The sequence below is a fragment of the Parasutterella sp. St.1A3 genome, assembly GCF_059728705.1.
The window spans coordinates 1,151,664-1,378,575 of record NZ_BAAGFK010000001.1 but is presented as its reverse complement, the minus strand read 5'-3'; the positions used below and the strand labels follow the sequence as shown (position 1 = coordinate 1,378,575).

Genomic DNA, 226,912 nt, shown 5'->3' with positions numbered 1-226,912 from the left:
CTTCTTATTTTCGTCCATAACAACGATTTTGCCTGTGGTAGAGCCGAGATCGCAGCCGACAAAAATCATTATTAATTCTCCTTGTTCACGTTGTGTTATGCCTTCGAAAGCTTCTTATATCCGTTGGCGCTCAGGAAATTCGAAATATCACTCTTAAGTTTGTCAAACGGAGTGTAGCGCTCGTCAAAGAGCGAAGTTGTAACGGTGAGTACCGGGACCTTCATGTCGCGGCAGACTTTCTTCATAAACTGACCGACTCCTGACTGATCCTTGTGTCCCATATGACCAGAGAAGATCACGACGTCAATGTTGTAGTCGCGGATAGAAGAAGTCAGGTCTTCAACAAAGACGTCGACCCAGCCGCGGCCCTGACGAATCATCGGAACCTCTGCGACGGCTCTGCGGGCTAAGCCAAAGAGCATTGTATCAAGGTTCGTGGTATCAATCTTGGTGTAAGGCGTATTCTGTTGGAACGAGCTGACAATCACTGCGCCCCATTCTTCAGCCAGCCACTGACCAAGCTTATCGCCCCAAAGCGGATTTAAATCCGGCCAGAAGATGCGAACCTGTTCATTCATGACAGGGCCGACTCCTTGTTCCACATTAGCTTTTGCAGCGTCTCTGACCGCAGCCATTACGGCGGTGGATCTCGGATCTCCGCTCGGCAGATGCTGTGTCAGCGCCCAGAAGGCGTCACCGACAGCAAAGGAGGGAAGTGGAGTCGGAGATGCTTTCATCAGGTCATTGACTTCGCGCCAGATTTCATCCTGTTTCATGACTTCTTCAACGACTTCACGCAGCTTCTGTTCTTCGAACTTTGCACCGGTGTGCTTTTCGATAAATGGAATCATTTCCTTGAGCTGTTGGGCTACGTACCGGAAATCCTCGTCGGTATGTCCGTAGCTCGGGTCAATGCAGTAAACCGGAACATCTTTTAAGTAGTCGGTTTGGGCAAACGCCTGATGCAGCATGAGCTGACCGTCACACGGCTCAGTCATAGCGATAAAACAGTTGGGCTTCGGATGCAGACGGTTCTGCATGGAATACACGGCATAGCGAACGAGCGAACAGATCTTGTCATCCAGATTGAACTTGTCGCATTCTTTCGCATCGGCGTAATCCGTGAGTCCTAAGTGAAACATCAGATCAAACACGGGGTTGTAGTAGGCAATGCCCATGGCTGAAAGAATTTCCTGGCAGTTGCCGTACCACGTGCACATGAGAGGCTTGTGGTTGACGGAATGGTCAAGCACCTTCTTGTTGTGATCAAGCATTAGGGCAACAACAGCTTCCTGCGCCGGATTGCGCTTTTCCTGGGGCAGTGTTTCAAAGAACTGAAGGAGTCCCGTCAGACGGTCAATGTACTCCTGTGTTCTTTCGTTACCGGTTACATATTCGGTCATGTTCTTCTCCTTTAAATGTTCTTCTTGTCACAGACGCTTTCAACGAAAGCCTGAACACGCGTGCGGATCTGGCCTTCGCCTTCCGGGTTGTAGTCCACTTCAAGTTCAAGCAGCGGGAAATTCTTCTTCTGCAGGTGATTGCGCATGAGGAATTGCTCAAAGGCCCAAATGTCGCACATAAAGAGACGTGAAGAAATGATGCCGTCAATGCGATAGTTTTCGATCAGCTGATCAAGACGGGCAAGACGCTCCTCATGTGTGCCGAACTGACGAGTGGCCGCAGGTTTCTGCTGGTAGTAGTACTCAATGATCGCTTCAAGCGGATCGCCTTCTTCGCTCACGAGGACATCGCAGGCGCGTGTGCCGAAACTGTCGTTGTCGGCGACAACCACCGCTCCCTGCTGCTCAAGAAGGTCAAAGAACTTAGGATTGTCCGCGTGGCCGCCGGTGTAGAGCAGACGGACTTTGGGTTCAATCTGAGGACCCTGAGCTTTCAAATCTGAGATTAAAGTTCGGAGAAGATCGCTGTATTTATCTCTGGGCATCGAAACGCCGGCCATCATGACCATGGCAAGCTCAGTACCGTCCAGATAAACTTTTTCTTCTTTCTGCAGATCATAGATTTCTTTCTGCAGACGGCGCATTTCATTATGAAGTTTGATGGCTTCGGAAAGCTTTTCTTTGGTTATTTCTACGCCGAAATGCTTCTCTGTCGCTTCGATCAGTTTTTTAATTTCCTGACGATAAAAGTCCTTCGAAAGGTCACTTCTCTTTTTGGGAATATACATGAAGTGATAGGTTTTGTTGTCGGGCAGTGTCTGCCAGTTGTCAAAAATGCGTCTGGCATGGTCGCAGAGATTGTAGAAAACCGCACCGTCTAAAAAGTCCCACTTATCGTCCAGAATTTCATTGAATGTGTTGCGGACATAGTTACAGGTGAGCTGGCGGAAATAGGCTTCAGCCATTTCTGTACCTTCGGACTTAGTGCCTCGAATGTAAACAGGAACTACGCCTGCGGCAGTGATAATTTCTTCAGGAGTTTCCTGGAAAAGAAAACCGCAGGTTTTACCGCCTTTGCGGATAAAGTTTTGAAGTTCGGCATTATAGGGGTTGCTTCCGACTTCAATCAGCGCTTTTAATGCTTGAGATTGGATTGTCATTCGTATATATCTCCTCGTCGTCTATTTGAGGGTTCTGTGAAGACTGCAAAGAAGGTGCTTCATCATCCATATTACGGAGGAGGTTCATACGAAAGTGTTAAGCAGACAACACTTTTCAGCGAAACAGCTTAATACTGTTTAACAGTTAACACTCTTGCAGACGACCTATAAATAAAATGAATCCAATACTCATCCCCCTAGGAGAAAATCAATGAAAAAGACACTTCTTGCAGCAGCCGCTCTTATGGCGATTTCTTCTGTTTCTCAAGCAGCACAAGTCGAAGTTTTCGGCGCGGTTGATGAATTTGTTGCCGTTAATTCAACCGGCGGCAAATGGAAATCCGCTCTGATGTCCGGCGGCGCCGGTGCTTCTCATGTTGGCATCAAAGGTGTTGAGGACCTGGGCAATGGGGTTCAGGTATTCTTCAATCTTGATCAGGCCTTCCTTACAGATGACGGCAGCAAGACTTTCGGCAACGACGGCAGAGCCTTCAGCCGCGAGGCAAATCTCGGCATCCGCGGCAAATACGGTTCATTATCCTTCGGCCGTCAGTACACACCGCACTTCTTAGTCTTTGCAATGTATGACCCGACCGAACTCAGTCTCGGCTCTTCCGATTCTCCATATTTCTTCCCGGGCAGAACATCTGTAACCGGTCAGGACGGAAACCTTGTTCGCTCGGACAACTCCTTTATGTATGTTCTGCCGACAAGCTTCGGTATGACAAACTTCTTCTATGTCTCCCTCGGCGAACATAAGAACGCTGCCGGAAGCCAGAACTCCAACAGCAAAGGCAATATCTATAACTATGCCGCCAAGTTTGACTACGGTAAATTCTCCGCGATGGGAAGTTACTTGTTCCGCAAGTTCAGCCCTGATGGACAGGATGCTTCTTGGAACAATCAATATGTGAACTTAGCCGTAAGTTATGACTTTGGCGTCACAAAGCCGGTCGTTCAGTTCACTAAGAAATTCACTAACGACGAAACGAACTCTGCTAATTTCTGGATGGCTCAGATCGGTACCTCCACACCGCTCTTTGGCGGCAAATGGATGATTTCCGGCTCCTACATGAAGGATCAGACACGTTCGGACGCCGACGCTTGGTCTCTCGGAACGAAGTACGCTTATCCGCTCTCCAAACGCACTCGCATTTACGGCGGTGTTGAAGCGGTCTTCAATGATACAAACGCCGGTTACGCGATTGAAGCCGGCCCCGACAGCTCTCTGCACTTTAACCTCGGCGGCAACGAATACGGTACAGACTACATTGGCGAAAATGCAGTTCAATTCTTTGTCGGTATGAGCCATCAGTTCTAATACAATCAACTGATTGAATCAAAAGGCCCGGGAGTTTCTCTAATTCTCGGGCTTATTTGCGGTTATAAATTGCCGCAATAGACATATTTCAGACGCTTCTTCGCAATGTCCCGAAGTGTAAAGATTGTCCGAGCACTCGTGATCGGAAGATTGTTCCACTGATAGCGCGGGAAAAACCGACTCAGATGCAGCGCGATATCGGGTGAAACCGACGCGATCCATTCTGCCTCTTTTTCCATGAGCGCCGGACTGTCATTGACCGTAGGAATGATCAAGGTGGTGAGTTCCACATGACAGCCGTGTTCAACGGCGTTTCCGATAAAGTCCTTAACGATCTCAAGTTCACCCTTGACGATTCGGTAAAAATCCTCCGAGAAGCCTTTTAGGTCGATATTGAGCGCATCAATATGCGGAAGAACTAAATTCGCATACTTGCGTGTAATGCCGCCGTTCGTCACCACTACAGACTTGAGTCCCGCTTCATGCAGCAGCTGAGAGGTATCCCGAATAAATTCCCAGCAGATCAGCGGCTCGTTGTAGGTGAAAGCGACACCTAAATTACCGGGTTTGCGCCTGCTTAAATCAACCGCTAAATCACAAAGACCTTCTGGTGTGATCTCCCGCGTCGCAATCTCGCGTCCGGCCATCGATATCTCATGATTCTGACAGTAGGGACACCTCAAATCGCAGCCGTAGCTTCCGTATGGCAAAATGAAACAGCCGGGATAAAAGCGGGCAAGCGGCTTCTTTTCTATCGGATCAAGTGCGATGGACGTGCATTGTCCGTAATTAATCGGCATAATTTGCCCGCCGATGTTGCTCCTTGCCCGACAAAAACCTGTCTGTCCGTCTCTCAATCTGCAGAACTTCGGACAGACATCGCATAAGACTTGAGCAGAATTCGTCATTACTGATGCCGTGTCACAGTGAAGCGATAGAGCTGAACCGCTTCGTGAGGAGCGATGTTCGCTTTCTGTTTGGCGATCGCGATTTGCTGCGCGACTGTGTCAACGCCTTCAAGATCGGGCAGGAGAAGGCCTCTTTGATCTCCGTTTTCGACAATCACTCCGTATTTTTTAGTGTTGCGCTCAGATTCTGAGTCAATCTTTTCCGCCGGAGACAGAACATCAACTTTGTACACCAAAGAGGAGAGCTCTTCGGGGCGAACCGGAGGAAATCTTGGATCACGTGTCGCCGCCGATACCGCGTTCGCAATGATTTCAAGCGCGAGATTCTGCTGCGTGGGTTCTGTGGTTCCGATACAGCCGCGAAGCTTTCCATACTCGTGAATAGAAACGAATGCGCCCGCTCTTTGATTTAACAGCTCTGAGGGGAGATCTTTGGGCAGCCCCGCAAATTGATGCGTCCGAACGAATGTTTCCGCACTGAGCCGAGCGAGTTTGACGTACGCATCTTCGTGCTTCATACGCTCTTCTCTTGCTTTGTTCTCAAAAGCGATGTACTGATCTAAATAATTTCGATTCGGATCAGCTTCTCCGCCTTCGAAAGTGGCCACGCCGTATCCGACACCAAAATGTCCTTCATACGAAAGTACATGCGCATCCTCCTTGCGTTTATCAAATGCTCCGGCCATGATGACAAAGGAGCGGTGTCCGCATTCACCTGCTGATTCACAAACTTCAGGCTTGATTTCCATCATGCGCGTCTTCAAGGCATTCCATGATTTCGTTATCAAACTTCGGACCTTCTGCGCTGAAACCGTAAGGACCGTCCTCAGTGAGCTTGTGCGAGAGATCTCCGCTCGCGATGATCGCGACTCTCTTGCCAAGCTGATCAGCGGTCCCGGAAATAGCTTCGCCAAGACGATAGTGATCCGCAATGGAAAGGCCGGAGAGTCCGACGCGGACAATTTCAAATTTGTCCAGATAATCCTTTAAGAAAAGAAGCGGCACAACCGTCGCGTGATCCAGAGCGGGATCTCGTTCACCGAGGGTACCGGCCGGAATGTTCTCCGTTTTACAGCGCTTTTCCAATGCGTCAACAAACACGGAATCGTAGTTCGCTTTGATTGAAGCATTCGGCGCGTTGAAGCGGGATAAATCGCCGCAGGCAGACTTTCCGGGAGAGATATGGAAGTAGTCCGCATACATGACGCTGTGCGGTGTTGCAACGACAACAGTGTCAGGTTTAAAACGAGCTAGAAAACGCATCGCCTGACTATAGGCGTTGATAGTCCTTTGTATTACTTTCTCTTGTCCTTTTCCGACTTCCGGGATGATAAGCGGGGGATGCGGTACCACCACTGCAGCTAACACAGGCATTTCAATTTCCATAGGGACCGGCAAAAAGAGATCCTAATTTAGTTCTTTCCGTCAGATGCCTCACATATTAACTGTCAGAATGAGCAAGCTAATAATCGGTCACGAGATAAATGTTTTTACATTGATTTTCAAAAAGGGTAATCCTGAAGCGGTAGACTCCCGAGGTTTTATTTTTGTCGAGCGATTAAGGTTACTTTTGGGGCTCATCCTTTGAAAAATTTATATCTTCTTAAATATCTGACGATTGTCTGCGTTCCTTTGTGCGCATGTGCCGGAGAGTTTTCTGATTCTTCCAAATATGCCCTGAACCCTGAAGGCGTTGAGTTGGCCAACATCCAGGATGCGCCGTATGTGACCCTTAGGGAGGAACCGGATGAGGGGGAGGATGATCCTTTTCTTCCGATATTCGGCAAAGAAGCGCGTGAGCGCGGTTATGAACTGCCCAATCCGTACGGTATAGGGGGAAACTACATGCATATCCGTCAGGATATCGATGTTAAATCCATTACTTTTGGCGGATTGTCTTTAAAAATCAACAATATTTTCCGTCCAAACAAGCCGACAATCCTCGACATTCCATCCGATCTATTTAAGATTGATGTTCACAGTACGAAGCAGAGAAGCCATACAGAAACGATTCGTGCCGACGCTTGGCTCTTTCCTTTCTTGAATGTGTATGCGGTTGCAGGCAGAACCAAAGGAAAATCCGTCTCTAAGATTGACGTGGGTTCCACCAATCGCTTTGTCAATAACATTATCAAAGGGATCGGCGACATGGACGGGCTGGATTTTGTCCTGAAATTCAAGGGAACCACTTATGGTCTAGGCACAACGCTTGCGGGTGGAGTCGGTAACTGGTTTGGTCTGCTCGATTTGAATTACACGAAGACCGATCTCAATATTATCAAAGGCGACATCAAAGCCTTTACGTTCTCTCCGAGAGTCGGATACCGCTTTACGCTTCCGGCTGCCGAGTCACTCGGACTTCCGCAAAGTAAATTAAATTTTTGGGTTGGCGCAATGTATTACAGCGTGCAGCAGAATTTCCGCGGAAATTTGACGAACTTATCATTCTCGCCCAAGCTTCAGCAGATTATTTCCGCAGTGAACTGGCACGGAAACGGCGAATTCAATGTGGAGCAGCGCATTAAATCGCCTTGGAATATGCTGACAGGCTTCCGTTGGGAAATTACACCGAATTTCAATTGGTCGGTTGAGGCCGGTTATTTGAATAAATTTAGTTTCCTAACTGCTCTGGAGTGCCGCTTCTAAAGTGCAGCAGAGCGTAGTGGAGCTCCTGTTTCAGTTATGATGACTAAAAAACGGGAGCTTCAAGCGATGCAGGACTTTTCTTATCCTCTAAATGAACCGCTGTCTGCGCAGCAAATGTTTTCGCGCATTCGTGCTTACAACGAGAACCTCAGAGCGGTGCGTTTTTGCAGAAGACCGAAGGATACGGCAAAACTTAGAATCCTCGTAAAAGATAATATCGGCGTAGAAGATTTTTTTACGTCCGCAGGATCCTACGCGCTCAGACATCTTATGCTGCCTGACGCTTTTTGTGTTCGTCAAATCCGAAAAAATACACAGATCGATATCTTTGGCAAAACACATCTGACGGAGCTCGCGGGCTTTGTGACGACGCGGGTGCTTAAAGACGGTTATTCTGAACTAGGCGGCTTTGGAAGGAACCCGAACGGGGCGCAGCACCCCTGCAGGGGATCAAGTTCCGGCTCCGCAATTGCCTGCGCGGCGGGATTCTGTGATGCTGCGCTCGGAACCGAAACTCGAGGAAGCCTTATGATGCCCGCGATGGCAAACGGCGTCTACGGCTTTAAGCCGACCAGAGGTTCAGTCTCCAGAAGCGGCATTATTCCGCTTTCATCGTCTTTTGATGCGCCGGGCGTATTAGCAAGAAGCATCAGCGGGCTAAAAACTGTATTTTCGTCCATGCTGGGAAAAGACGAGTTTGATTTTCAGTCTTTTACGCCGGAGTCACTCAGGAAAAAAAGGTTTAACGGCAGAACGCTTCTCTTCTTTATCTCTCCGGGAGACGAAGCCGCACTGAATAGTCGGAGCGTCCGCCGTTTGATCTCCGCGCTTAAAAATGGCGGATTCCATATAGAATTCCGCTGCGCGCCGATGGTGGAATTTGACTACAAGACAATCTCGTCAGCGGATATTAAAAAGGATATGACAGACTTCCTTCAAAGATATGCGTCTGAGACAGAGCCAAAAACTTTTGAAGCGCTTGTAGAACGATATATCTCCCGCGCTCATGCACATCCCTACGGAATGGAACGGCTTACATACGCGCAGGAAACGGAGCTGCCTCATGGTAAAGCGTTAGATTTTCTTGTTCAAATCAATACTCAGAAGGCGAATCGCCTGATTGGGGAGGCATTAGAGATGAGCGGCGCGCAAGCTGTTCTCTCATTGAATTACTTGGACTGGTGGGCCATCGGCGGAGGGCCCTCGCTTTCAATGCCGATTGATTTTAGCGTGACTCTGCCGAGAAGCATCATGATCGGCGCTAAAGCAAGAGAGGATTATGCCTTGCTTTCTCTTGCCGAAGAGATAGAAGGGCTTCTTAATAGATAACAAATAAAAAATCAAAAAGCATATAAAGGAAGAGGGCTCCGAGTGGAGCCCTCAAAACTTAGATCTAGCTAATCGACAAAGGATTAGTTGCCTTTGGCAGCGTGTGTACCGGCGTCACGACCGAATGTCATAATGTCAGCAATTGCGTTGCCGCCGAGACGGTTGGAACCGTGGATACCGCCTGTAGTTTCTCCGGCAGCGTAGAGACCCGGAATAACCTTACCGTTCTTATCGAGGACCTGAGCCTTGTCATTGATTTCAAGACCGCCCATTGTGTGGTGAACAGTCGGAACCTTCTTGCAGGCGTACCAAGGACCTTCGGTCATCTGCTTGTCAGCCTTGTTGTTGGCCTTGAAGCCAAGTTTGTCTTCAGCAGTGCCGGCAACGACAGCGTTGTAGTCGGCGATGGACTTCTTGAGGTTTTCAACCGGCATGTCAAGTTTCTTAGCCAGTTCTTCAAGTGTCGGAGCAGAAACAACACGGCCGAGGTCGATCATGTCTTTCATCTTCGCGCCGTTGGCGTCAACCCAGTCAAGAGACGGATAACGCAGGTGGTTGACGAGGACGTAGTATGTAGCACCCGGCTGAGCAAAAATTGCTTTCGCGAGAACGTCACGAGCTGCGCCTTCGTTGACGAAGCGGTTGCCGTCTTTGTTAATGAAGACGCGGTTGCGGCCGGATGTACGAACCATTTCCATCAGACCTGTACCCGGTGTGCCGCACGGATGAACCTGGATGTCAGACATACCAATGACGTTGGCACCGACTTTCTCTCCCATGATGATGCCGGAGCCCTGAGCGGACTTGTTGAAGTTCGTGCAGCCGATGCCCTTGCCGAGGTCGTAGTCTTTGAAGACGCCGGTATTGACTTTCTGGCGAAGTTCAACGTTTGCGCCGAAACCGCCGGTGGCGACGATAACACCCTTGTCAGCCATGAACTTGGTGGTCTTGCCGGTATGGTTGTCTTTAGCGACGACGCCGATAACGCGGCCGGCCTTGTCCTTGATCAGAGACTCGGCATTCATGTCTGTGTAGACCTGAATGTCTTCTTTATGTGCGTTGATGTACTTTTCAAATGAACGGATGTAAGTATTGCCGGACGGAGTGGCAGGGTAGTGAGAACGCTGCCAGAGCGCGCCTGTAGCTGTACCGACTTCCGGTTTAAACTGAACACCGATGCTTTCGAGCCAGTGGACGGATTCCAGAGCATGGTCTGTGAGGTAGTGAACCAGAACAGGGTTGCCGATATCGTGACCGCCTTTCATCGTCTGATCATAGTGTTTCTGGATCGAGTCTTCGATACCTTGTTTGCCCTGACGTTCCGGGTCGGCTGCGTTCAGAGCGCCTTCGGAAACGTTAGTGGAGCCGCCAAGAAGACCAAGTTTTTCAAGAACAATAACCTTGGCGCCTGCCTGCTGAGCTGCAATCGCGGAAGCAAGACCGGATCCGCCGCCGCCAATTACGACAACCTGAGTCTTGATTTCAGCCGGAAGAGCCGTATATTTTTCTGTGTTCTTCTGCAGCTTGGCCATGTCGTCTTTTGAAACGCCGGCTTTTTCAAGAGCTTTCTTAACAGCGCCCTTTAAAGCAAAGGAAGAAATCGTTGCACCTGTGACATTGTCAACTCCGAGAGACTGACGGTCGATAATCTTCTTGGACAGCTTGTCCAGAGCCACACGGCCAACACCAATGGTTTCGAGGTTGTCTGGGTATTCGATTTTTTCAATCTTGTTCTTGCTAACGGTAACGCTTACATTGAAAGCAGCATTGTGGCCGTTAACTTTTTCTGTGTAGGTTCCGGGTGTGTAAGTAACAGCACCTGCAGCCATTGCAAAACCTGCTAAAGCAACAGCAGCGGAAATTTTGGTCAAAACCATCTTGTTCTCCTAGGTTAAACGCAAAAGGACATCTTTGCGCAAAAAAATAGATTTCTACTCATTACAAATCCATTGGGTACATTTTAGTAATCACCCTAGGAAAAACTATTGGCACAAACACGAATTGTATTTTAATTATCCCTCATTGTTGTTATTTTTAGCCGTGAGCTTTGCGAGGAGTTTTTTAGCTGATGACATTTTTAAGTCCTCCATCTCGTCATCATGAAGCCCTTTGATTTGGCGGGAAATTAAAAGCGAAATCGTGAGAATCAATATAGAAATGGAGGTGAGAAGAATCCACTTGCTTGTGAGATGCTCCATATTGATAATGAGGTAACGGGCGACTGCGACGACCGTGATGACCAGCGGTGTTTTTAGCTTTAATTCATGCTGCCCGAGTGCGTACTGTCGCACCATTGACAAAATCTCGATAAAAAGAAACAGAAGCAGAAGGTTCGCAAGCCCGATAGTTCTTGAATGGAACATGTCGTAACCCTCAGCGACAATGGCAATTGCAGTTGCAACAGTAATGACCATGAGCGCGCCCGCCTGGATAATTAAAAGCGCAGCCTCAAATTTATCGTTGATTTTTGCAATGAGCGGTTTATTCATCGGTATTGTCGAACTAATCTTCTATTCACTTACAACGGGGATTATCCAAAATTTCTTTTCCCGATTGCGTAAAATTAACAACTTTAAAGCCAACTTTGAGCAGTTAATTCAAACAATACCGAAAATGCATTCTGTTTCACTCATCTCTACGCTCGCGATCGGTTTCGGAGTCGCTCTCGTACTGGGCTTTTTTGCGGAAAAAATTAAAGTGCCAGCGCTTGTCGGATACCTTATCGCAGGTATTTTGGTATCCCCTTCGGTTTTCGGATTCGATGTAGATTTGGCGCTTGCAAATCAGCTTGCTGAAATTGGCGTCATGCTTCTGATGTTCGGTGTCGGACTGCATTTTTCCTTATCGGATCTAATCAAAGTCAAGGGACTCGTCGTGCCTGGCGCGATCTGCCAAATGATTTCTTCCACTCTGATCGGCACAGCTCTTTCTTATCTCTGGGGATGGAATTTCGGTCACGCACTGCTCATGGGACTTTGTTTGTCTTGCGCTTCAACGGTTGTGGTGCTTAAGGCGCTTGAAGCGAGAGGTCTGCTGCAGGGCTTTGACGGAAACGTCGCGGTTGGCTGGCTGGTCGTTCAGGATATGGTAACTGTCCTTCTGCTCGTTCTTCTTCCGCCGCTCTCCTCAATGCTGGGAGGAGAAGCACAGAACACCGCGGTTCCGCTCTGGCAGCTCCTTCTGATTACTTTTGCTCAGGTGATTGTCTTTATTGTTCTGATGCTGGTGATCGGTAAACGGGTGCTCCCGTTCCTGCTTTGGCAGGTTGCTAAGACAGGTTCGCGCGAACTCTTTACGCTATGTGTGCTGGCAGTCGCGATCGGAATCGCATTCGGCGCTTCTGAAATCTTTCACGTCTCGTTCGCGCTCGGCGCTTTTTTTGCCGGCATGGTCATGCGCGAATCTCAGTATGCGCATCGGGCGGCGATTGAGTCGCTGCCGCTGCGTGACGCGTTCTCTGTGATTTTCTTCGTCGGTGTCGGAATGATGTTCGACCCGTCGGTCATCATGGAGCATCCGTTCCATCTGCTTGGCATTCTGCTCATTATTCTGCTCTTTAACCCGGTCATCGCAACAATCCTCGTGGTGCTTCTTCGCTATCCGCTGCGTACCGCGCTTACTCTCGGTGCCTGCTTGGGGCAGATCGGCGAATTCTCATTTATTTTGGCGGGCCTCGGCCAAAGTCTTGGTCTTGTGACGGAAGAGGGCATGAACCTGGTTCTTGCGGCAGCGATTTTCTCTATCGCGGTCAACCCGTTTGCGTTCGCAAGTATGCAAAAGGTCGGCGATTTCCTCAAAAGAAAAAGTAAACTTTTTCGCGTGGCGGCCGCCCGTCCGTCTCCTCAGTCTCTGATGCCTGATGACGTCGAACAAAAGAAAATCACCGGCCATGTCGTGGTTGTCGGTTATGGCGAAGTCGGCAGAAAACTTTGCAATGAATTAAACAAATTAAACATTCCGGTTGTAATCCTTGATAAGGACGATGCTTTGGTGCAGAAGCTCAGACGCAGCAGTTTGACTGCCATTCAGGGCGACGCAGTTGATCCGTCCTCGCTTCTTCAGGCTCACGTACATAAGAGCCCATTATTAATTCTGACAATTCGCGATGAAATCCTGGAGCGTAAGGTGGTTGAAACTTCCAAACTGCTGAATCCGGATATCAAGTTTATTTTGCGTGCAACAACAGACAGTGAAGCAGCTAACATGACCGCAGACAACCTTGGTATGGTGGTTCAGGCATCCAACGCTCTTGCGGATAAAATGTGCGATCTCGTACGCAAAGAATTGCTCGAGGGCGACAATCCTCAGGACAAGGAAATCGTCGAAAACAGCAAAATCCCTCTGGTTCAGCCAACCAACCCATCATAATTGGAGCATATTAATGAGTCACAGTTTCAGTCTTATTTCCACGCTTGCAATTGGTTTTGCGATCGCTTGGATGCTTGGCTTCGTGATGGAAAGAATTAAGGTCCCTGCGTTAGTAGGCTACCTCCTTGCGGGCATTATTATTTCTCCGACGACACCGGGGTTTGTGGGTGACGTTGGTATCGCGGGCCAGCTCTCCGAAATCGGCGTCATGCTGCTGATGTTTGGGGTCGGGCTACATTTTTCTCTGACGGACCTTCTGCGCGTTAAAAAAATCGCGGTTCCCGGCGCCATTCTGCAGATGGGATTGGCAACTGTGCTCGGCGCGCTGCTTGCGCATTGCTGGGATTGGCCTTGGGGACAATGTATCGTTTTCGGCTTATGTTTATCCTGCGCTTCCACAGTCGTTCTTTTAAAAGGTTTGGAAAGCCGCAGGCTGCTTGAAAGCCATGATGGTCAGATCGCTGTCGGCTGGCTTGTGGTTGAAGACATTATGACCGTTCTGATTCTGGTGCTTTTGCCGCCTCTTGCCTTTATGATGGGCGCGTCTCAGCCGGAGGCCGCGGCAGCTGAACCCTTGTGGGAAATCATTCTCTGGACGCTTGCTCGGGTCTTCGGATTTATCGCATTGATGCTGATCGTCGGAAAACGCCTTCTGCCTTGGCTTCTGCGCCAAGTGGCTAAAACCGGCTCGCGTGAACTCTTTACGCTTTCAGTATTGGTCTTTGCGATCGGGATTGCTTACGGAGCCGCGGAAATTTTCCGTGTCTCTTTCGCGCTCGGAGCGTTTTTCTCCGGCATGGTCATGCGTGAGTCTCGATACTCGCACAGAGCCGCTATCGAGTCTCTGCCGCTGCGCGACGCGTTCTCCGTAATTTTCTTCGTCGGCGTGGGCATGATGTTTGATCCGAGAATTCTGATTGAGCAGCCGCTTCACGTACTGGCGGTCCTCGCGATTATTGTTCTCGGCAAGGGACTCGTCGCGTTTTTCCTCGTGCTTCTGTTCCGCTACCCGCTGCATACAGCGATTACGGTTTCCGCTTCGCTTGCGCAGATCGGGGAATTCTCATTTATTCTTGCGGCGCTTGGTATCCAGCTCGGAATTCTGCCGCAGGAGGGGATGAGCCTTGTGCTTGCGGGTGCGATTATCTCCATCGCTCTGAATCCTTTCGCGTTCGCGAGCGCGGATTTTGTGCGCGCCTTCATAAAAAAACACTGGGCTTTTGCCCGCCGTATGGATGCACGAACAGATCCGATGTCACTGATGCCCGATGATGTCGATTCTGAGTTTCTGCGCGGCCATATCGTACTGATCGGAGACGGAGAAAAAGGCGAGAAAATCCTCAGCCTCCTGCTTGAGCGTAATCTCTCGGTTGTGGTGATCGATGAGAACCGCACAAATGTTGAGTCACTCAGAGAGCGCAAAATCAATGCGGTCTGCGGTGAAGCATCCGACCCTGCGATCCTGATTCAGGCGCATATTCAGGATGCGGCGCTTGTCATTATGGCGGTGGAAAACGAAATTACCTGCCGCAAAATTATGGAGACTGCGCGCCTTCTGAATACAAAAATCGAAGCGATTATGCCTGCCGGCACGGATGAGGAAGCACTTCGTCTCAAGGAAGAAAATGTTGCCGCTTCCTTTGTGCCGGACGATCTGCTCGCCAAAGCGATTGTTCAGTTCGCAATGGAGCGCTACGGCAGACAGGAAGAAGAGGCGAGAATTACCAAAGAATCGCAGGAAATTAAAAAGGCGCTTGACCGAGGCGCTCTGTGATCAGTAGCTTCTCTTAGCGGGAATGACGCCTCGAACTCCGCCTCTCGGGTTTTCAATGTCGCCCTTAAAGCGCGGAATTAAGTGCATGTGCACATGAAAAACCGATTGTCCCGCGGCTTCGCCGACATTGACGCCGATGTTAAAACCGTCCGGATGGAATTCATTTTCTATCCGGACTTTCATTTGCCTTAAAAGTTCATGCATAGCCCGGACTTCATCTTCGGTGAGATCAAAGTAGGAAGCAACATGGCGTTTCGGAATAATGAGTGTGTGGCCCGGATTCACCGGAAACCCGTCAAAAATTGCGAATGCGAGCGCGTTTTCCGCTTGAACTTTTAACTGATCGGGAAGATGACAGAAGAGGCACTGCTGCGTCATGATGAAAAAGCCCTTCTTTAGGGCAGGCCGTCAAAGCTGTTAGGAAAAGTCCGGTCGAACGTAAAGTTCTCCGGGTGTTGCGACATACCCTAAATGTTCGGAAATATCGTCGGCCGCATGCTTGAGCTCGCTGATCCAGCCTTCCTGAACATTATTTGCGGGCGATGAGATCGATAAACACGCGACCAATTTGCCCGAATCGTCTCGAATGCCCGCCGCGATGCAGCAGACGCCGAGCTCAAGCTCTTCGTCGTCCTTGGCAAATCCGAGTGTTTTGACTCGATTTAATTCATTGATCAGCTGATCCAAATCCGTAATGCTTTTCGGCGTGGAAGGCTCAAGGTTGGTTCTGAGCGCATAGGCTCTGATCTGCTCAAAAGAATCTTCCGAGAGAAAAAGTTTGCCGGAACTTGTCGTATGAAGCGGGGCGGTCGCGCCGATCGTGCGCACAACCTGAATTCCGGGGCGCTCGCGCATAATGCGGTCAATATAAACAATCGAATCATTCTGACGAATCGAAAGATTAACCGTCTGACGAGTCAGATTATGCAGACGCTGCATCCCGGATTTAGCGGTATCTCGAACGGAAATCCGCTCTCTGACCAAATTGCCGAGCTGGAGAAAGCGCAGACCTAAACGATAAGTCCCCGCAACCGATCCTTTTTCCACAAAACGAAGCCGAACCAAATCATTCAAAATTCGGTAGCAGGTGGAAACATGCAGACTCGTTTCATCGGCAATGACCTTGAGGCTGACAGGTTCATGATGCTGAGTCAAAACTCTCAGAATCGCGCTGGTGCGGTCAAGCACCTGAATGTTTGCCTTGTAAGCGGAATTTTCCATTGGGTAGTTTTAATTCATTAATACTTCTATTGATTATTTTAGATTTTTCGCAATAATTTCGGCAACATCCGCAATTGAAATTTCAGATAGTGATTTATCCTGAGACTTGGCCGAATCAAACATCGACAGACAGAACGGGCAGCTCGTTGCGACCTTGTCGCATCCGGTCGTATCGACGATCGCTTTCAGGCGGATAACGTTAAGGCGCTCTGAAGCGTCCGTATCGGTCCAGAACTGACCGCCGCCCGCGCCGCAGCAGGTCGTATTGCATCCCCATTCCTTCGGATTGACGGTTTCAAGACCTTCAACCTTATTCAGATCAAAGCGCGGAGCGTTGATGATTTGGTTATAGCGGGCGTAATAGCAGGCGTCATGAACCGCAATGCGCTCTTTTTCAGACAGGGACGCTTTAATGCGGCCCGCATCCATCTGTTCGGCAATGAACTGAACATGCGAAATAACGTTGAACTGACCGCGTTCAAACTCGGGATAATCGTTCTTCAGCGTATTGAAGCAGTGCGGGCAGTGCGCAAGAATGCGGCTGAACGTATACTGGCGCAGGTTTTCAATATTCATCTGAGTCTGAATCTGGAAGAGATACTCTTCGCCGACACGCCGAGCGTATTCCGCATTGCACATTTCTTCAGCCATGACAGCGAAACTCAGACCGGAAGCGCGCAGGATTTTAATCATGGCACGCGCGATCTTCTGGTTGCGTTTATCGTAAGAAGCGGAGCAGCCGACCCAATACAGAATATCGTAGTGGACTCCGGGTTCCGCAAACGGAATGTCTAAATCCTTAGCCCATGCAAAGCGCTCGTCCGGGTCCAGGCCCCAGGGATTGCCCACCGATTGAATATTCTGCAGTGTCTTTGCGACGCCTTCGGCAAATTGTCCTTCCTCCATACCGACGGAACGTCTCATCTGGGCGATGGTATTGACGATCTCAATGCGGGAAGGGCACTGTTCTACGCACGCGCCGCAGGTGGTGCAGGAAAGAAGCGCTTCTTTGGAAACTTCATCCGGAACAAGAATATCTTCGGACTTGCTGTAGCCTTCTTCCATGCGTTTTTTAAGCGAAAGAATAATTTCTCGCGGATCAAGCGGGCCGCCCGCACGGTTGACCGGACACACCGATGTACAGCGGCCGCATTCAACACAGGCGTCAAAGTTCAGACGATCGTGCCAGCTGAACTGACCAAACTTGGAAATACCAAAGCTTTCCTGCTCCTCAATGTCGTCAATTTTTTCAAGCAGTCCTCTCGGTTTGGTTCTCTGCCAGTAAATGCTGGTCGGACTCTTATACATATGAGAAAAGTAGGTTGCCGGAATGAGCGCAACAAAAGCGAGAGAAATCAGACCGTGGAAAATCCAAACCCAGAGATGCTGCGCCTCGAGCTGCTCTTTACTCATGCCGCTGTAGAACACCTGCGCAATGAAGTTGCCGACGGGCGACCATACAGCATGCGCGGGCTGCTCTGCGGCAAGACGAAGCGCTTCCACAATGTAGCCGGTGATAATGATGACTGCGAGAGAACCGAGAATGTAAATAAAACGCATCGACTTTTCAAACTGACGGCCTTCTTTAATAAAGCGTCGGTAAAAAGCCATCCCCAAGCCGATCAGACAGACCACGCCGGCAATATCCAAAATCAGCTTATAAAAATAGTAAACACCGCCCGCAAGGAACTGCTTGCCGAAAATCAGTTTGCCGATATCCCAGTCCAGTACGGCGAGCGCAGTCCCGAAAAACAGAAATACAAAGCCCCAGAAAATCCAAAAATGGAGTCTGCTTCCGAGCGGCTTGCGCACGATGCGTTTCTGCAGCAGGCCCTCACGATAGAAAAATCCCCAGCGGCGTTTGGTTTCCTTATCCATAGCGTAGGGCTTGCCCGCGCGCCAAAGCAGATAGGACTTGCGGATGCCTAAGGCGCAGATAACGCAGGCCGCAATTCCGATGACGTAGATCCCGATAATTGCCCATACGGGGATATTCCAAAACCCCGGGCGGGTAACAATTTCGACTCCGTTCATGTTTGACTCTCTTTCTGATAATTAGATCGGAACATAGACGCGCTTTCCGTCTTCGTCCAGTTTGGATTCAAATAGTCTTGCTCTGAGGATTGGCCACTCAAAGGGATGCGTGACCACGGGTTCATCCAAATGAGAATTTCTCAGAACTGTAATATGGGGTGTAAAGCGGCTTTTTTCATCAAAAGGAATGTTCAGCGTATGAAGAATTTCCGCCGCTTCGCGAGCCAGATGGAAAATCGGTTCATAGCGCTCGCCGCTGACGTAAAAGACTTTCGGACGAACAAACCGGCCGCTTCGAGTAATGCGCCAGCTCCTTGAGCTGAAATCCGTCATGATGTCCACGCCCTGAGCGACGAGCTGAGCCTGCTCGGGTGTGATCTCTCCGATAAACGCAAGCGTGACGTGGAAGTTTTCAGCCGGAATAATACGAGACGCAGGATCAAGCGAGAACGCTCGTTTCTGCAGTTCGCAAAGATGGGGCACCGCTTCTTTCGCAGCCGGCAGTCCGATAAAACACTTCATATGGATTCGGCGTTTAATTAAGCTTTATTCAGAGAACGCCACTGCGCGATCGCTTCAGAGCAATCCGCGATCAGCTCGGGCCCCTTAAAGATAAAGCCGGTATAGAGCTGAACAATGGATGCGCCGGCTTTCATTTTCTCAACCGCGTCCTTGGCTTCCATGACTCCGCCCGAAGCGATAATCGGGAGTCTTCCCTGAAGGTGTTCCGAGGCAAGACGGCAGACTTCGGTGGATCTTTCCATGAGCGGTTTGCCGGAAAGACCGCCTGTCTCTTTAGAGAGCGGATTATGCGCGACCGGCTCACGGGTAATCGTGGTGTTGGTGCAGATCACGCCGTCCATTCCGTGCTTCACAATAATATCAAGCGCGGAACGAATACCGTCGTCGCTGAGGTCAGGGGCGAGCTTAACCGCGATCGGTACGATTTTGCCTTCGTTCTGATCCGTAAGTTTACGGCGGTGCTCCGCGATGCCGCCGAGCAGATGATCCAGCTCGGCGTCCGCCTGTAAATCACGAAGATTCGGCGTATTGGGAGAAGAAATATTAATAGCGATATAGTCGCCGCTCATGTAGAGGCGATCCATGCACTTAATGTAGTCGCTGAGCGCGTCTTCGTTCGGCGTGACTTTATTTTTGCCAATATTGACGCCGAGGATGCCGCCTCTGTTGCGGAAAGCTCTTGCGCTCTGAAGATTCTTCGCGACCTGAATAGCGCCTACGTTATTAAAGCCCATGCGGTTGATGATGGCGTCGTCCTTAACCAGACGGAAGCATCTCGGCTTCGGATTGCCGGGCTGACCTTTAGGCGTGACGGTACCGATTTCCACAGAACCGAATCCTAATGCGCCGAAAGCGGTAACGTGCTCTCCGTCTTTGTCCATGCCGGCGGCAAGTCCGACGCAGTTAGGGAAACGCAGTCCCATTACTTCGATAGGATCTTCAGGGAAACGACGCGTAACGAGTTTCTGGAGACCAAACTGAGTGATCCAGTCAAGATTCGAGAGAATAATGTGATGCGCCTGTTCCGGTGTAAAGCGAAACAGCACGGTCTTAGCGGCTTTGTATAAGGCGTTCATAGCGGTCCGTTAATATTAGTTTGCCGAAAATTTTCCAAAATAATGTTTGATTCGTTCTTCTCGTAGGTACAAATAAACCTTCCGAAGAATCGGAATAGAAAAAGTATAGCAATGCAAATGCGCCGCTGTCTGAATCGGGTATTAAAGTTTTACCTAAATGCCCGTGAAATCGCTGTATTTAAAAGAAAGCGATAAGAGAAACTATTTATCCGAGAGGAGAATTCCGAGACAATCATTGAGTGAACGGCCGCAATAGAGTCGCCAGTCAATAGGATCTCGTGCGGTCTCTTTCTGAAGAGATTGATAAAAGTCTGAGCCGCTCAGTTTTTTTCCGCCGAGACTGATGAGATGCTCGGTCGCTTCCTGACAGTCGATCATATAAACAGATTCGCTGCGGGCGATAGAGCAGAGCATGGAAAGCGCGAGCTTGGAAAGATCGGGAAAGGCGGTAAACATGGATTCTCCGTACAGCATCCTTCCGATGGAATCAAACATGAGACCTGCGGCAAGTTTACCGTCAACTCGGCATTCGATCGTATGAAAGAATCCGTCTTTCATGCTTTCAAGATATGCGCGTCTCAAAGGACGGCTGATCCATGTGCCGTCCTGTCCCGGGCGAGCGGCAGCGCAGCCGCTTAGGACATCTTCCGGAGCATGGTCTAAGAAAATCTCAAGCTTGTGTTTAATCCCGTCCCTTCGATAAACATTCTGAAGCGCGTCTCTAATCCGCTTGCGAAGCGAATGAGAAATGATCAGCTGACTCGGATCGAGTACCAAACGCGGATCGGTAAAAAACCACAGGTAGGGCGCAGAGACCGACCACGGAAACACGCCTTTAGCGTAACCCGCACGAAGCATCTCTGCGCGAAGCGTATCGGAAAAAGCGACAATACCTTCATAACGCTGCTTGTAAATCGGATTCAGCGGATTGAGAACCTTAAAGCTGTCCGCACCGCTGATGAATTTAATCTCCGACATGACAGCAAATCCTATAAAAACTTGCCCGGGGTGTGCTTTTCAATGTAATGAAAGCCGAAGGCGCCTTTTTTCAGATCCGCAAAAAATAAGCGCAGAGATTTTTCCACCGAGTTAAAGGCGAGCTTGTCCCACGGAATTTCCTCTTCGCTAAAAAGCCTAGCTTCAAAGGTTTCCGGTCCGGGGTTAACGCTTTCGTCTTTCATGCGCGCAAGAAACATCAGATGAAGCTGATCGGCGTGCGCAATATCCAGAAGGATGTAGGGCGCAGAAGAAATCTCCGCATGGATTCCGGCTTCTTCCTCGGTTTCTCTCTCAGCGCCTTCGCGTGTTGTTTCCTGAACCTCCTGGTGACCCGCGGGAAGTGTCCAGTATCCGAGCCTCGGCTCGATAGCCCGACGGCAGAGCAGCACCTTGTCGCCGAGATAAGGTACCGTACCGACAATATTTATCGGATTGATATAGGCGATGTAGCCGCAGGACGGGCAAACATCGCGCTCGTGCGTATCTCCTTCGGGTATTTCCCGTTTAGTCGGGTGGCCGCATTTTTCACAAAAATGAATTTCTCTTTTGCCCATACTGATATCTATTTGAAGCGATCGATGCTCACCGGCTCACGCTGCGTAAAGACCTCCGGACGAGAAAGCAGCATTCCGAGGATTTGATACTTGTACTCAAGATATTTGGCATGAGCTTCCTTGCTGACGCTCCCTTCCTGGTGACGCACAACTTCTTCAAGCCACTGCTGAGTAAAGATGCTCGGATCAAGAACATAAGACGTCGCCTTATCTTTATAGGCGACCTCAAAATACATTCTTCCGCCGGCCGGTGTCGCAGGCGCAAAATCCGGTCCGATCGAAAGATCCAAGGTAAATCTGCCTTGTGTTACCGCTCTTGTAACAAGTTCTATTCCGTCTCGAACCTCGTCACCGGGGAAGGAGGTCCTGAATTTAAATTCTTTACGGAAAGGAATGCTTCCGGGGCAAAGGTCTTCGGAAGCAGCGAGAATGAGGCGCAGGACCACTCCGCTGGCGATAAGTCCGCGCGCGCCGCTGTAGCGCATCAGATCCTCACGCTGAAAGGCAATCTGACCTTCATCGTCCTGGACAATTAAAAATGTCGGTGCTTTGTAATACATTTGATTCATTACTCGGTTTACGTTAGTAGGCAATTATAGTTCCGAGTGATACACAAGGGCTTGAAGAAGAAAAAAGCGGGCAGATGAGTGGAGGGTCTCAACTGCCCGCAAAAACAGGGATATCAGTGGATTCAAAAGGAGATTAGTTATTTATTGTCATAATCACATACAGTGTGCCAAAGCAGTTCGGCGCCCTGGATGAAATCTTCAAGCTTCATGGCTTCACGCCAGTTATGGGAACCGTTCTGATTAGCGACGAAAATCATGCCGACAGGAACACCGGCGTTGGAGAGAACCGCTGCGTCGTGGCCGGCGCCGCTCGGGATTGAGAGCGCGTTAAGGCTGTGATCGGCTGCGGCCTTTTCGATTCTTCCGCGAACCTGAGGATCCACACCGCTCGCTTCACAGACAAGAACATTGTCGAATTCGAAGCGGACGCCTCTTTCTTTAGCGATTTCATCGCATTCAGCCAGCATCAGATTATGGAATCGATAAAGCGTATCCATGGAAAGGCTTCTCATATCAAGACCGAAAGTAACCTCTCCGGGAATAATCGCAATCGCTGCGGTTTTAGCAGTGTTTACGACGCCGCATGTGAAGACCAGATCTTCGCCCGCATCAAGCCATTCTTTCCAGTGTTTGTCCATTCTGCTAAGAAGATCCGCGAGCGCGAGTACCGCGTCGTGTCTGAATTCACGATTAACCGCACCGGAATGCGCAGTTTCGCCGATAACTCTGCAGATCTTGTGACGCAGATTGCCTCGAATACCGGTAACGGCAGCTATGCGGTGTGTCGGATTGTTTTCCAGAGTGGGGCCTTGCTCGATATGAAGTTCAATAAAGGCGGCAATGTTGGAGAGCTCTTTAAGCGGTTTTCCGCTTGTCATGGCAACAGGATCGAACCCGGCGTCTTTAATCGTATCGAAAAGCGTACGGTCGCTGATACGGTGTCTCAGCTGCACTTCTTCCGGTTTAAGGTTTCCGGTAAGCGCTAATGAGCCGACATAGGCTCTGCCAAACCAGGAGCTTTCTTCCATGCGTGTGACTAAAACCGTGTAATCACGCTCGAGCTGAACATTCAGTCGATCAAGCATATCCGCAACCGTCATAGCAGCGCAGACCCCTGCAAGACCATCGTAGTTTCCGCCCTCGGGAACGGAATCTCCGTGAGAACCGGAAACGATGCCGGGGAGACTGCGGTTTTTACCGGGACGTGTAATCCACAAATTGCCGGCCGGATCGATTTCAATTTCCATATTTAGGCGCTTTGCCTCGGAAATAACCAAATCGTGGACGTACTGCTCATGAGGTCCGTAACCCTGACGGGATACGCCGCGTCCGTCACGGCTTTCTTCACGAATCTGATTTAAAAACCGTTCTGCATAAGGTGAAGCGAGAGTCTGAAAATTAGTCATTTAATCTTGAGAATGTGGGGTTGTAATAATTTAATTCTATGCAAGCAAATCAAAACTGAGAGTTAGTTAAATCATGAACTTAAGTTATTTAAAACTTGTTATCGATTTGATCCTAATAAACATAAAAAGCCGTGCCGCAGTAGGCGTCTGTTACAGATTTTCGCACTTGAAAACAAGTTCTCATCTGAATGGGTGATGACAGTTGAATAGGAATGTATAAAAATCAGCGCATAGAACTTAGAGGACTTTTCAATGGATCGGTTAATGGATATTCCGAGCTCGGCAGAACTCAAACGAGTCGTTGTTGTCGGAGGAGGTTTTGCAGGACTGAATTTCTGCAAAAGGCTAAAAGATGAGCGGTTTCAGATTGTTCTTCTGGACAAAACCAATCATCACAATTTCCAGCCGCTCCTCTATCAGGTAGCGACAGCTGGCGTTGAGCCTTCGTCCATTTCATTTCCGTTTCGCAGCTTGTTTGCCGGCAGAAAAAACTTCCATATCCGCATGTGCGAAGTCTTGGAAACCGACGCTGAAACTCAGGAAGTCAAAACTTCGATCGGCAGACTGCATTATGACTATCTCGTCATAGCAACAGGCTGCGACACTAATTACTTTGGAAACAAAGCGCTGGAAGAAAACACCATGGCGCTGAAAACAACCGCCGAGGCACTGTACAACAGAAACCACATCCTGGAGAGTTTTGAAAGAGCAGTAGATACGGACGACATGCAGGAGCGCGAAAAGCTTCTGACTTTTGTGGTTGTCGGAGGCGGTGCCACCGGTGTTGAACTTGCCGGAGCCTTAGCCGAGATGCGACGCTTTGTTCTTCGCAAAGATTATCCGGACTTAGACGTTGACAAGATGAGAATCATTTTGGTCGACGGCAAGGATCGTCTTTTGTACTCATTTAAGCCGAAATCTTCTCGAGAAGCTGAGGAGTATCTTCGTTACCGCGGCGTTGAGCTGAAACAGAAAACGCGTGTTCTTGGATATGAGAATGAAGTGCTGAGGCTCAGCAATGAAGAGATTCCCACCGCGAACGTGTTTTGGACAGCTGGTGTTATCGCAAATTCGATGGGCGGGTTCAGCTCAGACATGTATGGCCATGGGAATCGCCTGATTGTTGACGAATTTAACCGAGTCGGCGGATACAAAAACGTGTTTGCCTTAGGCGATACTGCGCTCATGAAGCAGAAAGACTGGCCGGACGGTCATCCGCAGGTTGCCCAGCCGGCAATGCAGCAGGCGGACAACTGCGCAGACAACATTCTCGCGATGGAGGACGGGGAAGCGCTTAAACCCTTTAAATATCATGACCGAGGTTCCATGGCAACGATCGGACGCAATCATGCCGTCGTTGAAACGAAAGGTTTAGTGTTCGGAGGATTTTTAGGTTGGTTGGTTTGGCTGGTCATCCATCTGATGAATATTGTCGGATTCAAGAACCGTCTTTTAATCTTCATTGACTGGGTATGGAGTTATTTCACGCACAACTCGAACCTGCGCATTGTTGTTCGGCCGTTAATCAAAGGAGATCGTCTGTACCGGCTGATGAAAGCTCAGGAGCAGATCCGCGAGCAGAAATACAAGAAGACGGACAATTCCTAGAGCGCAATTTGGGTTCACGTTGTGGAGGTCATGTTGCACAATGTGAATTCTCATGTTATAGTGTCGATCTCGGTTGATTGATTCAACCGTTAGCTGATTGCGGGGTGGAGCAGTCTGGTAGCTCGTCGGGCTCATAACCCGAAGGTCACAGGTTCAAATCCTGTCTCCGCTACCAATTTCCTAGCGAAGTTGGTTTTTCAAGTTTGCAAGCTTGAATGTAAAACATCAGCAAAGGCCAGAATAATTGCGGGGTGGAGCAGTCTGGTAGCTCGTCGGGCTCATAACCCGAAGGTCACAGGTTCAAATCCTGTCTCCGCTACCAATACGGTCGGTTCTGAAAGTTCGGAACCGACTTTTTTGATTCCTGAGTTCATTTTTGCGCAAAAACCGAGCTTCCAGTTTATCGTTCTCAATGTCACAACTTCGGAATTTTTGTACTCCCAAACAAAGCAAATGCCTTTTGGGGCTTTTTACTTAGACCTCGTATTCTCCATGCCTGCTGACGCTGCTCCTGAAATATTGCAGAATCTAGAGCCTCTAGCAGAGGCTCAGCTTTTAATCTGAAGGCATCTTCTTTAGAAGTCTGTCTCTTCTTCGTCGTCTTCGTAGACCTGCGCCTTTTCGGGCTCTGCATCAGGAACCGGAACCCCGAGGGCTTCAAATAACATCCGTCTTTTCCCTGCGATTTCACCGAAGTAGTAACCTCCGCAGAATCTGGTCTGCATTACATTGTTCAAAGAGTCCAGAACTCTGCAGTCACTGTCATACACCATCGGCAGACTATTATTCTTTTTGCACTCCTCACTGTATTTTCTCAGCCTGGTTCTGACAATCATCGCAATAGAGGTTGCCAGGAACTGTACAAACGTTTTACCAGTCAATGATTCGTTGTCCGAGACTCGATTTCTTGAGCAGCCCAAGCGGGATTTGAGTGTTTTAAATGTATCTTCGACTATCCAGCGTTCCTGGTAAGCGCACCAAGCTTTTCTAGCATCGGATATTTCGTCGCTTACCAGTACCCGGTAGCCTTTGTAGCGGAGCTTTTGATCCACTTTTTTATTGTCGACGCTGTAGCTGACCGTGCCGTCTTTCTCATGTTTTACAAACACCTCTTCTAGTAATGTTTGTTCGTTTTCATCGAGAGACTTACCGGCGGCCATCTTTTCGCGTATACGAATGATTCTCTCAAACATCCCTTGTCTGGCATTCTCAGCAATTTGTCGATCGAAATAGATATGCCAGTAAAGCTCCGCAGTTTCCTGCGTCTTTTTTGTGGATCTCTGACCCGTTACAGGATTAGGTTCATAAATCCAGCTGATCTTCTTTGTCACCTGAAAGACCTGAGTAAACCAATCCATTCGATTTAAGTCCTGGAGGTTAACTCTTTCTTCATCAATGAGCTCTTGGGTAAGGCTGCCTGATATCCCGCACTTCATGTTGAACAGAAAGCCAACTTTATTTCTCAGGCAGTCATTGATGTTTTTTGTACCGCTGTAACCTCGGTCAGACACAAGAACAACGTTTTGGATGCCTAGTCTGGAGTTGTCAGCAATGACCTGCCTGACGGTTTGTACGTCCGGAACGTTTCCGTCGTAGGCTCGATAGAAGATAGGCAGTCCGCTTTTGGACTCGACCAACATCAGCAGATTAATTTGAGGAAGGTTGTCCTCGTCTTTATTCCTGCCTCTTTCTACATTTGGCAGCTTATTTGCGTAGCTCGAAATGGAGGTCGAATCTAAAGCCAATGTCAGCCTGTCGTCGTCCCCATTTTTTTTCTTCTGCTCTATTAATCCCTCCTGGATGGCAGAAAAGTAATTTTCTATTTGTTGTTTTTTGATTTTCCTAAAAACTCTGCCTATTGAGGAAGGATGCAAAGCCCCGCCCCATGGAAGACGAGTCGCCTCGGCAAAGGTCGGATATTTAGAAATATTGTTGTCCTGATTGAGGATTATGAAGTAGGCAATCGACAAAACTTTTAGATAGTCTCGGCGCTGTGGAAAGGCCCTTTTAAGAGCTTCTCCGATAGGAGATTGCGCAACGAGCTGATCCAGCGCCCACGTGGCTCCCGCATGCAGTTGTTTGACATCCATTGCTTGAGAAAGAGTAAAACCGCCTTCACTCACCGCAGTGAAGATATAGTCTTTGCCCTTGCGTTGGCAAATAAAATCCCTTAATTCAGGGCGCTCAGCTAAAAAGTGTTCGTCCCAGCGGATTCGGCCTTCCTTCTGGCCGGAGGTAACAGTACCGACCTTCTTGAAGCTAACTCGATAACTTCTCTTTTTCTCGGAATCCCACTTATTTTTATAGGTGTAAACGTAATAAGCCGAAGGGCTCTTTTTAATAATGAGCGGAGGCAGTTTTGGCGTATTCATAATTACAATCGATTATCTAATTAGGTAATCTAGTATAACACGAAAAATCATTTTATTCCTCTGAAATAAAATGATTTTTTGTGATTTTTAAATTTTTAGTTCTCTAGTTCTGCAATTTTTCAGGCTGCTCATTAACGGCCATCGGGAGAGTTAGAAAGACATCTTTTTCCCTTTTAACGTCTTCACGGGCTTTCTTCAACCATCGATGAAAAAAGTAAATGGAAAAGTTGACTTAGTATTAGAAAATGTTTACTATACTTCTGTTACTAAGGAGTTTTGAATGAAATATGGCCAGTTCATCAAAGCTCTTAAGGACAAAGGAGTGAAAGTGGATGATGGCACTAGGCATTTGAAGCTTTCATACGGCGGTAAACAAACTTGTTGCAAAAGACATCCGACGGAAGAATATCCGCCGATACTCTTAGCAAAAATTTTGAAACAGCTCGGTCTTTGAACTTAAGTAGCAGGTGGGAGAAACCCCGCCTTTCACAACTTCGGAGGCGTTTATGAGATTATCTTACCCGTGTGAGGTATCGAGAGATCCTGAATCCGGTCAGGTTATTTTGGAGTGCAAGAATCCGTCAGCGTTTGCTTTTGGAGATAGCTTGGAAGCTGCAGAAATGGATATGCACTCATTGCTGCTTGACTGCGTTGCTGATTATGTTGACGAAGGAAAAATCTTCCCAACTACAGTAAAACGTCCCAAAAAAAATGAAGTTTCTGTTGAGCTGACTGCTAGCGAAACCGTCAAAGTTTTATTTCTCAATTCGATGATAGAAACGAGGACTAAACCGATCCAGATAGCCAGGCGATTAGGAGTAGCAAAACAGGAAGTTACTCGAATCCTGAACCCGAGACAAAAGACGAAGATTGACACTCTAGAGAGGGCAATTGAAGCAACAGGAAAGAAACTGATTTATTCAGTTGTCTGACTGATATTAATGCAATAAAAAAGCCCGCGAAACTGCACGCCGTTGGCTAATCACTCTCTCTCTGTTTTCGCGGGAATTTATCTTAATCTCCGAGAAGTTCAAGACCGTCTCTTATAAAAGTGCCGATTCTAAGGAGCCGTGATTTCGCTCTTCAGCGCAAGTTCGTCATTAATGTCTTTGACATGCTGAAGAAATCTCTGACACACTAAATTTAAATTGGTGTCCCTCGACCAGGCAAGCGTGATTTTGGCGGTTAAGGGAGGATCAAGCGGTAAAAACTGAAGATCATCAAAAGATTCGTAGCCGCCGACATGCTCTAAACACAGCAGCGTGCCAAGCTTTTCCCGAACCATCAGTACCGCGCTTGAAGGAAGATTAAAGTAGCCTCGTAACTGAAGCTGCTCCGGAGCGTATCCGAGCCAGCCGGTAAATTCTTCACGCTTAAAGACCTGCAGTGAACCTAATAACTGCAGATTCTTCAAGTCCAGCGGACCGACTTTATCTCTCCCGGCAAGCACACTGTCTTTGCGGCAAATCACGCCCCATCGATCTTCAGCATTCAATTCAAGTGTCGCATACGGAGACGTATTGACCTTGCCAATGAACAAACCGAACTGCGAAACACCGCTGGTTAAGTGTTCCGCGATAAGCGGTTCGTGTCCGCTGATGACTTCAAAAACAACTTTTGGGGACTCCTGCTGCAGCCGCTTCAGCGCCATTGCAATGTACTTAAAGGCACAGGTTTCTCCGGCCGTAATCGTGATTTTCCCGCTCAGTCCTTCAAAATGAACCAACTCGTCACGAGTGCGGTCAAACAGATCCACAATCGATCTCGCGCGCTTGAATAAAAACTCTCCCTGCGGCGTGAGCTTCAGCTTGCGCTGACTCCGATCAAAGAGGCTCTGTCCGAGTTCATCCTCAAGTTCGGCGAGCTGACGCGATAAATTCGGCTGAGTCGTGTGCAGAAACTCAGCGGCAGATGTGAGATTCGGCAGTGAAGCTGCCGCAAGAAAATATCGAAGGACGCGAATATTCATAATTAATTCTTATAAAAATTATGAAAACAAACAATTAGTAATTATAAAGGCGATTGCTTACCATGACTTAATCAATCCTATGGATGTGAGTTATGAAAAAAAGACAGTTCATTAATTTGACGCTGACAGCGCCTCTGGTACTGACATTTAGAGACCTATTGGCAAAAGAGACAAGGAACAGAGAGGTACAAATGGAAAATTTAAAGTTAGATACCAAATGGGATAAGGTTTTTAAACAAAGCGATAAAGTGGATCACTCCAAAGTCGCATTCCACAACCGCTACGGTGTAACGCTCGCAGCTGATCTGTACATTCCTAAAAATGCTTCCGGCAGGCTTCCGGCTATTGCGGTCAGCGGTCCGTTTGGCGCGGTAAAAGAGCAGAGCTCCGGACTTTATGCCCAGACGTTGGCGGAAAACGGCTTCATTACGCTCGCCTTTGACCCGTCATTCACCGGTGAGAGCGGGGGCGAGCCCCGTTATATTGCCTCTCCGGATCTCAATACCGAAGACTTTAATGCCGCAGTGGACTATCTTTCAAACAGAAAGGATGTAGACCCGGAAAAAATCGGTATCCTCGGCATCTGCGGCTTCGGCGGTATGGCAATCAACGCTGCCGCCGCTGACCCGCGAATCAAAGCAACAGTCACATCTACAATGTATGACATGAGCCGAGTGAATGCGAACGGTTATTTTGACGCGGAGAACACCGCTAAGGACAGAAACGAAAAACGTGCTGCCATCAGCGCTCAGCGTACTAAGGACTATGCGGCAGGCAGCTATCAGAGAACTCAGGGTCTGCCCGATAAACTTGCCGGAGAAGAACCGAAATTTGTCAAAGACTATTTTGACTATTACAAGACTCCCAGAGGATTCCATCCGAGAAGCGTGAATTCCACTAAGGGTTGGAACACAACAATGCCGATTTCGTTTATAAACATGCCGCTTATGACATACGCGTCCGAAATCCAAACACCCGTGCTGATCATCCACGGGGAAAAAGCCCACTCTGTGTACTTCTCTAAAGACGCTTACGCACGCTTAAAAGGAGACAATAAAGAGCTCCTGATTATCCCGGGCGCAAGTCATGTTGATCTTTACGACAACAAAGCAGGTGCGATTCCTTGGAGTAAGATCGTAGAGTTCTACAAGAAAAACTTGTAATAATTCATTAAGGTTAGCTAATCTTTATGCTGAGGTAGGATAAAATCGCCTCAGCATTTTTTTTGAAAGGCTCCCTATGTCGGAGCATCGATCCACCTCTCTAAAACGAGACCGAGCTCGTTTTATCGGATCGGAAAGCACTGTGTCCGTGTATGTCGCTTAATGGCTTCACACGGAACATGCTTGGGCGTAACGCCTTAACCGTCTCCCGTGTGACTGCCGCACTTCGGATAATACCGGCCGCTTCGCTTAGCGTAGGCCGGAAGACGAATGATTCTTAATTTATAAACTTTCAGCGGGTTCGCGCCCGCTAATATTTTTATATCGATAATGTCCGAAGCAGAAAATTCATTTCATTTGAACCGAAGAAAAGACGCAGTTAAACCGGTTCGAAGGACCAATTCTATTTTTCCCCGCAGAAACTGTATGTGTTTGGTCGGAGTGGAGCGGCACAGCCATAAATGGCGATTCGTGGTCAATGAGCTGTGCGCAAATTACAACCACTTCCACGCAGCCAAAATGAAATGCGCGTCGTTCGAAACCTCCAAGAGTCGGTACCGGTTTCTCATGGAATTTTTCGGTTATGTCTGTCCTAAATTTCGCATTGACCCGAGAGACTTGAAAAGCAAACATGTTCAGGATTATTTCAGTTGGAAAATCCACGAGTTAGCCTCTGAAGGATGCGGCGAAGAAAATATCAAACTCAGAATCAAAAACCTTCGAAGCTTCCTAAGCTTTTTCTGTCGATGGATCGCAAAACCCGGTGTAGTTCCAAGCTATCAGGACCTCATAGCGCGATCCGGTTATCGCCCGAAAGAACTCAAGATGCCTTCGTCACGAGCGAACGCGCTCAGTATTGATAAAGTCGAGCAGTCGATCGTCCGCGCTTTTCAGATCGATGTGCGTCTCGGCTTTCAGTTAAGCTTTATGGCGTTCTTCGGACTGCGCCCGAAAGAGTCCGTCGGACTCGTACTCAGTAAATGTGTTGTGCTCGGAGGAGATCTCGCTTATCCGTACATAAAGATCCAGACCGCAAGCGGATCAAAAGGAGGGCGCCCTAGAAGAATTGAGGCTTCCAATCCTTCTCAGGTTAAATTCATCAATGTCATGATGAGTCTTGCCGAGGAAATGAACATTGATGCGCTTTGCTGGCCGGATATGACCATCCATCGGGCAGCCGCTCGACAGCAGAGGTTGATGAGTAAAGAACTCGAGCTCAGCAAAGATTCCTTCGACGGCTCCGCCTACCAGTTTCGTCACAGCTTCGCCAACAGTTTTAGTGCCTTAATCCCTTCCGGTGAACCGTTAAGAGATCTCTCCGAGAATCTCGGACACGCTAGAGAAGAGATCGCGGCCGCATATCTGGGATCTTCCGGAAGAGCAGGAGAGGACAGTATTCCGGAACTTGCCCGAGCACTCGCCCACTGTGAATTTGAACCCGAGTCATTCATGATTCGACTTTGCCGACTAATTATTGAGATTTCGTTCACGGATCTCCGATTGGCGCTTTCTTTGGCTCTTTGGGTGCTTAAAACCAGAGATGACGAAATTTACTGCCCGATTCAGCTACTGAAAAACCGTCTGATCGGCGAGAAAAAATCGCTCCTCAGCCCGGAAGAAATCCTGGATCAACTGTCCGAACATTCCGAGAAATCTAAAGTACGTGAATTTATGATGCGTGCTCAGGGCTTTTTAAATTTGGATACAGTGGAACAAAGGGTTCTTACACCGCTGACGAATCGGATATTTTTCGGATGATGAAACATACCCATATTTGGAAGTTCAATGCCTTAAAAACCTAAAAAATTACTAAATATGCTACCAATTCGGGAAATCACTAATGAAACCTATGAAACCTGCTGATATTCAAGGTGTTAGAACGGCTGTTTTTACAAAAAAAGTCTAAAAAACAGTACGTTGAACGCGTAAAAATTGGCGTGATTACTGGGGTTCACGTACAATGCTTAGTGTCGAAACTCTTCGAGATTATTGTGTTTACAAAGTTAGAAAGAAAGACGGTCAGACACATGATGCTGTCCGTTGCACTTATCGCATTAGGTTACATTGTCGCTGTAGTTGGAGCTGATAGTAATTTTGTTATCGTAGCCGGTCTTCTGATTATGCTTGTCGGCTGGTTCTTCCTCCTTCGTTCCGGTCATGGAACACTCCATCCAAAAAGCGCCTCCGTCGCAAAATTAAATAGATTAAAAGAAAGCGTCGAGTAAAAAGCCTACGCGGCCAAATTATCGCTAAACTGCTGAATGTTGTTGAACATCAGCAGTTTTTTCAATTATGAAGCTCACGGTCGTCGTCGATAATCTTTGCTGTAAATCCGGTCTTCTTGCGGAATGGGGGTACTGTGCACACCTTCAGAGCGAATCAGGTGAAATTCTTTTAGATACCGGCGGTCCGGGTCATGTTCTTGAACACAATCTCCGCTGCTTAAACATTTCCGTGAGCGCGCTGAAGGCGATTGTTCTCTCGCACAGCCACTATGATCATGTATCCGGCATCCTGGATCTGGTATATCGAGCCAAGGAAGCCGTTGTTTATGCAGGAGACGGAATACAGACCGAACGCAGAGGCGATGCGGACGCAAAGAGAAGAAACGGCGGATTCGATATCCGTACACTGCCTAAACACTGTCTGGTAAAAGATTATGAAACGGTGCTTGCGGATGTGTATGCGTTTACGGTACCAAAAAACGAGCGAAATCCGCATTTTGTCTGCTGTCGTAATCTTTGGGAAGTTGACGGACAAGGTTCTATCGTTCCGGACGGTTTTGAGGACGACCTCTCGATGGCGGTCCTGACGGAAAACGGCTGGTCTCTTCTGCTCGGGTGCGCGCACGCGGGACTTCCAAATATTCTGGAGCGAGCAAAGACGCTCTTTGGAATTGAAGAGTTTGACACGATTGTCGGCGGTACGCATTTATGCAGCGTTTCGCCGGAACACTATGACGAATGGCTTGACAAACTGTCTCAGTATAAAGTCTGTCGCTGGCGTCCCAATCACTGCACGAGCTTTAAAGCGGCTTCGGCTCTTGCCGCTCGCTTTACTGACGTGGATTGGGCGGGCTGCGGAACTGTCCTTGAGCTCTAAATCGTATACATCACGGCAAAATAGTGTGTAATGCTGCCGCCGAGCACAAATAAGTGCCAAATTGCATGATGGTAGGGAAGTTTCTGCCAGTTGTAGAAAATTGTGCCGAAAGAATAGAGCAGACCTCCGGTAACGAGCAGCGCGATACCCTGTGTCGGAAGCGCCTCGATGACCGGTTTGAACGCCAGAAGCACCAGCCAGCCTTGGAATAGATACAAAAACGTATTGAGTTTGTCGCTTTTTTTGATGAGCCACGGCTGGAAGGCTATCCCGAATATTGCGACCAGCCAATTGAGCGCGCAGATGGTGATGCCCAGCCAATCGGGCATCAGATTCAGCATAAACGGAGTATAGGTTCCGGCGATCAGCAGAAATATAGCGGAATGGTCCGCAATCTGCAGTTTTCGCTTTGCCTCGACGTTAGGAATCGCATGATAGAGCGTACTTGCGAGATAAAGCAGAATCAGCGAGGCGCCGAAAATAGAAAATGTTGTGATAGATAACGCGTTCCCGTGACGGGCGCTGTAGATCACAAGAAAAACCAATCCCACAATAGCGGCAACAAACGCTAAACCATGGGATACGGCATTGGCTATTTCCTCGCCGGTGCTGTAGAAACGCTCATTCGTACGCGTGAAGCCGGAATAGGTGATTTGCATTATTTTTAACGGTATTAGAAACCGTCCTCCCCATAGATTCTTCAATCAAATATAAAGAGATGCATGAACGAAATTCACCTCAAAAATCGTCAGTTTGTAACAAAGCAATTCTGTAGCATGAGAGGCGATAATCCGTGACAAATTTTCTAAAATCCGTGAAGTAAACAACCTCACATAGGAGATACTCAGTGAAAAACTTTACCCTATCATTCAACGCTCAGCATCGTCTCACTGCGGCGAAGCTTGCAGCCGCTGTGGCTCTTTTAATTGCCTGCTCAAAGATTTCTTTTTCAATCGGTCCTGTTCCCCTGACGATGCAGACGTTTGGTGTCGCGCTGATCGGTGCGGTTTTGGGTGCCAGACTGGGTTTCTCAGCAGTTCTGAGCTATTTACTGCTTGGCTTTGCCGGTTTACCGGTGTTTGCGACGCCCCTCTGCGGTCCGGCCGCTTTCTTCGGCCCGACGGCGGGTTACCTTGTCGTATTCCCGTTTGCAGCCGCTTTAGCCGGCTTCTTAGCGCAGCGCGGCTTTACCGGAAAGCGCTTCATTGCTTCTTTCTTTGCTCAGAGCGCCGTCAACATTCTGATTGTAGCAGGCGGCGCACTTTGGCTCTCCTTCACCATCGGAGCAGAGAAGGCGATTGCCGTTGGATTCCTTCCGTTCGTAATCGGCGCGTTCCTGAAGTCTGTTTTAGGCGCTGCCGTCCTCTATGCGGGAACCCTTTTCTCCAAGAGAAAATAAGCTTTTTAATTAATTAAGCCGACCGGTCGTATCTTAGAATTCCCAATTCTTGTGAATTTCCAAGACAAATACGATCGGTTTATTTTTTAATTTTTATATAGGGTGATATTAATAGTTTTATCTCTGTTTATTTATTTACATACTGAATTTATGAATATTTAATGAAAAATAAATCTTAATTAAATTGATCATAATTTAATAAAAATATATATTCAGGTTTTTACCGATCTACTTAAGTCTGTAGTCGCTTTTTTAGCGATAGCTTAAATTTCACTTAACGATTCAAGTTTAGTTAATTGAATCGACTCACCTCTACCACGGAGAACTACTTATGAAAGTTAAAACTATTCTTAGTTTTGCAGCGACTCTGCTTTGTGCAGCCGCGTTCAGCATGAGTGCTCAGGCCCAGCTCAAAAACAGCCCGATGCACGCTCAGCTTCCTGACAATGCTCAGACAAAAGACTGTCTGATGTGCCATCAGTCTTATGCGGCCGTCGCTCAGAAGACAGCTAAGATGGAACCCAATCCTCACAGCAACCACCGCGGTGAACAGAACTGCACCAACTGCCACAGCGTTAAAGGCAAACCTCATTTTGAATGCAATGATTGCCACAGTTTCAACATCAAAATGAAAGGAGAATAAGAAATGACTAAATTTTCTCGCCGTTCTTTCCTTGGCACAGCCGCTGCCGCTTCTGCCGCTGCTGTTTCCGCTCCCGCTATGGCAGCTTCCACTTCTGCCGGCAATCTTCCCGCCAAATGGGATGACACCGTTGACGTAGTTGTTCTCGGCTGCGGCGGTGCCGGTATGATGGCTGCCTGCCAGGCTCATGACGCCGGTGGTAAAGTCGCTATTTACGACGCAGGTCAGTCTCCTTTCCATACAGCTACAAACCTCTGCGGCGGCCTCTTCACAGCTTGGGGCTCTCGCATGCAGAACGCTGATCCGGAAGGCAAAAAAGACTCCTGGCAGCAGTTCGCTGAAGACATCATGGCTTATGGCAACTACATGAGCCTGAAAGAACCGGTTTACTGCTTTGCAAAACATTCCGGCAAAGCATTCGACTTCCTTGAAGACGCGGGTCTTGCCAAACATCATCTTGAACCGTATGCCGGCCATTCTCAGCTTCGCGCACACCGTCAGGACTCTTTCAAGGGCCGTGACTACATCGAAGTTCTGGTTAAACAGCTCGACAAACGCGGTCTGAAGATCAACCACGGCATGGGCGTCACCAAGTTCTACTTTGACCCGGCTACCAACACCGTTGTCGGCGTTCAAGTTGGCGAAGGCGACAAGGCCAAGAACGTTAAGGCGAACAAGGGCGTTATTATGGCAACCGGCGGTATCACCGGTACTCCTGAATCTCTTGACCGCTGGGTTCCGAGCGTTGCAGGCAAGGGCGTTGCTATCGGCGGACCGAAGAATGACGGTACAGCCATGATGGTTGCTGTTCGTGACGTCGGTGTTCCTCTGTCTCACATGCAGTACATCGCTTCCTACCCCTGCGGTATCGTTGTGAACGGCCGCAATGGCCCGTACTGCCGCTGGTGGTTCATCACCAATAACGGCGGTATCCTGGTTAACAAGAACGGTCAGCGCTTCATTACAGAAAAAGAAGGTATCTGCCATGTGACACCGCATCTAGCATTCCAGCCCGAAGGCTGCCACTATGTCCTTACCGACCAGGACGGTTGGGATCGTACACTGCAGAAGATCAAACTCGGTGCTCTGATTGGTCTGCCGAGCTGGCCTGCTGAAAGAGTTGAAGCCGAATTCAAAGCCGGCAAGAACCTCTGGAAGTGCGACACTATCGACGAACTCTGCCAGAAGTCCGGTGTCAATGCTGACGGTCTCAAGAAACAGCTTGACGTTTGGAACAAGGCTGTTGAAAGCAAGAACGATACACAGTTCGGCCGTACAGACCAGCAGTGGAAACTTGGCCGCGGTCCTTGGTACATGATCCGCATGGAACCGTGGAACAACCTCTCCTGCGGCGGTGTTCGTGTTAACGAAGACATGCAGGTTCTCGGCTGGGATCTGAAACCGGTCAACAACTTCTACGCTGCCGGTGAAACAGTTGCCGGTGTTCACGGCGCCTTCTACTGCGGCGGCAACGCCTGCGGTTTCGCACACACATCCGGTTGGGTTGCCGGCCAGAATGTGATGGGCAAGAAGATTGGCTAATTTGTAGTTCTGTGGTAAGCGGACGCTCCGATTGGGGCGTCCGACTAAGTTCCTCGCCTTAATCGGCGAGGTCTTTTTTTTATATCAGCTTGTGATGCGCTAAATAAGCTGCTGTCGTTTCCTCGACGCAGCTGTGCCATTTCGGAAGAATCACTTCAAAAGTCTCCTGAAACGCTAAATTCCCGGCTTCCTCTGCCGGATGCGATGTTTGTAACTGCTGATACTGAACCTTGGCGAGAGGGCGGTCGGGAAGAATTTTTGAGAGCAAAGCGCGAATGTACTCGATGACTTCCGACCTAAGCGGAGTGCCGTTGGCGCTGATCCTGCAGCTGCCGCACAGAGCCGGGTTGGAAAGCGCTTTAAGAGCGGCTTTTATCGACATTAAACTCAACAGGCGGCTGTCAATAAGGTCGACATAGTCGTCTTCTTTTACAACGACGCGTTTTCTATTAAGAAAGATCTCTATCCAGTCCGTCACAAAGTTTCTGTTATCCGGGCTGATAAGCAGCTGAGGCAGCTCAAACGTCAGGCAGTGACAATTCTCATTTAAAGGGAAAGGCGTTTTCGTGTCGTGCCAGCTCACGAGAAGAGAGTCAGTGTCCTGCAGGGCGTGAGATATTGCTTCATAAACAGATGTCGTGTACTTAACTTCTGCGCGTTTGGTTTCCGGCGCAAAGAAAACAACAGAAGGCTTTCTAACCGTCAGAAACGCAGCTAGAAGGGAGCTGTCCGAACGAGGAATATCCTGCTCGCTTATTAATAATAGGGAGCCGTTTTTACGAACCTCACCGCTGAGATAAGGTTCAAAAGGTTCAGCCTGTCCCAATAAAACAAACTGATAATCCGCATCCGTCATACAACTGTCGTATCGTTAGAGTCACTGACCCAATATCCTTCGTAGTCCGGAGAAACAAGGCCGGGAAGGTCCTGAATAAAATCGCAGAACCAGTTTACAAAGCGTTCAACTTCTATTCTGTTTCGATCCTTGCGGCTGAGATAGATCGGCTGCAGGGGCAGAGTCCAGTCTGAAAGAACCGGAACAACCTTGCCTTTTAACAGTTCTTTAATATAGAAGTACTTTGGGCAGTACAGGCCGATACCTTTTGAGGCAAGAACAATATTTTTAACCGCTCCCGGATGATTAAAGCGCACAACCGAGTGTTTATGCAGCGGAAAGCTCTCGCTTCCTTTGCGCAGAAAGAAATTCATTTCCCGGCCCTGGGAATAGTAGGAGAACGTGTTGTGCTCACGCAAATCGCGCGGACTGCGGATAGGGTATTTCTGGGCTGCTAAGTACTCCGGTGTCGCGACTAAAAGGTTCTCCAGTCCGCAGATCAGTTTGGAGTCTCGTGTAGAGATATTGACCTGGAGCGGAGTGATCACAACATCAAAGTTTGAGAAAGAATCCGGCGAGATGAGCTCTAAGTATCCTAATGAGCGTAAAGAAAACGACACGGTGCTGTCCATATCGATATACTCGCCGAGCGCCTGCGAGATGATTTCCTCGCTGAAACCGATCGGTGCGACGATCGTGATATGTTTCTGTTCGTTGTGATGAACGTCCTGAAGGTCTTTGAAGACGGACGCTGCATCGAATACAACGCGCCGCATACGAGAGAAGGCCAGGGAACCTGCAGCAGTCAGCACTAAATGCTTGCCGCGGCGTTGGAAGAGGTCGGTGCCGAGTTCGCTTTCAAGTTTATTGAGACGTCTTGAAATAGAAGAGGGTTCAATACGCATTTCTTCGGCAACCTTAGCAATTGAGCCTTTGGCCACCACTTTGAAGAATAATCGCCAGGTGTCAAGATCGGAAACTGTACTCATAATTTTTTCAAAACATCATACTTACGGATGATTAGTGTTGCCAATTGTAAGTAACTCAATAGGCATGTTGAACAATTAGAAATCGTATAGTTAATTGTTTTTAAAAGTTATTTTAAAGATTAATTATTGAGTATAAATGTAAATTGCTTTTTTAGGCAATGATATATGACAAAATTTGTCATTGTTGAATGGAAATAATAGGCGCAGAATATACCCGTCAGTCAATTTGGCTGACGGATATCTCCTGATTGGTTGTTAGATATGCGAAGAGAGAAAGCATATTGAACACTTAAGCCTTCTTCGGAAAGAGAGAGCCGAAGAAGGTTTTTTTTGTCCGCACGGATTCTACCCCAAATCCAGCCGTTTTTTCTCCGCTGCTCGGCATCAGATTTTTAAATTCATCTTCGACAAAGATATCCTCCGGATACACCGGTGCAATTTTTTTTAATCCAAAAAACAAAATTAAAAAAAGTAACAGATTTATCTTCCTGATGAAATCATCGAATGATCAGACTTTACATGATGTCAAAGAAAATACTCATAAGAGCACAATTCAAAAGTCAGAAAAATTAGCACTACAAGATTTTTGGTTCTAAAAGAGAGAAGTGGGGCCTGAAACAGATTTAATTGATTGTATATTAATTAACAATCATCAATGTTTTATAGATATTAACATTAGAAGAGAAAGAATAAACAGATAAAAGAAAAATAAAAATAGTTTAAATAATTATTTTCATTTTAATATTAAAACTATACAGATAATTTATTTAATCACTATTTATTTTAATTTGAATAAAGAATCAAAATAACTTAGTTAGCTTCTCTGAATATTTATTATGAATTTCTTATTATTTATGTATTTGAAATTTTTTAAACCCATTGTCACGATTTAAAATAAAACCTAAACGAAGCAGAAGAGTGAGCAGTTAAGACGATTGAGACAGCAAATAGCAGCCAGAAGATTATGACAGAAAGGCGGCTGAGGATATCACAAAATAGTTATTCACAACGCATTGTGAATTTGCATGGAATCCTTTTTTTTCTTTCATATTCAGTTAGTTATATACATTCATCCAAGTATAAACACTTAAATCGACGATATAAATATGTCCATATATATACTGTTATTTCAAACCATTAGAATGTTTCTCAAGAATAAACTTTAAAATTTACTATTTTTGCTGACAGCGATTGTTAAGAAATTAAATTACATATATTCAGCTAGTTATAAGTTTCCTTGAAGTATTGAAATTTCATACAGCATCTCGTACTGTATAAATAACTGTATAAATAATTTGTACAGTAGCTTTTTGACAGTCTCTCTGGAAAAGGCTCTTGAAGTGTTGAATTTCTAAATCATTGACCGATGCCTTCAAAATAAAATTAGATAAATTTTGAAGACGTAAATTAAATAAATTTAAATTTAAATAAATAAGTTGATTAATAATGAATTTCTATTCTTATTATTATCAATTGATTTGTGTTCTCTACCCTATCGGAGCAGAGCTTGCCTCAATTTTCTTTCTATAGAATTAAAGCCTATATCGAAATTTGTTTTGTTTACTTCTGTATTGAAATTTGTTAGAAGTTTGTTTATTGATGTTTAACTTTTAGTTGTCTATTTTATAAATCTTGATTAATATTTTAATTAATACCTTTTTTAAATAAAAATAAGGCGGTTTACGCTTTGACTGTGTCTCTATCGAGTCTCTTTTAAAATTTTTATCGGATGTCTAATGATTAGATAAATAACAGACTGATCAAATTGAATAATTTGGCGAAATTTGAATATCTCAAAATCGGGGTGATTTTACATGAGTTTTAAAAAAATGAGTTCGTAAAAATTCTCTCCCGCCTTCATATATTCGTAATTTCCTTCGTATAAGATTTTTAAATGTTGTAATCATCGAAACAATTATTCATTCATCTCTGGAGAATTTGTTATGCAGCGTCGCAGTCTTATTAAAGGAGCCTTCGCAGGTTTCCTTGCCGTCTCTTCTTTATCACTTGCGGTCACGTCCTTTGCCGCCAATACCGTCACCCTCAAAGTTGGTGCTTCACCTTTGGTTTCCGGTGACGTCCTTAACTTTGTTAAGCCTGAATTGGCTAAAAAGGGTATCGACCTGAAGATCATTGAATTTACAGACTACATTCAGCCCAACTTAGCGCTGGCCGATAAAGAAATTGATGCAAACCTCTTTCAGCACAAACCGTTCATGGAAAAATTCTGCCAGGACAGAGGACTGAAACTGACTGCGCTGCCCGGCATCTATATCGCCCCGATCGCGCTTTACTCTAAAAAGATTAAAGACGTTAAAGAAATCAAAAAAGGCGATCGCCTCACAATCCCCAATGACCCGACAAACGGCGGACGCGCCCTTCAGCTTCTTGCAGGCGCTGGACTGCTTAAACTGAAACCCGGTGTCGGTCATATGGCTACTGTTGACGATATCGTTGAAAATCCGCTGAAGCTCAAAATCATTGAAGTGGAAGCCGCAACGCTGCCTAGAACACTCGACGACGTCAGAGCCGCCGTTATTAACCAGACCTACGCGCTGCCTGCGGGACTGAATCCGCTTAAAGATTCTCTGCTTCTGGAGTCTAAAGACTCTCCTTACGCCAATATGCTTGCGATCCGTACCGGAGATGAAAAGCGCCCCGAAATTGAAGCACTCGACGCTGCGCTCCATACACCTGAGGTGAAACAGTTTATTATCGAACGCTTCAAAGGTTCTTTAATTCCTTCTTTCTAAACGGCGAACTTAAATGAAAAAACGTAATTTCCTGCTCGCATGCGGCTTTTCTCTGATTTTCGGTCTGTCTGCGGCTCAGGCGGCTGAAACACTTAAAGTAGGCGCTACTCCCGTTCCGCACGCGGATATTCTTAACGTGGTTCAGCCTATGCTGGCAAAACAGGGCGTAGATCTGAAAATCGTGGAATTCTCTGACTATGTGCAGCCGAATCTTGCGCTCTCGGATAAAGACCTCGATGCGAATTTCTTCCAGCATCTTCCTTATCTGGAAACCTTTGCTAAAGACCGCGGTCTGAAATTAATCTCCGCGGGCTCCGTTCATATCGAACCGATGGGCGTTTACTCCAAAAAAGTAAAGAATCTTGCGGATCTTAAAAAACGTGCTTCTGTTGGTATTCCCAACGATCCGACCAACGGCGGAAGAGCCCTTCAGGTGCTTGCTAGCAATGGACTGATCAAGATGAAAGAGGGCGTAGGTGTTAACGGAACTCCGCTTGATATCGTTGACAATCCTAAGAATATCCGAATCGTAGAAGTTGAAGCGGCGACATTGCCTCGCGCCTTGGACGATTTGGATGCGGCGGTGATCAATTCCAATTTTGCGCTCGGCGCGAATTTAAATCCTTCTAAGGACGCGATCGCTATTGAATCCAAAGATTCTCCGTATGCGAACGTGATCGCTGTGCGCGCGGGAGATGAAAAGAGGCCGGCAATTGAAGCACTGATGAAGTCGTTGCATTCGCCGGAAGTTAAAAAGTTTATCGAAGATAAATATAACGGCGCTGTAGTGCCCGCTTTTTAACGAATTCCGCGGAATTCCCCGTGCGTAAGCGCGGGGATGGATAGCGGCCGGCCGAATGTTAATTCGGCCGTTGATTTTTTGATATATCTCTCAATAATGGCAGTTGTTGCTCCGTCTCCAACTCAAATTACACAGTAACTTTTTGTCCAAAAGCGTTTGCTCCAAAGCATCCTTCGAATCTGATTGAAGAATTCTGGACGAATTTTCAGAGATGATATGGTTTTTAGTTTACGTACCAGATTTGAAAGGCAAATTTTCGGAGGGTATGAGATCAATAGATGAACATGATCTTCTTCTCCCGAGCACTCCAAAGGCCTGACTTGATCCCGTTGACACAAGTCAGCAAAAATTTCTTTGAGTCTTTCCAAGATCGTTGATGAAATAACTTTTCGTCTGTAAGCTACTACGAAGATCAAGTGAGCTTTGAGATTGAAAACACAATGAGAACCGGTAGATAACTGCATATGATTCAGAGAGTCGAGCGACACGTTATTCGTAAAAACAATGCTAACTGGCAAGCCTGCCACAAGCTTTGTTCATTGTCGCGCAAGCTTGGCAACTGCGCAGTCTACCTGCTTAGACATCGTTTCTTTGAAAAGGCGCCTGTGCTGACACGCAAAGAACTTGATACTGAACTCAGGCATCAATACGGCAGTGACTATCGAGCCATGCCGTCGGCGGCTTCCGCGCAGAGGCAAGGACAAGTCATAGCCAAACAGTTCAAAGGTTTCCGTTGAATACTCGAAGCACCCTGAGCCGTTTCAGGGGAAGCCTCGGCTACCGGGCTATAGGAGGAGATATCGAACGTTCTATGTCGGCCGCAACGGCTATCAAATCCGTGATTATCAACTGACAATCACGAGCGGGAAAGATATCGATTTTTCTCCCATTCGTGTAGTTTGCTGTAAACATCAGGAGTTCAATGCCAAAGCGGAGGAAGCAGTTACGGGCGATCTGAGAATTATTCCGATGGGAAATAGCTGACTTATCGTGTCGGTAAGGATGAGTGTAAAAATTCAAGAAGCGTCGCTTTGAATCCGAATGAAGCTTTGTGCTGTGATTTAGGTATTGATAATTTTGCAGCTTTCGTTTCGACCAAACCCGGAATCAGGCCGTTTTTGGTCAAAGGCAAAATACTGAAGAGCATCAATCAGCAGTACAACAAACAAGTCGCTGAACTTAGAAGTAAGAAACACTATGAGCACATTCGAATAAAAGGAGTCAAACGTTATTGTCAGCTCCAAGACTTGATGCACAAGGCCAGCCGTTTGGCTGTCAACTTTTGTCTGGCGCATGATTTAGGTCGCATTGTCATTGGTACCAGTAGAAACTGGAAACAGAGTGTGAACCTCGGCAAGCGAAACAATCAGAATTTTGTCATGCTCCCGCATGCTAAGTTTATTGAGATGGTCCGGTATAAGGCTGAAGAATACGGCATTCAAGTGACAGTGCGGGAGGAAAGCTACACCTCTAAGGCCAGTGCACTAGACATGGATGTCATTGCTGATTTCGACCCGAAGCAAGGCAAGACAAAGCCGGTATTTTCGGGAAAGAGAATCAAGCGCGGCCTCTATCGATCGTCAGACGGACATTTGATCAATGCCGATATCAATGGCGCAGCCAATATCGGCCGAAAAGAACTCGGGGATGAGTGGCTCAAAAAGCTGCTCGAACTCGATGGGGGCGTATTTGTGGACACGCCCGCAATTGTACGAAACCTGCATGCATGTGTGGGTATTCGCCAATTGCTAGAAATGGGAGCATGCTCCCATGAAACCTCGCACGTGAGTGCAAGGTAGTTCATCTAAATTACGTCGCAGGCTTTCTTCATTTGTTTGCGAATAAAAACAAAAAATTAAGCCGCCCAAACCGGGCGGCCGTTTTTTATTAGAACGAACGATTACTGGATGGTTCGATCGGATTCTGACCAGGGAAAGGAGCGTTCCTGTTCTTCAAGAAGGTCCTCACAATCCAGTTCGAAATTCTTTTCGATGTCGATATCTTCAAAGAGATATCTGTCTTCTTCAATGGCTCTGCTCAGTCTGGCCCAGAAAATTTCGCCGCTCTTGTCGCGCAGACGAAGTTCGGCTTTACCGCTCGATAAAAGCTGAGAGAGCTTAAAAGGGTAGACGTGACGATCAACCGCAGCGGAGATAAGGTCAAAACGCTCTGCAGATCCAAATGTATGACTCAGAGAAGCGCTGATCTCACAGACCATGCCGTCTTCTTTAATCGATACCAGGCCGGCGGAACGGCGAAGCGATAAAGAGAACGCCTCTGTTTCCTCTACAACGGTTTGTACTGCCGCATTAATGTCTTTTTCTACATTTACTGCTGCGGAGCTTAAAAGGCCGTTTTCGAATTTAGACATTTGAATTACCTTCGTTTAAAAATTGGTTCGTTGAATTTGTTGAATTGAATCTTCCGCTTAAATTTCTATCGAGACAACCCCGAAAAGCCCCGTCAGAACTCAGTTTGAGTCAAATTAAAGAAAAACCCTTAAGTATTTTTCTAAATGGTTTAGTAGTTTCCCGAATAATCTGCTCAAAATGAACGAATAAATGTTTTTGGTTCGTTAACTAAATATTTACTCAGCCAAATTAAAAAAAATCATCGACTCGAAAATTCAAACGGGCGGTAAAAAATCAAAACTCACGTCTTCAGGAGCCCTTGAATTCTTAAGATGTTGTAAGAAACATACAAAATCATTACTAAGAGAGAATTAAGGGAAAGTACTTATGAAAAATCAGAAAAAGAGCAGAAAACTTACAAATCAGATTGAATCCCAATTGCTGTCCTCAGTTTGAATTACTTAAAATTGTCTTAACTATAAGAATCTTTGAGTAATTAATTATTTAGTTAAAGAAGATAAAAGGTCCAAAACGCCTCTGTAATCCTAAGTTTTTATTACGGCAAAACTATAGAAAACGCGAACAAAACTAATAAAGACGTTGAGATTTTTTCAAAGTTGGACTAAATTTCTGCTCAAACAGTTTTATGTAGAAATTCTTTTCATGGTCAACCCTTACTCGCAAGAGGGTGGGCCGAGTGGTGTTTGTACTTTAAGCTGTTGCGTGTTTACCCCATGCTGCCGGAAAGTGCACCCGTCTTTTCGGTTAATTTGGATCAAGGAGATCTACTAAATGAAAGTTATTTATACGGATGTGCTGGTCATTGGCGCAGGTCTTGCAGGTCTGCGTATGGCTGTCGGTGCCAAGCGTCGCGGTCATGATTCCATCATCCTTTCGCTAGTTCCCCCGAAACGTTCTCACTCTAAAGCTGCTCAGGGCGGTATGCAGGCCTCTCTCGCGAACGTAATTAAGGGTGTCGGCGATAACGAGGACGTGCACTTTGGAGACACGGTCCGCGGTTCCGACTGGGGCGCAGACCAGGAAGTGGTTCGTATGTTCGTTAACACCGCACCTAAAGCAGTCCGTGAACTGGCTGCTTGGGGCGTGCCCTGGAGCCGTATCACTCCGGGAGACCGTCAGGTCATTATTAACGGCGAAAAAGTTACGATTACCGAACGTAAAGAAGCCGCAGGCCTTATCGGTCAGCGTGACTTCGGTGGTACAAAGAAATGGAGAACATGCTTCGTTTCCGACGGTACCGGCCACGCTATGCTGAACGCGGTCAGCGACCGTGTCATTGCTTACGGTATTCCGGTTCACGAACGTGTTGAAGCCATCGCGCTTATCCACGACGGCTCCCGCTGCTACGGTGCTGTTGTCCGTGACCTGATCACCGGCGAACTCATCGGCTATGTCGCTCGTGCGACAGCCATTGCTACCGGCGGTGCCGGCAAGCTCTTCCGCGTTTCCACAAACGCTCAGATCTGCGAAGGTACAGGTCATGCGATCGCTCTGGAAACCGGTGTGGCCATGTGCGGCAACTTGGAAGCCGTTCAGTTCCACCCGACAGGTATTTTCCCTGCCGGTATTCTGGTAACAGAAGGCTGCCGCGGTGACGGCGGTCTGCTCCGTGACGTTGACGGCCACCGCTTCATGCCGGACGTCGAACCTGAAAAGAAAGAACTTGCTTCCCGTGACGTTGTTTCCCGCCGTATGGAAGAACGTATCGCTCAGGGCAAGGGCGTTAAGAGCCGCTTCGGTGAACACCTCTGGCTCGACATCACGCTGCTCGGCGAAAACCACATCAAGCACAACCTCCGCGAAGTTTACGAAATCTGCCATTACTTCCTTGGTATTGATCCGACTAAAGACTGGATTCCTGTCCGTCCGGCTCAGCACTACACCATGGGCGGCGTTCGTACCAAACCCACAGGCGAATCTGAAACCCTCAAGGGCCTCTTCGCTGCCGGTGAAGCTGCTTGCTGGGATATGCACGGCTTTAACCGCCTGGGCGGCAACTCCGTTGCTGAAACCGTCGTCGCCGGTATGATCATTGGCGAATGTATCGCTGACTTCTGCGATAAACCTGAAAACGCTATTGATATCCCGACACGCGTTGTTTACGACTTCATCAAACGCGAACAGTCCAAGCTCGACGCCTTCGCTAAGAATTCCGGCACAGAAAACATGGCCGAAATTCGTACACGTATGCAGGAAATCATGACCACTAAGGTCGGTATTTTCCGTAACGGCGATATGCTTTCTCAGGCTGTCGAAGAACTTGAAGACCTTTACAAGAAGAGCTTCAACGTTGCTGTTAAGAACCAGCCGGGTGCTAACCCCGAACTCGTTTACGCCTACAGAACACAGAAGATGCTTCGTGTCGCCCTCGGCATGGCTCTCGGTGCTTCTCTGCGTACAGAATCCCGCGGTGCTCACTTCCGTATTGACTACCCGGTTCGTAACGACGCCGAATGGTGCAAACGTACTCTTTCTACTTGGAAGAACGAAAACGACACACTGCCGACCATCACATACCAGGATCTTGACATCTCCAAGATGGAGCTGCCTCCGGGATGGCGCGGTTACGGTGCTAAGAACTACATTGACAACCCCGAGACACCGATTCGTCAGAAACAGGTTGATGAAATCCGTGCCAAGATGGAAGCTGAAGGCGCTGACCGCTTCGCTATCCAGAATGCACTGATGCCTTACCTCCAGCTTCTTCCGGAAGACCTGCGCGGTAAGAACGAACGTATCGACGAACCCCTGTCATAACCTTTGGAGTTGAATTTAAATGGCTGAAAACGTACAACAGATGGCTGCAGCTGAAGACAAAAAGGAACAGGCGGCTCCTCAGACAAAGAACCACCGCATGCTTCAGGTGAGCATTCTCCGTTACAACCCCGCAGATCCGGAAAGCGTTCCGCACCTGCAGACATACTCTGTATCTGAAACAGATTCTATGACTCTCTACATTCTCCTGAATGAACTGAGAGACACACAGGATCCTTCTCTGCAGTTTGACTTCGTCTGCCGTGCCGGTATTTGCGGCTCCTGCGCGATGCTTGTCAACGGCAAACCGACTCTGGCCTGCCGCTGCCTGACTCGCGACCTTCCTGAGCACTTCACACTGGCTCCGCTCCCGGGCTTCGAACTCATCGGTGACCTTTCTGTCAATACCGGTAAGTGGATGCGCGGCATGAGCGAACGCATCCAGTCTTGGTGTCACCTTAACGACGAAGAAGTCAATCTTTCCAAGATTGAAACTCCGATGGATCCGCACCTGGCCGAAGACATCTACCTGCTTGACCGCTGCGTAGAATGCGGCTGCTGCGTCGCTTCCTGCGGTAACTTCCGTATGCGTCCTGACTTCGTCGGCGCTGTTGCAATCAACAAGATCTCTCGTTTCCGTCTGGACCCGCGCGATCACCGCAACGATGCTGATTACTACGAAATCCTCGGTACAGAATCTGGCGTGTTCGGCTGCATGTCTTTGCTGGCCTGCCACGACTTCTGCCCGAAGGATCTTCCTCTGAAGACTCAGATCGCTTTCATGCGTCGTAAGATGGCTGAGCAGGGCATCATGGGCAAGGAAGAACCCACACTGAAACGTGTTATTCCTCTTCGTGAACTCAAGCTCGACTAATTCCAAACACTGAATTAGTTTCATAAAGGTTCGTTATCGAAAGGTAACGAACCTTTTTTTGTCAAGCGAAAATTTGCGAGTGATTGTAAATTCAGATTGATTTTGTCTTTCAATTCACTCTTTAATCTTAGATTGAGCACTTTCGCGAAATCCTGCATGAATTTCTTTTTCTTGGCACGAATGCAAGGGGAAAGGGCTTAAATCCTTGAACTGCACACGCTTTATCCTAAGCTTAATATAGTTATTTCAGGTAATTTCATTAGGTACTTACCCTAATATTTTTCTAAAAATGTCTTTTTTTATCGCTGTTTTGTTCAATTTGTGCTATGTTACGTTGCGAAACAAATCAATTTAAACACTTTATTTAAATCCATTTGTTCAAAAATATTTACATAACTCTCATTTTTGTATGACCACAGTCTCCCGACTGACAAAAATGAGAGTAGGGCGGCCGGCTTGGCCGGCTATTAAAATAGAGGAGTAATAATGGCTCGTATTGAACATGACTTCATCGGCGACTTGGAAGTCCCGGCTGAAGCATACTATGGCGTTCAGTCCCTTCGCGGTAAAGAAAATTTCTTCATCACCGAAGAAAATAACAATCAGGAAATCTACTTCATCATCGCTTTCGCTTACGTTAAGAAAGCGGCTGCAATGGCTAACAAGGAACTCGGCGTTGTTAAACCCGAAGTTGCTGACGCCATGATCTGGGCTTGCGATGAGCTCATCAACAATACTGAAAAGTATCGCGACCAGTTCATCACAGATTGGCTGCAGGGCGGTGCAGGCACTTCCACCAACATGAATGCCAACGAAGTTATTTCTAACCTCGCTATCGAACACCTCGGCGGCAAGAAGGGTGACTACTCCATCGTCAACCCGAACAATGACGCCAACTTCGGTCAGTCCACAAACGATACATACCCGACAGCTATTCATCTGAGCTGCATGTTCCGCTCCAACATCCTGATCAAGGCTGCTGAAGAACTGCGCGACGCTCTGTATGCAAAAGCTAAGGAATTTGACCAGACTCTGAAGATGGGTCGTACTCACCTTCAGGACGCTGTTCCGATGACACTCGGCCAGGAATTCCACGGCTGGGGCTTCACTCTGAACGACGAAATCGAAAACCTGAAAGAAGCTCAGAAACATCTGCTCGTTGTTAACCTCGGCGCTACCGCTATCGGTACAACAGTGACAGCTGCTCCCGGCTATCCGGAACTTGCTGTTAACAACCTTGCCAAACTGACCGGCATGCCGTTCAAGAACAGTGCTGACCTGATCGCTGCAACAAGCGACTGCGGCGCTTACCAGACACTGTCTTCTGCGATCAAGGGCCTCGCCGTTAAGATGACCAAGATCTGCAACGACATCCGTCTGCTTGCCTCCGGTCCTCGCTGCGGCCTGAAGGAAATCAATCTTCCTCAGCTCCAGCCGGGCTCTTCCATTATGCCGGGCAAAGTCAATCCGGTTGCTGCTGAAGTTGCCAACCAGGCAAGCTTCCTCGCTATCGGCCTTGACACAACAGTCATGCTTGCTGCATCTGCCGGCCAGCTCGAACTGAACGTTATGGAACCGGTAATTACTTTCGCTCTGTACACACAGATGAAGGTTATGACCAACGCCTGCAACACACTGCGTACAAAACTTGTTGACGGTGTAACAGCTAATACAGAACGCTGCAAGGAATATGTGATGAACTCCATCGGTATCGTCACACTGCTGAAGCCGCATTTCGGCTATCAGAAGTGCGCCGCCATCGCTAAGGAAGGCTACACAACCGGCAAGTCTCTGCATCAGATCGTTGTTGATGAACAGCACCTGCTCACACAGGCTGAATGGGATGCCATCTTCAACACTCAGAACCTGATCAATCCTAAATTTGTTAAGTAATTAAAAATCCGTTAAGGATGTTAAATACCTTTCGGGTCGGTCTCACATGACGCTTCCGATCCGAAGGGGGGAATAACGGCGCTGCCCATAAATAGGTGCCGGCCACTTGAAGTCAAACTATCCGCTTGATTTCTTTCGGAGGATATATGGATATCATGATTATTCTTCAGATCATCGTCCTGCTGGGCGCGATCTTCATCGGTGTTCGCCTTGGCGGCATCGGCATTGGTTACGCTGGCGGCGCTGGCGTTCTCGTACTCGGTCTCTGCCTTGGCATGAAACCGGGCAACATCCCCTGGGATGTGATCCTGATCATCGCTTCCGTGATCGCTGCTATCTCTGTAATGCAGCTCGCGGGCGGTCTCAACTATTTGGTCTACATTGCTGAGAAAATTCTCTACAAGAACCCAAAATACATTAACTACCTCGCTCCGCTGGTCACATATGTTCTGACAATTTTTGCCGGTACAGGCCACACAGCTTTCTCGATGATTCCGGTTATCGTTGAAGTTGCTAAAGGCGAAAATGTTCGTCCCGCGGTTCCGCTCTCTATCGCTGTTGTTGCTTCCCAGATCGCGATTACCGCTTCTCCGGTTTCCGCCGCTGTTATTTACATGACAGGTGTTCTGGAACCCTTCGGCTGGAGCTATCCGGCTCTGCTTGGTGTTTGGCTTCTGACAACATTCGCTGGCTGCATGGTCACAGCGTTCATCATGACGCTCATCTCTAAGATGGACCTCTCTGCAGACCCGATCTATCAGGAAAGACTTAAAGAAGGTCTTGTCAAACCGACAGTTGGTCTTCATGAAATGAAGATTGATGCCAAGGCTAAACTCTCTGTTTGGATCTTCCTTATCGGCGTTCTCTGCGTTGTTTTCTACGCTTCCGCCATTTCTCCGGCTGTCGGCCTGATCAAGAACGTTGTCGTTCCTCGTGACGCAGCCATTATGAGCCTGATGCTTACAGTCGGCGCCCTTATTACCGTCCTTTGTAAAGTTAAACTCGGTGACGTTGCCGGTACATCCGTCTTCAAGTCCGGCATGGTTGCCTGCGTCTGCGTTCTCGGTGTTGCATGGCTTGGTGATACATTCGTTTCCGGTCACACCAACGAAATCAAGGCGTTTGCTTCTCAGACTATCAGCCAGTATCCGGCTCTGCTTGCCGTGGTGTTCTTCTTAGCCGCCATGCTCCTGTACTCTCAGGCCGCTACTGCTAAGGCGATTACTCCGACAGTTGTTGCAGCGCTCGGCATTACTGCTGCCAACCCTGACAACGCCTACATGCTGGTTGCCTGCTTCGCTGCTGTTTCCGCTCTGTTCGTTCTCCCGACATACCCGACACTGCTCGGCGCTGTTCAGATGGACGACACTGGTACAACACGCATCGGTAAGTGGGTTTTCAACCACTCCTTCTTCATCCCTGGCGTTCTGGCGATTTTCTTCTCCGTCGCTTTCGGATTTGTAGTCTGCGGTTTGGTATAACCCAATCCTAGATTGATGTAAAAGTCCCGACAGCAATGTCGGGATTTTTTTTTGCCTGTTGATTTTTCATTTCCTGTCTGATCGGCGATAATTTCAGAAAATACCAAGGATCTAATAATTACATGTTTCGGAAATAATCTGACTGATCTCTCACTTCAGAATCAGGGAAAAATGCCGAAAAAATAAATAAAAAGGAACAGGCATGAACGAAAATCTAGTTGGCCCGATTTTTGACCTCCTCAAAGGCGACCGCGACTCTAAACAGATAACAAAACTGGTAAAGAAAATTTTAGTCGCCAATCACCGCAATATAAAAATCGGCTCAATTACAAAACCTCAGCTCGAAAAAGTCATCAACGACGGCGTACTGGAAAAAAACAAAACTGGCGCACGTTGACTGAGCGCGTCGCCGAGCTGCTGTTTCAGCCGTATCCTCAGCTCCTGGATGCCATGTGGGCTCAGGTTCTTGCAAGTGAATCTGATGACTCGAAAAAGAGTGACGAATTATCCCTTGAGATTGCTCAGCAGTTGAAAATAGTTTTTGATGAAAATGAAATACCATCTCAAACCAGACATCGAATGACCTTGGCGCTTTGGGGTTTGGTGACGGATTCCTATACAGATTTTGTCAATCGAATCAACAAGCCGGTATTCGATGAACCTCTTGATGAACTAACTCCTGCTGCATTCTTAGAGCAGCAAAAATCACAAAATACTGAACCGAAGCAGGGATGCAGCGCCGCAGATAAACAAAACGAGCCCTCTAAAACTGAAGGATTAAAAGAATCGAACGGTACTTCTTCTGTCGAAACTTCCGAAGAGGCAGGAAATCAAAACGCCGATATTTCTTCAGCCGCTCCGGAAACAACTGAAGATAATAAAATCCCCACGCTGGAAGAAGAGCTAAAAGAACTGACGAATAAAACGGACGCTGCGACAAGCGACTCCGATCAGTTTGATACGGATATTAAAAAGCATCTGGATAAACTCGAAGAAGAATGCGCGCTGGCAGATTTAGAGACTGAAGAAGCGGAAATCCGACAGATCAAACGCCCTATGGTGACCGGACTGCTTAGATGCTTCAATAGCTCAACTATCTGCAATTTTTATCCGCTTTGCAGATGGAATAACGGACTTCCTTCCAAAATCGAAAATGCCAAAGAACTGTATCCCGAGATGGCCAATATTCTCTTGGGAGACGCAAATCGAGTCGGCAGAAAGGAACGGTTAACGCTGGCCAACGGAATTCTTCTCAACATCCCCTTCGAAGATTCCGAACTTGAAAGTACGTTTTTCGAAAACAAGAGCAAATTTACTCTCGATATCTATTCGCTTTTTGCAAAAAAAGAAGTCCGAAATGCCGCCTTTGACGACCGTGAAAACGGATATTGGCAGGCTTTTTATATCGTGGAACCGGTTGACCCCGAGTCCGTGTCCCTGGATAAGAAAATTGAAATCAAACTCGACGGCTTAACATATATTCGTCCGGAACTCTCCGATTTGGCCAGAGGACAGTTCGTTGTTCTGAAACTAAATAACAAATATTACGGACCTCTTTCCTTAAAAGAAGATGCCTTGAAACGACTCTATGTCGCTCCGCTGACATCTTCGGAAAACAGAGGCATTGTCGACTGCTTCGAAGAAAGATCCGATGCGCCGGTCAGTCCGATCTTTAAAGTTGAAGGCATCAATGTTCTTGTCAACTTAAAAATGATTTTCACCAATCCGCTTCTGGTTCGCAAAACGACAGTGGATATGGTTTCTGATGAAGCGCTCGTCAAGGAATTCATCCGGAAAATCCCGCGTGCAAACGGAACTCCCGAAGTCATTTCTCGTTGGATGCTCGATAATCTTAATAACGGTTTCTTTGATTCCGGCTCCGTCATTACCAAACAGCGTGCACTAAGACTGCTCAAATACCTGCAGCTGAATCTTCCGGAATCCAGACAAATTGAGCAAATCGTCGAGATGATCAGCTCGGCAATGAGCTCAGCAGCAAAGAGAAAACCCGAACTGTTCGAGGAAATTTATAAACGTGTCATAACTGATCAGGACGTTCTTAAATCGCTTCCGGCCCACAAGCTGATCATGGAAGATCTCAAAGAGCTCGAAGACAAACGCGAGGATCTCCAGAGACAAATTTCCGAGCTGGAACATCGCAAAAAAGATAAAGAACGCGAAGCGGCAAATAAACGCCGCAAAAGCGAGCTTGAAAAAGAAATTGAACTGCTCGAGAGCCGTTTGGAAGACCTAAAAGAGATAAAAGACATCCGTAAGGCTCGAGATGATGAACGAGGTGAATTGGTCCGCATCCGCAAAGAGGTTAGGCTGGCCAATGAAGAACTCGCTCAGGTTAAGAAAGAACGTGAAGACTTCGATACTCAGCTCGAAGGATTCAACAAGAAGATCAATGAAACTGTAAGGACGGTAGCCGATCTCGCTTTCGACGGCCAAGTGACTGCAAAAATTATGGCAGCTGCCAACCGGTGGAACGACGAAAGGAATACGGAAGCGACAAGAAACCGTGTGAACTTCTTAAAGCAGATCAAGAAATCTTCTCCCACCGGCAGAGCGCTAAATGATGAACTGATCAAACGCCTGAGTCGATTCAGAAAGTATGATCCGAACGAGTTCACCAACATGTTTGTCTGTATCGCGCAGAACTTCCTGACGGTATTTTCCGGAACTCCGGGTTCGGGCAAGACTTCTATGTGCAATTTGATTGCGGTCAATCTCGGCCTAAATTCAATTGCTAAAGAGCAGGAGGTGCCCGCACTATGGAACGAACAACGCGAACTCGCCAATCGTTATGTTCCTGTGTCCGTAGAGAAGGGCTGGACTTCAAAACGCGATTTGATCGGATACTACAACCCGCTAACCAGACGCTTTGAGAGCCAGGACCTGCATCGCATTGAATGTTTCCGCCAGCTGGATGCTGAGTGCGGCGTCGGATTCCAAGAGCTTCCTTACTTCATACTGCTTGACGAAGCCAACCTCAGTCCGATGGAGTACTACTTCGCAGACTTTATGAATATCTGCGACGTGCGCGATAGCTTCAGCTACATCTCGCTCGGAAACAATATGAGCTTTAAGATTCCCGACACGCTGCGCTTTCTCGCGACCATCAATAACGACCACACCACAGAAAATCTCTCGCCGCGTCTTATTGACAGAGCTTGGATTATTACGCTGCCTGACACCGATAGCGTCACCGAACATTCTTCCAGCGAAATGTCCGAAGCGACCGATTTTGAACCGATCAATTGGCAGAATTTCCTTGCCACTTTCGGCAAGACAAGCTCGGTGAATCTCTCCGGCAGCATCACAGAACTTCTCCAAACGGCAAAGTCGATGTTTAACAATCTCGGTGTTCAGGTTTCACCGAGAACACAATTCTCAATGGCAAATTTCATCCAGACATCGTCTGCCTTGATGAAGAGCGGCGACGGACAGAGCTCTGAGCTGCTCTCACTGGATTACGCGATCGCGCAGAAGCTTCTGCCCACAATCAACGGCGTCGGGGAAGGCTATAAGGAGCAGCTGAACGAGCTTCAGTACTGGCTTAGCGACACAAAACTGACCAAATCTGCAGGCATTCTTGAGCAGATCATCAGCCAGGGCGAAAGCCGAATGGACTACTTCGGATACTTCTAATGTCAGATTGGGACATCCAAATCTCAGCAGCGCTTAGAAAATCCGTTCCCGGATCTGATGAAAGTGAAGTGCTGCCTCTGATTTTTCATAGAGAAAAGTCGACAATCGACCGTTTCATCAGCGGACAAACTATCGTCAGCGTGTATGACGACGTTTCTTATGCGGTTGAATTTGCGTCTGAGAAATTTCTTGACTCCTTTGATCTCTTTGATATATCAATAGAAAGCCAGTCCGTTTACAAAGGACGAGCTGACACGGCTCGTCATTATTTCAAACAAGGGGCGAATTTTTCGACTGAATATAAAAAAATATTCTCAAACAGTCTCGGACTGGTTTATTTGGAACTGACTCTTCGTCGAGATGATTCCGAAGAGACACTCCGGCTTTACTCCGATTATTTTTCTGTCTGCCTCGCAAGGGGAGTAGAGAGTGAGAACCTTTACGGCATCTACGAAAAAGTCCGCAAAAACAGCGCGCTGCTGTACAGTGAGAATGTGACGCTTCTTTCGAGATCGGCTGATTCTGACGATGAGTCCGAACTGATAAAAATTTTTGATCGTTATCTGCTCACCCTGAAAAAGATCATTAGCGTCTATTCTTACAACGCTGTCTTTTTCTCTTCAAACAGCCGTGCTCGTTTGGAAATGAACGGAAGCATCGATAACTTTGAAAAGCTGACCGAAGTAAAACCGGAAACCTTGTTTTTTATCGCGAATCATCCGGACGAACTTGAACCGACTCATGAAAAAAAACGGCATTCAAATCGGCTCTTTCTTTTACCTGCCAAGAAAGACTTTGGTTTTCAAAAACAAACTTAATTTTGATGTTTATGAAAACCGTGTTGTCGTCAGTTTTCTCGAAGACGTGATTCTTAAAACTAAAGGCGCGGCGGACAATCTGGGACAGTTTTTTGAAGGCTTGCCGCTGCTTTCACTATCCGACGAGTTCTATATCAACACTTCAAGCATTGTGCTTGAAGAATATAAAGGGCTTTATAACGAGATCAGCCAAAAACTGCTGGAAGCTTTAAAAGAAATTAAAAAAATTCATTTTCAATACTCCAGATTCCTTCCGGTTACGCGACTTAAAGGCGGTTTTACGCCGAAACCGACGCCGGTTTTTCTCAATATTCCGCAATATCGGCAGATCTACGCTGTGATGCGGGAATAGTATGGAAACCGTCTTAATTCCGGGTCGGCCCAGTTCGTGATGTCGACTGTCAGCGAAAGCTCAAAACTCTACGAGCATTACCTGCTTATCAAGATTATTGAAGAACTGACCCGACTTGGTTGGAGTATGACCGAAAAGAAATTTGAAAATTGGCTTCAGCTTCAAAAGAATACCGGTAATCCGCCTTGTAATTATTTTGAATTTGTACGCGGAGAAAAAACACTGCTGCTTTTCTTCGAACCCGTCATTTCCTGCAGCAGGGAAGAGAACGTCCTGACAGGACTATTCAGAAACAGCACGGCCTACATTTCTTCTTCTTCCGCTTGTCCGCTGACTCTGCGGTCAAACGCTAAAGAAGAGGCCGTCTACACGCCGGACTATGTGCTGAAGCTCAATGACGAAGGAAAGTCCTACTACTTAATCCTTGACGCGAAGTTTTCCAACCTTGCGTCCGTAATCTCCGCTCAGCTTCTGCCGCTGATTTTCAAATACATTCTCGGCATTACACCGATCAATGCGTCTGACCGCATTGAAGGCCTGCTGCTCGTTTGCGGAAAATATACTAAGGAGTATGAAAGGTCGCGCCGACATCCGCTTTGGAATGTCGGCGCAGGGGCTTTTGAAATTTTCTCAGCTGAAAAGATTAATGTCGTCGAAGTGAACGAAGCCTATGCGCCTAACGGCTTGACCGAAATGCTGTCTAAATTTTTATGCCGTTTCGAGACCTCTTAATCATCAAAGAAATTCCTGCACCGCTATTAGAAAATTCGATCTCCATACTCCCTTTGGCATATGGGTAAACCATTGTCAATTTGCTCACTTTGGTGCAAAAATTACCTTTTAAATTAACAAGCTAATTAAGAAATACGCAATAAACCAAAGAGTTATAGTCGATACCATACTTATTTTATAGGTATCTCGTTTTCCCTTAGCTTGTCGGGATAACCATATATTTTTCTTTTGATTAAGACTAAAATACACAGCCATGAAAGAGAAGCATATTAAAAGATTCTCATTCATAAGCAGGATTTGACCGGGTGCGTCGAGTCCTATTAAAACATTCAGTGGCGCATGACCACGGTTTTAGGACCGGCGCGGCTGATCGGATAACCCGGAATACACGGGTTCTTTTTTAAATAGAGGAGTTTAGTAAATGACTCGTATTGAACATGATTTCATTGGTGATTTAGAAGTACCGGAAAACGCTTACTACGGCGTTCAGTCCCTTCGCGGTAAAGAAAATTTCTTCATCACCGAAGAAAATAACAATCAGGAAATCTACTTCATCATCGCTTTCGCTTACGTTAAGAAAGCGGCTGCAATGGCTAACAAGGAACTCGGCGTTGTTAAACCCGAAGTTGCTGACGCCATGATCTGGGCTTGCGATGAGCTCATCAACAATACTGAAAAGTATCGCGACCAGTTCATCACAGATTGGCTGCAGGGCGGTGCAGGCACTTCCACCAACATGAATGCCAACGAAGTTATTTCTAACCTCGCTATCGAACACCTCGGCGGCAAGAAGGGTGACTACTCCATCGTCAACCCGAACAATGACGCCAACTTCGGTCAGTCCACAAACGATACATACCCGACAGCTATTCATCTGAGCTGCATGTTCCGCTCCAACATCCTGATCAAGGCTGCTGAAGAACTGCGCGACGCTCTGTATGCAAAAGCTAAGGAATTTGACCAGACTCTGAAGATGGGTCGTACTCACCTTCAGGACGCTGTTCCGATGACACTCGGCCAGGAATTCCACGGCTGGGGCTTCACTCTGAACGACGAAATCGAAAACCTGAAAGAAGCTCAGAAACATCTGCTCGTTGTTAACCTCGGCGCTACCGCTATCGGTACAACAGTGACAGCTGCTCCCGGCTATCCGGAACTTGCTGTTAACAACCTTGCCAAACTGACCGGCATGCCGTTCAAGAACAGTGCTGACCTGATCGCTGCAACAAGCGACTGCGGCGCTTACCAGACACTGTCTTCTGCGATCAAGGGCCTCGCCGTTAAGATGACCAAGATCTGCAACGACATCCGTCTGCTTGCCTCCGGTCCTCGCTGCGGCCTGAAGGAAATCAATCTTCCTCAGCTCCAGCCGGGCTCTTCCATTATGCCGGGCAAAGTCAATCCGGTTGCTGCTGAAGTTGCCAACCAGGCAAGCTTCCTCGCTATCGGCCTTGACACAACAGTCATGCTTGCTGCATCTGCCGGCCAGCTCGAACTGAACGTTATGGAACCGGTAATTACTTTCGCTCTGTACACACAGATGAAGGTTATGACCAACGCCTGCAACACACTGCGTACAAAACTTGTTGACGGTGTAACAGCTAATACAGAACGCTGCAAGGAATATGTGATGAACTCCATCGGTATCGTCACACTGCTGAAGCCGCATTTCGGCTATCAGAAGTGCGCCGCCATCGCTAAGGAAGGCTACACAACCGGCAAGTCTCTGCATCAGATCGTTGTTGATGAACAGCACCTGCTCACACAGGCTGAATGGGATGCTATCTTCAACACTCAGAACCTGATCAATCCGAAGTTCGTTAAGTAATTAGACGAATCCTAAACGGATAACAGACCGCCCGTTCATTATGAACGGGCGGTGTTTTTTTATTTAATGTCGAGAAGCTCGTCTCTCAGTTCGCTCTCAAGCGCGTTCTTTCCGAGCCAAATAGAAAGCACCGCATCGTAAACCGCTTTGCCCCGCACCGGGTTGCCCATCAGCTGGCGGTTGTAATAAACAAAAGTTCCTCTGGACGGAATCCAATCCACGTCCACCACATCTCCGGGTTCCAAATTGGAGAGGTCTTTCATAAACTCCTCAATCTGGCTGAGCTCATTGGAAATAAAATCTCTGGAGGTCTCGTTGGTATTCTCAGAGATGCCGGCATGCAGGGAATCAATAAATTTTGAGGCGTCCAGCGGACTTAAAATGACAATCTCGGCTCTTCGTGCGCCGAGCAGGGCGCGTGCGGTATCTTCGCGCTGTGTTTTTTCCGGAAGATAGAGTCCTAATGCGTAAATCTTTTTATCGCCGATCGTCCGAACCCCGGCTCCGTTCAGAACCAAGGGATGTCTGCCTAATTTAACTCGTCCAGCAAATTCATAGCCTTCAACGGAAATAGGCTCATTTTTTTTGCCTGTAAGCAAATTAATAATTCCGTCAATTAGGCTTTCTTTGTCTGACATCCTGTTTTCTCCTTTTGCCTCATCTCAAGATACTGAGCAAAATCTTTTGCGATTTCGATCATTTCTTCCTTTTTGAGTCCGCATAATTCTTTCATAAAAACAATCGAGATACCCTTATCCGTCGGAATCTCAATTGTGGTGATCGGCTCTCCGATCTCCTTTTTGTTTAGTTTATCGCGCAGGCTCTCTTTTTTAATTTCAAGGATACGATTCAGCGTCAGGCCTTCCTCCTGAAGCTTCTTAATATTGCGTACCTGATCGAGGTGATGTGTTCCGTATCGGGCGTTTCGTGTTTCGCCTGTCGGCTTATCTAAAACCCCGCTGGAAACGTAATATCTCAAGGTTCGCACGCTAACCCCGGTTGCCTGTGATAGCTCGTCGATAGTCAGCAGTGATTTCATGCCATTTTCCATTTGAGAGAACCCGCTAAAAGCGATTAAAATACCGATACATTATAAGAGGTTAGACTGAATGCATATCATCGTTGTCGGAGTAGGAATTACCGGAATTGCTTGCGCGCATAACTTGCTCAGGCACGGTCATACCGTCACGCTTATCGAAACTGCGTCCACCCCCAATCAGGAATGCAGTTTCGGATTAGCCGGGTATATGGGACCGGAAGGCGTACAGATGCTGTGCTCGCCCTTTAAAGATAAAGCGGGCCTGGCTTCTATTTTTGCAAAAACCCGCCGCCTCAGCTGGGACGTATCCATCAAACAGATTAAATTCCTTAACGCGCTCGCCAACGCCAGAAGCGCCGATGTGTGGAAAAACAACCGTGATTCACTGCTGCAGCTTGCCCGCTACAGTGTCGGTCTGACCGAATTCATTTCTCGAGTGGAAAGTCTGTCTTTCGAACAGGTCTACGGAACGCTTCGTGTCTTTACCAATAACCAGACGTGGGAGGAAGCTCATAAAGAGGAACGACCGGAAAAGAACGGAGAATGGCTCTCGGCCGATGAAGCAAAACGAATTGACCCGAGTCTCGAAGATGTTCCGGAACCTTTCCCGGGCGCGTTTTATATTCCTCAGGAACTCTCCGGAAACGCCTCTTATTTCGCAAAGCAGATTCAGACATTCAACATCGCGCACAAGAATCTCACGATGATGTACCACACCAAGGTAGAGGCTCTTGTGATTGGAGAAAATCATACCGTGACCGGTGTCAAGACCGACAAAGGCGAGATTTCAGCCGACGCGGTGATTCTCAGCAATAACCTCGGCGCCCCCGCGCTCTTTAAACCGCTGTTCGATCTGCCCGTCATGACCCTTACAGGCTGGACTATCACGGCTAAAATTGATCCGATGAATGTTCCGCCGATGCACACGGTCAGCTTCGACAACAAAGATGTATTGGTCACAAAACTTGGACAAAGGCTTCGCGTCTGCGGCCGCTACTGGCTTGGCGACGTCACTCAGGAAATGACCGACAAAATCATAGAGGAGCTCTATGAAAGCGCCTGCAAGCTTTTGCCCATGTCGGCCGTATGGAGCGACTCTACCAATTGGATGGGTCAGTGCCTGGTGCATCCGGACAGCCTGCCGTCCTGCGGTGAAACCCCCTATAAAGGCCTGTACCTGAACATCTGCCACGGCCTCAACGGCTGGTCTCTTGCAGAGGGCTGCGCTGAAATGCTGAGCAGAATTGTTGAAGGCGCGCAGCCTGATATCGACCCCACGCCTTACAGTCCGATGCGCTTTTTAAAGAAAAATTAGTCTTTAAGCAGACCCGTAAATCTTGCTCAAGTTTTATAAAAGGATTCATACATGTCCGTTTCATTATTGGAAATAGCTCAGCTTCGTGAGCTGGAAGAAAAATATGCCCGTATTCTCGGACCCGACGTCCTGATGCAGAGGGCAGGGAAAGCCGCCGCGGAATATATCCGCGAACTTCATCCTGAAACCTGCACTGTCACAGTGATCTGCGGCCCGGGAAACAACGGCGGCGACGGATATGTCTGCGCAAAAATTCTTTCGGAACTCGGCTATCAGGTGAGCGTCGTCAATGTCGGAGGAAAGACTCCGAAAACGGAACAGGCAAAAGGAGCGCTTGCCGCTTGGGAAGCGACCGGCGCGACGATTTATACCGATCCGTACGACACCCCGAAAGCGCAGATTGTCGTGGACGCGCTTTTTGGAATCGGACAGACCAGAGCGCTCGTCGGAGAATATCTGGACGCGGCGATGTGGTTCAATGAAAGAAGAGCGTTGCATGTCTCCCTGGATATTCCGACGGGGCTTGATTCTCAGACAGGCAACTGGGTCGGTGGACGAGCCGGTTGCCGCGCTGACGCAACCATTACTTTCCTCAGCGGAAAGCCCGGCCTCTATACTTCAATCGGTAAAGACGCCTGCGGAGAAGTTCAGGTTGAAAACCTCGGCATCTCCATTCCGCTCACAAAAATCAATCTGACTGAAGTCAAGGATTTCAAGCACGTCTGTGCTCCCAGAACCAAAAACACCTCTAAAGCGGATTACGGACGCGTCGGCGTTATCGGCGGCGGAAAAGGAACGGTCGGCGCGGCCCTCATTGCCGCGCGCAGCGCGTTTTACATGGGCGCAGGCCGCGTCTACGTCGAACTTGTTGAAGAGAAGATGGATCTTGATCCGTCGGTTCCCGAGCTGATGTTCCGTGACAAACTTGACCATTCCGAAATGGATGCCGTCGTCATCGGATGCGGACTCGGCTTCTCGGAAAAAGCTAAGGCAAGATTCATTGAATGTCTGCAGTCAGACGCCGCGCTTGTCATTGACGCGGACGCGCTGACCATGGTCGCGGGCGACGAAGAGCTTCTCTCTCTTGTGACACACCGCCGCGCGCATACCGTAATTACGCCGCATAATGCCGAGGCGGCCAGAATCCTCGGCTGCCCGCTTGAAGAAATTACAGCGGATCGACTGAACCGCGCTTTGGATTTGTCGGTGCTTACCGGCGCCGTTACCGTCTTGAAAGGCGCTGGAACCATTGTCTGTCAGAGAAGCTCCATCAGCTGGATCAATCCGACCGGCACACCGGCCCTGGCGACTGCGGGTTCCGGAGATGCGCTCTCAGGCATGATCGCGGCGATGTTTGCTCAGCGCTACGAACTAATGGACTGCGTGCTTTCTGCCGTCTACCTGCACGGTTTAGCCTCTGAAGGATGCGACAGCGGAATTTTAGCTTCCGATATTGCGCCGACGGCTGCCGAATTCCTGCAGGCGCTGCGTGATTCTTATCGCGAACATTTCCACCCGCTGCGAGAACGTACAGACCCCGTAAGCTGGGAAGACTAAAGGGAAGGGCCGGAGGATTTCTCCGGCTTTATTTTTATGCCGCGCGCTTTTGGCGCCGTTTGATGAGCGCGGCCACAACTTCTTCGGAGCTTGGCATCGAAGCGATCGCGGCCGCTTCCATCAGCTCTTCGCGATGCGCGGTTTTTCTGAGTTTTTCCAGATGCCTCTGAGCTCTCCAGTCAGAACGTGTCGCGGCCATATGCGCGTAGACCACCGCGCTGACATAATCCTTGGGCGCAAAGCGGCCTGAAGACCAGAACGCGCTTAATTCATTCAGGCAGGCGATATCTTCGATGAGCGCGCCTTCCTCCAATAATCCGAGCGCCTTTTCGACGGCAGGAGTGCGATGCTCGAGCCAGTAGCGTGCGATGGCAAGCAGGCAGTAGGGAATTTTGGCTTCCGCGCCTTTAAAGAGCCATCTCAGACAGAGTCTCGGATTCGGCATGGGCCCTTGAGAAGAGAGCCGTATCATGCGCTCTACGGCTCGCTTTTCGCCTTTAAAGGCGGCCTCACTAAAAAAGCGCTCGGCAATTTCCGGATTTTTCTCCGTTCCGATACCCAAGTCATAGGCTTCGGCAAGCGCAAAGATCGCTTCCGGAAATTTTTCTCTCGCCGCAATGCGAAGCCAGGCAAAGGACTCCTGAAGATTCTTTTGTGTGCCGAACCCTTCGCGAAGCGCCATTGCTAAATGAAATTTGGCGCGGGATTCACCGAGAACAGCGGCTTTTCTGAAAAGTTCAGCCGCACGTTTTTCATTTTTCTCCAGAAGCTCACCGGTCGCATACAGCATTCCCAAAAGATCAAGAGAGGCGGCATGTTCTTCATTGGCGGCGCTTTCAAGATATTTAAGCGCCGTATGCGGCTCGGAAATCAGCAGATTTCTTGCTTCCTTGAAGCGCTCTTCCGGAGCCTGAGGTTCTTCTCGAACACTGAGAAACGCATAAGGATCGAAAGCGCCCGGCTGCGCGGCCGTTTTTGTTTTAAGCGGCGCAAGGTTAGGGAGCTTGTCGAAATAACTGCTCATACGGTTAAGGCTTGACGATATCGGCGCTGATAATGCCGGAAGCCAGAAGACCGATAATGTAAGTCAGAGAAATGGCCATCCACAGCAGAAGACCCGCGGCGCCGAGCATGATCGGCTTGCCCCAAAGTTTGTGATGGTAATCGTCGCCGTAACGCTCTTTAACGGCTTTGACCTGTTTCCAGCCTGAAGTCACAATCCAGAGAATGTAAACAATGAGATAGGATCCGAAGAAATAGAATTCAGAAAATTCGCTTTCCGGAAGCCAGGGTTCGGCAAATAAATATCCGCCCATGTAAACAAACCCCAGGAAGACCCATAGTCCGCAGGTTGATGTCTCATCCGCTTCGCCCATATCGCTCCAATTCGTGCGCTGCAGGAACGCTCCGAAAATCGGAGTAAATAAAAATGACCAAATAATGGTCCAAAGAGGATTCCAAAGCGCGATTGGCAGATGACTAGACTTATTCATTGTTGAAAGCATCAGATTGAAAATAAAGCGTTATTTTATACGCTTCTGCCGAGGCCGCTTATCTGAAAATGTTTCAGAAACGATACCATCCGCTATTACAGGCGCTTCTAAGCCGTGCTTACGATGTTGAATTATTGACTCCAGTATATTAGCATCGAAAAAGTTAGCTATTCTTCAGACAAAGCTTTTCGCCTGAGGAACAAATTTCGGTCTTTATAAAAAGACCATTGTTAAGGATGCTTCATGCTTAAAAAAATATTTTGCGGTTTATCGTTAGGCCTGCCGATTCTTCTTTCCGGCTGCGCAGGCGATGACCCCGGATACTACATTACCGATTCCTTCGGATTCGACACAGTGTGCATCGTCGACAATAAAAATGTTCCTCCTGCGTTTTTTATCGCTTTAAGACAGGCTGTCGCCGATAAAGGACTGACCGTCAGAACGGTCGCAAAGGCTGAGAAGAACTGTCCTGCCGTCATTGTTTACGACGCAAAATACACAAAAAAGGTTCCGTACTTAGTCGACGCCAAACTTATGCTTATTCACGAGATCGGCAGTACGGACATTGTGAACCTAAAAAAATACGGATCTTCCGACTCGCTCAGAGATAATCTCAAGGACGACGAGCCGGCGATCCGCGATATGGTCAATCGTCTCCTGCCAAGAAGCACGCCTTGGTAGGAGCGCGTAACCGTTAGTCGAGCACTACCGTCGCTTCAACTTCAACCAAACCGCCTTTCGGAAGTGCGGAGATCTGCACACAGCTTCTTGCGGGATAGGGCGCTGTGAAGATTTCGGACATGACCTTATTCACTGTCGCGAAGTTTGCCAAGTCGGTTAAGAAAACGGTCTGACGAACGATGTTGGAGGGTTTTCCGCCGGCAGCTTCCACCAGAGCGAAAACATTTCTGAATGCCTGGCGGCACTGCGCTTCAAAAGACTCAGCAAGTTCTCCGGAAACCGGATCAAGGCCGAGCTGACCGGAAAGGAACACGGTTTTGCCGGCCTTAATACCGGCAGAATATGTGCCTACAGCGGCAGGGGCTTTGTCTGTGACAACAACTTCACTCATTTACGTTCTCCGTTAAATTGATCCGCTTGACAGCGGGTTGGTAATTAATTTGGACACCGAATTGGAAATCGGCTTTAACTATAGCTTATTTCTGCTGCTGGTAGCCTTCCGGTTTATATGCCTTAGTCCCCCAGAGCGGCACCGAGGAAAGCGAATGCTTAAAGCTTCCGTTGGCGATCTTGGTGGAGTAGCCGAGGTAGACCAGAGTCTGATGCTTCATATCGAAAATCCTTCGGATACGGAGCGTTTTAAAGAACACGCTCTGACTCTTCTTAAACACCACTTCGCCGTCGGAGCTGTGGTCGATGCCTGCGATCATCTCAGGCGTGATTTCTCCGGTCTGCACACAGGTCACAGCGCTGTTTGAAGGATCAGAGAGCTGCAGAGGAGAATTGATATAGGCAACGTGGCAAGTGATGCCCGGTACCTGAGGATCGACAAAAGATTCCAGTTTGATGTCTTTAAACGTAAAGAGTCCGAGCGAAACGCTTGCGACTTCTTTATCCGAACATCCGGCCAAAAGCACAGCGGCGGCCGAAACTGCAGCTAATAGTGTCTTTTTCACAAAAATTTCCTATGGTTCGCGACCCGATTCAGAAGACTTAATGATGCCAGAATCGACCGTCTTGGAGGGGGCAGAACTGAGCACTTTGAGTATCTCTGCGGCCTGCCAATTGTAATAAGGGTTGAACGTGAGACGCGCGAACGGATGAGTTCCGTCGTGTGTGCCCCAGGCTCCGTACCAGACTTCTTTGCTTTCACGGCATTTTTTAATATCCTCGGCGCTCATGCTGTTGCGGCAGAAACGGTATTTGCCGTTTGCCCCGTACCAGGGATTATCCGGCGAATAGGACATAGACATATGCGCAAAAGACTTGATGCGCTCCTCAGGAAGATAATCGGTCTTAACGATTACCTTTTCCGAGAGCTTCAAATCCTTCGGCACAGAACCGTACCAAATGATTTTTGAAGCGGGATTGGCGAGCTGCCGGTCAAAAAGCGGGAGCAGGTTCTGAGTATCCACCACGCTGTCGTGCTCGGTCATCATCACGACAACCGGGATATCGAGTTTCTTCTCTTTTAAAAGCGCATCGGCGTCGTCCATCGTATGCTTGAACGCCACGATCGCGTCCAGCGGCACGTTGTTGTATTTAAACGGGCCCATGTTGTAAGTGGTCTCATCGGGCTTTCTGAGCCAGGTGACGAACAGATTCACAAAGGGGGCGAGAGGCAGAAGAGAAGTTCGCACTTTTACCGCAGGCGAAAATAGAATCAGTCCGGAGACGTCCTTATACTTCTCCGCGTATGAGATCGCAAGATCGCAGCCGGTAGAGAAGCCCGCGATCCAAATATCCTTGTATTTTTCCTTTAACAGGTCCATTTGCTCGTTCACAGCCCGAGTCCAGTCCTCGGATGTGACGCCGATCATGTCCTGAGGTTTGGTTCCATGTCCCGGAAGAAGGATTGCACGGACCAGATAGCCCTGATCAGCGAGCGTGCGCGCGAAGTCATGATAGGTCCAAGGCGAATCCCCGAGACCGTGGATCATGAGAATCGCTTTGCCGTTCGGATGTTTCGGAACAATTTCGAAAGGAGAATTGCCTTCAATTTCCGCGGTTTTATCGTCGGTGACAAAGTGGCGGTTTTCTGCAACAAAAGCCTTCGTCTGCAGCTCGTAGCTGTAGAACGAGTTCTGTCCGAGCGGCATCTGATGCTGAGCCGTCTGAGAGCAGGCTGCCAAAGAAAAGCCCAAAGCGGCGGAAAGGAAAATAACTCGAAATTTCACGTTTTAATTTTCGAAGGAATATTAAAAATGCAATATCGCAATTATCAAGGAAATTAAGGTCTGTAACGCCTCACGCGCACGAAATACGCATCAGAAGAAAAGCGGGCAAAAAAATAGGCCCGATCTGCTCGAAGGGGCCTCGTCAAAACTATCTAGGAGGAAAACTGAGGACGTTTGCGCATTCTCATTGATTGACATCGTATAGGGAAAGCAAAGAAAGAGGTGAATGCAAATATTTCTGATGCAAGCGATTGTAAGCTCGCTATCTAAACTTCCTTCTTTTGTTACATTTACGGCAGTTTTATTACCAATTATTCAATGAGTTTCGGATTCAAATCGAAAGACTTTGTCCTCCATCCTGACTCTTCAGCGATCTCTTTCTGCTGCCTTAGCTGTAGTCCTGATGATGCTTTATCCCCCGTGTTTATATGAACTGCCTTTTTCGTTAGAATGGTGATTCCTTTGAAAACACATCAACAGATTAAATATGTAAAGGACACTGGACATGATGAAGTCGAATCAGTATGAAACGTTTATGAAAGATGTCTATGAACACGGCCTCAGCAAATCTGACCGCACGGGCACCGGCACACGTTCTCTGTTCGGCTATCAGATGCGTTTTAATCTGCAGGAAGGTTTTCCGCTGGTCACAACGAAAAAACTGCATACCCGCTCGATTATTCACGAGCTGCTTTGGTTCCTGCGCGGCGACTCCAATATTAAATATCTGCACGACAATAAAGTCACGATTTGGGACGAGTGGGCAGACGAAAACGGAGACCTCGGCCCCGTTTACGGTGTGCAGTGGCGCAGCTGGCCGGCAGCCGACGGCCGCCATATCGACCAAATCAGCAATGTCATCGAACAGATTAAGACCAATCCGGATTCCCGCCGACTCGTCGTGTCGGCTTGGAACGTCGGAGAGGTGGACAAGATGGCGCTGCCGCCTTGTCATATGTTCTTCCAGTTCTACGTCGCCGAGGGCAGACTGTCCTGTCAGCTCTATCAGAGAAGCTGTGACATTTTCCTCGGTGTTCCGTTCAATATCGCCAGCTACTCGCTGCTCACCTGCATGATTGCGCAGCAGTGCGGTCTTGAGCCGGGGGACTTTGTATGGACGGGCGGGGACTGCCATATCTACAACAACCATTTTGAACAGGTCGAACTTCAGCTCTCTCGCGAACCTCGGCCGTATCCTAAACTTATTATCAAACGCAAGCCGGACTCGATATTCGACTATAAATTTGAAGATTTTGAGTTCATCGACTACGATCCGTGGCCGGCCATTAAAGCACCTATCGCAGTTTGATTCTCAACGGAACTTTTCTTCATGAAACCTCATATCAGTCTTATTGTTGCAAGAAGCCAAAACGGCGTCATCGGAAAAGACGGCAAGCTACCCTGGCATTTCCCGGAGGATTTGAAGTTTTTTAAACAGATCACGATCGGCAAACCCATCATCATGGGTCGGCACACCTGGGAGTCGATTGGACGGCCGCTGCCCGGAAGACGCAACGTCGTGGTCACACGGCAGCCGGACTACAAGGCCGATAAAGCCGAAGTCGTCCATTCTCTGGAAGATGCAGTCAAACTTTTTACGCCGAACGACAATGTCTTTATTATCGGCGGCGCAAACCTTTATCGTCAGGCGCTCCCCATTGTGGACACCGCCTGGATCACTGAAATTCTGCAGGATTTTGAAGGTGACACCACGTTTGACGGTCTGGATTTACATGACTGGAAGCGTGTCTGGGTTGAAGAGCATCCCGCAGGCGAGTCAGGTCCCTGGGCATACCGCTTCCAGCGCTTTGACCGCATTCGGCACTCTACGTATTAAAACCAATGCCGCACAGCGCTTGCGCGCTATAAAATGTCGAGCAGATATCGGAGAGAAAAAATATGGCAAAAGAATTAATGCAGATTGAAATTGACAGCGGACTCAAGAAGGAGTTCCTGGAATGCATCAATCATGCCTATAAAGGAAAAACAGAAGAAGGCATCATTGACCTCATTCGCATCTACGTTGAACGCGCCAAAGGATCTCCGCGTCAGAAAGAAATCAAGAGCAAAGTTCAGCAGTTTGTTTTTGAGGGCGACGCCAAGAGCGGCATTACTCCTCTGGAAATCGAAAAGCTGGTCCTCAATAAGACGGATGAGGATATTGAAGCAGCTCGTCTGGATAAAAGCAAATAACGCAGACTAATCGAGGGCGCTCGCGGCCTGTTTGATCAGTTCGACATCCACACCGTCTTCTCTGAGCCGATCCTCAACTCGATCCATCGTTTCATCAAAGCGCGGGTTTAAACCCGCGTTTTGCCATAATTCAGAGACTTCCTGTGTGCAGAGCCTTCTGTCAGCCGGCGTGTAGCTAACCTCTTCAATAACGGTTGTGCGGCACACTGAGTCTTCAGCAAGCAGTTTTGCGGAAACAATTGCCATATAAGCCATCATGGCGTAGGTCGGCATATTCGGATCCGTGATCTTTTCGCCTTTCAAATATCGATGGATGACATTTTCCACCTGCGCAGCCTTTGACGCTTCAAACTGTCCGAGCGGCATACAGTCGCCAAAAGAAGCTTCTTTATCTCCGATCTCGTCAATACGGCAGTAAAAGCCATGGCGTCTTCCCGGAAAAACATCCTTCAGAAGACTTTTGTCAGAGTCGACAGAGGTGCTGAGCGTAATGGTGTAAGAAGGATTCTTAACCGTATAAATGATTTTTTCTCGGTCTCCGACCACACGAAAAACGTTGGAATTAATAATACCGTACTTTCCAACGTAGCGATCGGACGCTTTTTTTGCGTCCGCCGCGGCAAATTTCGCAAACGGTTTTGCCCGAAGGTAAAAAACCTTCGGGTTTTCAAATAAAGATGAGGTTCCTGTATTAATAAACCCTTCAATCTGCTCTTGCGCGAACGCCTGAATCAGATAGGACTCAAGCGGGGAGAGCTGGTAACCCGACGCGAATGCAGCCGCGGGCGCAAAGCCTAAAAGCGCGGCTGCCGCCTTAGTCAGTGAGAATTTAATACAGGAATTCATGATTCTGCAAAATTACCAGCGGCGATCGGCGATCTTCATCTGCTGTTCATCCACGAAGAACCAGAAGTCCTTTTCGTTCAGAGTAATTCTGTGGACAACAAGCCCGGTATCGGCGTCCTGATATTCAAACACGACATTAATCGGCTGATTGGATAAGAATTGGTTTTCCGCCTGAGCGCAGAGATCTTCAAAATTGATGCTCGGCATATCCCAGGGATCTCCGTCGTCCACATCAAGAAGGTTGCCCCTGAAGCGCGGATGACACATCAGAAACTTAAGCACGTCAGCCAAACGCTCTGTCGGAATAACCCACAGATTAAGACCGCCGTTTTCCGTTAAATTCTTAAATACATTCTTCACGAACGCGTCAAGCTCAATGTCATCGGGAACAGTCAGGACGTCATTTAAGCCCATCGGATCGTCCGCATGGGTTTCGTACCACTGCTGACCGGTGGTTGTCATCGGTCCCTCAAGCTTCATTCTCAAGTCGTCAAAAGCAATAAATCCCATCGCGAAGGGATTGGCGTTGCCGACCTTGCGTGCGCTCGCAGCCAGCTTTGTAATTAGTTCTTTTTTTGTCATTCGGCTCATTGACCCATCCCTCACTATCTATATATATTTTTAAAAGCTTAGCATCTTAACAATTTGTAACGCCGCTTCTGTGTCCATAACGAGTATTGAATTCTAGTAGTTTTCCGTCGCTTCGGAGCCCGATAAGATGCGATTTTTCAAACTGTCGGATAAAACCGATCGGAAAGCGTTTTCGACGTAAAATTTTCTTTGTCTCAAATCCAAACGGTTCAAAAAAAATGACTCATTTATATATAAAGATGAGCGGCACGCCGTATGAATGCGGGCTGCTGTACGGCACTCAGGCCAAAGAGCTCATTCACAAACTGATTGAAGAATACAAGCTGCTTTTTGACAAAGAAAATCACATTGCCTGGGAAACCGCGTACAAGAAAGCCGCCGCTTTCGAGGAACCGATCCGCGCGTTCCGTCCGGATTTGATTGAGGAAATGAAGGGCATCGCCGACGGCGCGGGAATCGATCTGCAGACCGTGCTTGTGCTGAACTGCCGATCGGAAATCATGTTCACGGACATTCCGTCTAACGAAGACGCCTGCACCGTGATCGGTGTTCCGCCGGAAGTCTCCAAAAACGGCCATACACTGCTCGCACAGAACTGGGACTGGTGGACGGTCGGCGAGGGCACAACCGTGCTGCTTGAAGTAGAGCAGGAAGGATATGCCAAGTCGCTCATCGTCACTGAAGCGGGTCTTGTCGGCGGCAAAGGATTAAATGAATACGGTGTTGCGCTCTCCATGAACGCAATGAGTGTCAACGGCGGGAAAGTCGGAGTGCCACTTCAGGTCGTTCTGCGCGCCGCTCTTTCCTGTTCGACCGTACCCAAGGCGATCGACTGTATCGCTAAATGTCCGAGAGCAGGGTGCGCCTGCGTGGGACTTGCCTCTTGGGACGGCGAACTTGTGATGGTTGAGTATGCACCGAATGATTTGGACATTCTTCTCAGCGACGGCAAAGCGCTCTGCCACACCAATCACTGGCAGTCTCTAAAGATGATTCTCGGACCGGAAGCGCGCAACTATTCCTATATCTCCACCTTTACACGCCTGGACCGCGCTCGCAGACTGACCAAAGACAAGAAAAAGCTCACACCGAAAAAACTCTTTGCCATCCTGTCCGATCATGCCGGATACCCTGACGGTATCTGCCGTCACGATGACCCGGATCTTCCGTACTACCACTGCCACAGCTCGCTCTGGTCCATGGTGATTGATACGGTCACAAGAACGCTCTACATCACGGACGGCACGCCGTGCAAAGCTAAACCGGAAAAATACGTCCTGAAATGATATGTCAGACGCTCCGCTGAAAGACGCGGAGCGCTATGATCTCGCGATGTACAAAATTTAAAACCATCAGAGGAAGCTGCATGAATAAGAGACTGCTTTTTTTGCCGATAGTGCTTTGCGCTTTTTCCGCTTCAGCCAACGCCGGTCAGTATGCGGAAGAACTGGGTGTGTGTGTTTATAAAAACCTGACTTCTTCTGATAAAACCGTGATGACGCAGTGGGCTTTTGTCACGCTTGGCAAGACGAAAGCGGCGCGCCAAATCACGGTGATTCCGGATGCAAAAACAAAGGAAGTAAATCAGAAGGCAAAGGCTGCGCTCTCCCGCATCATGACGCAGAACTGCGCGAAAGAAGCGACCAAAGTCGCCCTGCATGAATCCAAGGACGGATTAAAGAATGCTGCGGCGACCCTTGCGTTAAGGCTCGCGCAGGATGAGCTGAGCGATAAGATGGATGCGTCCTTGTCGGAACTCCTAAACCCCGGCACCGCCAATGTGCTAAAAGGCGCGGAAGTACTGAAGGGATTCTTCGAGAAGCGTTAAGGAGAAGGATTCTGAACAAAAAGCTCCTCAAGCGGGAGCTTTTTAGTTTTTAGGATTGACAACTTTGGGCTGCAGCCCTTGTTTTTTGTAGCTTCGATAACGGCTGCGTCCTTCTTCAAGTTCGGCTCCGGCACTTGCGACCACGTCGATGATTTTGGGAAAGCGCTGCATCAGATCCTGCATATTTCCGGGCGCGTTGTGCGTCAGCATTACAAGAAGATCCGCTGCCGGAAGCTCTGACGGGCGCCGTCCGATCACAAAAGCGCCTCGCTGAATTTCCGCGGAACCGGCCGGACCGTGCGGAATAAAGGACGTATTGTCAAACGCCCAGAGACGCTCGTCAAAAGAGCGCAGGTCGCCTTCCGTCTCTACGAGAACGCATGCGGACATCCCTAGCCGCTGGGCTTTTTTAAGCGCTCGACAGGCATAGAGCTGTCTGTCCGGAATACCGGTATGGAAGGCAAGATCTGACATAGGTTTATATTAAAACAAAAGCTCGGAAAAAACTCCGAGCTTTTGCTTCGGACAAGCCAAATTAATACATGAACTGATAGTTCACAGTCACGTTCTGACTGACGCTGCTGTGCGCGGCAGCGCCCGCAGAGTACAGGAATCCGAACGAATGCTGTCCCTTGCTCAGCTGCAGACCGACTTTGCCGCGGAAGAGCAGAGAGTTGGCAAAGCGCTCGGTATCGGATGCGAATCCGCCGAGGTTAGCCGTAATCTTCTTATCGCCCGCAGTCGGAATCACCGCAAAGTCAAGCATGCTGCGGCTCTTCCAGCCGCCCGGACATACGTATTCGTAGCCGACGTTCACGCCGACCGGGAACTGCCAAATACTCGCGCCGGAGAAAGAGGCGTCAAGCCGTCCGTCAAGAAGATCCCCAGCCACAGACACGTCGTCTGTCAGCAGACGAGTGAAGCGAACCGAGTAATACGGAACAAAGCTCAGGCCGCCCGCGACGAAACTCGTCTCAAAACGCAGTCCGGCGTTCCAGGACTTCGCTTTGCCGTCGCCTAAGGGAAGATCAAAGCCGTCATATTTGAACTTGCTGTCGATCTTGCTGTGGGTATAGCCGAGATTGGCGATCACGTTGACTTTCTTGCCTGTCCATGTGGAGTAGAGATTAACTCCGTAGAAGGTGGAAGAGCCGTGACCGTCAACATCCCCGTGCTTAACCTGTCCCTTGCCGCCGTTCAGCGCAAGACCGATACGGAAGTTGTCCGCGATGACATGGTCATAGCCGAGCGAAAGCGCTGCGCCCTTGTCTTTATTCTGGTTGTGCGCGATACGGTTGTGGAAGCCGTAAGCCGTTACCCAGGGATCGCCCTGTTTGAAAGTGCGGTCCCAGCCGTTGAAGAGGGGACCGGCCATAGAAAGCCGTTCCTCAATCACGTCCTGATTCAGACCGCTGACATCAAAGTTCGTGATGGAATATGTCGCAGCGTTTGCGGCAGCCGAGGTTAAGAGAAGTGCTGCCGGCGCCAATAAAAATTTATATTTCATTCGTTCTCCAAGGAAGCGTTAGATTTATTCGCTCGGAAGTTTTGCAAGCTGTTCCTGATTCGATTTTAACAAAGCCTGGTTTGCGGCCAAACGCTGTCTTTCCTGTTCGATCACGGCGGCGGGCGCTCTGCTGACGAATTTCTCGTTCGCGAGTTTTACGTTCGCTTTCTGGATTTCAGCTTCAAGTTTCGCGATTTCCTTGCCAATTCGAACTTTTTCAGCGGCGACGTCCACCTTGATAATGAGCATCAGGCTGAAATCATCCACGACCGCAACAGGAGCGGCGGATCCGGCCGGGCGAACCGATTCCAGATCTTCCGTGAAAATCACTTCTTCAAGACGGCAAAGCGCCTGCAGATATGCGGTGGATTTTTCAATACGGGCTCTGGCTTCGCCGCTGCGGCTGCTGATTGCGAGCGGAACACGTTTCGAGGGCTGCAGAAGCATTTCGCTTCTCAGGTTTCTCACGGCGGCAATCACTGCCTTGAGCTCTTCGATCTGCTTATCGGCTTCGTCATCAATGGCTTCAGGCTCATACTTCGGATAGGCCTGAACCATCACGGATGTCTCTTCGTCTTCCTTTCTGACGCCGGCAACCAGAGAGACTTTCTGCCAAAGTTCTTCGGTAATGAACGGCATGATCGGGTGCGTCAGACGCAGCACGCCTTCAAGGATGGTCACAAGCGTGCGGCGTGTCGCGCGTTCAACAGCCGGATTTCCGCTGTTGAGCTGGACTTTCGCAAGTTCAAGATACCAGTCGCAGTACTGATTCCAAATGAAGGAATAGATCGCGTTGGCGGCATTGTCGAGGCGGTAATCCGTGAAGCCCTGACGGACTTCTTTAACCGTGCGCTCAAACTCGGAACGGATCCAAAGATCGGGTACGGAGTAAATCAGTTCAGCGTCTTTCTCGAGTCCGCAGTCTTTTCCTTCCACGTTCATCAGCACGAAGCGGGAAGCATTCCAGAGCTTGTTGCAGAAGTTTCTGTAACCGTCGGCGCGTTTGACATCAAAGTTGATGTTGCGGCCAAGGGTCGCGTAAGCGGCCATCGTGAAGCGCAGACCGTCCGCACCGATTTCGGTGATGCCGTTCGGATAATGTTTCTTGAGTTTATTGATAACCTGCGGCGCTTTTTCCGGCCGACGCAGACCCACCACGCTCTTTTCAATCAGATGGTCGAGATCCACGCCGTCGATCAAGTCGATCGGGTCAATGGTGTTGCCTTCGGATTTGCTCATCTTCTGACCTTCGGCGTCGCGCACGAGGCCGTGGAGGTAAACGTCTTTAAACGGAACCTTGCCCGTAAAGAAGCGGGTCAGCATGATCATGCGGGCGACCCAGAAGAAGAGGATGTCGTAGCCGGTCACGAGAACGCTTGAAGGCAGGAAGAGGTCCAGCGAAGTCTGATCGCCGCGCAGCGTCGAGAAGGGGACAAGGCCGGAGGAGAACCATGTATCGAGCACGTCCTCATCTCTGGTCAGTTTGACGCCTTCGCCCGCCATCGCCTGAGCTTCCGCTTCGTCGTGGGCGACATAAACCTTGCCGTTTTCGTCGTACCAGGCAGGAATCTGATGGCCCCACCAGAGCTGACGGGAAAGACACCAATCCTGAATATTGGAGAGCCAGTCCTTGTAAACCTTGCGCCACTGTTCGGGGAAGATGTTCACGAGGTTGTCATCCACCGCTTCAAGGCCCAGATCGGCAAGAGACTTGCCAGGGAAGCGGCAGCCTTCGGGCGCTGGTTCGCTCATCGCGAGGAACCACTGATCGGAGAGCATCGGCTCCACGATTTCACCGGTACGCGGCACGCGCGGAACCATATGCTTATGCGGTTTAATGCCGACGAGAAGGCCCTGAGCCTCCAGATCCGCGACTGCCTGCTTACGGGCTTCGTAACGGTCAAGTCCGCGGTATTTCTCCGGAACGTTATCGTTCAGGCGGGCGGTCTTGGTCATGATGTTGAGCTGTTCGAGGTTATGGCGTTTACCGACTTCAAAGTCATTGAAGTCATGCGCCGGCGTGATTTTCACGCAGCCCGAACCGAATTCTTTATCTACATAGGGATCGGCGATCACCGGAATCTCGCGATCGGTGAGCGGCAGACGAAGCATCTTTCCAACGAGATGTTTATAGCGTTCGTCTTCCGGATTGACGGCGACCGCCTGGTCGCCAAAGAGCGTTTCCGGACGTGTTGTCGCAACGACAACACCTTCGCCGCCGTCAACTGCCGGATAACGAATTTCCCAAAGATGTCCGTCGCTTTCCTCGGACTCGACCTCGAGGTCGGACACCGAGCTCTGCAGTTTCGGGTCCCAGTTGACCAGTCTGCGGCCGCGATAGATCAGGCCTTTGTTATAAAGTTCAACGAAGCAGTCGATCACAGTCTTCGAGAGATCTTCGTTCATAGTGAAGTAGAGGCGGTCCCAGTCAAGGGAGTCTCCGAGTTTGCGCATCTGCTTGAGGATGGTGCCTCCGGAGAGTTTCTGCCAGTCCCATACTTCTTTGATAAATTCTTCGCGGGGCATATCTCTTCTGGATTTGCCCTGACCTTCAAGACGGCGTTCGACAACGATCTGTGTGGCGATACCGGCGTGGTCCGTACCCGGCATCCACATCGTGTTATAGCCGTCCATGCGGTAGAAGCGTACAAGCGAATCCATCACGCTCTGGTTAAAGGCGTGTCCCATGTGGAGAATACCGGTGACATTGGGAGGAGGAAGCTGGATTGAGAAGCTCTTTTTGCTCTTATCTGTACCGGCCTTAAAAAAGCCTTTCTTTTCCCAGTAGGGATACCATTTAGCCTCAATCGAAGAGGGATCGTAACTCTTTGCAAGTTCCTGCGTTTTTGTTTCGCTCATAGCTATTCGATCATTGTTCATTAAAAATAGGAATCTGTTATTTTCTCACTTTTTTCCGCGCTAAAAGAGTAAACCCGCGTGATTTTTCGTTTCAGCGCGGGTTTTTGGCGGTTAAATGAGATTATTCGACTTTTAACTTTGGCAGACGATTCTTCTCAAACCAGAAATACAAAATTCCCAGTCCGATCGATGTGATCAGCCAGCTGAGCGGGTACACCATCATCAGCACTTCGTAGGTCGGCTTCATGGCAAAAGCGGTATACACCCAAATCACTCGGACAGAGCAAATGACAATTACGGTAATAATTGCGGGCGCAAGCGAATAGCCGTAACCGCGCATCGCGTCCGAGAACACCTCCATAACGGCGTTCAGCGGCTCCGGGACGACCACCCACCACAGACGAATCATACCGAGCGCGATAATGTCTTCGCTCTGGGTAAAGACACCGAGCAGCGTGTGTCCGAACACAAGGATCAAGGTAGAGAGCACCAGCGTAAAACCGATGTTCAGCCCCATGGAGATCCAAGTGATTCGTTTGCAGCGATCGACGTTTCCGGCGCCGTAGTTTTGGCTGATAAAGGTTGTCGCCGCCAAACCGAACGCGTTCACAAAGCCGTAGACATTAATTTCAATCGTGAAGGCCGCGACAGAAGCCGCCATGACTTCCGGCCCCAAGCTGTTGATCGCGCTTTGGATAATTAAATTCGAAAGAGAAAAAACGGAGCTCTGCAGACCGGCCGGCCAGCCGATTCGGACAATCATTCGGGCAGATTGACCGTCCGGTTTAAAAATTCTGTGAAGCTCAATATGCAGAGGTCCGTCGCTTCTCGTCAGTTTAAAAAACAGAATAGAGGAGGCGAGCACATTGGCGAGTGCCGTGGCTAAAGCCACACCGCCGATAGACCAATCCAGAACCAGAACAAAAAATAAGTTGCCGAGCACGTTGAACACCGTACCCGCGCACAAAGCCCAAAGCGGCGTTTTGGTGTCGCCGCTGCTCCGATAGATCGCTGCTAGAAAATTATAGAGCGCGATAAAAGGCATACCGAGCAAGTACACCCGAAGATAAACGGACGCATGATGAACAACACTTTCGGGTACGTCCATCCAGCTCATGATCTGATCGCACAAGACAAGCCCCGCGATCATGGCGACAAGACCAAATACGAGCGCGATAAAAATAGAGGTGTGAACGGCTTTAGAAGCCCGAATTGTGTCGTTCATACCGAGACATCGGGCAACGACCACATTAGAGCCCAGCGCCAAGCCCATACAGAAGCTGATAATGAGGCCGTTGACCGGAACATTGTTCCCAACAGCCGCCATCGCCTCGTTGGATACGAAGTGCCCGAGGACCGCAACGTCAGCCATGTTGTAAAGCTGCTGAAGGACACCCGTGAGCGCAAGCGGAATCGCAAAGACAATCATCTTGTCCCATATCGATCCGTTCAGCATATTGATAGATTTGCTTCCGGTACTCATAGCCGAGAGCTCCTTAGCTGTATGGTGTTTTTGATATATGCCTAAAGACTACTCCTCTTAGGACTCACGGTGTGTGACCGAATATTCGCGATTGTCTTAAAGCGGCTCTTTCTGAGCCTTCTGTTCTGCCTGAACATACTTCTCAACGTCAGCCAAACCGCAGGAAGCGACATTGCCGCAGGTAAATCGCGACGCCGGAATATCAGGCGTCAGCGTATTGGAGCAGCCCCCGACATCAATCGATCTGCCGTCGATTTCTTTGGGTTCGTACCAGGCGCCGTGCCGCACGCAGATCACATCTTTGCGGATATCGGCCGTGACGAGCGCTTTAGCAAGGATTGCGCCTCTGTCATTTTTGACGATAACCGTATCGCCCGAAACGATGCCTTTTTCGCGCGCGTTTTCTTCGTTTACCATAACGGGCTCGGCTTCTCCCTCTTTAGTTAAGCCGCCGAGCTGGCTGTGCAGCCGATGCGCGCTTTTAGCGCTGACGAGCGCAAAGGGATATTTTTTATCTTCCGCGCGCACAAATTCCGTCTGCTCAAGATAAACCGGATAAGAAGGACAATCAGTGTAATGACAGTCCTGAATCTCCTCATTCGTGATCTCAATTTTGCCGCTCCGGGTTGGGAGCGGATAAGCCTGAGGATCATTGCGGAAATCCTCAAAAGCGATATAAGGCTTTTCGTTCTTCTTTTTATCAAAAAGGATAACGCCTTCGGCCTTAAAGGTTTCGTAGTCCGGAAGCGTGACGCCGAAACCTCTCCTGCTGTAAGCGGCTTCCTGATAAATCACGCGAATCCAGTCCTCTTCGCTGCGTCCGCAGGTAAAGGAATCGGCGCATCCCATCTTCGCGGCGATCAGGGAATAGATCTCATAGTCGCTCTTGGATTCATACATCGGCTCGATCGCCTTTTTCATATAGACGATGCCGTCGTTGGTGTAGGTTCCGATGCCTGTGACATCGTTTCTTTCAAAGAAGGTGCATGCCGGAAGAACGATATCGGCGTTAAGTGCCGTAGGCGTCCAGAAGCAGTCCGTCACAACGACCGTTTCCGGTTTTTTCCAGGCTTTGGCAAGACGATTGGTCTGCGGCTGATGCGAGAACGGATTGCCGCCCGCCCACATAACCATACGAATCTCCGGATACGTGCGCTTTTTATCCATGTAGTAAAAGCTTTCTCCGGGGTTCAGGAAACACTCGGCAAAGCGCGCGACGGGGATCACAAGAGTTCCGGCCCCGTCGTGTTTATACGGAAGAACCGGTTTGACGTTTGAACCGATTCCTCTGACGGAGGGGCCGATACCGGAGAGGCTTCCGCCGCTGCAGTAATGATAATGAGTACCGAAACCTCCGCCCGGAAGTCCGATATGTCCGAGCGCGCAGGCAAGCGCCGCGGCCATTCGGGGCGGCTGTTCTCCGAACTGAGCGCGCTGCGGTCCCCAGCCCATCATGATCATGGTTCGATTGTCGCGAAGTTCATGCGCGAGTTCTCGAATCCTTTGAGCAGAAACGCCGCACTTAGCTTCGGCCCATTCGGCGGATTTGACGACACCGTCTTTTTCGCCGAGCACATAAGCCATAAAAGGCTTGAATCCCTCGGTGCAGCGCTCAATGAAATCCGTATCGAGCCGGCCGCTCTGGTGCAGTGTATGAATCATCGCAAGCATCAAAGCGCAGTCGGTACCCGGGAAGGGCGCGATCCATTCACTTTCGAGATAAGCGCCGGTCTGAGTCCGAAGCGGATTCACCACGATGGTTTTGATGCCGGAGGCTTTAAGCGCTTCAAACTTAGGATAGCTGTTATGAATCGTGGTACTCCAATCAACATCATTTGTAATCAGCGGGTCGCAGCCCCATAAGACAACGCGCCGACTATTGTTAAGAATATCGTCCCAATCGGAACAGCGGGGATCGGAATCCCCGAAAACGCACGAAAGCACGGGCGCGATGGCGGCGGTGGAATAGCTGTTGACGCATTCGACAAAACCGCCGCAGAGCCTAAGAAGTCTTCTGTTGAGCGTCACCGCAGAATTGACCTCGCCGCAGGACATCCATCCGTAGGATCGGCCGAACATCGCGCTCGGTCCGTAGTGATCATAGATACGCCGCATTTCTTTGGCGACAAGACTCAGCGCGTCATTCCAGCTGACGCGAACCCATCGATCAGAGCCTCGTTTCTCTCTGGAAGCGGGGCCTTCACGGAAATAACTTTCACGCACCATCGGATAGCGGATGCGTTTGTCGCAGTAGGGGAGCTCTGCAATTTTATTCAGGTTCGGACTAGGTCTGTGGTCTTCCTTATACGCCTCGAGTTTTTCTATACGGCCGTCTTTATTTAAAACAGGCTTAAAAATGCCCCAATGTGAGGCGGTATAACCGGAAGAATTATTAGTCTTCATTTTTGTTTTTAGGCTAGTTGTCTGCTGATCGTTAGTCTTATTTTAATTGTAAGTCTGACTAGGACTTTCACTTGGTTGTTAGAATGAAAGGCGGAGGTATTGAAAATGAGTCTTGATCTCAGTGAAAAACGTTTAAAGCAGCTTCAGAACAAATATATTGCCGATGAGGTTAAGACAATTCGGCTGATGACCGAAATTTACTGTCATGCGCATCACGGCACGGATTCTGAGCTCTGCGAGGAGTGTCAGGCGTTTTTCGAATATGCGCGCAAGCGTCTTGCCTGCTGTCCGTACGGCGACAAAAAGCCCGTCTGCAAGAAGTGCAAAATTCACTGTTTCGGGAAAGACTTTAAAACGAAAGCCAAAGTCATCATGGCGTATTCCGGACCGAGATTAATGCTTCGGCATCCGATTCTCTCTTTCCGGCACATTGCGGCTGTTTTTAGAGAAGCTCCGGAAAAGCCCGGACGCAAAACGATTCCGATTAAAAGCGAATAACGGCAAACGGCCTCCCGAAGGAGGCCGCTTGATTTCATATCGTTAATTAAAGGGCAGGGATTCTTTCAATCTGTTTGCCCGGATCAACAACGATCGCCTTCATGCCGCGTTTCTCGATCGCTTCCTTACCGTGTTTGGTACAGATGACGGTCGCGCCCTTGGAGACGAGTTCGCCGTTCCAGAGAATCTTGCGGCCTTCAATGAAGGACGCCATGGGTTTCTGGGTGGCGTAATCGTAGACGGTGATATCGGCGTCGGCTCCGACGGAGAGGTGACCCTTGTTTTCAAGACGAAGCATACGGGCCGGGTTCAGAGAAGTCTTCTGCGCGAATTCCGGCAGTGTAAGAATGTCGAGTTTCACGAGCGAGAGACCCTGACTCAGGATCACGTTTCTCGGGATGCAGCCGCCGTCGGTGGAGATCGCGTCAACGACGAAGGAGCCGTCATCGCGTCTGGCCTGTGCGAGTTCAATGCGCGGCAGCGGAGGATTGATATTGAAGCTTCCGCCGACATCGGAGTCGGCTTCTTCCCACATCTTGAGCGCTTTTTCACCGGTCATCAGATCGGAGTATCCGCCCGCATCGAACACCACGAAGGCTTTACCCGCGAGCAGCGCCTTGCGGACGCCGTCTCTGTCTTCGCTAAATCCGAAGTGGCGCAGGCAGTTGCCGGTCACCTTGGACTGGATCTTGCCTTCGGCGTCACAGGTGAGACGCGTGCCGTTCTTCGGAGAAACGTAGCTTTCGCAGAAGATATTGGGATTTTTTTTCAGAAGATCGATCGCGATGGCGGTTTCTACCATGCAGGGTTTAATCGCGCCGCGGCAGTAAGCGTTGATATGAGCAAGGTGCAGGGGATAGCCGTCAGCCATAGCGACCGCTTCGATCATGCCCTCAATATTGGAGCCGTGTTCACTCGTGCCCGCGTGCCAAGCCACATAAGCGCGTTTTTCGAGCGCGGTTCTGACGAGCAGGGAAGAAACATCGGGCTTCAGCGGATAATGGCCGCCGAGCAGCTTCACGCCAAGGGCTCCGTCTTTGAGCGACTTGTCGATCAGAGTTTCCATTTCTTCTTTGCTCGGCGCGTTGGTCTTGAATGTGAAGGGAGGCGAAGCAAACTGCAGGATCGCCATATTAATACCGACGCCGTATTCGGGAACGCTGTCGAGCACGTCTTCGAGCGGACCGGCCATATCAAGGGCTGTCGTCACGCCGTTCATCGCCAGCATCTTGGGACCGTAAGGCGAGCCCCACATACGGCCGAGATGCACGTGTGAGTCAATGATGCCGGGCTGAAGCACAAGACCTGTGAAATCAATCACTTCTTCGGCTTTGCCCTGAAGGTCTTTACCGACCTCAGCGATTTTTCCGTTTTCGATCGCGACGTCGCAGACTTCATTGACATGGTTGAGAGGGTCGACGACATGAGCGTTTTTAAGCAGTAAATCCCACATTTGCGTGAATCTCCTTGGTTATTGATGTTCTCTTCATGCTAGCGCAATCCCGCACAATTGGGAATATTCAAATTATGAAAATCCCCAAGCGAAGAAAAAATCTGTGCAAAGTTGCGTAAACCCCGTATGGGTTTTGTCATAATGCTTCGTTGAAGATTTGCGGTCACTTGTCCCGCATCCTCGATTGCTAACTTAACAGCCTCAATATATAGAGAGATAAACGACATGGAAACCATCCTGAAATCTCTTCCGGTGGGAGAGAAAGTCGGCATCGCCTTCTCAGGCGGCCTTGATACCAGTTCTGCATTACTTTGGATGAAAAAGAAGGGCGCTTTCCCGTGCGCCTACACAGCCAACCTCGGTCAGCCCGACGAGGATGATTATGAGGCAATTCCGCGCCGAGCCATGGAATTCGGCGCTTCTATCGCACGTCTCGTGGACTGCAGAGAGCAGCTCGTTGCCGAAGGCATTGCTGCGATTCAGAGCAACGCGTTTCACATTTCCACCGGCGGCGTGACTTACTACAACACCACACCGCTCGGACGCGCTGTTACCGGCACAATGCTCGTGAACGCGATGAGAGAAGACGGCGTCAACATCTGGGGTGACGGCTCCACCTACAAAGGAAACGACATTGAGCGCTTCTACCGCTACGGTCTGATCGCCAATCCGGAGCTCAAGATCTACAAGCCCTGGCTTGACGTTCAGTTCATCAGCGAGCTCGGCGGCAGAGCAGAAATGAGCCAGTTCCTTGCCGACAACGGCTTCGGCTACAAGATGAGCAAGGAAAAAGCTTATTCGACCGACTCCAACATGCTCGGCGCGACACACGAAGCCAAGGATCTTGAACATCTGGACAGCAGCGTCAAGATTGTTGACCCGATCATGGGTGTTCCTTTCTGGCGTGAAGACTGCGACATCAAACCCGAAAAAGTGACCGTTCGCTTTGAAGAGGGCATCCCTGTCGCGCTCAACGGCAAAGTGTTTGATGACAAGGTTGAACTCATGCTCGAAGCCAACCGCATTGGCGGCCGTCACGGTCTGGGCATGAGCGATCAGATTGAAAACCGTATTATTGAAGCGAAGAGCCGCGGCATCTATGAAGCCCCGGGAATGGCGCTTCTTCACATCGCGTTTGATCGTCTTGTGACCGGTATTCACAACGAAGACACGATTGAGCAGTGGCGCATCAACGGTCTCAGACTCGGCCGTCTGCTTTACCAGGGCCGCTGGTTTGACCCGCAGGCCATCATGCTTCGCGAAACCGCTCAGCGCTGGGTTGCCAGAGCCGTCACCGGCGAAGTCGATCTTGAACTGCGCCGCGGCAATGACTACTCCATCCTTGACACCCGTTCGCCGAACCTCACATACGAACCGGAACGTCTCACAATGGAGAAGGGCGACTCGATGTTCACCGCTTCCGACCGTATCGGTCAGCTCACTATGCGCAACCTCGACATTGTCGACACACGCAACAAGCTGTCTGTTTACTCCAAAGCGGGTCTTATCGGATCCAACACTTCTTCCATGCCACTCTTAAAGGGCACGAAAGACAACGAATAATTTCGTTTGATTAATCATCCCGCTCCGGGTAACAGGATTCCGGGGCGGGTATTTTTTGTCTTCGGTAAAAATCTGCTGCGCCGCTTATGCCTGCGGGTTATCAGATTGATAAAAAATAAGAATTAGGATTTTGAGACGCTCTTCGATAGGATTTCAGGCAAAGGAGAAAATCATGAAAAATGTTTTAATTCTGAACGGCGCCTGTAAACATTTCGGTAACGGCGGCTCTTTAACTCAAAGTTTCTGCGACTTGGCAAAAACACTTCTAAGCAAAGAGGGCGCTCGCGTCGAAGTGACACTTATGGCTGAGTACAGCGATATTGATGCGGAATGCCGAAAAATCCTGGACGCGGATATCATTCTTCTGCAGTCGCCTATATGGGCGATGGGGATGCCGTGGCGCGTAAAAAAATATGTTGACGAAGTAATGACGCAGCCCGTTGTCTGCGGCAGCGACGGAAGAAGCCGAGAACACCCGGAGCGTCTTTACGGCTCAGGAGGACCGCTCGGCGGAAAACGCTACATGTTGAGCACCACTTGGAACGCCTCTTTAAGAGCCTTGACGCAGCCGAAAGAATTTTTCTCGGGCCTTGGGGCGGACGCGCTGCTTTGGCCCTGGCATAAACAGTTTGAATATATGGGCCTTGGTCTCGGCAAACTTCCTACATTCTGTTCTTTAGACGTTTACAAAAATCCGCAGATTGAGGAAGATTTCCGCCGTTTCAAGGCCCATCTGACTCGGCACGTGGTGCCGTATTTAAAAGATTAGAGCGCTTCAATCGCTTTAATCAGACGATCAACACTTTCGTCGGTCGTCGCCCAGCTCGTGCAGAAACGAACCAGAAACTCCTCCTGACCGACATCTCCTTCGCATTCAAACGCGAAATCGGGAAGAAGGGCATCTCTGTAAGCGCGAGGCAGGTACCAGAACTGCTGATTAGTGGGAGAATCCGCAAGAGCACGGCACCCTTTAGCCTTCAGCGCGTCACGAATACGCATCGCGGCTTTTACCGCATGCGCGCCGATTTCGTTATAGAGACCGCCGGTAAACAAGGTTTCGAACTGGACACCGAGCAGTCTGCCCTTGGCTGTCATCGCGCAGTGCTGCTTAATAACAGTTCTGAAATTTCTGTCCAAACCGTTTCCGCGGGTAAAGACAATCGCTTCACCAAAAAGCGCGCCGACTTTGGTGCCGCCAATGTAGAACACGTCGGTCAGCTGATCGATGTCTTTGAGCGTTAAGTCGCTTCCTTCAGCGTTCAGACCGTAAGACATGCGGGCGCCGTCCAGATAAAGCGGAATCGCAAATTTCTGACAGACACGGTAAAGGGCTTCGAGTTCCGACTTGCTGTAAACCGTACCGATTTCTGTCGGAGAAGAAATGTAAACCATGCCCGGCTGAACCATGTGTTCTGTGTTCGGATCGGCCCAGAAGGAAGTCAGATAGCTATCGAGCGTCTCGGCCTGCAGTTTGCCGTCTTCTCCTTTGAGCGCAAGAACTTTATGACCGGTCGCTTCAACCGCGCCGGCTTCGTGGACGTTGATATGTCCGCTTTCCACACAGACGCAGCCCTGGAAAGAGCGAAGCAGGGCAGAAATCACACAAACGTTGGCCTGAGTGCCGCCGGCCACAAAATACACATGCGCTTCTTCGTCGGAACAAGCTTCCTGAATCAGCTTACGGGCCAATGCACAGTGGCTGTCCGTGCAGTATCCGGGAGACTGTTCGAAATTGGTTTTCATCAGCGCTTCCATAATCTTGGGATGAGCGCCTTCGGCGTAGTCGCATTCAAATCGATCCATTTAATTATCCGTTTGTATAAAAAAGAAGGGACGGCTGTTAACCGTCCCGACATTTTAAACCTCGATTATTCGATATCGAGGTCCTTAAGGAAGCTGATCAGCAAAGGAACCGGGCGGCCTGTGGCACCCTTTTCCTTGCCGCTCTTCCAAGCAGTGCCCGCGATATCCAGGTGAGCCCAGGGCGTATCGCCGACGAATTCTTCAAGGAACGCGGCTGCTGTAGAGGAGCCCGCGCCGCGGCCGTCGCTAATGTTTGCGAGATCCGCGAAGTTGCTTCTGAGCGACTTGGTGAAGCTGATGTCCAAAGGCAGTCTCCAGCAGGGATCAAGACTTGCGTCGCCGGCCATCAGCATGGACACAGCCATTTCTTCGTCGTTGGCGAAGAGACCGGAGATGTCGTTGCCGAGCGCGATAATGCAGGCGCCCGTCAGGGTCGCGGCGTCAACCATGCACTTCGGTTTGAACTTGTCTTTGACAAAAGAGAGCAGGTCACAGAGCACCAAGCGGCCTTCGGCGTCCGTATTCAGAATTTCGACGGTCTTACCGCTGTAGCTCTTGAGGATGTCGCCCGGTTTTGTCGCGGCGCTGCCCGGCATATTTTCCGTAAAGCCGAGCGCGGCAACGATATTGACCTTGAGTTTCAGCTCTGCGGCGGTCGTGATCGCACCGATCATGGAGGCTGCGCCGCACATGTCGTACTTCATTTCGTCCATACCTTTGCCGGGTTTAAGCGAGATACCGCCGGAGTCAAACGTCAGGCCCTTGCCGATCAAAGCGACTGGAGCTTCGCCTTTTTTGCCGCCGTGGTATTCCATGATGACCATGCGGGCAGGCTGATGAGAGCCGCGGGCAACACCCAGAAGGCATCCCATACCGAGCTTTTCCAGCGCTTTTTCATCATAGACCGAAACATCAAGACCGAATTCTTCACCGAGCTGCATGCATTCCTGAGCCATGAACTTCGGTGTGCAGATGTTGGCGGGCATATCGCCGTATTCTTTGGTTCTGCGAACGCCTTCGCCGACGGTAAAGCCTTCAAGGAAAGCGGTTTCGATATCTTCGTTGCCGTCCGGAACAAAGAGTTCAATTTTCTTGGGTTTCTTCCAATCGATGTCTTTGGTTTTGTAGTTTCTCGGACGATCGAATGCATTGCAGGCAATACGGCCGGCGGTTTGAGCGATCCACTCGGGGATTTCGTCAGGAAGCCATTCCAAGCAGGTAATGACGACTTCTTTGCCCAAATATGCTTTTTCCAGACCGAGCTTCAGAATTCTCGGCAGCTCACGAGCTTTGCCCTTTTTGCCCAGGCCGACAAAAATCACACGCTCGGCCTTAGCGCCGGGGAAGCCAAAGAATTCGGCACACTTGCCGACACAGCCGTGAATGTCGCCGCTTTCCATCCATTTGGACACTAAGCCGCCGCTCGCTTTATCGAGCGCCTGAGCGGACGGTGTCAGACTGTCTTTAAATACACCGACGATTAATGCGCCGCAGGCGAGGTCAAGAACGTCGCCTTTGACAATTGAAGCTTTCATTTTTTAATCCTTATCAATTGCAACTAACCGACATATTATAAGTAGTTATACTGAGCTTTTAACCTATTTAGAGGCCTTTCTTCTCTCGCGGCAGGGCGAACGCACAAAATTTTTAACAAAACATCCTTAACTCGTTAAAAAGTCGACAAAAACGGTTGACTTTTTTTGAAATATAGCATATAATATATATGTCTATAATTTAATAGGTGGCATGATGGCTGTCAGCAAGGAAATCCTCGACCTTATCCCGCAAGGCTGCAAGGTCAACTGGAACGAGAAACAACAACGCTTCTATGTTTATAAGTCCACTTATTACTACAGTAAGGAACACAAAAGATCTCGTGAACAGCGCACCCAGGTCGGTACGATCGTTAACGGCGTATTTACTTATGCCAAAAGCTACCTTCTCAAACAACAAATCAAGGACTTGAAGCAGGAGGTTAAGTCTTCAACTGCAGAAATCGTTAACAAAACCTCTGAAATTCTGTCCAATGAAGTCGTTGACCCTCGTCAGGCTGCGAAGGTTCAATATCCTTTGGCGTACGTGTATTTAGTCGCTTTGCTCAGCTCCTTGTCCGGGCAGACAAGTTGTGTGCAAATCGCAGATTATTGGAGCAACCATCGGGCAGCCCTGGAAACAGCATTTGAAGACTTTCCTAAGCAGGATATTTCTCACGATACCGTTCGGCGTCTTCTTATGCTGATAGATCCTGAACAATTCCAAAGCTTTTACGGCAGACTTGTAGAACCTCTGCTTCATAAATTTACTTCTCGAATTGTTGCAGTGGACGGTCAAGCGGTCAAAGCCTCCAGAAAAAGCGCAGAAAGAGCCGGTAAATACATCCTTACCTTCTATGACACTGAAAATGGAATTGCTTTAGGACAAAAGCTCATCGGGAGCAAGGAAAATGAGATCACGCACGCCGCCTCCATGGTTGAGGGACTCGATTTGGCAGGATGTATTGTTACGGCCGATGCACTCAATACGCAGGAAAAGTTTGCTTCAGCTTTAATCCAAAGAAAGGCAGACTACTGCCTTGCGGTGAAACAGAACCACAAATCGTTGTTTTATGACATGCAGTTAAGCTTCGTGGACCGCACCGAAACCCGTACGCTGGAGACCGAAAAAGTTGAACTCGGACATGGAAGAATCGAGACAAGAAAGATTTCGGTCCTTCCCGGAAGTTGCCTGCCCGCAGCCTTATTGAAGAAGTGGATAGGGCTGGATGAGGGCACGATCATTAAAGCTACAACAGAGAGCGTTAACAAGACAACCGGCGAGATCAGTTCTCTTGATCGCTACTACATTAGCTCCCTGAACTTCTTGAATGCCCATATCGCAGAACAATGTGCCAGAGCCGTTAGACGTCACTGGGGAATTGAAAATGACCTCCACTACGTCCTGGATGTTAACTTCTACCAAGATAGAACACAGTGCAAAAACGCCAACTACCTGCAAAACAGAGTCCTCTTGAATAAATGGGCGCTCGGGATGATCAGAAAACTTCAAAAAGAAGAGGAAACCGAAACCGGCAAAGAGGCTAAAAGCGTGAAGCGAATCATGGCTAAGCTGCAGTCTCCGACAGCAGCTCTGGAGGCGTTGACCTCACTAATTAACAAATAAATTCATGCGTACGCCCTGCTCTCGCGGATCTCCGCTCGAACAAAGTAGCTTGCGCACAAACCGGCCGCAACGATCATCAGCATTCCGATAACAGCCGTCAGATGAATCGGCTCGTTAAAAATCACCTCTCCGAAGATTGTGGAAAAGAGAATCACGGTGTACTGAAGCGAACTCGAAAGCACGAGATTGCCTCTTGAAAAGGCGCGAGTCAGACAGAACTGTCCCATAGCAGAGCAGATGCAGAGCCCTGCGACCATACAGGCCGCTGTCGAGGTCCATTCATGAAATCCGCCGGTAAAAAGCGTACCGGCCAGACCGCAGATAAAACCGGTAAAAACCAAATAGAAAATAATGCGGGATTCCGGCTCCTGAAGAACGCCCAGGCGTTTTACAAAACTCGTCGCCACCGCGGTAAAAAATCCGGCTCCAATACCGACAGCGGCCGAAAAATATTCTGACGGAGAAATCGTCGGGCTGAGAAGCACCACAACACCCGAGAATCCAAGAAGCACCATGCTGAGCAGCTTCCAGTTGACCGGAATCTTATTTCGCGCCGCGTAGACAAGCACAAAGCAGCCGATAAATAAAGGCGCGGTGTAGTTAAGCGTCATCGCCAAGCCGATATTGAGGTGCGAAACGGAAAAAATGCCGCAGAGAATCGCAACTGTTCCCGCAAGCGATCGAATAATATGCTGCCAAGGGTGGTGCGTTGTCACGGTAATGCCCGTGTATTTCATGACGCTGTAGAAAACGACGACGCAAAACGCGGATCTGAAAAGAAGGATCTCCCATGAACCCAGGCCTTCAAGTCCTGCGAATTTAACGAAAACGGCATAGAGCGAAAAAAAGACCGCCGCCACAAGCATCCAAAGAGACTGCATAAGATTTTGTATTCTGTTTTTTTAAGATGAACGGATTCTACCGTCTAATCTTCTGAAAGCGTGCGGTTATCCTGCTTCAGAGCAGAAAGATTAAAAGTCAAAAATGTTAGAATTTTTGAAGCCGTCGGCTGGCCGCCGGGTGTTATTTTGATTCGGCCGACACGCCGACAGAAGGTTGGGGCTCAGTCCCAAAAATTGAATCTAATATCAAAGAACAATATGCAGTCAGCTATCAAGGCAAGATTTGAAGCCGTTGTCGGCGCAAACAATGTTATCGATGACCCGTCGCTTTTTGGTCCGTACTCAGATGACTTTACCGATCATTATGTCTGCAAACCCCTGGCGGTTATTCGTCCGGGCAGCACTCAGGAAGTCTCCGAGATCGTCAAAATATGCGCGGAATTAGACCTTCCGATCGTGACCCAGGGCGGCAATACCAGCTTAACGGGCGGCGCGATCACGAGCGAAGCGGATAAGCAGATCATACTTTCCATGACGCGCATGAAAAAAGTGACGCACAGCGATCCGAGCTCCGACACAATGACCGTAGAGGCGGGTATGACACTCGCCGAAGTGCACGAAGCGGCAGAGAACATCGGACGATTTTTCCCGCTTTCCTTTGCCGCTGAAGGCAACGCCACCATCGGCGGCTGCGCGGCCTGCAACGCGGGCGGCGTCGCGGTGCTCCGATACGGCACAACACGAGATCTGATTCTTGGCGTCGAGGCGGTTCTTGCCGACGGCAGAATCTACAACGGCTTGAGAAGACTGCGTAAAGACAATACCGGCTACGATCTCAAGGATTTATTTGTGGGCAGCGAAGGCACGCTCGGCATTATCACGCAGGTTGTCTTGAAGCTGTTTCCGATTCCCAAAGAAAAGGAAACGGCCTTTGTGTGTCTGGATTCTCCCGAAAAAGCGGTTGAACTGCTCGCTAAAGCCAAGGCAAGCGCCGGATCCTCGCTGACCGCGTTTGAACTTATCAGCAGCGCGCCGATCGAGCGCGTGGTCAAGTACCTTCCTGATATCGAAGTGCCACAGCTTTCCGAATCAAAATGGAAAGTGCTGATAGAGCTTTCTCTCGAGCAGAAAGGCGAGGAGAGCGTTCTGATGCCGATTCTGGAAAGCGCGTTCGAGAGCGAACTGATTTCGGATGCGGCGATCGCAAACTCCATCGGCGACTCTAAAGTCTTCTGGCACGTCAGAGAATCGATTCCGCTTGCCGACAGAACCGCGGGCGGCAGCATTCACAGCGATATCAGTCTTCCGATTTCGAAGATTCCCGGATTCATTGAAATCACAAGCCAAAGACTCCTTGAAGCCTATCCCTGGCTCGGCCTCTCTATTTACGGTCATTTAGGAGACGGAAACCTGCACTTTAATTTCGTCAGCCCCGAGGACCCGAAAGCGACATACCACCACGAGGAAGGTATTCGCGACATCCTTTACACTGCGGTTAACGAATTTGAGGGCTCGATTTCAGCGGAGCACGGAATCGGTATGCTCAAGCTCGAGCATAATTATCAGTTCAAAGCTCCGCTTGAAATTGAACTGATGGATAGAATCAAAGAGGCGCTGGATCCCCATGGGATTCTGAACCCCGGAAAGCTCCTGAAGCCGAAACGGAATTACTAACTTTCGAGGATATTGTGGCCAAATCTTCTAAATCTAAGAAGCGTAAAAAAATGAGCAAATCTGAAAAGACAACATCTAAAAACGTCGTTCCTTATAAAGAAAAAGATTTGGCCTCTGAAGTCCTCGATGACGGCTATATCGATGTCATGGAGGATAAGACCGTTTCCCTTTTTGTGGTGGGCGACGTAATTCTTCCAAATCTTACGGAAAAGAGCGAACTGAGTGAAGAGGAGATTACTCAGTCGCTTTTAGAGGAAATTCCGGAAATCAGCGACTACTGCAATCTTGATACGGTGAAACAATTCCGCTTCCGCGGCAATATTCCGACGCCCGCGATGATGCTCGATCTCTCCAAGAGCATTCAGAAGGCGCTCTCCAACCCGGATGTCGCCGGGGTCGTAGTAACACAGGCTCCGGATGCGATCGAGGAGAGCGCGTACTTTGTCAGCATTTCACTCTCGGATAAGTTCCAAAACAGCAATTCCAAGCCCATTGTCTTTACTTCGGCCATGTTCTCCGACGTGCCGTTCCATGACGGCGGAAGAAACCTTCTGGATTCGGTACGCACGGCTTGTCATGACGGCAAGGGCGATATCCCGACCGTTGTGATCTGCATGAATAGCGAAATTCACGCGGCCTCCCGCGCTCAGATTTCGCATACGATCAATGCGGCGGCGCTTTCCTCTCCGGGCTGGGGTCCCGTAGGCTATGCGGACAAGGACCGCGTTTACTTTCGTGCGGGCGCCCTTGAACTGGATACGGGACTTAATTTTCCGACGCCGAAGCGTTTGAGTGCGTCCGTAGAGATCATTAAGGCGCAAACGGGCGACACAGGCCTCATGGTCGACGCCGCCGTGAAAGCGGGCGCGGATGCGCTCATTATTGAAGGCTTCGGAAGAGGAAACCTTCCGGGCGGCATGATGCCCTCGATTAAAAAAGCCCTTAAAAAGGGCGTGCTGGTGGTTATCGCGACGCGCGCCGCCTCAGGCCGCGTGCTTGACTCGGGCGACTACTGCGGCAGCGTGACCGAGTGTCTGGACTTGGGCTGTCTGCTTGCCGGAGAAACCACGGCGGCAAAAGCGCGTCTTCTGATGATGTATATCCTCTCCCAGAAGGACGCCGCAGCGCTGCGCAAAAGCGACGAAGAGCGTTTCCTTGCTTATGTTCAGGAGTGTCTGGATCCGGTTTTAAGCGTCCGACTCTTTGAATGACACTGAAGTACCAAACCTTTGACGCGCTTTTTGAAGCGCTGGCTCGATCCGAATTTCGTTCCAAATTTCGCCTCACAGGCGATGATCGTGTGTTCGCTGAGCTGAGGAGCCCCGAGCTTCTCAATCAGCATGCGCATGAGATTTTAAAAAATCGCATTGGCGCTTCGCATCCGAAAAACGACGGCAAACAGACGCCTTACAAAGGACACCCGGTTTTTACAGCCCAGCACGCAACCGGATGCTGCTGCCGAAGCTGCTTATTCAAGTGGCACGGTATTGAAAAGAATAGGGAGCTCTCAGATCGTGAACTCAACGAACTCAGCGCGGTGATTTGTGAGTGGATTCGAAGGGATCTGGAGAAACCTGCTAAGAAAAAGCGCGTGCGCAAAGGCGAAACACTTTCCTTATTCGATTAAAGAAATAAATAAGCCCTTCGCGGAAGAAGGGCCTATTCGAGACGGCCTATTAAGGCCGCTTATACAAGATTACTTGTAGAGGTTGTTGACAACGTCACGAGCGAACTTGTCCTGAGCGTCGATCAGAGAGCCGAGTTCTTTGTTGTCTTTGAAGTCAAGAGCCATACCGGCTTTCTTGTGGGCTTCAACAACAGCCGGATCCTGCATTGTCTTCTTGAAGGCGTCTACGTAGTAAGCAATGATTTCGGGGCTTGTGCCTTTAGGAGCGACAAGAGCGCGGGCAGAGCCGTACCATTCGGGATAGAAGCCTTTTTCACCAAGAGTCGGAACGTTCGGCAGTTCGGCGTCACGTTTTGTATTGAAAACAGCGAGAACGCGAAGTTCGGGTTTGTCGCCCTTAACGAGCTTGGCAACGTCAGCAACCTTAGCGCATGTGAAGTCAACTTCGCCCTGACGGAGAGCGAGCAGCTGGTCAGCTGTGCCACCGTAAGGAACGGCTTTGTAGTTGAAGCCGGCGCTCTTGGAGAAAAGCTGAGCAGCGGTGTGGTTGGAAGCCTTAACACCGTTGGTGGAAGCCTTCAAATTTCCTTTCTTAGCAGCAGCAACGAGTTCTTCGATTGTCTTGTATGGAGAATCAGCCTTAACAGCGACAACACCGGTTTCTGTCAGATGGTTGGCGATAGGCACAATGTCATGAGAAGAAAAGGGAGCCCCCGGCTGGGCAGCTAAAGTAGTGAATGTCGGCAGGTTGATAAAGCCGATTGTCTGGCCGTCGGGTTTGGAGTTAACCAATTTTGTCCAGCCGATTTTACCGTCAGCGCCCGGAAGGTTCTGAATAATGATGGTCTTCGGAATGTACTTAGCGGCTTCAGTGGCGAGCAGGCGGGCACCTGTATCTGTACCGGAACCGGCTTTGTAAGCGACGATAACATTGATATCACCGGTCGGCTCCCAAGCCATAGCTGTCATAGGAACGGTCATGGCAACAGCCATAGCTAAAAGCACTTTTTTCATGTCTAATGTCCTCCTGAGGGATCAAAATTGTATTTTCAAGCCTTAAAAGTGAACAAGGCAGGCCCCGAACAATCGATGTTTCGGCGCACGTTACAAATGATAACGCAATCCCCAAATAATAGGAATATTTTTTTAATGCAAAAAGGCGCCGACTGTGCGGCGTCTTTAGAAAGATTCACTTATTTAGTGATGAGATCTGGCCTCAACATGCTTTTCCCATCTTGCCATGAGCCAGGGAGAAGCGGTACCGAGGATACACATCGCGATCAGCAGCCAGCAGAGCGGAGTGCTGAAAAGAATCGAAGGATCGCCGTCGCTGAGGTACAGAGAGCGGCGCAGACCGTTTTCGCCGATCGGTCCGAGAATGAGACCGAGTACGATCGCGGCGGCATTCAGATCGAACTTACGGACAAAGTAGCCGATGATGCCGAAGATGAACATGATGATGACTTCAACGAAGTTGTTATGGATCGCGAAGGAGCCCACCACACAGAGCAGGAAGATGGACGGAATCAGGATGGAGTCCGACAGTCTGGAGACCTGCGCAAAGAGGCGGCAGCCGACTAAGCCGATGCCGAGCATTGCGAACTGAACCAGCACGAAGCCCGCGAAGAACGTGTATGTCATCGGAGCGTAGGTGGAGAAGAGTTCGGGTCCGGGCTGCAGGCCGTGAATAATCAGGCCGCCCATCAGCACTGCGGTCACGCTTTCGCCCGGGATACCGAGTGTCAGTGTCGGGATCAGAGAGCCGCCCGTAACCGCGTTGTTGGCGGCTTCTGAACCGGCGACGCCTTCAATGGAGCCTTTGCCGAATTCTTCTTTATGGTGAGAGAAGCGTCTTGCTTCGTTGTAGCCCATGAAGCAGGCGATCGTTGCGCCGGCACCAGGAAGAATGCCAAGCACGTTGCCAATGACCCAGGAGCGGGTAATGGTCGGCATCAGGCGCTTGATTTCAGAACCGTTCAAAAGAAGGCTTCCGGAGAACTTGGCCGCTTTGGCTCGCTTGGCGATCGCTTTCTCAGCAAGGATCAGAACCTGAGACATGGAGAAGAGGCCGATCAGCGCACAGGTCACGTTCACGCCGTTGTAAAGCGAGCTTGAACCCATCATGAAGCGCTCAACGCCTTCCATCGGGTCCATACCGATCGTGGAGATGAGAAGACCGAGAATACCGGAGATAAAGCCCTTGATCAGAGACTTGGAGGAGACGCCCGCGATAACGGTCAGACCGAAGATGGAAAGCCAGAAGTATTCCGGACTCTTAAACTTCATCGCAAGTTCGGCAAGGAACGGGGAGAAGAAGTATAGAGAGATACAGCTCAGAAGACCGCCGCAGAAAGACGCGAAGCAGGCAACGGCAAGCGCTTTGGCGGCCATGCCTTTTTTCGTAAGCTCGTAGCCTTCGATCGCGGTCGCTGCCGAAGCGGGCGTACCCGGTGTATGAACCAGAATCGCGGAAATAGATCCGCCGAAAATGGCGCCGCAGTAGATACCGCCGAGAACGATCAGGCCGGTGGCCGGATCCATACCGAATGTAACCGGCAGCAGAAGGGCGACACCCATCGCGGCGGAAAGACCGGGCAGACAGCCGATTGTGATACCGAGCGCCGTGGCGGCGATCATCAGAATGATATTAAGCGGAGAGAGTGCGTGTACAAAACCGGCACCCATCAGAGAAAGTGTTTCCAACATGTTCCTTCTCCTTATTCAAAGAAAACGCCGACCGGCAGCGGAACGTGCAGGAAAAGCGAGAAAACCAGATATGTCACGATCATGATGACTGCGCAGGTAATGACCGCGGGAATCGGCTTAACCTTAAGGAAGAACTGAGCAAGCAGCAGATACAGGATGCTCGAAATGTAGTAGCCGAGATAATTCACTACCGCCATATAAATCAGGCAACCCGCGATAACGCCGAAGAACTGGCCGGGCACAAAGGAAGCAAAAATCTTTCTGAAGTCGTTCAGGACGAGACGATGACGGAAGAAGCTGTAGAGCTGTTTGCCCAAAAGCAGTGTATTACAGACGTAGAGGGCGGTTAAAAGGATCAGCGGATAGGACTGAGCTTGCGGCGGAAGCTGCAGAGTCATCACAAGGAACCATGTGGCGACTCCGTAAACGACGGCGACGACGCACAAATCGGACTCTTTCATATTTTCTCTCTTATAAAAACGGAATAACTCCGTCGGGATTTCAGCAGTTCGGCTTTAAATGCCGTTTTTTTAGAACAAGGCCGAACAAGGCCTGGTACGGATCAATTTTACAAGAATGACACCTGTTTTAAAGGGGGGAAGCACTTACAAAGGCCCTTTAAATCGGCTTTTACTGATTTACTCACTATATATAAAGCAGCTTTTTAAACACTGAATGTGTGTTTTTTACAACATCTTTGAGAATTTTTGAATGCGGCAATCCTTTCGGCACACGGTTTCCGCGCTGCTTTGATGACTACAAAAACTGTATGAATATTCTAAAAAAAAGATTATTTCTTTTTCTCCGGAAGAAAATGACTGGAAAACTATATATAAGAAATCAACTGGAGGACAGGAGGGGGCGACTGGTTCGCTATTTTCTTATGAGGGGTAATAAATAATTAAAACAATAACCCAATATCGAGTTTGAAAAACAAATCGGTTATTAAAAAATAAATATAGGAATATCAGACTAAATAGAAATCAAACATATATATAAACACCCCGCCCGATTTATTTAATAAATCAAAAATCAAATCTAAATAAAATTAAAAAAAATCTCCTCATAAACTTTAAGAATATAAGGAGAGGTAATTGCCTAATTATCTATTTCAGAATGATGATCTTTTGCTCGTCGGAAAGGTGTCCCATTGAGAACTCACAGCCGCAGTAAAGCTGGTTGTAGAAGTTGTTTTCCTTCAGAAGGACCGAGCGCCTTTCCTGAAGACCGCCTTTTTTCCAGTTGACATCCCAGTAGCGCACGCCGGGGATGAGACTGTCGGCTCGCTCAGCCGCGGCCCGGATTTGTTCCAGGCTTTTCCAGCGGGAACCGGCAAGCGTGGTCGTGTAATGGGTAATACCTTCTTTACGGGCGCACTCTGCAGTGACCAATAAGCGGTGGCTGAAGCAGGCGAGACAGCGCTTTCCGCGTTCCGATTCATTTTCCAGTCCGAGTACAGAGATCCGCCAGAGCTCGTGACAGTAATCGCCGTCAATAATACGTACGCCGAGTTTTTCCGCGTAACGGTCAATTTCCCGCTTGCGGATCAGGTATTCTTTCTGCGGATAGATATTCGGGTTATAGAAGAAGATCGTCGGTTTGATCCCGTGATCGAGCATCCACTCGAGAATCGCAGCCGAGCAGGGCGCGCAGCACGAATGCAGAAGGACTTCTGAGGGGGCCTCAGGTGTTTCTAAAGTCATAAAAAAATTAGCAGGATTAAAAAATCCTGCTAATTATAGGGCTGACAGCTTTTTATGCAGTCGGTGTCATGACGCCGCTGTCTTCTACATCGAATTCAACCGGAGCGGTTTCACCGGCCTGAACGCGGGCAGCTTCCGCACGTTCGGCGTTATCTTTGTGAATCCACTGAAGGACTGTTGCGCGGTTAACTTTTGTGAGCTGCGAAATCGCGTTGTAGGATTTTCCTTCCTCACGGCGGAGACGAAGCACCTCAGCTTTCTGCTCCGGCGTGTAGGACTGCTGACGCGCACCGTGTTCCGCACGGAACGTGCCAATCAGGAAGCTGCGGTGCCAGTCGCGCGCAGTATAAATCGGAATGTTCAGAGTCTTGGCGCAGCTCTTGTAGCTTCCGCCGTTTTTAAAAATAAGCAGCGCTTTTTGACGTGTCTCAAAGGAATGACGCGGAAGAGCTTTACGAGCAGAGGCGGCATCTGTTGTCTTAGTCGCAGCAGCCGTCGGTTTCTTGGCAAGCTTTCCAAGCCCTCTCGCTGTTTTTTCAGTTTTTGGCATATTGTAAGGCTCCCGTATTTCGGAAATATTCAAGTACTACACTGTGGTTTGTCTCCGTTTGAATATTTATATTTATATCCAAGCGGTTCGGTTATGTGAATAATATACCATTTACGATAAAAAATAATATTATTGATTATGAGTAGAATGATTTTTTATTAATGACAATCATCCCCCGTTTTTATTAATCAGATATTTGTAAGTTTGGTTACTAACCCTAAAATAAGACTACTATTTACAAGAAATTTAATTTTGGGGGTTTGAAATGTCAGTTCTTAAACCGGGTCTTGCGGACAGGTACGAAAAGGTTAAATCAAATTTAGCCCTTGCAGAGAAAGAATCACTCCGCGCAGCCGGAAGCGTATTTCTTCTTCCGGTCTCAAAAACGTTTGACATTGAGGCGATTCGGGAAGCAGTCGGATGCGGAATGCACGCCTTTGGAGAAAACTATGTCCAAGAGGGTATCGAGAAGATCCGATGGTTCAGAGAGAACGAACCGAACCTGGATTTAACCTGGCATTTCATCGGCAGACTCCAGTCCAACAAAACCCGCCCGGTCGCTGAGCATTTTGACTGGGTGCAGACCGTGGACCGCCTTAAAATCGCCGAACGGCTCTCCGAGCAAAGGCCCGTGGAGCTTGGGCCGCTGAACGTGCTGATTGAGGTCCATATTTCCGGTGAAGACTCCAAGGGCGGCTGTGAACCTATGGATGTGCCCGCTTTAGCCCAGGCCGTCACAACGCTCCCTAATCTCAAATTGAGAGGTCTGATGGCGATTCCCGCTCCGTCGGATACGGAAGAAGGTAAAAAAGCGCCGCTTCGGGAGATGTTTTCTCTATATACTCAGCTCAAAGACATGGGCTTTGATATTGATACGCTTTCTATGGGCATGAGCTCCGACATGAAAGAAGCAGTGGAGTGCGGCTCAACTATGGTGCGCGTCGGTTCCGCGATCTTCGGGCCCAGAGACTACGGCAATAAGGAATCAAAATGAACAGAAAAACCATTGTTTTTTACGGCGGCGGCAACATGGCGTCCGTCATTATTTCTAAGATGGTCACAAGCGATTGGTCCGGTGAAGACATTCATGTGATCGACCGCAACGCGGAAAAGCTTGAGCGCTTCAGCAAACAGTTCGGCGTTCAAGTCCATGACAAACCCGGCTCCTGGATGGCGCAGATCGATTCTGTCGTTTTGGCGGTTAAGCCGCAGCAGCTTCCCGACGCGATCGCCTCGGCAAAAGAATGGATGGATGAGGCGCTGATTATCTCTATTGCCGCAGGCGTACGAATTGAAGATCTGCGGGCCATGCTCGGACAGAATCGAATCTGCCGCGCCATGCCCAATACGCCGATGAAAATCGGCAAGGGCGTCTGCGGTCTTTACGCGACTGCTGAGGCGGACGAAGACCACCTCTTTATCGTGAAGGTGTTTGCGGCTTGCGGAGATCTGATTTGGTGCGATAAGGAAGAGATGCTCGAAGGCGTGACCGCGGTTTCCGGATCCGGCCCCGCTTACGTATTCCGTTTTATTGAAGCACTCGAAAACGCCGGTATTCGCTACGGCTTTAACGAGGTGCAGGCAAGAAGACTCGCGATTGCCACAGTTCTGGGTTCTGCGGAACTGGCGCGACAGAGCGACGAGCCGCCTGCAGAGCTCCGTGCAAAAGTCACCAGTAAAGGCGGCACCACTTATGAAGCATTAAAAGTTATGCAGGAAAGAGGCTTCATGGAAATGATGCAGGACGCGATGGACGCCTGCAGACGCAGATCCGCTGAGCTTGGCGAAGCGTTCCATGAAAACCTGGAATCCAAAAAAGATTAAGCTTCAAGGAATTTTTCTTTAGATTCATACCAGCGGGCTGCATGCGTGTCAGCCCGCTCGTCATTTTCATCAATCCAGCGCTGCGCCAAATGGGTCGCCTTTTCCACCAAATCGACATCTGTGTCGAGGTTGGCAAAGCGAAGCAGGGCGACTCCGCTCTGACGGGCGCCGAGAAACTCTCCCGGACCTCTGAGTTCAAGGTCTCTTCTTGAGATTTCAAAACCGTCCGTCGTGCTCTTAAAGACTTTAAGACGTTCCTTGCCGATATCGGAAAGTTTATTGCCGAAGAGCGCGACACAGAAACTCTTTTCACTGCCGCGTCCGACTCGGCCTCTAAGCTGGTGAAGCTGCGCCAGTCCGAAGCGCTCGGCGTGTTCAATCACCATGATGGTCGCGTTAGGCACATCGACGCCCACCTCAATAACCGTGGTCGATACTAAAAGCTGAGTCTCGCCCTTAACGAATCTGTCCATAATGACGTTTTTTTCTTCCGGCGTCATTTTGCCGTGCAGCAGCTCAATCCGATAGTTCGGAAGCAGGGCGCAGATCTGTTCGCAGGTTTCCGTCGCCGCGGTTAAATCTATTTTTTCGCTCTCCTCAATGAGCGGACAGACCCAGTAGGCCTGAGCTCCGTGACTGAGCGACTGGCCGATCGATTCGATCAGTTCTTCCTTACGCTGCATCGAGAGCAGTTTAGTTTCGATTTTCTGTCGGCCGGGCGGAAGTTCATCAATGACCGAAACATCCACGTCCGCGAGATAGCTCATCGCGAGTGTTCGCGGAATGGGAGTCGCCGACAGCATCAGCAGATGCGGCATAAAGCCGTCCTCGCGTTCTGCTCTCAGCTGCAGGCGCTGATTCACGCCGAAGCGGTGCTGTTCGTCCACGATCGCCAGACCGAGCGCTTTAAAAGCGACGTCAGGCTGAATGAGGGCGTGGGTGCCGACCACAAGTTCAGCGCCGTCCGCGATCGCCTTAAGCGCCTCGCGCTTTTCTTTCGCCTTTTGTTTTCCCGAGAGCCAAACGACGCGCACGCCAAAAGGCTCAAGCCAGGAAATAATCTTTCTGAAATGCTGCTCGGCCAGAATTTCGGTCGGCGCCATAAGCGCCGCCTGATAGCCGCAGTCAATCGCCTGACAGGCGGCGAGCGCCGCGATAACGGTTTTGCCGCTTCCCACATCGCCCTGAACCAGGCGGTTCATCGGACGATCCGACTGCAGAGAACCGACAATTTCGTTCCATACACGCTTTTGAGCGCCTGTCAGCTTAAACGGCAGAGACTTATAAAATTTAAAGCTCAGAGAGTCGGTCCTTCCTTTCGGAAAGGGCATCAGAGGCGCTTTATTCGTCTCTCTGAGTTTACGAGAGCGTTTCAGCGCGATTTGCTGCGCGAGCAGTTCATCAAACTTGAGTCTTTGCCAGGCCGGATCGGTTTTTTCCTGCAGGGCTTCGAGACTAGCTCCGGGGGCAGGATGGTGCAGCGATTCAATCGCCTTTCTCAATTCCGGAAGACCGAGGCTTTGTCTTTCTTCTTCAGTCAGCAGGTCTTTGATATCCACGTCCATCAGAGCGCGGTCAATTCGTTTTCTGAGCCACGGCTGAGTAATACCTTCGCCCGCCGGATACACCGGCGTCAGCGTTTTAGGCAATTCCGCGTCCGACTTGATATTACGGGTTTTCGGGTGAATCATTTCGAGTTCACCGCCGTAGCTGCGGCGGGGATTGCCGAAAAGGCGCACACGCTTTCCTTCCTTCAGAACCTCGCGCAAAGAAGGGAAGTAATGGAGATAACGCAGTTTCAGAACGTCGGATCCGTCGTCAATCCAAGCCTCGAATGAGCCTCGAAAACGGTTTTCCTGGCTGCGGACCACTTCTCCCTCAACCTGCTGATCCACACCGGGGACAAGGTCGGCAATCGGCGTCACAGAGGTTTCGTCCTCATAGCGCAGCGGCAAATGAAGCACAAAGTCCCAGTCTCTTGAGAGACCGAGCTTTTTCAGCCGCTCTTTAAGCGGCGCAAGTTTCTGACCGGGCTTTCTGCCGTATACGTTTTTAGACTCTGCCACTGAAGCAATCCACCAAAAAGTCGCAAGACGCGAGAAAAAGAAAAGGGCCCGAAGGCCCTGTTTATTTTAGTGCAAATTACCGAACATCTCTTCGGCCGTTCTGCATGTTGATCGTGAGAGAATAACGATCGCCCGGGTGATAAGACTCGGAAATTTCAAGGATATTTCTGCGAATGCCAAGATAGTGACGAAGGATTCTCAGCGCAGGCGAACCCGGTGTCGCGTTTAGACTGATCGCCGCTTCAGCGGGAAGGGGAACCGCGGAAATTTTCTGAGTGACTTCCTGACATCTTTCTCCGTATTCCTTTTCAATCAGCGTTGAAAGAAGAACCAGCGGGTTGTGTCTTGCGAGTTCCGGAAGCCTGGAATAGGCGGCGTTGACGTAGACCGCAGTCCAGACAACCGGTTTGCCTTCATCGGTCGGATGGGTACGAATATTCGTGAAGCGAAGGAAACGGAGATATTTTTCACACTCAAGTTTCTGAGCGAGCTCCTGATCGACAACGCATTCCTGAGTTAACTGGATTTCACGTTTATGGGTACTTGAGAGATGATCGATTTCAGAGACTGAAGTAAAAGAGCGCGCGTAGCTTTCGTCAAAACCCACCGAGACGACTTTAGAACCAAGTCTCGGCCAGCGACGGATTAACCCCATGCGAGTTAAATCCGCAAGAGCGAGACGAACGGTATAGCGGCTGACGTTGTACTGTGCGCACAGCTCTGCTTCAGTCGGAAGATAGGAATGAAGAGGGAATTCCCCAGTCGTAATTCCTTTTGTCAGATCATTTGCCAGCTTAATCCATCGTGCATTCTTCATAGCGGTCCATCCTTAGAATTATTATTGTTACAGACAAATATTAAAGATTTCACCCCACCATTTCAAGGGGGATTATCGTTTGTTCTAAGCGGGGTAATACCGATTTACTATTTATTTGAATTTATGAATATATTTATAAATCCGTTTTTTTATTAAGATTTTCGTTCAAATATCACCTATACGGGGTAACAATCGTCTGTAATGTTCAGTAAACCCACCCCATGAGCCGCAGTCTCTAAGCGGATTTTGTCTGACAAATAACCCTATAAAATTCATCTTTAATATCCGGTGGTTGATTGGCGTTTTTATAATTAAAAGCAAAGTTGAAATTGTAATAAACAATTTCAGCGTTTAATGGTGATTTCAGGACAAAAATCATAAGTATTTTCCTGATCGTGATTACCTCTAATATTGTTCGGCATTTGTCTTTAATCACGCTGTTCGTTCTCACAAAAGATTCGTTTTTGCAGGGATAAATCTGCAAAAATTACGGGAAGGAGAGTTTTCATGGCCCATTTGAAATTCAGAACTTCCATCCTCGTCGGTGGTTTGTGTTCGGCGCTCTTTTTTATGACCGCACACGCTCAGCAGCAGAATGCGGAGACAGTACCCGCGGTCTCGGCCGAGAGTTCGGCGTCAGAGTCAGCTTCGGAGCCCGCAGCTGCGGTATCCGCTGAAGACAAAGATAAGATCGCTAAGCTGATTCAGGAAGCTGAAGTTTATCTTTACGGCGACCATGTTCCGGTCGATCTGGCTAAAGCGGCCGACCTCTATTCTCAGGCGGCTGCTCTTGGGAGCCCAAAAGCAATGATGCGCCTTTCAACTCTGTACCGCAGAGGCACAGGAGTTGAGCAGTCCTCCGAAAAAGCGTTTGAACTCGCAAAAGCAGCAGCGGAAAAAGATTATGTACCGGCGATGGCCGCTCTGGGCTTTTTCTACAGCGACGGCTCCGGAGTCGAGAAGTCTGCTGAAAAGGCTGACTATTGGCTTGAAAAAGCCGCAGAAAACGGACACAAACTGGCGCGCGTGGTGACCGGGGAAAAGTATCTTGCCAAGACAGACGATCCGCAGGCACAGGTAAAAGGCCGCTTCCTGATTGATACGCTGCTCGAAAACGGCTCTCCGAGTGAGCTCTATACCATTAGCTATTCGTACGGGCATGGCTATCGTCTGCCTAAAGATGAAGACAAAGCAATTTTCTGGGCCAAGGCCGCTGCTAAGAAGGGCGGCGTTAACGCGATGTTTTATTTAGGCGAATGCTACTGGAATCGTCAGGATTATCCGCAGGCACTCAGCTGGTTTGAAAAAGCGGCAGAGAAGGGCTTGGGCGCGGCCGAGCTTCAGACGGGAAGACTTTACCGAGACGGCGCGCAGGGCGTGGAACCGGATCCGGTCAAGGCGGTTCAGTGGCTGACAAAGGCGGCGCCATATGCAAGAAACGACGATCTGCTTTCTCTTGTCAAACTTTATCAAACCGGACCGCAAAGCGTTAGAAGCCGGGATCAGGCCCAGAAGTATCTGGATATCTATATTAAAAAAGCCTCAACAGCAGAACTTCAGAATGAAGCCGACCGTTTCTGGAACGGTACCGGCGTGCGCAAAAACTTTAATTTAGGCGGCGCACTCTCGCTGGCAGCTATACAGAAAGGGGACCGCTCACAGGTTTGTGAATTCGCAATGAGACTGTCTCAGCCCAATTGGATCCATTTTGATCCGGTCACAGCTTATTCGATCCTCAATCAATGCGCATTAGATAAAAACGCGACTGACGAAGTTAAACAGGCTTTTACCGCACTGGAAAACAGAATGAGCGCTGAACAAATTCAGAAAGCGCAGGAAATTGACGGAGAAGAAGCGCTCAATAACTATTTGAATTCTAACCAACCTTCCGTTAAGTAAGTAAAAACCCTTAGCTTGTTGAGTTGCTAGAAGCTTCTTTTTAGTGCACAATGTCGAAAGTTTCCGAACCGGTGGGGAAATAGCTCAGCTGGGAGAGCGCTGCGTTCGCAATGCAGAGGTCGTGGGTTCGATCCCCATTTTCTCCACCAAACATCCTCCTTCCTATTTTTAAATTCCCATAGTTCTGAATTGAGTTTGACCGTGTGGTTCATGCGCTGACGCGTGATATATTTCCACAGCGTAGGTTGACAGTATTTATTCAGAAATGATTCAGGATTATTTTTCTTTAAGCCGTAAAAGCGACACGTATTACCTTCTCAGAATCATCAATAAAGTTGATTTTGCTGAAGAGGTTGTCTGGGCCTGCGATTACGAAATTCACACGCCGCAGGATCTGGATCAGATTGCCGACAGGATTATTTCTTATCTTTTGAACGGCTTTGATTCGCTCTCGAATTGGCACGGCGATAAAGAAGGATTTCATGAACCGATTCAGCATTTCGGTTTTGAATCCGTCATTCAGACAGAAGATATTGTTCCTGCACTGATGAGGAATGACGCGGACGCTGATCCGTTTGTCAAAAAGGTGCTCGGCCTTGTTCGGGATCGAAAGAGTGAATTGGAAGGCAAAGAACTGATGACAAAAGCGGGACTGCTGTATCACGCGCTTGAGGATTCATCTCTTTGTCCGCCAAAGGATCCGCAAGCGGATATTTCGATCCCGCTTAAGTTGATTTTTGAGCGAGACCTTACTTCGGTCTCGGCTCTTTTGCAGAACTACGCTTAAATTATTCGATACGGCTCTCATCACGCTGAATTCTCATCAGCGTCTTACGAATCATTGTCGAGGGCGACCAATCTTCTTTCGCTTTTCTCAAGCCGGCCAATCCCAAGTCTTCTTCGCGATTGATCTGTTTGAATTCTTCCGGCAGCGCTTTTGCGAAAGCGGAAGCCAGAGCAGGGTACGCGCCAGTAACGTTTCGATCGGCTTTTTCAATATGGACTGAGAAAATATCGCCGCCGACGCCGGAGCCGTAGGTAAATCCGAAGATGTCGTCTCCGTTGACGAGTGCGCCTCCGATCAGGCCGAAGTCTTCGAAATGATCGAACGCGAATTCAATCGCGACTTTTTCCGCTTGGAGCGACTCTGTCATTTCCCCGTGCGCTTCATACCATTTTGCTAAAAAGCCGCGGCATTTTTCAATCATTGGCGCGTCAAGCGGAACAAAGGCCGCATCGGGGTAGGCTTTGTAAAAACGCTTATTGAAATTGCGTTTTCCGTGCAGATCGCGGCCTTCAAGTGTTTCGATGCGGGATCTGTCGTAGACGTAGTCCCACCAGGAATTTGAAGACACCGTAATGAAATTGCGGTAGCGCATCAGTTCGGAGATTTTCTCGGTCATATAGGTAAACCGGCCGAACAGAATCAAGGGTTCTTTACAGTCTTTGCAGCTGCACTCAAGCGTCTGCATAATTTTGAGGATATTTTCGCTTTGCAGCGGCAGGACATAAGCTGCAGGAATATCCGGGTAAGGCATCCAGTTTAAAACCAGTTCGCCTTCTACTAAACCCCATTTAATTTGATACTCTTCCGCTCTTCCGATGACGGAGGCAATCGATAAATTGCAGTCTCCGGTCTGAAGCTTAGGAAGCTGCTCTTTTAAGAGCGGAAGCTGTTCAAGTGTGACAGGTTTGAGTTCTATCTTCATTTCTAAATTTTTCTGGTTTGACCCTAAGAGGATATACTAAACAAGATTATCTAACTCTTAAAATCTATTCAATACGGGCAGTTACCAAGGCGATATGGACGACCAAGTCATACAAAATATCCTGCATATTCAGCCAAATGCTTTTGTTTTCTTGGGGATCGCGCTGGTCAGTTATTTTCTAGGCCGATTAATTAAGTCAAAAATCCCTCTTTTGCAGAAGCTTTCGATTCCGGTTCCTTTTATCGGAGGTCTCCCTGTCGCAGGGATTATTCTTCTTTTTCGCATCACGGACACCGCGATTATTGATTTTGACGTCAGTCTCAATTCCATTGTGCTTCGGTTTTTCCTGACAATGCTCGCACTCTTTGGAACGTGGAAGCTCATCAGTCGGGGTACCTGGGTTTCCATGCTGTTTTGGGCTTTGGCTCTGGTGCTCGGTGTGCTTCAGGCCCTTGTCGGAATCGGCGCCTGCGAGATGCTCGGGCTGCATAAACATTTAGGTCTTTTAGTCGGCACGATCTCCATGATCGGAGGCTATGATACGGTCAATAATTTTGCGCCGACCATTGAACGGCTTGACGCGATTTCCGGCGCCGCCCAGATGGCTTCCGGCGTTGTGACGCTCGGCATGATTCTTTCTCTCATGATCGGCGCGCCCCTTGGCGAGTATCTCATCAGCAAGTACAAACTCAAAAATCCGAATTCCACTGAATTTGACAACCAGAGACTCTCGCGCTCGATCCTTCGCTCTCCAAGACCTTTTTATCAGCAGCACACCGTCGAGTGCATGAAGATTCTTGCGCTGAGTTTCGTCTGTATGGCTTTGGGCGACTTGTTTAATCATTATTTTCTGCAGGATGTATTCATTCCGGATTATGTCAGCTGCATGATTTTCGCGATACTGATAAGAAATTTCGCAGATAAGACAAATTTTTTCAGCGTTGACGGTCTTGCGCTCAGAACGCTGACCAAAGTCATTCTGACAATTTTTATTGCTCTTTCGACCTGTTCGCTTCGACTCGACATGATCGGATCTGTCACTTGGGAAGTTTTGCTCATCACGTTTCTTGAGCTTCTTCTTAATGTTATTTATGCGCGCTGGGTTTATTTCAATTTTCTCGGCAGAAACTTCAAGGGAATGCTTTTTGCGGTCGGCGGTTTAAGCTTCTCTATGGGCGTCTGCGGCAACGGGCTGAGCAACATGCAGTCGCTCTGCGAAAAATACGGACCCAGCACGGATGGATTCTTAGTACTTTCCATTGTTGGACTTATAATGCTGAACGTGTCGAACGTTTTCCTCATTAATTTTTTAATGATGATTTTCTAAGGAATCCAAATGAGTGACTCTAAATTTATCGTTGACGTGACTGAAGCCAATTATGACGAAACAGTGGTGAACTGTCCGAAGACCGTTCTTCTGGCCATCGGCGCGCCCTGGTGCATTGACTGCCGCCGCATTCAGCCGATGTTTATGGAATTTGCTGAAAAATACAGCGACAAGCTTCAGTTTGCTCACTGCGACTTTGATAAAGAAGCCGGATTAAACAGCAAATTTAAAGTCCGTCACATTCCGACTTTAATCGTCCTGCGCAAGGGCGAGATCCTTGACACTCTGGTTGAACCGAAGAACGTCAAGCTCTTTGAAGAATTTGTTCAGAAAGCTCTAACATTCTAAAGAGGCTTCTTCCAGCCGAATCTGGCGTCTCTGAGGAGGCCGCCGCTCATAATTTCATCCAAAGCCGCGCTGAAGTCCGCTTCTTCGCGGCTTTTGAATATCCGCTTAAAGGCTGAAGGATTCTCTTCGAAGAGACAGGATTGGAAGAACCAATATTCCTTCATTCTCATCATTGCGTTTTTGCGGCTGCCGAAGGCTTCTGTGTAGCCGTCATAAAGGGCTTTGGAGAATTGTCGAATTTCTTCAGCTGAGGCGGGCTTTCCTCCTTTAAATTTACGAAAGAGGGCGGGATCGGCCATAAGCGCTCTTCCCACCATCAGCTGATGCGGATGTCTAAAGCGTTCATCGGCTTGTTTTAAATCCGCCTCTGTAACCAAATCGCCGTTCACACCGAGCGGGAAGGGAATCTCGTCAAGCGCGTTTAAAAGCACCTGAGTCCGCGCGTCTCCTTTGTATTGATCGGTCTTGAGACGCATATGAACAATCAGTTCCGAGAGCGGATACTTTCGGTAGAGCTTCAGAATATCTTCAAATTCAGCGGTATCTGACCAGCCGAGGCGAGTTTTAATGGAAATCGGCACAGGGATATCGGCGCTAAAGACCTCATCCAGAAATTTTTCCAATCCGTAAAGATCTTTCAGAAAACCGCTGCCTTTGCCCTTAGCGACAACTGTGCCCGCGGGGCAGCCGAGGTTGAGATTGACTTCAGAGTAGCCCATCTCGTCGAGCGCTTTAGCAGCCCAAATGAAGTCCGCCGAGCGATTGGAAAGGAGCTGGGGAACCACCGGAATACCGCTGTTGACTTCAGGAGCCAGCTCCCTTAACTGCCGATCGGTAAATTTCGGCTCTACGGTCGGGGTTACAAAGGGAATGTAATAGGCATCCGCACCGCCAAAAAATCGGTGATGAAGCTTTCGGTATACCGCACCGGTCAAACCTTCCATCGGTGCCGCTGTCAACTGTGCCATTCAATATGCTCGGTTTATCCTTTAACCCGTGAATTCTAAATACTTTTCTCTTTCACTGCTGAAATCGTGCGCACGGAATAAGTACTAAATTTACATTTAAATACATTATTTAAATGCATATCTATTTCCATTTAATATGGACAATATTATTATGTGCATATCAAATTACTGACTGAACACGTAAGGAGGTTCACATCATGACTGTAACGCTCAAGAAAAACATCGTCGACGTCCGAGTCGAACTTCGCCGCAATGACAATGACTATATCGGTGAGGACCGTTTCTACTATGCCTATTTCTTTACACAGGCCGGCTGCTTCGGATCCGCCAAGGTAACTGAGAAAGAATTTTTCCCGATCGATGTTCCCTCCAACACAACCAAAGAGAATGAGAACTTCAAAGACGCTCTGGTTCAGCTGAAAGACGACATTCTTCGATTGGCGGCTTTCCTCAACAAAGAAGAGGAGAACAAAGGAGACTTGGAAAGCTCTTTATCTCTGCAGTGGGCAATTGCCAAAAGAGGCCGTCCGGCGCTCGATGACAAACCGCTTGTCAGAACGACAATTCTTTTAAGACAGGAAGAAAAGGACAAGCTCAAGCTGCTTGGCGGATCCTCCTGGATCCGCAATCAGATCAGAATGGCGCGTATCGGCGAACTCTGATTGATTTCCGTCTAGGCAAAAGGCCGCCAAATTGGCGGCCTTTTGTGCGCCTATGGGCGGTTAACCGCGCCAGCGAAGCATTCTCATTCCGTTAGCGACAACAATCAGACAAGTTCCGGTATCGGCAAATACCGCCATCCACATTGTTCCGATTCCGACAAGCGTCAGGATAAAGAATACAAACTTAATGCCGAGCGCGATAGCGATGTTCTGCATCAGCAGAGCGTAGGTCCGTTTGGAAAGACGGATAAATTCCGGCAGTTTGCGCAGATCGTCGTCCATCAGTGCGACGTCCGCAGTTTCGATCGCGGTATCGGTGCCGGCGGCGCCCATTGCGAAGCCGATGTCGGCTCGGGCCAGGGCAGGAGCGTCATTAATACCGTCGCCGACCATACCGACAGGCTCTTTCTTAGCAATCTGCTGGACAAGCTGCTGTTTTTCTTCCGGAAGAAGATTTCCCTTGACACGGTCCACTCCGACCTTGCTGCCAACCGCTTTAGCCGCTTTATCGTTATCTCCGGTCAGCATGATTGTCTTAATACCAAGCTCCTTAAGGCTCTTCAGCACTTCAGGCGAAGTTTCCTTAATCGAATCGGCGACGCCGAAATAGGCCAGTACTTTCTTAGAAGAGGCAAGGATCAGAGGAGAGCATCCGTTGTTTGCGAGCACAGAGACCTTATCACGGACCATCTGGCTTTGAAGCAGATAGCGATCGAGTCCTTTAATGTTGCCGAGGTAATATTCCGTGCCGTCGATTTCTCCGACAACACCCTGTCCGGGGACCGCGAAGAAACCGTGTACTTCGGAGACATCCTCACGCGGAATCGCCTTGGAAGCCGCAAGTTCCGCCACCGCCTTGCTGACCGGATGATCGTTGCGGTAAGCAAGCGCCGCAGCTAGTTTAAGAATTGCTGCTGAATCCGCATTCAGATCTGCGGTCTCATAAACCAGAACCGAAGGTTTGCCTTTGGTAAGCGTACCGGTTTTATCGAAGGCGACGCTCTTCAGGGTTCTGCCTTTTTCGAGGTAGACACCGCCCTTGATCAGGATGCCGCGTCTGGCGGCTGCGGCAAGACCGGAAACAATGGTGACCGGGGTTGAAATCACCAAAGCGCAGGGGCAGGCGATCACAAGCAGCGTGAGCCCCTTATAGATCCACTCGAGCCAATCCTGCTGGAAGAAAAGCGGGGGCACGATCGCGCAGAACAGCGCAATAGCGAAAACGGTCGGTGTATAGATTTTGGCGAATTTATCGACAAAGCGCTGTGTCGGAGCTCTTGAGCTTTGAGCCGACTCGATGGCAGAGATAATGCGCGAAGGCATAGAATCCGCCACAGAAGATTCCGCTCTGTAGAGAATTTCTCCGTTCTTATTGATCGTGCCCGCAAAAACCTGATCGCCCGGGTTCTTTTCAACCGGCATACTTTCGCCCGTAATCGGGGACTGGTCGATGGAGGTTGATCCTTTGACGACGACGCCGTCCACGGCAAGACGCTCACCGGGCATGACGCGCAGCTCGTCTCCGACCTTGACTTCATTAGCCGGAATTTCAACAACCTTACCGTTTTTCAGGACGTTTGCGGTCTGAGGCGCTAAGGAAAGGAGCGAGCGGATTGCGCCTCTGGCCTTATCCAGAGAGAGCTGTTCGATCGCCTCAGACAATTCGAAAAGCACCATGACCATAGCGGCTTCCGGCCAAGAACCGATGATAAGAGCGCCGGTGACCGCCACGGACATCAGGGCGTTCATATTGAAGTTGAAATTTCGGATAGCGATAATGCCTTTCTTGTAGGTCCCGAGTCCCACCATAACGATCGCGATAATGGCGAGTGCGAGCGTCAGGTATTCGTTTGCGCCGAGAAGTTCCGATACTTCGGAGCCGGCAGCGACCACGATAGCAAGAATATATCTCCACCAGGGAATCTGAGTCGGTTTAAATTCAGACAGAGCCTGGGTCTTTTTTCCGTCAATCACTTCGGGCGTGTAGTCCAAAGATCTAATGGCCGCTAGAATTTCCGGCAGAGTTCCGGGTGGATAAGAAACCGTCAGAACACGGTTCATCAGATTGAACTGGAGACCGCCGACGCCCTTCATTTTGCCCAATTTTTGTCGAATTAAGCCTTCTTCCGTCGGGCAATCCATTTGAGCGATATGAATCTGAGAGGTCTCTCTTGTCTGATCGACGTTTCGCTTCAGTTTAAGACCGTTTGCCTGGAATGCTTTTTCGATTGAGGGCAGCGCTTCCGGCGTATGGATAATTCTGAGGCCGTCCGGATTGAGGCCGACATCCTTAACGCCGGCCAGACCGCCGAGTACAGAGAAAAGGAGGCGGTATTGATCCGGAGTGACGCCTGAGACATCCCAGTCGGTATCCATACTATTTTCGACATGAGAGTGGTCATGTCCGCAGCCGCAGTGACCGTGATCATGTCCGCCATGATCATGGCCGCGGCAGTGATCATGTTCTTTTTCGGCGTGCTCGTGGTTGTGGCCGCAGTGATCATGTTCCTTTTCTGCCTGCTCGTGATCATGACCGCAGCAGCAGTGGTCATGTTCCTTTTCGGCGTGCTCATGATCGTGACCGCAGCAGCAGTGGTCATGTTCCTTTTCGGCGTGCTCATGATCGTGACCGCAGCAGCAGTGGTCATGTTCCTTTTCGGAGTGCTCATGATCATGTCCGCAGCAGCAGTGATCATGTTCCTTTTCAGCGTGGTCATGGTCGTGGCCGTAGCAGCAGTGGTCATGTTCCTTTTCGTGGTCATGCGCGATGGAGGATTTAGTCGCTTTCTCCGCCTCGTTCTGAAGTGAACTGCTTTCACTCAGACTCTGTGCCGGATTTTTGTCATTGTTTGTTAGAGGCATTTTTTTATCCATCAATTTGATAACATACGCATATTAAAAACCCTGAACTTACTTTAGAGTCAAGTGATTTTTTATAGGTATTTATGCGGATAAGTGAATTAGCCAATTTAAGCGGTTGTACCGTCGAAACTATCCGGTTTTATGAGGCAAAGGGAATCCTCCCGAAACCGGCCCGTACTTCTTCTAACTATCGAATTTATAACGATAAGCATTTAGAACAAGTGACATTCATCCGTCATTGCCGCGCGCTCGATATCTCGCTTGAGGAGATCAGACTGTTGGTTTCTCAGCTTTACTCTCCAAAAAGTGAAGAGCTTTCTAAGGCGCACAATATTATTGAGAATCATCTCACAGCAATAGACCAGAAAATCGAAGAACTTCTTAAACTCAAACAGCAGCTCGAAAAACTGCATGCGCATTGCCATCATGATGATCATGAAAATGGAAAGTGTGCGGTTATCGAAGGGTTAAAACAGCCGGAATAATGACAACAGAAACAGTAAAGGACGGCCAGCTCCGTATGGATTTAGAGAATAAGGGCGGAGTAAACCGCCGCCGCAGAATCTTTTTAGATACTGAAACCACAGGCATGAATAAGTACAGCGACCGCATTGTGGAGGTCTGCTGCATCGAAGTTGATGAACACCTCAAGGAGGTGGCAAATTACCACGCCTATATCAATCCGCAGAGAGATGTACCTTGGTTCGTCCGCAAAATTCACGGGTTGGACAATAAATTTCTCGCGGATAAACCGACATTTAGAGAAATAGGGCGCGATCTCATCCTTTTTCTGGAGGGCGCGGAGCTGTACGCCCACAATATGGCATTTGATTCCTCAATGCTTGATGCCGAATTGAAAAGGAACGGCTTCCCGACATTATCCGAAGCCGACTGCTCCCTGAAATGCACGGTAAAGATGGCCCGATCCTTATTCCCGGGGCAGAAAAACTCACTTGACGCCCTTCTGGATCGTTTCAATATCGACAGAACCTGTAGAAAGTATCATGGCGCAATGATTGATACTCGGCTTCTCGTGGATGTTTACCAGAATTTAGAGGCAATTTCCTGCGCTCGTGTCCAAAACAAGAAGACAAATTAGCATTTGTTCGAATAAATCACTATCATTAATCATGAGCTGATGCTCGGAGGACCACAGCCATGAAAAATGAAATTACAGCCAAGACGACAAAGAACGGTTGGGGCGGTAAAAGAGCCGGATCCGGCAGAAAACCCGGACCATATGCTGGGGCGGCAAAAGTAACCACTGTGGTTCTGACTGCGCCGCTCATTGCCAAGCTTCATAAGCTTGGAGGCTCTTCCTGGATAAGAGAGCAGATCATTAAATCTCCTGATAAATGCGCTGTCATCCCGAATCCGGAAAGTCTTGCCAGCCTGACTTCCGTCGGTAACTATTTCAAATCCGACGAGCGGGATCCGATATCGAGCTGCCTCATTAAAAATCCGGAAGAGACGGTGTTCTGCATCGCCGATGACGATGAAATGAAGGAAAAAGGCATCGAAGCCGGAGACCTGCTTATCGTCGACCGCACACAAAAGCCGAAACAGGGAGATTTGGTCGTCGTTCACACAGCAAACGGCTACTCCATCCGCTGCTTTGTCAATGACGGAGAGACGCCAAAAGAGCGCTCAAATTTGTATATTCAGCCTAGCGGAGACTGGAGAGTTCTCGGTATCATTGTCTTTGTCGTTAAACAACTATCCGCTGAAGGGGCTGAACCTTTTTTGGCGAAAAAAGAAAACAGTACATGTCAAATGAACCAACAATGAACGAAGCCGATCCGGAAGAAACAGTACTTGTTCCGCCGAGCCGGCCCGTTCCGATTATCCGCTGGCCCAGCAGCAAACGCGAAGAAGATCACGTTGCGGAAGAGGTTCCTATCTCTTTGGTTTACAACGGTATTTCTCATGTTGTCATGATGGCGAGTCCCGACATGCTCGAGGAGTTTGCGATTGGATTTTCTCTATCCGAGAAGATTATTCCGGATATTTCTCATATCTATGATATTTCCGTTCATGAGGGGTGCTCATGCGGCTATATCGTGGATCTTGAAATCTCTCCGCGCTGCTTTTTTAAACTTAAAGACCTTCGCCGTTCCATGGTTGGAAGAACCGGATGCGGCATATGCGGTGTTGAAAGTTTAGAAGCCGTCAATCTGCCGGTCGAAAAACTCGCGCATTCCGCATATTTTCGTATGAGCCGCTACTCAAGCGCCATGGAAAAATTCCGTGAAGTTCAGAAAATCGGAGCAAAAACCGGAAGCACTCATGCCATGATGGCGTTCGACTACGAGGGAAATTTTCTCGGAGGAGCGGAAGATGTTGGTCGGCATGTTGCAATGGACAAACTACTTGGCTTACGCGCAAAATTGGGCTGGAAGGAGTGTGTGATTTTTATGAGTTCACGCGCTTCCTATGAAATGGTTCAGAAAGCGGCAGTCTGCGGCGTGGAAATTTTATTTGCGGTTTCGGCTCCGACAAATCGCGCTTTATCGCTGGCTAAAGAATGCGGACTGACACTTTGCGCTTTCTGCCGAGAAGGTAGGGCCAATATTTACTGTGGCGAAGAAAGACTTTTAGATCTCTGATTTATCGAAATAAATTTAAGGCCGCAAACAAATGCGGCCTTAAATTTTATTTCCTAAAAGTTCGTGTAGATTTACTTTTTATCCGTTTTTGATTTTTTAGACACACGCTCTTTGTGAATCAGCAGAATCGGAAGATCTGTCATACATGCAACACGCATTGTTGTCGATCCGACCATCATGATTCGAATCATTCCGCCGCCATGCGTACCCATGACCAGAAGTCCGAGTTTTTTCTCATCGGCATACTTGGAAATTTCTTCTGACGGATCTCCTTTAAGTTCAGCAATCACAACATTGCATCCCTCGGATCTCAATTTATTGTAGAAGGGCTTAGCTGCATCCACAAAAGGACTGCGCTGCTCAGACTCAAATTCTTTTGCCGTCATTGCAGGTCCGCCAAACGCTGAAACACCGGGCATCAAAATTCCGCTGTACGGAGTCACGACATTCACCAGATGGAAAGTCGGTTCTTTTCCAAAGAGGGGTAAGTTATCGATAATATAATTCATTACCGACTGAGAGTATTCCGATCCGTCGAGGCAGACGCCGACCTGCATCGCTCCGGGTTCATCTTTGAATTTATGGCGAATCACCAGCATCGGAATCTTACAGCTTGCAATCACAGCGGATGTCTTTGATCCAAAAAGAACATTTTTTACCGGTGTGTGCCCGTGCGAGCCCATAACGATTAAATTCGCTTTGATTTCTTTTGCATACTCAACGATGCGATTTGTCGCCTTACCGTATGCAACTTTAGTCTTTACTTTATAACCGGCAGCTTCAAGTGCTTTCTTTGCAGGACGAAGAACTTCTTTGGCAGCATCGTCGAGAATTTCTTCTAGTTCATTTTTTTCGATTATCTGAGCAGCCTTAGCCGGAACCTTTTTCTGGACATTCAGAAGATAAAGAGTATTTGTTTTTTCTCTGAGTGCGCTTCTATTACAGATATATTCAATTGCTCTATCGCTATAGATACTTCCATCAATCGGAAGAAGAATTCTCATATGACCCTCCTTTATATTTCTTTAATAAATTCATTTTATATTTTATTTGTGACATTCATATGACTATGGGTAATAAAAAAGCACCGGAATTACCGATGCTCTTTTTAGCTTTGAAAAAATTACAACGGCTGACCGGCGGCTCTGTTCAAAGCAATGGAAAGCAGAGTGGCGGCACCGGTAGCAATGGCTTTATCGTTGAAATCAAAATAAGGATTATGGACGGAAGCCGAATGAGTTTCATCTTTCATACCGAGTCGGAACAAACAACCGGGTTTTGCGAGAAGCATAAATGAAAAGTCTTCACCGCCCATTGTTCTTTCTTTGGTCACAACATTGTCTTTCCCAAGAACTTCTTCAGCGAGTCTTCTGGCTTCGGCAACATTCTTCGGATTATTAAACATGGCAGGGTAGAGTTTCTTATATTCCAATTCCCCCTCCATACAAAAAACCTGAGCGGTTCCGTCAACGACCTGCTGCATTCTATTAATCAGAGTGTCCTGAACTTCAGGTTCGAAAGAGCGGCAGGTTCCGACAATGTAAGCACGATCCGGAACAACACTGGAGCCGGAAGGTTCTCCGGCAGAAACACATCCGACGGAAACAACTGCGGATTTACTCGGATCCACATTTCTTGCAACAATCGTCTGAAGTGAAAGAACACATTGACATGCAGCGATCAGGGGATCTTTAGTCAAATGAGGGCGTGAACCGTGTCCGCCTTTTCCGGTAAATTTAATTTTGAAGACATCTGCATTCGCAGTAGCGTAACTGGAAATAAATCCGACTTTACCGACATCAACAGTCGGTTCGCAGTGAAGTGCATAAAATTCTTCAATTCCAAATTTCTCGACGAGTCCGTCTTCGAGCATATATTTTGCGCCGGCATAGCCTTCTTCGCCCGGTTGGAAAACCGCGACAATTTTTCCGGCAAAATCCCGATGCTGATTCAGGTAGTGAACCAACGTGAGCAGGGTGGCCACGTGGCCGTCATGACCACAGGCATGCATTTTCATTTCTGATTTGCTCTGCCATTGAGCGCATGTTTTTTCATCAAGAGGCAAAGCGTCAGAATCCGCACGAAGCCCGATCGTTCTTCCAGGACGATTACCTTCTATCACAGCGACCACACCTGTAACATCATTACCGCCGACAAAAGTAGAAAAGTTCTTAACTCCGAATGATTCCAGAGCTTTCACAATTTTTTCCTGAGTTTTAGGAAGATAAAGTCCGAGTTCCGGCTCCTCGTGAATAGTATGTCTAATGGCCGCACCGATTTTTGCACTTTCTTCCAGCTGGGATGGTTTGATAAGAATATCCATGATTACTCTCTTGGAAACTAAGTTTAATAATCTAAGGTTAGATGGGAAAAATATTTAATATTCTCTGCGTATTAAGAAATTATATCTTGATTCAAATAAAGACACACTAGTTAACATGTAACTTTTGGGGGGCGTTTTAGAGGGGTACAATGTCTATGGCGAAGGATACTCAAAATGAGCCGCACGGCCTTTAAGAAAATCGTTTATATAGGACGATGTATAGGTTTTCATCTTACGACTTTAAAGGTATCGAAAAACTATTATTAAATTAGAGCAAGGAACTTGGAGAACATATGAAAAAATGGGCATTTTTATTTTTTGTCTCCCTAATGTCACTTTTCATCATAATGGGTACGAGTCTTTCAGCTGAACGTTTTTATGATTCTCATGGAAGATACCAAGGGAAGATGGATGACAGTGGTCGAATCTATGACAGTAATGGAAGATACCAAGGAAAAGTTGACCAGAACGGAAGAGCGTATGACGCTCAAGGCCGCTACACTGGAAAAATGGATAACGGCAGAGTCTACGACAATCAGGGAAGATATAAAGGAAAAATGACCGAAGACGGAAGAGCCTATGATTCTCAGGGCAGATACAAAGGTCAGATAAAAGACAACGGCAGCGTTTATGACAGTTCCGGCAGATATGTCGGTAAAGTTAGACCTTAACTGTTGATTTATCAAGAAAATAAGGAGATAAAACGCTCCTTATTTTTTTTACATCAAGTTGAATAACTTTGTCGACTGATTTCTAAAGAAGTTAATTTTTATCATCTCGTAGCTAGCTAAATGTAATGATTAATATCTCATTGATTTAAAATGAATTTATCTCTGTTTATTTAATTCTATTCAAAAATCTAAGATTTCGACCGCATAAGGCCCTATCGGGAGAAAAAAAATATATTTACAACCGATCAGGTAATTAGCTGATTTATATAAATTATTTAGATGAGCTTAAACGACATAATTCATGGCCAAGAAGCACTGCCAAACCTGGTAAAAATGCCGTCTTCCGGCTTAATAATTTTTAAATATTTGCCGTCCCGATACTCACCAAAATATCAACGAACGTAAATTTTCCCGTTGAATAGCAAGCTACGTTAATTTTTACAAAACCCATCATTTTTATTAGTAAATTCAATGAAATGCCATGGTTTTTACTTAGTGCATTTAGAGTAAATATAGATTAAATTCGTGCGTAAATTTTTACGTGAAGAACTAATATGGAAATCGATATTAAAGCGCTCAATGCGCTTATTCCGGTCTTTGACTTTGTCGGAATCGTTGCTTTTGCGCTGTCCGGTGTCTTCGAAGGAATGAAAAGAAGAATTGACCCGGTGGGTGTTTTTATTGTCGCTTTTTCCACAGCTTTCGGCGGTGGTCTTCTTCGTGACATCTTAATTGACCGTCGGCCGTTCTACTGGATTGACCACGAACTTTACGTAGTCGCTTGTTTCATTATATGTTTCCTAGCGCCTTACATCTATCGCTTTTTCCAGAAACGGAAGACTGCACATGATTGGTACATTTTTGCGGATGCGATCGGTCTCGGTATTTTCTGTATTTCCGGAACCTCTCTTTCTTTAGCAGCCGGAGTTCCATGGTTGTCTTCTGTCATCATCGGATGTATCACCGGTGTCTTCGGCGGTTTGATGCGAGATGTTTTCCTGAACCAAATGCCAGGAGTAGTTGCTGACCGCCAGCCTTATGCGGTTGTCGGTTTTATCGGATGCTGGTTCTACATCCTGCTTTTGGAACTTAAAGTTTCTGTTGACATTTCCCTTTGGCTCGGTATGTTCTTCATTGTTGCACTGAGAATGGCATGTGTCATTTTCAAGTGGAGAATTTCTTACTTCGTCAAAGAAGAGGCGAGGTCACAAACCGAAAAATAAAATTCCAGAATAGGGAGCCGGTCGCTCCCTTTTTTATTTCCTAAAACTTGAGCTGGGACTGTTGCGCTCTCACTGAACACAGCCAGAATATTAAGACCGGTTTTAGAAGCACCAATTTTCAACTGCCGAACTAGCACAAAAGTATTTCAATGCTTCAGAAACACAGATAGAAAGATTTGCCGTTGATCAGAAGATTTTTCACAATACGGAAGGATAAATTAATATACGAAATATTTCTTGAGTTTTTAAATGTTAGACAGTCGCACAAAAAATTATTTCTAAAAATAAGCCCGAAAGAGACATCAATAAAATTAGAGTGAACAAGAGTCAAATTGTAACTATTTGATAAATTTAAAGGCTCACTGTCTACAAACATTAGATGAGAAACTTAATCAGTGGTTTTAATTTCTCTGAAGCGCTCGAATCATTCGACTGTAATTTGAGACAATAGGGTACAATTTAAATTTCTTGTATCCCCCTTTAAATTTAAGGATCAGCTGAGATTTATTAATACCGTAAAAATGAAAAAAGCCGGAAATTTCCGGCTAATTCTCTTTAACTTTAATACCCGTTGTTTTTAAAACCGGCGCTCTGGGTTAGCGCCGGCTTTTTAAAAATTACTCTGCAATGAAGTGCGGATTCTTCGGATTCCACATGAAATCACGAACCGCTTTCTTCAGATCGGCAGGACGTTCGACCGTTGCCAGGCCTTTGTCAAAGAGGTACTCGGCAACAGCTGCGCCGATTTCGGCAGCAATCGAACGAACTTCTGTCAGCGGCGGATAGAGAGAACCGCGTTCCAGATCGGCTTCGCTGACTAAATCAGCTAATGTCTTCGCACCGACCAGGAAGACTTCGTTCGGAATGCGAGTGCATTTTGTAAAGATGCAGCCAAGTCCGATGCCCGGGAATACATAGTGGTTGTTACCCTGACGCGGCACAAAAGTCTTACTGTTGATTTCTACCGGTTTGAACGGAGAACCGCAGGCAAATAAGCAGCGGCCGTCAGTGTAGCGGTAGGCTTCTTCAGCGGTACATTCCGCTTTGGATGTCGGGTTGGACAGCGCAAAAATAATCGGACGATCGTTCAGTTTTGCCATCTCACGCAGCACTTCTTCTGTGAAGGCGCCGCCCTGAGCGGAAACACCAATGATCGCGGTCGGCTTGACTTCCTTGACCGCTTCAAGGAAAGAAACGGCCAGTTCGTCCTCTCCGGCAAACGGCATCTTTGCGGACGAAATCGCAGCTTCACGCTTCTTAGTCACTAAACCCTTGGAGTCAAAGAGACGAATTCTGGCAAGAGCTTCTTCACGTGTATCACCTTCTTCAACCATTGCGTCGGCTATCAGATGAGCAATACCGGTGGCGGCAGAACCTGCGCCTAAGAACAGAATTCTCTGATCTGAAAGCTTCTGCTTAAGAGCACGCATCGCGGAGAACATACCGGTAACAACTACAGAAGCTGTACCCTGAATGTCATCGTTGAAGCAGGGGATGCGATCCTTCCAGTAGTCCAGAAGGTCATAAGCATGACTGTTGTGGAAGTCTTCAAACTGAATCACAACATGGGGCCAGCGTTCGCGAACGGCAGCAACAAATTCAGCAATCAGTTCATCATAGGCCGGACCGGTGACGCGGTGCTGACGAAGACCCATGTAAAGCGGATCGGCAAGCAGCTCTTCATTATTGGTACCAACGTCAATGCAGACGGGAAGGGCTTTCTGCGGATTGACACCGGCGCAGGCAGTGTAGAGGGCCAGTTTTCCGATAGGAATACCCATACCGTTAACACCCAGGTCACCAAGACCTAAAATTCTCTGACCATCCGTCACAACAATAATGTCAACATCCTGATGCGGAACATTGGCGACTAACTGACGAACTCGACCTTTGTCCTCTGCGGAAACATAGAGACCGCGGGCATAGCGGAAAATATGACTGAATTTCTGACAGGCTTCGCCGACGGTCGGTGTGTAAACAATCGGAAGATACTCATCAATGTTGCGAACCAGAAGTTCAAAGTACAGAGACTCGTCGCTTGCGTGAACACCTTCAAGTACTTGATACTTGTTGATCGGAGCTTTGTAAGAACCGATGATGTCGGTCAGTCTTTCAACCTGCTCGTCAAAGGAGCAGACTCTCGGAGGAAGAAGACCTCTCAAACCGTATTTATCTCTTTCTTCTTCTGTAAAGGTGCTGCCTTTGTTCATCCACGGGTTTCTTAAGCGATCTACGCCGCGGAGCTGATCTTTCTTGTCCGTCATATTTTTCCTTTGCTGTTAAGCGTTCTTAAAGGTTTAGTTAAATCGTTTCATACATTCTAATCATTAATAATTTCAAAAATCTGATGCTAACGTACAGTCTTCGGAAAGTCCCGTGCGCATTGACTTTTGAAAGGAGATTTCACATTATGAAATAATAAAAACTAAACACTTTACCCACTGTCAATAAAAAATTAAATAAAGACAAAATACCCCGGCTCCGCAAAAGCGGAGCTCAAATCGGACCGTAACGGGTTAATTAAATGGAAACGTTGTAAAGATCTTTAAAAATTTCCTTCAGCACCGCATTCAGAATTCGGCTGTATTCGCCGCGAAGCTGATCCGCGTTCTGAGCTTTCTCTTTGATCTCTTTAAAATCGACTTTCTGCTCGTCAAGTACTTTTTGAGTAAGATCCTTCCAGAAGGCCGGACATTCGCTCGATTCCCATTCGCCTCGGCCTCTGCCGAAATGAGAGACGGCTAAGTAGAGCAGTACCGTTTCAATCACAAAACCTTTCGTTGCTTCCGGACTCCAGGTAATAATGTTTTCTTTGGAACCTTTCTTAATGTTATATGCGGCTGCGACTCCGGCTCCGCCAACCGCGCCCACAATTGCGCCGCCAAGCGCGCCAAGTCCAAGCGAAAGTCCTCCGGTCGCAATATCCGCTGCAAGACCGGTCATGGCTCCGCCCGCGACTGCACCGATCAAGGCACTCGCTTTCGGATCGACGGATTCCTGAGTTTCCCAGCCTTCACGAACTCTTCTGAGAATTTCGTTCTTTGTACCTTTGCCTTCAAGTCCGTTAATTTCAATCAGTTTCTGCGTCAGACTGCAAAGGCCGTCCGCGGCCCTCGTAGACAGAGAAACCTGGGCGTCCTTCATGGCGCCATTAATATCTTTTTTGATAAAACCAAAGGTACGGCCGATCGCGCGCAGTCGATCAATCAGAGACTGACTCTGAAGCAGTTCCTTATCGTTGGTGACTTTGACGAGATAGGCCGCCATCGCATCAATCGAAGAAGAGTAGACCGCCGTCTTCTGACGCACCCAGGCGGTATGAAGAGAAGCAAAAGCCGCTTTTTCATTGTCAGGCAAACAGTTTTCAATCTGCTTCCAAAGTTCATACTCCTGAACCCAGCAGCGCGCAAAGGCATCCAGAGGCATGACTTCCTTAACGAAAGGATAGCTGCTGAGGAAGTCTTTCCATACCTGAACTTCCGCTTTTTCCTGCTCCGGCGGACGAACTTCGCCCATCTGGTTCAGCAGAACAATAACGGGCTTATTAATCCAGGAAAGAATCTCCATTTCGGATTTCACATAGGGAACCGCTTCCGGAGATTCACTCGCGTTTACGAGGTACAGAATAACGTTGGAGATGTCGCGTACATGCTTGATCGCCTGCTGATTCAGCCAAAGAGAACGATCTGTCAGACGATCCCAAATTTCACTGGTGAACCAGCCGATCGGATTGCTTCTTCCTTTCAGACGATTGGCCAAGCGAACACTGTCGCCAAATCCCGGTGTGTCCCAGAGAATCAGCTGAGAATCATCCGGCGCGCGAAGCAGAACATAATCCTCGGGTTCCGTTGTGACGTGAGACCTATCTCCGACTTCGCCGATGTCCCGACCGAGCAGTGTTCGGGCTAAAGTGGTCTTGCCGACATTGGTATGACTGACTAAAGATAAGTTAATTTTCTGAAGATCCGTACTCATCAATATTCCTTTTAAATTTGCTCAAACTGCTTGGCAGCTTCGTTAATGTCGGCATTCGTTAAATTCACAAAGGCAAAGCTAACGCCGTATTTATCCAGAAAATCTGACCAATTTTTCTTTCTTTCTCGGATTCTCTGCGGCGTGTTGGCAAACCTTGCCTCAAAACCGGACGTGTCCACGATAATTCGCATAAAAGCGGAAGCCGCCTGAGATTTCTTCTTTAATTCCTGAATAAATTTACCCTGAACCTCCGCTTCAGGCGTGGAAGTCATCGCAAAAACGGCTAGCGCTTCCGTTTGTTCAGCTCCGCCTAAATCCGGAAGTTTCGTATCCTCGTGCGCGGCCTCTGAGAAAACAATCTTCGAGTTCTCAGGATGAAGCGACTGAGCAAGATGCTCAATGCCTTGCTTCACAGAGACGTTTAAAGGATAAGAGAACGGAATAACTTGAATCAGCATAGTTTTGCCTTTCCACTGGCGAAGAATATTTGAATAATAAGGACTCTCTAGATTAATAGAAAAGTGTTTGCGCAGAAATCCGGCCTTCAAAGAGGAGTAAATCGTAAGCAAAACTCTCGGAATCAAAACAACTGCGGATAAAACATAAAACATCTGCAGAAGCCAGGGAGACGCATTGACGCCTCGGCCTGCAGAAAAATTCATCAGAGCCGCAGCCTCCGGAGTCAGAGAGGAAAAAAGCTCAGAATTAAACGGAACCAGACCGTAAAACAGTTTAATCACAGCAGCGACAAAAGCAGGTTTATCCGCAAGCCAGGTACTTTCCCAGCCGACGGTGTACTCAGTGCCCCAGCCGTGAATACCGATGGAGGCGATTAAGCCGAGTCCAAAAGCAAACGCCGCGAAATGGAACATCTCCGCAACCCGCGTTTTAAGAAGCGGACCCTGCATGACGAGCCATTCCTGATAGAACGCGGAAAGCGCCGAATCGTGTCCGGCACCGCGAGTCTGAATTTTCTGAAAAAGACTGCCAAGCGCTCTGCGAATTCCGATTCCCATGAAAGGTTTTTTGCCTCGATTTAGAAGAAAATTCGCAAAAAGCACACAGTAAATAAAAATATTCCAGAGAATGACGCCTAAGAGCGGCGGATAGAGAAGGTTGATCTTGTTTCCGGTCACCGAAAATTCGTTTGTCAGCACTCCGCCCACAAACATAACTACGGCGAGTCCCCAAAAGAACGGTCTAAACGGAATCAGTTTCGGCTCATTCGCGGCTTTTCCGATTTTTGTCTTGATGAACTCAATCACATGTCCGGCCCGAACATCCAGAAACTTGGAGTAGGAGGCTCCTTCGCCGAGTTCATGCGCAGTCTGAGACGTGATCTCTCTAAACGCAGAATTGTCGGCGTCCTGACTCTTCAGCGCTTTTTCTTCCAGAGCTTTTGCCCAAATTAAATCTCGGGCTTCGTCCTCTGAAAAAGAGGCTGCAGTGTTGTCATCTTTTGCGGCAGAAAAAAACTTGAACAAGCCGATCTCCAAAATCCATAGCAGTTCAATTATCCAACAGTATCTTCTTTTTATGTTGACTGCTTATCAATTTTGAGCTTCAAAGATTAAAATCTTTAATATCAAAAAAAAAGGATAAATATGCAGGAAATACTAATTAATAATGCGCTGCATGAATCACGCGTCGCTGTTATGGAGGACGGAGTGATTCAGGAACTGCGCATTGAAAGAAATGCCGAAGCTTCCCTGGTAGGCAACATCTACCTCGGAATCGTCGACAAAGTTCTGCCGGGCATGCAGTCGGCGTTCGTGGAAATCGGCCTTCCGCGAGCAGGCTTTCTTCATGTCGGCGATATGCGCCAGTCACATCAGGCGAACGGCGGCAACATCCCGATTGAGAAACTGCTTCATGACGGACAAGTCGTTCTGGTCCAAGTCTCCAAAGATCCGATCGGAACTAAGGGCGCTCGTCTGACAACGGAAATCAGTCTCGCGGGCAGACTTCTCGTTTATCTACCGTACACCTCGCATATCGGTGTCAGCCAAAAAATCGAAGACGGTGCAGAAAGAGAGCGTCTCAAAGAAGAGATTGAACTGCTGTCACAGAGCTGCGGCACAAAAGAAGGCGGCTATATCGTTCGAACCAGCGGCGAAGATGCCCACCAGGAAGATTTCTTAAACGATATGAAATACCTGGAGAAACTCTGGCAGAACATCGAACACAAAACACACGTCATGGATTCTCCGGCACTGCTGTACTGCGATGTGTCCATTGAGCAGAAAGTCCTTCGCGACCTGTTCACAGAAAAAACCTCCAAAATCATCGTCGACAGCAGATCTGTTTTCAATGATTTAATGAACTTCGGGCAAAAGTTTGTTCCGGAAGCCTGCGGAGTATTGGAGCTTTACGAAGGGGAACGCCCGCTCTTTGACCAGTACAACCTGGAAAAAGAAATGGAAGCTGCGCTCAGCAGAAGGGTGGATCTGAAGTCCGGCGGCTATCTTATTATTGATCAGACTGAAGCCATGACGACAATCGACGTCAACACCGGAGCATTTGTCGGAAGACGTGACTTCTCAGACACCATCTACAAAACAAACCTCGAAGCGACACATGCCATTGCGCGGCAGCTGAGACTGAGAAACTTGGGCGGAATCATTATCGTCGACTTTATCGACATGGAGTCTAAAGTTCATGAAGACGGCGTTCTCGCTGAACTGCGCAAAGCCGTACTGAATGACCGCAACCGCATCTCCATATCGGAATTTACTTCATTAGGTCTGGTGCAGATCACCCGCAAGAGAACACGTGAGTCACTGGCGCATGTCCTTTGTGAGACCTGTCCGACATGCGGCGGAAGAGGCGAAATTAAAACCGCGCGTACCGTCTGCTATGAAATTCTTCGGGAAGTCCTGCGCGAACACCATCAGTTTGACGGTGCCAGAGAATTTAGAATCCTTGCAAATCAAGCCGTTATTGATTTATTCCTGGATGAAGAAAGCGAAGCGCTGGCGCTGCTTGGCGACGCAATTCAAAAACCGATCACGCTCAGCGTTGAGCATGAATATCAGCAGGAACAGTACGACGTGCTGGTGAGCTAAATGGCAAATAAAGACTGGCAACTGTTTGTATTTGATTGGGACGGAACGCTGATGGACACAACGTCTCTAATCATGAAGGGCTATCAGCACGCAAGTGTGGAACTTGGTTATCCCAAGCCTTCGGACGAACTGGTTCTTTCGACCATCGGTCTGAATCGCTCGGACTCCATCGGCATCTGCTGCGCAGATTGCCCGCCCGGACGCTATGCCGAATTTACTAAAGCCTATATGGATTGGTACGCGAAGCAGGAGCCTCAGCTCGACTTAGTGCCCGGGTTCCGCAAACTGCTTACCAATATGCATAAGGATGGAAGGCGTCTTGCCATTGCGACAGGTAAAAGCAGGGCGGGTGTCGAACGCGTCTTCAAAATCACAGGTGTCGGTGATTTGTTTGAAGCGGTCCAGACAGCGGATACTAATTTTTCTAAACCGAACCCTATGATGCTGCATTCGCTTGCAGATGAATCGGGCCTCGAAACCACAGATATGGTCATGATCGGAGACTCGGTTTTAGATATGCAGATGGCGTCAAACGCTAAAGCGGATTCGGTGGCTATGACTTACGGGGCAAGCCCTGCCGACAAACTGAAGCAGTACGCATCGCTCGGAACCGCTGACAATGTTGAAGAACTGGCTAAGATTTTAAATCTCACTCAATACTTGGAATAATCCGGATTTCAGCAAAAGGCTCGGAAGGGCACGGAATTCAGCTCCGTGCCCTTTTTGGTTTCAAAATGGATTAAATACTAGCGTTTTCCCTTAGTATATTGCCTGCAAAGGGACGAGAGAGGTCCCGATAAAAGATTAAACATAAGGAGTGATCGAAATGGGAAAAGCTGAATGGAGTGTGACAGTTTCTGAGGAACTCAATGACGCAGCTATGGCATATCTAGCTAAGAGCGGAGAAGGAGTCGAAGGTTTATCTAACCTCGTTGAAAACGCTGTTGGCAAATATGTTCAGGATCCGCGTGCAATTGACAAAGAAAGCGATGTTACAGAAGGCGAACTCAACGATCTGATTAATGCTGCCGTCGAAAAGACAAAGGAAAAATATTCCAGTCTGACTGAAGGCGAGCTGCGCGACATCATTAATGTTGCCGTTCAAAAGACTAAAGAAAAGTATACCGGTATTACCGCCGGCCAGTTCAATGACATGATCAACAGCGGTATTGATGCTGTTAAAAGAGCAATGAAGTAAGAGTTAAAAGCGTCAGGTGTGAGCCTGACCTTTTCCCGAACGGTCGGCTTCGAGATACGTTGTCGGAGTTCGGAAAAAAGCAATAGACTTGGATTGACCTCCAAGTCTATTTTTTAGATATGTGAAGTAAGGTCTTTTATAGCTGCTCAACCTTAATGCCCGCCTTTTTAAGAAATTCAATACCGGAGTCGTCACGATACTTCTCATGGTAGTAAACCTCTGTGATGCCGCACTTTTGAATGAGGAGCGCACAGTGGATGCAGGGGGAACGAGTAATAAATATTGAAGCTCCGTTGGAGGAGTAACCATTCTGCGCAAGTTTTGCGATCGCGTTCAGTTCGGCATGCTGAACCTCGGGACGAGTGACCAGTTTTCCGTCGACTTCATATTCACAGCAGTTGTCATACCCGGTCGGCATACCATTCCACCCGAAAGAAATGATCGAATGATTTTTCACAATCACACAGCCGACTTTGAGACGCTTAGCGTAACTGCGTTCAGAAGCGATATGAGCGATTGTCATATACATTTGATTGTCTTTTTTAATGTCCATGGCTGGCTCCCCAATATAAATAGGATCATTGTAGAGGTTTTGTCACTCGTAAGTTGCTTCCCAAGCTAAGTTCAATTTAGTGAATCACAAGCAACGTTCGTCGGATGCTGTGCTAATCTTTGCATATTGTTACAAGGGACTCATTTTATGAAGATTATTCTCGCATTAGTCTGTTTCATCGCGATGATGCTGCACGCGTTTTTCGGATATTTCCTCTATACCAGAGGCGAAACGGTGTTCGAACCCGAGAACATGATCGTCGCTATAGAGAAGAAAGCGCCGAGCGAAAAAGACCGTTTTGCAATATTCAGAAAGAAAGCAGCACCGGCCGCAGTTCAGTCTGCCGTGAGTGAACCTAAGGAGCAGGCGATTCCGACCACTGAAAATACCGTGACCGAAAACACTGCCGCCGCTGAGCCTCAGGCTTCGGAAGAAACTAAATCCGAACAGACGAAATCTTCCGCCGGCACAGAAACTGCAGTGCCGACCGAAGCCGCTCCGATTGCTTCGAATCATGAGCAGGAATCCGAGTATGTACCGCTGAACACCGGATGGTCCGGCTTCCTTCAGGTTGAAAACGCCATTATTACCGCGATGCTGTTCTTCCTTGGTTTTGCGGTTTGCTGCGTCAAGGGAAGAGGGCCCGCATCCCGCTGGGTGTTCGGCTTTAACCTGATTTTCTGGGCAACGCTGTCCGGCTCCATCTGGTTCTTCATTCCGGAAAAAACTCCGCTTATGATCCTGAATATCAGGTACTCATTCCCGCAATGGTACCTGGTGATCGGTCTGTGCGGACTTGCGGCCGTTCTGAGTCTACTTCTCTTCCTCAACGCTTTCCGCAGCCCGATTGAAGCAGCGCCGAAGGCCGTTAAGGAACCTAAGAAGGAAGAACCCAAGATTGAACCTAAAAAAGGATTTTTCTCAAGTTCAAAGAAGACTGAACCGATCGTTCCCGCACCTGTGGAAAAAATGAATGATCCTATGGATAAGCGACCGGAATAATTTTCATTAAATCTATTTAAGCCTCGAGCATTCTCGAGGCTTTTTTATTGATTTTAAAGCTCAAAATAGGCCCAGCCAATCTTAAAAAAATCCTCAGGGAAGCATAAAATCACCACCAACAGAAATAGTGGAGAGCCAATGACAGCTTACCTTAATACCGTTTCGGTCCAGGTTACTGAATCGGGCAGAGTCACCATTCCTGAAGAAATTATGAAAGCCATAGGCTCAAAAGTTGGAGGAGTCGTTAGTTTTGTTCTTGACGGGCAGAACGTTTTTATTCGATCCGCAGATAAAAATCCTGTATTGGAAGACCAGCTGAAAAATTCCGACAGCCGCAAAATCTATACATCTTCGATAAAATTTAAAATATTTTCAAAGCGATAACTGTACAAAAATGTGCCATATGACTAATAACACCGTAGCGGAAATCGATCCGTCCGAATGCAAAGCCGTTCTCGGCGAAAAAGCGCCTAACTTCTGTCTTCCGAGCGACCTGGGAGGCGAAGTAAAACTGTCTGACTTTCTTGGAAAGAAGGTTGTTCTTTACTTTTATCCCAAAGACAATACATCGGGCTGCAGTCTTGAAGCCATGGACTTTGAAGCGGCTCTGAAGACTTTTCAGAACGCCGGTTTTGTGATTTTAGGAATTTCGCGTGACAGCCTAAAGAGTCATGCGAACTTCAGAGAAAAGAAGGCATTAACGTTTCCGCTCCTAAGCGATGCGGACTCGAAGGTCTGTAAGGAATACGGCGTGCTCAAAATGAAGAGTATGTACGGAAGAAAGTACTTAGGCATTGAAAGAAGCACATTTGTCATTAACGAAGAGGGTGTGCTTATGGATGAAATGCGAGGCGTAAAAGCCAAAGGGCATGTAGAGGCACTGCTTAAAAAACTCGGACTCTAATTAACAATAAAGCCGCTCTGAAGCGGCTTTACTTTTAATAGAAGAATCCGAAAACCAGATTTGGAACGATATCAAATATCGCGTCTAGAAGACCGTAAATGATAGAAAGCCCGTCGTCGATCGTGTCTCTATGTTCGGCAAAAAAGCCGGTCAGATTAAAGGTTGACGCCAAGTAATACAGGCCGCTTTCAATATAGCTGTCCAGCTGGCTCCAAAAGGTCGGAAACATAATTATCCTTCTCAGTTTTACGAGAAAAGCATAACAAAATCCCAAGTGAGCTGCAGAGCGTTTTGTTCATATAGAGCAAAGAAAAACCGGGCATGGACCCGGTTTTTCTAACAACTAGGAAGTCAGCAGATTAGATCTGTGTATCTTCGTCCATCTTTTCTTTTCCAAGAACGCCTTCAGACTTAGAAACAACCAGAGCTGTGAGGTTGTCACCAAGAATATTTACAGATGTACGGATCATGTCGAGGATACGGTCGATACCTGCAATCAGAGCGACAGCTTCCAGAGGAATACCGACTTCTGTGAAGACCAGTGTTGTCATGATAAGACCGGCACCCGGAACACCGGCTGTACCGACGGCAGCAAGAACGCCCATGAGAACGATTTCGAACTGCTGTGTGAGTGTAAGGTCGATACCGAAAACTTCAGCAGCAAAGACCGCAGTAACACCCATGTAGATGGAAGTACCGTTCATGTTGATGGTATTTCCGAGCGGAATCGCAAAAGAGGCGATCGCTCTGGAAGCGCCCATCTTTCTTGCGCTTTCAAGGTTAACCGCAAGTGCGGCAGCCGAAGAGCAGGTTGTAAAGCCGATGAGCCAGGGCTCAAACGCGCCTTTCAGGAAAGTGGAAATCTTGAGGCCGATAACCTTGACCAGCGGAAGATATGTCACTGCGACGAAAATCGCTGTTGCGACGAAAGCAGTAAGGATAAGCTTGCCAAGCGGAAGCAGAACTGCAAGACCATGGCGTGTCACTGTATAAGCAATCAAGCCGAACACGCCGATCGGAGCGTAGAGCATGATGTAATTGGTCATGCGGATCATGACGTCGCCAACTTTCTGGAAGAAGTCTGTCAGCATCTTGGCGCTGTCACCCATGAGAGAGACACAAAAGCCAAAGAAGATCGAGAAGAAAATAACCTGAAGCATGTTGCCCTTAGCGAACGCTTCAATCGGGTTAATCGGAACGATTTCAAGAAGGACTTGAGAAAGAGCAGGGGCGGCCGCTGCTTTAGCTTTAAGACCCTCAACGGAAATAGTGAGACCAACACCCGGAGTCATGACATTTGCGACAACCAAGCCGATCGTTACCGCAATCGCTGTGGTGACTGCAAAGAACAGAATCGTTTTAACAGCGATGGAGCCGATCTTACTGGCGTTGCCCAAACCGGCAGAACCTGCGATCAGGGTTGCAACAACCAAGGGAACAACCACCATGCGGATTAAACGGATGAACAGCTGGCCGAGCGGCTGGAGATATGTCGTAGCGAATTCACTCGAGACGATACTCCCAACAATGACACCGAGGACCAAGCCGTACATCATCTGCATCGGCAGTCCTACCCAAAAACTTTTTTTAGCTGACATAACTCCTCCAAATTTGAATGCAGTGCAAAAACAAAAAATAGTTATATGGAAATAACAATTTGTACAAGAAACATTCTGACATGTTTTGCCCATTTTACCGAGTTATTGCCAACTAGATAAATAATTTTTGTAATGCGAGAATTTATCTTCAAATTATGAAAATACAGATTGAATTATGAAATTTAACGCCTAAAAATCCCAAAATATTACTCAACATAATAGTAGTTATGTTGAGTAATTACTGTTTTTTAATCGGATAATCAATATGTTATAAATTTATTATTCTATGATTTATGTCATTAGCTTAGTTTTCTAAGCAAAATCTATGTCCTATTCTGCTGGACATTTATCGTCTCTCATGAAGACTTCTGAATTGTTCGTCGGTGAGAATTTTTGGCTTCGACGGAATTTTTTGACCGTCTGCACACAAGAATAGAAATTTTGGCACGAAAAAACGGGAGGCAGTTTTTATGTCTCCCGTTGGTGAATCAAGAAAGAAAATTATTCTTCAAAGGCACCTTTGACGATGACTTCGGAGTCTTTCATGACCTGACGGCCCTTCATGAACAGATGAATCGGCTTGAGGTCTTTGTCCATAACTAAGAGGTCCGCGTCTTTACCGGCTTCAATCACGCCCTTGTTCTCAAGGCAAAGAGCCGTAGCAATGGTGCGTGTGAGCGGAAGCAGAGCTTTTTCTAAACCAATCTTGCCTGCTAATTCACGAAGCTGCAGAAGGTTGTCGGAAACTTTGCAGACGGTAAGACCAATCATCTCGCCGTTCTTGTCAAATCTCGGCATGGAGCCGTGACCGTCAGACGAGAAGGTAATGCGGTCGATCGGTGCACCCTCTTCCAACGCCATAACAAATGCGTCAGCAGCGCTGCCCATATAGTTGCCGCCGCTGGTTGTAATGTCGATATAGCCGCCTTCCTTAGTAAACGCGATCGCCTGAGCAAAAACTTCAGGATGACGACCAACGTGTGTCGGACGAATATGTTTGATCGGCATGCCGGTCTTGACACATTCCATAAATGCCGGGAACGCGATCGGAAGATCACCTAAGTGAACATGAAGATAAGAATCATGACCGCAGATCATGCCGCCGACACGGCAGTCAGACAGAACACGAAGCACTTCCTGAGTTGTCGGGAAAGAGCAGCGATGGTCGCCCATAGCGATCTTAACGCCTAAGCATTCGGGAATTGTCAGAAGATCTTTTCTAACGTCGCCGGTAACTGTTGTCGGCGGATAACGATAGTTGGAAGTCCACATCCAGCCGGTTGCGCCCTCTTTGGTCAGCGCACGGACTTTTGCCATCAGGGCTTCAATCGGACGTGTTTCGCTGTCAGTACCGGAAACACCGACAAAGCTGGTAATACCGGCTTCGACGAGCTCGGAGAAGTTCAGCTCGGGAGCGCGAGTCAGAGGACCGCCCTCTCCGCCGCCGCCCGTGACGTGAATATGCTGGTCAATCAGGCCGGGAGCAACAATCGCGCCGCCTAAGTCGACAACTTCAAGACCGGGAATATCAGCATTGATCTGATCTTCGACAGCGATAATTTTGTCATTAACAACGAGAATCTGCTTAATGCCTTTGTGCTCAGGCGCATAAAGGTCTGCGTTTTTAAAGAGATATGAAGTCATGTTATGAGAATCCCCGCTTTCGCGGGGATTTTTAAGTGTTATTAGAGGACTATATTATGAACCTAAAACGACCAGGCGCATAACCCAGAGGGAGAGAAGCGCGACAATCGGAGGAATGGCCATAATCTTGAAGAGGTCGGAACCCTGAACGCCGATAACACCAAGGCAGCGGCCCATGTACTGAACCTGGGAGCCCATGAGGTAAATAGCGGGGATACAGATAGCGAGCTGTGTACCGTCGATAGCGCCCTTATCGAAAAGCGCAACCGCAACACCAACACCGCCGCCCATGGACATCCAGCCGCCGAGAAGGATCATGGCTGCTTCGCCGGGAAGACCGAAGATAGCCATAACCGGTCCGAGAACCTTGCCGATCATGGCAAGAGCGCCCGAAATTGTAAGCATTTTGATGATAACGAAAGCCATCAAAACGTTCGGAATTGTAGAGTGAGTCGCAATCGCCCAACCCTGATTTGCACCATTGACGAACACGTCAGTGATCATCATTTTGCCTTTACTTGCTGACATATTTCTTTCCTCCGAAAATTAAGCGTTCTTGCGGACAGAAATCTTTCCGCCCATCTGGATTACACGCATAATGTTCGCGGCAAGAATCTTGCCAAGGAACAGAATGCCGAGACATGCGCCGATGCTGACCGGAACGGCAGGCTTACCATCAGCGGCAAGCAGTGTAAACAGAACAGCGCCGGAAGAAAGGAAGTTTGTGATGCAAGCGTCAGCAGTCATCTGGAATGCAGCAAAGTTGTTGATTTCTTTGTCATTCAGAATGTTGTCGTCTTTGAGCTGGCGTGTGAGCGCTGCACCGCCGTCGGTAGACTGCAGAGAAGCGATCAGAGCAAGACCGGCACCACCGGGGACGCCGATAAGCGGACGAAGGATCGGAGTGAGGATCTGACGGCAGGCTTTAAGAGCACCGAAGTGGTCGAAAACCGTGATCATCGCAAGCGCGAACATAACGGTCGGAACCAGAGTGAGAGCGAACATGAAGCCGTCGATCGCACCGGAACCGCCTTTACCGCGGAAGTTGGCCGTTGCAACATTCAGAGCGTCGCCGTTCTGAGTTACGCCGGAAACTAACTTACCGAAAGAACCGTTGATGGTTGTGAAGTCGAAGATGCCCCACCACTGATTGGTTGCGCAAACACCCGAGAAAAAGACACAAGCAAGCACCAGAGAGATGTAGGCGCCGATTGTGACTTTGTCGCTTTTCTCATCAGCCAATTCAGGCTTCTGAACATCGTTTTGAGAAGACATAGACTATCCTAGCAATTAAGTATTAAACAAAAGCGAGAATTGTTAATCTCTATTCCACTATTGCTTCGATCTTATTTTTTGATCTGTAAGCAGCTAATGAAACAAACACTGAAACTAACGATTCTCACATCGCGAGTTTACCCGCTTGCGCACATTATGAAATGAAACCTCATGTGAAAGAATTCTGCTAAACCCTGATACGGCGGCACTTTTGAGGGTATTCTTCGGCCTTCATTCGCTTCATTTAGCATGTGAATTTATTGGTATTAACCCGCTTATTCTTGATATATAAATTTAGATTTATCTAATTGCTGAATTATTTTTTCGAATTCGAACAAAATAAGAAATTTATTTGTTCTAAATTTTCCGAGTTTATCTGCGGGGTTAAATGTATGACATAACGTTAACTAGTCAACCGATTGTCATGATAAACCCTTAGGCTATTCATATTTTTACCTCCTTTTCCTTGTTTTTAAGCAAAGAAAAAGACGGCCATACAGCCGTCCAAAACAAAATTTCAGATGTGCTAGCACATATAAGCGTGTTTATCCTAGTTTTTGATACTGAGCATCGTCCACCGGTTCACACCATTCTGTGCGGCTTCCTTCTCCCGGTATCTCCTGGGCAAGATGCTGAAACCAGCTGTTCTTTGCCGCACCGTGCCAGTGTTTGACGTTAGCCGGAATATTGACAACATCTCCCGCTTTTAAATGGCGGGCAGGCTTGCCCCACTCCTGATACCAGCCTTCTCCGTAGACGCAGATGAGCATCTGACCGCCGCCTTTCTCGGCATGATGAATGTGCCAGTTATTGCGGCACGCGGGTTCAAAAGTCACGTTGTAAGTTGGAATCTGCTCCGCCGTCAGCGGCGCAAGATAACTCTGACCGATAAAGTATTCGGCATAAGCGTCGTTAGGCGCCCCCAATGGAAATACACTCAAAGTTTCTTTCATTTATTTAACTCCACAATTTCTGCTTCACCCGGTTCATCTAGGATGATTTCTTTAATTTCATCGGCCTCTATCCTTCCGCTTCTCGGATTCTTGACGGAATCAATACTGCCGATCACTTTGGCCTGAACATCAGAAAACTCAAAGGCAAGGTCGCAATTCACCATTCGGCAATTAATCAGTTTGAGCCCCTGACAGAAGCAAAGCGGCTGAGTTCCTTCAATGACGCAGTTCTCAAGTGTCAGATTCGTGGAATACCAGGCTAAATACTCACCTTTTAAATTAGAGTTGCGGACGGTCACGTTCTCGCTGTGCCAAAAGGCATCTTTTGTGTCGAGGTCGCTGTCTTCAATCAGCAGGTCCCGGATGTACTGGAATGAATACTTCCTTTTTTGTCTGCAGTTTTTCAGCGTCAGATCAACTGTGTCGAGAAAGAGGTACTCTGCCTCGACCGAACAGTCTCTCAGCATGATTCCTCGGCACTTCCACCCGAACTCAGGACTTTGAATACTGCAGCCTTCAAGCAGAACATTTTGACAGTCGCGCAGCGCTTTAATGCCATGAAGCTTTGTATTGATGATTTTGCCGTCGTAGCAGTACCAAAGCGCCGCCCTCGCCAGCTCGTCAAAACTGCAGTCCTCAATCTCGAAATCTTTGGCATGCCAAATCGGATATCTCATAGAAAAATCGCAATTTTTCAGTCGAAAGTTCTCCGGATGCTTCAGAGGCGACTCTCCGTCCTCAGGTCCGCCGAAGACGCAGTCAATCAGTTCCGTATCAGTCAGACGATACAGTGAGCGCTCGGCTTCAAAAGTTCTGCCAATAATCTGCTTCATTATTTCTCCAAACGTTCAAAGCTATGCTGAATTCTAGAAGCCGCAGTTTTTATTCGTCCAATACTTATTATTCATCATTGATCATCAGAGAATGGCATAAAAGGCCGCTGCCTTGGATTATCGACCGTCTATGCAAATACTTCGGATAAGCAATTTTTTTCAGACTAACGCTTCTCTCTATTATGAATGCTTCTCTCTATTATTAATATTAGGACAGTCTCGATGAACTCAAGCTACTGAAACTCATTCAGTTAAACCCTATTCAACCGGAATGAGAAACGGACCGGCATTAAGACCGATCCGTTCTTTGCGCTAACGTTTATTAAGGCATTCGAAGATCAAATTTATGGCACTGGTCGCAGGAAGTCACGGACGGAGAATGTCCTTTATGACACGTCGAGCAGTCACGATCACCAAAGTGGTTATAGTGCGGATTCGGATTAACCTTCTCAGTCCGTTTAGCCAAAGCCATATAGCTGCCGTGACACGCCAGACATTGTTCCTTACGGACTGTTGCCTGATCCGCACCCTGTTTATGGCATGAGATACATTGAACATTCAGTTTTGCATGACGATCCGCAATAAATCCGGCTATCTCCGCTGCGGAGGAACTGAGGGCGACAAGTGCGCAGGCAAGCGCGATAAGAATCTTATACATTATTTTCTCCTTAATTATTCTTAGCCATATGCTGAGCGGCGATTCGTCCGAATACTGTGGCACCGCCAAGCTGTGAGCCGCCAATGTAATTGCCGTAAAAAAGGCCGCCGGCAGCGTTTCCAACGGCATACAGTCCTCTAATCGGGACGTTTTCTGTATTGAGAACCTGAGCCTTACGATTAATCTTTGGTCCGCCGAATGTAGCTGTAATACCGCCTTGGAACGGAAATGCATAAAAAGGTGCTTTATCCAGAGGCTTAGCGGCTGGAAGTGAGCACGGAGGATTCATTTCTTTCAGTTTGCCCGATTTAACCGCAGCATTAAATTCATTGATAAGCGCCGTGAACTGCTTCTGATCTGCACCCATCTTCTGCACCAATTCTTCAACAGTATCGGCAACCAAAACTTTAGTTTTCATATCAATGAATTTTTTCGCAGCCTTTGCGGATAGTTCCCAATGGCTGTCAATGACGTGATAAGCCAGATTTTCCGGTGTTAATTGAGCTGTAGCGAACGATTTCTGTGTATAGGTGAAAACCTCATCCATAAAACGCTTACCGCGGACATCCACGTCGATTCCCAGACCGGCATCAATAACAAAGTTAGGATTCGCATGAGTTTCCTCAACGATCGGACCGCAATGGAACTGGTCCATATGGACAAACTGTGCTCCGAGCGGACGTGTCAGTTCAATATTTTCACCCATGGTATAAGGTGAGCCTCTAAGCGCAAGTCTCGAGAGCGGACCGCCCATATAGCGGCACAGCAGTTCACGATTTGCTGAGAAGCCGCCGGTCGCAATAACCACTCCTCTCGTGCCAAAGAATTCTTTGACGCCATCGTCCGTTACGCATTTCACTCCAACCACTCTGAACTTATTATCGTTTAAGAGTTCAATTGCCTTAGTATTGAACAAAATTGGAATGTTTCGTTGTTCGCATGCGCTGATCAGATACCGGACCAACCGCCCGCCGCCTGTCAGTCCCTGTCCGTCCACATTGTGCATGCGATAGCCGATCGGCCAGGGCTTTCTTTTAATTTTGCTGAATTTGACTCCAATATGATTCTTCAGCCACTCAAGGTCCGGACCAATATTTTTGACATAGGCATCAACAAGTTCCGGGTCGGCTCTTCCTTCGGAAACTGCCATCATATCTTTGCGAAATTCTTCTTCTGTTTCCTCGTGTCCCTCCGCCTTTTGCTGAGCCGTACCCCAAGCCGCAATACCACCTGAAGCATAAAGAGAATTACCGGCCGCGTAATCCATCTTCTCCAAAACAACGGGTTTAAGCCCAAGATCATAAGCTTCAATAGCTGTAACCAAACCTCCGGTTCCTGCTCCCAAAATCACCACATCAAAAGCGTTACCGGAAACTTTTTTTCCCTGTGCATAAGAAGCGGGAACCATGGCGGAAGCGCCAAAGCAACCGATAAGACCTTTCATCCATGAACGTCTGCTAAGCATGTTTTCTCCTTAGTTAACTTGTTATTGAATGAGGAAATTTTCTTCAGATCAATGCCTAGGCATCGTGACATTTATCAAATAAACCTCAGATTCAGGTCAATACGAATTCTGTCTCCCAACCGTGCCCTATAGAATCAAAGAAAAACGAACACAACCAACTCATGAATCCAAAATATTTGATCAAAATTGCTGTTCTGGCTTGTTTCGGCCTTTGGTCCGCCGCCTATGCCTACGAGCCGCCAAAAATTGGTGACGTACTGCATGCTCCCGAATCTTCCCAAGCCGACGATGACAGACGAGTAGTAACGATGCTGATTACTCAGTTTGCCTATCCGAATATCAACTATCCCATTCTTGAGTCCACTGTTGAAACACTCAAAAAACTCTTCGGACCAAATCACTTTAAAGTCAGCGTCTATTCAGGTGAAACTTCGGATATTGGAAAACCTGATCTAGTTCTAAGCTCTGCCGGCACCTATGCCCGAATGAAGATGAATGGAGCCCGGGACCTTGCAAGCGTTGTGTCCTCGCTCGCTCCGGATCCCAATCGTGCAGAAGGCAGTGTTTTTATCGCATTAAAAAGCAGAACTGACTTAAGAGATATACCTGATCTTAAAAATAAAATCGCCGCAATGACCGGCCCGAATGCATTCTCCGGAAGCAATATTGCATTAGGTGAACTGCATAAACGCGGTTACAATCCCGACCGCTTCTTCTCTCGTCATGTTACTTCGGATTACGATATGCAGAGCATCTTGGAGATTCTGAGGGAAAGAAAAGCTGACGTCGGAGTTGTGCGAACCTGCTTTTTGGAAGAACTGCAGAATATGGGGCGTGACGTGAGCGATTTCAAGGTCATCGGTCAGAGAGCATCTGACAGACATTTAAAGTGCGCGACCTCCACGGACTTATATCCGAACTGGACAATCTTCGCGACGCCAAATCTATCATCAGAAGACGCGCGCAAAGTCGAACTTGCCCTGCTTTCCATGCCGCCCGGTCAAAATAACCTTCATTGGGGAATTGTCTCCGACTTCGCTTCCACTGATCAGCTCTACAAAGATCTTCGGCTCGGTCACTATAAATATTTACGAGAATGGACTTGGGAGAGAATTAAACGGGAATACGGAACCTATATCCTTATTTTTATTCTTTCTGTTATTGCGCTGCTCATTCATTCTGTAAGAACCACTTATTTAGTGGATAAAAGAACCAATCAGTTAAGAACAGCTCTTCAGCGCCAGAAAGAAACTCTGCAGAAAGCGCAGAAAGCGCAGTTAAAGATTCAGACACTGCAGAAAGCAGGAGCCGTCGGCCAGATCTCTTCGATTGTCGCTCATGAATTAAGACAGCCGCTTGCAACGATCATGAATTACTCGCACGGACTGCAGAGACTTTTAGAACAAAATGCCTCCTCTGATGTCATCAGCGACGTCATTTCAAAGGTTCAGGGGCAAGCGGAAAAAGCCGAACGTATCGTCTCCAAAGTCCGAGCTTACGCTAAAGGTTCCGGACAAAAACGTAAGATTTTGAATTTAGGAAAATTGGTTACTCAGTCTGTTTCGCTCATACAAGAGTCCGGAATTTCTAAAAACCCTATCCTTCTGAACTGCAGCGCAAAACACGAGATATTAATATACGGAGATCCGGTAGAAATCGAACTGTGCGTCGTTAACCTCATTAAAAACGCACTGGAAGCCTCTCCACCTCAGAGTCCGGTTCGAGTTAGCATTAACATTGCAGCTCCGGAACAGAACTCATTAGAACCTTACGCTGAATTTATCGTTCGGGACGAAGGAGCCAAGCTCACACAAGAGGAGTTCGCCAAAATCACTGAACCGCTTCAGTCCAAGAAGATCGAAGGCCTCGGACTTGGACTTGCGATTGTTCAGCTGATTATTTCAAACCACAAAGGAAGTCTAATGTTCAAACAGCTTCCGGAAAAAGGAATTGAAGCCATCATGCGTCTACCTCTTGTTGCAAAGGAAAGTCAAAATGTCGCCTAAAACACCGCTTATCAGGGTTATAGATGATGATCTCGACCTGTTGAACTCTGTTGAATTTCTTCTCAAATGCGAAGGCTATGAGGTTGCGGCTTACACCGATGCTCAGGAGTTTCTTCGCGCCGACTCTCCAAGCCGCCCAGGATGTCTGGTACTTGATGAGCAAATGCCGATCATGACCGGACAGGAACTTCAAAGTGAATTAAACGCCAGAAAAAGCGTACTTCCTATTATTTTTCTGACCGCGCATGGGGATATAGATATGGCGGTGCAAACAATGATTCGCGGAGCAGTTGACTTCCAGCAAAAACCGATCAAACCCGAGAAATTTTTAATCTCGGTCGCCCGGGCGGTCCAGATTGATTTGGACAGACGAGGCGGAGCATCCGACTTAAAGGACGAAATCATCATGTACGAAAAGCTCACAGAGCGGGAAGAACAAATCTGCCGACTCGTCGCCGACGGTCTTATCAACAAAGAAATCGGAGAACGCTTAGGAATATCCAAAAGAACCGTTGATCACGTACGGGCATCCGCCGTTAACAAACTGCAAGGGAAGTCTGCAGCCCAACTCGCCGCCTTCTTTAGAAGAATAGACAGTGTTAAATCAGATAACTAATCCCGCAGCAAAAGCAGCCGAATACTTACCTGCATCTAAAGCCCTCCTGATGCCCGACTCATCAGCAGGATTCTCACGCTTTCCATGCCCGTAGGACATCCTGTCTGACGAATTCATTTTGCGCAGAAATAATCACCATTTCGACATGAAAACTAGTACGTTTCGCGCCAAATTTTATTAGGCATTACCCGCCCATTTCTATTTTAAGATTGACAATCGCATCAAAACCCTCTAAAAACACATTGCGATTTCGCAAAAACGATAAAACTGAGGGTGTCGCAATAAGTTACTCCCTTGGCTTTATATAAAACCTATAACAAACCTTTTTGTTTTGAAGGAGTAAACAATGCCTAATGTAGTTGGCAACATCAAAGCTAGTGTACCGCCCGAACAGCAGAACAGAACGCTCAACCCCGGTGACGTTTCCTTCCTCGGCTTTGAGAGAAAAGACAATGTGTTCTACGTTACATTCGCTTGGTGCGATATGCTCGGCGGAAGACACGAACACACATTCCTGCGCGGCGATATCTTCGCTAACTTCCACACCGTACTTAAGGTCTTCACCGACGGCGGACTGCCGATCGATACTCACAAGCTCGACGATTTCCATACTCGTCTCTGCCAGCTCTCCACTGTCTTAGTTCAGGAAAACAAACCTGAAGAAAAGAAAGAAGAGAAAAAAGAAGACAAAAAGGAAGAGAAGAAAGAAGCTGCTAAGAAGTAATCTTTCTTCGGTACTTTTTTACGGCTGCGCTGCAGCCGTTTCTCCCAAAATTCCCGCTCCCGGTTTAAAAAACGAAGCGGGAATTTTATTTTGACCTTCCGAATTTATCGCGGTCTGCTTAGTCCGATAATCTCCGGCACATCTCCCTCTATCGGCTGCTTGTCCGATCTTCTGATGCCGGCCTTTTCTTTCCACATGGCAACCCATCCGTCCAAAAGCATCGAATCCTGAATGTCAACTTCCAGGTGCCAAATCCCATCCTCTCCCTTTTCCAATATCTGAGAAGTATTGAACGGCGTTTCTGTCAAATTCCTTGCCGTCTGATCGCTTTCAAACTCTAAAATCCAATGGATCCATGCTCCGTTGCTGAAATTGAAATGCCGGTCGTTCACGTAGCCCTGCAGATCAAAATCCTTCGGGCGAACAGCCGGGAAGTCCGTCACTTCCGCTCGTTTGAATCGGTGCAGCGCTAAATGCACCTCATTATCAAAGTGTTCAAAGCGGCATATCAGATACAGGCGCGAGTCCTGCTGCACCAAGCCCAAAGGCGCTACCGCCGCTTTCGTGGTTTTGCCTTCATTGTTGGTGTATTCGACGCGAAGCATCTTTTCTTCATAAAGCGCTTCTGAAACCGAATCAAATATTCTCGGCAAAATCTTTGGCGGTATCTGAGAAATAGAAGAAGAAACTACACAGACTTTCTTGAGCCAGTTACGCTCCTTCGCATTGCGCCCCTTCTCGTTCAGCTCTTTTTCCGCGGCATCAAATAGAAAATCCAAAGACTTGAGAACAGCACCCGGCATCTGATAGCGCATATGTTCCTGAGCAAGCCTCAGCAGCAGACATTCATTAGGTCTGAGATTGATTGAATCAAACTGAGAACAAGTGCGTTCGCGGCGATATCCGTAAGCACTGTCACGGGTATCACGAATAATTCCGTATTTACCGCTGTCCGCCATCTGCTTTAAATAGCGCTGAGTCGACCTCAGGCTGATTTCAATGCCTGCTTCCGAGAGCGATCTTACAATCTCGTCCGCTGAGACATAGCGGTTGCTGACGGGAATCCTTGCGAGAATTTCTAAAATGATATCCGCTTCGGAACTGCGGTTATATTTACGGCCCATTGCTCTCTCTCACATTGTCTGTAGGATGTTTTGAATCTTACTACAAGGGAAACTTCTCTCTTTTCCATGCGTCATTCTTTTGCGCTTAAAGGCAGAGTTCTTTACCTTTCGGTCAATTTTCCGCGCGACAAAATTTTTCGTACTATCGTTTAAATTGACATTGTCGGCTTTTATCATTCGGAGACAAAATGACTGGGTTTGCAGTAAATCTCAGTAATTATTTTCGCGCTTGCACGCTAGATCTGCATTTCATCAGGTCCGGTGCTGACGGCGAGGCTTCGAATGGGAAAATTTCTGAGTACTGTAAGGAAGAAGGAACTCATACAGAAATGTTGAATTTTCTTCCTATATGTATAAGTCCGACGTCTCTGCCGTCCCCGGCCTTCCGACACAATCCGCGCACAGATCACATAAGCTGATAACACTGCAGAGAGATTGAATTCTTTTGGAAGGCACAGCGGGAACTCGGATTCCAATGCCCTCTTTAAAAGAAAAACGCAGAGGAATCAACATATTCCAACAATTATTAAAACAATTAGGGACAAAAATGAACATCGATTTTGGCCGCTTGATCATCAATGATTCCAGACCATTAGTCTTTATCCTTTCCGGAGCCGGTCTTTCAGCAGAGAGCGGCATACCGACATTCCGAGGCAAAGACGGTTTATGGAAAAACTGGTATCCGTCGGAAATTGCCTCAGACACAGCTTTGAAGGAACGCCCGGAAGACGTATTTGAGTTTTACAACTTCCGAATCGGAAAGGCCGTCGACTGTCTGCCGAACGCCGCTCATACTTCAATTGCACAATTTCAGCAGGCGGTTAAAGACTACTGTGACGTCGTACACGTCACGCAAAACGTAGACAATCTTAACGAACTCGCTGGTTCTCCCTCAGTCTTCCATCTGCACGGAGATTTCCAGTCCTCGCTTTGCAGTCAGTGTAAAAACACCTTTCCAAGGCTCAGTCTTTATAAGAAAAATAATGTCTGTCCGGTCTGCGGCGCCTCTGGCTACTCGGTCAGACCGAATGTAGTTCTCTTCGGCGAAATGCCGTATGGCTTGGATTGGATCACGAGTTACCTGAAAAAAGCCTGCGTGTTTATGTCCGTCGGCACCTCCGGGGCCGTTTATCCTGCAGCCAATTTCGTTCTGGATACTGAAGCCGCGATTCGTATTAATTTCGATATCGAAACCGGAAAACGAAGAAATGCCAGCTTTACGCATGAAATTACCGGTCCTTGCTCGCAAACGCTTCCGCCCGTTCTTGGAGCACTTAAAGAAGAACTGAGTTCTCGTTTTAAAGAACAGAAAAATAAATAGACACTAGAAAGCGCAACTCTCCTAGCTGGCAGCACGCACATTGCCCAAGACTCTTTCAATGAGTGTCTTGGGCATTTTGCATGCCGCAGATAAAAAGTTCTCAATCGTAAGACAAACTACCCGATTTTTTACTTCAGAATCCTCTAAGCAGCATTGCGCTAAACTGTAATGCATTCCAATAACCTCTATCCTCCTGAAGTAAATGGACAGCGTGTGCAATCGTAAACTCAGCAGAAGAACAACACTTTCGCTTCTTTCTATGCTCGCACTCAGCGGCTGTTCCATGTTCAGCTCAAGCCGCTATAAATATGATCCGGTCAGCTATAACAGCTCGCTCGGCTCTCGCGTCCTAAAAACGGCGATGACCCAGTACGGCGTCAAGTACGCCTACGGAAAATCCTCTCCCTCCGACGGCTTTGACTGCTCCGGCCTGATTTATTGGGCTTACAGCCGACACGGTATAACCGTTCCGCGCAACACGTCCGGTCAGTCTAAGGCAGGAAAATGGACCGCCGCGCGAAACACTCGCCAGGGCGATATTGTCGTCTTTAGAGTCGGAAAATCTCTGCACACCGGTTTGGTTGCTGATAAGGGAAGGTTTCTGCACGCGCCCTCAAGCGGAGGATATGTCCGTATGGAATATCTGAACAGCGCTTATTGGAAAGGCAAAATCATCGGCTATCGACGTATTGTCTAAACCGAAGAAGATACAATGAAAGAATCGTTCAACAGGATAACGAAAACAAGGTAATTAATATGAGAAGTGACAAAATCAAAAAAGGCTCTCAAGCCGCACCTCACCGCTCCCTGCTTTACGCACTCGGCCTGACCGACGAAGAACTGGAAAAACCTCTGATCGGTATCGTCAGCTCTAAAAACGATATCGTCCCCGGACACATGAACCTCGATAAGGTCGTCGACGCTGTCAAACAGGGCGTCGCGCTTGCCGGCGGTGTTCCGATCGTGTTCCCTGCTATCGCTGTCTGCGACGGCATCGCTATGGGACACGAAGGCATGAAATACTCTCTCGTCAGTCGTGAACTGATCGCTGACAGCACCGAAGCCATGGCGATTGCCCACGCTTTTGACGCGCTCGTGATGGTTCCGAACTGCGATAAAAACGTCCCGGGCCTTCTGATGGCTGCGGCCCGACTGAATATCCCGACTATTTTTGTCTCCGGCGGCGCAATGAGCGCCGGCGTCATCGGCAAGAAGAAACTTTCGCTCGTCTCCGCTTTTGAAGGCGTCGGCGCATACAAGGCCGGCAAGATCAGCGAAGAAAAACTTCATGAAATTGAACAGAAATGTTGCCCTTCCTGCGGCTCCTGCTCCGGCATGTTTACCGCCAATTCCATGAACTGCCTTACAGAAGTTCTGGGTATGGGACTTCCGGGCAACGGCACAATTCCTGCCGTTCAGAGCGCCCGTATCCGCCTTGCGAAACAGGCGGGCATGCAGGTTATGGAACTGCTGAAGAAAGACATCAAGCCGCTTGACATCATGACCTATGATGCCTTCATTAACGCGATGACTATGGACATGGCGCTCGGCTGCTCCACCAACTCGATGCTGCACCTGCCCGCAATCGCGCATGAATGCGGCTTCAAGCTTGACATGCATCTGGCAAACGAAATCTCGGAGCGCACACCGAACCTTTGCCACCTGTCTCCTGCAGGCCCCCACTTTATCGAAGAACTGAATGAAGTCGGCGGCATCCCGGCAGTGATGAAGGAAGTTGCTAAGAAAGGTCTTATCAATACCAACCTGTTGACCGTAACGGGCAAAACCATTGCGGAAAACATCAAAGACGCGGAAAACAAAGATCCGGAAATTATTCGTCCGATCGACAATCCCTACAGCGAAACCGGCGGTATTGCCGCACTCTTCGGCAATCTCGCTCCGGACGGCTCCGTCGTAAAACGTTCCGCCGTCGCGCCTGAAATGCTCGTGCACAAAGGTCCGGCCCGCGTCTTTGACAGTGAGGAAGACGCGATCGCCGCAATCTGGGGCGGCCAGATTAAAGACGGCGATGTTGTGGTAATTCGCTACGAAGGTCCGAAGGGCGGTCCCGGCATGCGTGAAATGCTTTCTCCGACATCGGCCATCATGGGCGCGGGACTCGGCTCCACAGTCGCTTTAATTACCGACGGCCGCTTCTCCGGAGCCAGCCGCGGCGCCGCGATCGGACACGTTTCTCCGGAAGCCGCGATTGGCGGCCCCATCGCGCTTCTCGAAGAAGGCGACATTATTTCCATCAATATTCCAGAACATAAACTGGAAGTTGAGCTTTCCGACGAGGTTCTTGAGGAGAGAAGAAAGAATTGGAAGCCGCGTGAGCCGAGAATCACCACAGGATATCTGGCTAGATACGCCAAACTGGTGAGCTCCGGCACCTCCGGCGCTGTCCTGAGTTAATCCTTCAACTTACAAAGCCGATTTAACGCCGGCTTTGTTTTTACTCACACCACACTATGTCTAATTTTATTCTTGACGAGACACGATGCACCGGCTGCGGCACCTGCACTTTTGTTTGTCCTAAGTCGCTTCTGGTCCTGGAAAACGGAAGACCGGTCATGCCGGAAGAAATAGCGCATAAGTGCAACAGCTGCGGACAATGCACCGCTTATTGCCCGGAAGACGCATGCCGACAGGCGCTTGATGCGGGCGAAACACTTCCTAGGGCGCCGAGAGCGGATGCTTCAACCTCCGCTAAAATGGATCTCTTCCTCAAAGCAAGACGCTCATACAGAATGTTTACCGCCCGTCCTGTTCCAAGAACCGTGACGGAAGGCATTCTTGATGCGGCTAACTATGCGCCCACGGGCGGCAACAACAGAAAGATCCGCTGGATTTTGACGGATTCTATCTTTAAGACCCGTATGCTGCGGGACATGATTACCGATTGGATGGACACCGAATGCAGAGTGCATCCGGTACTTTCAAAGCGCTACGACATTGACTCGATTATCGCCAGACAGCGCAAAGGCAGAGACATTATTCTTCGCGGAGCGCCCTGCACCGCCTTTACCGTCGGACCTAAAAATATTGTTTGGGGCGGCGTGGATTCCGGAATCGCGATGACGTACTTCAATATGGCCGCTGAAGCCCGCGATATCGGCTGCTGTTTTGCCGGATACGCCGCTAACGCCGCAAAGTATTCTCCAAAAATCCGCGAATTCTTAGGAATTGGCGAAGACGAGGATTGTTACTGCGCCATAGTGTTCGGCTACAAGACCATCCATGCTCAGCGGATCCCAGCGAGACCGCCTATTAACTGCAGTTTTGTTTAAAACGTTTCAAGAGGGCTGAATATTCAGTCCTCTTGCTCTATGCTCACCTGCCCGCAGTTCAATCAGAATCTCACTCTTTAAACTGAACCAAACGACTCAGCCTTGAGCATTCGCTAGCAGGGTTTTGAGATTAATAACGGTTAAAGGCTTCAATAATTTCTTCTCTGCCAAGGCCGGAAGCCAGACAGAGCTGAAGCAGAATTCTTGCTTTCTGAGGATTCAGAGTGCCGCCATTAATCATGCCGGCCTCACTCCACTCGGGAGCGGAATCCACCACGGCGCCGCTTCCGGCTCTCGAAGAACGGATGACAATAACACCCTTTTCGATGGCTTCGCGCAGCCCCTTCAGTGCGTTGATATGAACGGAGCCGTTGCCCATGCCGGCATAAACAATACCTTTGGCGCCGGTGGCGGCCGAAGCTTCAATCAGTCGTGAATCTTCATTGGCATGCGCATAAATAATATCCGTCAGAGGCAGATCAGAGCCGTTTAAAAGCGCGGAAGTAAACTGAGTCTGAGTGGTATGCGGTTTTACGGAAGCTTTATAAAAATCGACGACTCCGCCTGTCACAAAACCCAGCGCTCCAAGTCTCGGAGAAGCAAACGTCGAGCAGTTTGTCGTATTGGTTTTTGTCACATCGCGTGCGCCGTGAATCTCATCATTGAGCACAACTAACACACCCTTGCCGACCGATTTTTCTGAGCAGGCAGTGCGCACCGCGTTCAGAAGATTCATCGGACCGTCAGCGGAAATCGAGGTTGCAGGTCGCATGGAGCCTACAATCACAATCGGCTTATCAGACTTCAGAATGAGATTTAAAAGGAAAGCGGTTTCTTCGAGCGTATCGGTTCCGTGTGTAATGACAACACCGTCAATCTCGGGATCTGCAAGCTGCTTTTCGGTTTCGCGGACCAGCTTGGTCCAAATATGATCCGTCATATCTTCCGAACCGATATTAGCGACCTGAACCGCTGTGATCTCCGCGACATCAGAAAGTCCCGGTACAGAATCCAAAATATCCTGAACTGACGCGCTGCCGGGTTTATAACCCACCGTCTGGGAGGCGGAAGAAGCTTTGCCGGCGATTGTGCCGCCGGTTGCCAAAATTGCGATACGAGGGAGTGCTGCGGACATTTTTTTCTCTCAGTAAAAATAAAGCGCTGAACTCTTGAAAGGAATTTCAGCGCTTTGTTAATCAGATTAATTATTTAGCAGTAACCGGCGTCAGCTTTTCAAGGCCGCCCATGTAAGGACGAAGCACTTCAGGAACAGTAACTGTACCGTCGGCGTTCTGATAGTTTTCAAGAACCGCGACGAGTGTTCTGCCGACCGCAAGACCGGAGCCGTTCAGCGTGTGAACGTATTCAGTCTTGCCCTGAGCATTCTTAAAGCGAGTCTGCATACGGCGAGCCTGGAAAGCTTCGCAGTTGGAGACCGAGCTGATTTCGCGGTAGGTGTTCTGAGCAGGCAGCCAAACTTCAAGGTCATAAGTCTTGGCAGAACCAAAGCCCATATCACCTGTGCAGAGTGTGATCACGCGATACGGCAGGCCGAGCTTCTGCAGAATGCCTTCGGCGCAGACAACCATTTCTTCAAGATGCTTGTAGCTGTCTTCGGGCTTAACGATACGCACCATTTCGACTTTCTCGAACTGATGCTGACGGATCATACCGCGCGTATCTTTGCCGTAAGAGCCGGCTTCAGAACGGAAGCAGGGAGTCTGAGCAGTAATCTTGATCGGAAGATCGCTTTCTTTAAGCATCTGACCGCGAACGGAGTTGGTCAGAGTCACTTCGGAGGTCGGGATCAGATAGAAAATTTCGCCCTCGCCTTCCTGACCGCCTTTCTTAGCGGCAAAAAGGTCTTCTTCAAACTTCGGCAGCTGGCCTGTGCCGATCAGTGTTTCCTGATTGGCGATATAAGGCGTATAGCATTCTGTATAGCCGTTTTCTGTTGTGTGCGTATCAAGCATGAACTGAGCGAGCGCACGATGCAGACGGGCAACCTGACCCTTCATGAAAACGAAGCGAGTACCGGCAAGCTTGGCGCCGACATCAAAGTCCATACCTAAAGGCGCACCGACGTCCACATGATCTTTGATTTCAAAATCAAATTCTCTCGGAGTGCCCCAGCGGCGAACTTCAACGTTTTCAGTTTCGTCTTTGCCGACGGGAACAGAAGGATCGGGCAAATTCGGGATCGTTAAGAGAAGATCGGTCAGAGCTTTTTTCACGTCAGCGGTACGTTTTTCGAGTTCGCCAAGACGGGAGGCGATATCAGCGCCCTGCTTCATCAATTCGGCAGCATCTTCACCGGCTTTTTTAGCAGCGCCAATCTTTTTAGCGACCTGATTGCGCATTGACTGAAGTTCTTCTGTTTCAGTCTGAATCGCTTTACGTTCGGTTTCCAGAGCTTCGTACTGTTCTGTCGGGAATTTGAACTTACGAGTTGCCAGACGTTCAACAACTTCCGGCAGATTTTTTCTTAAAAGGTTCTGATCAAGCATTTAATTTCTCTTACTTAATTTTTTCAAAGCGAATTTCTTGATTGTACGCCATGGCGCATTAGGAATGATCTATTCCTGCGTTGAAAGTTCGGAAAACCCGCAGTTAATCCTCTTTTTCGCTCGCATGACGCGTGCCGACTTTCTTACCGGGCGGCATTTGACCGCGCCGAGCCTTGGCATTGAGCGCGCGAAGGCTTTCAAGTTTGTCTCGAATCTTGATTTCCATTCCGCGGTCCGCGGGTTCATAAACCCGATATTCCCGGATTTCATCCGGAAAATATTTCACGCCTGCCGCAAAGGATCCCGGCTCATCCGGAGGATAGCGATACCCCGCTCCGCTGCCGATATCTTTCATCAGCTTGGTCGGCGCATTTCTGATATGCATCGGAACGGGTCTCGTTCCGTCCTTTTTTACAAAGGCGCGCATTTTATTAAATGCCTGATAGACACTAATAGACTTTGGAGCCACGGAAAGGTAAACCACCGCGTTGGCAAGCGCGAGTTCTCCTTCGGGTGAACCCAAGCGCTCATAAATATCGACCGCGTTCGTTGTCACTTCCATCGCTCTGGGATCAGCGAGCCCGATATCCTCGACTGCCATCCGCATGAGACGGCGCGCGATATAAAGCGGGTCCACTCCGCCGTCGAGCATGCGGCACATCCAATAGAGCGCCGCGTCCGGGTCTGAGCCCCGCACCGATTTATGAAGCGCGGAAATCGTGTCATAGAAATTGTCGCCGCCCTTATCAAAACGCCGAATGGTAGCCGGGAGCGCCTTACGGACGAATTTATCGTCAAGCACTGTGACACCTCGGTCAAGCGCCATGGTCGCAGAGACTTCCAAAGCGTTCAGGAATCGGCGCGCGTCGCCGTCGGCGAGCCCTGTCAGAATCTTCTTTGCCTCATCGGTAACTGCCAGAGTCGGATACTCGCGCTTGAGCGCCCGATCAAGCAACTCCAGCAGATCGTCTTCCTTTAATGATTCGAGCACATAAACCGAAGAGCGGGATAAAAGCGCGGAAATGACCTCAAAACTGGGATTTTCAGTTGTCGCGCCGATAAAGGTAAACAGACCGCTCTCAACATGCGGCAGAAACGCGTCCTGCTGACTTTTAGAAAAGCGATGCACTTCATCGACGAACACGACGGTCGAGCGTCCGGTTTTCTGACGATTTTCTGTGGCCTTTTCCACAGCGTCACGGATATCCTTGACGCCTCCGAGCACTGCGGAGATTGAAATAAAGGGCAAATCAAATGCGTTTGCCATAAGCCTTGCGAGCGTTGTCTTACCAACGCCCGGAGGTCCCCACAGAATCATGGAGTGGGGGTGCGCATTCTCAAAGGCGCTGCGCAGCGGCTGTCCCGGACCGAGTAAATGCTTCTGTCCGACAACTTCGTCAATGGTCTGCGGCCTGAGCCTTTCAGCTAAAGGCGAAGCCTTATCGGCCGCTTGTTTAACACGCCCGGACGAAGCGCTCTTTGAAGCCTTGTTCGGCTCCTCTGCGCTGTCGGGCGTAAGTGCAAAAAGATCTTGTTCCATTGTTTAAGATTACCAAAAGTTGCGCCTGTGTTTATGCAATATATTCCAAAGAAACAAGAAATAACGACTTTATCTGCGGCACAGTGGTTCCGATAATCTTGTGGTCTTTTGCGCATAGTTTACAGTCAGACCGAAACGGCTTTGGTTCGCAAATAACAGGCTAACACCTTGATTTCAATGTCACAGCGAGTTTGTGGTCTTTTGCACACAATAAACGGTTCGGATCATGCTCGCTTCTCCCTGAACACTTATCTTCTGCGACGCTTATTTAGAGAGACGATAAAGTGTGGTCTTTTTCACATACTTGAATCTCGAACGCCTGAATGCAATGTGGTTTAATAGAGATTAATGCGGATACCGTAATGACTCAAAACCTTCCTAGGTATATGATTAGCGTTCACAAAAAATACAGGCACGAATGAGCAGAAAAGTTATACCGATCAAATACGTCACCAAAACGATTCCCCTGGCCGGAGAAGTTCACCGGGAGGGAGCGCACTGGGTAGATACCCGCGGCAGACCGCTGCGGGATATTCGTATTTCCGTGACCGATCGATGCAACTTCCGCTGCCGCTACTGTATGCCCAAGGAAAAGTTTGAAAAAGAACATTTATTCCTTGCACACACAGAAATTCTCTCTTTTGAAGAAATCATTCGCCTTGCTCGGATCGCTGTTGAAAACGGCGTCGAAAAGATTCGTCTTACGGGCGGAGAGCCGCTTCTGCGCAAAGGTATTGAAAATCTGATCACCGAACTCGGCAAACTTAAAACCTGGAACGGCAAACCCTTGGACGTCGCCCTGACAACGAACGGTTCCGCGCTTCAGGCCAAAGCAAAGGCGCTTGCCGCAGCCGGTCTAAAGCGGCTTACCGTATCGCTTGACGCCATGGATCCGGAAATTTACAAGCAGCTCAACGATGTGGATTTCCCGATCGAGCGCACGCTCGCAGGTATCGAGGCAGCTCAAAAGGCCGGCATTTCGTCTGTGAAAATCAACGTTGTCGTTAAACGCGGCACGAACGAAAAAGAGCTAATTAAGATCGCCGAACATTTCCGCGGTACTGGAGTCATTGTCCGCTACATTGAATACATGGATGTGGGCGCAACCAACGGCTGGCGAATGGACGATGTGATTCCTTCACGACAAATTGTTGAAGAGATCAACAGCCGCTACCCGATCGAACCCGTTGATCCTAATTATCCGGGAGAAGTCGCGACCCGCTGGCGCTACAAAGACGGTATGGGAGAAATCGGATTTATTTCTTCTGTGAGCGAACCGTTTTGCAGGGAATGTTCAAGAATCCGTCTTTCCGTTGACGGCAAGCTTTATAAATGTCTCTTTGCCACAGAAGGTTTTGACATTCGGCAGATGCTTCGAGGAGGTGCCTCCGACGAAGAAATTGAGGACGCTATCGGCAGAATTTGGAGTGCCAGGGACGACCACTACTCTGAAATACGAACTGCTGAAACTTCCGCCGAACGAGCGAAACACAAAATCGAAATGTCCTATATCGGCGGATAACAGCCCCAAAGGTTCGCAAAAAACGCGAACCTTTTTGATTAAGTGTCTTTAATCGCGTAAAAGGCAGTGATCGTTCGTTATCATATTTTTAAATACAGACCTCTAACCTTATTCAAAGAAGATATGTTTACTCCTGTTTCCATCACCTTTTTTTCTTATTTGGTGATCATGGTAATCGTCGGTCTTGTTGCATGGCGGTTCACAAAAAATTTCAATGATTACATTCTCGGCGGAAGAAAACTCGGCGCTCTGGTAACCGCCCTATCCGTCGGCGCTTCCGATATGAGCGGCTGGCTCCTTATGGGACTTCCGGGCGCGGTTTTCTTATCCGGTATCTGCGAATCCTGGATCGCTATCGGCTTGGCGCTCGGCACGCTTGCCAACTGGCTGATTGTCGCAGCCCCGCTTCGCGTCTATACCGAGACCGCCCATAACGCTTTGACGCTTCCCGATTATTTCTCGCATCGCTTTGAAGACAATTCGAGAATGCTCCGGGTGATTTCCGCCGTCGTTATTCTTCTCTTCTTTGCGATTTACTCCGCCTCCGGCATGGTCGCAAGCGCAAGACTCTTTGAGCTTGTATTTAACATGCCCTATGAAACGGCTCTGGTCTTCGGAACGATTGCTACTCTGGCTTATGTCTTCTTAGGCGGTTTCCTCGCGGTCAGCTGGACAGACACCATTCAGGCGACCATGATGTGTCTTGCCCTGATTATTGCGCCGATCGCTGTTATGGTTGACTTAGGCGGGTTTTCCGCGACCATTGATCAGGTTCGCGCGATTGATCCGAATCACTTGAACATGCTTCAGGGACAGACTTTCATCGGTGTGATCTCACTTCTTGCGTGGGGTCTGGGTTACTTCGGCCAGCCGCATATTCTGGTTCGTTTTATGGCCGCTAAGAACGCCGCTTTGATGCCGAGAGCCTGCCGCATCAGCATGATTTGGCTCATCTTCTCCCTCACCGGTGCCGTCGCGGCAGGTTTCTTCGGAGCCGCCTTCTTCTCCGCGCATCCGGACCTTGGCAAAGCGGTTGCTGAGAATCATGAACGCGTGTTCATGGTCCTTTCCACAACCCTCTTTAATCCCTGGATCGGCGGCGTACTGCTTTCTGCGATTCTTGCAGCCGTTATGAGTACGCTTTCCTGTCAGCTCCTCGTCTGCTCTTCCGTCCTTACCGAAGACTTCTACCGTGTATTTATCCGTCCGAACGCCAATCAGCGCGAATTAGTCTGGATCGGACGGCTGACGGTTATCGCGGTGAGCTGTGTCGCTATCGTGATCGCTATGGATCCGAACAACCTCGTTCTGTCTCTGGTGAGCTACGCCTGGGGCGGCTTTGGTGCTGCGTTCGGTCCGATCATTATCCTTTCTCTGCTTTGGAAAGGCTGCACAAGAAACGGTGCCCTTGCCGGTATTATTGTTGGCGCGCTTACCGTTCTGGTCTGGCACCAGGGCGCATGGTGGGGCCTCTACGAGATCATCCCGGGCTTCGTTCTTTCGTTCCTTACGATCATCGTGGTCAGCCTTCTTGATCCGAACAAACCGTCTACATCTATGCTTGCGACATTCCACACTGTTCAGCGCAAGCTTGATGACATAAAGAAACAAGTTTAATTTCAATAAATTAATTTCTAAGTGCGGCCTTTACGGCCGCATTTTTTGTACCTAATTTAGACGTGTTATTCGTCGTTACCCCATTAAGAACCTACACTGAACTCAACTTTTGGAGGTGAATAACCATGAAATTAACTAAGACAGTTTTTACCGCCGCCATCGCTCTTATGGCCGCCGGAACAGTTTATGCGCACGGTCATGACGGCTTCTACGGCCGAGTTGAGCAGATGCCTGCAGCCGGTTCTGCGGAACAGACATGGGTCATCGGCGGAAAGACCTTTACGGCTGATCAGCGCACGCACATTGACAGCAGACGCGGTACAGAAATTAAAGTCGGTACTTGTGTAAAAGTTGACGGTGATATCGACCGCGAAGGCAACTTCTTCGTGTCTGAAATTGAACAGAAGCGTGACAGCCGCTGCCCGGCTCTGACTAAGTAATCACTGCGGCGAACGCCGTACAAACAGCTCGGAAGTTTTTCCGACGCGCCGTATTAGGCGCTAAAAGAATCAATGCCCGCTCTGCGGCACTATCTGCAGAACGGGCATTCTTTTTGTCTTTAAATCCATAACTTGATCATAACTTTCCGCGCACTCTTCTGCGCTTAAAACAAAGCTTCGACGTGTCTCTTCTTCAGAAACAATTTGGGCCTTAACCGCAGATTTCCGCAGTTAAGGCCCTTTTTCCAACTAACTAGGAGACATCATTAGAAGGAATAACGGTAACCTGCCTGAAGTGCCTGATCGACACGACCGTGGTTAGCTCCGCCAATACCGTAATTCAGCGTGAAGGAATGAGCGCCCTTAGTGGCGTTCACACCAATCTTCGCAGAATACATCGCATTGTCAGCGATTCTTGTGTCAAGCGTATCGCTGGCTAAGCCGGCCGCATAACCAACCTTGTTGTTAACCTTGCGATCACCAAACGCAGGAGCGATTGTGAGATCAATGAACGGTTTAACCTCTGCGCCGCAGGACGCTTTGAGGTTCGCATTAAACGCAACACCGAACGGTACCTGAACAAGATTTGTCTTCTTGTTGCTGAATTTGAAGACGCCAAGTTTGACATCATCAATATCAGTATGCAGATAACGAACTCCAACATGAGGCGTTACCGTAATCGACGGATTCAGTTCAAGAGACTTCTCTGCTCTAACCGCGGCTGTGAAGCTGTTGCCGTGAACTTTCTGCTTGGAGCTCAGAGAAGAAGAGATCTTGTTTTCTGTGCGCAGATAACCGATTGAACCGATGATGTTGGCATATTCTGTTGCCCATGTACCGTAGAGGTTCACACCTTGATACCCGACTTTAGGAGAATCTCGTAAATAAAAAAGCCCTCATCCCTTGTGTTACTTAGGTTGAGGGCAGTTTAAGAATTATTCCTGCGTCATAATAAATCCAACCTCTTTAGAGTCGGAACAGCGCTGTTAAAGTCCGGGAACTTTGTCTTTAGACTTCTGGCAAGCTCATGTAAGGAACAGAATCTATTTGGCATTTTTAATCCGCAAGCCTCTAAGATCTCCGGTGTCTTCGATGTTTTTATCTTCCCGCTTTTAATCATTTCTACAAGTTCAGAAGTGCTTTGCCGCTCAAGACCTTTTCTGAGATTGCTGCATTGCTCTACAGTTGCAAAGACTGACCTTTCTTCACTTAGCAGTAGTGGGGCAACGTTTGCCTCTCGAAGACAAGTGGAGATTTCCTCAGCTGTCACGTGTACGGAACTTTTTTCAGCACGATTTTGTATAAGCCGGACAGTGATAAGCGCAAGGTAAACCAGCAGACAATGCGCAATGATGTGCTTTGAGTTAAACACATACATCGGGCGCAGACCGAGATTGGACTTCATAACCCTGAAGCAGTCCTCAATGCAGTTAAGACGATGATACATACCGGCGATTTCGGCATCTTTGAGGATCGGATTTTTTCTTTCAGAGACCACTCCGTCTTTGTCTGCTTGTATCGGCGATTCCTTATACACAACGGCAGCATAACCGCATAGAGCCAGTTTGTTTTGCAAGACCTTTTCATCAATTCCAAGAATTGGCTGATCCTTGCCGTTTTCTGTTTTTGCCAAACAGGCCCAACCGGTTTTTCTCGGCCCGATTTTGACTCCCGCCTGTTTCTTCGCAAGAACGATTCCCTGCCAGAGTTTCAAGATGGCCTGATCACGCTTTTGTCGTTTTTTGTTAAACGTAAAGACTAATGTACAGTTGATTTTTGAACCGTTCCCACCCGATTTCTCCCAATCGGAGACCACTTGATAAAGATTGTCATCTGGAACTTCACTGTTTAGCGGCTGATAACGTGACCGGTCCAGCATCTTTTTCGTTAGCGTTTCACCGAGCTTGGTGACTTTTTGAGCCATCAGAAAGCCCATATTGTTCCCGTTCAGCATCGTTAAATTTTCAACCGAGTTCAGGCCTCTGTCAGCTACAACTACCGCTTCTTCAACATCGTATTTTTCTTTGAGTTTGCGGATTGATTCCGGCATTTTTGCAAACTCTGAGGCATTACCGGCATAAACCTGGAAATCCAGAGGAATGCCGTTTTGATCAATGACTAAAGCAATAGAGACAAGCGGTAAGTCAAAGCGATGTTCTTTTGAGGGTCCCCGCATTCTGAAATAGCGATACTTATCGTCCGTAAGCTTTTCAATGAACGCTGCCGGAAGATTCTCGACGATGACATTTCCTTCTCGATCAAGACAATCGACTGGAAGCTCTTCGCTTATAACAGCCTGCTTAACCGTATCGATTAAAACCTCCGCAAAGTCAGACCTCTCATAGTCCTTCTCTTTATCCGACATGGTGGTTTCGAAATAAGTGTTCGTTACGTCATAAAAGAGCAGACGAGTTCTTCCGGTACCGAAGGATTGATTCATCCGGCGATTGACCCACTTAATAATTTCTTCTTTGAGATCGAACAGGTAGGTATAGGCGTCATAACAATTGTCTAAAGTTATGTCTTTGATCGGGTCGCCTAAGTACTCGTCTTTTCGCCTAAAGGTTTTCTCAATAGAGCCCGGTTCAAGAATCTTTCCGGCCACCAAGTAACGGACCAGGCTGTTCAGATCAAACTTTAGCTTGCTTGTTTGCTGCACATACTTGAACTTTCGGTCTAAAGCCAGGTCTTCTTCCCAAATCTGTTTGACAGCAAAGTGCCCGTAATTAAGCAGCGGCAGAGGACTTTGAACACGAGATTGGTCCACTTGGAAGGCTAATGTTTCTTCAAGATCTTTTAGACGCTGCTTTTGCTGCAGCTCGAGTTTTTCTTTGTGCTGACCGTTGTACTTGGCTTTGAGTTTATTAACTGCTTCCGGATCCTCTTTCAGAAGAACATCGAGTCTTCCAAATGTTTTGACAACACGATTTCTTGTCTTGCCGTTTTCATCTCTATATCCCTCAAGCAGCTTGACGTATTTATATTTGCCGCCGGTAACGATACCGATAAACATAGTAGTCCCTCACAAAGAAATCACTACAATATTATAACATAGAAATAAAGTAAAAACAAGTGAAAAAATAAGAACCACGTAGGTTCTCGAAAAAATTTAGAGAACTATTCTCCTAAAGTCGGGTGTGAAGCTGTTGCCGTGAACTTTCTGCTTGGAGCTCAGAGAAGAAGAGATCTTGTTTTCTGTGCGCAGATAACCGATTGAACCGATGATGTTGGCATATTCTGTTGCCCATGTACCGTAGAGGTTCACACCTTGATAGTTAACAGAGTTCTTGACGCCGGAGCCAAGATTCTGGCCGCGCAGAGAACCTGTACCGATACTGAGCGCAACACCGGCGGCAGCGCCGTTGCCAAATGCGTAATCCACACCGACTGTCGCACCCGCTAAGTCACTCTTATAACCGTAGGAGGCAGAGCCAACTTCGTAAGAAGAAGCCTTGCTGAAGGAGCTGTTGAGATCAATCCACAGATCGGCACCGGATTTATCATGTGCGTAAGCAGCCAACAGAGAACCATGCTGTTCAACTGAATCAATGATCATGGAACCGGCGTTCAGCGCAACAATCTGGGCTCCGGAAGCCGCACCGGCCGCAGCTGCGCGATTGAGTTCGCGGGAAGCGCCTTCGCTGCCTAAGTTGGAGATCAGATCACGGATCGTATCCGAATATGCACCGCCGCTAATCAAGGCTTCACGCATGACATTCGGCGCGATTAATTCAGGCATCTGGCCGATCGGATCATAGGAAGCGGTAATTACACCGTCCTGAACCGCAAAGTCAAACCAAAGTCCGGAATCCTTAAAGAGCAGATGGTTGTTCTGATACACATCTTCCAAACCGATAACATTGTCGGCAAGCTTGAGCTGCAGATCGCCGCCTTCGGTCACTTCAGAAAGGTCAACATACAGGTAGCTGCCTTCTTCGAACTTCAGATCTGTACCGGAAATCAAGACCGACTTGCCTAATGCAGAGTCGTTGTCAGCCGTTACACCAAGGAAGCCGTTTTCTGCGATAACCATCGAGCCGGGTGCCGCTTCCGGAATCTCGTTTAAAGAACCGTCAACAACGAAACTGCCGCCGTTTAAATTAATCGGCTTGGCAATATAAGCGGCAGCGGTGATACCGTCTTCCGCAAACTTAAGGTTGTTGGCTGACAGAGTGTTTGCAATCAGGTTTTCGTCAGAAGAACCGATGATCAGCTGAGAGTTCTGACCCACAACGGTTTGAGAGTCAGCGCCGAATTCAACTTCGTTTGCCAGCGTCAGGCTGGGTTTAGCAGACCAGTCCGGATCAATGAACAGAATCCCCATCTGCTTGAGTGTAGATGCCAGAAGCATGCCGAATCCGCTCTTATTCTGCGGCGAACCAATTGTGAACTGAGCGTTCTTACCGATCACTACATCAGAGATGTTTACCTGCGCATTGTCATCGATCGTGACATGTGCATTCGCATCTGCTGTCAGACTGCCGGTGATGTGGAAGTTCGTCAGCTCTTTGCCTGTGGCGCCTTTGATGCTTAAAACGGCATCAGTCTGGGCAACGACGCTGCCGGTAAGCGTAGAGTCTTCTGTAAGTTCCGAGCCGCCAAGCTGCAGCTGCCCTTCACTCTTAATCACCAATTCGATGGTAGGCTTAAGGGAAGTAATGAGACTTCCACCCGCACCGGTAATTGTGAAATTCTTATCTTTTCCGGCGTCGATTTCGAGTGTTTGTCCGTTGCCCATGTCAACGTTGCCTACCACAGCATAGCTGCCGCTGATTTGATTGCCTGTGATAGTGATGCTGCTGTTCCAGGTTAAGGTACTCGAAGGCAGGTTCGGGTTGGTCAGATCACCGATGTTGCCGGCGGTCAGATCAACCATTTTACCGGTCATGGTAATAGTTTCCGGACGAGTGTATGTTGCCATCGCACTCTTCAGATATTCCATCGTGAACACCGGATCTGTAAGAACAAGAACCGATCCTGTGGGAGCAAAGTTAATCCGTCCGTCAAGACCGGAGACAAGACCGCCGACCGTTGCCTGGCTTTCGCCTGCGGCTTTAAGGAAAACCTGGTCACTGGTCGTTGTGAGCTGGCCGTCGATCATGAGCGCGTTACCGCCATCGGGATTGATTCTTCCGAGGTCATCCAAAGCGATGTCGCCTTTAACGGTAACACTACCGCCGTAGCCGATGTCCAGATTTCCGTTGGGAATATCAATGGAACCGATAAGTTCCACTGTTCCGCTATCGCCAATATAGATTGCATCACTGTCAACGCCAACGGAATTCAGTGTTACTTTAGCGCCTTCCTGACCAATACTGACATGCGCTCCTGTATCAAGTGCAAGGCCAACAGCCCATGCTGCTTCTTCCGGAGCTTTGGCGGAAATATTAATAACCGGAGCTCTTAAGGTGACACTGCCGCCCTGAACTGCAACACCCGCTGCCATAGCTTCTTCGCCATTACCTTGGGATTCAGCGGAAATATTCATTTCACTGCCGCTGGCGTAGACATTTCCGGTACTGCCGTCAACATTGATACCGTAAGCACCGGCAGTTTGAGACACGGCAGAAAGGTTCAGAGAACCAGCCGTGAGACCGGCATTGTCATTGAGATCAATAGCTGCCGCATTACTCTTAGCAACAGCATTCGATGAAAGATTGCCTTTAACAACAAGGAATGCGCCTGATCCAGGGTCTCCAAGCGGAGTTGTCGGATGTGTTCCGTCTAAGAAATCATTGTCCAGAGCAATGCCCCTGGCGTTTCTCCCTGAGCTATTTGCAGAGACAGTCAGGTCAGAGTTGAAAGTTATCAAACCGCCGTGGTCATTAGGTCTCGTTGAAATATTGGAAGGTTGTCCGTTGAGAACACATACGCCGCGTGCCCCTTGTTCTGCGGAGACATCCACAGTTACTGACTTATTAAATACAAATTCTGATGTAGCCGGGAACATTCCATTCGATAAGTAGGAATTTCTGATACCTTCGCTAGCATAATCCTGATTACTTCCGCCTCTTACTGTTATAGAAGTCGGCGCATTAACTGTTACAGCAGCGTTGTCACTAACTTTAAAGGCAACCGGTTTGAAATTACTGGTGACCGAAACGTCCAAGCGGGATGCATTGATCGTGAGACTGCTGTCTTCTCCTGTAACCTGAATTCCGCGAGCGTAGGCTGTTTCTTCCGTACCGTTGTTAACAACATTGATGGACACAGCAGCGTCATTATTGCCGATAACCGCGGAACCTCCTGTTATGTTAATAGCGTTGGCTTCCGGAGCAGTCTTTTCAATCGTCAGATCGATTGCAATATTCTTTGCGTTTTCTGTTCCAAGAGAAAGACTATGGAGATTTATTTGATTAGAGCGAAGGTAAACAGCATTTATCCTGTTTTCATTTTCGCCTCTCACATACGTGGAAACTTTAATATCCGGAGCCTGAATGGAAAGCGTAGAGCCTTGGCCACCGCCATACCCGTCAACCAGAATTCCATATGATTTGCCTACATTCGCTCTTGTAGAAATCAAAATCGATTCAGAGGCGTTCATGTTAATTGAAGAGCCCCAATTTGACTCAACTCCGCGCCCTCCGCCATTCATAAAGATGGAAATCTGCTTCGCATCCATATTAATCTGTGCACCTGGACCTTCGCCCCCTGCCGCAACAATCGCCTTAGTATGGGAAATCGGTGCTGTAAGGTTCATGTCAACGATGTCAGCATTAACATTCACGACCGAACCGCTCTCCGCAATAATGCCGATAATCGGCTCGTCACCACCGGTACCTTCAATAGTCAGGGCCGGCTGATTAACCGTGACAGTTTGACCTGACTGCGCGTAAATGGAAGCATCATACGTTGCTGCATGCGAAACCGAAAAAAGTCCGCACGCTACGGCAATCGCCAACTTGGACAGAGAAGATCTCAGACCGGACTTTCCACGAGATCTGGAAACTTCACTCACCGGAGTCCATGTCGAAGTGACAGGATTAAATACGACTTTATAGGTTTTATTCATAGTCTTCCTAATGACATGGAACCCCTTTGCTCCCAGTCCGATGCAGGGAGCAAAATCAAAGTGACAAAATCTTTAAGAAGGTGATCCCATGTCAATTAGAAGGATACTCGCAAAGTCAATCGACACAAACCTCGAATATGAAGTTATCGGCCTTGATTTAGCCAAGAATTGCGTCAGTGCTGTTCTGATAACAACGGATGGAGAAATTGTTGGTATCGATCGCCTGGACTATCAAGAGCTTGAAAAAAATGCACAGGAGCTTAGTCCTACGACGTTCGCTATGGAGCCTTGTACTGAAATGAATTACTTAGTTCAAAGGTTAGAAGGGTGGGGACATCGCTGCCTGGTTATCGGCGGCAAGAATGTAAGGGATTACATTGAGTCTCATTTTTCAAATCAAAAAACCGATTTAAATGATGCTCAGGCGCTGGCGTTCCTTACACGGGATACACAGTTACGAACGATCAAAGCCAAAGATATGGAGCAACAAAAGTACGCGAGCTTAACAACGCTGCGGGAACAATATATCAAGCAATATAGACAGAGCATTGTGTCTTTAAAAGGGATTTGCCAAGCCTGGGGATTGAATATATCGAAAGGAATCAGCGGGAAAGCTCGATTGAAAGATCTGATTGAAAATCACGCAGCTTTTCCGGAGGAACTCAAGGAAAGTCTCGTTGACATGGTCACACACGCTCAAACAGTTCAAAGGGCCTTGAATAAAATCACCAAAACCCTTGAGGTGCTAGCTAAGAACGATAAAGTTTGCCAGCTAATTCAAACGATTCCGGGGCTGGGTTTAATCAGCTGCTGCAGACTTCGTGCAACGATTGGAGACATAAAGAGATTTAAAAATCCCAAAGATTTTCCTGCCTATTATGGTTTGGTACCAAGAAGCTTTGCTACGGGGCACAACGAGAAGAAAGGAAAAATCACCCATCGAGGAGACAAAACAATGAGGTCTTTAATGGTGCAAGGGGCCGGGAGCGTGATTAACATGGCCAATAGAGGAAAATTGGAATCCAAACAGTTAACGAAGTGGATTTTAAAGAAGCAAAAAGAAAAAATGCCGTGGGGAAAACTGGTATGTGCCGTTGCAGCTAAACTGTTACGGATCGTTAGGGCCGTTCTCATAAGCCGTAAGGCATACGATCCCAAAATAGCCGGAATCGCTAAATGCTCATTACCCAAAGGAGCATAAGGGTTTAACTTAATGATACAGTTCGAGCAAAATCGACTTTAACTAAGCATGAGAAAGCCGAAAGGCCCGTTCCACAGCCTGCTACAGCCAATTGGTTACAACCAGTCTTCCTTATAAGGCACGAACGGACTGATCTTGAATTTCATGGTAGGCAAATAGGATCCAAAAGGGTCCTTAAAACAGCCTGGAGAGATTTGTAGATTGGCCTCTTCTGTATGTATCAACAATAGCCTCCTTTTTACTCGGACAAACCAACTAAAAAAATAAGCAATAGTCTTGCTTCGCAAGATTAAGGGCAAGATTTACTCAAACATACTTGACAACCGTCGGGGTTCCAGAGATGGAAGTAAAAGGGAATCATCTTTGTAAGAAAAGATTTCCACCATATTACACTGATTATCGACTTCCTCCAAAGAAAATACGTAACTCTTGGACTGAATATGAATAAATTTCAAATTTATTTAATTTTAAAACAATAAGTTACCCAATGAATATTAAATCCACCCCTCCTTATTGTGATTTACGCAATTTTCATAGAGTTAAAGAACACTAAACTTACAAAACACCCCGTCTTAATCCAATAAGCTCGGAAATATAGTTAAACAGTTTTTAAAAAGATGGTAAAAAAAAATGATCCAGCCCGGAGGGAATGGCAAGGCAAAATTTTTAGATAAACCGAGAAGAAAACGTTATCTACGGGAAAACAAAGAAAAATAAAATGACAGTCTAAGCCCCGCATCAAACGGATTATTTAACTGCTCAGAACTAGCTGCTTGAGTTTTTTGTATTTAATACATACCACCATGAAATTGTCGGAGCTTCAGCTCCGACAATTTCATGAATCAGACCGATTTACTTCGGTTCAGCCGATGATTCTGCTGGCTGCGACGAGCTGCCTGAAGAACTTGTCTTGGAAGAAATCTTTGCTGACGTCTTTGTCGCAGCATGGTCGACGCTTCTGCCGACTGCCGAAACGTCTTTACCTATTCCACTGATTGTGTTGCAACCGGAAAACGCAAACATCATAGCGGCAAGAATCGCCAGAAAGCTTAGCTTTTTCATTTTTTCCCTTTGCTACGGAAGTTATAAATACTTAAAGCTTATTGGATACATCCTGAGCCGCATTATCAATACCCTGACCGACTTTAGAGACATCCTGGCCAACGCCTTTAACTGTATTGCAGCCGGTTACAGAGAAAATGAAAGCAGCAGAGATAATAGCCATAACGATCTTTTTCATACGGCACCTCCATATCTATCAATAAAAGATACTGATAATTTAATCTGTTAGTTGAACGATCGATCATTCCTGCTTCCATTTCGGGAAGTATCTTTGTTGAGTTGAGACTCAGGAATTTCAAAAGAGCCGTATCAGTAATTAAAACAGGAAACGGATCAGCTTAGTTGTTCTACGTAAATGTACTCAAGCCCGGGCGATCGACCCAATGCATGGGAGACAATCAAATTCTTAGCCAGAGCGGGATCAAATATTTACTCTGATTCAGTGGATACCGTGCAACCGGACCAATCGACGTATAGGCGAACGCCGATTGTGCGTTTCCGAATAGCACGAGCGTGATCCGCTTTGATCGTTTCAGATGCAGCGATGGCGTTTGGGTTGCCTCTGTTAGTGGCTGAGCTGTTTCGAATGATTCCAGTAGTGCTCTAAAGGCTGATTTTTCTCTCGCGCTAGTTGCAGAGGATACAGGTGTGCAGCTCGACATCAACGCATCCCTATCAGATTCAACCTATGAAGCGCCAAATACGGTGCAACCTGCCTCTATACGGGCGCTTGCTTTAATTAGAGCATTTAAAATGCACGGATAAGCGACAATGCCCGTAAAGAATTAGGCTGTACGGTGACAAACACTCCGTAAATGGAGTTAGTGGCGCTTGCTTCAAAAACCGCCTAGTTTTGTTCAGTGCTTTTTTCGGGGCGCATCAATATCTAACGCACCGGGTGAAAAATGAACTATTTTTAGACCGTGACAATTAAACCGAGAGTTTTTGAGAGGGCTCAATTTTAGCCCTCTCAAAATTAAATGATTACTTCTGCTGAGCAATCAGCTCAAGCACTTTACGACCAAGAGCGATTCGGGGTTTAACGCTCGACATGTCAGACCATTCTTTTTCCGGATGATGAAGATCTCCGCCGATGACACCCATTGCGCAAGCGACTGCTGCTCCGCCTCCTGAGAAACGGTTACCGTCGGAAGCTCCGCCGACATCCATCCATTTCGGATCAGGCTGTCCAAGCTCCGAAGCCGCTTTGTTAACCAAATCAATTACTTTCTGAGACTTATCGGTATGCGCTAAGGCTGAACTCTTAGCGACATATTTAAGCTCTGACGTCACATCGGGTGCGAAACCACGCTTGCACAGAGCTTCGATCTTATCGAGTACCGCATCTCTCGTCTGATCATTAAAGAATCTGAAGTCAAACACAACCGTCGCATCTTCTGCAATCGTGTTTGCCGTTGTCCCGCCTTTTACTACATCCGCATTAAGCGTCACATCTTTATATTCCGATGCAATCGCTTTAATTTCCGGAATAGCTTTAGCCATCGCCTCAATAGCATTTCTTCCCTGCTCCGGATTATTACCTGCGTGTGCGGGTCTTCCGTGGAAGTTAATAGTTAAGAACATCGAGCCTTTTCTAGATCGCACAAAACCGTTTCCGGGGCGGCCGGGTTCGTAAACTAAAGCGATATCTGTTTTCTTCGCCTGTTCGTCCATGAAGCTGCGGGAGGCAGGAGAACCGGACTCTTCTCCCGGATTAAGAACAACAGCGATATTCAGTTTACGTAGCGCTTCAGGCGGAATCTTTTTACAAATCCACCAAACCGCGTTTAAAGAACTTTTATCATCGGCAACGCCCGCACCGTGGGCGATGTTGTCTTTAATGGTCAAAGGGTACTTTGCCGCGTTTCCAACAGGTTGAACCGTATCCGAATGGATAGCCAAAACAACGTCGTAGTGGTTTTGATTCGGCGTGTTAGTTGCAACCAACGCCTTTCCTCGGCCCTCGCAATCCTTAGTTGTCACAGTCCAGCCGACCGATTTGAAGCGTTTCTCAAGAATATCCGCGATCCGGTTTGCGCCTTCAATATATCCGGATTTTGAATCGATAGAGATAAGCTCATCCAATTCCTTCAAATATTGCTGCATATTGAAATCATCAGCGTAATCATTGCCGGCTGCGGCAAATACTGTAGAAGGAAGTGAACCGGCAACGAGACAGCCGGATATAAAAGTTCTGCGTTTAGTCATTTGTTCTCCTTAGGTTGAGATTGACTCTACCAAACGATTATCACATATATTAGTTATGAATAAACATTTTTATTATGAAGTTCTGAGATGTCAGGCCTGTCGCACCAACTTTATAACGTCACCTTATGACCTCGATGACAACCATTGCACAAGACAATCTTATTGTCTGTGACATCCAGAGCAACCACCATCGCTTGCAGACAAATGATTTTTGCGTATAATTCAGGCTTCCGCTTACGGAAGGGTGGCAGAGCGGTTTAATGCACTGGTCTTGAAAACCAGCGACGAGTGATCCTCGTCCGTGGGTTCGAATCCCACCTCTTCCGCCAATAACTTAATAAAATCAACTAGTTAAATAAAAATTACTCTTCGTACCCCCGCAGGTACCCCAAAAAAATCATTGATCTAAAGCCGCCTAGATAAATACATGGAGGCTCTACTTATTGATGGTTTTCTGCGCAGAATTTAATTGCTTGTTCAGCTCGGACGAGCAATTTGTCAATCTAAGAGACTCACAACGCTCCCAATCGGTAATCTTTCTCTTTACTTGTTATTCTTTTAAACTACTCGCACGATCAAAATCATCAAACAAAGTCTATGAGCATTCCTATCCATCCAGACATCGGTGATGTGTTTATTTGCGATTTTTCTCAGATAAACACTAAAGATCCAGAGATGATAAAAAGGCGACCCGTGATTAACCTTACTCCAAGAAGAAGGCCTGGTCGACTGTGTACCGTTATTCCATTAAGCACCACAGCGCCTACGTCAATCCAAACATGGCATTGCAAACTTCATCTTGATTTACCAGAGCCATACAACAGCCCAGAAATGTGGGTAAAAGCTGACATGCTTTACACTCTTTCTTTGGATAGATTTTTTCTTTTTAGAAAAGGAAAAGACAAAAACGGCAAGAGAATCTATACATTCCCGCAGTTGACAGAAGATCAATTGGAAAAAGTCTATAGATGTATTCTGAAAGGTCTATCGTTACATAACTTAGCAAATAGTGATATTAAATTGTAAATTAACTTGCAAAATCTCAGATATAAATCGATAATACTCGCGTTCCCGCTCTGGCAAATTTGCGTAACGGGCCTAAGTCCCAACTCTGTTAAGAGTGGGCCTCTACGGAAACGAGATTGCAATCGTCCGTAGTGACAATGAGCCTCCTTGGAGAAATCCTTGGAGGCTTTGCTTTATTTATTTGTGATTTTGCTCGCAGAATTTAATAGCTCCGTTAGCTCTGTCGAGTAATTCTCGACCTCTGATTGCCAATCGGAGACATCGATTGCGCTCCTGATCAGCATTGGTTTTGGACATTCTCTCGATTGATGCGAGTTGCTGGCGCATCCTGTTAAGCTCATCGCGAGCACGAGACTCAGCGACACGTAGGTCAGCCAAAGACACAGCGTCGTTCGCTTGCCTGGCCTTGTGTTCCTCAAGCGCTGCATTGAGCGCTGATATTTGAGCACGGGCACTTCTTAACTCCTCCGAATCTCGTCCATTTTGGACGCCGATCCAATACGCAAAAATAAGAGCGGCCGCAGCCGCCCCGATCTTTAGAACGTTTATTAAATTCATTTATCCGTTCCACCTCCGCTCAGGTCCAAGATCGACGTGAACGAACGTGGGATAAAACCCAACGCCGCCCTTGCATCGTCTGTTAACGATAATTTTTAGACGCCCGAGGGCATCCTGCCATCGTTTTTGATCGTGATATCGCGTAGGCCGAATGTCTGCTGCCTGGCCACGAACATGGTAGGAGTTTTTAGCTCCACCGACTTTTGCGTTATGTTCAGGCGAGCGATATCCGGAATTGATATAAATTGGTTCTCCAAAATCGGCCCTGATCTCCTCTAACAAATGATAAAGGCCCGGATCAACGACCTCGGGCCACGGACTTGGTTTGCCATCTTTTGACGCAAACTCCTCGGGTTTAAAGTGCTCGCTCATTTTTAACTCCTCCTGGTAATTTGTTTTTGAGTCTCGTTTTATGTTCCTCCTGAACTAGTGCCAGCATGTCTCTGACTCGCCTCGGAATGATTGAACCGAATCCGGATTTCTCAATGTTCTCCAGAATCGAGATCAATTCATTCAGCGAAAGCGCTCCGATTGCCCAGGCGCCAATCCATGGCTCGTTGAGAATCTGGTCCACACCGTGGAACCCGATGGCAGTCAGGATGATTAAAAATTTCCTGACCACCCCTCTCAATCCCTCTCGGCTGGACCATGTTCCGGTGCGCGCTGCGGCAAAAATACCTGTCAGGTAATCCGCAACTACAAAACTGAACAACCAATAAAACAAATGCTGATGTTCGCCCATCAACGTACTCACAATGCTCGTGAAAATGCCAGCCAGGGCTAAGCAGGCGTTTTTTAGTATCTCGGGATTCAGCTCCTCGATAGCACTGGCAATCTGCTGCCACATTTGTTCTCTCCTAAATTCAATCTCGAAGCACTGTTACCTGAGGTAATTCAGGCCACACGACGGAATCAGGGAAACCATCCTGCGCTGGCACATCTCGAAGAGCCTGTCGGTACGCCTTCACAGCCGCTAAATCGTCATCACTGATCGGATAATCCCCTGAAACTAAATAGTCTGTCTGAGAAAGGATTCGATCACGTTGACCTCGAACCGCTTGAGCTTTTTGTTCTGCGATCTCTGCCTCAGTCGGCTGTGGGATCGCCTCAATCGTGATTGCCTTCAGATTCCCATCCTCATCATTGATCTGTTTTTCCCGCCAGAGAGTTGGATTCTCTGCGACGAATTTGCGTAGCCATAATCGGAGGGTGTTCGATCTCTGAGTGCGTGACTGGTGCGGAATCTCAATACCCACAAAATCCTCGGGCTTTGACGGGTATGGCACTGCTTCCCAATCACTCCAAGCAACGTTTTCGTTCCGAATTTTGTAGAACATCCGCGGTTCCATTGCCGGCTTAATTGTTGTGGATCGCGGCGGGAAAAGCCAGCCCACTGGACTGCGAGGATTCGGCTGTGCAATGTGCGAATCTGTGAAATATCCGTCCTCATCATAGACGTAGACGGTTTTTACCAAATTTTCAACGGAGTTTGTCATGCTTACCTCTAAAAAAATTGCGGCACTCAAGCCGCGTGCCAAGCGCTTTCAAATTACAGATCAGTTCGGACTAGCGCTCAGGGTCCAAACGTCTGGTGTTAAATCATGGGTTTTGCGGGTTCCTCAGAATGGCCGAATCGTCGATATCACTATCGGCCACTGGCCCGAAATTTCTCTCATGCACGCTCGTGCGATCGCTCGCCAGAAACGCAAAGAATTAGAGCTTGAACCGTCCAGCTCATTCACAGTACGTGATGCATTCCGTTTTTGGTGCTCCAAAAAACGGGGGCGCATCAGTAGCTACCGAGACGAAAAAATTCGTCTTGAAAAATACATGATATCAAAAATCGGGAGCCGCCAGCTCGACTCAATCACGCCTCCTATCGTCATAAAACTGATGGAACCCATCGAGGATGCGGGGCATCAATCAACTGTCAAACGGTTGCTGATGCGCACTCGTGAGATTTTTGACATGGCGGTCAATGCAGGCTATTTACAATCGAACTCACTAGCCAAAATCACGAGAGTTTTCCCCGTGCCCGAGGTCCGACACATGCCAGCGCCCGACTGGCGGGAACTGCCGATAGTGATTTCGCAAATCGAGGCGACCGCTCCGCCGAAATATAAAATTTTGTTCTACTTCTCGCTGGCAACTTTGCTTCGCCCTGGCGAGGTTGTCTCAATCCGTCTCGACTGGATAAACGAAGAGGCGATCACAATCCCTGCTGAATCCATGAAAATGAAACGCACCCACCGAATCCCGTTGACCCTATTCCTGATTTCTATAATCAACGAGGCAAAACGCATAAGAAAAAATAAACGCTCGCCATTTTTGTTCCCGGCTGCAAATGTGAACCGCCCCATCAGCTCGCAGGCCCTGGCCAAATGGTTACATGACCAGGACGTTTTCAGGGGGCGCTTGGTTGCTCACGGACTGCGTTCAATCGGGCGGTCCTGGTTCGCTGACAACGATGTTCCATTTGAGATTGCCGAGGCTTGTTTAGCGCACGTGGTCGGGTCGCAGGTGGTCCGAGCGTATCAACGAACCGATTTTTTTGCACCGAGACAAAAAATTATGCTCAGCTGGCATGCGTTCATCCAGCAATGTGCTCAATGTGCTCAGCTACTGACGCAAAACACTGATTCACATGAGGATTAGGCTCGAATATCTCGACATTTTTGCCACGTGCTCAGCACAGTCAAAAAACTGCTCCCCGCCGTTCATTGGCGGGGGTTCCGAGCAATCCCAGAAAATTCCCGAATATCGCAGGTATTTCGTTGCTGGCAGGATTCGTGACACCTCAATCAGGCGATATCTGCGGTACCGGCCCATTCTCAAACATGAAGCGATGGGTGCAGAATTTTGTCGTGATTGACGGATCGGATTCGTCAGTTCTCGAATTCGACGCTAGTCTCGCTAATGCTCAGTACGGATCGGCTGAAACAGTGCAACCTGCATCAATACGAGCGCTAGCGTTAATACGCGCGTATTAACGCCAATACCCTCAACGCCGCAGGTTGAACAGTGCTTGAATTGCCGTATAGTGCGTTGCCACGATCTGCTGAGTAGTTTAAAACTTCGTAAGATGATCCGCCCGAGGGACGAGCCTCCAACAAGGTAGGAACCTGTGAAGACACAGCCATAGCACCGTTTGCGCTCGTCAGCATTCCGTATAAAGTCGTGAAAGCACCCCAGCTATTCGGTAACCCCTCAGCGATGTACTTTCCAATCTCCGAAAGCACCGTAGTGCCTTCAAGGAATCGGTGATGCGTATCGGGAATGTTGAAATGTGCTGTATCGGCCGCGCCGCACTTCGTGCCAAGCACTGCGAACAGCTCAGGATATTCTGTTCTACTGAGACTGGCGCCGTTACATAAAAGGTACCCTTCTGGTATTGTGTCGCCCATATAATGCACAACAACGCCGATTGGCACCGTTTTTTTGCTAAATACTTTGAGAGCCTTGAGCAGCTGATCAGTATCAGCAGGATCAATCGTCAACCCTGCGGCGTTAATCACCGAGGCAAATAATTGGGAAACTCGATGAAACCATCCTGCACCCGGCAAAGTTGGAGGAATCCCTCTAGCCGGGTCTCCGTTAGTCGGATACCCCTTGCTGGATAACTGACTCAAATCCGGCGGTGTCTGAATAGAATTAGCGGTCCAATAATCCTGAATATTACTCATATGGTTTCTCCTTTATATTCAAAAATTGCAGTTACGTGAGCCGGAACAAGTTCACGCATAAGACATTCAAAAAGCCGATCGCCCCATACAGCAAGAGGCTGATCTACGGTCCAAGTCGTATTAAATAAGCGCTGTTCAGAAGAAGCTCGAACCGTGATCCCCATTGCGTAGGCGGTATTCCATTCGGTACCAAAGAGGGACTTATCCGCCGTATCTTTTACGGTGAACGCGGAATATGTGACGATGTCCGCCTCGTATCCCAGTGTTTCAGCTACATCCCTAAAAAAACTAGCCGTTAAAGAACGGCTCGATGTGATTTTTGCGATCAGCTCCCTGCGCTTTCCCTCCAGTGTCGGATCAGCGAGCGCCGCCAGACACGCTGATGGTATCCCCCAATCCGTGAACCACTGCTGGAGCAGGTCAAACGACGTGCGAGGGTCGGCTTCCTCCAGGACCCTATCGGCCTGAGCGTCTACTCGGGCTAATTCCCGAGCAATGGCGTGCAAGATGCTGTCAAGAACACTGCCGGGCGTTCGCCTCCAGATAGGTCCTCTCGGCAGTAGCCTATCGAGCGCTTTGTCATAATCATCAGCAGAAAACATTTCCGGCCTCACTCATATGAAATCGTCCCCGGCACTAAAATTTCTCCCGTGGCTGCCTTCACGTCATCAGTAGGAGAAAGAATTCGGAACGAAGTAACCTCTTCAACGCTTGCGACTGCTCGATTAAGAGATGTCAAAAGCACTTCTGTAGCCGGTTCTGCTTCAATTTGAATAATCTGACGCACCGCGCTGGCAATTTTTGTCCGGATTTCCGGATTGTCAGGCAGGATATCCAGAGTCATATCCAACGGAGTTGCTACCGGAGCGACTACTGTCAGGATCGTTGTTACGGGCATAAGAGTTTCAATGTGTTCCCGCACACGCTCAACCATCACCTCCGACGGAATTCCGTCATCCGTTGCGCCGTCCGTCATGAATCTGACAGTGACATGGCCGGGTCCAAGCTCCAACGGATAGCACCACGCACGGGTGACCCCTGAAACCTCCTGAGCCCATGCGACATAGTCTGTTTTAGTGCCGGCCTTCGGAGGATTACGCATTCGATATAGCAGCCTAGATCTCAGACTTTCGTCATCCTCAATATCTGAACCGCCGGAAACAGCTTCAGAAACCGCCTCGTTCTCAATCCCTACAACAGGAGATGCTAGGGACAGGATAGTTCCTGCAGGGATATTGCCGGAAGCACCTGCCTCGATTGCCTGAATGCTAGCCGCTCCGCTGGCGTCGTTGACGGATGTAGTTTCATACTGGATATCGTCAGCTGTTTGTAGGACCGTGCCGATCGGTATAGTGCCTGTACCGTTAAATGTCACCATTCCTTCTGCGATTGTCGCCTTCCTTCGATAGATACCGTATTCGGATGCGCGGCGCTCCAAATACGCTCCTTCTGCGCTGACCGCAAAAATCTGACGCGAAACGAATTCAATGTATCCATACAGGCTATGCACAGCTCCGGCACAGACCAGAGAAAAAACGTTGATTAACGATCTGCGCGGAACACGTTGCCCGTATCGGCTCTCTGCGTCAGAACGGATGCGATCCACAATTTGCGTTAGTGTTGGTCTTTGAAAGGGCATCATTGCTCCCATAAGTTTTGAAAACGGGCCTGGATACTCTGAGCGTCTCCGGGCCTCACAATCTCAACAGACATATTTAGGCGATTGTTTTCTCGATCGGTTGATACGTTGATCGCCGATGCCAGGGCGTCATCGATCATCCACTGCAGAGACTCCTCCGCATACTCTCTTGCTCTGGCGACAACGTCATCGGTGAGTTTTTCCCTCCGCAGCAGCCAAAGACGGGAGCCGATTCGATCATTCGTCTCAGATGCAAATGTATCTCCCCACCATCCCTGACGATTAGGGATGTTCACCCCGTCATCGTCGTTAGATTTGCGCCATGAAAAAAGGCTGATAAGCGTTGCCTGAACTAACTCATCAGCCTGATACTCGGTTATATCTGCCGTTTTGCCATTGATAAGGCACTCCATAAATCAATCCTCCTAATCCGGCTGAGCGCCTCCGTTATGCGTGTGATGATCGAGAGAAACGCCAGCCGCAACCACGTCTCCGGTAGTGGTCAGTGATCCGTTTACAGCTGCACCGGAACCGCCCGATATTGTCAGGCCACCTTTGCCGGTGATCAGTCCGTCAACGGTCAACGGGCCGTGAATATTTGTTTGAGGAGCTGTAATGTCTACAGGTCCGGCACTAGTCAACGTCGTCTTACCACCAACGGAAGCCACTAAATCCTTCGGCGTTTCAATGAATATCTGATCTCGCTGGAAGTAAACCTTCTGGCCTTGATCGTCATAGATTGCTACCTCTCCCGGCTTCATGTTCGCCAGTCGATACCTGCGATCTGCGACGCAGAAAACAATACCGTTTGAGCGATTGCCGTCAAAAAACATCGCAAACGCCTCAGGACGGCCATCATTGAGCGGCTCGGACGTAAAGCCGTACGGTTCAACATGCTCAAGTTCGCTGCGCACCTCACCGGCCAGAAGCTCTATCTGAAGCTCGCGCATCTTGCGGGCTCCGTTAGCGAGCGTCACGAAGCCTCGAGCGATCATGTCTTGAATTTGCTTTGCTAAGTCCATATATGAAAAAAGCCCGCATTAAGCGAGCTCCCTATGAGGATATTGGATTTAATACTTCGGCTTATAGCCTCTCTCCGGATGGAACGGATCGGAGATAAAAACCTTTTCTGAACCATCTCCGAACTTGAAAATAATATCGTTGCCTCTTGACTCAATCGATTTAATTTTTTCTGATTCTGCCGGCTCTGGCGCAGGGAAAGCATACTCAGAAACTTTACCTGTGAGCCCCATACACTCATTTGTCCGCACTATCTCTCCTGTAGCCGGATCTCTGCATTGCTCATCAAAAGCTTTCGCGAAACATCCTGAAGAAACGACCAATACCGAAATCGCCAAAGTTAATGATTTCCACACAAAACTACTTGACATCTTTCCACGAATCCTTTGATGAATCTTTTTTATCATTCTTCGCCGTTGTATTGCTATACCCCTTCCTACTGTAACCGTCTTTCGGCAGACTTTCAATATCAGTAAATGATCCTGAACCATCCAAACTGTAAGTAACTTTATACATCAACTGAGATTCTTTCATTGCTAAAATGTTATCTTCGATTGCGATCTCGGAGTTCATCATCCAAAGATCTCCCGATGTCTGTCTCCACCCCTGGACTCTGTGAGAGCTAATTTTACATTTGGCACATCTCAAGTTCTTCTCAAATTCAGCTCTATTAGAAGCTATGGAGTTGGAACTTTGCCCAGTATCTTTCAATACCAATAGACGATGCCTTGGTACTCCTCTATCCTCTGAAATTCCATGGTCCTGGCAGACCCTCTTCCCGAACTCCAAATCTGAACCTTTATGCTGACCAAGCACAACATACTTACTGAACCGCTGTGAGAAATCAAAATTAGCGCTTCCTGAAAGAATATTTTTACCGACCTCTAAGGAGTCAGAGCACTTGCCGGCAAATCCCGGCTCCGTTATCACCAAATCTCCATATGCGTTATCCGTTACGATCAAATTTTCCTTAGTAAGCAGCCGATTGATCGACTCAAAAACCTTCTCGCCCGGATTAACAGTAAAGTTCACTAGTTTTGTGTTTAAGTCCTTAACCTCGCAAACAACCCGGATACCGTACGGAGCGCATAAATCGGCGATGATCTGCTTGGCCGTTTGATTGTGCCAGCTCTTGTTAACTGTCTTTGCAGGCTGTACCGGCTTAGTAGTCTCTTTCACACCCTTAACATCCTGCCAGCTATCAGACTTTTTCCCCGCTCCGCCTCTGGACGGAGCAATAGCCGCCCACGGAGAGCAGCAGTCCACCAGATCAACCGTTTTAGATTTTCCTTGAACCTGAACTGTCACGCTCTTAAGCATCGTATCTAATCGGTGTTGACGTAATGTATCCGGTGCACACAACGTCGTTACCGATAAAAAGCTGCACTTCCTGCCCCGGTTGAAGTCTTCTAAAGCTTTCGTTTCCAGGGAAATTATCCGTAACCGACAGCGCAAAGGCCCGGCTTATTTGTTCGATGCCGCACTCGATCCGAGCAGATTTCCATCCCTTGTAGACTTGCCCGTCTACAAGAATAGAGACCTCGTTTAAATTTGCTGACTCTTTCATTTACTTAAAATCCTCAATTCGCTAGGACAAAAAGCTCCGTGGATAACACGGTTTCTAGTTTCAATCTCGTCACTTCTTGACGCATCATCGTAGTAGTCGTACGCCAGCACGAGAGACGGTTCAATCTGAGGAGTTTCGATGCTGAGCAGCCGACTTAATCCTTCAGCTTTGGATGTCAGAATCGAAAACACGACCGATCGAGCCTGAAGCAGATTGATAAACAAACCATCAGAAATAAGCGGGTTCTGAAGTTCATTATCAATCGATGCAATCAGATGATCCCGGACCTCCAAAAGCTCATCAACGGATGTTGTGACGGTGTCAGGATCGCTCCTTTCTGAATCTTCTCCGGAATCCTCCGACGTATCCCCTGAGCCGGACTGATCGATATCAACGGTATCCGCAGTATCAAGTGACGTACCTATTAGAGTGCTCGCTCCGATAGCATTCGCTAAAAGAAGCTGTCTCGTTAGAGTCTCTACCGCCGCAGAGTCCTGAAGAGATTCTGCCTCAATATTGCTCACGACCGCGGGGATTTGTGCGAACTGATTCGTGCGGCGATTTAATTCTTCTGACGTTGTCAGCTGAGAAATCTGATTTACTATGCCGCTCCATCGCGTCTCAACAGAAGCAAAGCGCGCAAGGCCCGAGTACTGATGAAAGCTTCTCAGCAAAGCCGCGCGGTTCATCTGTAAGCAGGCCTATCGCCTGTTCTGCAAATGTCGTTACCTCATCAACGAAACCGAGAATCTGAGCGATTTCAGCGTCCGAAATAATGCCTAGAGTCTCCAGAAGCGTTCCGTTAATAGCCGCCTGAACAAGTTTATAGGCGGCGGTCTGTTTGAACGACTCCACAAAGTCGGAAACCGCTGACAGTCCCAGCTTATCAGCCAGCTGGCGGGCAAGCGTCGGACCATCTGCTAATTTATTCGGATAGCCAAGCTCGCCAGCCTCCACAAATGTAATATCGAGTGAGCAGTATCGAAGCTCTGAATTGCTATAGCTGATGTTGCTCGCTTGGTAAACGCTGACAGTCAGCGCGCCATCCCACGGATGAACAAACGTCCCTGCGCCTACTGTCAGCAGAGCTTTTTCCAGCCTTTTAGCCTGGGCGACGCAGTTGTCACCAACTAAGAAGGCGGTAACTTTATAAAGCGTGGCGCCCTTGCCTAAATCCTCCAGATACGGGATATCACGCTGAGGATACTCGTGCAGAACCTGCCGCCTCTGGATGGTCTTTGTCACGGCGGCGGCCTGAAACGGAACCCCTTTATAGGAACACTGCCTTAGTGTTTTTGAAAATATAGACGCCATCAATCTCCTCCGAATCTGCCGGAACCGCCGACATTGCCATCAATCTTCAAGTTGTCGCTTGACGTTGCCTCTGCGACATTGGCCTGAGCGCCGCCGGTAGCTGTCACCTCAATCTTCATTGTTCCCTGCATGTTCCCGCCAGTCGCTGCAACAGGAGTATTCGAATAAACATCTCGATTAGGAACTCCTGATGAAGGAGAAGCCATCGCCATTGCCGCAGCCGGACTTGCTTCAGCCTCTCCTCCTATGCCGAGCTTTGACTGAATCCATCCAAAGGTTGATTTCAGTGAATCAGGCATTAAGGCGGAAAGATCGAGATTAGAGAAAAAGTCCGAGAACATTTTCCCGATGTCCGATAGGATTGATCCTGCTTGATTGAAAAGCGCCTTGCCCACGTTTTTGAGGCTTTCAGGAAGCAGATCAAACAGCTTTGAGTACATATCACCCAGACTACTGAACGCCTGAGACAAGTCTCCAGAAAATAGGCTGGATATAACCTTGACCGCGGACGAAAAAGCTCCTTTGAGAATCTCTAGCTTTTCTGAGTAGAACCCTACTACCGTATCCCATAAGTCTTTAACCTGATCGCAAAACACGCTCCAGACGCCTGCGATTAAGTCTCCGGCAGCTGAAAATGCATCTTTGATCGCTTGGATTTTCTCAGAAATCCAATCTCCAGCACTTGCCCAAAGTGATTTAACCTGTTCGCAAAGGTTATGCCAAGACGCAACCAGATTATCGACCGCGGCAGAGAACGCGGCTTTGATCTCCTGCATCTTTTCACTTGCCCAACCTGAGATTTTTTCCCAAACCTCTTTGACTTTAGGGCCGATGCTGTCCCAATTCGCAATGATCAGCGCCGCCGCAGTACCAACCGCAGCCACAATCAAACCGATAGGACCCAACATGCCGGCAAAAGAAGCGCCAACCTTAATAACCAAAGGGATCAGCTTGGCAAACGAAACACCCAGAGTCAACAGCGAACCGGAAAACGACGCTAAACCCAAAAGCACTTTTCCGGCAAGAATTGCGCCAATCGCCTTTAGAACCATCTCAAATCCGCCAATCGCATCAAAAACTCGCCCTATTGCATCAAACGCCTTCATACAGCCGTCAGCAAGAGCTTGAAAGTCAATCCGCTTAATAGCTTGCGCAAATTGCGCCACTGCCTGCGATACGCGCCCTGCAAACGCTTCTTTGTTTTTTGCGATGAACTCCACTAGATCATCAATGATCGGCGTCAGAACCGGCGCAATTTTTGCGCTGAGGGTATTGCCAAATGAATCAAAGACCATACCCAGCTCTGAGAATCTGTCACCGAGTGCCGCAGCTGCCTTCACATCGTCTCCGCTCATCACGAGTCCGAGACGCTTAGCGCGATCCTCCATCTCTTGAAGTGCACCTGATCCGCCTTCCAGCATTGGCACGAGTTTCTGGCCTTCTTCTCCGAAGGCGGCAATCATCATGCGAGCGCGAAGACCGGCATCCGTGTTGCGTTGAATAGCATCTGCAAACTGCGGCATCACATCAGCCGCATTCCTCAGATTACCGTTTGCATCTTTCAGCGAGATGCCGAGTTTCTTAAATAAGGATGCCAGTTCCTCGTTTTTCCCGGCAGCGGCTTTTGCCATGTTCTCGTTGAGTTTGGCCATGGATTTATCCAAGGTGTCCGCGCTGGCGCCCGAAAGATTCGCGGCATAGCGTAGCGATTGAAGCCGCTCTGCGGAAACTCCGATGCGAATAGACGCCTTATCGATTCCGTCTCCCACTGATAGGAACTTGCTCATCATCTGCGAGAGGGAGAATCCGACGGCTCCCGCGGCCAGAGTAAACGGGAGCGCTAATTTTTTAGCCGCTCCCGCTACCTGATCAGAGACATTCGTGAGAGAACGACGGAAATACCCAAATTGTTTATTCAGATTTTTAAAATTATCCGAATTCAGTGTTTCCCTGAGACCTTTCCACTTTCCGGATAGTTTTTGAATCACCGGACTCAGCTGATCTCGGACCGCAAATATCGCGGTTAATCTAAGGTCTTTTGCCATTTTGTTCTCTCTCTACCAACCTCAAATACTGCCGATGCAGCATCCAGCATTCAGGAATCGTCAATTCATCAATTTCAGCCGGGCGCATCCTCCACGCCCAGCCGATATCAAAACACCAATCAACGAATTCCTGAATATCCCCGCAGATTAGCTCACCATTGGGCGATCCTTCCCGAAAAAACTCACAATCTCCGCCGATGCGCTCAAAACATCCTCCGCATCCATCTCATCTACAACCGACATAGGAAGCGCGGCGAGCTCGCTGATATAGCGAGCCACGATATCCGGAAAGAACCGAACCTCTCCGTCCTCTTTCAACGCAAACGGATAACCGAGTTTACGGATCAGCTTCTGTTTCGGACGTTTAAATTCAATGTTTGTAATGGTTTCTTCGCCAAATTTCAGCGGATAAACTAGCTCCATTTTCCTGTTTCTCCTGCAAAATTCACTGTTGTGTCACTGTCGTCACCCGAGAACTCGATCGCGTCGGTGACGAACGCGCCGCCTAGAACAAATTGCTTGCCATTAGCAAATTCAGCAATTACCGTCATATCGGTCCCTGTCTGCAACTTTGCAATAGGGAATCTTTTATCAAATACAAACTGGCCAGAGATTGTCGGTACTACAGGCGTCTCCTTGAAACCTACAACTCGACCATTGGCAACGACCGCTTCGCGAGAAACCTCAGAGGCGGTGCAAGTCATGGATCCTTTGAGCAGCAGCTGAGTACCATCAACTTTCACAAAACAGGTCCCTGCAATCAGATCAGCCATTGTTATTCCTCCTCATACTGAAGTCTGAATTGATTGAGCAGCGCAAAAATACGCAACTGGTTCACGTAATCCGGCGGGAAGAGAACATTCATTCTGTTCACGTTATTGCTGTCTCGTTCGACCACCAGATATTCATCAAATTTCTCCGCATTTTCGACGATGCCGTCGCGCTCGAGTTTTGCGTACGCCACTGAAAGTTCAGCCCGAATAATCCCCGGTGTCACAATCGCCTGCCCCGGTCCAAAATTCGTGCCGTCATTAGCTAATTTGTGACGCCCGTATTTGGATGTAATTACTCCCTGAAGGTAGCGAATGACATATGCGGTTGTGAACAACGTCTCACAGTCAACATAAGAGAGGTCCGTATCGCCATACTTGTTCACTCGGTACGTCGTGATCGAGCGCTCGATCTGAACCGTGCCGGATACGTCTTTGAGTGTGGCGATCCCGTTCTGCAGCAGAGTATTACGGTCAGAAAGTTCAAACCGCTCTCCTACCGGAGCTCCGGTAATTCCGATAAGTTCACCTGTCTGAGTCGGTCTTGCGGGATCGGCGTCAACAAACACCTTCGTGCGAGCAACCACAGAGGCGAGCGCTTCCGGATTCCATGATCCGAACGACGGCTCCAGCGCAAAAATCGTGCAGTGCTGATCGTTTCGAGTTTGTCCAAACGTCAGAAGCGTATTAAAGTCGCCGCGCCTGACACTGAAAACATGCCCGTAGAGCATCTGATACGGCCCCCATCTGCCGGTGGAATCGTTCATGATGTCCTTAAACGCATCCAGAGATGTTGCATCACAGTACGGGAGCCCGATGTACTCATACGCCTCGGAACCCATCGCCTTAATGACGCCTGCCATATCCGGATCAGTAGCGCCGCCGCTCATTGCGGTAATCGTGACGCCTAAACCCGTGACATCGGCCTCACCGTTGATTAGACCCTTAACGTTCTTTCTAACCAGAATGCCGTTTCCGAGAGTGCCGGCGTTTCTGGCTGTAATCGTCAATGTGCCGTCTTCGGCCCCCGCGGTTACCGGCAAATCGCCTTGAGCGTTGATCGCTGCGGCGGCCGCCGTGCAAACATCCGAAGCAGCATCCTTAGCCGCAACTCCGACTCTGATCAGGTTAGAACCGATGTATAAAGACACCGTGCCGGACTCAGAAGCCTCTCCGGTAAACGCGACTTGAGCTGAAGCCTTTGCAGAACCCTCGGCATCATCGACCGCAATGCAGTAGAGAGTGCCAAGCGTATCAGTGCCACGGTACGCCTCCACCATTCTTGCAAGCATTGAGCCGCGCCCGAACAGCGTTTTAGCCATTGCCGCAGACGATACAGCGATCGGTTTCTCCGATTCTGCTGTTCCAGTCTCCAGTTTTTGCCCGATCAGTAAGGCAACGTTGTTATTTCCCGGCGTAAACGCCGCTGAATTATCCACTTCGGCATAAAAAAGCGGCACCATGATGCCGTTGCCTGAAGGGATAGTATTGAAAGATACTGCCATCTTTTATTTCTCCTTCTCTAATAAAATTTGTCCGTTAACACTGATTTGCTCACCGCTTAAATCCAGATTTGCGGCATTGAAATTCGGATAAGACTCTTGTTCAACCACCTGATAGGTATCTGATCTATCCAACCGATACCGCGTTTTGAAATCGAACCGATACGCCATCCGAGCAGGGTCTAAGAGAATGCATTCAGCCCCGTCAAATACGATTTTTTCAAGCTGTCTCTCCGCAGGACTCCAAAATAGAAGCGCTTTGAAAAGCTCTCCTCTGATGCTGTCGATTTGCTCCAGAGTGTTCTGACCTCGAAGATCCTCTCTATCTTGATTGCCTACCATCACAATGACCGCAAATGACACATCAACGTGCTGGTTATATTGACCATTTATGGTGGCTTCCCCGCCTTGTTCGTTTTCCAAAACAACGTACGCGGCCGGATAGTCCGGATCCTCGACCTCCGAGAGCCGATCTACCGCCCATTGAGACGCGCCCGCCACTCGACCCCCAAAACTCGGACATCGCGCTCGGAGCGCCGTAATAATTTCATTCAAATGAAGTTTCATGTTTTAATTCCTTCGTCAAACGCGGCCTCCATATCTTCCGCAAACTCAGGCGCGTAGTTATTTGCGGCGGCCTCAATGAAGTTTTTACGTGGCTCAGCAACCTTCTTCCCTTTGCGCTTTTTAGATCTCTGGCTCTGAGAGTCGGTTTTAGGACCACGATGGCCGTAAATGACGAATGCGGGATAAAAGTCCCGCATCTCTGCTGTTTTAGTCGGACGAATCCAGACTGAATGCCCGGAACGTGAGACCGTTGCCTTGACTGAGTCACTCATCACTCCCGTATCAGTCCCCGGAAAATCTCCCGGAGCGGATACCGCCTGACGGCTGATGAGCCGACGAGCTTCCTTTTGAATGATCCGTCCGACTTTTCTCAGCCTTCGTTTAATGACCTTTTTATCAAAGTCAACAAACTTCAAGCCGTCCGGAGTTTTAACCTCTACAAATCCCGCGCTCATGGCTGAACTCCTTCAGATTGAACCTCAATCACGGTAAAACGATCCTCTCCTGCGATATCTGCCACTCGCCGCATGCGATAGCGGAGACCATCGCAGACGATACGAATCACTTTTTCGAGGTCCTGAGGCCGCGTTTTGCCCGGAATGCTGCGCACATATACCCGATGCGTCACACCTTTCTCAAGCTGCTGAGCATCCCAAAAAATCTGCGAGCCTACCGGCTCAATGCGCCCCCAAACCGTGAACTCTGAGACCGTTTTGTTAGTAAATCCTGCCTGATCATTCGGGATCGTCTTTTTGAACTCGAATCTGACGCGCTTATTTAAGGCGCCAACGCTAGGATTATTCATCTGGGTCGCTCCTTGAGTAAACAATCCATCGATCCAGTAGATGATCGTAGTTCCTGATCTTGAACTCTCCGCCCTCTGTAATTGAGCGGCGTTCATAGAGATCGGTCACATACAGCTTGATCCATGTCTGAATACTGGCAGGAACCCCGCTGATCGAGTCGCAGATCGCCATCGGGTCATTGCGCCGAACAATCTCTCTGCCGCATAAGTGCTCCGCATGTTCTGCCGCGGCCAGACCGAGCGACCGGATAAGATCATCATCAGCGTCATGCTCGACACGCAGATGCTGCTTGAGTTCCTCTAGAGTGACCGCTTCAGCCGCTGAGTCCCTATCACTCATTCGAGTTCTCCGGCTCCGCAGTTGTCTCTTCAGAATCCTGCGGTTTCAGATTTTTCTCTTCTGCCGGTGTTTTTTTGGCTTTACTCTCTCTCTTTTTGCTCGGAATCTTTGCAATCCCTGCCTGGATGAAAGCGAGCGCGCTTTGATCCGAAATATTGAGAACATCGCCCTTTTCTACTGCTCCAAACAACGTTACAGCGCTTTTTGTAAATTCAATCTGCATATCAAACTCCTAAAAAATAAGGGCCCGAAGGCCCTATATCGCAGAGAAAATGCCCTGATTATGCTGTCGGAATAGCTAAAGTTCCTCCAACCAACGCCTCCGGACGCTCGATGCTGAAACCAAGGCGGCGTTCAGCGCGGATGGTGACTAAGTTCTTCTGAACGTTATCCGCATCCTGCTCGAACATCTCCAGCGTCAGACCGGAACGATGCCAAACAGTAGCCGCCTGAGTGGTGTCTACTACCATGAACTTGCCTTCAGGGATTGCCTGAGAGTCAAGAACAGGAAGCCCCCACAGCGTCTTAGCGGCTACATTGACGGGGCCGCTGAGGTAATAATCTCCGGAACTATTTTTGACAAAGAGCATCTTCACCCAGTCTGCCGGATTCAAAAGAATCATGTTCGGGCGGAAATAAGCCTGCTGAATCTTGGACTTTGCAAACAGGATTAAATCGTAGAGATTAGGAGCGCTGCCTAAATCTCCGGCTGTTGCGTTAACCGGCGTGTAATTGCCTTCTGTAAAGATGCCAGAAAGTTCATTTTCGCCGCCTTCACCGCTGATCAGCATATCTTCAACAACAAGATCAACGCCGTAGGTCATGCGATTGTTAAGGTACGAAATCAGGGCGGGAGCGTCCTCAAGCATCTGTTTGGACACCTTGGCCAGATGAGCGACGGTGTGCACTTTTCCGGTCTTAACTTCAAATTTAATCGAAGAAAACGGCTTCTGGCTGCCTTCCTTGACTACATTTGCTCCATTGTAGAAGCCCTTCTCCTGAACATATTCAAACGAATTGCCGGAGATAGGAGAACTCGGGAATAGCGCCTCGATGGACAGCGGACGTACACTTTTCGGCAAAATCCCCGGTCGTCTGTACGTCGGTAAAACGCCATCCCCGGGAGTGAGCATGGGATTTTCAAGCTCAACAGTTGCGCCCTGATCGTCTGCTTTCGCCTCGGCGATCTCAAAGCGGCATTTAGTTGCGCTTCCTGCGAGATAGGACTTGAACGCGCTGTTATCTACCACCTGCTCGCCAATGCTTTTCACAGCCTTCTTCTGAGGAATATTAAGATTCAGCCCCTTCTGCTGCAGATCAAGAATCTGTTTTGCAAGTTTTGCCTGCTGTTCTGCCAGTTCGTCGAATCGTTCAGCTGATACTTGAGTACTCATCTTCTTTTCAATGGTCTCAAGTGCAGCCATTACCGTTTTCATTTCTTCATTCATTTAGAGTTTCCTTTTGGTTTAGTTAAAACGCTCTGCCAGCGCCTTGATGCGCTCGCAGACTTCTTTTTGCGCCTTTTCTTCGCCATCAGGCTCCCCCTGATCCGAAAATACGGCCCGAGCTTTGGCACACAGCGCTGTGGCCTCAGCTTTGGAGAAACCGCCTGCATCCCGCAGGTAGTTTTCAAAATCTCTTACTGTCTTTAGTTCGTCAATGTCTTCGCTCTTTGAATCAATCCTTGCCGATTGATCGCATGGAAAAGTGACGATCGAAATCTCGGGAAGAGCCTCGATTTTTTCAATCGTTCTGCCGCCGTCTTTTTTACGCTTGTAGCCTGATGCTACCAGTTTGTAACCAATGGAAAGGCCGTCAACAGTACCGTGCTTTAAAGCCGCTTTGACTGCTTCTGACTGAGGATTCCCGGGAGTCAGCTCTCCGATAACCTTCAGTCCTTTCTCATCCTCTTCGACTTTGACCCACTTACCGATTGGAAGATTGTAAGAATCATGGTTAAAAAACATTTTCGGAGTGAAGTTTTCAATCGCATCCTTGTACGCCCCCGGAAGAATCGTGTCACCCACTAAATCATTGCCGTTAAAAACGGACGCATATCCGGAAAAAGTTGCTCCATCCTCTTCGGACTTCAATTCAACATCTTTTAGTTCAATGGTTTTATATTGCAGTTTTGTCATTTATTGCCTCACTAGTGATCCATCCGGCGGATTAGAAGTAGTTTTTACCTGACCAAGATTCTTTAGCGGTACTAAGTTCGATTGAGCGGTCAACTCATCGCCACCCTCCGCCGGCGGCAGATTTTCGAGCCCTCTAACCTCGTTTCTTGTCATCATCCCGTTTTGCGCCAACTGGGAGTAGTACGCCGCCCGCTCCTGCGGATTTGATCTCAGCAGCGCATCCAACTTCATTTCAATTGTGTATTTATCTCGGTCCCATACAGGAATCAGTTTGCGAGTTAACGCCTGCTGAAACTGAGTACACAACGGCGCCAGCGTAAATTTATGGAAACCGGAAACGATCTCGGCAATTCCGGATCCCCATGTGGTCACACCGGAAGCTCCAATAAGAACCGGCGGCACACCAAACCACCGACAAATCTCTTCAACGTTGTATTTTCTTGTCTCCAGAAGCTGAGCATCCTGCGGAGAAAGCGACATAGAAGAGTAATTAAATCCGCGGTCAACCAGGAATAGGCCCGACCCATCTCCTTTTGCCATCCCTGAGAATCGTTTCAAGACCTCTTTAAACTGCGAATCTCCCAGTTTCTGATCGGTACACAATACGCCGGTGGGTTTAGATCGTTCCCCGAAAAACTTAGTCGCATTACTCTGCGCATTCACTGCCTCGTTCGCTGTCGCACTCATGAATCTGATCTTTGACAGCCCTTTATACCCGTTGCCGACCCCTTTCCAGTGAATAATATTGTCGCCGGAATAGACATTTACCTGACCGTCTAAGTAGTAGATATACGTCTCCCGATTCCCTATAACTGTCATTTCTACCTGCTCGGCCGGCAGCGGAATCAGTGCAACCGGTTCATCGTCGGCGCCTCTCTGGATCAACGCGTAGGCGTTGCCTCGCAGCATCCTATTGATCACCATTGCCGATACAAACTCCGAAGGCGTCATCCAATCATTCGGCTTGTCATGAAGCAGAGTGAAGATGTTGCTGTTTCTATCCGGAGCTCTCCCTTTGTCTTTGCTTCCTTTGTATATAAATATCGGAAAGGTGGACATCGTATTAGCCAGCAGCTCAGTACAGGCAAAAATAGTCGATATCTGCAGCGCCTTTGACTCTTCAATCTCTTTTAGGTCAGAAAAAAGCGGCTCCACCGGAACCGCTATCTGCTCACCGGATGAGAACCCGAGAGGTCCTCCCCATCCAGAGACCCAATTTATAAGCCTTTTTACTATCATGATCTTTACCAACTGAAGAACGGAACCTCAGAATCGCTTTCATATTCCTCAAAAGCCCCTGCTGTTTCCTCGTTTACGCACATCCCTAACGCCATAATCAACGCTACAGCGCCGTCAATTTTGTTCTCGTAGACCTCTTTTCTAGGGAAAATGTTATCTTTGAAGTCTCGTTTAGCGACAACATTCCCCATCATCCAAGCGAGCGCTGGATCGCCGTCATGAGCAATACGTCTATCCTGAACCAAAGCCTCAAGCCACTTCATCGGATCGCTCATGTTTTGTACTGTATTGCGATACTCGACCATAGGAATGTCTTTATCTGAGAGGCGCCCGGCTAGCTGAGTCGCCTGCCACGGGTCATATGCGACAGCCGTAACCTGAAACCGCCGGCAGTCCTCCAGTATCTCCTCTTCGATCTGATCAAAGTCGGTTACAGCGCCGTCGCTCACCCGCAGATAACCGAGCGTCTCCCAACCGTCATACTGAGAGTTACCGGACTTTAACAGCGCCGCCCGGGGTGCGTAATACTGGCCAAACACATAATAAATTCGGCGCCCTGCTTCATTCTCGCGAGGAAATACAAGCACCTTTGCCGTCAAGTCATTCTTAGCGCCTAAGTCCAAGCCCATATAACACTCGCACCCTTCAAAATCATCGAGCGTTATCCCTGCCTCGCAAGAATTCCAAGCGATCATATCCATCCAGCTGGAAGCGGCAGAACACCAAACATTTAAGTGTTTGGTCTTGAAGTTATTTGCTGCGCTCGGTCTGGCTATCGCTTTAGACTGCAAAGACTTAATAATCTCAGGCCGAACACTGACGCCCCAATTCGGATTCGCTTTTTGCAGCGCAGCCTCGCTTGTCCAGTCATTGCCTTCATCCAGGCCGTAGATAATTCCAAACTGGCTTTCATCCTCGACCTCTTTATTCAGGACCTGCCGCACAAATGACCGGACCTCATAGCAGACTCCTGCCGTATCAAAGCCAGCGGTCGTGATCACCCACATCAGTGAGTTACGCCGCTTGCCCAGCGATGTCTCTACAACGTCGTAGACCGCCCGGGTTTTATGCGCATGCAGTTCGTCAATGACAGCCAGATGCGTATTCAAGCCGTCCAGTGTTGAGCCTTCAGCGGACTTTGCCTGGAAGTAGCTGTTTGTCTTCGGAACATAGAGCGCATTAGCCAGCGTCTGAAGATTAAAGGCGTTGCGCAGTTTCGAGTTCTGCTTTGCCATCTCCTTTGCGTCCCCAAACACGATCTTGGCTTGGTCCCGAGTCGTCGCAAACGAATATACCTCTGCGCCAGGCTCCCGATCTGCGCAAAGACAAAACAGAGCGACTCCGCTTGAAAGGCTTGATTTTCCGTTGCCCCTCGGAACTTCAATATAGACGCGCCTAAATCGTCTTGTACCGGCAGGGGTTTTCCACGAAAAGACCGTATGAAGAATAAAAACCTGCCACGGCTCGAGCCTGATTTCCTTTCCCGCAAGTTCCCCTTTAACGTGCGTCAGGTGTTCAATAAACCAACAGATACGATCTCCGGACGCACTATCAAAGATAAATTTATGACCGTCTCCGTACCTGATTAAGTCGTTTAGCTGTCTTTGGCACGCCTTTTTAACGAGATCGCAAGCCGGTAATCGGCCCTGAACCACGTCGTTTGCGTACTTCTTTGCAATCTCAAAATAATTCGGCCTACTCAAGGAAGGCATTTGCTTCTTCATCATCTTTCACTTCAACCTTGACTTTATTTCTTGCGGACGGAGAAAAACCGAGCTCCTTTTCGCACTGCAGCATCATCTTATGAGCCTGAATCATCATCGTTACCGTAGGCGTAAGAGAACGCATCCCTGATTCCGGATGACACTGCTCAACGTCGCCCGCTTCTACCTTCTTCGCATACTTCCGATAGAGCGCATAGCTGCGGCACCATCTTTCCAGAACTCCGTGGTCAAGAACAGTAAGCAGTCCCTTCGGAGCGCATCGCACTGCCATTGACCATGCCGATCTGGCTTCTTCAGTAAGCGATGGCGGGGGAGCTGCCGGCAGTTCTCCTTCAACATCGAACTGTTTCCGGTTAATCCTGCAGCGCTGGAGAGTACCTTGCGCTTTTTTGACTTCGTCGCTTTTTCGTGGTCTTCCGGCCATAGCTGCCTCTGTTGAATCTTCAGGTAAAACTCGATCAGCTCGCTAGAATTACCTATTTAATTGCCTGGACAATTTGCACCATGTAATAAATTAGCGCCACCAGTCCCGAAAAGAACGCAGCCGAAGCAATAACCCCAGCGACTACACCTTTCCAGAAAGCCTGTCTTTCTTTCAAGAACATAATCTCTTCTTCCATGTTCATTGTTATAATCCTCAAAGATAGCTTTACTAAGGTTGACATCTTCCTAGTCAACCAACAAAAACCCCGCTCAGCTCACTACTGAACGGGGTTTACTTATCTTTTACCAATTCTTAAATACCTCTCTTATCACCTTGATCGCCTTGAAAATCAAGATCAAAGAAAACGAGATACAAAAACTATAAAAAACCATCCAAATCGGGATAGCTAAAAACAGTGGCAGACTCAAACTCATAGTGATTAAGTCTCCTATATCACGTATAATTTTATCCATGGAATTACCTCTTCTAATTCCGACTAAAAACCCCGCTCAGCTCACTACTGAACGGGGTTTAATTTTTTATTTCCGTCTCTCACCCGCGCGCACATGCGCGCGCGAGGCTTTTTTGATAAACCCAAAGCGGACGGCGCTTTCTGTCAATTTCTTTTTAAAATTCCCATTTTGCACGCACAAAAATTTAGCTGGGGGCGCGGTCTCAAATGATCTCGTCATTTCACTTTTTCACCACCCCTCCCTATTAGGGAAAAGACCTTCTTTTTTATAAAATCCGAGTATTAACAGACAAAAGAAAAATATGACTTCAAATAAATCTCACGGTCCCGCTCCTTCGCAGCTTTCACAAACCAACTGGAGGGGGATAACTGCCTCTTCTTCACTATTGTTTCAAGAATGGGATAAGCTCTTCGACTCGTTATCGAATATCTGCGAAAGTTTGACAAAACCTTTAACTGACTTTCATTCAAAAAGTCAGAGACTTTTTCATTACCTTGAACAAATCAATAAATCAGAGGAGCTACCTGATTTAGATGTTTTTTTAGGAACATCCAAGCTTCAAAAAGACATCTCGCAACTGTTTCAAAAAGTTGCTGACATAGACAAACAGTTATCTCAAATTGGCTTAGACCAAGCAAAAATTTTCCACTCTCTTGAGTCATCTATTGTTAAGAGTTTAAAACCCTTTTCAAACACCAATTCTTTACTGAATACCATTGTAAATCGTCCCATTAAACTTCTGAACACCCCACGCACTGAAGAGCTGCTCTTTAACCTTCGGAGGCTTGAAAAATGCAAGGCATATTTTGGAAAGATTGACTCCAAAACTCCTATACGAGAGATTCTTAAATCCTTAGAAGGCGTCCCGGAAGAAGAGTATGGGAATGTACTGTTAAGCAAGTTCGGGCGGTCCAAAAAGAGAGGCAATGCAAGAAGAGTCAAAAGACAGGCAAAGAAAATCTTTAATTACATCCTTTACCTTTATAGTCTGTATACATTCCTAGCTTTCCTTGGAATTCCTCTTCCCGCTTCCTTTCCAGAATTTATTGAAGTAATTTTTCAACAACCAGTACAAGGCATTCAACAAACAAAGCAAAATCCACCCATAAGCAAGGGATTTGACAAACAGCTGCTCGTAGCGTCCTCCAGAAAGCGTAAAAAACGCGGCCACAAATATCGTCGTAAATAAAAAAGCTGTATCTATTTTCATAGCATCCTTTTGGTTTCCTCCGATAAGAACTTATGAATAGCGATTGGTGTTCCCGAATCCGCCGTCTTCCTTCGCTGTTTTCACATCATGGCAGTGTTTGCACAGCGCCTGCCAATTCGATTCATCCCAAAACAAGGCTTTATTACCTTTATGCGGGACGATGTGATCCACAACAGTAGCGGCACTGGCCTTTCCTTCCCTCTTGCACTCTTCACATATCGGATGATCCGATAAGAACAGCGCCCTTGCCCGGCGCCATTCTGAGTTATATCCTCTCTGGTGAGCAGTCAGCCTATTAACCTCTCTGCGCTGCGCCGCCTTTTCCTTATGCTTTAAGCAGTATCGCTCCGGCATATCTACTACACAGTGGCAGCCAGGCCATGAACAAATCGTTTTTATCGCTTTCATAAAACAGAAAAGCTCAGGAATTAACCTGAGCTCTATTTAAAGGTCGAAAAGATCAACCGGCGCCGAAGCTTCGGCGTGGCTGTGATGCTCCTTATTTTCTAACTCGTTCTAGCGACAATTTCGTAATCTCTTTCTGCCGGAACTGAACAGATCAGGAGACTTTCTGGATTGTTCATCCTGCACCTTCTTCACTCCCTGCACCATATCTTCCGCAACTTTTCCAATATCGGCCCTTAATTTAGATCGGTCCATTTTGAAAGGGTCAGCCGATAACTCAACATGACGCCTCATAGAAAGAACTGATCCAAGCGCAACAAAACCAAGCGCTAAGCACTTAAGTCTTTCTGGCATCGTTCCTCCTAAAATAAATTTTCTACCCTTGGGAATGTATCACAAATGCTTAACAACAATGCTTTTTGTCAAAAAATTTAGGGAATTTGCTGACCAATCTTCTGTTAATGGTTAATAACAAGTTAATCACCACTTCATTTAGTCCTCGTGGATCAGATTAAAAAACAGCCGGCGCCGATGCGCCGACTGCAACCCTCAAACATCCCATCGGAGACCGTTTTAACGAGACGGGGCTCGATTCACAAAGGAATTCTGTATCCGGAAACACTAAAACCCCGTCTCTCGATCGGGGTTCTACATTTCTTTCGGGCACGCTAAGAGCGCCTTTCGAGCGCTCTTAGATTATCTGAAACCGTATGGCCAGTGGTGTCCATTGGACTGAATTGTCGGAGCTATTTTAGCTTATATCTACTATCATTTGCAACAATTTAGTCATAGACCTCTCGGAAACTCCTGTTTATTAAACTCCTTGCTCTTTTCTATACAAAGCTTTAAGAGAGTTTTGAAGTACATCTGAGAAGTTGATATGTCTGGATTCGGCAAACGTATTGAGCCATGCAGGAATAGTGAGATTTTTGCGTACAGCCTTATCCCCATATTTCTCAGCATAAGAATCTATATCTAATGTCAGAAGGCTGACGAACCCTCCTTCTTCAGGTTTTAGTTCGAGCGGAGAAGAAGCTGGAGGAGCTACTCTTCCCTCCTCAAGTTCGTCCAGGATCCAACCGCTGGCGGCATCAACTCCCATTTCTAAAGCCTCTTCAAGGGAATCTCCTTCCGTAACACAACCAGGCAAATCCGGCACCTCGACGGTATAGCCATTCGAGTTTTCGTCTGCGTAAAAAATCGCAGGATAAATTAGTTTCATTGCATTAACCCCGCTTGTTTCAGTATTGACTTAACTGTTTTAGGTTTCAAATCCCCGGCATGAAAAGGAACCGTTACTTTTCCAGGCTTAGACGGATGAACGTAATGATGATGAGATCCGCGAACACTCTTTAAAGCCCATCCATCATTTTTTAATATCTTTTCAAGCTCGCTGAATTTCATAAAACCTCTCTTTAATGCGCATTATACACACGCTAATTCATAATGCCAAGAGTTTTCCTCGAAAATAGTCAAGGAAGCTCCGCAGAACGCTTGATTCTTTCTAATGACCTTTTAGAGAGTAAATGGCAGACTTAGGTCTCTAGCGACTATTCCACTTTAAAACTATCATCGTTAGCCACTGGAGAATTGATCTTTTGTTCATAGCGGCAAATCCTTTCAAAAAACACTCTCAAAGAAAAATCAATAAATCGATCCATTCTCTTAGCCCCTAAACTTCTGAGGTGATTTCTGTACTCTTTCCATGTCCCGAATGCCAGCAGCTTAACAATCGACTTAACCGGAACCTCATTTATCTTCTCCGGAAGCCACATCCAAACCGACTGCAGGATGTTTGCATCTCGAAAATCCGGCGGCAGTAAAACCGGCTCTCTGTATTGGAGCTCCTCGCGCTCTCTTTCCTCTCTCTCCTCTGGCGTCTCTCTTCTGCGTTTAATATTTGCTCTGGCATATCTGCAGCAGATTTCTGTAATAGACACTCCCTGCCGGCGCCGATCTCCATAAACGCGCCTCCAGTTACTCAGCCTGTACAGCATATCCTCTCGGTTGTATTTCTTTTCTTCCATTAAGCCGCCTGGATTGGTTCAATTGAGATTGTTATCGAATCGTTTGCTGAGAATTCTTTCCTACAGATAAAATCTGCCACCTGACCATCGTCCTTAAATGCCACTCCGTTTAGTGCATCCAGTACGGTCTTACCTAAATTGTCAATATCTGGCCGTGTCTTCTTCGGCGTGTTAATTCTTTTCTTATCCGCTGTAGAAAATGAGAATAGAACCGTCACTCTGAGAGCCTCGTTTCTAAATGGCGGGATTCTCCTCTTCTTCATTTCAGCATTCACTGCGTAGCTAATTGCCGTCTCTGCGATTTTTGTCTTCCTCGGCGTATAGACATGACCGATTCCTGTCCTCGGGCGTTCTTTCGGAACCGGTTTCATGGGTATTGTTACGTCAATGACTGTCATACGGGCATCCTTATTCTTATGCGAATTTATCTGTAAAGGCAGACTTCGGCGTTTTGAGTGAATAAATTAAACGAGAAAACGGGTCTAGCTCCGGATCGTCTCCATCGGCTCCGCTTTGACTACCGGCTAATGCGGCACCTTTGCGAACTTCATCCGTGATCCACCGATTCAGACGATAGGCAAATTCGTAAGCAGACTCAGATCGATAAACCCGCTGCCCCTGCTTGTTGCATCCGATCAGATCATCCCGAATGTGGAGAAAGTCCAATCCAAACCGATCAAGAAACCGATTAACCTTTTCGATCCGAGCGTTTCCATCATGAGCCAAAAAATTGTATTTCTGCGGCTCGTACAGCATCGCATTAGCCAGCCGAATCAGCGGCTCATAGCGTCGCACCTTGAAGGTCACGTTGCCCCAATCTCGCGGGTCTATCCCATCATGAAACCAGCATACATTTTTCCGCTGAGCAATACCGGCGCCATCGATGAAACACGGACATCCATGAGCTGCGCAGCCAATCGGAGAATATTTTGGACTCTTTTGCGGACTCTCTACCGAGAAATCAAATGAACTTTTTTTAGTCACGGTGATACTTCCTCTCACAAACCTTCGTAAAGTTCTCAGCCTTCAGCAGCCATTCAAGATCAGCGCACCAAGATCGGCCGTCGGCGTTTTTTGACTGTCCCATGAGAAACGGGGAATGACTGACAAACTCGAAAAAACGTCTGAAAAAATCCAGCCCTTCAGCTTCGCTTTGAAACTCCTGATCACTTGCCATCTCACGCCATCGAGCAGCCATCATTTGCTTGCGTTTAGCCGTATTCCAAATTCGCACCCGAGGCAGAGCTGGCAGAACCTCGTGATAAAGATCGATGATCTTTTGCTGAGGGCAATGCTTTCCTACCCTGACCGCTCGCTGAGCAGGCGTCAACTCTGCGGAGGCGTCCGAGTTGAGTGTCAGAGTTTCTTCCTGCGGCGGCTCCGGCGGAAGGTCAGCAGAGGGCGTTTTTTCCTCTGCGGACATATGTTGCGTAGCAACATTAATTAATTCCTGTTCTCTGTTCTCTGTTCTCTGGAATGCCATACCGTTACCGATACCGTATCCAGCGAGTTCCTTATACTCTTTACCGAGCGCATCAATATATTTATCACCCCTGGCGAGACATGCCGTAATTACGGACTTTGCGATAGTTCCAAGTAATTCGCATTCCGGAAAGACATCAAGGAACGAAGACCACCCGGAGACCACTTTAGGATTGTCAGGCGGATTGTATTTAAGGAAGTTGCGAATGAAGAAAAGCCCTCTCTCGTCATACTCAACCATACCCATATTTTTTAGTTGCTGATACCCTATGCCATACCGTTTAGCATCCATATTTAAATATCTGCATACGGTATATTTATCAATCGGGATAGCTCCGATCATAGTTGTCTGTGGAGCTGTAAGCAAAAAGAAGAATATCAGTTTGCCTTCATCGCTCAACTTGGCGACTTTGGCATCATTCCACATGCGCACGTCAACCTTTCTGTATCTAGCCATAATGACCTCTGCGCCGTTATCAGGATATAACAGGACTGTATTTCGTCCCCAATAAATACGGAATTCCCGCTTGCTTGAATTCATACTCTGATCTCATGATGGTTCCTTGATGGGTTGTTTGATAGGGATGTCCTTATTTGGCTCGACGGTATTTCTGCCGCGCGTTTATTTCACATATTCGGCCCTCGATCCAGCCGCGCAGATACGCCATATTCATCATTAGTGCGAATGTCGTACCGTCTCCTGAGAAGGGCATGTTGCATCTCACCTCTCTGGCAATGGCTCTTACTGCGCTGCGGCTTTTCAGAAAATTAGCCGGTGTGATGCGTTCACGAGCGACTTCTTCCAGCTCCGTGAGACAGAATTCCAATATTTCCAGTCTGTTCACTGCAACACTCCATACAGCGCCATCAGTAGAAAAGAGCAGAGGAAGCGATTCTTCAGAGCGAAAAGAATCTGCGGCGCTTGGTTTTGCCTCCGGTGAGATCAAGGTGCTCATCAGTAAACCACTAATTTTTGGCATGGGCCTCAATTTCCAACGATGCCACAACATGGCCTTTTTAGGGCTGTCCGATTCGTTTGAGCAGTACTACCAAGCTGTACGCCGCTGCTGGAGATTCGGACAGACTCAATCCGTCAATGTCCACATCATCACCGATGAACGCGAGGGCGCCGTCGTAGAGAACATCCGCCGCAAAGAGGCTCAATTTCAGGAAATGCTCGCGGGCATGATCGCCTCATGCCAAGAAACCAATAAAGCAAACATCAAATCCGCTAAGCGGGATTTAGACGACTACAAACCGAAAACAACTATGACCACACCGAGCTGGTTAACACCGGCAGCGTAGGAGATGAACATGACAAATAAGATCAACGTGATCGAACAGGCATCCGGAAACGGATGGGAAGTCTACAACGGAGACAGCTGCGAGATCGTCAAGGGCATCCCTGACAACTCCATCCATCACATTGTCTACAGTCCTCCTTTTGAGAGCCTCTACACGTATTCCAACAGCGAGCGTGATCTGGGCAACTCTAAAAACTCCGAGGAATTTTTTAAGCATTTTTCATTCTTGGCTGCTGATCTCTACCGCATACTGATGCCGGGACGCATCATGGCATTTCATTGCATGGACCTGCCAATGAGCAAACAGCGAGACGGCATCATCGGACTGAGAGATTTCTCCGGTCAACTGATCCGCATGTTTGAGGATGTCGGCTTTGTGCTGCACTGCCCCAGAATCACAATCAGAAAGGATCCGGTTACTGCTATGCAGCGCACGAAGGCAATCGGCCTACTCTATAAGCAGCTTAAAAAGGATTCTTGCCTCTCCCGCATGGGAGTCCCTGATTATCTAATCGTCATGAGAAAACCCGGAGACAATCCGGAGGCGGTTTCTCACCTGCCGGAGGACTTCCCCGTTTCACAGTGGCAGCGGTGGGCGGAATGCGTGTGGCATGACATAAACCCCTCAAACACTCTGCAGCGACTCTCTGCACGAGACAGCGACGACGAACGACACATCTGTCCTCTCCAGCTGGACGTAATCGAACGCTCCATCACCATGTGGAGTAACCCCGGAGATGTGGTCTTTACGCCATTTTTAGGCATCGGCTCCGAGGCATATCAGGCGGTGAAGATGGGTCGCAAGGCGATCGGCATTGAATTGAAGAAGTCGTATTTCGCTCAGGCCGTAAAGAACATGCGTATGGCGGAAATGGAATACGCCGCGCAGCAGAACGATCTCGGTATCTGACAGAGGAGACAATCATGCCAAAAAACAAAGAAAAATCCCGCATTGATCTGTGCTTAATTGAAGAAACCGTCAGATCGTTAAGCATTGGAGGCTACCCGGGGATATCCGCTGCTGGTGGAGAATCTCACCCGATCCTGATCAGCAAGGAAGCGGCCCGGATGATTTGGCAGGCCGCACTCGAGAAAAGCATTGACTCAAAACTAGAATATCAAAATCAGATTAGATTTCTCATTCGCATACTGATTGATCTTAGGTCATTTTTGGGCGGCCGAGATGAAAAACTCGGACAATTCCTTATCCGTAAGCCCTCGCTGAAGTCCGATAAAAAGCATCGTCAAGTAGACGACATCGGCCTGAGAATAAATAGAAAGCTGGCGAGAAACAAAACAGGAAGCGATGTGTTGCCCATCCTTGCCATGATGGACAACGGCACTTCGGTAATCTCCGCTGTCCAAATACTTATTCAGTGTCTCTTGGTCAATCACGCCGCCAAAGGGGAGTTTAATCGCTCCGCCCTGAAGCGCTGCGCAAAGGACTTGAACCGCTTGCTCAGAAGACATCGAAAACGCTGCCGACTTTGAATTTTCACTCATATTTCCTCCGTAGGGATAGTTACAAAAAAAGTTCGCAACTTAATTATCTCGCGGAGGTGGCAGCCGGGAAAGACCGGCACTCCTTAGGAATATCTACCATGCCAAAGAGCAAGAAAAAACGTGACAAGAAATACAAACCGATAACCGTCCGCGTCGGTCCTTACTACTCGGAAGAGCAACGGCGCCAGTGCGAAGCTCAGCTGAACGACGTTGCGCTCTATGTTGAGTGCACGCTTCCCACGGGTAACGCCACAAATCATGAAATCGACTGGATCGAGGATGTTCTGATTTGGGCGATCGGCCTCGTCCATCAGAGATTTGAGACGCTGGATCAGCTGGAGCTCTCAGAGGTTCTCCCGATACTCACCAATGGGAAGCACGCGCTCGACGCACTGATTGATCGAAAGTATGAGAAAAAGACCACAAGATTCATCGCCACGGGTGACGAATTGAAGGCAATCAGCGCTGCATTCGCAATCATCATCCCGATGCTCAAAGAGGCTATGACGTTATCGCCGAGACGGACGATGAATGAATTCGATTGGGCGCATAGAAAAGCGCTCGAAAATCTAAAGAAAACGGAGAGAGAAAAATGCAAAAAGTTGAGTTAACCAAACAGGAGGCGCTTCTGGTTATGCGCATGCTCAATTACTTTCTGATTGCGCAGTCAAACAACGCGACTCATAAGAGCGACGTAGCCGGCGCCAAGGATCTAAAAAATACTCTCTTCCGGCAGATCATGGCTATCGATGAGTCTAAGGAACAAGTCAGTAAATCAACTAAACAGGACTAATCATGACACCGGCACAAGTTGAAAGAAACAAAAACCGATACAACAACGAGATTCTGAAAAATCACCTGTTATTAGATAAGCATCAGCTCGCAGAGTTCTTTGGTGTTTCGTTGAAAACAATTTCACGATGGACAAAGGACGGCATCCTACCCGCTCCAGGCCGCGGATTCCGTCAAGAAAAACTTTGGAGATCTCGTGACATCAAGGCAATTATCGACAGGATGGGAGCGCCTGTTTAGTGGCAGATAACGCAGCGAGCAATATAACTAGTGAGAGCGATGCTCTCATTAGTTTTTTAGGAGCAGGAAACGGCTGCAGAAGAAACCGGGTTACAATCATCGAACCACAAAGAATAAATGCAAAGGCGTTGAAATCTCAGCCCTGAAACCTGCGCCAATCCCTTAATTTCAGGAATTAGCAAAGGATTGCGGCGCAAGCCGTAAGGGTCCCGAAAGGGTGTAGAAACGACAAAGCCCGTGTTACCAGCACGGGCAGAGTCAATTTTTCATGAGGTACGTAAATGCTAACACCATTTAATTCCTCGTGGGAGATTATCGCACATAACACGATAATATGGACAGGTGATTTGTATATTGATTACAAAATCATCCTCGTTCTGGTGTTATGGGAGTTAATCCGCACGAAGCTGTAAGCTGAAAATTGGCCGGTATCCGCAAGGAGCCGGCCTTGTGCGTTTGTTGAGATCTATTCTGAGCTGGAAAATAGATATGAATCCCACTGCTCCATCATAGAACGCCGTTTCTCCAGCAAATCAGATCGCTGATATGCCTGCACGACCTCGCTCCCTGTCGCGTGCATCAACTGTTTTTCTGCAAGCACATCATGAATTAAATTCTCTGCTGCCCAATCTCTGAACGTCGACCTCATACCGTGCATCGTCGCATGAGTGTGGAAAACTTTCTGAATAATTACTCGCGGACTCTCTTTACTCACGTGGCCGCCAAACGACGCAAAAACGAATTCACTGGTCCTAGGCAGACCGTTCAATATCTCAATCATATGCGCCGTCAATGGCACACGGTGCCCCTCGCTCTTCCCGTCTTTTCGTCTTTCGGGGGGCACGGTCCAAATCCTATTTTCAAAATCAATTTCATCCCATTTAGCCGGCGCCGATTCTCCAATACGGCATGCCGCTAAAATTGTGAACAGGATCAGCGCTCTTGCAGGTCCGGTTGGAGGATAAATTTGCCCGATTCGTTCCTTCAACTCCGCATGAGGCATAGATTCATGGTGAACCACGTTTTTAATCTTTGAAACTGGCGGCAGGAGCAGCGCTAGTGAACCCTTCCATGCTGCAGGATTTGCACCCTGATAAACGCCAGTCAAAATAGCATAAGAAAAAATGCTCTCAAGCCGGCCTCTCACTCTGCTGGCAGTTTCGGTTTTAGTTGTCCAAATGGGTTTTAAAACGCGAGCAATATCATTCACTGTAATGTCACGGACTTCTAGCCCCGTCAACCCCGAAACCGCATAATCTCGAACTGTATTGAGCCACTGCTGCGCATGTTTTTTATTCCTCCACAATTTCACGGATGCGATTTCATGGATCGCCGATTCATAAAAATCCTCAAATTTAATTGAACTGTCTCCACAGACCGGCGCCGATTTCTTTGTTTTCGGATCCTTCCCGTCGATTAACTCTAATTTTATTTTCGTTATTCTCTCGAGCGCCTTTTGGTGAGAAATTTCTCTGGCGTTCCCAATATTGATTTCCTGACGTTTACCGTCAAACGTGTAACGGTAAATCCACGATCGTCGTACACCACGAATTTTCAGTGATAGCCCTTTCTCATCCGTAGAATAACGACCATCAGCCAGTGACAGAATTTTTTTCAGAGTAAATTTCGGCGCCATTATCCAGTTCCTTCAAACCGTCCCCCAATTGGGACCCCCACAATTTTATTAAAATTGTCCTATAGATGTCCCAGTATGTCCACACTATGAGCCGAATAAAAAAATAGACTTACTGCCGAACCTCTTTATTTACGGGGATTTGTCATAGTTTTGGCATATCTATGTCATAGGTTTGAGATAACATATAACGGCATATAGCGGAAGACACCTCTTCCGCCAATACCTCAATATCCATGTGGCTTTCCAAAGATCAAAACAAAATGGCCCACAGATTGGCCTACATCCGAAATTCAAGGTTGCTGTTCATTTGTGGTTCTGCTCGCAGAATTTAATTGCTTGTTCAGCTCGGCCTAGTAACTCTCGACCCTCGACAGCCAATCGGAGACATCGATTACGCTCCCGATCGGCGTAAAACTATACAGGGCTGAGCAGACACAGGAGACTTGTATATTGATTACAAGATCATCCTCGTACCAACGTTGCGGAGAGAGAGATAATCCACGCGCGACGTTAAGATACGAGTTTTAATAGAAAAATAAGTATGATTTTCAGTATCCCCTCTCAGAGGGAGCTTTTTCTCAAACAAATTAGCTCGCGAATAAGCGGATGCATCAACTGTTTTCCGCCGGCACATCGTGAATAAAACCCTCTTCCGCCAAATCTTCCTCTTCCGCTAAAACCTATATATATCCGCCTGTTCCAGAGGGCGAAGAAAACGTTCATCAAAAATCCCCGGCTAAACTTTTTACCGCACGACAGGCCCGTTTATTCTTTGGAACTTTTGTTTGCTGAATTTAATGGGGCTATGTGCTTGTTTAATTATCTTCAGTGCGCAGTATTTTCAACATTTAAGCCGTAAGTTCGGAAATTATCCGCTTGCTGACGCCTAAATTAAAAAAAATATGATGCGCCTCACCCTCTCTTCTCAAATCAATCCCCCTCTTCCGGCACAAATTCTTCATCTTTTCCGTAATCAAACTTTCCTACCGTTTGCTAACTCACAATTGACAGTCCGTCAGGAAAACCAAAATCTGAACCCCAAATCTTTGACGACGGTTTATTTTTTGATATATCATTCCCATTTCCGTGAGGGAGTAGTATGCGCACTGCGCAGCAAGTCAACATCCTGGTCTTAGACCTGGCTTGCTTTAATTTACGAGACTCATGATGGCCGGAGGCTGTTCATGGGTCGTGTCTATTTCATCCATGTTCAGCACCCCGACGGTTAATAGATAAACATAAAAGCTGAAATAACATGGAATTAGCTATAACAATCGCCCTATTCGTTCTCGGCCTGATCTTTGTGATCAAGGGCGGAGACTATTTTGTGGATGCCGCATCTTGGATCGCGGAAAAAACCGGTGTTCCTAAACTTATTGTGGGTGCGACTATCGTCAGTGTCGCCACCACCCTCCCGGAAATGCTCGTATCCTGCATGGCCGCAGCTCAGGGGAAAGTAGATCTTTCTATCGGAAATGCTGTCGGCAGTGTAACTGCGAACATCGGACTCATCATGGCTCTCGCTATTATCTTTATGCCGGGCGCCATTAATCGTAAAACTTACCTTTTGAAGTCGATCCTGATGCTCACTGCCGCAGCTCTGATCGCGCTCTGCGGTTTCTTCGGTCAGGTTTCTATCCCGATATCCTGCGCCTTAATCGCAATATTCGCTCTCTTTATCTGGGAAAATATCCGAGACGCCCTTCATCATATGCGGCAGAAAAAAGACCGTAGCGAAGATGAAATAGAAAATGTCAGTAAAGGAGTCATCGCTGCAAAATTCATCTTCGGTGCTGCCGGCATTATCATCGGCGCTCAGCTCCTTGTCGATAACGGAAGTCTGATCGCTCAGCATATCGGAATTCCGGAACGCGTCATCGGCGTGACTCTGGTCGCGGTCGGCACATCACTGCCCGAACTGATCACGACAATTACCGCCATCATCAAGCGTCAGTCAGCGCTTTCCATCGGCAATATCTTAGGCGCCAACATTATTGATCTGACACTCATCATGCCGCTCTCCTCCCTTATCGCAGGAAAACCGCTGCCGATTTCGCCTTCCATGGCCATGATCGACCTTCCCGCCTGCCTCTTTGTCGGATTAATCGCTATTGTGCCGGCAATGATCCTTTCCAAATTCTCACGCTGGCAAGGAATTCTTCTACTGCTCGTATACGCCGGCTACATCACGCTTACCTGTTCACGTATTTAAAACTCGGAACAAATAAGACTAAAGAGGAGCGCAAACCGCTCCTCTTCGTTTTAGAAAAAAGACAATTAAGAATGCGAATGGCCCTCGCCTTCGTGATGATGCCCGTGAACATGGCCTGAGTTGTCCGCGACTAAATAGTTGACCGCGCCGTGCGCAACGTGTGTTTCAGACAGCATTTTCTTTGCGAGCTCCTTAACATCGGCCGTTGCTCCGCGCAGCACGACCGTTTCGACGCAATTGTGCTCGTCTAAGTGAACGTGCATAGAAGAAACCACAAGTTCGGTATGCAGGTGCTGATGCTTAACCATCCTCTGAGCCAGATTGCGCTCTTCGTGGTTGTAACCGTAGGAGACAACCGCAGCGCACTGTCCCTTGTCCGCATCGAGCTGAACTTCTAGAAGCTTTTCCTGAATCAAATCCCGAATGGCTTCCGAACGGTTTTTATATCCCTCTGAAGTGACATATTTATCAAAGGCCTTAGAAAGTTCTTCATCCAGAGAGATGGTAATTCTATCCATAGCGCACCCTACGAAAAATTTTTGACAGTTTAACAAAGCAAGTCCGTTTCAGGGATTGCGCCTCCAAACTCCGCTAATCAAATCCAAAACTGACCCGACTGTCCGGGTCCGACTTATCCCAACCGCTCCGAGAGAAAGTCTTCGGTCTAACTGTGACCTCTCACAAGCAAATTAACTGTCGCTCAGTGTGAAACGAATCGGAACGGTAAGCTTCAGTCCGGGATTTGATACGCCAAGCTCAATACCGACGAGACGCGCTGCCAAACTCTCGCATTCGCGGTCCAGAGGGCCTTTTCCACTCGCCTGGCTCACTGAAGCGGCCGTTATCTTCCCGGTTTTGTCGACAGTAAAAAGAACCTCCGTTACGCCTTCCATCTCGGCCCTTCTCGCCGCTTTCGGGTAACGTTTGCGCTTTTCCACGAGCGCTACCAGCATAGAAGCAATGGTGTTGCGGGTTTTAAGCTCATTGACACTCTCATTGCCTTCGGTTTTAGCTGCGGACGTCGACTGAGTAGGAGGATCCTGAGTCACAGTCTTCTTAACTGTCTTTTGAATTTCTTTTTTCACTGCCTTTTTAGGCTTCACGGGCTCCGGCTTCACCGGTTCCGGCGGTTTTGCCGGTTCGCGTATCGGCTCAGGTTCCTTGACGGGTTCCGGTTCAGGTTCGGGTTTAGGCTCTGGTTCCGGAGCAGTTTTTAGATCTGAGTCCTCCGCTAACAGCCGCTTTTCTTCCGGCTGAGGCTCGGGCGCCGGCTGCGGAGGCACAAACTGCTCAAAGGAAAGCTCAATCAGCTGCATCGGCTGAACCGGAACAACTGTTTCATCTTTATGCCCTCTGATCAGCCAAAAAATGAAACCCAACGCCAATAGCACTAAAACCTTTGCGATTCGTTTGGCTTTGCGGACATTTTTATCCTCCCGCGGCACTGATCTCATTTAACCGACTCCGCGGCTCTGGTGCTGATGACAAAGCGGCCTCCTCGCTTGTGCTTTGCCACATCAACAATAGAAACGAATGACTCGAAGGGCGCCTTCTCGTCAATCATAAGGTTCAGCATCCCGTCCGGGTGTTCGTCGAGGAACTGCGGCAGATCCTCTTTCATGACAAGAGCGCCTTCGTGATAAATCGACCCGTCGGATTTAACATTTAATACCAGCTCGGCCTCTTTCTTGCGCACAACCGAATTGTCCGCGGACGGAAGCACAAGGTCGAGCACCGGTTTGCTGAACGTCATCGTCATGACAAAGAAAATCACCAGCATGAAAATCACGTCAATCAGAGGCGTCAGGTCGATTCTGGGTTCTTCATCGAATTCATCAAACATCCGGTGCTCCTAGGCTGCAGCCTGCTCCGCCTCATACTTAGCCGCGACCCTTGCGGATTCGAGAGAACGGTAGCTGTATTCGACCGCTTCGATTCTGAGCTCCTTAATGCGCAGCGTCAGATAGTAATAGGCCATCAGAGCAGGAATCGCAACCACAAGACCCATGACTGTTGTTACAAGCGCCGTCCAAATGCCGGCCGCGAGCATGGTCGGATCAGGAGAAACGTTCTCCGCAATCGCTCTGAATACACGAACCATACCAAGAACGGTGCCAAGCAGTCCGAGCAGCGGGGAAACCGCGGCAATCAGTTTCAGCCAAGTCAGCGCGTTGTTGACCGGCTTGAAGTTCTTATGAAACAGATATGCGACCTCCGCTCGAATATCTTCAGAGTGAGCCGCGTGCGTCGTCACCACATCGCGAACAATACAGATAAGCGGATTGGTGCTCTTGCCGTACGCGCGGCGAATCCGTTCCGCGGTCGTGTTTTCCATTCCGCGGAAACTCTGTTTGAAGCTCCTCAGTACACCTCTTAAATAAATAATATTCCAGACGGTGATGTACACCGCCGCGATACCGACGATAAAGAGGACAACGCCGGCACATCCGATAAGATCGTATATCTGTGTAAAGTTCATGACGCTTGATTTTTATTATTTTTCAACAGCTTTCCGCATGCAAAGCGCCCATTCGGCAGCTTCGCCGAGATCCTGCGGCGTGGGATGCTTTGCGGCTTCAGCAAGTTTTGCCTTACGCTCCGGCGTCATCGGTTTTGCGCCCGGCATCTTGGCCATCATTTCCAAAATCTTGGAATCAACCTTGCCCTGCCATAAGCTGAGACCGAGAATGTTGGGCGCAGAAATACGCTCTAAAACTTTAGAGGCGAACGCGCGGCCGCGCTCGCTATTAGGATCTCCGCCAAGCGTTCCGAAGACCGCTGTAGGCACCGAGCCGATGTTTTTAAAAAACTCTTCCCACAGTTCATCCGGATGACCTTTGTCACACCAAAATCCGCAGAAGATCAGGTCATATTCCTGAGGATTAACATCCGTCGGAAGTTTCTTCAGCTGCGAACCCGGCAGCGCTTCGGAAATCGCTTTGGCAATCTTCTCAGTGTTGCCTGTCAGGGATGAGTAGACAGTCAAGATTTTCATTTTTGCTCCTAATCCGTTATTTGTATTCAGCCTGGAGCGCGAGGAACTGCTCCTTGGCCGACTCGATCAGCTGATGTTTTTCACGGCCGACATAGAAACTGTAGGCGCAGCGGCCTTCTTTATCAAAGAAAGCGGCAAAATGGCTTTCCCGACCCATGAACGGCATGGTCACAAAACCGATCTCCTCAATATTCTCATACTTAAAGTGTCCTTGAAGCGGCGCCTTTCCGCCCATCAGGTTGTAGTAGCCCATGGCGCATTTGCCGACCGCGACCTTGGATTCCACTTCAATGACGTTCCCGCCTGCGATCACGATAAAGGTCGCTTTTTCCCACTGACTGATGCGCTGCCAGACTTTTTCGAAATCACTGCCCGGCGCGAAAGTGCACATACCTTCCGGCAGAGCGTGCGCGGCCTCGAGCGCAGTGGCCCCGATGGCGGCCGCAAGCGTGTCAAGCGTGACGGGACGGCCCGAATGGATCACTTCCTGAATCTTTGCCTGTTTTTCTGTTTCTGTCATTTTTCTTTCCAATTTAAAAAGTTAATTAATCGTGTTTTGGGTTGTCGGGAGTTTTTTCAAGGTCACCGCGCTTTGGCAGACCATCTGAATCAGTTCAAGGTCATGCGTAATCACAAGTACCGCCTTTCCTTCGTCGGAGAGTCTCTTCAGAGCTGAAGCAATGCGTTTCAGATTTGCGCCGTCCAGCCCGCTTGTCGGTTCATCCAAAATAATCACATCCGGATTTTTAGCAAAAGCGCAGGCGATCACAAGGCGCTGCTTTTGTCCGCCGGAGAGCGAATGCGGGTGTCTGTCCTTCAGATCCTGCAGATCAAATAAGCCGAGCAGCTCTTCGGCGGCGCGAGAACCTCCTTTGCATCCTGCCGCCTCCAGACTCGTCTGAAGTTCCTCAAAGACCGTGCGCATGTAAAGCTGATGATCGGCATTCTGCAGCACTACGGCGACATGCCTGAGGCATTCTTTTTGATTAAGTTTTTGTCCTCGGATCGCGAACGATCCTTCCTTGGCCTTATTAAGACCGGTGAGCAGGCGGGCCAAGGTGGTTTTACCCGCGCCGTTTTCTCCGAAAACGCCGCAGATCCCTTTGGGCAGCTCCATATTAAAGTGCCGCATGACAGCCCTTCCGGGATATTCAAAAGTCAGATCCCGCACACTGAGGATCGGGTGGCTTGCGCTCATGGGCACGGGAAGCGTATCTCTGCAGTCCGTGACGGAGATTTCCCGAAGACCGACTTTCGATCGGAATGCCGGATCAAGATCATTAAACGTCCCTTCCCGGATGATTCTTCCCTTTTCAAGAACAATCACTCGGTCCGCAACGTCCTTTAGCCAATACAGGCGATGGTCGACAACGAGAATCGCGGAACCCTGCTCTTTCAGCTTTTGAACTTCTCGGGCTAAATCTTCCGTCGATTCCGGATCCAGATTTCCGGTCGGTTCATCCAGAATCAGCACTTTTAAAGGTTCCATCATCAGAGAAGCCAAACCAACTTTCTGCTTCTGGCCCTGAGAAAGCTCGTGAATCGTGTTCTTCAGTACTGAGTTCAGTCCGAAGCGGTTTGCGGCGTCAGCGATCTTTCGGTCAATTTCGTTGGGATCAGTGCCCCGGCACTCAGACATAAAAGCCATTTCCTCCTCCACGCCAAGCGCGAAGAACTGACTTTCCGGATTTTGAAAAAGCGTGCCGACCCGATGCGAGATGTCGCTGAGTTTCTCTGCTTTATTATCTCTCCCGCAGACTTTGACGCTGCCCTTGAGCGATCCTCCGTAATAATGCGGACAAAGACCGTTAATAAGCCGAATCAGGGTGGATTTGCCGCAGCCGGAAACACCGGTCACGAGCACCACTTCTCCCGCAGAGACGTTAAGAGAAATATCTTCAAGCGCGCAGCGCGAGCTGAAAGGATACTGATAGGTAACATGGTCTAAATTAATCATTACTTCATTGCCGCCGGCGCGGAGTTAGGGAAATAGAACTGAAGAACCGCAGCAGCCGCGCAAATCAGGACGATTAAAACAATGATCAGATAATCATTTCGCGTGAAGGAAGCTGCGGCTGCCCTTCCCGCGGAAGAGCCGGAATTTAAACCTTTAAGCTCAGCCGCGATGCCAAGCTCATCGCTGGTTTTAAGCGCGCGGAAAAGAAGCGGCGTAAATAAAAGACGCGTGGTTTGGAACGGATGAATGGTGCACGTCCACGGATTGATCTTATAGCCGCGGATTTTAAGCGACTCCCAAATCTGACGGATGTCATTCATAAACGTCGGAATAAACCGGATGATGACTGCCGAGGGAAGATAAATCACAAACGGCAGTCTCAGTTTCTGCAGTCCGCTGAGAATGGTCTGGAGTCTTCCGGTAAAAGCAAGCGGAAGCACCACGTTAAGCATGGTAAAACCGCGAAGAAACGGAACCAGCATGGAGGACAGCGACATGCTCTTGCCCATTGCCGGGAACCAAATGGAAATCAGATATCCGAAGCCCGCGGAAAGCGCCATCATCAGAATACAGGCGCAATAGCTCACCGCGATAATCTTCGGTCGTTTTAATAAAAGCAAATATACAAAAGAGCTTGCAAAAAGCAGGTACTGAGCGGCTTCAGAAGAAATCGCCACCGTCATAATCGAGGCAGCGGCCGCAATCAGCATTTTAACGCGCACGTCTATCCGATTAAGCGGAGATGTCGGGTTAGAAGCGAATGATGCCCGCATGTCTTAATTCCTTAGTTGAACGATATCCGGTCCAAAGACCGATCAGTGAGCCTACATAGCCGATGATCACAATTGGGATCACCACAGCCATCAGCGCGGGCGACTCGCGCATCATCAGGTATGAAATGCCGAGAGAGCCGAATTTGCAGATCAGATCAAAGCAGCCGACGCCCCAGTAAACACTGCCCGGCAGTCCTGCTTTACGTACCGAGGCCATAAGGAGTTCGCTGAGAAGCGCCGCAAAAAGCATCGGGACGATAAGCGTAATGTTTCCTCCGAGAAGAAGGAAATTCACGAGAGTGCTCACGATCACAAAGAGCGTCAACGTTCCGCTCTGTTTCACTTTGAAGAGCATCACGACCAAGAGTGTCGTGAACACCATGTTTTTAAGCAGAAGCGAAACAGGATTCATCCCTCCTCCCACCATGGCGATTAAAACAGTAGAAATTTTGGCGGCAGCCGCAAAGATTCCGATAACGACCAGATCTTTAGCGGACCAGCGGTCGGAAAATCTTGTTTTACGGCCGACTGCCGCGGCGTTTAACGTCATTTCATCAGTCATGTCAGTTACAGGATGAATCCGGTTCAGGTTAGTACTTAGCGCTGAGTTTGAAGTTCACACGGCGTCCGGGCTCATAAATAGAAATCTCATAGCCGTAGAGCTGATTAGTAATGTTCAGCACTTCAAAGTTAGCGCTGTAGGCTTTCTTCGGTCCGAAGTGATAGGCGGTCGCGAAGTTAAACGTGGTGTAGCCTGCGATACGCGTTGTCTCATCGCTCGAAACCGAGTAAGTTTTCTTGGCGGTCGAACTTCTCAGATAAGTATCCGTTGTCCAGCGGCCGTTAAAGAGCGGGACATCGGTTCTCAGACCGTAGCGCGCGGTAAAGGCCGGTGTGCCGGAATCATAAGTGGAAACGCCGTTTGCCCATTCGGTTTTTCTTCTGATCACAGAGAAGAACGCATACGGATTGATGTACTCGTTCACTTTGAAGTTCAGGGAAAGTTCCGTACCGAATGTCTTTGCCTTATCTGCGTTCACATAGCGATAGACGTCAGAGCTTGAGCCGCTGAGGATTTCTGTCGAGATATAGTCGTCCGCAAGGTTATAGAAAACTGCGAAGTCGGCATCGACATAAGTGCCGCTGTAGCGGGCACCAATTTCGAAGTTGTTGGATTTTTCCGGCTTCAGATCAGGATTGCCGTAAACCGTTCCGCCGCCCATACTGTTAATCAGGAACTTCTCCTGCAGGTTTGGAACTCTGAAACCCTGAGACCACTGAGCACGAATCGACGTATCTTCAATTCCTTTCCAGATAAAGCCTAAATTGAAGACAGGGCGGCTTTCATTGTTGCTGCCGACCGAGCCCGCATCATCCACGGGGGTATTCACGTAATTAGTTGTTCCCGCGGGTGTCGTTCTGTGTCCGTTGCGCAGAGCGCTTGCATTGGTCAGTTTAGAATTCACGAATGTGTAGCGCACACCGTAGTTCATTGTGAAATCCATGGGTAACTCGGTTTCCATGGCGGCGAACACGGCATTCGTGATTTCCTTTCCTTCCACATAACGATTCGTGACGTAGTCGGTGTCCAGCATTGTCATGGGACCCATCTGCATTTTCTGGGTGAAGGCGGCATCCGTTGAAGCCTTTAACGTGTCCTGAGTAAATTCGTAGCCAGTGATAAGCGTATTGTTATCGCCAGCTGCCAATCCGCCTGCAGACTTGTTCCGAGCGTACGAATCTTGTTATTTGCGGCGGAATCGGTCACCACATTCATGTTATACATCGGTGTTCTAACCGAGGCTCCGACGTAATTTCGCATTTGCTTATGGTTGTTCTGCCAGAAGCCGTCCCAGCGAACTCGGGTGAGATAGCTTGTCAGATCTTTGCCTTCGGCAAAGAGCGCGACTTTATCGCGTTTCCATTTAGGAATACGGACGAAGAATTCATTATCCGGATCCTGCTCATAGTCCCAGCTGGAAGAATTAATATCGGAGTCAAAGGTATCAGCACTCATGCCGACAGTAAAATGCTCATTAAAGTCGTAGCTCAGGAAAGCACCTAAGTTTTTCTGACGAAAATCCGTTCCTTTCTGGTATCCAAGCGGCGTCTTGATATCGCCGTGGCTCTGATAGCCGGCATTCAGTCGGTACTTAAGACCTTTATAGTCTCCGCCGAGAGAAATTGACTCTTCCCAGCCATGGCCTGCGCCATTCCAGCCGACAGAAGCTTCTGCTTCAAAGGACTTTTTACCTCCCTTCTTTGTGATGATATTAATCACCCCGCCAATAGCATCTGAGCCATAGAGCACGGAGGCCGGCCCCTTGATGACTTCGATGCGTTCAACCGATGAAGGATCAATTAAAAGCGCCGGGCCGGACATCGACTTATGTTCCGAGACACGCTGTCCGTCAATAAGGATGAGGCTTCGAAACGCATCTTCACCTCGGATCTGAACGCGCTTTAAGCCCTGAGAGCCGTCTCCGGTGACTTCAACTCCGGGGACATCGGCGAGGAGCTCACCGATATTGCGGGCAGAAGAATTGCGAATTTCCTCCTGCGTGAGCACCGATACGCTCATCGGCACATCTAGGAGCTGCTGCTCTATGCGTCCGGCGGTTACGGTCACTTCGGCCGCTTTCTGAACTTCCTGGGCCTGCGAGGAAAATGCCGCGATCAGCGCCGCCGCGGCTGCTGAATATTTAAAAGTTTGGATTTTAGAGGTCATAAGTTGGTATTTTTAATATGGTTGAGAATGTGCTGCGTCATCCGTCCCTGCCAGAACTGACCGGCCACGGTCAGTTCGTATCTTTCAGAAAACGGCAGCAGCAGTCCGGCTTCCGTCCAATTTTCTGTGATCGGTTCGAAAGCTTTACTAAGCTGCGGGGAGAATTCTTTAGCGAGCGCAGACGGATTGAAGTAATTCAGCTCCATCTGCTCGGCAACCGCTCGACCCAGTTCCCAGTTTTTGGAGGGCCGCATCATCATCGCGATCGGCTTTACGCCCTCTTCGACGCTCTTTATCCATGCATCAGGCGCGCGATGCTGCATGTAACTGAATCCGTCGATCACTCCACCCGCCCCAGGGCCATAAGCGAGACAGTCGGTACGAGTTTTAGCGTAATAGTTATAGAAATTTCTTTCGCGTGTATTGGATGCCCAGTGACTGATTGAAAGACGGCTCCATCCGGCTTCACGCATCTGAAAGACCGCCTCACGGAACATACGCGCGCGCATCGCGTGATCCGGACCTGCGGACAGTTTGCCGTTGGCGATGTATTTGTGGAGAGGAGAACGCTCAAAGACTCGGAGCTGATAGCAGTCAACTCCGTCCAGACCCAGATCTTTAGAAATCTGAAGATCTTCAAGCCAGGTTTCCAATGTTTGATACGGGAAGCCGTATATCAGGTCGATCACGACAGCGGCCTGGCTATAGCTCATCAGGCGTGTAAGCCTTCGGATGAGTTCTTCTTTAGAAGAGCGGCGACCGACCGCCTGACGCACTTTGGTATCAAACGTCTGCACGCCGAGCGAGAAGCGGTTTGCGCCGCCTTCGATCGCAGCTTCCATCTTGTCGTCACCGAATCCGGACAATCTGCCTTCGTAGGTGATTTCGCAATCGTTTGCGAGCGGCAGGTACTTTCTGACGGCTTCAAGCACGCGTCGAATATCAGATGCTTCGAGCGCGGTCGGCGTACCGCCTCCGAAGTAGACGGCGTGCACCGGTTCTTTATTCTGAACGGGTTTATCCGCCCAGAGCTGCATCTCTTTAATTAAGGTGTCCGCGTATGCCGCGCTTTCCTCTTTCGTGCGGTAAGGCTTGATATAGAAAAGGCAGTACAGGCAGCGTGTTTCGCAGTAAGGCACATTGATATAGGCAACGGTTCTGCGTTTTCTCGGCTGCTCGGTCAGTCTGTTGAGAACGGAAGGAAGTTCCGTCGGTAAAACCGGTGAAGCGTCGAGTCCGGGATGGATATCAATAGATTCCGGGAAAGCGTCCGTTATCGGGTTGTCGGTAACGCGGGCAAACCAAGGCTGTTCCTGCGGCGCGTTGAAAGGTTTACGAAAATCGATGACGGTTTTCTGTTTCACCTGAGGCGTCTCTTCTCTCGCATTCATAACTTATCAAAAACTTAAATATTTAATCGATAATGATTCTCATTCGTCGAATCATATTCTAAAAATTTGCTTGAATGCTTCTTATTCTCATTAGAAAAAACCCTGATCAGCCTCAGGTGTATTTGTGAATCGTCTATTTATCTATTTGATTATTAGATATAACTTTTATTAACATTTAAAGGATAAATATGAGACATTTATCCAATAAAACTTAAACTAAAGCGATTCTCCCGATGATCAATTGTTCTTCCATCAGATCAGTTGTTCCAAAAAACGGATCATATTATGATAAAGCTAAAATTATTTATCCTATTGTATATACAGGATATTTTTATTTTAATCCTGTTCTCAGCAAAAGCCCTAAGGTCATCCTTTGCATCGTCTAAAAAGATTCAAGCTTAGGGAATTCTTAGAAAAAGTGATTAAAAACGTACAATTTTCTGCCTTTCTGTTTAACTTATTTACATTATTGAGATTAATTCTCATTATCGTATTCCCTAAGATATTGAACCACATGTCTTATAACCTCCTGTTTTATCGATTTTTTTACTAAATAGCGCTCTATTTCCGCCCTAAGTGCATATACGATTGCATCGATTTTTGTTCGTTAGAATGAATTTCTAAATTGTCAGGCAATCCGCGTACGGCCCGAGACTCTCACTGAGATTACGAGGGAAAACGCCTTTGCCGAATGCAGATTTTTTAGGGACCTTGATAAAGGTCCCTGAGCATTAAACAACGGTCATTACCGCCGTATCAGACGGCTTATGGCTTCTTTAACAGGAGTGCTCGATGTCCTCGTTTGAAACCGGAGTTCAGTTATTTAAAAAACTTCTGATGAAGCAGAAAAATATGGATGCGTACTTTGCCAATGAAGAGAACGCGCTGCACCACGCATTCCCGGCAAAGGCTACTGTCCACTCAGGGCCTTTCGGTATTCCGATGCTTTGGAGCACGGCTCGAAACTATCTGGAGAAGAAGTCGCATGAGCCCCGCAGAAAAGAAGCGCTTGCCTACGTACATATTCCTTTCTGCGAAAGCCGCTGCTTATTCTGCATGTTCTATCAGAATCCCTGGACCGCGGAAGAATCAGAGCGCTACTGCCGCAACCTCATTCGCGAATTCGCGCTTTGGAGCGGGCGCCCCGCTCAGAACTCCGCGCCGATCAAAGCCTTATATTTTGGCGGCGGAACTCCGACCGCTCTTCCTCCCCAACAATTAAAAGAGCTGCTCATCGCTGCAAAAAAATATCTTCCCCTCTCCGATGACTGCGAAATTACTGTCGAAGGACGAGTCCATAACATGACGGACGAAATGCTCGAAGCGTCGCTCGAGGGAGGCGTCAACCGGTTTTCTTTCGGCGTACAAAGCTTTGACGCGAAGATTCGCAAAGAGATGCAGCGCATCGATACGCCGGAACGCGTCATCCGCAGACTCGAAGAGATTGCCGCGAATAGGCAGGCCGCTGTCGTCATCGACCTGCTCTTTGGGTTCCCCGGACAAAAAGGTACTGCTTGGGAGAGCGATCTGAAGATCGCTTCGGAACTTCCAATCGACGGCGTCGACTGCTATCAGCTCAATGTGTTTGAAAAGTCTCCTCTGAATAAGAGAATTCAGGCGGGGCTGCTGGAGCCCGCTGCAACGCTTGCGGAAGCCGCCGATATGTTTGCGCGCAGCGTGGAAGTGTTTTCCGCGCACGGCGAGTGGCGGCGTCTCACCAACACGCATTGGGCAAGAACCGCGAGAGAGCGCAATATCTACAATTCCTTAGCCAAAGGTTCTCTGGACTGTCTTCCGTTCGGATGCGGCGCGGGCGGCAAACTCAGCGGACACAGCTGGATGCAGGAGCGCAAACTCTCCAAATGGAACGAAATGGTTGAGAAGGACCAGAAACCGGTCTTTGTGATGATGAAGCCTCAGGAAAACTGGTATTTGCTCCGCACACTGGCTTCGAGCGTTGAATCCGGTCCGTTCTCTCTTAAAGCAATCGGAGAAGCGTTCGGAGTCGAAATCGAAAAACCGCTGAAACCCGTTACCGATCAATGGATTAGGGCTGGACTTTTAGAGAAGAAAGACGATCTCTTTATTCCGACCGTCGCGGGACAGTTCTGGTACGTCACGATGGCGCAGCTTCTCACGGAAGCGCTGACAGGAGTGCTCTCTAAAGGATCTGTGCGTACGGAAGATCTGATTGAGCAGAGTGTGTATTCGCCCAATCAGGGTCAGGCGTGGCTTGACGGCGTTCCGAGGAAATAGCATCTTCTTTAATTGAAACGCTTGGGACGGATGCAGAGCTTCTTCCCGCTTCTGTCCCTCTCTCTTCAACCTTTTAGCTGAACGACGCGGAGGTTTAATTTGGCAACCAGCAACCCGGCGGCTCTCTGTATCAAGGGCCTTTCGAAAACCTTTCATCAGAGCGGCCGTGAGAAAAAAGCTCTGACCGATATTTCCTTTTCCATCGAACAAGGAGATTTCTTTGGTCTGCTCGGCCCAAACGGAGCCGGCAAGAGCACGCTTATCGGCGTATTAGCCAAGACGGTTAACCCAGACTGTGGAGAAATCTCCATCCTTGGCTACGACATTCATCGGGACTGGCGAAATTTCAAAATGTGCGTCGGTATTGTTCCGCAGGAAATCACCTTTGATCCGTTCCTGTCCGTTTACGAGACACTGCGGCTGCAAAGCGGCTACTTTGGTTTGAGGAATAACGACAAATGGATTGATGAACTTTTAGAGGTTCTCGATCTTTCGGACAAGAAAAAGGAGAGTGTGATGCGGCTTTCGGGCGGCATGAAGCGGCGCGTGCTGATCGCTCAGGCGCTGGTGCACCGCCCTCCTCTTATTGTTCTTGATGAACCGACCGCGGGCGTTGATATTGCGCTGCGCCACCGTCTTTGGGAGTTTATGGAAGATCTCAACCGCAAGGGGCACACGATTATCTTGACAACGCATTACCTGGAGGAAGCCGAGCGGCTTTGCCGAAGGGTCGCACTTCTTAATCACGGCCGAGTCGCGGCGCTTGAGGACACACAGGTACTTTTAAAAGAATATTCAAAAGATCGTGTGGCGTTCGCGCTGTCAGCTCCGCTGCCAAAAGATTTTCCTTTCCGATGCGAGAAGCTTCCCAATGGGTTTTACTCCATGTCCTACAGCGGCCCGGAAGAACTTCGCCGCCTTTTAGAGGCTCTGGAAGCGGCCGGCCTTAAGCCTGAAGGGCTGGAGCTGGGCAAAGCGAACTTAGAAGAAGTATTTTTGAGGATTACCGACGAATGACCCAATACAAGATCAAACCGCAGCCGTATCGTCCCGGCGCCTCTTTTCTGACATTACTGGAAAAGGAGATACTGCGGTTTAAGAAGATTGCGCTGCAGACGATTTTTGCGCCGGTGCTGATGGGCGTTTTATATCTGACAGTATTCGGTCAGGTTTTATCCGGCCGCATGCCGACCTTTGACGGCGTCAATTATCTGCACTTTTTAGTTCCGGGTCTCGTCATGATGACGCTGCTGCAGAACGCATTTGGCAACAGTTCCTCATCGGTACTGTCGTCCAAGATCATGGGGAGTCTGATATTTATTCAGCTTCCGCCCTTTTCCGGCTGGGAGCTTTCTCTTGCGATGATCGGCGCCTCCGTGGTACGAGGGCTTATCGTGGGCGGCGGCGTGCTGCTGGCTTCGGTGTTTTGGTCAGCGCCTCCCATGCAGCATGTTTTATGGATTTTAATTTTTGCCTTTATGGGCGCGATGCTGATGGGTTCTCTCGGTCTGATCGCCGGATTATGGGCAGACAAATTTGATCAGATCGGAGCGTTCCAGAGTTTTGTGATTCTGCCGCTGACATTTCTTTCCGGAGTGTTTTACTCGATTCACCAGCTGCCGCCAATTTTCCAGACGCTTTCTAGATTCAATCCGTTTTTCTACATCATTGACGGGTTCCGATATGGATTTTTCTCGCAGAGCGACTTTAATCCTTGGGTCAGTCTTTTTATCGTCAGTTTTTTCGGCATCTTATCCGCGGGCTTTGCGACGTACCTAATGCAGATCGGATATAAAATTCGAAAGTAGAAGGCCCTCGTTTCGTCCCGCTTCGGCGGGATTTTTATCGGTCTGCGATTTCATTCAATCGCAGCGGCAGAAAATATAGAGCCTAATTAAACTTGATGTAGAGTCTGCCTTAGAGTCTGCCTCTAAGTACTACAAAATAAACTTTGAGAATTAAAAGCTGTCGAATAATCACATCAGCGCTTTATAAATCAACACTTCACGTCTTTGATACCGATCTATCCTCTTCAGTCTGCCCGAATCCCCATAAAAAAGCCCAAAACATTTAATCTCTGCTCTTATCTGCAGCAAATCCCTAACCATTGCCGGGAATGTGCATCCCAGCCTTCGCTGTATTTGAAACACTAAACTTCTTGCTCTAAGTAAGTTTCTCCAATCTGTTACGGACTTCAAGCCTCAGATACCGCCTTTCTTCAATATATTAAAACTCAGCATTATTAATCATCATTTCATCAGCGGCATCTACACTCTAGACCCATAAGTTTTATTTTTGATTCGAAGAAAAAAATGAAATTTAATTTTCCCAAATGGGTTATTTTCCATGTTCCGCATGATTCAACTCATGTTCCATATGACATCCGGAACCAGTTTATATTAAGTACGGAGTCGCTCCAGAAAGAGTTCGTCAAGATGACTGATTTTTGGACCCTCGCACTATACTCAAACGGAATACCTGTCGAACAAACAGTTGTCAGTCCGATCAGTCGTTTAGTGGTAGATGTTGAGCGCTTCGCTGACGACAGCCTGGAAAGCATGTCCGGCATTGGTATGGGCGTCATCTATCAAAAAACTCACGATCTCAAGACATTAAGACGAGAACTCTCTGCGGCTGAAAGAAGTCGTCTTTTGAGAGAGTACTACTATCCGCATCACTACACGCTAACGCGTAAAGTTAAAGACGCGCTGAGCCGTTACGGGAAGGCCCTCATCATCGATCTACATAGTTTTTCCTCTGAGCAGCTTCCTTATGAAGGTCCCTTGTTAAAAGATCGTCCGGAAGTGTGTATCGGTACAGACCCCTATCACACATCTTCCGAAATCTCTGAAGCGTTTTATCAATCCTTTAATAAAACCTTTGATACCGGGCTAAATGCACCTTTTAGCGGAGCATTGGTACCGCAGGCCTTCTATCTAAGCGATCCGAGAGTTTCTTCAGTCATGATTGAGACCAGAAGAGATTTATACGAAGATGAAAAAGACGCCGAGCTGCTCGATAATTTTGCAATAACTTCAAAAGCGCTAAAAAGCTGCCTCAGCGCCGCGGTTTCCAGCATATAGAGATCACTGCTCAATTAGCGATAGTGCGCAGCAAAACAATCGGCTTAATTAAAAGCGGGCTCCTTAAATTCATCAGCGATAAGGATGGAAATAATCAGAAAGACCGGAAACGCAACGGCGGATTCCAGTCTATTCGCTCTATTAATAGTGGAAAATAAGTCAGCTATTTACAGATCATGATCTGCAGAACCTGCTTATCCGTTTCCATCATGGATTCTTTGCCAATGGATGTCAGATTCCTAATGGTCTGATCAATGTCGTCACTCACGATGCCTTCCATCTCGGAAACGCAGTGTTCATTCATGGCGAGCAGCGCAGACATCATTGCCGTTGATACGCCGGAAGAAATTTTAAGTGAACATGCGGGCTTTGCTCCGTCGCAAAGCATTCCTGCCAAGTTAGCGATCATGTTTTTAATTGCTGCGCAGACCTCCGGGAACTTGCCGCCCATCAGCCAAGTAATGCCGGAAGAAGCGCCGGTGGATGCCACGACGCATCCGCATAAAGCGGAAAGCCTTCCGAGATTCTGCTTGATGTAAATACTGGTGAGGTGACTCAGCGTAAGCGCTCGGATCAATTGTTCTTCTGAAGCGTCACAGTCTTCCGCATAGGAGACCACAGGAAGCGTCGCGGTAATCCCCTGATTTCCGCTTCCGGAATTTGACATAACCGCGATCGTCGCACCGCCCATACGTGCGTCGCATGCCGCAGAAGTGTAAGCAATCATATGGGCAACCGTTGTATCGCCGAAATATCGGGCTCCGCGATTTTTAATCATGGCGCCTAATGAATGACCATAGTCTCCTGAAAGCGCCAGTTCCGCAGCGCGCTTATTAAGATCTCTTGCCTGCAGAATGAAAGCGATTTCATCCAGAGGGCTCTCAATAGCGAATTCATAGACGGTTTTCATATCGAGCTTGATATCATCATCGCCCTCTTCCTCATCGCCCTGCTGTTCAGCTTCCTGATAAAGAACTTCATCGTCCTTTTCAAGATAAATAAATTTTGTGTGCTCTCTGGAGATAATGGCTCTTGCGGTATGGCCGTCTTTAAAGACTTTGGCGTCTACGTAAAGATTGGAAGGCGCATTTTCATCAAGAAGGATTTCAATCCTGTCCTCGTCAATATAAGCTTTACCGGCAGCGACCGACTCTTCAGAGACATCTCTCAGCACTTCAAGTTCCAGCTCTGAGCGACCGATTAAAGCGCCAAGCGCTACCACAATCGGCAAACCGATCATCCCGGTCCCCGGGATACCGACACCCATGGCATTCTTAATAATATTGCCGCTTAGTCCAAGTTCAATCTTATCGGGAAGCGCTCCCAGAATCTCCCGTGCTTTCGTTACTGCGAGCGCAACGGCAATCGGTTCAGTGCAGCCAAGTGCGGGAACAACTTCTCTTTTAATCAGCTTAATGATTTGACGACGTACAGACGGATTCAGCATATTGTTGGCCTCTTAACTTTTGGTCAATCGGACTTTCCTGAGTTAAACGGATAGGTCACCACTTTAACCGAAATAGCTGAATTCCGATAGTCTTGATCCGACATTATTCGAGATAGAAATATTCGTTGTAAAGAAACCTGCTTGAAGCGTAATCATTTTGGTCTCGACCTGCACTGCTGCGGGACGTAATTCGCAACAGCTGCATGAAAGCTGCAAACTTAATTCAGAGATTTTCTGTTCTACAGACCTTCAGTACTTCGAAACCAACAAGCCAGACAAGATATTTCAAGAAAAGGTTTTCAATTTAAATGTTCTCGTCACTAGCAACATTACCTTCAACTAACTTACAAACTTTTCGCTAAACTTCTCAATATCCGAGGGGCTGCACACTGCGAGATAGACTTATCCATTGTTACCTCTTACTGTTCTTTAACAATTTTTCGGATAAAACTTTCTAAACGGAGATTAGGAGATGGAAAACTTATTTTCCTTCCTAAAAGGTGGGTTAAATCAGCAAAATCGTGTATTATTTTTTTTAAATTTATTCATTTTTAACTTTTTGAATTTATGTTATAAAATCACATAAGATAGTCAGAATATCTTCCCTGTTTTGAAGGGATTAAGACATGTAAAACCTTAGTTATAACGAAAGAGAAGACAGTGTTCTGGGTTAGTTTTGAAGGTTATGGCTCGTTTGGAGGTCAGACTTATACTGAACTTACGCCTCTTCTTTAACCCAACAAAAAGCCCGCTGTAAGAAGCGGGCTGAAAACTGTCCGAGGAGTTTGGAAACGAGAGAGGATATATTCTCTTTAAGTTCTGTTTTTATATTGTTTTGTACTTCTTTTGGAAGGTTTTCCAAAGAAGTATTGAGCTTATCAGTTAGTGTCTGGACGGATGATTCTATGTTTGAAATAGAAGATAACACAACGTCTAAATCTCCTATGGAAGCTTTTTCATTTATCTTTTCTTCTATGATGTTCGCAACTTGAGTCACAAAAGGTTCGAGGCTGTCCTGAACAGATTTAACATTTTTCTCTAGTTTTAATTGCTCTGCATCTAATGCTGCAATTTTGGAATTAAATTGGTTAATTGCATCATCTAGATACTTTTTGTCTGAGGCTGTTGAGTGTTCAGAATATACCTTCCCCTGGGGTATCTGCTGTTCCAGTTGTTGTACCCTATACATTAGGGCGTCTATAACAGATCGCTCTACGACGGGCCGTCTTTCCAGTTCCCGTACCCTTTTGGTAAGTGTGCTCAGGAGTTTTTGGATTCTTTTTGTTTCACGAAAGTATTTTTCTGATTCATAATGATATTTATTAACCACATTTTGGTAGTTATTAAATGCTTCGATCGCACTAAGAGTTCCCTTATCATAGTCAGCCTTATAGACTGTTTTGTTTATTATTTGGCCTGGAGGGAGGTCTTCAAGTTTTTTTAATCTAGCATTTATGGAGTCTAGTTCTGTAGGCAAACTCATATGGCATACAGATTTGTCAGGCTGAGTTTGAGGCGCCTCCTCAGATTTTGAGTTTTGGGTTGCTGTCTTTTTGCTTTTAATATTTTTCGCCATCCACTCGTCTAGTGGATCAGTAAGACTTGAGTCAGCCCTAAATCCTCTTTGGCTTCCGGGGGAAATAGTTTGAGCGGCTCCAGGAATTTTATTAGTCATGTTTCTTTCGTAGTAGTTGAATGGTTGCGAATAGCTTTTTCTTTGGTTTTTAAAAAATCCCTGAGTTTTCATTTGGAGGCCTTAGGAATTGCAGACTTTGGGTAGTAGTTAGTAATCCCAATTTTCTTTTGATTTATAAGCTCCTTTGCGGTTTCCTCATCTGTACGCTCTACTTTCCATCGATAGTCTGTAAATAAATAATATGCGTCGTTTCTTTCATCAAAGCAAAGTTTTGCCCATACTATAAAAACAGACCCCGGAGGGTTTGACTCCCTAAGGGTAGTACCACAGCAAACATTGAGGACGGGCGGAAATCCCTGATTTGGAAGAGGGCTGGCTCTGACAGAATGTCGAGAAGATTCTTGACAGTTTATTCTTGTTTTTATTGCGACTTTATAGTATCGCTCAGCTCGTCTGAGAATAACTTCTCTTGGTAAATGAGAAAGGTCCTCAAAAGTAATGGGGGCGGCGTTCATCTTTATCTTCTTGTAAAAATTGCTTATAAGAATAGTCTACTGTTTTTGGCCCTAGCAAAATCAATGGGGATAAACGTGGTGTAGATAACTAATTTCATCTACCAAATTTATAGCATCCGGCTGATATAACAGGAAACGGCAGGACGTTTTACGGGCTTTCCTGGGAAGGTATATAGAAAACGCAGCGCTTAGGAGAGATTTGACTTCTCACAAAATTTTAGAATCTTACGAGGGACATAAGGAGATTTGAAAAAGCCGCCGATTACATTGGAAATATATGGCTCGGCCAAAGGGTCTTGCGGGAGTATTTCTCCAGACTCAATTCTTCTCTCAATAGATTCAAGTTTCCAAACTACAGCTTGTGCATATAAAACATAACTATCATGAGTTATGAAGGGGTGCTCTCCTTGGTGAAGAATGACAGTAGAGTCGTAGGTGGTGCCGGGTTTGACAGAACTTATGTTTACAACCAGAACCCCTAGTCCGCCGATCTGGGGATAAAAGCGAGGGGCAGAGCAGATTATGTGAAGATGATTGATAGAACCAGTGGACGCAAGAACTGTTCCTCCCCGCAAGAGGGACAGTGTCATTGCATTTCCTTCGAGAATTCTTTGAGCCGATTAAGTTCAGCGACTCGTTCCAAGGTTGCATGAATTTGAGCTGATGTATATCCCTCTGCTTTCAAAATATCAGCTAATTCAATAGAGTCATCCTTACAAGCTTCCCATTCGGGGCAGATGGTGTGCGTAAGCTTGGCAAGATCGTATTTCCTTTTATTTCCATACTGATCCCAAATGCTGTCAAGAATGCTTTGCATTATCGGGCTCAAAAGTTCAAATGTATCCAAAGGGTCGTTGGAGTTTACTTCCTTTTTTAAACGAACATCGAATTTTTTATGTTCGAGCCACTGGCTGTCAAATTTATCCTGCTTTAGGCTGTTATAGGTATAGTAAGGAGCCGGTCCTAATTTCATTGCAGAGTAAGCATCGCCTGTAAGCGTTTCTCCAATATCCAGAAGTGCTTTTCTATCTGCAAGGTACACCAATTTTAGGATCTTCAAATAAGGCATTGCTCCACCGGCCTTCCAGAGGAAGTAGCCGATTATTTGAGTGGTGAGCTCCTTATCATACATTGTTCAACGCCTTCACAATATTATTCATCCTCAGTATAACACTGAGGTGTTTAAAGGGTAGTTTTCTGCTTTCATAGAAACTGCGCCAGCAAAACCTAAAATCTCTTTGCTCGTAACCTTCTCCTGTAAGCGGCAAGCATTTTATCAAAATAGTTAATCTCATTGTTTTCCCTTAGATGTATGCAGGCGTTTACTTATCAATATATTTAAGTAATTACATGTCGTAAAATTATCAATTAAACGCACTAATGGGTAAAAATGCCTGAAAAAGATCCTCACAACCTAAGTGTATTTCACACTGTGCTATCCCTTGTTCTCTTTGGGATCGGCGGTGTTCTTCGGCATGCTCAGAAGCTCATTGAAGGAAAGCCATTCAACATCGGGGAATTCATTTTTGAAGTGATCTCAAGTCTTTTTGTTGGGTCCGTTTTTTACTTGATCCTTCGCGGTGTTTGTGTCGCTGAGCTGACTTCTGTATGGGGTTTAAAGCTGAAACATCATCCCTGCTCTAAATGAGTCGAAAGTAAATACCACCACCCTATTGAGTGGACTAACAACTCATTTAGATAATTACATAGGTTTCTAATAAGGACACTCAATAAAGAAAAAGAACACCCCCTTGTTATAGTCAAACATCAAAAATCCTCCCGAAAGAGGACTGAAAATTAAAGATCAGGCCGTTTTAAATGAATGGAACAGTCTTGCGAACAAACTCGGCTTTTTCTCAAATTTCTCCGTACTGAAGCTCTTTACTTGGTAACCTCCTGATTCCAAAGCTTTCTTAATTTCCGCCTGACTCGGAATAAACGGATATTCGATACTAAGCAGTCCTTTTTTATGAGCGGCAGAAAGAGAGGCATTGGGATAGAGCTTTCTAATCAGGCCCTTAACTTGTGACTCACACATAGGGCAATGCATGCCGTCGATGATTACCGTTGTTCTATACATAACCGCCTCATTTGACTGAATATTTATCAAATGATAATCATAATCAATTAGTTGTCAACCTCTGCCCTAATAAAAAACCGGGACGAGCCCGGCTTTTTACTTCTGACAACAAAGGATCAGACTTCTTTTGTCAGTGCGTATGTAGCGATTTTGCCTTCACAGGGACGGCCGTCCGTAATCCAAATTCTGCGGGCGGTTAAGTCCATGACGATGCCGTAAATTGTGCAGAAGCGTTTGTACTTCGGATCTCTCGGATCTTCATGAGAGCAAACTGAATCCGGGAAATTCTGGTGAGACGAAAGAATTCCAAATAAGGTCTTCTCGTCCACCGGATAGTTCACTTTTTTTACTTCTCTTCTCAGCGTGTTGTAGCGCATGAAGGTATCGGTCAAGTCACGCTTGAATGTATCCTGCGCCGCAAAGAGCGGAGAAAGATAGTGATTCGTATGGCAGAGCGGCTCTCCCTCGCTCATGATCACATCGAAATTATCCGGTGTGTATTCCAGCGCAAATAGATAGTCCGAGGCCGTACCGATATCAAAATTACCGGCGCCTGCCCTATCGCACTGTGCAACGGCTTCGATAGCGTCGCTCGCTTTATTCGTATTGAGAATCATTCGATACAGAACATGAAGCGGCATACCGATTTTGCCTTTGCCCACACTCAGGGCGTTTAAACAAACACCGATTCCATGAGAGTTAAGGCCTTTACCGCCAATCATGCCCGCTTCAACCGCAATCAACTGATCAGGTTTGCCCTCTTTTTGGATTTTTAAAACGCAAACATTTTCAACGGCAGGAATCAGCCAGTCCCATGTCTGACCCATGTATACATGGCCGTCTTTTCCGTGTTCGCTAAGGAAGCCTACGAAACTGCAGCCGTCCGGTCTTGCAAAAATCACCTCGCTTCGGCAGTTAAGCGTGAGAATGTCTTCAAAAGATACGCCGGCGCCCTCTGCCACGGCATGCATTTCATCAAGCAAATCAGGTGCGCTGTTCTGGATCAGAAAGATGAAACTCTGAGCAAGCTGCTTCGCTTCAATCCATTCCATTCGAGCATATTCTTTAAAAAATGTTCTGTAGAAAGCCAAATTACGGTGAATCATTTCCTTGGCTTCACGACCGTATTTCAGTCCGATTTCCCGGGATGTTCCGGAGAGTTCGATGTATATATGCTGAGGCTTCATAGCGCTTCCATCGGGTGTTTTTATACTTAACCATGCTAGGCTCAAACACCCCGCAAGTAAATATCCCACTTGCGCAGTGTGAGCACCGGGAGACCCTGTCAGAGACGCTCACTCAGCAGGCGAGCGTGTTCCCGACACCTGATTCGAATCTCTTCGAGCTTGATTTCGTCGCCTTTGGCTCCGGCTGAATTTAAACCAAAAGTGACCTGAGGCGGTTCCCAGAGCATAGAGCACATTTTTACGACCTGCGCCAGCGGCTTAAATAAATCCTCTGCGCTGAATCCAAGTATTCCGCCCTCGTACACCGATTGTTTTACTCCGGTCGTGATCGATGCGATAAGACGTTTATTCTCAAGCTTTGAACCGGAGGAACCATAAGCAAAGCCGTAACTAAGCACGCCTTCGAGGTATCTGCGCATAATGGACGGACAGCTGTACCACATGAGCGGGAACTGCCAGACCACCGTATCCGCCTCAATGAGCTTGCGTTGTTCCGCCTCTATATCGATATCGAAATCCGGATAAAGTTCAATCAGGTTCGAGATTTTAATTTGCGGACGAAGCTTTTGAAGTTCTTCAAGAATGGCACGGTTGGCAACAGAATCCTTCCAATACGGATGACCAATAACAATTAAGGCATTACTCATGTTCTTCCTACCTCCAATATTGCTGTTTTATTTTTACAGGAATCCGAGGCTCTCAGATTTGGAATTTACCGTTTTGGTCACGCAGTTTCTTCTTGTATTTTTTGATCGGTTAAAGCGGGCTTTAATGTGTTCAAAGACCCGATGTGCGATATGCGGCAAACCGACCGGCTGTGCTGAATCTACTCTGATAAGCGAGTGCGTCGGAAAGGCACTACGGCCTCTGACGCACATCTTCTGTCGACAAATTGAATATATCTGCCGATGTACTCTATTTAATTGAGACTATTAAGGTTTCTTAATTTTTGAAGTCAGGATTTCAATTGCGCGCTTATAGTCCTTAGGCTCAAGTTCACGATAAAGGCGATGAATCATTCGGTGGCAGTTCGAACACATAGGTCTCAGATTTGTGTAGTCATTTTCACGTTCACCTTCTGACACCGGAACAATGTGATGAACCTCAATGAAGTTTTCGCCGAGCTCTGGTCCGTAAAACGATTCAAAACTAAAACCGCAGGCTGCACACTTATAGCCATACTTTCTCAGCGCTTGCTTTCGAAGCTGGTTATTCCTTTCATAACTATAAGTGAATAGCTTCTTTTTTCCTCCTTCTACTACTGCTGTCACATAGTCGTCGCTGGGGTTTAAGTTTAAATCTTCTTTTTCTTCGATTCCTTTGCTTCCAGAAGTAACGTTCCCATTAACTACATTTCTTGTATTTTTCTCTTGACTGGATTTTTCAGCTTGATGACAAAATAATTCAAGTGATTTATCCAGTCCTCGTGTAAAAGCTTCGACATCTGAAAATTTAGCTTTTGCACCACAATTTGATGAGTGCCCAGGTTTGACAGGAAAATCCACAAGGTTAGAGTTCAAGCGCAGCTCATCTACGAACTGCAAGGTATTTAACTCATTTCTTATATCAAAAAAATTGGTTGAAAATAGACTGAATTAGTTAAAAATTCAAACACAATCTTAGCGTTACGATTTTTTTGCCACTTTCCTACATACGGGGCTGCTTTTTTCCCATTGTTTTCAATCGACAACGATGGGAGACCTTTCCCTCTAAACTCTGATAATTTGTTAAGTTCTCTAAAGAGTATCCCTCTTATAGAGGAATTCAACAATTTGCTCCCCTTCCAAAATAGTGAGAGTTCTTCTACCAGTAAACCTCTTCATATT

223 protein-coding genes and 4 tRNA genes (1 of these 227 running past the window's edge) are annotated in these 226,912 nt (G+C 48.1%); 90 read left to right on the top strand and 137 right to left on the bottom strand.

Annotated elements, in window-relative coordinates; genetic code table 11:
- The 3 genes in view from AC6I1F_RS06505 to AC6I1F_RS06495 are tightly spaced (at most 26 nt apart) and all read right to left on the bottom strand, a layout consistent with a single transcriptional unit that may run on beyond the window.
- Positions 1 to 69, bottom strand: the beginning of a protein-coding gene (locus tag AC6I1F_RS06505; RefSeq protein ID WP_160336167.1) for an acyl-CoA dehydratase activase. The gene continues 744 nt to the left of window position 1, outside the view; only the first 69 of its 813 coding nucleotides appear in the window; the start codon lies at positions 67 to 69; its stop codon lies off the left edge, out of view.
- 26 nt (positions 70 to 95) lie between these two features.
- The gene (locus AC6I1F_RS06500) at positions 96 to 1,403 is read right to left on the bottom strand and encodes a 2-hydroxyacyl-CoA dehydratase family protein (RefSeq protein WP_160336168.1); all 1,308 of its coding nucleotides are present in this window, start codon (positions 1,401 to 1,403) and stop codon (positions 96 to 98) included.
- Between the two features lie 11 nt (positions 1,404 to 1,414).
- On the bottom strand, positions 1,415 to 2,563 hold the full coding sequence (locus AC6I1F_RS06495) for a 2-hydroxyacyl-CoA dehydratase subunit D (RefSeq protein ID WP_160336169.1): 1,149 nt from the start codon (positions 2,561 to 2,563) through the stop codon (positions 1,415 to 1,417).
- A 211-nt stretch (positions 2,564 to 2,774) separates the two neighbouring features.
- Between AC6I1F_RS06495 and AC6I1F_RS06490 the strand changes: the two genes are divergently transcribed.
- Entirely contained in the window at positions 2,775 to 3,884 is a 1,110-nt protein-coding gene (locus AC6I1F_RS06490; RefSeq protein WP_251570277.1) for a porin, read from the top strand.
- Positions 3,885 to 3,946: 62 nt separating this feature from the next.
- On the opposite strand, the gene amrS is transcribed toward AC6I1F_RS06490, so the two are convergent.
- The 3 genes from amrS to amrB are packed head-to-tail and all read right to left on the bottom strand — an operon-like array spanning position 3,947 to position 6,166.
- Complete coding sequence (amrS, locus tag AC6I1F_RS06485) at positions 3,947 to 4,792, bottom strand: AmmeMemoRadiSam system radical SAM enzyme (RefSeq protein WP_290372578.1); 846 nt, start codon at positions 4,790 to 4,792, stop codon at positions 3,947 to 3,949.
- Positions 4,792 to 5,544, bottom strand: a complete 753-nt coding sequence (gene amrA / locus AC6I1F_RS06480) for an AmmeMemoRadiSam system protein A (RefSeq protein WP_497801680.1) — start codon at positions 5,542 to 5,544, stop codon at positions 4,792 to 4,794. The genes amrS and amrA overlap by 1 nt, the downstream gene beginning before the upstream one ends.
- Positions 5,525 to 6,166, bottom strand: coding sequence for an AmmeMemoRadiSam system protein B (gene amrB, locus AC6I1F_RS06475; RefSeq protein WP_251570280.1), 642 nt, complete (start codon positions 6,164 to 6,166; stop codon positions 5,525 to 5,527). The genes amrA and amrB overlap by 20 nt, the downstream gene beginning before the upstream one ends.
- A gap of 210 nt (positions 6,167 to 6,376) precedes the next feature.
- Here amrB and AC6I1F_RS06470 point away from each other — a divergent pair, with 210 nt between their 5' ends.
- Both AC6I1F_RS06470 and AC6I1F_RS06465 read left to right on the top strand, forming a co-directional pair.
- Positions 6,377 to 7,438, top strand: coding sequence for a hypothetical protein (locus AC6I1F_RS06470; RefSeq protein WP_289187528.1), 1,062 nt, complete (start codon positions 6,377 to 6,379; stop codon positions 7,436 to 7,438).
- Between the two features lie 36 nt (positions 7,439 to 7,474).
- The gene (locus AC6I1F_RS06465) at positions 7,475 to 8,767 is read left to right on the top strand and encodes an amidase family protein (RefSeq protein WP_497801679.1); all 1,293 of its coding nucleotides are present in this window, start codon (positions 7,475 to 7,477) and stop codon (positions 8,765 to 8,767) included.
- 83 nt (positions 8,768 to 8,850) lie between these two features.
- Here the strand turns inward: AC6I1F_RS06465 and AC6I1F_RS06460 are convergent, their stop codons facing one another.
- A complete protein-coding gene (locus AC6I1F_RS06460; RefSeq protein ID WP_289168554.1) occupies positions 8,851 to 10,644 on the bottom strand; it encodes a flavocytochrome c in 1,794 nt (597 codons plus the stop codon).
- 135 nt (positions 10,645 to 10,779) lie between these two features.
- Positions 10,780 to 11,256: a phosphate-starvation-inducible PsiE family protein gene (locus tag AC6I1F_RS06455; protein ID WP_290373126.1), complete on the bottom strand. Its 477-nt coding sequence runs from the start codon at positions 11,254 to 11,256 to the stop codon at positions 10,780 to 10,782.
- Between the two features lie 124 nt (positions 11,257 to 11,380).
- Here AC6I1F_RS06455 and AC6I1F_RS06450 point away from each other — a divergent pair, with 124 nt between their 5' ends.
- Together AC6I1F_RS06450 and AC6I1F_RS06445 are read left to right on the top strand one after the other, a co-directional pair.
- Positions 11,381 to 13,135, top strand: a complete 1,755-nt coding sequence (locus AC6I1F_RS06450; protein WP_368430517.1) for a cation:proton antiporter — start codon at positions 11,381 to 11,383, stop codon at positions 13,133 to 13,135.
- A gap of 13 nt (positions 13,136 to 13,148) precedes the next feature.
- Positions 13,149 to 14,909: a cation:proton antiporter gene (locus tag AC6I1F_RS06445; protein WP_290373128.1), complete on the top strand. Its 1,761-nt coding sequence runs from the start codon at positions 13,149 to 13,151 to the stop codon at positions 14,907 to 14,909.
- Here the strand turns inward: AC6I1F_RS06445 and AC6I1F_RS06440 are convergent, their stop codons facing one another.
- From AC6I1F_RS06440 to AC6I1F_RS06400, 9 genes are all read right to left on the bottom strand, one after another.
- Entirely contained in the window at positions 14,910 to 15,287 is a 378-nt protein-coding gene (locus AC6I1F_RS06440) for an HIT family protein (RefSeq protein WP_290373129.1), read from the bottom strand.
- A gap of 39 nt (positions 15,288 to 15,326) precedes the next feature.
- On the bottom strand, positions 15,327 to 16,130 hold the full coding sequence (locus tag AC6I1F_RS06435; protein WP_290373130.1) for an IclR family transcriptional regulator: 804 nt from the start codon (positions 16,128 to 16,130) through the stop codon (positions 15,327 to 15,329).
- Positions 16,131 to 16,163: 33 nt separating this feature from the next.
- Positions 16,164 to 18,164 carry a heterodisulfide reductase-related iron-sulfur binding cluster gene (locus AC6I1F_RS06430; protein WP_497801678.1) on the bottom strand — a complete coding sequence of 667 codons (2,001 nt, stop codon included), beginning with the start codon at positions 18,162 to 18,164 and terminating at the stop codon, positions 16,164 to 16,166.
- Positions 18,165 to 18,185: 21 nt separating this feature from the next.
- Positions 18,186 to 18,686: an RNA 2',3'-cyclic phosphodiesterase gene (gene thpR, locus AC6I1F_RS06425; protein ID WP_497801677.1), complete on the bottom strand. Its 501-nt coding sequence runs from the start codon at positions 18,684 to 18,686 to the stop codon at positions 18,186 to 18,188.
- 17 nt (positions 18,687 to 18,703) lie between these two features.
- Positions 18,704 to 19,762, bottom strand: coding sequence for a quinone-dependent dihydroorotate dehydrogenase (locus AC6I1F_RS06420; RefSeq protein WP_160335879.1), 1,059 nt, complete (start codon positions 19,760 to 19,762; stop codon positions 18,704 to 18,706).
- Between the two features lie 201 nt (positions 19,763 to 19,963).
- A complete protein-coding gene (locus tag AC6I1F_RS06415; RefSeq protein WP_290372650.1) occupies positions 19,964 to 20,740 on the bottom strand; it encodes a leucyl/phenylalanyl-tRNA--protein transferase in 777 nt (258 codons plus the stop codon).
- Between the two features lie 11 nt (positions 20,741 to 20,751).
- Positions 20,752 to 21,300, bottom strand: a complete 549-nt coding sequence (locus AC6I1F_RS06410; protein WP_370267554.1) for an NUDIX hydrolase — start codon at positions 21,298 to 21,300, stop codon at positions 20,752 to 20,754.
- 23 nt (positions 21,301 to 21,323) lie between these two features.
- Entirely contained in the window at positions 21,324 to 21,908 is a 585-nt protein-coding gene (locus tag AC6I1F_RS06405; RefSeq protein WP_290373132.1) for a hypothetical protein, read from the bottom strand.
- Between the two features lie 113 nt (positions 21,909 to 22,021).
- Positions 22,022 to 23,290, bottom strand: a complete 1,269-nt coding sequence (locus AC6I1F_RS06400) for a hydantoinase/carbamoylase family amidase (RefSeq protein ID WP_160335876.1) — start codon at positions 23,288 to 23,290, stop codon at positions 22,022 to 22,024.
- 252 nt (positions 23,291 to 23,542) lie between these two features.
- On the opposite strand from AC6I1F_RS06400, the gene AC6I1F_RS06395 reads away from it, so the two are divergent.
- The 3 genes from AC6I1F_RS06395 (at position 23,543) to AC6I1F_RS06385 (ending at position 25,220) form a co-directional block, all read left to right on the top strand.
- The gene (locus AC6I1F_RS06395; RefSeq protein ID WP_290173126.1) at positions 23,543 to 24,898 is read left to right on the top strand and encodes an NAD(P)/FAD-dependent oxidoreductase; all 1,356 of its coding nucleotides are present in this window, start codon (positions 23,543 to 23,545) and stop codon (positions 24,896 to 24,898) included.
- 98 nt (positions 24,899 to 24,996) lie between these two features.
- Positions 24,997 to 25,073: transfer RNA gene (locus tag AC6I1F_RS06390), tRNA-Met, on the top strand.
- Between the two features lie 70 nt (positions 25,074 to 25,143).
- A tRNA-Met gene (locus AC6I1F_RS06385) sits at positions 25,144 to 25,220 on the top strand.
- A gap of 253 nt (positions 25,221 to 25,473) precedes the next feature.
- Here AC6I1F_RS06385 and AC6I1F_RS06380 read toward each other — a convergent pair.
- The gene (locus AC6I1F_RS06380) at positions 25,474 to 27,270 is read right to left on the bottom strand and encodes an IS1634 family transposase (RefSeq protein WP_497801627.1); all 1,797 of its coding nucleotides are present in this window, start codon (positions 27,268 to 27,270) and stop codon (positions 25,474 to 25,476) included.
- A gap of 280 nt (positions 27,271 to 27,550) precedes the next feature.
- Here AC6I1F_RS06380 and AC6I1F_RS06375 point away from each other — a divergent pair, with 280 nt between their 5' ends.
- On the top strand, positions 27,551 to 27,724 hold the full coding sequence (locus AC6I1F_RS06375) for a type II toxin-antitoxin system HicA family toxin (RefSeq protein ID WP_160335874.1): 174 nt from the start codon (positions 27,551 to 27,553) through the stop codon (positions 27,722 to 27,724).
- A gap of 52 nt (positions 27,725 to 27,776) precedes the next feature.
- The gene (locus tag AC6I1F_RS06370) at positions 27,777 to 28,202 is read left to right on the top strand and encodes a hypothetical protein (RefSeq protein WP_160335873.1); all 426 of its coding nucleotides are present in this window, start codon (positions 27,777 to 27,779) and stop codon (positions 28,200 to 28,202) included.
- A gap of 128 nt (positions 28,203 to 28,330) precedes the next feature.
- Here AC6I1F_RS06370 and AC6I1F_RS06365 read toward each other — a convergent pair whose 3' ends face one another.
- Complete coding sequence (locus tag AC6I1F_RS06365; protein ID WP_497801676.1) at positions 28,331 to 29,239, bottom strand: LysR family transcriptional regulator; 909 nt, start codon at positions 29,237 to 29,239, stop codon at positions 28,331 to 28,333.
- 92 nt (positions 29,240 to 29,331) lie between these two features.
- Here AC6I1F_RS06365 and AC6I1F_RS06360 point away from each other — a divergent pair, with 92 nt between their 5' ends.
- The 4 genes from AC6I1F_RS06360 (at position 29,332) to AC6I1F_RS06345 (ending at position 33,504) form a co-directional block, all read left to right on the top strand.
- Entirely contained in the window at positions 29,332 to 30,402 is a 1,071-nt protein-coding gene (locus AC6I1F_RS06360) for an alpha/beta hydrolase (protein ID WP_497801675.1), read from the top strand.
- Positions 30,403 to 30,828: 426 nt separating this feature from the next.
- The gene (locus AC6I1F_RS06355; RefSeq protein WP_290372371.1) at positions 30,829 to 32,160 is read left to right on the top strand and encodes a site-specific integrase; all 1,332 of its coding nucleotides are present in this window, start codon (positions 30,829 to 30,831) and stop codon (positions 32,158 to 32,160) included.
- Between the two features lie 233 nt (positions 32,161 to 32,393).
- Positions 32,394 to 32,627 (top strand): hypothetical protein, encoded by a 234-nt coding sequence (locus AC6I1F_RS06350; RefSeq protein WP_251570654.1) that lies wholly within the window; start codon positions 32,394 to 32,396, stop codon positions 32,625 to 32,627.
- A 67-nt stretch (positions 32,628 to 32,694) separates the two neighbouring features.
- Positions 32,695 to 33,504: an MBL fold metallo-hydrolase gene (locus tag AC6I1F_RS06345; RefSeq protein WP_289163954.1), complete on the top strand. Its 810-nt coding sequence runs from the start codon at positions 32,695 to 32,697 to the stop codon at positions 33,502 to 33,504.
- Here the strand turns inward: AC6I1F_RS06345 and trhA are convergent.
- Complete coding sequence (gene trhA, locus AC6I1F_RS06340) at positions 33,501 to 34,163, bottom strand: PAQR family membrane homeostasis protein TrhA (protein WP_160335867.1); 663 nt, start codon at positions 34,161 to 34,163, stop codon at positions 33,501 to 33,503. The genes AC6I1F_RS06345 and trhA overlap by 4 nt on opposite strands.
- Positions 34,164 to 34,351: 188 nt before the next feature.
- Here trhA and AC6I1F_RS06335 point away from each other — a divergent pair, with 188 nt between their 5' ends.
- From AC6I1F_RS06335 to AC6I1F_RS06325, 3 genes are all read left to right on the top strand, one after another.
- A complete protein-coding gene (locus AC6I1F_RS06335) occupies positions 34,352 to 34,903 on the top strand; it encodes a biotin transporter BioY (protein WP_251570656.1) in 552 nt (183 codons plus the stop codon).
- 331 nt (positions 34,904 to 35,234) lie between these two features.
- Positions 35,235 to 35,546, top strand: coding sequence for a cytochrome c3 family protein (locus tag AC6I1F_RS06330; RefSeq protein ID WP_160335866.1), 312 nt, complete (start codon positions 35,235 to 35,237; stop codon positions 35,544 to 35,546).
- A 3-nt stretch (positions 35,547 to 35,549) separates the two neighbouring features.
- Positions 35,550 to 37,088 (top strand): FAD-dependent oxidoreductase, encoded by a 1,539-nt coding sequence (locus AC6I1F_RS06325; protein WP_251570658.1) that lies wholly within the window; start codon positions 35,550 to 35,552, stop codon positions 37,086 to 37,088.
- A gap of 79 nt (positions 37,089 to 37,167) precedes the next feature.
- Here the strand turns inward: AC6I1F_RS06325 and AC6I1F_RS06320 are convergent, their stop codons facing one another.
- A complete protein-coding gene (locus AC6I1F_RS06320) occupies positions 37,168 to 37,944 on the bottom strand; it encodes a hypothetical protein (RefSeq protein ID WP_290372372.1) in 777 nt (258 codons plus the stop codon).
- A complete protein-coding gene (locus tag AC6I1F_RS06315; protein WP_497801674.1) occupies positions 37,941 to 38,912 on the bottom strand; it encodes a LysR family transcriptional regulator in 972 nt (323 codons plus the stop codon). The genes AC6I1F_RS06320 and AC6I1F_RS06315 overlap by 4 nt, the downstream gene beginning before the upstream one ends.
- Positions 38,913 to 40,855: 1,943 nt before the next feature.
- On the opposite strand from AC6I1F_RS06315, the gene AC6I1F_RS06310 reads away from it, so the two are divergent.
- Positions 40,856 to 41,665 (top strand): MetQ/NlpA family ABC transporter substrate-binding protein, encoded by an 810-nt coding sequence (locus tag AC6I1F_RS06310; protein WP_251570664.1) that lies wholly within the window; start codon positions 40,856 to 40,858, stop codon positions 41,663 to 41,665.
- 13 nt (positions 41,666 to 41,678) lie between these two features.
- Positions 41,679 to 42,467 carry a MetQ/NlpA family ABC transporter substrate-binding protein gene (locus AC6I1F_RS06305; RefSeq protein WP_160335861.1) on the top strand — a complete coding sequence of 263 codons (789 nt, stop codon included), beginning with the start codon at positions 41,679 to 41,681 and terminating at the stop codon, positions 42,465 to 42,467.
- Between the two features lie 122 nt (positions 42,468 to 42,589).
- Here AC6I1F_RS06305 and tnpA read toward each other — a convergent pair whose 3' ends face one another.
- Entirely contained in the window at positions 42,590 to 42,931 is a 342-nt protein-coding gene (gene tnpA / locus AC6I1F_RS06300; RefSeq protein ID WP_497801673.1) for an IS200/IS605 family transposase, read from the bottom strand.
- Between tnpA and AC6I1F_RS06295 the strand changes: the two genes are divergently transcribed.
- Together AC6I1F_RS06295 and AC6I1F_RS06290 are read left to right on the top strand one after the other, a co-directional pair.
- Positions 42,932 to 43,204, top strand: a complete 273-nt coding sequence (locus AC6I1F_RS06295) for a hypothetical protein (protein ID WP_251570666.1) — start codon at positions 42,932 to 42,934, stop codon at positions 43,202 to 43,204.
- Positions 43,205 to 43,498: 294 nt separating this feature from the next.
- Complete coding sequence (locus AC6I1F_RS06290; protein WP_497801672.1) at positions 43,499 to 44,266, top strand: IS200/IS605 family accessory protein TnpB-related protein; 768 nt, start codon at positions 43,499 to 43,501, stop codon at positions 44,264 to 44,266.
- A gap of 101 nt (positions 44,267 to 44,367) precedes the next feature.
- Here the strand turns inward: AC6I1F_RS06290 and AC6I1F_RS06285 are convergent, their stop codons facing one another.
- Entirely contained in the window at positions 44,368 to 44,838 is a 471-nt protein-coding gene (locus AC6I1F_RS06285; protein WP_497801671.1) for a hypothetical protein, read from the bottom strand.
- A 772-nt stretch (positions 44,839 to 45,610) separates the two neighbouring features.
- On the opposite strand from AC6I1F_RS06285, the gene AC6I1F_RS06280 reads away from it, so the two are divergent.
- From AC6I1F_RS06280 to AC6I1F_RS06235, 10 genes are all read left to right on the top strand, one after another.
- Positions 45,611 to 47,596, top strand: coding sequence for a fumarate reductase flavoprotein subunit (locus AC6I1F_RS06280; protein ID WP_160336362.1), 1,986 nt, complete (start codon positions 45,611 to 45,613; stop codon positions 47,594 to 47,596).
- A 19-nt stretch (positions 47,597 to 47,615) separates the two neighbouring features.
- Positions 47,616 to 48,467 carry a fumarate reductase iron-sulfur subunit gene (locus AC6I1F_RS06275; protein ID WP_370267217.1) on the top strand — a complete coding sequence of 284 codons (852 nt, stop codon included), beginning with the start codon at positions 47,616 to 47,618 and terminating at the stop codon, positions 48,465 to 48,467.
- Between the two features lie 486 nt (positions 48,468 to 48,953).
- Positions 48,954 to 50,360, top strand: a complete 1,407-nt coding sequence (locus AC6I1F_RS06270; RefSeq protein WP_290173167.1) for an aspartate ammonia-lyase — start codon at positions 48,954 to 48,956, stop codon at positions 50,358 to 50,360.
- Positions 50,361 to 50,506: 146 nt separating this feature from the next.
- Entirely contained in the window at positions 50,507 to 51,841 is a 1,335-nt protein-coding gene (locus tag AC6I1F_RS06265; protein WP_289169103.1) for an anaerobic C4-dicarboxylate transporter, read from the top strand.
- Between the two features lie 202 nt (positions 51,842 to 52,043).
- The gene (locus tag AC6I1F_RS06260) at positions 52,044 to 52,238 is read left to right on the top strand and encodes a hypothetical protein (RefSeq protein WP_290372593.1); all 195 of its coding nucleotides are present in this window, start codon (positions 52,044 to 52,046) and stop codon (positions 52,236 to 52,238) included.
- Positions 52,235 to 55,495 (top strand): DUF8727 domain-containing protein, encoded by a 3,261-nt coding sequence (locus AC6I1F_RS06255; protein WP_497801670.1) that lies wholly within the window; start codon positions 52,235 to 52,237, stop codon positions 55,493 to 55,495. The genes AC6I1F_RS06260 and AC6I1F_RS06255 overlap by 4 nt, the downstream gene beginning before the upstream one ends.
- Complete coding sequence (locus AC6I1F_RS06250) at positions 55,495 to 56,313, top strand: hypothetical protein (protein WP_497801669.1); 819 nt, start codon at positions 55,495 to 55,497, stop codon at positions 56,311 to 56,313. The genes AC6I1F_RS06255 and AC6I1F_RS06250 overlap by 1 nt, the downstream gene beginning before the upstream one ends.
- Positions 56,291 to 56,665 (top strand): hypothetical protein, encoded by a 375-nt coding sequence (locus AC6I1F_RS06245; RefSeq protein ID WP_497801668.1) that lies wholly within the window; start codon positions 56,291 to 56,293, stop codon positions 56,663 to 56,665. The genes AC6I1F_RS06250 and AC6I1F_RS06245 overlap by 23 nt, the downstream gene beginning before the upstream one ends.
- A gap of 39 nt (positions 56,666 to 56,704) precedes the next feature.
- Positions 56,705 to 57,397 (top strand): hypothetical protein, encoded by a 693-nt coding sequence (locus tag AC6I1F_RS06240; RefSeq protein WP_290449036.1) that lies wholly within the window; start codon positions 56,705 to 56,707, stop codon positions 57,395 to 57,397.
- 421 nt (positions 57,398 to 57,818) lie between these two features.
- Positions 57,819 to 59,225: an aspartate ammonia-lyase gene (locus AC6I1F_RS06235; RefSeq protein ID WP_289185840.1), complete on the top strand. Its 1,407-nt coding sequence runs from the start codon at positions 57,819 to 57,821 to the stop codon at positions 59,223 to 59,225.
- A 59-nt stretch (positions 59,226 to 59,284) separates the two neighbouring features.
- Here the strand turns inward: AC6I1F_RS06235 and AC6I1F_RS06230 are convergent, their stop codons facing one another.
- Together AC6I1F_RS06230 and AC6I1F_RS06225 are read right to left on the bottom strand one after the other, a co-directional pair.
- Positions 59,285 to 59,863: a chalcone isomerase family protein gene (locus tag AC6I1F_RS06230; RefSeq protein WP_289077709.1), complete on the bottom strand. Its 579-nt coding sequence runs from the start codon at positions 59,861 to 59,863 to the stop codon at positions 59,285 to 59,287.
- Positions 59,842 to 60,264 (bottom strand): helix-turn-helix domain-containing protein, encoded by a 423-nt coding sequence (locus tag AC6I1F_RS06225; protein WP_160334547.1) that lies wholly within the window; start codon positions 60,262 to 60,264, stop codon positions 59,842 to 59,844. Before AC6I1F_RS06225 ends, AC6I1F_RS06230 begins: the two co-directional genes overlap by 22 nt.
- 70 nt (positions 60,265 to 60,334) lie before the next feature.
- Here AC6I1F_RS06225 and AC6I1F_RS06220 point away from each other — a divergent pair, with 70 nt between their 5' ends.
- Both AC6I1F_RS06220 and AC6I1F_RS06215 read left to right on the top strand, forming a co-directional pair.
- Positions 60,335 to 61,579 (top strand): NAD(P)/FAD-dependent oxidoreductase, encoded by a 1,245-nt coding sequence (locus AC6I1F_RS06220; protein ID WP_489522512.1) that lies wholly within the window; start codon positions 60,335 to 60,337, stop codon positions 61,577 to 61,579.
- Positions 61,580 to 61,630: 51 nt separating this feature from the next.
- On the top strand, positions 61,631 to 63,136 hold the full coding sequence (locus tag AC6I1F_RS06215; RefSeq protein WP_497801667.1) for an NAD(P)H-hydrate dehydratase: 1,506 nt from the start codon (positions 61,631 to 61,633) through the stop codon (positions 63,134 to 63,136).
- A 34-nt stretch (positions 63,137 to 63,170) separates the two neighbouring features.
- Here AC6I1F_RS06215 and AC6I1F_RS06210 read toward each other — a convergent pair whose 3' ends face one another.
- Positions 63,171 to 64,160, bottom strand: coding sequence for a tetratricopeptide repeat protein (locus AC6I1F_RS06210; protein ID WP_497801666.1), 990 nt, complete (start codon positions 64,158 to 64,160; stop codon positions 63,171 to 63,173).
- Between the two features lie 4 nt (positions 64,161 to 64,164).
- Positions 64,165 to 64,629 (bottom strand): hypothetical protein, encoded by a 465-nt coding sequence (locus AC6I1F_RS06205; protein ID WP_160334543.1) that lies wholly within the window; start codon positions 64,627 to 64,629, stop codon positions 64,165 to 64,167.
- A gap of 243 nt (positions 64,630 to 64,872) precedes the next feature.
- On the opposite strand from AC6I1F_RS06205, the gene AC6I1F_RS06200 reads away from it, so the two are divergent.
- On the top strand, positions 64,873 to 65,310 hold the full coding sequence (locus AC6I1F_RS06200) for a hypothetical protein (protein ID WP_289077713.1): 438 nt from the start codon (positions 64,873 to 64,875) through the stop codon (positions 65,308 to 65,310).
- A 13-nt stretch (positions 65,311 to 65,323) separates the two neighbouring features.
- Here AC6I1F_RS06200 and AC6I1F_RS06195 read toward each other — a convergent pair whose 3' ends face one another.
- The 3 genes from AC6I1F_RS06195 to AC6I1F_RS06185 form a co-directional block, all read right to left on the bottom strand.
- Positions 65,324 to 65,701, bottom strand: a complete 378-nt coding sequence (locus AC6I1F_RS06195) for a Rid family detoxifying hydrolase (RefSeq protein ID WP_160334541.1) — start codon at positions 65,699 to 65,701, stop codon at positions 65,324 to 65,326.
- Positions 65,702 to 65,786: 85 nt separating this feature from the next.
- The gene (locus tag AC6I1F_RS06190) at positions 65,787 to 66,266 is read right to left on the bottom strand and encodes a CreA family protein (RefSeq protein ID WP_160334540.1); all 480 of its coding nucleotides are present in this window, start codon (positions 66,264 to 66,266) and stop codon (positions 65,787 to 65,789) included.
- Positions 66,267 to 66,275: 9 nt separating this feature from the next.
- Positions 66,276 to 67,487 (bottom strand): alpha/beta hydrolase, encoded by a 1,212-nt coding sequence (locus AC6I1F_RS06185; RefSeq protein WP_497801665.1) that lies wholly within the window; start codon positions 67,485 to 67,487, stop codon positions 66,276 to 66,278.
- A 505-nt stretch (positions 67,488 to 67,992) separates the two neighbouring features.
- Between AC6I1F_RS06185 and thyA the strand changes: the two genes are divergently transcribed.
- From thyA to AC6I1F_RS06170, 3 genes are all read left to right on the top strand, one after another.
- Positions 67,993 to 68,796 carry a thymidylate synthase gene (gene thyA, locus AC6I1F_RS06180; protein ID WP_160334539.1) on the top strand — a complete coding sequence of 268 codons (804 nt, stop codon included), beginning with the start codon at positions 67,993 to 67,995 and terminating at the stop codon, positions 68,794 to 68,796.
- A gap of 21 nt (positions 68,797 to 68,817) precedes the next feature.
- Positions 68,818 to 69,324, top strand: a complete 507-nt coding sequence (locus AC6I1F_RS06175) for a dihydrofolate reductase (protein WP_289077611.1) — start codon at positions 68,818 to 68,820, stop codon at positions 69,322 to 69,324.
- Between the two features lie 62 nt (positions 69,325 to 69,386).
- The gene (locus tag AC6I1F_RS06170) at positions 69,387 to 69,680 is read left to right on the top strand and encodes a 4Fe-4S ferredoxin (protein ID WP_160334537.1); all 294 of its coding nucleotides are present in this window, start codon (positions 69,387 to 69,389) and stop codon (positions 69,678 to 69,680) included.
- A 6-nt stretch (positions 69,681 to 69,686) separates the two neighbouring features.
- On the opposite strand, the gene AC6I1F_RS06165 is transcribed toward AC6I1F_RS06170, so the two are convergent.
- Together AC6I1F_RS06165 and AC6I1F_RS06160 are read right to left on the bottom strand one after the other, a co-directional pair.
- Positions 69,687 to 70,526 carry a carboxymethylenebutenolidase gene (locus tag AC6I1F_RS06165; RefSeq protein ID WP_289163869.1) on the bottom strand — a complete coding sequence of 280 codons (840 nt, stop codon included), beginning with the start codon at positions 70,524 to 70,526 and terminating at the stop codon, positions 69,687 to 69,689.
- Between the two features lie 12 nt (positions 70,527 to 70,538).
- Positions 70,539 to 71,108 carry a hypothetical protein gene (locus AC6I1F_RS06160; RefSeq protein ID WP_289077612.1) on the bottom strand — a complete coding sequence of 190 codons (570 nt, stop codon included), beginning with the start codon at positions 71,106 to 71,108 and terminating at the stop codon, positions 70,539 to 70,541.
- A 227-nt stretch (positions 71,109 to 71,335) separates the two neighbouring features.
- Here AC6I1F_RS06160 and AC6I1F_RS06155 point away from each other — a divergent pair, with 227 nt between their 5' ends.
- Positions 71,336 to 72,403, top strand: a complete 1,068-nt coding sequence (locus AC6I1F_RS06155) for a C45 family autoproteolytic acyltransferase/hydrolase (RefSeq protein ID WP_497801664.1) — start codon at positions 71,336 to 71,338, stop codon at positions 72,401 to 72,403.
- Positions 72,404 to 72,483: 80 nt separating this feature from the next.
- Positions 72,484 to 72,945 (top strand): hypothetical protein, encoded by a 462-nt coding sequence (locus tag AC6I1F_RS06150; RefSeq protein ID WP_497801663.1) that lies wholly within the window; start codon positions 72,484 to 72,486, stop codon positions 72,943 to 72,945.
- Between the two features lie 42 nt (positions 72,946 to 72,987).
- Here the strand turns inward: AC6I1F_RS06150 and AC6I1F_RS06145 are convergent, their stop codons facing one another.
- The 5 genes from AC6I1F_RS06145 to AC6I1F_RS06125 all read right to left on the bottom strand — a co-directional run bounded on the left by AC6I1F_RS06145 (position 72,988) and on the right by AC6I1F_RS06125 (position 81,197).
- A complete protein-coding gene (locus AC6I1F_RS06145; protein WP_251452153.1) occupies positions 72,988 to 73,419 on the bottom strand; it encodes a DNA polymerase III subunit chi in 432 nt (143 codons plus the stop codon).
- Between the two features lie 61 nt (positions 73,420 to 73,480).
- Positions 73,481 to 74,452, bottom strand: a complete 972-nt coding sequence (locus AC6I1F_RS06140; RefSeq protein WP_290372562.1) for an autotransporter outer membrane beta-barrel domain-containing protein — start codon at positions 74,450 to 74,452, stop codon at positions 73,481 to 73,483.
- A gap of 24 nt (positions 74,453 to 74,476) precedes the next feature.
- Positions 74,477 to 77,311 carry a valine--tRNA ligase gene (locus AC6I1F_RS06135; RefSeq protein WP_289077615.1) on the bottom strand — a complete coding sequence of 945 codons (2,835 nt, stop codon included), beginning with the start codon at positions 77,309 to 77,311 and terminating at the stop codon, positions 74,477 to 74,479.
- A 121-nt stretch (positions 77,312 to 77,432) separates the two neighbouring features.
- Positions 77,433 to 78,794, bottom strand: coding sequence for an MATE family efflux transporter (locus tag AC6I1F_RS06130; RefSeq protein WP_289077616.1), 1,362 nt, complete (start codon positions 78,792 to 78,794; stop codon positions 77,433 to 77,435).
- Between the two features lie 96 nt (positions 78,795 to 78,890).
- Positions 78,891 to 81,197 carry a molybdopterin-dependent oxidoreductase gene (locus AC6I1F_RS06125; protein ID WP_497801662.1) on the bottom strand — a complete coding sequence of 769 codons (2,307 nt, stop codon included), beginning with the start codon at positions 81,195 to 81,197 and terminating at the stop codon, positions 78,891 to 78,893.
- Positions 81,198 to 81,302: 105 nt separating this feature from the next.
- Between AC6I1F_RS06125 and AC6I1F_RS06120 the strand changes: the two genes are divergently transcribed.
- Entirely contained in the window at positions 81,303 to 81,695 is a 393-nt protein-coding gene (locus tag AC6I1F_RS06120) for a nitrous oxide-stimulated promoter family protein (protein ID WP_160334527.1), read from the top strand.
- A gap of 46 nt (positions 81,696 to 81,741) precedes the next feature.
- Here AC6I1F_RS06120 and AC6I1F_RS06115 read toward each other — a convergent pair whose 3' ends face one another.
- The gene (locus AC6I1F_RS06115; protein WP_497801661.1) at positions 81,742 to 83,148 is read right to left on the bottom strand and encodes an amidohydrolase family protein; all 1,407 of its coding nucleotides are present in this window, start codon (positions 83,146 to 83,148) and stop codon (positions 81,742 to 81,744) included.
- A 225-nt stretch (positions 83,149 to 83,373) separates the two neighbouring features.
- On the opposite strand from AC6I1F_RS06115, the gene argG reads away from it, so the two are divergent.
- Both argG and AC6I1F_RS06105 read left to right on the top strand, forming a co-directional pair.
- The gene (gene argG, locus AC6I1F_RS06110; protein ID WP_290373146.1) at positions 83,374 to 84,711 is read left to right on the top strand and encodes an argininosuccinate synthase; all 1,338 of its coding nucleotides are present in this window, start codon (positions 83,374 to 83,376) and stop codon (positions 84,709 to 84,711) included.
- A 172-nt stretch (positions 84,712 to 84,883) separates the two neighbouring features.
- Positions 84,884 to 85,480, top strand: a complete 597-nt coding sequence (locus AC6I1F_RS06105; protein ID WP_290372468.1) for an NAD(P)H-dependent oxidoreductase — start codon at positions 84,884 to 84,886, stop codon at positions 85,478 to 85,480.
- On the opposite strand, the gene AC6I1F_RS06100 is transcribed toward AC6I1F_RS06105, so the two are convergent.
- Positions 85,477 to 86,514, bottom strand: a complete 1,038-nt coding sequence (locus AC6I1F_RS06100) for a threonine aldolase family protein (RefSeq protein WP_251570514.1) — start codon at positions 86,512 to 86,514, stop codon at positions 85,477 to 85,479. The two genes, AC6I1F_RS06105 and AC6I1F_RS06100, sit on opposite strands and share 4 nt — an antisense overlap.
- Before the next feature lie 65 nt (positions 86,515 to 86,579).
- Complete coding sequence (locus AC6I1F_RS06095) at positions 86,580 to 88,049, bottom strand: leucyl aminopeptidase (protein WP_289164188.1); 1,470 nt, start codon at positions 88,047 to 88,049, stop codon at positions 86,580 to 86,582.
- A 211-nt stretch (positions 88,050 to 88,260) separates the two neighbouring features.
- On the opposite strand from AC6I1F_RS06095, the gene AC6I1F_RS06090 reads away from it, so the two are divergent.
- Positions 88,261 to 89,673, top strand: coding sequence for an ISAs1 family transposase (locus AC6I1F_RS06090; RefSeq protein WP_497801576.1), 1,413 nt, complete (start codon positions 88,261 to 88,263; stop codon positions 89,671 to 89,673).
- Between the two features lie 2 nt (positions 89,674 to 89,675).
- Here AC6I1F_RS06090 and AC6I1F_RS06085 read toward each other — a convergent pair whose 3' ends face one another.
- Positions 89,676 to 90,554, bottom strand: a complete 879-nt coding sequence (locus AC6I1F_RS06085; RefSeq protein ID WP_497801660.1) for a DMT family transporter — start codon at positions 90,552 to 90,554, stop codon at positions 89,676 to 89,678.
- A gap of 219 nt (positions 90,555 to 90,773) precedes the next feature.
- On the opposite strand from AC6I1F_RS06085, the gene AC6I1F_RS06080 reads away from it, so the two are divergent.
- From AC6I1F_RS06080 to AC6I1F_RS06070, 3 genes are read left to right on the top strand one after another with little or no spacing between them, the layout of a single operon-like run.
- On the top strand, positions 90,774 to 92,189 hold the full coding sequence (locus tag AC6I1F_RS06080; RefSeq protein ID WP_251452177.1) for an FAD-binding oxidoreductase: 1,416 nt from the start codon (positions 90,774 to 90,776) through the stop codon (positions 92,187 to 92,189).
- A 50-nt stretch (positions 92,190 to 92,239) separates the two neighbouring features.
- On the top strand, positions 92,240 to 93,400 hold the full coding sequence (locus AC6I1F_RS06075; protein WP_251452178.1) for an asparaginase: 1,161 nt from the start codon (positions 92,240 to 92,242) through the stop codon (positions 93,398 to 93,400).
- Positions 93,397 to 93,816 carry a DUF4186 domain-containing protein gene (locus AC6I1F_RS06070; protein WP_160334519.1) on the top strand — a complete coding sequence of 140 codons (420 nt, stop codon included), beginning with the start codon at positions 93,397 to 93,399 and terminating at the stop codon, positions 93,814 to 93,816. The genes AC6I1F_RS06075 and AC6I1F_RS06070 overlap by 4 nt, the downstream gene beginning before the upstream one ends.
- Before the next feature lie 69 nt (positions 93,817 to 93,885).
- Here the strand turns inward: AC6I1F_RS06070 and AC6I1F_RS06065 are convergent, their stop codons facing one another.
- The 5 genes from AC6I1F_RS06065 to AC6I1F_RS06045 all read right to left on the bottom strand — a co-directional run bounded on the left by AC6I1F_RS06065 (position 93,886) and on the right by AC6I1F_RS06045 (position 98,775).
- Positions 93,886 to 94,830 carry a Bug family tripartite tricarboxylate transporter substrate binding protein gene (locus AC6I1F_RS06065; protein ID WP_160334518.1) on the bottom strand — a complete coding sequence of 315 codons (945 nt, stop codon included), beginning with the start codon at positions 94,828 to 94,830 and terminating at the stop codon, positions 93,886 to 93,888.
- 183 nt (positions 94,831 to 95,013) lie between these two features.
- Positions 95,014 to 96,522, bottom strand: a complete 1,509-nt coding sequence (locus AC6I1F_RS06060; protein WP_160334517.1) for a tripartite tricarboxylate transporter permease — start codon at positions 96,520 to 96,522, stop codon at positions 95,014 to 95,016.
- 11 nt (positions 96,523 to 96,533) lie between these two features.
- Positions 96,534 to 96,983, bottom strand: coding sequence for a tripartite tricarboxylate transporter TctB family protein (locus AC6I1F_RS06055; RefSeq protein WP_160334516.1), 450 nt, complete (start codon positions 96,981 to 96,983; stop codon positions 96,534 to 96,536).
- Between the two features lie 645 nt (positions 96,984 to 97,628).
- Positions 97,629 to 98,225, bottom strand: coding sequence for an epoxyqueuosine reductase QueH (locus tag AC6I1F_RS06050; protein ID WP_497801659.1), 597 nt, complete (start codon positions 98,223 to 98,225; stop codon positions 97,629 to 97,631).
- 52 nt (positions 98,226 to 98,277) lie between these two features.
- The gene (locus AC6I1F_RS06045) at positions 98,278 to 98,775 is read right to left on the bottom strand and encodes a helix-turn-helix domain-containing protein (protein WP_237178697.1); all 498 of its coding nucleotides are present in this window, start codon (positions 98,773 to 98,775) and stop codon (positions 98,278 to 98,280) included.
- Positions 98,776 to 99,040: 265 nt separating this feature from the next.
- Here AC6I1F_RS06045 and AC6I1F_RS06040 point away from each other — a divergent pair, with 265 nt between their 5' ends.
- A complete protein-coding gene (locus AC6I1F_RS06040; RefSeq protein ID WP_160334514.1) occupies positions 99,041 to 99,769 on the top strand; it encodes a YggS family pyridoxal phosphate-dependent enzyme in 729 nt (242 codons plus the stop codon).
- Positions 99,766 to 100,599: a pyrroline-5-carboxylate reductase gene (proC, locus tag AC6I1F_RS06035; protein WP_497801658.1), complete on the top strand. Its 834-nt coding sequence runs from the start codon at positions 99,766 to 99,768 to the stop codon at positions 100,597 to 100,599. Before AC6I1F_RS06040 ends, proC begins: the two co-directional genes overlap by 4 nt.
- On the opposite strand, the gene recG is transcribed toward proC, so the two are convergent.
- A complete protein-coding gene (recG, locus tag AC6I1F_RS06030; RefSeq protein WP_160334512.1) occupies positions 100,596 to 102,665 on the bottom strand; it encodes an ATP-dependent DNA helicase RecG in 2,070 nt (689 codons plus the stop codon). The genes proC and recG overlap by 4 nt on opposite strands.
- A gap of 76 nt (positions 102,666 to 102,741) precedes the next feature.
- A complete protein-coding gene (locus AC6I1F_RS06025) occupies positions 102,742 to 103,482 on the bottom strand; it encodes a GntR family transcriptional regulator (RefSeq protein ID WP_497801657.1) in 741 nt (246 codons plus the stop codon).
- 507 nt (positions 103,483 to 103,989) lie between these two features.
- On the opposite strand from AC6I1F_RS06025, the gene AC6I1F_RS06020 reads away from it, so the two are divergent.
- The 3 genes from AC6I1F_RS06020 (at position 103,990) to AC6I1F_RS06010 (ending at position 106,168) form a co-directional block, all read left to right on the top strand.
- Complete coding sequence (locus AC6I1F_RS06020) at positions 103,990 to 105,381, top strand: tetratricopeptide repeat protein (protein ID WP_497801656.1); 1,392 nt, start codon at positions 103,990 to 103,992, stop codon at positions 105,379 to 105,381.
- Between the two features lie 73 nt (positions 105,382 to 105,454).
- A tRNA-Ala gene (locus AC6I1F_RS06015) sits at positions 105,455 to 105,530 on the top strand.
- 116 nt (positions 105,531 to 105,646) lie between these two features.
- The gene (locus tag AC6I1F_RS06010; protein ID WP_160334509.1) at positions 105,647 to 106,168 is read left to right on the top strand and encodes a hypothetical protein; all 522 of its coding nucleotides are present in this window, start codon (positions 105,647 to 105,649) and stop codon (positions 106,166 to 106,168) included.
- Between the two features lies 1 nt (position 106,169).
- Here the strand turns inward: AC6I1F_RS06010 and AC6I1F_RS06005 are convergent, their stop codons facing one another.
- Positions 106,170 to 107,090 (bottom strand): DUF2156 domain-containing protein, encoded by a 921-nt coding sequence (locus AC6I1F_RS06005; protein ID WP_160334508.1) that lies wholly within the window; start codon positions 107,088 to 107,090, stop codon positions 106,170 to 106,172.
- Positions 107,091 to 107,184: 94 nt separating this feature from the next.
- Here AC6I1F_RS06005 and AC6I1F_RS06000 point away from each other — a divergent pair, with 94 nt between their 5' ends.
- Positions 107,185 to 108,417 (top strand): sodium/glutamate symporter, encoded by a 1,233-nt coding sequence (locus AC6I1F_RS06000; protein ID WP_289163960.1) that lies wholly within the window; start codon positions 107,185 to 107,187, stop codon positions 108,415 to 108,417.
- Positions 108,418 to 108,426: 9 nt separating this feature from the next.
- Positions 108,427 to 108,765, top strand: coding sequence for a thioredoxin family protein (locus AC6I1F_RS05995; protein ID WP_251569545.1), 339 nt, complete (start codon positions 108,427 to 108,429; stop codon positions 108,763 to 108,765).
- Here the strand turns inward: AC6I1F_RS05995 and AC6I1F_RS05990 are convergent.
- Entirely contained in the window at positions 108,762 to 109,733 is a 972-nt protein-coding gene (locus AC6I1F_RS05990; RefSeq protein ID WP_497801655.1) for a tRNA dihydrouridine synthase, read from the bottom strand. The genes AC6I1F_RS05995 and AC6I1F_RS05990 overlap by 4 nt on opposite strands.
- A gap of 197 nt (positions 109,734 to 109,930) precedes the next feature.
- Between AC6I1F_RS05990 and AC6I1F_RS05985 the strand changes: the two genes are divergently transcribed.
- Complete coding sequence (locus AC6I1F_RS05985; RefSeq protein ID WP_497801654.1) at positions 109,931 to 110,395, top strand: hypothetical protein; 465 nt, start codon at positions 109,931 to 109,933, stop codon at positions 110,393 to 110,395.
- 60 nt (positions 110,396 to 110,455) lie between these two features.
- Here AC6I1F_RS05985 and AC6I1F_RS05980 read toward each other — a convergent pair whose 3' ends face one another.
- Complete coding sequence (locus AC6I1F_RS05980) at positions 110,456 to 112,771, bottom strand: heavy metal translocating P-type ATPase (RefSeq protein WP_497801792.1); 2,316 nt, start codon at positions 112,769 to 112,771, stop codon at positions 110,456 to 110,458.
- A gap of 569 nt (positions 112,772 to 113,340) precedes the next feature.
- Here AC6I1F_RS05980 and AC6I1F_RS05975 point away from each other — a divergent pair.
- The 4 genes from AC6I1F_RS05975 to fdhD are packed head-to-tail and all read left to right on the top strand — an operon-like array spanning position 113,341 to position 115,863.
- A complete protein-coding gene (locus AC6I1F_RS05975) occupies positions 113,341 to 113,742 on the top strand; it encodes a MerR family transcriptional regulator (protein WP_160334504.1) in 402 nt (133 codons plus the stop codon).
- Positions 113,742 to 114,356 carry an exonuclease domain-containing protein gene (locus AC6I1F_RS05970; protein WP_289163990.1) on the top strand — a complete coding sequence of 205 codons (615 nt, stop codon included), beginning with the start codon at positions 113,742 to 113,744 and terminating at the stop codon, positions 114,354 to 114,356. Before AC6I1F_RS05975 ends, AC6I1F_RS05970 begins: the two co-directional genes overlap by 1 nt.
- A 59-nt stretch (positions 114,357 to 114,415) precedes the next feature.
- On the top strand, positions 114,416 to 115,045 hold the full coding sequence (locus tag AC6I1F_RS05965; RefSeq protein ID WP_160334502.1) for a LexA family protein: 630 nt from the start codon (positions 114,416 to 114,418) through the stop codon (positions 115,043 to 115,045).
- Positions 115,024 to 115,863, top strand: a complete 840-nt coding sequence (gene fdhD / locus AC6I1F_RS05960) for a formate dehydrogenase accessory sulfurtransferase FdhD (protein WP_290448876.1) — start codon at positions 115,024 to 115,026, stop codon at positions 115,861 to 115,863. Before AC6I1F_RS05965 ends, fdhD begins: the two co-directional genes overlap by 22 nt.
- A gap of 71 nt (positions 115,864 to 115,934) precedes the next feature.
- Here fdhD and AC6I1F_RS05955 read toward each other — a convergent pair whose 3' ends face one another.
- Together AC6I1F_RS05955 and AC6I1F_RS05950 are read right to left on the bottom strand one after the other, a co-directional pair.
- Entirely contained in the window at positions 115,935 to 116,867 is a 933-nt protein-coding gene (locus AC6I1F_RS05955; RefSeq protein ID WP_497801653.1) for a universal stress protein, read from the bottom strand.
- 119 nt (positions 116,868 to 116,986) lie between these two features.
- Positions 116,987 to 118,186, bottom strand: coding sequence for a M20 metallopeptidase family protein (locus AC6I1F_RS05950; RefSeq protein ID WP_497801652.1), 1,200 nt, complete (start codon positions 118,184 to 118,186; stop codon positions 116,987 to 116,989).
- A 293-nt stretch (positions 118,187 to 118,479) separates the two neighbouring features.
- Between AC6I1F_RS05950 and AC6I1F_RS05945 the strand changes: the two genes are divergently transcribed.
- Entirely contained in the window at positions 118,480 to 118,857 is a 378-nt protein-coding gene (locus tag AC6I1F_RS05945) for a 5-fold beta-flower protein (RefSeq protein WP_289163996.1), read from the top strand.
- 554 nt (positions 118,858 to 119,411) lie between these two features.
- Positions 119,412 to 120,080 carry a trimeric intracellular cation channel family protein gene (locus AC6I1F_RS05940; protein WP_289163999.1) on the top strand — a complete coding sequence of 223 codons (669 nt, stop codon included), beginning with the start codon at positions 119,412 to 119,414 and terminating at the stop codon, positions 120,078 to 120,080.
- Between the two features lie 617 nt (positions 120,081 to 120,697).
- On the opposite strand, the gene AC6I1F_RS05935 is transcribed toward AC6I1F_RS05940, so the two are convergent.
- From AC6I1F_RS05935 to AC6I1F_RS05925, 3 genes are all read right to left on the bottom strand, one after another.
- The gene (locus AC6I1F_RS05935) at positions 120,698 to 122,344 is read right to left on the bottom strand and encodes an NAD-dependent malic enzyme (RefSeq protein ID WP_290448874.1); all 1,647 of its coding nucleotides are present in this window, start codon (positions 122,342 to 122,344) and stop codon (positions 120,698 to 120,700) included.
- 256 nt (positions 122,345 to 122,600) lie between these two features.
- Positions 122,601 to 124,055 carry a DUF3482 domain-containing protein gene (locus AC6I1F_RS05930; RefSeq protein WP_497801651.1) on the bottom strand — a complete coding sequence of 485 codons (1,455 nt, stop codon included), beginning with the start codon at positions 124,053 to 124,055 and terminating at the stop codon, positions 122,601 to 122,603.
- An 11-nt stretch (positions 124,056 to 124,066) separates the two neighbouring features.
- Positions 124,067 to 125,539 (bottom strand): DUF2868 domain-containing protein, encoded by a 1,473-nt coding sequence (locus AC6I1F_RS05925; protein WP_160334495.1) that lies wholly within the window; start codon positions 125,537 to 125,539, stop codon positions 124,067 to 124,069.
- A 120-nt stretch (positions 125,540 to 125,659) separates the two neighbouring features.
- On the opposite strand from AC6I1F_RS05925, the gene rng reads away from it, so the two are divergent.
- The 3 genes from rng (at position 125,660) to AC6I1F_RS05910 (ending at position 128,318) form a co-directional block, all read left to right on the top strand.
- Entirely contained in the window at positions 125,660 to 127,120 is a 1,461-nt protein-coding gene (gene rng / locus AC6I1F_RS05920) for a ribonuclease G (protein WP_160334494.1), read from the top strand.
- Positions 127,121 to 127,789: an HAD family hydrolase gene (locus tag AC6I1F_RS05915; protein WP_289163275.1), complete on the top strand. Its 669-nt coding sequence runs from the start codon at positions 127,121 to 127,123 to the stop codon at positions 127,787 to 127,789.
- A gap of 157 nt (positions 127,790 to 127,946) precedes the next feature.
- Positions 127,947 to 128,318, top strand: a complete 372-nt coding sequence (locus AC6I1F_RS05910) for a ribbon-helix-helix domain-containing protein (RefSeq protein WP_160334492.1) — start codon at positions 127,947 to 127,949, stop codon at positions 128,316 to 128,318.
- A 136-nt stretch (positions 128,319 to 128,454) separates the two neighbouring features.
- Here the strand turns inward: AC6I1F_RS05910 and AC6I1F_RS05905 are convergent, their stop codons facing one another.
- Entirely contained in the window at positions 128,455 to 128,871 is a 417-nt protein-coding gene (locus AC6I1F_RS05905) for a deoxycytidylate deaminase (RefSeq protein ID WP_160334491.1), read from the bottom strand.
- A 147-nt stretch (positions 128,872 to 129,018) separates the two neighbouring features.
- On the opposite strand from AC6I1F_RS05905, the gene AC6I1F_RS05900 reads away from it, so the two are divergent.
- From AC6I1F_RS05900 to AC6I1F_RS05890, 3 genes are all read left to right on the top strand, one after another.
- On the top strand, positions 129,019 to 129,873 hold the full coding sequence (locus AC6I1F_RS05900) for a hypothetical protein (protein WP_160334490.1): 855 nt from the start codon (positions 129,019 to 129,021) through the stop codon (positions 129,871 to 129,873).
- Between the two features lie 138 nt (positions 129,874 to 130,011).
- Positions 130,012 to 130,257, top strand: a complete 246-nt coding sequence (locus AC6I1F_RS05895; protein ID WP_160334489.1) for an AbrB/MazE/SpoVT family DNA-binding domain-containing protein — start codon at positions 130,012 to 130,014, stop codon at positions 130,255 to 130,257.
- Positions 130,258 to 130,276: 19 nt separating this feature from the next.
- Positions 130,277 to 130,777, top strand: coding sequence for a peroxiredoxin (locus AC6I1F_RS05890; RefSeq protein WP_237178693.1), 501 nt, complete (start codon positions 130,277 to 130,279; stop codon positions 130,775 to 130,777).
- A gap of 34 nt (positions 130,778 to 130,811) precedes the next feature.
- Here the strand turns inward: AC6I1F_RS05890 and AC6I1F_RS05885 are convergent, their stop codons facing one another.
- The 9 genes from AC6I1F_RS05885 to AC6I1F_RS05845 form a co-directional block, all read right to left on the bottom strand.
- Positions 130,812 to 131,006: a hypothetical protein gene (locus AC6I1F_RS05885; protein ID WP_160334487.1), complete on the bottom strand. Its 195-nt coding sequence runs from the start codon at positions 131,004 to 131,006 to the stop codon at positions 130,812 to 130,814.
- 130 nt (positions 131,007 to 131,136) lie between these two features.
- On the bottom strand, positions 131,137 to 132,375 hold the full coding sequence (locus AC6I1F_RS05880) for a dicarboxylate/amino acid:cation symporter (protein ID WP_160334486.1): 1,239 nt from the start codon (positions 132,373 to 132,375) through the stop codon (positions 131,137 to 131,139).
- Between the two features lie 501 nt (positions 132,376 to 132,876).
- Entirely contained in the window at positions 132,877 to 134,019 is a 1,143-nt protein-coding gene (gene iadA, locus AC6I1F_RS05875) for a beta-aspartyl-peptidase (protein WP_289077932.1), read from the bottom strand.
- Positions 134,020 to 134,073: 54 nt separating this feature from the next.
- Complete coding sequence (locus tag AC6I1F_RS05870; protein ID WP_160334484.1) at positions 134,074 to 134,547, bottom strand: YjiG family protein; 474 nt, start codon at positions 134,545 to 134,547, stop codon at positions 134,074 to 134,076.
- A gap of 18 nt (positions 134,548 to 134,565) precedes the next feature.
- A complete protein-coding gene (locus AC6I1F_RS05865) occupies positions 134,566 to 135,294 on the bottom strand; it encodes a nucleoside recognition domain-containing protein (RefSeq protein WP_160334483.1) in 729 nt (242 codons plus the stop codon).
- A gap of 545 nt (positions 135,295 to 135,839) precedes the next feature.
- Complete coding sequence (locus AC6I1F_RS05860; protein WP_251450500.1) at positions 135,840 to 136,247, bottom strand: cupin domain-containing protein; 408 nt, start codon at positions 136,245 to 136,247, stop codon at positions 135,840 to 135,842.
- Positions 136,244 to 137,080, bottom strand: a complete 837-nt coding sequence (locus AC6I1F_RS05855; RefSeq protein WP_289163270.1) for a DUF3737 family protein — start codon at positions 137,078 to 137,080, stop codon at positions 136,244 to 136,246. Before AC6I1F_RS05855 ends, AC6I1F_RS05860 begins: the two co-directional genes overlap by 4 nt.
- 322 nt (positions 137,081 to 137,402) lie before the next feature.
- The gene (locus AC6I1F_RS05850; RefSeq protein ID WP_251450496.1) at positions 137,403 to 137,738 is read right to left on the bottom strand and encodes a cytochrome c3 family protein; all 336 of its coding nucleotides are present in this window, start codon (positions 137,736 to 137,738) and stop codon (positions 137,403 to 137,405) included.
- 10 nt (positions 137,739 to 137,748) lie between these two features.
- The gene (locus AC6I1F_RS05845) at positions 137,749 to 139,203 is read right to left on the bottom strand and encodes an FAD-dependent oxidoreductase (RefSeq protein WP_251450494.1); all 1,455 of its coding nucleotides are present in this window, start codon (positions 139,201 to 139,203) and stop codon (positions 137,749 to 137,751) included.
- A gap of 161 nt (positions 139,204 to 139,364) precedes the next feature.
- Between AC6I1F_RS05845 and AC6I1F_RS05840 the strand changes: the two genes are divergently transcribed.
- From AC6I1F_RS05840 to AC6I1F_RS05830, 3 genes are all read left to right on the top strand, one after another.
- Positions 139,365 to 141,209: a sensor histidine kinase gene (locus AC6I1F_RS05840; RefSeq protein ID WP_289163268.1), complete on the top strand. Its 1,845-nt coding sequence runs from the start codon at positions 139,365 to 139,367 to the stop codon at positions 141,207 to 141,209.
- Positions 141,199 to 141,825 carry a response regulator transcription factor gene (locus AC6I1F_RS05835; protein WP_251450490.1) on the top strand — a complete coding sequence of 209 codons (627 nt, stop codon included), beginning with the start codon at positions 141,199 to 141,201 and terminating at the stop codon, positions 141,823 to 141,825. Before AC6I1F_RS05840 ends, AC6I1F_RS05835 begins: the two co-directional genes overlap by 11 nt.
- 346 nt (positions 141,826 to 142,171) lie before the next feature.
- Positions 142,172 to 142,549, top strand: a complete 378-nt coding sequence (locus AC6I1F_RS05830; RefSeq protein WP_251450488.1) for a hypothetical protein — start codon at positions 142,172 to 142,174, stop codon at positions 142,547 to 142,549.
- 104 nt (positions 142,550 to 142,653) lie between these two features.
- Here the strand turns inward: AC6I1F_RS05830 and AC6I1F_RS05825 are convergent, their stop codons facing one another.
- Entirely contained in the window at positions 142,654 to 143,673 is a 1,020-nt protein-coding gene (locus AC6I1F_RS05825) for a helix-turn-helix transcriptional regulator (protein ID WP_160334480.1), read from the bottom strand.
- 547 nt (positions 143,674 to 144,220) lie between these two features.
- Between AC6I1F_RS05825 and AC6I1F_RS05820 the strand changes: the two genes are divergently transcribed.
- The 4 genes from AC6I1F_RS05820 (at position 144,221) to AC6I1F_RS05805 (ending at position 148,284) form a co-directional block, all read left to right on the top strand.
- On the top strand, positions 144,221 to 144,994 hold the full coding sequence (locus tag AC6I1F_RS05820; protein WP_497801650.1) for a Sir2 family NAD-dependent protein deacetylase: 774 nt from the start codon (positions 144,221 to 144,223) through the stop codon (positions 144,992 to 144,994).
- A gap of 202 nt (positions 144,995 to 145,196) precedes the next feature.
- Positions 145,197 to 145,691: a C40 family peptidase gene (locus AC6I1F_RS05815; protein WP_289077951.1), complete on the top strand. Its 495-nt coding sequence runs from the start codon at positions 145,197 to 145,199 to the stop codon at positions 145,689 to 145,691.
- Positions 145,692 to 145,750: 59 nt separating this feature from the next.
- Positions 145,751 to 147,409 (top strand): dihydroxy-acid dehydratase, encoded by a 1,659-nt coding sequence (gene ilvD, locus AC6I1F_RS05810; protein ID WP_497801649.1) that lies wholly within the window; start codon positions 145,751 to 145,753, stop codon positions 147,407 to 147,409.
- Between the two features lie 56 nt (positions 147,410 to 147,465).
- On the top strand, positions 147,466 to 148,284 hold the full coding sequence (locus tag AC6I1F_RS05805) for a nitroreductase family protein (protein WP_251450481.1): 819 nt from the start codon (positions 147,466 to 147,468) through the stop codon (positions 148,282 to 148,284).
- 130 nt (positions 148,285 to 148,414) lie between these two features.
- Here AC6I1F_RS05805 and AC6I1F_RS05800 read toward each other — a convergent pair whose 3' ends face one another.
- The 3 genes from AC6I1F_RS05800 to AC6I1F_RS05790 all read right to left on the bottom strand — a co-directional run bounded on the left by AC6I1F_RS05800 (position 148,415) and on the right by AC6I1F_RS05790 (position 152,331).
- Positions 148,415 to 149,419 carry an asparaginase gene (locus AC6I1F_RS05800; protein WP_289163260.1) on the bottom strand — a complete coding sequence of 335 codons (1,005 nt, stop codon included), beginning with the start codon at positions 149,417 to 149,419 and terminating at the stop codon, positions 148,415 to 148,417.
- A 70-nt stretch (positions 149,420 to 149,489) separates the two neighbouring features.
- Entirely contained in the window at positions 149,490 to 150,791 is a 1,302-nt protein-coding gene (serS, locus tag AC6I1F_RS05795) for a serine--tRNA ligase (RefSeq protein ID WP_160334474.1), read from the bottom strand.
- Positions 150,792 to 150,894: 103 nt separating this feature from the next.
- On the bottom strand, positions 150,895 to 152,331 hold the full coding sequence (locus AC6I1F_RS05790) for a replication-associated recombination protein A (protein ID WP_289163259.1): 1,437 nt from the start codon (positions 152,329 to 152,331) through the stop codon (positions 150,895 to 150,897).
- Between the two features lie 418 nt (positions 152,332 to 152,749).
- Here AC6I1F_RS05790 and moaA point away from each other — a divergent pair, with 418 nt between their 5' ends.
- The 3 genes from moaA to AC6I1F_RS05775 all read left to right on the top strand — a co-directional run bounded on the left by moaA (position 152,750) and on the right by AC6I1F_RS05775 (position 155,910).
- Complete coding sequence (gene moaA, locus AC6I1F_RS05785; RefSeq protein WP_251450461.1) at positions 152,750 to 153,853, top strand: GTP 3',8-cyclase MoaA; 1,104 nt, start codon at positions 152,750 to 152,752, stop codon at positions 153,851 to 153,853.
- 123 nt (positions 153,854 to 153,976) lie between these two features.
- Entirely contained in the window at positions 153,977 to 155,470 is a 1,494-nt protein-coding gene (putP, locus tag AC6I1F_RS05780; RefSeq protein WP_289163256.1) for a sodium/proline symporter PutP, read from the top strand.
- Positions 155,471 to 155,595: 125 nt separating this feature from the next.
- Complete coding sequence (locus tag AC6I1F_RS05775; RefSeq protein WP_289163254.1) at positions 155,596 to 155,910, top strand: DUF5666 domain-containing protein; 315 nt, start codon at positions 155,596 to 155,598, stop codon at positions 155,908 to 155,910.
- Between the two features lie 266 nt (positions 155,911 to 156,176).
- On the opposite strand, the gene AC6I1F_RS05770 is transcribed toward AC6I1F_RS05775, so the two are convergent.
- From AC6I1F_RS05770 to AC6I1F_RS05760, 3 genes are all read right to left on the bottom strand, one after another.
- Positions 156,177 to 156,761: an autotransporter outer membrane beta-barrel domain-containing protein gene (locus AC6I1F_RS05770; protein ID WP_497801648.1), complete on the bottom strand. Its 585-nt coding sequence runs from the start codon at positions 156,759 to 156,761 to the stop codon at positions 156,177 to 156,179.
- A gap of 95 nt (positions 156,762 to 156,856) precedes the next feature.
- Entirely contained in the window at positions 156,857 to 158,923 is a 2,067-nt protein-coding gene (locus tag AC6I1F_RS05765; RefSeq protein ID WP_289185511.1) for an IS1634 family transposase, read from the bottom strand.
- A gap of 96 nt (positions 158,924 to 159,019) precedes the next feature.
- A complete protein-coding gene (locus tag AC6I1F_RS05760) occupies positions 159,020 to 162,922 on the bottom strand; it encodes an ESPR-type extended signal peptide-containing protein (RefSeq protein ID WP_497801647.1) in 3,903 nt (1,300 codons plus the stop codon).
- An 88-nt stretch (positions 162,923 to 163,010) separates the two neighbouring features.
- On the opposite strand from AC6I1F_RS05760, the gene AC6I1F_RS05755 reads away from it, so the two are divergent.
- The gene (locus AC6I1F_RS05755) at positions 163,011 to 164,123 is read left to right on the top strand and encodes an IS110 family RNA-guided transposase (protein ID WP_290432607.1); all 1,113 of its coding nucleotides are present in this window, start codon (positions 163,011 to 163,013) and stop codon (positions 164,121 to 164,123) included.
- Positions 164,124 to 164,975: 852 nt separating this feature from the next.
- Here the strand turns inward: AC6I1F_RS05755 and AC6I1F_RS05750 are convergent.
- The 3 genes from AC6I1F_RS05750 to AC6I1F_RS05740 form a co-directional block, all read right to left on the bottom strand.
- A complete protein-coding gene (locus tag AC6I1F_RS05750) occupies positions 164,976 to 165,185 on the bottom strand; it encodes an entericidin A/B family lipoprotein (RefSeq protein ID WP_308645410.1) in 210 nt (69 codons plus the stop codon).
- A gap of 31 nt (positions 165,186 to 165,216) precedes the next feature.
- The gene (locus AC6I1F_RS05745) at positions 165,217 to 165,363 is read right to left on the bottom strand and encodes an entericidin A/B family lipoprotein (protein ID WP_160334468.1); all 147 of its coding nucleotides are present in this window, start codon (positions 165,361 to 165,363) and stop codon (positions 165,217 to 165,219) included.
- Between the two features lie 806 nt (positions 165,364 to 166,169).
- Positions 166,170 to 167,393 (bottom strand): M20/M25/M40 family metallo-hydrolase, encoded by a 1,224-nt coding sequence (locus AC6I1F_RS05740; protein WP_251450445.1) that lies wholly within the window; start codon positions 167,391 to 167,393, stop codon positions 166,170 to 166,172.
- Positions 167,394 to 167,631: 238 nt separating this feature from the next.
- Here AC6I1F_RS05740 and AC6I1F_RS05735 point away from each other — a divergent pair.
- A tRNA-Ser gene (locus AC6I1F_RS05735) sits at positions 167,632 to 167,722 on the top strand.
- Between the two features lie 268 nt (positions 167,723 to 167,990).
- Positions 167,991 to 168,419, top strand: a complete 429-nt coding sequence (locus AC6I1F_RS05730; RefSeq protein WP_290449049.1) for a type II toxin-antitoxin system PemK/MazF family toxin — start codon at positions 167,991 to 167,993, stop codon at positions 168,417 to 168,419.
- A gap of 177 nt (positions 168,420 to 168,596) precedes the next feature.
- On the opposite strand, the gene AC6I1F_RS05725 is transcribed toward AC6I1F_RS05730, so the two are convergent.
- Genes AC6I1F_RS05725 through AC6I1F_RS05710 form a run of 4 tightly spaced genes read right to left on the bottom strand, consistent with a single transcriptional unit; the run spans position 168,597 to position 170,473 of the window.
- Positions 168,597 to 168,977 carry a hypothetical protein gene (locus tag AC6I1F_RS05725; protein WP_160334465.1) on the bottom strand — a complete coding sequence of 127 codons (381 nt, stop codon included), beginning with the start codon at positions 168,975 to 168,977 and terminating at the stop codon, positions 168,597 to 168,599.
- Positions 168,978 to 169,349 (bottom strand): YcbK family protein, encoded by a 372-nt coding sequence (locus AC6I1F_RS05720; RefSeq protein WP_288319932.1) that lies wholly within the window; start codon positions 169,347 to 169,349, stop codon positions 168,978 to 168,980.
- The gene (locus tag AC6I1F_RS05715) at positions 169,333 to 169,824 is read right to left on the bottom strand and encodes a phage holin family protein (protein ID WP_497801646.1); all 492 of its coding nucleotides are present in this window, start codon (positions 169,822 to 169,824) and stop codon (positions 169,333 to 169,335) included. The genes AC6I1F_RS05720 and AC6I1F_RS05715 overlap by 17 nt, the downstream gene beginning before the upstream one ends.
- Before the next feature lie 16 nt (positions 169,825 to 169,840).
- Positions 169,841 to 170,473, bottom strand: a complete 633-nt coding sequence (locus tag AC6I1F_RS05710) for a tail fiber assembly protein (protein ID WP_288319929.1) — start codon at positions 170,471 to 170,473, stop codon at positions 169,841 to 169,843.
- Here AC6I1F_RS05710 and AC6I1F_RS05705 point away from each other — a divergent pair.
- On the top strand, positions 170,472 to 171,632 hold the full coding sequence (locus AC6I1F_RS05705) for a tyrosine-type recombinase/integrase (protein WP_497801645.1): 1,161 nt from the start codon (positions 170,472 to 170,474) through the stop codon (positions 171,630 to 171,632). The two genes, AC6I1F_RS05710 and AC6I1F_RS05705, sit on opposite strands and share 2 nt — an antisense overlap.
- A gap of 317 nt (positions 171,633 to 171,949) precedes the next feature.
- Here AC6I1F_RS05705 and AC6I1F_RS05700 read toward each other — a convergent pair whose 3' ends face one another.
- The 25 genes from AC6I1F_RS05700 to AC6I1F_RS05580 form a co-directional block, all read right to left on the bottom strand.
- Positions 171,950 to 172,660: a phage tail protein gene (locus AC6I1F_RS05700; protein WP_497801644.1), complete on the bottom strand. Its 711-nt coding sequence runs from the start codon at positions 172,658 to 172,660 to the stop codon at positions 171,950 to 171,952.
- Positions 172,657 to 173,262, bottom strand: a complete 606-nt coding sequence (locus AC6I1F_RS05695; protein WP_289170995.1) for a putative phage tail protein — start codon at positions 173,260 to 173,262, stop codon at positions 172,657 to 172,659. The genes AC6I1F_RS05700 and AC6I1F_RS05695 overlap by 4 nt, the downstream gene beginning before the upstream one ends.
- Before the next feature lie 8 nt (positions 173,263 to 173,270).
- A complete protein-coding gene (locus AC6I1F_RS05690; RefSeq protein ID WP_289170994.1) occupies positions 173,271 to 174,170 on the bottom strand; it encodes a baseplate J/gp47 family protein in 900 nt (299 codons plus the stop codon).
- Positions 174,171 to 174,298: 128 nt separating this feature from the next.
- Complete coding sequence (locus tag AC6I1F_RS05685; RefSeq protein ID WP_289170993.1) at positions 174,299 to 174,712, bottom strand: phage GP46 family protein; 414 nt, start codon at positions 174,710 to 174,712, stop codon at positions 174,299 to 174,301.
- A 12-nt stretch (positions 174,713 to 174,724) separates the two neighbouring features.
- Entirely contained in the window at positions 174,725 to 175,321 is a 597-nt protein-coding gene (locus AC6I1F_RS05680; protein ID WP_289170992.1) for a phage baseplate assembly protein V, read from the bottom strand.
- A 48-nt stretch (positions 175,322 to 175,369) separates the two neighbouring features.
- Entirely contained in the window at positions 175,370 to 175,726 is a 357-nt protein-coding gene (locus tag AC6I1F_RS05675; RefSeq protein WP_289170990.1) for a hypothetical protein, read from the bottom strand.
- A complete protein-coding gene (locus tag AC6I1F_RS05670) occupies positions 175,680 to 176,627 on the bottom strand; it encodes a phage baseplate assembly protein (RefSeq protein ID WP_497801643.1) in 948 nt (315 codons plus the stop codon). Before AC6I1F_RS05670 ends, AC6I1F_RS05675 begins: the two co-directional genes overlap by 47 nt.
- A gap of 4 nt (positions 176,628 to 176,631) precedes the next feature.
- Positions 176,632 to 176,886 (bottom strand): phage baseplate assembly protein, encoded by a 255-nt coding sequence (locus AC6I1F_RS05665; protein WP_497801642.1) that lies wholly within the window; start codon positions 176,884 to 176,886, stop codon positions 176,632 to 176,634.
- Positions 176,883 to 177,560, bottom strand: coding sequence for a hypothetical protein (locus AC6I1F_RS05660; RefSeq protein ID WP_497801641.1), 678 nt, complete (start codon positions 177,558 to 177,560; stop codon positions 176,883 to 176,885). The genes AC6I1F_RS05665 and AC6I1F_RS05660 overlap by 4 nt, the downstream gene beginning before the upstream one ends.
- Positions 177,508 to 178,200: a DNA circularization N-terminal domain-containing protein gene (locus AC6I1F_RS05655; protein WP_497801640.1), complete on the bottom strand. Its 693-nt coding sequence runs from the start codon at positions 178,198 to 178,200 to the stop codon at positions 177,508 to 177,510. The genes AC6I1F_RS05660 and AC6I1F_RS05655 overlap by 53 nt, the downstream gene beginning before the upstream one ends.
- Positions 178,200 to 180,245 (bottom strand): phage tail tape measure protein, encoded by a 2,046-nt coding sequence (locus AC6I1F_RS05650; protein ID WP_289170986.1) that lies wholly within the window; start codon positions 180,243 to 180,245, stop codon positions 178,200 to 178,202. Before AC6I1F_RS05650 ends, AC6I1F_RS05655 begins: the two co-directional genes overlap by 1 nt.
- Before the next feature lie 147 nt (positions 180,246 to 180,392).
- The gene (locus AC6I1F_RS05645) at positions 180,393 to 180,668 is read right to left on the bottom strand and encodes a phage tail assembly protein (protein ID WP_251569513.1); all 276 of its coding nucleotides are present in this window, start codon (positions 180,666 to 180,668) and stop codon (positions 180,393 to 180,395) included.
- Positions 180,659 to 181,018 (bottom strand): phage tail tube protein, encoded by a 360-nt coding sequence (locus AC6I1F_RS05640; protein ID WP_251569511.1) that lies wholly within the window; start codon positions 181,016 to 181,018, stop codon positions 180,659 to 180,661. The genes AC6I1F_RS05645 and AC6I1F_RS05640 overlap by 10 nt, the downstream gene beginning before the upstream one ends.
- Positions 181,019 to 181,020: 2 nt before the next feature.
- Complete coding sequence (locus AC6I1F_RS05635; protein WP_289170985.1) at positions 181,021 to 182,520, bottom strand: phage tail sheath subtilisin-like domain-containing protein; 1,500 nt, start codon at positions 182,518 to 182,520, stop codon at positions 181,021 to 181,023.
- Positions 182,521 to 182,523: 3 nt separating this feature from the next.
- On the bottom strand, positions 182,524 to 183,084 hold the full coding sequence (locus AC6I1F_RS05630; RefSeq protein ID WP_251569509.1) for a phage tail terminator protein: 561 nt from the start codon (positions 183,082 to 183,084) through the stop codon (positions 182,524 to 182,526).
- Positions 183,081 to 183,539, bottom strand: coding sequence for a hypothetical protein (locus AC6I1F_RS05625; RefSeq protein ID WP_251569508.1), 459 nt, complete (start codon positions 183,537 to 183,539; stop codon positions 183,081 to 183,083). The genes AC6I1F_RS05630 and AC6I1F_RS05625 overlap by 4 nt, the downstream gene beginning before the upstream one ends.
- Entirely contained in the window at positions 183,536 to 183,889 is a 354-nt protein-coding gene (locus tag AC6I1F_RS05620; protein ID WP_251569507.1) for a phage head closure protein, read from the bottom strand. Before AC6I1F_RS05620 ends, AC6I1F_RS05625 begins: the two co-directional genes overlap by 4 nt.
- Entirely contained in the window at positions 183,882 to 184,229 is a 348-nt protein-coding gene (locus AC6I1F_RS05615) for a head-tail connector protein (protein WP_251569506.1), read from the bottom strand. Before AC6I1F_RS05615 ends, AC6I1F_RS05620 begins: the two co-directional genes overlap by 8 nt.
- Positions 184,222 to 184,452 (bottom strand): hypothetical protein, encoded by a 231-nt coding sequence (locus AC6I1F_RS05610; protein ID WP_251569505.1) that lies wholly within the window; start codon positions 184,450 to 184,452, stop codon positions 184,222 to 184,224. Before AC6I1F_RS05610 ends, AC6I1F_RS05615 begins: the two co-directional genes overlap by 8 nt.
- A gap of 58 nt (positions 184,453 to 184,510) precedes the next feature.
- Positions 184,511 to 185,677 (bottom strand): phage major capsid protein, encoded by a 1,167-nt coding sequence (locus AC6I1F_RS05605; protein ID WP_497801639.1) that lies wholly within the window; start codon positions 185,675 to 185,677, stop codon positions 184,511 to 184,513.
- A gap of 18 nt (positions 185,678 to 185,695) precedes the next feature.
- The gene (locus AC6I1F_RS05600) at positions 185,696 to 186,367 is read right to left on the bottom strand and encodes an HK97 family phage prohead protease (RefSeq protein ID WP_289164104.1); all 672 of its coding nucleotides are present in this window, start codon (positions 186,365 to 186,367) and stop codon (positions 185,696 to 185,698) included.
- Positions 186,368 to 187,522: a phage portal protein gene (locus AC6I1F_RS05595; RefSeq protein ID WP_289164106.1), complete on the bottom strand. Its 1,155-nt coding sequence runs from the start codon at positions 187,520 to 187,522 to the stop codon at positions 186,368 to 186,370. It lies immediately after the preceding gene.
- Between the two features lie 89 nt (positions 187,523 to 187,611).
- On the bottom strand, positions 187,612 to 189,318 hold the full coding sequence (locus AC6I1F_RS05590; RefSeq protein WP_497801638.1) for a terminase large subunit: 1,707 nt from the start codon (positions 189,316 to 189,318) through the stop codon (positions 187,612 to 187,614).
- Positions 189,302 to 189,754: a phage terminase small subunit P27 family gene (locus tag AC6I1F_RS05585; protein WP_160335216.1), complete on the bottom strand. Its 453-nt coding sequence runs from the start codon at positions 189,752 to 189,754 to the stop codon at positions 189,302 to 189,304. The genes AC6I1F_RS05590 and AC6I1F_RS05585 overlap by 17 nt, the downstream gene beginning before the upstream one ends.
- Before the next feature lie 52 nt (positions 189,755 to 189,806).
- Complete coding sequence (locus tag AC6I1F_RS05580; RefSeq protein WP_160335215.1) at positions 189,807 to 189,956, bottom strand: hypothetical protein; 150 nt, start codon at positions 189,954 to 189,956, stop codon at positions 189,807 to 189,809.
- A 572-nt stretch (positions 189,957 to 190,528) separates the two neighbouring features.
- Here AC6I1F_RS05580 and AC6I1F_RS05575 point away from each other — a divergent pair.
- Positions 190,529 to 191,416, top strand: coding sequence for a hypothetical protein (locus tag AC6I1F_RS05575; protein WP_160336007.1), 888 nt, complete (start codon positions 190,529 to 190,531; stop codon positions 191,414 to 191,416).
- Positions 191,417 to 191,467: 51 nt separating this feature from the next.
- Here the strand turns inward: AC6I1F_RS05575 and AC6I1F_RS05570 are convergent, their stop codons facing one another.
- The 9 genes from AC6I1F_RS05570 to AC6I1F_RS05530 form a co-directional block, all read right to left on the bottom strand.
- The gene (locus tag AC6I1F_RS05570; RefSeq protein ID WP_289164243.1) at positions 191,468 to 191,845 is read right to left on the bottom strand and encodes an HNH endonuclease; all 378 of its coding nucleotides are present in this window, start codon (positions 191,843 to 191,845) and stop codon (positions 191,468 to 191,470) included.
- A gap of 108 nt (positions 191,846 to 191,953) precedes the next feature.
- Positions 191,954 to 192,196 (bottom strand): hypothetical protein, encoded by a 243-nt coding sequence (locus AC6I1F_RS05565; protein WP_290432867.1) that lies wholly within the window; start codon positions 192,194 to 192,196, stop codon positions 191,954 to 191,956.
- A 460-nt stretch (positions 192,197 to 192,656) separates the two neighbouring features.
- The gene (locus tag AC6I1F_RS05560) at positions 192,657 to 193,064 is read right to left on the bottom strand and encodes a type II toxin-antitoxin system HicB family antitoxin (RefSeq protein WP_160335211.1); all 408 of its coding nucleotides are present in this window, start codon (positions 193,062 to 193,064) and stop codon (positions 192,657 to 192,659) included.
- Positions 193,061 to 193,246, bottom strand: coding sequence for a type II toxin-antitoxin system HicA family toxin (locus AC6I1F_RS05555; RefSeq protein WP_160335210.1), 186 nt, complete (start codon positions 193,244 to 193,246; stop codon positions 193,061 to 193,063). Before AC6I1F_RS05555 ends, AC6I1F_RS05560 begins: the two co-directional genes overlap by 4 nt.
- Before the next feature lie 146 nt (positions 193,247 to 193,392).
- Positions 193,393 to 193,869 carry a hypothetical protein gene (locus AC6I1F_RS05550; RefSeq protein ID WP_289164208.1) on the bottom strand — a complete coding sequence of 159 codons (477 nt, stop codon included), beginning with the start codon at positions 193,867 to 193,869 and terminating at the stop codon, positions 193,393 to 193,395.
- Positions 193,869 to 194,267 carry a RusA family crossover junction endodeoxyribonuclease gene (locus AC6I1F_RS05545; RefSeq protein ID WP_160335208.1) on the bottom strand — a complete coding sequence of 133 codons (399 nt, stop codon included), beginning with the start codon at positions 194,265 to 194,267 and terminating at the stop codon, positions 193,869 to 193,871. Before AC6I1F_RS05545 ends, AC6I1F_RS05550 begins: the two co-directional genes overlap by 1 nt.
- 16 nt (positions 194,268 to 194,283) lie before the next feature.
- Positions 194,284 to 194,853 (bottom strand): hypothetical protein, encoded by a 570-nt coding sequence (locus AC6I1F_RS05540; protein WP_160335207.1) that lies wholly within the window; start codon positions 194,851 to 194,853, stop codon positions 194,284 to 194,286.
- A complete protein-coding gene (locus AC6I1F_RS05535; RefSeq protein ID WP_251569493.1) occupies positions 194,846 to 195,808 on the bottom strand; it encodes a hypothetical protein in 963 nt (320 codons plus the stop codon). The genes AC6I1F_RS05540 and AC6I1F_RS05535 overlap by 8 nt, the downstream gene beginning before the upstream one ends.
- Before the next feature lie 133 nt (positions 195,809 to 195,941).
- The gene (locus AC6I1F_RS05530) at positions 195,942 to 196,307 is read right to left on the bottom strand and encodes a hypothetical protein (RefSeq protein WP_497801795.1); all 366 of its coding nucleotides are present in this window, start codon (positions 196,305 to 196,307) and stop codon (positions 195,942 to 195,944) included.
- Here AC6I1F_RS05530 and AC6I1F_RS05525 point away from each other — a divergent pair.
- Together AC6I1F_RS05525 and AC6I1F_RS05520 are read left to right on the top strand one after the other, a co-directional pair.
- Positions 196,189 to 196,656, top strand: coding sequence for a helicase-related protein (locus AC6I1F_RS05525; RefSeq protein ID WP_497801791.1), 468 nt, complete (start codon positions 196,189 to 196,191; stop codon positions 196,654 to 196,656). The two genes, AC6I1F_RS05530 and AC6I1F_RS05525, sit on opposite strands and share 119 nt — an antisense overlap.
- 9 nt (positions 196,657 to 196,665) lie before the next feature.
- Positions 196,666 to 197,565, top strand: coding sequence for a DNA-methyltransferase (locus tag AC6I1F_RS05520; RefSeq protein WP_290432875.1), 900 nt, complete (start codon positions 196,666 to 196,668; stop codon positions 197,563 to 197,565).
- 254 nt (positions 197,566 to 197,819) lie between these two features.
- On the opposite strand, the gene AC6I1F_RS05515 is transcribed toward AC6I1F_RS05520, so the two are convergent.
- Entirely contained in the window at positions 197,820 to 198,158 is a 339-nt protein-coding gene (locus AC6I1F_RS05515) for a hypothetical protein (RefSeq protein ID WP_251569478.1), read from the bottom strand.
- A 98-nt stretch (positions 198,159 to 198,256) separates the two neighbouring features.
- Between AC6I1F_RS05515 and AC6I1F_RS05510 the strand changes: the two genes are divergently transcribed.
- Both AC6I1F_RS05510 and AC6I1F_RS05505 read left to right on the top strand, forming a co-directional pair.
- Positions 198,257 to 198,769: a hypothetical protein gene (locus AC6I1F_RS05510; RefSeq protein ID WP_160335190.1), complete on the top strand. Its 513-nt coding sequence runs from the start codon at positions 198,257 to 198,259 to the stop codon at positions 198,767 to 198,769.
- On the top strand, positions 198,751 to 198,951 hold the full coding sequence (locus AC6I1F_RS05505) for a hypothetical protein (protein WP_160335189.1): 201 nt from the start codon (positions 198,751 to 198,753) through the stop codon (positions 198,949 to 198,951). The genes AC6I1F_RS05510 and AC6I1F_RS05505 overlap by 19 nt, the downstream gene beginning before the upstream one ends.
- Before the next feature lie 705 nt (positions 198,952 to 199,656).
- Here the strand turns inward: AC6I1F_RS05505 and AC6I1F_RS05500 are convergent.
- Entirely contained in the window at positions 199,657 to 200,826 is a 1,170-nt protein-coding gene (locus tag AC6I1F_RS05500; protein ID WP_289163696.1) for a tyrosine-type recombinase/integrase, read from the bottom strand.
- A 1,255-nt stretch (positions 200,827 to 202,081) separates the two neighbouring features.
- On the opposite strand from AC6I1F_RS05500, the gene AC6I1F_RS05495 reads away from it, so the two are divergent.
- The gene (locus tag AC6I1F_RS05495) at positions 202,082 to 203,038 is read left to right on the top strand and encodes a calcium/sodium antiporter (protein ID WP_289163698.1); all 957 of its coding nucleotides are present in this window, start codon (positions 202,082 to 202,084) and stop codon (positions 203,036 to 203,038) included.
- Positions 203,039 to 203,103: 65 nt separating this feature from the next.
- On the opposite strand, the gene nikR is transcribed toward AC6I1F_RS05495, so the two are convergent.
- From nikR to hutW (AC6I1F_RS05435), 12 genes are all read right to left on the bottom strand, one after another.
- Positions 203,104 to 203,556, bottom strand: a complete 453-nt coding sequence (gene nikR / locus AC6I1F_RS05490) for a nickel-responsive transcriptional regulator NikR (RefSeq protein WP_289163699.1) — start codon at positions 203,554 to 203,556, stop codon at positions 203,104 to 203,106.
- A 171-nt stretch (positions 203,557 to 203,727) separates the two neighbouring features.
- Positions 203,728 to 204,492, bottom strand: a complete 765-nt coding sequence (locus AC6I1F_RS05485) for an energy transducer TonB (RefSeq protein WP_497801637.1) — start codon at positions 204,490 to 204,492, stop codon at positions 203,728 to 203,730.
- Positions 204,489 to 204,881: an ExbD/TolR family protein gene (locus AC6I1F_RS05480; protein WP_289163702.1), complete on the bottom strand. Its 393-nt coding sequence runs from the start codon at positions 204,879 to 204,881 to the stop codon at positions 204,489 to 204,491. The genes AC6I1F_RS05485 and AC6I1F_RS05480 overlap by 4 nt, the downstream gene beginning before the upstream one ends.
- A 9-nt stretch (positions 204,882 to 204,890) precedes the next feature.
- Positions 204,891 to 205,517, bottom strand: a complete 627-nt coding sequence (locus AC6I1F_RS05475) for a MotA/TolQ/ExbB proton channel family protein (RefSeq protein ID WP_160335182.1) — start codon at positions 205,515 to 205,517, stop codon at positions 204,891 to 204,893.
- A 15-nt stretch (positions 205,518 to 205,532) separates the two neighbouring features.
- Positions 205,533 to 206,033, bottom strand: a complete 501-nt coding sequence (locus AC6I1F_RS05470) for a flavodoxin family protein (protein ID WP_289163703.1) — start codon at positions 206,031 to 206,033, stop codon at positions 205,533 to 205,535.
- 16 nt (positions 206,034 to 206,049) lie between these two features.
- Positions 206,050 to 206,553, bottom strand: coding sequence for a heme utilization cystosolic carrier protein HutX (hutX, locus tag AC6I1F_RS05465; protein WP_289163705.1), 504 nt, complete (start codon positions 206,551 to 206,553; stop codon positions 206,050 to 206,052).
- 21 nt (positions 206,554 to 206,574) lie between these two features.
- Positions 206,575 to 207,990: an ABC transporter ATP-binding protein gene (locus AC6I1F_RS05460; protein WP_289163707.1), complete on the bottom strand. Its 1,416-nt coding sequence runs from the start codon at positions 207,988 to 207,990 to the stop codon at positions 206,575 to 206,577.
- Positions 207,990 to 208,763 carry an energy-coupling factor transporter transmembrane component T family protein gene (locus AC6I1F_RS05455; protein ID WP_289163709.1) on the bottom strand — a complete coding sequence of 258 codons (774 nt, stop codon included), beginning with the start codon at positions 208,761 to 208,763 and terminating at the stop codon, positions 207,990 to 207,992. The genes AC6I1F_RS05460 and AC6I1F_RS05455 overlap by 1 nt, the downstream gene beginning before the upstream one ends.
- The gene (locus tag AC6I1F_RS05450; protein ID WP_289169089.1) at positions 208,741 to 209,325 is read right to left on the bottom strand and encodes an MptD family putative ECF transporter S component; all 585 of its coding nucleotides are present in this window, start codon (positions 209,323 to 209,325) and stop codon (positions 208,741 to 208,743) included. Before AC6I1F_RS05450 ends, AC6I1F_RS05455 begins: the two co-directional genes overlap by 23 nt.
- A 28-nt stretch (positions 209,326 to 209,353) precedes the next feature.
- Positions 209,354 to 210,472: a TonB-dependent receptor domain-containing protein gene (locus AC6I1F_RS05445; protein WP_497801636.1), complete on the bottom strand. Its 1,119-nt coding sequence runs from the start codon at positions 210,470 to 210,472 to the stop codon at positions 209,354 to 209,356.
- Entirely contained in the window at positions 210,412 to 211,491 is a 1,080-nt protein-coding gene (locus AC6I1F_RS05440) for a TonB-dependent receptor plug domain-containing protein (RefSeq protein WP_497801635.1), read from the bottom strand. The genes AC6I1F_RS05445 and AC6I1F_RS05440 overlap by 61 nt, the downstream gene beginning before the upstream one ends.
- Positions 211,488 to 212,882 carry a heme anaerobic degradation radical SAM methyltransferase ChuW/HutW gene (gene hutW, locus AC6I1F_RS05435; protein WP_497801634.1) on the bottom strand — a complete coding sequence of 465 codons (1,395 nt, stop codon included), beginning with the start codon at positions 212,880 to 212,882 and terminating at the stop codon, positions 211,488 to 211,490. Before hutW (AC6I1F_RS05435) ends, AC6I1F_RS05440 begins: the two co-directional genes overlap by 4 nt.
- Positions 212,883 to 213,674: 792 nt before the next feature.
- On the opposite strand from hutW (AC6I1F_RS05435), the gene hutW (AC6I1F_RS05430) reads away from it, so the two are divergent.
- The 4 genes from hutW (AC6I1F_RS05430) to AC6I1F_RS05415 all read left to right on the top strand — a co-directional run bounded on the left by hutW (AC6I1F_RS05430) (position 213,675) and on the right by AC6I1F_RS05415 (position 218,221).
- Entirely contained in the window at positions 213,675 to 215,138 is a 1,464-nt protein-coding gene (gene hutW, locus AC6I1F_RS05430; protein ID WP_497801633.1) for a heme anaerobic degradation radical SAM methyltransferase ChuW/HutW, read from the top strand.
- Positions 215,139 to 215,237: 99 nt separating this feature from the next.
- Positions 215,238 to 216,155, top strand: a complete 918-nt coding sequence (locus AC6I1F_RS05425; RefSeq protein WP_289184718.1) for an ABC transporter ATP-binding protein — start codon at positions 215,238 to 215,240, stop codon at positions 216,153 to 216,155.
- Positions 216,152 to 216,946 carry an ABC transporter permease gene (locus AC6I1F_RS05420; protein ID WP_289184717.1) on the top strand — a complete coding sequence of 265 codons (795 nt, stop codon included), beginning with the start codon at positions 216,152 to 216,154 and terminating at the stop codon, positions 216,944 to 216,946. Before AC6I1F_RS05425 ends, AC6I1F_RS05420 begins: the two co-directional genes overlap by 4 nt.
- A gap of 504 nt (positions 216,947 to 217,450) precedes the next feature.
- The gene (locus AC6I1F_RS05415; protein ID WP_497801632.1) at positions 217,451 to 218,221 is read left to right on the top strand and encodes an N-formylglutamate amidohydrolase; all 771 of its coding nucleotides are present in this window, start codon (positions 217,451 to 217,453) and stop codon (positions 218,219 to 218,221) included.
- Between the two features lie 163 nt (positions 218,222 to 218,384).
- On the opposite strand, the gene AC6I1F_RS05410 is transcribed toward AC6I1F_RS05415, so the two are convergent.
- From AC6I1F_RS05410 to AC6I1F_RS05375, 8 genes are all read right to left on the bottom strand, one after another.
- On the bottom strand, positions 218,385 to 219,668 hold the full coding sequence (locus AC6I1F_RS05410; RefSeq protein WP_290449017.1) for an L-cysteine desulfidase family protein: 1,284 nt from the start codon (positions 219,666 to 219,668) through the stop codon (positions 218,385 to 218,387).
- A 718-nt stretch (positions 219,669 to 220,386) separates the two neighbouring features.
- Positions 220,387 to 221,343 carry a hypothetical protein gene (locus tag AC6I1F_RS05405; protein WP_289184853.1) on the bottom strand — a complete coding sequence of 319 codons (957 nt, stop codon included), beginning with the start codon at positions 221,341 to 221,343 and terminating at the stop codon, positions 220,387 to 220,389.
- Between the two features lie 664 nt (positions 221,344 to 222,007).
- Positions 222,008 to 222,409: a hypothetical protein gene (locus tag AC6I1F_RS05400; protein WP_160335170.1), complete on the bottom strand. Its 402-nt coding sequence runs from the start codon at positions 222,407 to 222,409 to the stop codon at positions 222,008 to 222,010.
- Complete coding sequence (locus tag AC6I1F_RS05395) at positions 222,406 to 222,951, bottom strand: Panacea domain-containing protein (RefSeq protein ID WP_160335169.1); 546 nt, start codon at positions 222,949 to 222,951, stop codon at positions 222,406 to 222,408. Before AC6I1F_RS05395 ends, AC6I1F_RS05400 begins: the two co-directional genes overlap by 4 nt.
- A gap of 672 nt (positions 222,952 to 223,623) precedes the next feature.
- Positions 223,624 to 223,899 (bottom strand): heavy-metal-associated domain-containing protein, encoded by a 276-nt coding sequence (locus AC6I1F_RS05390; protein ID WP_160335167.1) that lies wholly within the window; start codon positions 223,897 to 223,899, stop codon positions 223,624 to 223,626.
- Between the two features lie 116 nt (positions 223,900 to 224,015).
- Positions 224,016 to 225,086, bottom strand: a complete 1,071-nt coding sequence (locus AC6I1F_RS05385) for a C45 family autoproteolytic acyltransferase/hydrolase (RefSeq protein WP_289172266.1) — start codon at positions 225,084 to 225,086, stop codon at positions 224,016 to 224,018.
- Positions 225,087 to 225,184: 98 nt separating this feature from the next.
- On the bottom strand, positions 225,185 to 225,733 hold the full coding sequence (locus tag AC6I1F_RS05380) for an NAD(P)H-dependent oxidoreductase (protein ID WP_497801631.1): 549 nt from the start codon (positions 225,731 to 225,733) through the stop codon (positions 225,185 to 225,187).
- Between the two features lie 285 nt (positions 225,734 to 226,018).
- Entirely contained in the window at positions 226,019 to 226,630 is a 612-nt protein-coding gene (locus AC6I1F_RS05375) for an HNH endonuclease (protein ID WP_160335164.1), read from the bottom strand.
- Positions 226,631 to 226,912 lie beyond the last annotated feature (282 nt).

Coding starts and splice junctions, on each gene's coding strand:
- AC6I1F_RS06500 (WP_160336168.1), bottom strand. CDS start 1,403: ATGACCGAATATGTAACCGGTAACGAAAGAACACAGGAGTACATTGAC.
- AC6I1F_RS06495 (WP_160336169.1), bottom strand. CDS start 2,563: ATGACAATCCAATCTCAAGCATTAAAAGCGCTGATTGAAGTCGGAAGC.
- AC6I1F_RS06490 (WP_251570277.1), top strand. CDS start 2,775: ATGAAAAAGACACTTCTTGCAGCAGCCGCTCTTATGGCGATTTCTTCT.
- amrS (WP_290372578.1), bottom strand. CDS start 4,792: ATGACGAATTCTGCTCAAGTCTTATGCGATGTCTGTCCGAAGTTCTGC.
- amrA (WP_497801680.1), bottom strand. CDS start 5,544: ATGATGGAAATCAAGCCTGAAGTTTGTGAATCAGCAGGTGAATGCGGA.
- amrB (WP_251570280.1), bottom strand. CDS start 6,166: ATGCCTGTGTTAGCTGCAGTGGTGGTACCGCATCCCCCGCTTATCATC.
- AC6I1F_RS06465 (WP_497801679.1), top strand. CDS start 7,475: ATGATGACTAAAAAACGGGAGCTTCAAGCGATGCAGGACTTTTCTTAT.
- AC6I1F_RS06460 (WP_289168554.1), bottom strand. CDS start 10,644: ATGGTTTTGACCAAAATTTCCGCTGCTGTTGCTTTAGCAGGTTTTGCA.
- AC6I1F_RS06455 (WP_290373126.1), bottom strand. CDS start 11,256: ATGAATAAACCGCTCATTGCAAAAATCAACGATAAATTTGAGGCTGCG.
- AC6I1F_RS06450 (WP_368430517.1), top strand. CDS start 11,381: ATGCATTCTGTTTCACTCATCTCTACGCTCGCGATCGGTTTCGGAGTC.
- AC6I1F_RS06445 (WP_290373128.1), top strand. CDS start 13,149: ATGAGTCACAGTTTCAGTCTTATTTCCACGCTTGCAATTGGTTTTGCG.
- AC6I1F_RS06440 (WP_290373129.1), bottom strand. CDS start 15,287: ATGACGCAGCAGTGCCTCTTCTGTCATCTTCCCGATCAGTTAAAAGTT.
- AC6I1F_RS06435 (WP_290373130.1), bottom strand. CDS start 16,130: ATGGAAAATTCCGCTTACAAGGCAAACATTCAGGTGCTTGACCGCACC.
- AC6I1F_RS06430 (WP_497801678.1), bottom strand. CDS start 18,164: ATGAACGGAGTCGAAATTGTTACCCGCCCGGGGTTTTGGAATATCCCC.
- thpR (WP_497801677.1), bottom strand. CDS start 18,686: ATGAAGTGTTTTATCGGACTGCCGGCTGCGAAAGAAGCGGTGCCCCAT.
- AC6I1F_RS06420 (WP_160335879.1), bottom strand. CDS start 19,762: ATGAACGCCTTATACAAAGCCGCTAAGACCGTGCTGTTTCGCTTTACA.
- AC6I1F_RS06415 (WP_290372650.1), bottom strand. CDS start 20,740: ATGTCGGAGATTAAATTCATCAGCGGTGCGGACAGCTTTAAGGTTCTC.
- AC6I1F_RS06400 (WP_160335876.1), bottom strand. CDS start 23,290: ATGACTAATTTTCAGACTCTCGCTTCACCTTATGCAGAACGGTTTTTA.
- AC6I1F_RS06395 (WP_290173126.1), top strand. CDS start 23,543: ATGGATCGGTTAATGGATATTCCGAGCTCGGCAGAACTCAAACGAGTC.
- AC6I1F_RS06380 (WP_497801627.1), bottom strand. CDS start 27,270: ATGAATACGCCAAAACTGCCTCCGCTCATTATTAAAAAGAGCCCTTCG.
- AC6I1F_RS06375 (WP_160335874.1), top strand. CDS start 27,551: ATGAAATATGGCCAGTTCATCAAAGCTCTTAAGGACAAAGGAGTGAAA.
- AC6I1F_RS06370 (WP_160335873.1), top strand. CDS start 27,777: ATGAGATTATCTTACCCGTGTGAGGTATCGAGAGATCCTGAATCCGGT.
- AC6I1F_RS06365 (WP_497801676.1), bottom strand. CDS start 29,239: ATGAATATTCGCGTCCTTCGATATTTTCTTGCGGCAGCTTCACTGCCG.
- AC6I1F_RS06360 (WP_497801675.1), top strand. CDS start 29,332: ATGAAAAAAAGACAGTTCATTAATTTGACGCTGACAGCGCCTCTGGTA.
- AC6I1F_RS06355 (WP_290372371.1), top strand. CDS start 30,829: ATGTGTTTGGTCGGAGTGGAGCGGCACAGCCATAAATGGCGATTCGTG.
- AC6I1F_RS06345 (WP_289163954.1), top strand. CDS start 32,695: ATGAAGCTCACGGTCGTCGTCGATAATCTTTGCTGTAAATCCGGTCTT.
- trhA (WP_160335867.1), bottom strand. CDS start 34,163: ATGCAAATCACCTATTCCGGCTTCACGCGTACGAATGAGCGTTTCTAC.
- AC6I1F_RS06330 (WP_160335866.1), top strand. CDS start 35,235: ATGAAAGTTAAAACTATTCTTAGTTTTGCAGCGACTCTGCTTTGTGCA.
- AC6I1F_RS06325 (WP_251570658.1), top strand. CDS start 35,550: ATGACTAAATTTTCTCGCCGTTCTTTCCTTGGCACAGCCGCTGCCGCT.
- AC6I1F_RS06320 (WP_290372372.1), bottom strand. CDS start 37,944: ATGACGGATGCGGATTATCAGTTTGTTTTATTGGGACAGGCTGAACCT.
- AC6I1F_RS06315 (WP_497801674.1), bottom strand. CDS start 38,912: ATGAGTACAGTTTCCGATCTTGACACCTGGCGATTATTCTTCAAAGTG.
- AC6I1F_RS06310 (WP_251570664.1), top strand. CDS start 40,856: ATGCAGCGTCGCAGTCTTATTAAAGGAGCCTTCGCAGGTTTCCTTGCC.
- AC6I1F_RS06305 (WP_160335861.1), top strand. CDS start 41,679: ATGAAAAAACGTAATTTCCTGCTCGCATGCGGCTTTTCTCTGATTTTC.
- tnpA (WP_497801673.1), bottom strand. CDS start 42,931: ATGCAGTTATCTACCGGTTCTCATTGTGTTTTCAATCTCAAAGCTCAC.
- AC6I1F_RS06295 (WP_251570666.1), top strand. CDS start 42,932: ATGATTCAGAGAGTCGAGCGACACGTTATTCGTAAAAACAATGCTAAC.
- AC6I1F_RS06285 (WP_497801671.1), bottom strand. CDS start 44,838: ATGTCTAAATTCGAAAACGGCCTTTTAAGCTCCGCAGCAGTAAATGTA.
- AC6I1F_RS06280 (WP_160336362.1), top strand. CDS start 45,611: ATGAAAGTTATTTATACGGATGTGCTGGTCATTGGCGCAGGTCTTGCA.
- AC6I1F_RS06275 (WP_370267217.1), top strand. CDS start 47,616: ATGGCTGAAAACGTACAACAGATGGCTGCAGCTGAAGACAAAAAGGAA.
- AC6I1F_RS06270 (WP_290173167.1), top strand. CDS start 48,954: ATGGCTCGTATTGAACATGACTTCATCGGCGACTTGGAAGTCCCGGCT.
- AC6I1F_RS06265 (WP_289169103.1), top strand. CDS start 50,507: ATGGATATCATGATTATTCTTCAGATCATCGTCCTGCTGGGCGCGATC.
- AC6I1F_RS06260 (WP_290372593.1), top strand. CDS start 52,044: ATGAACGAAAATCTAGTTGGCCCGATTTTTGACCTCCTCAAAGGCGAC.
- AC6I1F_RS06250 (WP_497801669.1), top strand. CDS start 55,495: ATGTCAGATTGGGACATCCAAATCTCAGCAGCGCTTAGAAAATCCGTT.
- AC6I1F_RS06240 (WP_290449036.1), top strand. CDS start 56,705: ATGTCGACTGTCAGCGAAAGCTCAAAACTCTACGAGCATTACCTGCTT.
- AC6I1F_RS06235 (WP_289185840.1), top strand. CDS start 57,819: ATGACTCGTATTGAACATGATTTCATTGGTGATTTAGAAGTACCGGAA.
- AC6I1F_RS06230 (WP_289077709.1), bottom strand. CDS start 59,863: ATGTCAGACAAAGAAAGCCTAATTGACGGAATTATTAATTTGCTTACA.
- AC6I1F_RS06225 (WP_160334547.1), bottom strand. CDS start 60,264: ATGAAATCACTGCTGACTATCGACGAGCTATCACAGGCAACCGGGGTT.
- AC6I1F_RS06220 (WP_489522512.1), top strand. CDS start 60,335: ATGCATATCATCGTTGTCGGAGTAGGAATTACCGGAATTGCTTGCGCG.
- AC6I1F_RS06215 (WP_497801667.1), top strand. CDS start 61,631: ATGTCCGTTTCATTATTGGAAATAGCTCAGCTTCGTGAGCTGGAAGAA.
- AC6I1F_RS06210 (WP_497801666.1), bottom strand. CDS start 64,160: ATGAGCAGTTATTTCGACAAGCTCCCTAACCTTGCGCCGCTTAAAACA.
- AC6I1F_RS06205 (WP_160334543.1), bottom strand. CDS start 64,629: ATGAATAAGTCTAGTCATCTGCCAATCGCGCTTTGGAATCCTCTTTGG.
- AC6I1F_RS06200 (WP_289077713.1), top strand. CDS start 64,873: ATGCTTAAAAAAATATTTTGCGGTTTATCGTTAGGCCTGCCGATTCTT.
- AC6I1F_RS06195 (WP_160334541.1), bottom strand. CDS start 65,701: ATGAGTGAAGTTGTTGTCACAGACAAAGCCCCTGCCGCTGTAGGCACA.
- thyA (WP_160334539.1), top strand. CDS start 67,993: ATGATGAAGTCGAATCAGTATGAAACGTTTATGAAAGATGTCTATGAA.
- AC6I1F_RS06175 (WP_289077611.1), top strand. CDS start 68,818: ATGAAACCTCATATCAGTCTTATTGTTGCAAGAAGCCAAAACGGCGTC.
- AC6I1F_RS06170 (WP_160334537.1), top strand. CDS start 69,387: ATGGCAAAAGAATTAATGCAGATTGAAATTGACAGCGGACTCAAGAAG.
- AC6I1F_RS06165 (WP_289163869.1), bottom strand. CDS start 70,526: ATGAATTCCTGTATTAAATTCTCACTGACTAAGGCGGCAGCCGCGCTT.
- AC6I1F_RS06160 (WP_289077612.1), bottom strand. CDS start 71,108: ATGACAAAAAAAGAACTAATTACAAAGCTGGCTGCGAGCGCACGCAAG.
- AC6I1F_RS06155 (WP_497801664.1), top strand. CDS start 71,336: ATGACTCATTTATATATAAAGATGAGCGGCACGCCGTATGAATGCGGG.
- AC6I1F_RS06150 (WP_497801663.1), top strand. CDS start 72,484: ATGAATAAGAGACTGCTTTTTTTGCCGATAGTGCTTTGCGCTTTTTCC.
- AC6I1F_RS06145 (WP_251452153.1), bottom strand. CDS start 73,419: ATGTCAGATCTTGCCTTCCATACCGGTATTCCGGACAGACAGCTCTAT.
- AC6I1F_RS06140 (WP_290372562.1), bottom strand. CDS start 74,452: ATGAAATATAAATTTTTATTGGCGCCGGCAGCACTTCTCTTAACCTCG.
- AC6I1F_RS06135 (WP_289077615.1), bottom strand. CDS start 77,311: ATGAGCGAAACAAAAACGCAGGAACTTGCAAAGAGTTACGATCCCTCT.
- AC6I1F_RS06130 (WP_289077616.1), bottom strand. CDS start 78,794: ATGAGTACCGGAAGCAAATCTATCAATATGCTGAACGGATCGATATGG.
- AC6I1F_RS06125 (WP_497801662.1), bottom strand. CDS start 81,197: ATGAAGACTAATAATTCTTCCGGTTATACCGCCTCACATTGGGGCATT.
- AC6I1F_RS06120 (WP_160334527.1), top strand. CDS start 81,303: ATGAGTCTTGATCTCAGTGAAAAACGTTTAAAGCAGCTTCAGAACAAA.
- AC6I1F_RS06115 (WP_497801661.1), bottom strand. CDS start 83,148: ATGTGGGATTTACTGCTTAAAAACGCTCATGTCGTCGACCCTCTCAAC.
- argG (WP_290373146.1), top strand. CDS start 83,374: ATGGAAACCATCCTGAAATCTCTTCCGGTGGGAGAGAAAGTCGGCATC.
- AC6I1F_RS06105 (WP_290372468.1), top strand. CDS start 84,884: ATGAAAAATGTTTTAATTCTGAACGGCGCCTGTAAACATTTCGGTAAC.
- AC6I1F_RS06100 (WP_251570514.1), bottom strand. CDS start 86,514: ATGGATCGATTTGAATGCGACTACGCCGAAGGCGCTCATCCCAAGATT.
- AC6I1F_RS06095 (WP_289164188.1), bottom strand. CDS start 88,049: ATGAAAGCTTCAATTGTCAAAGGCGACGTTCTTGACCTCGCCTGCGGC.
- AC6I1F_RS06090 (WP_497801576.1), top strand. CDS start 88,261: ATGATGGCTGTCAGCAAGGAAATCCTCGACCTTATCCCGCAAGGCTGC.
- AC6I1F_RS06085 (WP_497801660.1), bottom strand. CDS start 90,554: ATGCAGTCTCTTTGGATGCTTGTGGCGGCGGTCTTTTTTTCGCTCTAT.
- AC6I1F_RS06080 (WP_251452177.1), top strand. CDS start 90,774: ATGCAGTCAGCTATCAAGGCAAGATTTGAAGCCGTTGTCGGCGCAAAC.
- AC6I1F_RS06075 (WP_251452178.1), top strand. CDS start 92,240: ATGAGCAAATCTGAAAAGACAACATCTAAAAACGTCGTTCCTTATAAA.
- AC6I1F_RS06070 (WP_160334519.1), top strand. CDS start 93,397: ATGACACTGAAGTACCAAACCTTTGACGCGCTTTTTGAAGCGCTGGCT.
- AC6I1F_RS06065 (WP_160334518.1), bottom strand. CDS start 94,830: ATGAAAAAAGTGCTTTTAGCTATGGCTGTTGCCATGACCGTTCCTATG.
- AC6I1F_RS06060 (WP_160334517.1), bottom strand. CDS start 96,522: ATGTTGGAAACACTTTCTCTGATGGGTGCCGGTTTTGTACACGCACTC.
- AC6I1F_RS06055 (WP_160334516.1), bottom strand. CDS start 96,983: ATGAAAGAGTCCGATTTGTGCGTCGTCGCCGTCGTTTACGGAGTCGCC.
- AC6I1F_RS06050 (WP_497801659.1), bottom strand. CDS start 98,225: ATGACTTTAGAAACACCTGAGGCCCCCTCAGAAGTCCTTCTGCATTCG.
- AC6I1F_RS06045 (WP_237178697.1), bottom strand. CDS start 98,775: ATGCCAAAAACTGAAAAAACAGCGAGAGGGCTTGGAAAGCTTGCCAAG.
- AC6I1F_RS06040 (WP_160334514.1), top strand. CDS start 99,041: ATGTCAGTTCTTAAACCGGGTCTTGCGGACAGGTACGAAAAGGTTAAA.
- proC (WP_497801658.1), top strand. CDS start 99,766: ATGAACAGAAAAACCATTGTTTTTTACGGCGGCGGCAACATGGCGTCC.
- AC6I1F_RS06025 (WP_497801657.1), bottom strand. CDS start 103,482: ATGAAGAATGCACGATGGATTAAGCTGGCAAATGATCTGACAAAAGGA.
- AC6I1F_RS06020 (WP_497801656.1), top strand. CDS start 103,990: ATGGCCCATTTGAAATTCAGAACTTCCATCCTCGTCGGTGGTTTGTGT.
- AC6I1F_RS06010 (WP_160334509.1), top strand. CDS start 105,647: ATGATTCAGGATTATTTTTCTTTAAGCCGTAAAAGCGACACGTATTAC.
- AC6I1F_RS06005 (WP_160334508.1), bottom strand. CDS start 107,090: ATGAAGATAGAACTCAAACCTGTCACACTTGAACAGCTTCCGCTCTTA.
- AC6I1F_RS06000 (WP_289163960.1), top strand. CDS start 107,185: ATGGACGACCAAGTCATACAAAATATCCTGCATATTCAGCCAAATGCT.
- AC6I1F_RS05995 (WP_251569545.1), top strand. CDS start 108,427: ATGAGTGACTCTAAATTTATCGTTGACGTGACTGAAGCCAATTATGAC.
- AC6I1F_RS05990 (WP_497801655.1), bottom strand. CDS start 109,733: ATGGCACAGTTGACAGCGGCACCGATGGAAGGTTTGACCGGTGCGGTA.
- AC6I1F_RS05985 (WP_497801654.1), top strand. CDS start 109,931: ATGACTGTAACGCTCAAGAAAAACATCGTCGACGTCCGAGTCGAACTT.
- AC6I1F_RS05980 (WP_497801792.1), bottom strand. CDS start 112,771: ATGGATACCGACTGGGATGTCTCAGGCGTCACTCCGGATCAATACCGC.
- AC6I1F_RS05975 (WP_160334504.1), top strand. CDS start 113,341: ATGCGGATAAGTGAATTAGCCAATTTAAGCGGTTGTACCGTCGAAACT.
- AC6I1F_RS05970 (WP_289163990.1), top strand. CDS start 113,742: ATGACAACAGAAACAGTAAAGGACGGCCAGCTCCGTATGGATTTAGAG.
- AC6I1F_RS05965 (WP_160334502.1), top strand. CDS start 114,416: ATGAAAAATGAAATTACAGCCAAGACGACAAAGAACGGTTGGGGCGGT.
- fdhD (WP_290448876.1), top strand. CDS start 115,024: ATGTCAAATGAACCAACAATGAACGAAGCCGATCCGGAAGAAACAGTA.
- AC6I1F_RS05955 (WP_497801653.1), bottom strand. CDS start 116,867: ATGAGAATTCTTCTTCCGATTGATGGAAGTATCTATAGCGATAGAGCA.
- AC6I1F_RS05950 (WP_497801652.1), bottom strand. CDS start 118,186: ATGGATATTCTTATCAAACCATCCCAGCTGGAAGAAAGTGCAAAAATC.
- AC6I1F_RS05945 (WP_289163996.1), top strand. CDS start 118,480: ATGAAAAAATGGGCATTTTTATTTTTTGTCTCCCTAATGTCACTTTTC.
- AC6I1F_RS05940 (WP_289163999.1), top strand. CDS start 119,412: ATGGAAATCGATATTAAAGCGCTCAATGCGCTTATTCCGGTCTTTGAC.
- AC6I1F_RS05935 (WP_290448874.1), bottom strand. CDS start 122,344: ATGACGGACAAGAAAGATCAGCTCCGCGGCGTAGATCGCTTAAGAAAC.
- AC6I1F_RS05930 (WP_497801651.1), bottom strand. CDS start 124,055: ATGAGTACGGATCTTCAGAAAATTAACTTATCTTTAGTCAGTCATACC.
- rng (WP_160334494.1), top strand. CDS start 125,660: ATGCAGGAAATACTAATTAATAATGCGCTGCATGAATCACGCGTCGCT.
- AC6I1F_RS05915 (WP_289163275.1), top strand. CDS start 127,121: ATGGCAAATAAAGACTGGCAACTGTTTGTATTTGATTGGGACGGAACG.
- AC6I1F_RS05910 (WP_160334492.1), top strand. CDS start 127,947: ATGGGAAAAGCTGAATGGAGTGTGACAGTTTCTGAGGAACTCAATGAC.
- AC6I1F_RS05905 (WP_160334491.1), bottom strand. CDS start 128,871: ATGGACATTAAAAAAGACAATCAAATGTATATGACAATCGCTCATATC.
- AC6I1F_RS05900 (WP_160334490.1), top strand. CDS start 129,019: ATGAAGATTATTCTCGCATTAGTCTGTTTCATCGCGATGATGCTGCAC.
- AC6I1F_RS05895 (WP_160334489.1), top strand. CDS start 130,012: ATGACAGCTTACCTTAATACCGTTTCGGTCCAGGTTACTGAATCGGGC.
- AC6I1F_RS05890 (WP_237178693.1), top strand. CDS start 130,277: ATGACTAATAACACCGTAGCGGAAATCGATCCGTCCGAATGCAAAGCC.
- AC6I1F_RS05885 (WP_160334487.1), bottom strand. CDS start 131,006: ATGTTTCCGACCTTTTGGAGCCAGCTGGACAGCTATATTGAAAGCGGC.
- AC6I1F_RS05880 (WP_160334486.1), bottom strand. CDS start 132,375: ATGTCAGCTAAAAAAAGTTTTTGGGTAGGACTGCCGATGCAGATGATG.
- iadA (WP_289077932.1), bottom strand. CDS start 134,019: ATGACTTCATATCTCTTTAAAAACGCAGACCTTTATGCGCCTGAGCAC.
- AC6I1F_RS05870 (WP_160334484.1), bottom strand. CDS start 134,547: ATGTCAGCAAGTAAAGGCAAAATGATGATCACTGACGTGTTCGTCAAT.
- AC6I1F_RS05865 (WP_160334483.1), bottom strand. CDS start 135,294: ATGTCTTCTCAAAACGATGTTCAGAAGCCTGAATTGGCTGATGAGAAA.
- AC6I1F_RS05860 (WP_251450500.1), bottom strand. CDS start 136,247: ATGAAAGAAACTTTGAGTGTATTTCCATTGGGGGCGCCTAACGACGCT.
- AC6I1F_RS05855 (WP_289163270.1), bottom strand. CDS start 137,080: ATGAAGCAGATTATTGGCAGAACTTTTGAAGCCGAGCGCTCACTGTAT.
- AC6I1F_RS05850 (WP_251450496.1), bottom strand. CDS start 137,738: ATGTATAAGATTCTTATCGCGCTTGCCTGCGCACTTGTCGCCCTCAGT.
- AC6I1F_RS05845 (WP_251450494.1), bottom strand. CDS start 139,203: ATGCTTAGCAGACGTTCATGGATGAAAGGTCTTATCGGTTGCTTTGGC.
- AC6I1F_RS05840 (WP_289163268.1), top strand. CDS start 139,365: ATGAATCCAAAATATTTGATCAAAATTGCTGTTCTGGCTTGTTTCGGC.
- AC6I1F_RS05835 (WP_251450490.1), top strand. CDS start 141,199: ATGTCGCCTAAAACACCGCTTATCAGGGTTATAGATGATGATCTCGAC.
- AC6I1F_RS05830 (WP_251450488.1), top strand. CDS start 142,172: ATGCCTAATGTAGTTGGCAACATCAAAGCTAGTGTACCGCCCGAACAG.
- AC6I1F_RS05825 (WP_160334480.1), bottom strand. CDS start 143,673: ATGGGCCGTAAATATAACCGCAGTTCCGAAGCGGATATCATTTTAGAA.
- AC6I1F_RS05820 (WP_497801650.1), top strand. CDS start 144,221: ATGAACATCGATTTTGGCCGCTTGATCATCAATGATTCCAGACCATTA.
- AC6I1F_RS05815 (WP_289077951.1), top strand. CDS start 145,197: ATGGACAGCGTGTGCAATCGTAAACTCAGCAGAAGAACAACACTTTCG.
- ilvD (WP_497801649.1), top strand. CDS start 145,751: ATGAGAAGTGACAAAATCAAAAAAGGCTCTCAAGCCGCACCTCACCGC.
- AC6I1F_RS05805 (WP_251450481.1), top strand. CDS start 147,466: ATGTCTAATTTTATTCTTGACGAGACACGATGCACCGGCTGCGGCACC.
- AC6I1F_RS05800 (WP_289163260.1), bottom strand. CDS start 149,419: ATGTCCGCAGCACTCCCTCGTATCGCAATTTTGGCAACCGGCGGCACA.
- serS (WP_160334474.1), bottom strand. CDS start 150,791: ATGCTTGATCAGAACCTTTTAAGAAAAAATCTGCCGGAAGTTGTTGAA.
- AC6I1F_RS05790 (WP_289163259.1), bottom strand. CDS start 152,331: ATGGAACAAGATCTTTTTGCACTTACGCCCGACAGCGCAGAGGAGCCG.
- moaA (WP_251450461.1), top strand. CDS start 152,750: ATGAGCAGAAAAGTTATACCGATCAAATACGTCACCAAAACGATTCCC.
- putP (WP_289163256.1), top strand. CDS start 153,977: ATGTTTACTCCTGTTTCCATCACCTTTTTTTCTTATTTGGTGATCATG.
- AC6I1F_RS05775 (WP_289163254.1), top strand. CDS start 155,596: ATGAAATTAACTAAGACAGTTTTTACCGCCGCCATCGCTCTTATGGCC.
- AC6I1F_RS05765 (WP_289185511.1), bottom strand. CDS start 158,923: ATGTTTATCGGTATCGTTACCGGCGGCAAATATAAATACGTCAAGCTG.
- AC6I1F_RS05760 (WP_497801647.1), bottom strand. CDS start 162,922: ATGAATAAAACCTATAAAGTCGTATTTAATCCTGTCACTTCGACATGG.
- AC6I1F_RS05755 (WP_290432607.1), top strand. CDS start 163,011: ATGTCAATTAGAAGGATACTCGCAAAGTCAATCGACACAAACCTCGAA.
- AC6I1F_RS05750 (WP_308645410.1), bottom strand. CDS start 165,185: ATGAAAAAGCTAAGCTTTCTGGCGATTCTTGCCGCTATGATGTTTGCG.
- AC6I1F_RS05745 (WP_160334468.1), bottom strand. CDS start 165,363: ATGAAAAAGATCGTTATGGCTATTATCTCTGCTGCTTTCATTTTCTCT.
- AC6I1F_RS05740 (WP_251450445.1), bottom strand. CDS start 167,393: ATGACTAAACGCAGAACTTTTATATCCGGCTGTCTCGTTGCCGGTTCA.
- AC6I1F_RS05730 (WP_290449049.1), top strand. CDS start 167,991: ATGAGCATTCCTATCCATCCAGACATCGGTGATGTGTTTATTTGCGAT.
- AC6I1F_RS05725 (WP_160334465.1), bottom strand. CDS start 168,977: ATGAATTTAATAAACGTTCTAAAGATCGGGGCGGCTGCGGCCGCTCTT.
- AC6I1F_RS05720 (WP_288319932.1), bottom strand. CDS start 169,349: ATGAGCGAGCACTTTAAACCCGAGGAGTTTGCGTCAAAAGATGGCAAA.
- AC6I1F_RS05715 (WP_497801646.1), bottom strand. CDS start 169,824: ATGTGGCAGCAGATTGCCAGTGCTATCGAGGAGCTGAATCCCGAGATA.
- AC6I1F_RS05705 (WP_497801645.1), top strand. CDS start 170,472: ATGCTTACCTCTAAAAAAATTGCGGCACTCAAGCCGCGTGCCAAGCGC.
- AC6I1F_RS05710 (WP_288319929.1), bottom strand. CDS start 170,473: ATGACAAACTCCGTTGAAAATTTGGTAAAAACCGTCTACGTCTATGAT.
- AC6I1F_RS05700 (WP_497801644.1), bottom strand. CDS start 172,660: ATGAGTAATATTCAGGATTATTGGACCGCTAATTCTATTCAGACACCG.
- AC6I1F_RS05695 (WP_289170995.1), bottom strand. CDS start 173,262: ATGTTTTCTGCTGATGATTATGACAAAGCGCTCGATAGGCTACTGCCG.
- AC6I1F_RS05685 (WP_289170993.1), bottom strand. CDS start 174,712: ATGGAGTGCCTTATCAATGGCAAAACGGCAGATATAACCGAGTATCAG.
- AC6I1F_RS05680 (WP_289170992.1), bottom strand. CDS start 175,321: ATGGACTTAGCAAAGCAAATTCAAGACATGATCGCTCGAGGCTTCGTG.
- AC6I1F_RS05675 (WP_289170990.1), bottom strand. CDS start 175,726: ATGATAAAAAAGATTCATCAAAGGATTCGTGGAAAGATGTCAAGTAGT.
- AC6I1F_RS05665 (WP_497801642.1), bottom strand. CDS start 176,886: ATGAAAGAGTCAGCAAATTTAAACGAGGTCTCTATTCTTGTAGACGGG.
- AC6I1F_RS05655 (WP_497801640.1), bottom strand. CDS start 178,200: ATGGCGTCTATATTTTCAAAAACACTAAGGCAGTGTTCCTATAAAGGG.
- AC6I1F_RS05650 (WP_289170986.1), bottom strand. CDS start 180,245: ATGGCAAAAGACCTTAGATTAACCGCGATATTTGCGGTCCGAGATCAG.
- AC6I1F_RS05645 (WP_251569513.1), bottom strand. CDS start 180,668: ATGGAGCTAGTTTATCCGCTGAAATTTGGCGAAGAAACCATTACAAAC.
- AC6I1F_RS05640 (WP_251569511.1), bottom strand. CDS start 181,018: ATGGCTGATCTGATTGCAGGGACCTGTTTTGTGAAAGTTGATGGTACT.
- AC6I1F_RS05635 (WP_289170985.1), bottom strand. CDS start 182,520: ATGGCAGTATCTTTCAATACTATCCCTTCAGGCAACGGCATCATGGTG.
- AC6I1F_RS05630 (WP_251569509.1), bottom strand. CDS start 183,084: ATGAAACTTCATTTGAATGAAATTATTACGGCGCTCCGAGCGCGATGT.
- AC6I1F_RS05625 (WP_251569508.1), bottom strand. CDS start 183,539: ATGAGCGCGGGATTTGTAGAGGTTAAAACTCCGGACGGCTTGAAGTTT.
- AC6I1F_RS05620 (WP_251569507.1), bottom strand. CDS start 183,889: ATGAATAATCCTAGCGTTGGCGCCTTAAATAAGCGCGTCAGATTCGAG.
- AC6I1F_RS05615 (WP_251569506.1), bottom strand. CDS start 184,229: ATGAGTGATAGGGACTCAGCGGCTGAAGCGGTCACTCTAGAGGAACTC.
- AC6I1F_RS05610 (WP_251569505.1), bottom strand. CDS start 184,452: ATGCAGATTGAATTTACAAAAAGCGCTGTAACGTTGTTTGGAGCAGTA.
- AC6I1F_RS05605 (WP_497801639.1), bottom strand. CDS start 185,677: ATGAATGAAGAAATGAAAACGGTAATGGCTGCACTTGAGACCATTGAA.
- AC6I1F_RS05600 (WP_289164104.1), bottom strand. CDS start 186,367: ATGACAAAACTGCAATATAAAACCATTGAACTAAAAGATGTTGAATTG.
- AC6I1F_RS05590 (WP_497801638.1), bottom strand. CDS start 189,318: ATGCCTTCCTTGAGTAGGCCGAATTATTTTGAGATTGCAAAGAAGTAC.
- AC6I1F_RS05585 (WP_160335216.1), bottom strand. CDS start 189,754: ATGGCCGGAAGACCACGAAAAAGCGACGAAGTCAAAAAAGCGCAAGGT.
- AC6I1F_RS05580 (WP_160335215.1), bottom strand. CDS start 189,956: ATGAACATGGAAGAAGAGATTATGTTCTTGAAAGAAAGACAGGCTTTC.
- AC6I1F_RS05575 (WP_160336007.1), top strand. CDS start 190,529: ATGACTTCAAATAAATCTCACGGTCCCGCTCCTTCGCAGCTTTCACAA.
- AC6I1F_RS05570 (WP_289164243.1), bottom strand. CDS start 191,845: ATGAAAGCGATAAAAACGATTTGTTCATGGCCTGGCTGCCACTGTGTA.
- AC6I1F_RS05565 (WP_290432867.1), bottom strand. CDS start 192,196: ATGCCAGAAAGACTTAAGTGCTTAGCGCTTGGTTTTGTTGCGCTTGGA.
- AC6I1F_RS05560 (WP_160335211.1), bottom strand. CDS start 193,064: ATGAAACTAATTTATCCTGCGATTTTTTACGCAGACGAAAACTCGAAT.
- AC6I1F_RS05555 (WP_160335210.1), bottom strand. CDS start 193,246: ATGAAATTCAGCGAGCTTGAAAAGATATTAAAAAATGATGGATGGGCT.
- AC6I1F_RS05550 (WP_289164208.1), bottom strand. CDS start 193,869: ATGGAAGAAAAGAAATACAACCGAGAGGATATGCTGTACAGGCTGAGT.
- AC6I1F_RS05545 (WP_160335208.1), bottom strand. CDS start 194,267: ATGACAGTCATTGACGTAACAATACCCATGAAACCGGTTCCGAAAGAA.
- AC6I1F_RS05535 (WP_251569493.1), bottom strand. CDS start 195,808: ATGGCTAGATACAGAAAGGTTGACGTGCGCATGTGGAATGATGCCAAA.
- AC6I1F_RS05530 (WP_497801795.1), bottom strand. CDS start 196,307: ATGAGCACCTTGATCTCACCGGAGGCAAAACCAAGCGCCGCAGATTCT.
- AC6I1F_RS05520 (WP_290432875.1), top strand. CDS start 196,666: ATGACAAATAAGATCAACGTGATCGAACAGGCATCCGGAAACGGATGG.
- AC6I1F_RS05515 (WP_251569478.1), bottom strand. CDS start 198,158: ATGAGTGAAAATTCAAAGTCGGCAGCGTTTTCGATGTCTTCTGAGCAA.
- AC6I1F_RS05510 (WP_160335190.1), top strand. CDS start 198,257: ATGCCAAAGAGCAAGAAAAAACGTGACAAGAAATACAAACCGATAACC.
- AC6I1F_RS05505 (WP_160335189.1), top strand. CDS start 198,751: ATGCAAAAAGTTGAGTTAACCAAACAGGAGGCGCTTCTGGTTATGCGC.
- AC6I1F_RS05500 (WP_289163696.1), bottom strand. CDS start 200,826: ATGGCGCCGAAATTTACTCTGAAAAAAATTCTGTCACTGGCTGATGGT.
- AC6I1F_RS05495 (WP_289163698.1), top strand. CDS start 202,082: ATGGAATTAGCTATAACAATCGCCCTATTCGTTCTCGGCCTGATCTTT.
- nikR (WP_289163699.1), bottom strand. CDS start 203,556: ATGGATAGAATTACCATCTCTCTGGATGAAGAACTTTCTAAGGCCTTT.
- AC6I1F_RS05485 (WP_497801637.1), bottom strand. CDS start 204,492: ATGAGATCAGTGCCGCGGGAGGATAAAAATGTCCGCAAAGCCAAACGA.
- AC6I1F_RS05480 (WP_289163702.1), bottom strand. CDS start 204,881: ATGTTTGATGAATTCGATGAAGAACCCAGAATCGACCTGACGCCTCTG.
- AC6I1F_RS05475 (WP_160335182.1), bottom strand. CDS start 205,517: ATGAACTTTACACAGATATACGATCTTATCGGATGTGCCGGCGTTGTC.
- AC6I1F_RS05470 (WP_289163703.1), bottom strand. CDS start 206,033: ATGAAAATCTTGACTGTCTACTCATCCCTGACAGGCAACACTGAGAAG.
- hutX (WP_289163705.1), bottom strand. CDS start 206,553: ATGACAGAAACAGAAAAACAGGCAAAGATTCAGGAAGTGATCCATTCG.
- AC6I1F_RS05460 (WP_289163707.1), bottom strand. CDS start 207,990: ATGATTAATTTAGACCATGTTACCTATCAGTATCCTTTCAGCTCGCGC.
- AC6I1F_RS05455 (WP_289163709.1), bottom strand. CDS start 208,763: ATGCGGGCATCATTCGCTTCTAACCCGACATCTCCGCTTAATCGGATA.
- AC6I1F_RS05450 (WP_289169089.1), bottom strand. CDS start 209,325: ATGACTGATGAAATGACGTTAAACGCCGCGGCAGTCGGCCGTAAAACA.
- AC6I1F_RS05440 (WP_497801635.1), bottom strand. CDS start 211,491: ATGACCTCTAAAATCCAAACTTTTAAATATTCAGCAGCCGCGGCGGCG.
- hutW (WP_497801634.1), bottom strand. CDS start 212,882: ATGAATGCGAGAGAAGAGACGCCTCAGGTGAAACAGAAAACCGTCATC.
- hutW (WP_497801633.1), top strand. CDS start 213,675: ATGTCCTCGTTTGAAACCGGAGTTCAGTTATTTAAAAAACTTCTGATG.
- AC6I1F_RS05420 (WP_289184717.1), top strand. CDS start 216,152: ATGACCCAATACAAGATCAAACCGCAGCCGTATCGTCCCGGCGCCTCT.
- AC6I1F_RS05415 (WP_497801632.1), top strand. CDS start 217,451: ATGAAATTTAATTTTCCCAAATGGGTTATTTTCCATGTTCCGCATGAT.
- AC6I1F_RS05410 (WP_290449017.1), bottom strand. CDS start 219,668: ATGCTGAATCCGTCTGTACGTCGTCAAATCATTAAGCTGATTAAAAGA.
- AC6I1F_RS05405 (WP_289184853.1), bottom strand. CDS start 221,343: ATGACTAATAAAATTCCTGGAGCCGCTCAAACTATTTCCCCCGGAAGC.
- AC6I1F_RS05400 (WP_160335170.1), bottom strand. CDS start 222,409: ATGACACTGTCCCTCTTGCGGGGAGGAACAGTTCTTGCGTCCACTGGT.
- AC6I1F_RS05395 (WP_160335169.1), bottom strand. CDS start 222,951: ATGTATGATAAGGAGCTCACCACTCAAATAATCGGCTACTTCCTCTGG.
- AC6I1F_RS05390 (WP_160335167.1), bottom strand. CDS start 223,899: ATGTATAGAACAACGGTAATCATCGACGGCATGCATTGCCCTATGTGT.
- AC6I1F_RS05385 (WP_289172266.1), bottom strand. CDS start 225,086: ATGAAGCCTCAGCATATATACATCGAACTCTCCGGAACATCCCGGGAA.
- AC6I1F_RS05380 (WP_497801631.1), bottom strand. CDS start 225,733: ATGAGTAATGCCTTAATTGTTATTGGTCATCCGTATTGGAAGGATTCT.